The sequence below is a fragment of the Pseudomonas sp. B19125 genome (assembly GCF_044218855.1).
Lineage (GTDB): Bacteria > Pseudomonadota > Gammaproteobacteria > Pseudomonadales > Pseudomonadaceae > Aquipseudomonas > Aquipseudomonas edaphica.
On record NZ_CP162589.1, the window covers coordinates 4,188,469 to 4,419,154 of the forward strand.

General features: G+C 61.1%; 180 protein-coding genes, 1 pseudogene and 2 riboswitches (2 of these 183 running past the window's edge). Of the genes and pseudogenes, 77 read left to right on the forward strand and 104 right to left on the reverse strand.

The window, feature by feature from the left end; genetic code table 11:
- From AB4P96_RS18870 to AB4P96_RS18890, 5 genes are all read left to right on the forward strand, one after another.
- A protein-coding gene (locus AB4P96_RS18870; RefSeq protein ID WP_017136866.1) for a saccharopine dehydrogenase family protein crosses the window boundary here: on the forward strand, positions 1 to 395 show its 3' portion. 850 nt of this gene lie to the left of the window's left edge; only the last 395 of its 1,245 coding nucleotides appear in the window; the start codon falls outside the window, past its left edge; the stop codon is at positions 393 to 395.
- Positions 396 to 722: 327 nt separating this feature from the next.
- On the forward strand, positions 723 to 965 hold the full coding sequence (locus tag AB4P96_RS18875) for a hypothetical protein (RefSeq protein ID WP_395599929.1): 243 nt from the start codon (positions 723 to 725) through the stop codon (positions 963 to 965).
- Between the two features lie 451 nt (positions 966 to 1,416).
- Entirely contained in the window at positions 1,417 to 1,752 is a 336-nt protein-coding gene (locus AB4P96_RS18880; RefSeq protein ID WP_017136868.1) for a DUF6124 family protein, read from the forward strand.
- Between the two features lie 590 nt (positions 1,753 to 2,342).
- Positions 2,343 to 2,678, forward strand: a complete 336-nt coding sequence (locus tag AB4P96_RS18885; protein ID WP_017136868.1) for a DUF6124 family protein — start codon at positions 2,343 to 2,345, stop codon at positions 2,676 to 2,678.
- Between the two features lie 71 nt (positions 2,679 to 2,749).
- Positions 2,750 to 3,253, forward strand: a complete 504-nt coding sequence (locus AB4P96_RS18890; RefSeq protein ID WP_169987747.1) for a signal peptidase II — start codon at positions 2,750 to 2,752, stop codon at positions 3,251 to 3,253.
- A gap of 41 nt (positions 3,254 to 3,294) precedes the next feature.
- On the opposite strand, the gene glsB is transcribed toward AB4P96_RS18890, so the two are convergent.
- Together glsB and AB4P96_RS18900 are read right to left on the reverse strand one after the other, a co-directional pair.
- Positions 3,295 to 4,203, reverse strand: a complete 909-nt coding sequence (gene glsB / locus AB4P96_RS18895; protein WP_017136872.1) for a glutaminase B — start codon at positions 4,201 to 4,203, stop codon at positions 3,295 to 3,297.
- Positions 4,204 to 4,416: 213 nt separating this feature from the next.
- On the reverse strand, positions 4,417 to 4,827 hold the full coding sequence (locus tag AB4P96_RS18900; RefSeq protein ID WP_017136873.1) for a hypothetical protein: 411 nt from the start codon (positions 4,825 to 4,827) through the stop codon (positions 4,417 to 4,419).
- A gap of 109 nt (positions 4,828 to 4,936) precedes the next feature.
- Between AB4P96_RS18900 and AB4P96_RS18905 the strand changes: the two genes are divergently transcribed.
- Positions 4,937 to 5,788 (forward strand): AraC family transcriptional regulator, encoded by an 852-nt coding sequence (locus AB4P96_RS18905; protein ID WP_395599930.1) that lies wholly within the window; start codon positions 4,937 to 4,939, stop codon positions 5,786 to 5,788.
- On the opposite strand, the gene AB4P96_RS18910 is transcribed toward AB4P96_RS18905, so the two are convergent.
- Both AB4P96_RS18910 and AB4P96_RS18915 read right to left on the reverse strand, forming a co-directional pair.
- On the reverse strand, positions 5,789 to 6,418 hold the full coding sequence (locus AB4P96_RS18910) for a ribonuclease T2 (protein WP_099547790.1): 630 nt from the start codon (positions 6,416 to 6,418) through the stop codon (positions 5,789 to 5,791).
- 37 nt (positions 6,419 to 6,455) lie between these two features.
- Positions 6,456 to 7,436, reverse strand: coding sequence for a Gfo/Idh/MocA family protein (locus AB4P96_RS18915; protein WP_099547789.1), 981 nt, complete (start codon positions 7,434 to 7,436; stop codon positions 6,456 to 6,458).
- Positions 7,437 to 7,563: 127 nt separating this feature from the next.
- Here AB4P96_RS18915 and AB4P96_RS18920 point away from each other — a divergent pair, with 127 nt between their 5' ends.
- Positions 7,564 to 7,926, forward strand: coding sequence for an NUDIX hydrolase (locus AB4P96_RS18920; RefSeq protein ID WP_017136876.1), 363 nt, complete (start codon positions 7,564 to 7,566; stop codon positions 7,924 to 7,926).
- Here AB4P96_RS18920 and AB4P96_RS18925 read toward each other — a convergent pair.
- The 5 genes from AB4P96_RS18925 to AB4P96_RS18945 form a co-directional block, all read right to left on the reverse strand.
- Positions 7,912 to 8,625, reverse strand: a complete 714-nt coding sequence (locus AB4P96_RS18925; RefSeq protein WP_017136877.1) for a transporter substrate-binding domain-containing protein — start codon at positions 8,623 to 8,625, stop codon at positions 7,912 to 7,914. The genes AB4P96_RS18920 and AB4P96_RS18925 overlap by 15 nt on opposite strands.
- Before the next feature lie 224 nt (positions 8,626 to 8,849).
- Positions 8,850 to 9,344: a periplasmic heavy metal sensor gene (locus tag AB4P96_RS18930; protein WP_017136878.1), complete on the reverse strand. Its 495-nt coding sequence runs from the start codon at positions 9,342 to 9,344 to the stop codon at positions 8,850 to 8,852.
- Positions 9,341 to 9,772, reverse strand: a complete 432-nt coding sequence (locus AB4P96_RS18935; protein ID WP_099547787.1) for a hypothetical protein — start codon at positions 9,770 to 9,772, stop codon at positions 9,341 to 9,343. Before AB4P96_RS18935 ends, AB4P96_RS18930 begins: the two co-directional genes overlap by 4 nt.
- Entirely contained in the window at positions 9,769 to 10,347 is a 579-nt protein-coding gene (locus tag AB4P96_RS18940; RefSeq protein WP_017136880.1) for an RNA polymerase sigma factor, read from the reverse strand. The genes AB4P96_RS18935 and AB4P96_RS18940 overlap by 4 nt, the downstream gene beginning before the upstream one ends.
- Before the next feature lie 33 nt (positions 10,348 to 10,380).
- Positions 10,381 to 10,692: a YXWGXW repeat-containing protein gene (locus tag AB4P96_RS18945; RefSeq protein ID WP_017136881.1), complete on the reverse strand. Its 312-nt coding sequence runs from the start codon at positions 10,690 to 10,692 to the stop codon at positions 10,381 to 10,383.
- 217 nt (positions 10,693 to 10,909) lie between these two features.
- Here AB4P96_RS18945 and AB4P96_RS18950 point away from each other — a divergent pair, with 217 nt between their 5' ends.
- On the forward strand, positions 10,910 to 11,050 hold the full coding sequence (locus tag AB4P96_RS18950; protein ID WP_017136882.1) for a hypothetical protein: 141 nt from the start codon (positions 10,910 to 10,912) through the stop codon (positions 11,048 to 11,050).
- Here AB4P96_RS18950 and AB4P96_RS18955 read toward each other — a convergent pair.
- Positions 11,047 to 11,295 (reverse strand): DUF1652 domain-containing protein, encoded by a 249-nt coding sequence (locus AB4P96_RS18955; RefSeq protein WP_017136883.1) that lies wholly within the window; start codon positions 11,293 to 11,295, stop codon positions 11,047 to 11,049. The two genes, AB4P96_RS18950 and AB4P96_RS18955, sit on opposite strands and share 4 nt — an antisense overlap.
- 246 nt (positions 11,296 to 11,541) lie before the next feature.
- On the opposite strand from AB4P96_RS18955, the gene AB4P96_RS18960 reads away from it, so the two are divergent.
- On the forward strand, positions 11,542 to 12,486 hold the full coding sequence (locus AB4P96_RS18960) for a sensor domain-containing diguanylate cyclase (protein WP_017136884.1): 945 nt from the start codon (positions 11,542 to 11,544) through the stop codon (positions 12,484 to 12,486).
- A 291-nt stretch (positions 12,487 to 12,777) separates the two neighbouring features.
- Here AB4P96_RS18960 and AB4P96_RS18965 read toward each other — a convergent pair whose 3' ends face one another.
- The 6 genes from AB4P96_RS18965 to AB4P96_RS18990 all read right to left on the reverse strand — a co-directional run bounded on the left by AB4P96_RS18965 (position 12,778) and on the right by AB4P96_RS18990 (position 18,447).
- Entirely contained in the window at positions 12,778 to 13,035 is a 258-nt protein-coding gene (locus AB4P96_RS18965) for a hypothetical protein (protein ID WP_017136885.1), read from the reverse strand.
- 3 nt (positions 13,036 to 13,038) lie between these two features.
- The gene (locus tag AB4P96_RS18970) at positions 13,039 to 13,485 is read right to left on the reverse strand and encodes a GNAT family N-acetyltransferase (RefSeq protein ID WP_017136886.1); all 447 of its coding nucleotides are present in this window, start codon (positions 13,483 to 13,485) and stop codon (positions 13,039 to 13,041) included.
- An 83-nt stretch (positions 13,486 to 13,568) separates the two neighbouring features.
- Positions 13,569 to 14,477: an AraC family transcriptional regulator gene (locus AB4P96_RS18975; RefSeq protein ID WP_017136887.1), complete on the reverse strand. Its 909-nt coding sequence runs from the start codon at positions 14,475 to 14,477 to the stop codon at positions 13,569 to 13,571.
- 36 nt (positions 14,478 to 14,513) lie between these two features.
- A complete protein-coding gene (locus AB4P96_RS18980) occupies positions 14,514 to 15,209 on the reverse strand; it encodes a fumarylacetoacetate hydrolase family protein (RefSeq protein WP_169987737.1) in 696 nt (231 codons plus the stop codon).
- A 107-nt stretch (positions 15,210 to 15,316) separates the two neighbouring features.
- Positions 15,317 to 15,646, reverse strand: coding sequence for a hypothetical protein (locus AB4P96_RS18985; RefSeq protein WP_138815846.1), 330 nt, complete (start codon positions 15,644 to 15,646; stop codon positions 15,317 to 15,319).
- 308 nt (positions 15,647 to 15,954) lie between these two features.
- Positions 15,955 to 18,447 carry a TonB-dependent siderophore receptor gene (locus tag AB4P96_RS18990; protein WP_395599931.1) on the reverse strand — a complete coding sequence of 831 codons (2,493 nt, stop codon included), beginning with the start codon at positions 18,445 to 18,447 and terminating at the stop codon, positions 15,955 to 15,957.
- A 256-nt stretch (positions 18,448 to 18,703) separates the two neighbouring features.
- Between AB4P96_RS18990 and AB4P96_RS18995 the strand changes: the two genes are divergently transcribed.
- Positions 18,704 to 23,323, forward strand: a complete 4,620-nt coding sequence (locus tag AB4P96_RS18995; RefSeq protein ID WP_395599932.1) for an RHS repeat-associated core domain-containing protein — start codon at positions 18,704 to 18,706, stop codon at positions 23,321 to 23,323.
- Entirely contained in the window at positions 23,320 to 23,730 is a 411-nt protein-coding gene (locus AB4P96_RS19000; RefSeq protein ID WP_395599933.1) for a DUF6896 domain-containing protein, read from the forward strand. Before AB4P96_RS18995 ends, AB4P96_RS19000 begins: the two co-directional genes overlap by 4 nt.
- Positions 23,731 to 23,789: 59 nt before the next feature.
- On the opposite strand, the gene AB4P96_RS19005 is transcribed toward AB4P96_RS19000, so the two are convergent.
- The 8 genes from AB4P96_RS19005 to AB4P96_RS19040 all read right to left on the reverse strand — a co-directional run bounded on the left by AB4P96_RS19005 (position 23,790) and on the right by AB4P96_RS19040 (position 31,814).
- A complete protein-coding gene (locus AB4P96_RS19005) occupies positions 23,790 to 25,322 on the reverse strand; it encodes a sodium:solute symporter (RefSeq protein ID WP_395599934.1) in 1,533 nt (510 codons plus the stop codon).
- A complete protein-coding gene (locus tag AB4P96_RS19010) occupies positions 25,322 to 25,573 on the reverse strand; it encodes a hypothetical protein (RefSeq protein ID WP_017134608.1) in 252 nt (83 codons plus the stop codon). Before AB4P96_RS19010 ends, AB4P96_RS19005 begins: the two co-directional genes overlap by 1 nt.
- Before the next feature lie 133 nt (positions 25,574 to 25,706).
- Positions 25,707 to 26,642 carry a choline kinase family protein gene (locus tag AB4P96_RS19015; protein ID WP_017134609.1) on the reverse strand — a complete coding sequence of 312 codons (936 nt, stop codon included), beginning with the start codon at positions 26,640 to 26,642 and terminating at the stop codon, positions 25,707 to 25,709.
- A complete protein-coding gene (locus tag AB4P96_RS19020) occupies positions 26,639 to 27,595 on the reverse strand; it encodes a phosphotransferase family protein (protein WP_017134610.1) in 957 nt (318 codons plus the stop codon). Before AB4P96_RS19020 ends, AB4P96_RS19015 begins: the two co-directional genes overlap by 4 nt.
- An 8-nt stretch (positions 27,596 to 27,603) precedes the next feature.
- Complete coding sequence (locus tag AB4P96_RS19025; protein ID WP_099550119.1) at positions 27,604 to 28,884, reverse strand: Zn-dependent hydrolase; 1,281 nt, start codon at positions 28,882 to 28,884, stop codon at positions 27,604 to 27,606.
- Positions 28,862 to 29,620 carry a DeoR/GlpR family DNA-binding transcription regulator gene (locus AB4P96_RS19030; RefSeq protein WP_017134612.1) on the reverse strand — a complete coding sequence of 253 codons (759 nt, stop codon included), beginning with the start codon at positions 29,618 to 29,620 and terminating at the stop codon, positions 28,862 to 28,864. The genes AB4P96_RS19025 and AB4P96_RS19030 overlap by 23 nt, the downstream gene beginning before the upstream one ends.
- Before the next feature lie 224 nt (positions 29,621 to 29,844).
- The gene (locus tag AB4P96_RS19035; protein ID WP_395600989.1) at positions 29,845 to 31,245 is read right to left on the reverse strand and encodes an amidase; all 1,401 of its coding nucleotides are present in this window, start codon (positions 31,243 to 31,245) and stop codon (positions 29,845 to 29,847) included.
- Positions 31,246 to 31,376: 131 nt separating this feature from the next.
- Entirely contained in the window at positions 31,377 to 31,814 is a 438-nt protein-coding gene (locus AB4P96_RS19040) for a DUF3995 domain-containing protein (RefSeq protein WP_017134614.1), read from the reverse strand.
- A gap of 92 nt (positions 31,815 to 31,906) precedes the next feature.
- Between AB4P96_RS19040 and AB4P96_RS19045 the strand changes: the two genes are divergently transcribed.
- Both AB4P96_RS19045 and AB4P96_RS19050 read left to right on the forward strand, forming a co-directional pair.
- Positions 31,907 to 32,296, forward strand: coding sequence for a DUF2946 domain-containing protein (locus tag AB4P96_RS19045; RefSeq protein WP_017134615.1), 390 nt, complete (start codon positions 31,907 to 31,909; stop codon positions 32,294 to 32,296).
- Positions 32,297 to 32,390: 94 nt separating this feature from the next.
- Positions 32,391 to 34,517, forward strand: coding sequence for a TonB-dependent receptor (locus AB4P96_RS19050; protein ID WP_395599935.1), 2,127 nt, complete (start codon positions 32,391 to 32,393; stop codon positions 34,515 to 34,517).
- A gap of 118 nt (positions 34,518 to 34,635) precedes the next feature.
- On the opposite strand, the gene AB4P96_RS19055 is transcribed toward AB4P96_RS19050, so the two are convergent.
- Complete coding sequence (locus AB4P96_RS19055) at positions 34,636 to 35,655, reverse strand: ABC transporter substrate-binding protein (RefSeq protein WP_017136434.1); 1,020 nt, start codon at positions 35,653 to 35,655, stop codon at positions 34,636 to 34,638.
- Positions 35,656 to 35,787: 132 nt separating this feature from the next.
- A complete protein-coding gene (locus AB4P96_RS19060) occupies positions 35,788 to 36,237 on the reverse strand; it encodes a hypothetical protein (RefSeq protein ID WP_050547738.1) in 450 nt (149 codons plus the stop codon).
- 406 nt (positions 36,238 to 36,643) lie between these two features.
- On the opposite strand from AB4P96_RS19060, the gene AB4P96_RS19065 reads away from it, so the two are divergent.
- The 3 genes from AB4P96_RS19065 to AB4P96_RS19075 all read left to right on the forward strand — a co-directional run bounded on the left by AB4P96_RS19065 (position 36,644) and on the right by AB4P96_RS19075 (position 37,588).
- Positions 36,644 to 36,919: a hypothetical protein gene (locus tag AB4P96_RS19065; protein ID WP_017136432.1), complete on the forward strand. Its 276-nt coding sequence runs from the start codon at positions 36,644 to 36,646 to the stop codon at positions 36,917 to 36,919.
- A gap of 124 nt (positions 36,920 to 37,043) precedes the next feature.
- The gene (locus AB4P96_RS19070; protein ID WP_026013642.1) at positions 37,044 to 37,274 is read left to right on the forward strand and encodes a hypothetical protein; all 231 of its coding nucleotides are present in this window, start codon (positions 37,044 to 37,046) and stop codon (positions 37,272 to 37,274) included.
- A 77-nt stretch (positions 37,275 to 37,351) separates the two neighbouring features.
- A complete protein-coding gene (locus AB4P96_RS19075) occupies positions 37,352 to 37,588 on the forward strand; it encodes a DUF2789 domain-containing protein (RefSeq protein WP_099550121.1) in 237 nt (78 codons plus the stop codon).
- Between the two features lie 6 nt (positions 37,589 to 37,594).
- On the opposite strand, the gene AB4P96_RS19080 is transcribed toward AB4P96_RS19075, so the two are convergent.
- From AB4P96_RS19080 to iolC, 14 genes are all read right to left on the reverse strand, one after another.
- Positions 37,595 to 37,798: a hypothetical protein gene (locus tag AB4P96_RS19080; protein WP_017136429.1), complete on the reverse strand. Its 204-nt coding sequence runs from the start codon at positions 37,796 to 37,798 to the stop codon at positions 37,595 to 37,597.
- Positions 37,799 to 37,912: 114 nt separating this feature from the next.
- Positions 37,913 to 39,661, reverse strand: coding sequence for a methyl-accepting chemotaxis protein (locus AB4P96_RS19085; protein WP_395599936.1), 1,749 nt, complete (start codon positions 39,659 to 39,661; stop codon positions 37,913 to 37,915).
- A 28-nt stretch (positions 39,662 to 39,689) separates the two neighbouring features.
- Complete coding sequence (locus AB4P96_RS19090) at positions 39,690 to 40,094, reverse strand: TraR/DksA C4-type zinc finger protein (RefSeq protein ID WP_003191666.1); 405 nt, start codon at positions 40,092 to 40,094, stop codon at positions 39,690 to 39,692.
- 461 nt (positions 40,095 to 40,555) lie between these two features.
- Positions 40,556 to 41,578: an ABC transporter permease gene (locus tag AB4P96_RS19095; protein WP_026013640.1), complete on the reverse strand. Its 1,023-nt coding sequence runs from the start codon at positions 41,576 to 41,578 to the stop codon at positions 40,556 to 40,558.
- Positions 41,579 to 41,609: 31 nt separating this feature from the next.
- On the reverse strand, positions 41,610 to 43,163 hold the full coding sequence (locus AB4P96_RS19100; RefSeq protein WP_017136426.1) for a sugar ABC transporter ATP-binding protein: 1,554 nt from the start codon (positions 43,161 to 43,163) through the stop codon (positions 41,610 to 41,612).
- Between the two features lie 63 nt (positions 43,164 to 43,226).
- On the reverse strand, positions 43,227 to 44,156 hold the full coding sequence (locus tag AB4P96_RS19105; protein WP_177034371.1) for a sugar ABC transporter substrate-binding protein: 930 nt from the start codon (positions 44,154 to 44,156) through the stop codon (positions 43,227 to 43,229).
- Between the two features lie 48 nt (positions 44,157 to 44,204).
- Complete coding sequence (locus tag AB4P96_RS19110; RefSeq protein WP_163005443.1) at positions 44,205 to 44,381, reverse strand: hypothetical protein; 177 nt, start codon at positions 44,379 to 44,381, stop codon at positions 44,205 to 44,207.
- 127 nt (positions 44,382 to 44,508) lie between these two features.
- Positions 44,509 to 45,537: a Gfo/Idh/MocA family oxidoreductase gene (locus AB4P96_RS19115; RefSeq protein WP_017136424.1), complete on the reverse strand. Its 1,029-nt coding sequence runs from the start codon at positions 45,535 to 45,537 to the stop codon at positions 44,509 to 44,511.
- Between the two features lie 93 nt (positions 45,538 to 45,630).
- Positions 45,631 to 46,641 carry a Gfo/Idh/MocA family protein gene (locus tag AB4P96_RS19120; RefSeq protein WP_056859439.1) on the reverse strand — a complete coding sequence of 337 codons (1,011 nt, stop codon included), beginning with the start codon at positions 46,639 to 46,641 and terminating at the stop codon, positions 45,631 to 45,633.
- 18 nt (positions 46,642 to 46,659) lie between these two features.
- Positions 46,660 to 48,591, reverse strand: coding sequence for a 3D-(3,5/4)-trihydroxycyclohexane-1,2-dione acylhydrolase (decyclizing) (iolD, locus tag AB4P96_RS19125; protein WP_395599937.1), 1,932 nt, complete (start codon positions 48,589 to 48,591; stop codon positions 46,660 to 46,662).
- 164 nt (positions 48,592 to 48,755) lie between these two features.
- Complete coding sequence (locus AB4P96_RS19130; protein WP_138450970.1) at positions 48,756 to 49,577, reverse strand: TIM barrel protein; 822 nt, start codon at positions 49,575 to 49,577, stop codon at positions 48,756 to 48,758.
- A 23-nt stretch (positions 49,578 to 49,600) separates the two neighbouring features.
- Positions 49,601 to 50,389 carry a 5-deoxy-glucuronate isomerase gene (iolB, locus tag AB4P96_RS19135; RefSeq protein WP_236448025.1) on the reverse strand — a complete coding sequence of 263 codons (789 nt, stop codon included), beginning with the start codon at positions 50,387 to 50,389 and terminating at the stop codon, positions 49,601 to 49,603.
- Positions 50,389 to 51,279, reverse strand: a complete 891-nt coding sequence (gene iolE / locus AB4P96_RS19140; protein ID WP_176991923.1) for a myo-inosose-2 dehydratase — start codon at positions 51,277 to 51,279, stop codon at positions 50,389 to 50,391. Before iolE ends, iolB begins: the two co-directional genes overlap by 1 nt.
- Positions 51,280 to 51,454: 175 nt before the next feature.
- Positions 51,455 to 53,392, reverse strand: a complete 1,938-nt coding sequence (gene iolC, locus AB4P96_RS19145) for a 5-dehydro-2-deoxygluconokinase (RefSeq protein ID WP_017136419.1) — start codon at positions 53,390 to 53,392, stop codon at positions 51,455 to 51,457.
- Here iolC and AB4P96_RS19150 point away from each other — a divergent pair.
- On the forward strand, positions 53,391 to 53,594 hold the full coding sequence (locus AB4P96_RS19150; protein WP_147473097.1) for a hypothetical protein: 204 nt from the start codon (positions 53,391 to 53,393) through the stop codon (positions 53,592 to 53,594). The two genes, iolC and AB4P96_RS19150, sit on opposite strands and share 2 nt — an antisense overlap.
- 82 nt (positions 53,595 to 53,676) lie before the next feature.
- Entirely contained in the window at positions 53,677 to 54,585 is a 909-nt protein-coding gene (locus AB4P96_RS19155; RefSeq protein ID WP_017136418.1) for a MurR/RpiR family transcriptional regulator, read from the forward strand.
- A 93-nt stretch (positions 54,586 to 54,678) separates the two neighbouring features.
- Here AB4P96_RS19155 and AB4P96_RS19160 read toward each other — a convergent pair whose 3' ends face one another.
- Entirely contained in the window at positions 54,679 to 56,100 is a 1,422-nt protein-coding gene (locus AB4P96_RS19160; RefSeq protein WP_395599938.1) for a PLP-dependent aminotransferase family protein, read from the reverse strand.
- Between the two features lie 94 nt (positions 56,101 to 56,194).
- On the opposite strand from AB4P96_RS19160, the gene AB4P96_RS19165 reads away from it, so the two are divergent.
- Positions 56,195 to 57,436 carry a multidrug effflux MFS transporter gene (locus AB4P96_RS19165; protein ID WP_395599939.1) on the forward strand — a complete coding sequence of 414 codons (1,242 nt, stop codon included), beginning with the start codon at positions 56,195 to 56,197 and terminating at the stop codon, positions 57,434 to 57,436.
- 161 nt (positions 57,437 to 57,597) lie between these two features.
- Here the strand turns inward: AB4P96_RS19165 and AB4P96_RS19170 are convergent, their stop codons facing one another.
- Complete coding sequence (locus AB4P96_RS19170; protein WP_017136412.1) at positions 57,598 to 58,503, reverse strand: hypothetical protein; 906 nt, start codon at positions 58,501 to 58,503, stop codon at positions 57,598 to 57,600.
- Positions 58,504 to 58,914: 411 nt separating this feature from the next.
- On the opposite strand from AB4P96_RS19170, the gene AB4P96_RS19175 reads away from it, so the two are divergent.
- Together AB4P96_RS19175 and AB4P96_RS19180 are read left to right on the forward strand one after the other, a co-directional pair.
- Entirely contained in the window at positions 58,915 to 59,598 is a 684-nt protein-coding gene (locus AB4P96_RS19175; RefSeq protein WP_003219726.1) for a response regulator transcription factor, read from the forward strand.
- On the forward strand, positions 59,576 to 60,970 hold the full coding sequence (locus tag AB4P96_RS19180; protein ID WP_099550136.1) for a HAMP domain-containing sensor histidine kinase: 1,395 nt from the start codon (positions 59,576 to 59,578) through the stop codon (positions 60,968 to 60,970). Before AB4P96_RS19175 ends, AB4P96_RS19180 begins: the two co-directional genes overlap by 23 nt.
- A gap of 238 nt (positions 60,971 to 61,208) precedes the next feature.
- Here the strand turns inward: AB4P96_RS19180 and AB4P96_RS19185 are convergent, their stop codons facing one another.
- Genes AB4P96_RS19185 through AB4P96_RS19195 form a run of 3 tightly spaced genes read right to left on the reverse strand, consistent with a single transcriptional unit; the run spans position 61,209 to position 63,467 of the window.
- Positions 61,209 to 61,619 (reverse strand): SRPBCC family protein, encoded by a 411-nt coding sequence (locus tag AB4P96_RS19185; RefSeq protein ID WP_017135357.1) that lies wholly within the window; start codon positions 61,617 to 61,619, stop codon positions 61,209 to 61,211.
- Positions 61,620 to 61,647: 28 nt separating this feature from the next.
- The gene (locus tag AB4P96_RS19190) at positions 61,648 to 62,445 is read right to left on the reverse strand and encodes an SDR family NAD(P)-dependent oxidoreductase (RefSeq protein WP_017135356.1); all 798 of its coding nucleotides are present in this window, start codon (positions 62,443 to 62,445) and stop codon (positions 61,648 to 61,650) included.
- 17 nt (positions 62,446 to 62,462) lie between these two features.
- Entirely contained in the window at positions 62,463 to 63,467 is a 1,005-nt protein-coding gene (locus AB4P96_RS19195) for an aldo/keto reductase (protein WP_177034354.1), read from the reverse strand.
- Positions 63,468 to 63,581: 114 nt separating this feature from the next.
- On the opposite strand from AB4P96_RS19195, the gene AB4P96_RS19200 reads away from it, so the two are divergent.
- Positions 63,582 to 64,472, forward strand: a complete 891-nt coding sequence (locus AB4P96_RS19200) for a LysR substrate-binding domain-containing protein (RefSeq protein ID WP_017135354.1) — start codon at positions 63,582 to 63,584, stop codon at positions 64,470 to 64,472.
- Between the two features lie 116 nt (positions 64,473 to 64,588).
- Here the strand turns inward: AB4P96_RS19200 and AB4P96_RS19205 are convergent, their stop codons facing one another.
- Genes AB4P96_RS19205 through AB4P96_RS19215 form a run of 3 tightly spaced genes read right to left on the reverse strand, consistent with a single transcriptional unit; the run spans position 64,589 to position 68,348 of the window.
- Complete coding sequence (locus AB4P96_RS19205; RefSeq protein WP_017135353.1) at positions 64,589 to 65,881, reverse strand: FAD-binding oxidoreductase; 1,293 nt, start codon at positions 65,879 to 65,881, stop codon at positions 64,589 to 64,591.
- Positions 65,878 to 66,966: a polyamine ABC transporter substrate-binding protein gene (locus tag AB4P96_RS19210; RefSeq protein WP_395599940.1), complete on the reverse strand. Its 1,089-nt coding sequence runs from the start codon at positions 66,964 to 66,966 to the stop codon at positions 65,878 to 65,880. Before AB4P96_RS19210 ends, AB4P96_RS19205 begins: the two co-directional genes overlap by 4 nt.
- 23 nt (positions 66,967 to 66,989) lie before the next feature.
- On the reverse strand, positions 66,990 to 68,348 hold the full coding sequence (locus AB4P96_RS19215; RefSeq protein ID WP_017135352.1) for a glutamine synthetase family protein: 1,359 nt from the start codon (positions 68,346 to 68,348) through the stop codon (positions 66,990 to 66,992).
- Positions 68,349 to 68,487: 139 nt separating this feature from the next.
- On the opposite strand from AB4P96_RS19215, the gene AB4P96_RS19220 reads away from it, so the two are divergent.
- Positions 68,488 to 69,384: a helix-turn-helix domain-containing protein gene (locus tag AB4P96_RS19220; protein WP_099550140.1), complete on the forward strand. Its 897-nt coding sequence runs from the start codon at positions 68,488 to 68,490 to the stop codon at positions 69,382 to 69,384.
- 539 nt (positions 69,385 to 69,923) lie between these two features.
- On the forward strand, positions 69,924 to 72,071 hold the full coding sequence (locus tag AB4P96_RS19225) for a TonB-dependent siderophore receptor (RefSeq protein ID WP_170040142.1): 2,148 nt from the start codon (positions 69,924 to 69,926) through the stop codon (positions 72,069 to 72,071).
- Here AB4P96_RS19225 and AB4P96_RS19230 read toward each other — a convergent pair.
- On the reverse strand, positions 72,061 to 73,191 hold the full coding sequence (locus AB4P96_RS19230; protein WP_170040143.1) for an MFS transporter: 1,131 nt from the start codon (positions 73,189 to 73,191) through the stop codon (positions 72,061 to 72,063). The two genes, AB4P96_RS19225 and AB4P96_RS19230, sit on opposite strands and share 11 nt — an antisense overlap.
- 98 nt (positions 73,192 to 73,289) lie before the next feature.
- Here AB4P96_RS19230 and AB4P96_RS19235 point away from each other — a divergent pair, with 98 nt between their 5' ends.
- Positions 73,290 to 74,060, forward strand: a complete 771-nt coding sequence (locus tag AB4P96_RS19235) for an AraC family transcriptional regulator (RefSeq protein ID WP_395599941.1) — start codon at positions 73,290 to 73,292, stop codon at positions 74,058 to 74,060.
- A gap of 19 nt (positions 74,061 to 74,079) precedes the next feature.
- Here AB4P96_RS19235 and AB4P96_RS19240 read toward each other — a convergent pair whose 3' ends face one another.
- Positions 74,080 to 74,550: an Lrp/AsnC family transcriptional regulator gene (locus tag AB4P96_RS19240; protein ID WP_017136655.1), complete on the reverse strand. Its 471-nt coding sequence runs from the start codon at positions 74,548 to 74,550 to the stop codon at positions 74,080 to 74,082.
- 123 nt (positions 74,551 to 74,673) lie between these two features.
- Between AB4P96_RS19240 and AB4P96_RS19245 the strand changes: the two are divergent.
- Together AB4P96_RS19245 and AB4P96_RS19250 are read left to right on the forward strand one after the other, a co-directional pair.
- Positions 74,674 to 75,917, forward strand: a pseudogene (locus tag AB4P96_RS19245) (methionine gamma-lyase).
- 233 nt (positions 75,918 to 76,150) lie between these two features.
- Positions 76,151 to 76,828 (forward strand): LuxR C-terminal-related transcriptional regulator, encoded by a 678-nt coding sequence (locus tag AB4P96_RS19250; RefSeq protein WP_026013668.1) that lies wholly within the window; start codon positions 76,151 to 76,153, stop codon positions 76,826 to 76,828.
- Between the two features lie 150 nt (positions 76,829 to 76,978).
- Here AB4P96_RS19250 and AB4P96_RS19255 read toward each other — a convergent pair whose 3' ends face one another.
- From AB4P96_RS19255 to cobW, 10 genes are all read right to left on the reverse strand, one after another.
- A complete protein-coding gene (locus AB4P96_RS19255) occupies positions 76,979 to 78,103 on the reverse strand; it encodes an IS481 family transposase (protein ID WP_017135449.1) in 1,125 nt (374 codons plus the stop codon).
- An 883-nt stretch (positions 78,104 to 78,986) separates the two neighbouring features.
- Complete coding sequence (locus AB4P96_RS19260; RefSeq protein ID WP_170040993.1) at positions 78,987 to 80,294, reverse strand: IS4 family transposase; 1,308 nt, start codon at positions 80,292 to 80,294, stop codon at positions 78,987 to 78,989.
- A gap of 188 nt (positions 80,295 to 80,482) precedes the next feature.
- Positions 80,483 to 82,441, reverse strand: coding sequence for a MacB family efflux pump subunit (locus AB4P96_RS19265; protein ID WP_017134517.1), 1,959 nt, complete (start codon positions 82,439 to 82,441; stop codon positions 80,483 to 80,485).
- A gap of 3 nt (positions 82,442 to 82,444) precedes the next feature.
- Positions 82,445 to 83,596 carry a macrolide transporter subunit MacA gene (gene macA, locus AB4P96_RS19270; protein WP_017134518.1) on the reverse strand — a complete coding sequence of 384 codons (1,152 nt, stop codon included), beginning with the start codon at positions 83,594 to 83,596 and terminating at the stop codon, positions 82,445 to 82,447.
- A gap of 516 nt (positions 83,597 to 84,112) precedes the next feature.
- Positions 84,113 to 95,449 (reverse strand): amino acid adenylation domain-containing protein, encoded by an 11,337-nt coding sequence (locus tag AB4P96_RS19275; RefSeq protein ID WP_395599942.1) that lies wholly within the window; start codon positions 95,447 to 95,449, stop codon positions 84,113 to 84,115.
- Positions 95,446 to 108,351 (reverse strand): amino acid adenylation domain-containing protein, encoded by a 12,906-nt coding sequence (locus AB4P96_RS19280; protein WP_395599943.1) that lies wholly within the window; start codon positions 108,349 to 108,351, stop codon positions 95,446 to 95,448. The genes AB4P96_RS19275 and AB4P96_RS19280 overlap by 4 nt, the downstream gene beginning before the upstream one ends.
- Before the next feature lie 213 nt (positions 108,352 to 108,564).
- The gene (locus AB4P96_RS19285; RefSeq protein ID WP_138449550.1) at positions 108,565 to 109,167 is read right to left on the reverse strand and encodes a VWA domain-containing protein; all 603 of its coding nucleotides are present in this window, start codon (positions 109,165 to 109,167) and stop codon (positions 108,565 to 108,567) included.
- 53 nt (positions 109,168 to 109,220) lie between these two features.
- Positions 109,221 to 110,219 carry an ATP-binding protein gene (locus tag AB4P96_RS19290; RefSeq protein ID WP_170040247.1) on the reverse strand — a complete coding sequence of 333 codons (999 nt, stop codon included), beginning with the start codon at positions 110,217 to 110,219 and terminating at the stop codon, positions 109,221 to 109,223.
- 181 nt (positions 110,220 to 110,400) lie between these two features.
- Positions 110,401 to 114,162, reverse strand: a complete 3,762-nt coding sequence (gene cobN / locus AB4P96_RS19295) for a cobaltochelatase subunit CobN (RefSeq protein WP_395599944.1) — start codon at positions 114,160 to 114,162, stop codon at positions 110,401 to 110,403.
- A 3-nt stretch (positions 114,163 to 114,165) separates the two neighbouring features.
- Complete coding sequence (cobW, locus tag AB4P96_RS19300) at positions 114,166 to 115,227, reverse strand: cobalamin biosynthesis protein CobW (RefSeq protein WP_395599945.1); 1,062 nt, start codon at positions 115,225 to 115,227, stop codon at positions 114,166 to 114,168.
- A gap of 91 nt (positions 115,228 to 115,318) precedes the next feature.
- Positions 115,319 to 115,519: riboswitch (cobalamin riboswitch) on the reverse strand.
- 42 nt (positions 115,520 to 115,561) lie between these two features.
- A riboswitch (cobalamin riboswitch) is annotated at positions 115,562 to 115,780 on the forward strand.
- A 96-nt stretch (positions 115,781 to 115,876) separates the two neighbouring features.
- Here cobW and AB4P96_RS19305 point away from each other — a divergent pair.
- From AB4P96_RS19305 to cobM, 4 genes are all read left to right on the forward strand, one after another.
- Positions 115,877 to 116,065, forward strand: coding sequence for a CbtB-domain containing protein (locus AB4P96_RS19305; protein WP_017136910.1), 189 nt, complete (start codon positions 115,877 to 115,879; stop codon positions 116,063 to 116,065).
- A gap of 11 nt (positions 116,066 to 116,076) precedes the next feature.
- Positions 116,077 to 116,778, forward strand: a complete 702-nt coding sequence (locus AB4P96_RS19310; protein WP_138449542.1) for a CbtA family protein — start codon at positions 116,077 to 116,079, stop codon at positions 116,776 to 116,778.
- Positions 116,775 to 117,167, forward strand: a complete 393-nt coding sequence (locus AB4P96_RS19315; RefSeq protein ID WP_176991883.1) for a cobalamin biosynthesis protein — start codon at positions 116,775 to 116,777, stop codon at positions 117,165 to 117,167. The genes AB4P96_RS19310 and AB4P96_RS19315 overlap by 4 nt, the downstream gene beginning before the upstream one ends.
- Before the next feature lie 69 nt (positions 117,168 to 117,236).
- Positions 117,237 to 117,983: a precorrin-4 C(11)-methyltransferase gene (gene cobM, locus AB4P96_RS19320; protein WP_395599946.1), complete on the forward strand. Its 747-nt coding sequence runs from the start codon at positions 117,237 to 117,239 to the stop codon at positions 117,981 to 117,983.
- 194 nt (positions 117,984 to 118,177) lie between these two features.
- On the opposite strand, the gene nfuA is transcribed toward cobM, so the two are convergent.
- Together nfuA and AB4P96_RS19330 are read right to left on the reverse strand one after the other, a co-directional pair.
- Positions 118,178 to 118,762, reverse strand: coding sequence for a Fe-S biogenesis protein NfuA (gene nfuA / locus AB4P96_RS19325; protein WP_017136914.1), 585 nt, complete (start codon positions 118,760 to 118,762; stop codon positions 118,178 to 118,180).
- A 94-nt stretch (positions 118,763 to 118,856) separates the two neighbouring features.
- Complete coding sequence (locus AB4P96_RS19330) at positions 118,857 to 121,148, reverse strand: fatty acid cis/trans isomerase (RefSeq protein WP_170040250.1); 2,292 nt, start codon at positions 121,146 to 121,148, stop codon at positions 118,857 to 118,859.
- A 164-nt stretch (positions 121,149 to 121,312) separates the two neighbouring features.
- On the opposite strand from AB4P96_RS19330, the gene metH reads away from it, so the two are divergent.
- The 3 genes from metH (at position 121,313) to AB4P96_RS19345 (ending at position 130,567) form a co-directional block, all read left to right on the forward strand.
- Positions 121,313 to 125,023: a methionine synthase gene (metH, locus tag AB4P96_RS19335; protein ID WP_099549119.1), complete on the forward strand. Its 3,711-nt coding sequence runs from the start codon at positions 121,313 to 121,315 to the stop codon at positions 125,021 to 125,023.
- Between the two features lie 370 nt (positions 125,024 to 125,393).
- Positions 125,394 to 130,223: a dermonecrotic toxin domain-containing protein gene (locus AB4P96_RS19340; RefSeq protein WP_395599947.1), complete on the forward strand. Its 4,830-nt coding sequence runs from the start codon at positions 125,394 to 125,396 to the stop codon at positions 130,221 to 130,223.
- Between the two features lie 125 nt (positions 130,224 to 130,348).
- On the forward strand, positions 130,349 to 130,567 hold the full coding sequence (locus tag AB4P96_RS19345; RefSeq protein ID WP_017136917.1) for a DUF2970 domain-containing protein: 219 nt from the start codon (positions 130,349 to 130,351) through the stop codon (positions 130,565 to 130,567).
- On the opposite strand, the gene AB4P96_RS19350 is transcribed toward AB4P96_RS19345, so the two are convergent.
- Positions 130,564 to 131,631 carry an ABC transporter substrate-binding protein gene (locus AB4P96_RS19350; protein ID WP_169987678.1) on the reverse strand — a complete coding sequence of 356 codons (1,068 nt, stop codon included), beginning with the start codon at positions 131,629 to 131,631 and terminating at the stop codon, positions 130,564 to 130,566. The genes AB4P96_RS19345 and AB4P96_RS19350 overlap by 4 nt on opposite strands.
- A 422-nt stretch (positions 131,632 to 132,053) precedes the next feature.
- Between AB4P96_RS19350 and AB4P96_RS19355 the strand changes: the two genes are divergently transcribed.
- The 3 genes from AB4P96_RS19355 (at position 132,054) to poxB (ending at position 136,077) form a co-directional block, all read left to right on the forward strand.
- Positions 132,054 to 133,712, forward strand: a complete 1,659-nt coding sequence (locus AB4P96_RS19355) for a nitrite/sulfite reductase (RefSeq protein WP_017136919.1) — start codon at positions 132,054 to 132,056, stop codon at positions 133,710 to 133,712.
- Positions 133,696 to 134,190 carry a DUF934 domain-containing protein gene (locus AB4P96_RS19360; protein WP_017136920.1) on the forward strand — a complete coding sequence of 165 codons (495 nt, stop codon included), beginning with the start codon at positions 133,696 to 133,698 and terminating at the stop codon, positions 134,188 to 134,190. Before AB4P96_RS19355 ends, AB4P96_RS19360 begins: the two co-directional genes overlap by 17 nt.
- Before the next feature lie 162 nt (positions 134,191 to 134,352).
- Entirely contained in the window at positions 134,353 to 136,077 is a 1,725-nt protein-coding gene (gene poxB, locus AB4P96_RS19365; RefSeq protein ID WP_017136921.1) for a ubiquinone-dependent pyruvate dehydrogenase, read from the forward strand.
- Positions 136,078 to 136,080: 3 nt separating this feature from the next.
- On the opposite strand, the gene AB4P96_RS19370 is transcribed toward poxB, so the two are convergent.
- The gene (locus AB4P96_RS19370) at positions 136,081 to 136,935 is read right to left on the reverse strand and encodes a LysR family transcriptional regulator (protein ID WP_169987676.1); all 855 of its coding nucleotides are present in this window, start codon (positions 136,933 to 136,935) and stop codon (positions 136,081 to 136,083) included.
- Positions 136,936 to 137,028: 93 nt separating this feature from the next.
- On the opposite strand from AB4P96_RS19370, the gene AB4P96_RS19375 reads away from it, so the two are divergent.
- Positions 137,029 to 137,670: an FMN-dependent NADH-azoreductase gene (locus AB4P96_RS19375; protein WP_395599948.1), complete on the forward strand. Its 642-nt coding sequence runs from the start codon at positions 137,029 to 137,031 to the stop codon at positions 137,668 to 137,670.
- A 393-nt stretch (positions 137,671 to 138,063) separates the two neighbouring features.
- Here the strand turns inward: AB4P96_RS19375 and AB4P96_RS19380 are convergent, their stop codons facing one another.
- On the reverse strand, positions 138,064 to 138,621 hold the full coding sequence (locus AB4P96_RS19380; RefSeq protein ID WP_017136924.1) for an NADPH-dependent FMN reductase: 558 nt from the start codon (positions 138,619 to 138,621) through the stop codon (positions 138,064 to 138,066).
- A gap of 228 nt (positions 138,622 to 138,849) precedes the next feature.
- Here AB4P96_RS19380 and AB4P96_RS19385 point away from each other — a divergent pair, with 228 nt between their 5' ends.
- Complete coding sequence (locus AB4P96_RS19385) at positions 138,850 to 139,086, forward strand: hypothetical protein (protein WP_017136925.1); 237 nt, start codon at positions 138,850 to 138,852, stop codon at positions 139,084 to 139,086.
- Between the two features lie 60 nt (positions 139,087 to 139,146).
- Here AB4P96_RS19385 and AB4P96_RS19390 read toward each other — a convergent pair whose 3' ends face one another.
- Together AB4P96_RS19390 and gspG are read right to left on the reverse strand one after the other, a co-directional pair.
- Positions 139,147 to 139,491, reverse strand: coding sequence for a hypothetical protein (locus tag AB4P96_RS19390; protein ID WP_026013696.1), 345 nt, complete (start codon positions 139,489 to 139,491; stop codon positions 139,147 to 139,149).
- 103 nt (positions 139,492 to 139,594) lie between these two features.
- Complete coding sequence (gene gspG, locus AB4P96_RS19395) at positions 139,595 to 140,041, reverse strand: type II secretion system major pseudopilin GspG (RefSeq protein ID WP_017136927.1); 447 nt, start codon at positions 140,039 to 140,041, stop codon at positions 139,595 to 139,597.
- A 154-nt stretch (positions 140,042 to 140,195) separates the two neighbouring features.
- On the opposite strand from gspG, the gene AB4P96_RS19400 reads away from it, so the two are divergent.
- On the forward strand, positions 140,196 to 141,101 hold the full coding sequence (locus AB4P96_RS19400) for a LysR substrate-binding domain-containing protein (protein WP_138450678.1): 906 nt from the start codon (positions 140,196 to 140,198) through the stop codon (positions 141,099 to 141,101).
- A gap of 155 nt (positions 141,102 to 141,256) precedes the next feature.
- Positions 141,257 to 145,474, forward strand: a complete 4,218-nt coding sequence (locus AB4P96_RS19405; RefSeq protein WP_395599949.1) for a glycosyltransferase family 32 protein — start codon at positions 141,257 to 141,259, stop codon at positions 145,472 to 145,474.
- 49 nt (positions 145,475 to 145,523) lie between these two features.
- Here AB4P96_RS19405 and AB4P96_RS19410 read toward each other — a convergent pair whose 3' ends face one another.
- The 5 genes from AB4P96_RS19410 to AB4P96_RS19430 all read right to left on the reverse strand — a co-directional run bounded on the left by AB4P96_RS19410 (position 145,524) and on the right by AB4P96_RS19430 (position 150,633).
- A complete protein-coding gene (locus AB4P96_RS19410; RefSeq protein ID WP_026013697.1) occupies positions 145,524 to 146,105 on the reverse strand; it encodes a GNAT family N-acetyltransferase in 582 nt (193 codons plus the stop codon).
- Between the two features lie 8 nt (positions 146,106 to 146,113).
- A complete protein-coding gene (locus AB4P96_RS19415; protein ID WP_170040260.1) occupies positions 146,114 to 148,369 on the reverse strand; it encodes an arginine/lysine/ornithine decarboxylase in 2,256 nt (751 codons plus the stop codon).
- 201 nt (positions 148,370 to 148,570) lie between these two features.
- A complete protein-coding gene (dnaQ, locus tag AB4P96_RS19420) occupies positions 148,571 to 149,311 on the reverse strand; it encodes a DNA polymerase III subunit epsilon (protein WP_169987818.1) in 741 nt (246 codons plus the stop codon).
- A 79-nt stretch (positions 149,312 to 149,390) separates the two neighbouring features.
- Positions 149,391 to 149,843 (reverse strand): ribonuclease HI, encoded by a 453-nt coding sequence (gene rnhA, locus AB4P96_RS19425; RefSeq protein WP_017136932.1) that lies wholly within the window; start codon positions 149,841 to 149,843, stop codon positions 149,391 to 149,393.
- Positions 149,844 to 149,874: 31 nt separating this feature from the next.
- The gene (locus AB4P96_RS19430) at positions 149,875 to 150,633 is read right to left on the reverse strand and encodes a class I SAM-dependent methyltransferase (protein WP_017136933.1); all 759 of its coding nucleotides are present in this window, start codon (positions 150,631 to 150,633) and stop codon (positions 149,875 to 149,877) included.
- Positions 150,634 to 150,698: 65 nt separating this feature from the next.
- Here AB4P96_RS19430 and gloB point away from each other — a divergent pair, with 65 nt between their 5' ends.
- The 18 genes from gloB (at position 150,699) to AB4P96_RS19520 (ending at position 176,433) form a co-directional block, all read left to right on the forward strand.
- Positions 150,699 to 151,466, forward strand: coding sequence for a hydroxyacylglutathione hydrolase (gene gloB, locus AB4P96_RS19435; protein WP_017136934.1), 768 nt, complete (start codon positions 150,699 to 150,701; stop codon positions 151,464 to 151,466).
- Between the two features lie 98 nt (positions 151,467 to 151,564).
- Complete coding sequence (locus AB4P96_RS19440) at positions 151,565 to 152,971, forward strand: transglycosylase SLT domain-containing protein (RefSeq protein WP_056859491.1); 1,407 nt, start codon at positions 151,565 to 151,567, stop codon at positions 152,969 to 152,971.
- A 211-nt stretch (positions 152,972 to 153,182) separates the two neighbouring features.
- A complete protein-coding gene (locus AB4P96_RS19445; protein WP_017136935.1) occupies positions 153,183 to 155,012 on the forward strand; it encodes an extracellular solute-binding protein in 1,830 nt (609 codons plus the stop codon).
- Positions 155,009 to 156,841, forward strand: a complete 1,833-nt coding sequence (locus tag AB4P96_RS19450; protein WP_395599950.1) for an extracellular solute-binding protein — start codon at positions 155,009 to 155,011, stop codon at positions 156,839 to 156,841. The genes AB4P96_RS19445 and AB4P96_RS19450 overlap by 4 nt, the downstream gene beginning before the upstream one ends.
- A complete protein-coding gene (locus AB4P96_RS19455) occupies positions 156,842 to 157,915 on the forward strand; it encodes a microcin C ABC transporter permease YejB (RefSeq protein WP_017136937.1) in 1,074 nt (357 codons plus the stop codon). It abuts the gene before it with no gap.
- Between the two features lies 1 nt (position 157,916).
- Positions 157,917 to 158,936, forward strand: a complete 1,020-nt coding sequence (locus AB4P96_RS19460; RefSeq protein ID WP_012723835.1) for an ABC transporter permease — start codon at positions 157,917 to 157,919, stop codon at positions 158,934 to 158,936.
- Between the two features lies 1 nt (position 158,937).
- The gene (locus AB4P96_RS19465; protein WP_099549134.1) at positions 158,938 to 160,548 is read left to right on the forward strand and encodes an ABC transporter ATP-binding protein; all 1,611 of its coding nucleotides are present in this window, start codon (positions 158,938 to 158,940) and stop codon (positions 160,546 to 160,548) included.
- Positions 160,549 to 161,499: 951 nt separating this feature from the next.
- Positions 161,500 to 161,781 (forward strand): peptidylprolyl isomerase, encoded by a 282-nt coding sequence (locus AB4P96_RS19470; RefSeq protein WP_010210937.1) that lies wholly within the window; start codon positions 161,500 to 161,502, stop codon positions 161,779 to 161,781.
- Positions 161,782 to 161,911: 130 nt separating this feature from the next.
- Entirely contained in the window at positions 161,912 to 163,774 is a 1,863-nt protein-coding gene (locus AB4P96_RS19475; protein WP_169987663.1) for an extracellular solute-binding protein, read from the forward strand.
- On the forward strand, positions 163,774 to 164,832 hold the full coding sequence (locus AB4P96_RS19480) for a microcin C ABC transporter permease YejB (protein ID WP_069788428.1): 1,059 nt from the start codon (positions 163,774 to 163,776) through the stop codon (positions 164,830 to 164,832). Before AB4P96_RS19475 ends, AB4P96_RS19480 begins: the two co-directional genes overlap by 1 nt.
- Entirely contained in the window at positions 164,832 to 165,854 is a 1,023-nt protein-coding gene (locus AB4P96_RS19485) for an ABC transporter permease (RefSeq protein WP_043050504.1), read from the forward strand. Before AB4P96_RS19480 ends, AB4P96_RS19485 begins: the two co-directional genes overlap by 1 nt.
- 10 nt (positions 165,855 to 165,864) lie before the next feature.
- A complete protein-coding gene (locus AB4P96_RS19490) occupies positions 165,865 to 167,436 on the forward strand; it encodes an ABC transporter ATP-binding protein (protein WP_395599951.1) in 1,572 nt (523 codons plus the stop codon).
- Between the two features lie 101 nt (positions 167,437 to 167,537).
- Complete coding sequence (locus AB4P96_RS19495; protein ID WP_169987659.1) at positions 167,538 to 168,944, forward strand: sigma-54-dependent Fis family transcriptional regulator; 1,407 nt, start codon at positions 167,538 to 167,540, stop codon at positions 168,942 to 168,944.
- Positions 168,945 to 169,233: 289 nt separating this feature from the next.
- On the forward strand, positions 169,234 to 170,625 hold the full coding sequence (locus AB4P96_RS19500; protein ID WP_017134627.1) for a GntP family permease: 1,392 nt from the start codon (positions 169,234 to 169,236) through the stop codon (positions 170,623 to 170,625).
- Between the two features lie 7 nt (positions 170,626 to 170,632).
- On the forward strand, positions 170,633 to 171,406 hold the full coding sequence (locus tag AB4P96_RS19505) for a 3-hydroxybutyrate dehydrogenase (RefSeq protein WP_395599952.1): 774 nt from the start codon (positions 170,633 to 170,635) through the stop codon (positions 171,404 to 171,406).
- A 74-nt stretch (positions 171,407 to 171,480) separates the two neighbouring features.
- Positions 171,481 to 173,439: an acetoacetate--CoA ligase gene (locus AB4P96_RS19510; RefSeq protein WP_395599953.1), complete on the forward strand. Its 1,959-nt coding sequence runs from the start codon at positions 171,481 to 171,483 to the stop codon at positions 173,437 to 173,439.
- A gap of 137 nt (positions 173,440 to 173,576) precedes the next feature.
- The gene (locus tag AB4P96_RS19515) at positions 173,577 to 176,114 is read left to right on the forward strand and encodes a PAS domain-containing sensor histidine kinase (protein WP_236447059.1); all 2,538 of its coding nucleotides are present in this window, start codon (positions 173,577 to 173,579) and stop codon (positions 176,112 to 176,114) included.
- Positions 176,115 to 176,157: 43 nt separating this feature from the next.
- A complete protein-coding gene (locus AB4P96_RS19520) occupies positions 176,158 to 176,433 on the forward strand; it encodes a peptidylprolyl isomerase (protein WP_010564624.1) in 276 nt (91 codons plus the stop codon).
- A 120-nt stretch (positions 176,434 to 176,553) separates the two neighbouring features.
- Here AB4P96_RS19520 and AB4P96_RS19525 read toward each other — a convergent pair whose 3' ends face one another.
- From AB4P96_RS19525 to AB4P96_RS19560, 8 genes are all read right to left on the reverse strand, one after another.
- Positions 176,554 to 177,459, reverse strand: a complete 906-nt coding sequence (locus AB4P96_RS19525) for a sugar kinase (protein WP_395599954.1) — start codon at positions 177,457 to 177,459, stop codon at positions 176,554 to 176,556.
- 118 nt (positions 177,460 to 177,577) lie between these two features.
- Positions 177,578 to 178,786: an amino acid deaminase gene (locus AB4P96_RS19530; protein WP_395599955.1), complete on the reverse strand. Its 1,209-nt coding sequence runs from the start codon at positions 178,784 to 178,786 to the stop codon at positions 177,578 to 177,580.
- A gap of 9 nt (positions 178,787 to 178,795) precedes the next feature.
- The gene (locus AB4P96_RS19535) at positions 178,796 to 179,560 is read right to left on the reverse strand and encodes an IclR family transcriptional regulator (RefSeq protein ID WP_106580124.1); all 765 of its coding nucleotides are present in this window, start codon (positions 179,558 to 179,560) and stop codon (positions 178,796 to 178,798) included.
- A 166-nt stretch (positions 179,561 to 179,726) separates the two neighbouring features.
- Positions 179,727 to 180,116 carry a RidA family protein gene (locus tag AB4P96_RS19540; protein ID WP_010210958.1) on the reverse strand — a complete coding sequence of 130 codons (390 nt, stop codon included), beginning with the start codon at positions 180,114 to 180,116 and terminating at the stop codon, positions 179,727 to 179,729.
- 15 nt (positions 180,117 to 180,131) lie between these two features.
- A complete protein-coding gene (locus tag AB4P96_RS19545) occupies positions 180,132 to 180,914 on the reverse strand; it encodes an amino acid ABC transporter ATP-binding protein (RefSeq protein ID WP_017135914.1) in 783 nt (260 codons plus the stop codon).
- Positions 180,911 to 181,573 (reverse strand): amino acid ABC transporter permease, encoded by a 663-nt coding sequence (locus AB4P96_RS19550; RefSeq protein WP_017135915.1) that lies wholly within the window; start codon positions 181,571 to 181,573, stop codon positions 180,911 to 180,913. The genes AB4P96_RS19545 and AB4P96_RS19550 overlap by 4 nt, the downstream gene beginning before the upstream one ends.
- 11 nt (positions 181,574 to 181,584) lie before the next feature.
- A complete protein-coding gene (locus AB4P96_RS19555; RefSeq protein WP_017135916.1) occupies positions 181,585 to 182,247 on the reverse strand; it encodes an amino acid ABC transporter permease in 663 nt (220 codons plus the stop codon).
- 52 nt (positions 182,248 to 182,299) lie between these two features.
- Positions 182,300 to 183,148 carry a transporter substrate-binding domain-containing protein gene (locus AB4P96_RS19560; protein ID WP_017135917.1) on the reverse strand — a complete coding sequence of 283 codons (849 nt, stop codon included), beginning with the start codon at positions 183,146 to 183,148 and terminating at the stop codon, positions 182,300 to 182,302.
- A 376-nt stretch (positions 183,149 to 183,524) separates the two neighbouring features.
- Here AB4P96_RS19560 and AB4P96_RS19565 point away from each other — a divergent pair, with 376 nt between their 5' ends.
- On the forward strand, positions 183,525 to 183,872 hold the full coding sequence (locus AB4P96_RS19565; protein WP_017135918.1) for a co-chaperone YbbN: 348 nt from the start codon (positions 183,525 to 183,527) through the stop codon (positions 183,870 to 183,872).
- Here AB4P96_RS19565 and AB4P96_RS19570 read toward each other — a convergent pair.
- The 3 genes from AB4P96_RS19570 to rpiB all read right to left on the reverse strand — a co-directional run bounded on the left by AB4P96_RS19570 (position 183,820) and on the right by rpiB (position 187,272).
- Positions 183,820 to 185,397, reverse strand: a complete 1,578-nt coding sequence (locus tag AB4P96_RS19570) for a TerC family protein (protein WP_017135919.1) — start codon at positions 185,395 to 185,397, stop codon at positions 183,820 to 183,822. The two genes, AB4P96_RS19565 and AB4P96_RS19570, sit on opposite strands and share 53 nt — an antisense overlap.
- A 369-nt stretch (positions 185,398 to 185,766) precedes the next feature.
- Complete coding sequence (locus AB4P96_RS19575; protein WP_017135920.1) at positions 185,767 to 186,747, reverse strand: sugar-binding transcriptional regulator; 981 nt, start codon at positions 186,745 to 186,747, stop codon at positions 185,767 to 185,769.
- A gap of 63 nt (positions 186,748 to 186,810) precedes the next feature.
- Positions 186,811 to 187,272 carry a ribose 5-phosphate isomerase B gene (gene rpiB / locus AB4P96_RS19580; RefSeq protein ID WP_016969738.1) on the reverse strand — a complete coding sequence of 154 codons (462 nt, stop codon included), beginning with the start codon at positions 187,270 to 187,272 and terminating at the stop codon, positions 186,811 to 186,813.
- 283 nt (positions 187,273 to 187,555) lie between these two features.
- Here rpiB and AB4P96_RS19585 point away from each other — a divergent pair, with 283 nt between their 5' ends.
- From AB4P96_RS19585 to dhaL, 7 genes are all read left to right on the forward strand, one after another.
- A complete protein-coding gene (locus AB4P96_RS19585) occupies positions 187,556 to 189,043 on the forward strand; it encodes a sugar ABC transporter ATP-binding protein (RefSeq protein ID WP_099549144.1) in 1,488 nt (495 codons plus the stop codon).
- Positions 189,040 to 190,017 (forward strand): ABC transporter permease, encoded by a 978-nt coding sequence (locus tag AB4P96_RS19590; RefSeq protein ID WP_017135922.1) that lies wholly within the window; start codon positions 189,040 to 189,042, stop codon positions 190,015 to 190,017. The genes AB4P96_RS19585 and AB4P96_RS19590 overlap by 4 nt, the downstream gene beginning before the upstream one ends.
- A gap of 34 nt (positions 190,018 to 190,051) precedes the next feature.
- Positions 190,052 to 191,059, forward strand: coding sequence for a substrate-binding domain-containing protein (locus AB4P96_RS19595; RefSeq protein ID WP_017135923.1), 1,008 nt, complete (start codon positions 190,052 to 190,054; stop codon positions 191,057 to 191,059).
- A 139-nt stretch (positions 191,060 to 191,198) separates the two neighbouring features.
- The gene (locus AB4P96_RS19600; RefSeq protein ID WP_395599956.1) at positions 191,199 to 191,954 is read left to right on the forward strand and encodes an SDR family oxidoreductase; all 756 of its coding nucleotides are present in this window, start codon (positions 191,199 to 191,201) and stop codon (positions 191,952 to 191,954) included.
- 27 nt (positions 191,955 to 191,981) lie between these two features.
- Entirely contained in the window at positions 191,982 to 193,097 is a 1,116-nt protein-coding gene (locus AB4P96_RS19605) for an erythritol/L-threitol dehydrogenase (protein ID WP_017135924.1), read from the forward strand.
- A gap of 195 nt (positions 193,098 to 193,292) precedes the next feature.
- Positions 193,293 to 194,294: a dihydroxyacetone kinase subunit DhaK gene (locus AB4P96_RS19610; protein WP_017135925.1), complete on the forward strand. Its 1,002-nt coding sequence runs from the start codon at positions 193,293 to 193,295 to the stop codon at positions 194,292 to 194,294.
- Between the two features lie 3 nt (positions 194,295 to 194,297).
- On the forward strand, positions 194,298 to 194,945 hold the full coding sequence (gene dhaL / locus AB4P96_RS19615; protein WP_017135926.1) for a dihydroxyacetone kinase subunit DhaL: 648 nt from the start codon (positions 194,298 to 194,300) through the stop codon (positions 194,943 to 194,945).
- Here dhaL and AB4P96_RS19620 read toward each other — a convergent pair.
- Entirely contained in the window at positions 194,902 to 195,801 is a 900-nt protein-coding gene (locus AB4P96_RS19620; protein ID WP_395599957.1) for a LysR family transcriptional regulator, read from the reverse strand. The genes dhaL and AB4P96_RS19620 overlap by 44 nt on opposite strands.
- A 150-nt stretch (positions 195,802 to 195,951) precedes the next feature.
- On the opposite strand from AB4P96_RS19620, the gene AB4P96_RS19625 reads away from it, so the two are divergent.
- Positions 195,952 to 197,466 (forward strand): MFS transporter, encoded by a 1,515-nt coding sequence (locus AB4P96_RS19625; RefSeq protein ID WP_395599958.1) that lies wholly within the window; start codon positions 195,952 to 195,954, stop codon positions 197,464 to 197,466.
- A 119-nt stretch (positions 197,467 to 197,585) separates the two neighbouring features.
- On the opposite strand, the gene sohB is transcribed toward AB4P96_RS19625, so the two are convergent.
- Entirely contained in the window at positions 197,586 to 198,611 is a 1,026-nt protein-coding gene (gene sohB, locus AB4P96_RS19630) for a protease SohB (protein WP_017135929.1), read from the reverse strand.
- 193 nt (positions 198,612 to 198,804) lie between these two features.
- On the opposite strand from sohB, the gene AB4P96_RS19635 reads away from it, so the two are divergent.
- Together AB4P96_RS19635 and AB4P96_RS19640 are read left to right on the forward strand one after the other, a co-directional pair.
- Entirely contained in the window at positions 198,805 to 199,515 is a 711-nt protein-coding gene (locus AB4P96_RS19635) for a histidine phosphatase family protein (protein WP_176992014.1), read from the forward strand.
- Positions 199,516 to 199,571: 56 nt separating this feature from the next.
- A complete protein-coding gene (locus AB4P96_RS19640; RefSeq protein WP_395599959.1) occupies positions 199,572 to 199,886 on the forward strand; it encodes an SCP2 sterol-binding domain-containing protein in 315 nt (104 codons plus the stop codon).
- A 63-nt stretch (positions 199,887 to 199,949) separates the two neighbouring features.
- On the opposite strand, the gene AB4P96_RS19645 is transcribed toward AB4P96_RS19640, so the two are convergent.
- The 3 genes from AB4P96_RS19645 to AB4P96_RS19655 all read right to left on the reverse strand — a co-directional run bounded on the left by AB4P96_RS19645 (position 199,950) and on the right by AB4P96_RS19655 (position 204,933).
- Positions 199,950 to 200,543, reverse strand: a complete 594-nt coding sequence (locus AB4P96_RS19645; RefSeq protein ID WP_169987639.1) for a hypothetical protein — start codon at positions 200,541 to 200,543, stop codon at positions 199,950 to 199,952.
- Positions 200,544 to 200,755: 212 nt separating this feature from the next.
- A complete protein-coding gene (locus tag AB4P96_RS19650; protein ID WP_395599960.1) occupies positions 200,756 to 203,392 on the reverse strand; it encodes an MGH1-like glycoside hydrolase domain-containing protein in 2,637 nt (878 codons plus the stop codon).
- A gap of 131 nt (positions 203,393 to 203,523) precedes the next feature.
- On the reverse strand, positions 203,524 to 204,933 hold the full coding sequence (locus AB4P96_RS19655) for an OprD family outer membrane porin (RefSeq protein ID WP_169987635.1): 1,410 nt from the start codon (positions 204,931 to 204,933) through the stop codon (positions 203,524 to 203,526).
- Between the two features lie 288 nt (positions 204,934 to 205,221).
- Between AB4P96_RS19655 and AB4P96_RS19660 the strand changes: the two genes are divergently transcribed.
- Complete coding sequence (locus AB4P96_RS19660; RefSeq protein WP_169987633.1) at positions 205,222 to 206,598, forward strand: VOC family protein; 1,377 nt, start codon at positions 205,222 to 205,224, stop codon at positions 206,596 to 206,598.
- Between the two features lie 146 nt (positions 206,599 to 206,744).
- Here the strand turns inward: AB4P96_RS19660 and AB4P96_RS19665 are convergent, their stop codons facing one another.
- Positions 206,745 to 206,969 (reverse strand): DUF465 domain-containing protein, encoded by a 225-nt coding sequence (locus AB4P96_RS19665; protein ID WP_056860349.1) that lies wholly within the window; start codon positions 206,967 to 206,969, stop codon positions 206,745 to 206,747.
- A 174-nt stretch (positions 206,970 to 207,143) separates the two neighbouring features.
- Here AB4P96_RS19665 and tkt point away from each other — a divergent pair, with 174 nt between their 5' ends.
- Positions 207,144 to 209,207 carry a transketolase gene (tkt, locus tag AB4P96_RS19670; RefSeq protein ID WP_395599961.1) on the forward strand — a complete coding sequence of 688 codons (2,064 nt, stop codon included), beginning with the start codon at positions 207,144 to 207,146 and terminating at the stop codon, positions 209,205 to 209,207.
- A 913-nt stretch (positions 209,208 to 210,120) separates the two neighbouring features.
- On the opposite strand, the gene uvrA is transcribed toward tkt, so the two are convergent.
- The 7 genes from uvrA to AB4P96_RS19705 form a co-directional block, all read right to left on the reverse strand.
- Positions 210,121 to 212,640 (reverse strand): excinuclease ABC subunit UvrA, encoded by a 2,520-nt coding sequence (gene uvrA / locus AB4P96_RS19675; protein WP_395599962.1) that lies wholly within the window; start codon positions 212,638 to 212,640, stop codon positions 210,121 to 210,123.
- Positions 212,637 to 214,349 (reverse strand): ATP-binding protein, encoded by a 1,713-nt coding sequence (locus tag AB4P96_RS19680; RefSeq protein ID WP_099548156.1) that lies wholly within the window; start codon positions 214,347 to 214,349, stop codon positions 212,637 to 212,639. The genes uvrA and AB4P96_RS19680 overlap by 4 nt, the downstream gene beginning before the upstream one ends.
- A 110-nt stretch (positions 214,350 to 214,459) precedes the next feature.
- Positions 214,460 to 217,531, reverse strand: coding sequence for an error-prone DNA polymerase (locus AB4P96_RS19685; RefSeq protein WP_395599963.1), 3,072 nt, complete (start codon positions 217,529 to 217,531; stop codon positions 214,460 to 214,462).
- Positions 217,528 to 218,940: a DNA polymerase Y family protein gene (locus tag AB4P96_RS19690; RefSeq protein ID WP_017135400.1), complete on the reverse strand. Its 1,413-nt coding sequence runs from the start codon at positions 218,938 to 218,940 to the stop codon at positions 217,528 to 217,530. Before AB4P96_RS19690 ends, AB4P96_RS19685 begins: the two co-directional genes overlap by 4 nt.
- 7 nt (positions 218,941 to 218,947) lie before the next feature.
- Positions 218,948 to 219,562: a translesion DNA synthesis-associated protein ImuA gene (imuA, locus tag AB4P96_RS19695; RefSeq protein WP_017135401.1), complete on the reverse strand. Its 615-nt coding sequence runs from the start codon at positions 219,560 to 219,562 to the stop codon at positions 218,948 to 218,950.
- Positions 219,562 to 220,179: a transcriptional repressor LexA gene (gene lexA, locus AB4P96_RS19700; protein WP_058422526.1), complete on the reverse strand. Its 618-nt coding sequence runs from the start codon at positions 220,177 to 220,179 to the stop codon at positions 219,562 to 219,564. The genes imuA and lexA overlap by 1 nt, the downstream gene beginning before the upstream one ends.
- A gap of 910 nt (positions 220,180 to 221,089) precedes the next feature.
- Positions 221,090 to 221,677, reverse strand: a complete 588-nt coding sequence (locus AB4P96_RS19705) for an NUDIX domain-containing protein (RefSeq protein WP_395600990.1) — start codon at positions 221,675 to 221,677, stop codon at positions 221,090 to 221,092.
- Positions 221,678 to 221,790: 113 nt separating this feature from the next.
- Between AB4P96_RS19705 and AB4P96_RS19710 the strand changes: the two genes are divergently transcribed.
- On the forward strand, positions 221,791 to 222,930 hold the full coding sequence (locus tag AB4P96_RS19710; protein WP_169988749.1) for a GGDEF domain-containing protein: 1,140 nt from the start codon (positions 221,791 to 221,793) through the stop codon (positions 222,928 to 222,930).
- Here AB4P96_RS19710 and AB4P96_RS19715 read toward each other — a convergent pair.
- On the reverse strand, positions 222,909 to 223,778 hold the full coding sequence (locus AB4P96_RS19715; protein WP_236462419.1) for an SDR family NAD(P)-dependent oxidoreductase: 870 nt from the start codon (positions 223,776 to 223,778) through the stop codon (positions 222,909 to 222,911). The two genes, AB4P96_RS19710 and AB4P96_RS19715, sit on opposite strands and share 22 nt — an antisense overlap.
- A 162-nt stretch (positions 223,779 to 223,940) precedes the next feature.
- Here AB4P96_RS19715 and AB4P96_RS19720 point away from each other — a divergent pair, with 162 nt between their 5' ends.
- Positions 223,941 to 224,879, forward strand: coding sequence for an alpha/beta hydrolase (locus AB4P96_RS19720; protein ID WP_099548701.1), 939 nt, complete (start codon positions 223,941 to 223,943; stop codon positions 224,877 to 224,879).
- Positions 224,880 to 225,071: 192 nt separating this feature from the next.
- On the opposite strand, the gene AB4P96_RS19725 is transcribed toward AB4P96_RS19720, so the two are convergent.
- Positions 225,072 to 226,232, reverse strand: coding sequence for an alpha-hydroxy acid oxidase (locus tag AB4P96_RS19725; protein WP_169988744.1), 1,161 nt, complete (start codon positions 226,230 to 226,232; stop codon positions 225,072 to 225,074).
- A gap of 121 nt (positions 226,233 to 226,353) precedes the next feature.
- Here AB4P96_RS19725 and AB4P96_RS19730 point away from each other — a divergent pair, with 121 nt between their 5' ends.
- Complete coding sequence (locus AB4P96_RS19730; protein ID WP_017134485.1) at positions 226,354 to 227,139, forward strand: DeoR/GlpR family DNA-binding transcription regulator; 786 nt, start codon at positions 226,354 to 226,356, stop codon at positions 227,137 to 227,139.
- Here AB4P96_RS19730 and AB4P96_RS19735 read toward each other — a convergent pair.
- Genes AB4P96_RS19735 through AB4P96_RS19745 form a run of 3 tightly spaced genes read right to left on the reverse strand, consistent with a single transcriptional unit; the run spans position 227,063 to position 228,023 of the window.
- Positions 227,063 to 227,365 carry a DUF72 domain-containing protein gene (locus AB4P96_RS19735; protein WP_080593722.1) on the reverse strand — a complete coding sequence of 101 codons (303 nt, stop codon included), beginning with the start codon at positions 227,363 to 227,365 and terminating at the stop codon, positions 227,063 to 227,065. The two genes, AB4P96_RS19730 and AB4P96_RS19735, sit on opposite strands and share 77 nt — an antisense overlap.
- The gene (locus tag AB4P96_RS19740) at positions 227,365 to 227,796 is read right to left on the reverse strand and encodes a hypothetical protein (RefSeq protein ID WP_017134486.1); all 432 of its coding nucleotides are present in this window, start codon (positions 227,794 to 227,796) and stop codon (positions 227,365 to 227,367) included. Before AB4P96_RS19740 ends, AB4P96_RS19735 begins: the two co-directional genes overlap by 1 nt.
- A 2-nt stretch (positions 227,797 to 227,798) precedes the next feature.
- Entirely contained in the window at positions 227,799 to 228,023 is a 225-nt protein-coding gene (locus tag AB4P96_RS19745) for a hypothetical protein (protein ID WP_017134487.1), read from the reverse strand.
- A 213-nt stretch (positions 228,024 to 228,236) separates the two neighbouring features.
- Between AB4P96_RS19745 and AB4P96_RS19750 the strand changes: the two genes are divergently transcribed.
- Positions 228,237 to 228,797: a type 1 glutamine amidotransferase domain-containing protein gene (locus AB4P96_RS19750; RefSeq protein WP_017134488.1), complete on the forward strand. Its 561-nt coding sequence runs from the start codon at positions 228,237 to 228,239 to the stop codon at positions 228,795 to 228,797.
- Positions 228,798 to 228,903: 106 nt separating this feature from the next.
- Here AB4P96_RS19750 and AB4P96_RS19755 read toward each other — a convergent pair whose 3' ends face one another.
- Complete coding sequence (locus AB4P96_RS19755) at positions 228,904 to 229,107, reverse strand: hypothetical protein (RefSeq protein ID WP_017134489.1); 204 nt, start codon at positions 229,105 to 229,107, stop codon at positions 228,904 to 228,906.
- A 201-nt stretch (positions 229,108 to 229,308) separates the two neighbouring features.
- On the opposite strand from AB4P96_RS19755, the gene AB4P96_RS19760 reads away from it, so the two are divergent.
- Positions 229,309 to 229,563, forward strand: coding sequence for a hypothetical protein (locus AB4P96_RS19760; RefSeq protein ID WP_176991106.1), 255 nt, complete (start codon positions 229,309 to 229,311; stop codon positions 229,561 to 229,563).
- 1 nt (position 229,564) lies between these two features.
- Here AB4P96_RS19760 and AB4P96_RS19765 read toward each other — a convergent pair whose 3' ends face one another.
- Both AB4P96_RS19765 and AB4P96_RS19770 read right to left on the reverse strand, forming a co-directional pair.
- Positions 229,565 to 230,137, reverse strand: a complete 573-nt coding sequence (locus AB4P96_RS19765; RefSeq protein WP_099548703.1) for a cytochrome b — start codon at positions 230,135 to 230,137, stop codon at positions 229,565 to 229,567.
- A gap of 133 nt (positions 230,138 to 230,270) precedes the next feature.
- Positions 230,271 to 230,686, reverse strand: the 3' portion of a protein-coding gene (locus AB4P96_RS19770) for a putative natural product biosynthesis protein (RefSeq protein ID WP_017134492.1). Its footprint extends 127 nt past the window's final position; 416 of the gene's 543 nt are visible here — the last part of the coding sequence; the start codon falls outside the window, past its right edge; it ends in the stop codon at positions 230,271 to 230,273.

Sequence of the window (230,686 nt, forward strand, 5' to 3'; positions counted from 1 at the left end):
CCACCGCCGAAGGCCTGGAAGTCGTACCGCTTAAACTGGTCAAGGCCGTGCTGCCCGACCCGTCTTCGCTCGCCCCCGGCTACACCGGCAAAACCTGCATCGGTGACCTGGTCAAAGGCACCAAAGGCGGCCAGCCACGTGAGATGTTCATCTACAACGTGGCGTGCCATGAAGAAGCCTTTGCCGAGACCGACAGCCAAGGCATCTCCTACACCGCAGGCGTGCCTCCGGTAGCCGCTGCGCTGCTGGTAGCGCGTGGCGAGTGGGATGTGAAACACATGGCCAACGTTGAGGAACTGCCGGCTGAGCCGTTCCTGAAGGCGCTGGACGTGATGGGCTTGCCGACTCGGATTAAAGACGAGCACGGTGATCGGGCTTGGGATGCGATTGCTTGATTAGGTGATTGCTGACCGAACAAAAAAATGCGCCCTCTGGGGCGCATTTTTTGTTTGGAACAAACGCAAATCTCCACCCCAATGAAGATCAACCTGTGGGAGCTGGCTTGCCTGCGATAACGATCTTCCAGTACCGCATGGGTTGGCTGACACACTGCTATCGCAGGCAAGCCAGCTCCCACATTGAATCTCCGGTGAATGCCAAAACAGTTCAAAAAACTGTCAATTCTCACAGGTTACGCCTCCCACAAACTGCGCTAGCTTAGCCAGTCGAGAGCGCAATCATCGATTGGCTCACCCATTCATCATGAGCGAAAGGACTCGTCTATGAACCGGCCAAAACCCGCAACCCGCAACACTTCGCCGATCAAGCCACGGGCACGAAACCGTTTAGGCATCACCGCCCACCTGCCCCGCTGGGTGTTCGCGCTGCTCATTGCACTCTGCACCCTTGGCGCACTGCAAGACCGCGCCCGCCGCGTACGGCCGGTGTACGCCGTACTGCTGTGTGTCGGCGTGCTCATGCTGTTATGGGCGGGCTGGATACGCTGGTTTGCGCCTGGTTCATAGCTCGCAGGTATGACACTCGCCATCAACGAGCGATGAAGATCAACCTGTGGGAGCTGGCTTGCCTGCGATAGCGGCCTTTCAGTGCCGGATGGGTTGACTGACACACTGCTATCGCAGGCAAGCCAGCTCCCACAGGAGATCGCGTGCGTTCAGATAATTCCCACAGTGGTTTCAGGTTGTCGGTCGGAAGTGGGCTGACTAATCTCTGTGCCGTCGCTGCCAATTCAGCGGCCGGATTTGACCGTCCGATTAATTAAAGTACAGCTTGGCTCTAACCTATTTCAGGTGTTTTTTTCACGCCTGAGGTATCGTGTTGCGGTGGCTGTATGCGGGATACCTTCGGGTATGCCGGATTTCCTTTGATTGCCGGTCGGTCAACCCGTGTACAGCTGCCACCCTCTTCGCTTGACCGCGAACGTTGGCAGCTCCACTTAATCTTAGGACCTTCACCATGATCAAAGACAGCCCAAATCCCCCAGGCCAGCCAGACTACGACACCAGCACCCTGCACGAAGTGGCCTACCGTGCGATCGCCCACTACCTCAACCCCGGCAAACCCATTCCCGAACCCAGTGAAGGCATCTTCACCGTGCGAGCCGACCTGGGCACCGAAACCCTGCTGGTCAACGCTTCCCAGGACTTGGCGTCCATCAGCGATATCGCCAACCACCTGGCGTTTGAAATCGACGGCTCCCAACGCAATGTCGCGCTGGGCATCTGCCGCATGCTCGAAGGTGTGCAACTGCTGGTGGACAAAGCTCTGAACGTAGCGCACCCAGCCGCCTGAAGATCGTTTCCACGCGTTGTGAACGATCAACCTCAAAACCGATGAAGATCAATAGGTGGGAGCTGGCTTGCCTGCGATGACGGCCTTTCAGTACCGCATGGGTTGACTGACACACTGCTATCGCAGCATAGGTATCTACACAACTTTTAAAAGCAGCCTATTTCTCCTGTGGCGAGCAGGCTTGTCCTGCTCGCCACAACAGCCCACCTGCCACAGACTTCGTGTTAACCGGTTGTGTAGATACCTATGGCTATCGCAGGCAAGCCAGCTCCCACAGGAGATCGTGTGCGTTCAGATATTTCCCACAGTGGTTTCAGGTTGTCGGTCGGAAGTGGGCTGACTAATCTCTGTGCCGTCGCTGCCAATTCAGCGGCCGGATTTGACCGTCCGACTTTAAAGAGCAACTGCACCCACACCGATCCTGGGCGTTTTTTTTACGCCTGATGTATCGTGTCGCGGCAGCTGTACGCGGGATACCTTCGGGTATGCCGGATTTGCTTCTTTAGCCGGTCGGTCAACCCGCGTATAGCTGCCACCCTAATTCGTTTGACCGCGAATCGTGGCAGCTCCATTTATAAAGGAGCTTCACCATGATCAAAGACAGCCCAAATCCCCCAGGCCAGCCAGACTACGACACCAGCACCCTGCACGAAGTGGCCTACCGTGCGATCGCCCACTACCTCAACCCCGGCAAACCCATTCCCGAACCCAGTGAAGGCATCTTCACCGTGCGCGCCGACCTGGGCACCGAAACCCTGCTGGTCAACGCTTCCCAGGACTTGGCGTCCATCAGCGATATCGCCAACCACCTGGCGTTTGAAATCGACGGCTCCCAACGCAATGTCGCGCTGGGCATCTGCCGCATGCTCGAAGGTGTGCAGTTGCTGGTGGACAAAGCCCTGAACGTGGCCCACCCAGCCGCCTGAAGATGGACGAGGTAGAGCGCCTGAGCTATCTTCGGGCGCTCTATCGACAGACCGGAACAGGAAGTTACCGCTTGAGTACCTCGCCCCTTCTACGAAGCCGCACCTTCGCCCTCCTCGCCGGCATTGCCTTTATTGCCGTGGACCAGCTAGTCAAACTGCTGGCCCTGGTTTCGCTGCAAGCCAGCAGCTTCAAAATTGGCTCCAGCCCTCTCAACCTTGCGCTGGAACTGAGCCTCAACCCAGGCGCCTTCCTCAGCCTGGGCGCCGCATTGCCGCCGCAGGTCAAACAGCTGATCTTTATCGTTGGCGTAGCCGTCGTGGTGACGTGGGCCATGTGGTGGTCGCTTTCCAACTGGAGCCAGCCGCTGCGTAAAGTCTTGCCGCTTTACGCAATTGCCTTGGGCGGTATCGCCAACTTGATCGACCGTGTGTTTCGCGACGGGCATGTCGTGGATTACATGGTGCTGAACGTGGGGCCAACACATACCGGCGTGTTCAATATTGCCGATATCGCAATTACAGCCGGGGCATTGTTTTTGATGCTTGATCTGTTCGTGAAGCCTCGTAAGTCCTGATCAGCAAGGGGATTCATGCATCAGCGTGAATCCCCAGGCACTCAAAACACCGACCACCCAATCCGCTCGCTCAGCAACTCCAACGCCTTCATCCCCGCCAGCGAGTTCCCCGCCGCATTCAATTCCGGCGACCACACGCACACCGTAAACTGCCCCGGCACCACGGCGACAATTCCGCCGCCGACGCCACTCTTGCCCGGCAAACCCACACGGTAGGCAAAGTTGCCCGCCTCGTCATACAGCCCGCTGGTGGCCATGATCGAGTTGACCTGCTTGGTCTGGCGCGCGGTCAAAATCTGCTCGCCACTGTGGGCACTTACGCCCTCGTTGGCCAGGAAGCTGAATGCCCGGGCCAAATCCAGGCAGCTCATTTGCAGCGCGCAGTAGTTGAAGTAACTGTGCAGCACCGCGTCGACGTCGTTGTGGAAGTTGCCGAAGGACTTCATCAAATAGGCCATGGCCGCGTTGCGCGCGCCGTGCTGGGCCTCGGAGTCGGCGACGACGCTGTTGACCAGGATTTGCGGGTTACCCGACAGGCGCCGCACAAAGTCACGCATCGACAAAATCGGCACGGCGAAGCGTGACTGGTTGATGTCGCAGATCACCAGGGCGCCGGCATTGATGAAGGGATTGCGCGGGCGGCCGCGTTCGAACTCCAGCTGCACCATGGAATTGAACGGTTGCCCCGAAGGCTCGTGGCCCAGGCGCTCCCAGATGGTTTCGCCGCCATGGTCGATGGCCTGCACCAGGCTGAACACCTTGGAGATGCTCTGTACCGAGAACAGCGTGTCGGCATCGCCTGCGCAATAGGCCGAGCCATCGTTGCCGTACACGGCGATGCCAAGCTGATTGGCAGGTACATCGGCGAGTGCGGGAATGTAGTCGGCGACTTTACCCTGGCCGATCAGGGGGCGAACTTCGCTCAGGATCGATTCCAGCAGTGCCTGCATGTCTTGTCCGGTCATTCTTATTGAATCAGTGATAAGCGGGGCGCGGAGGATACTTTAATGCGTCCGCGAGGACACCCCCTTGATCGTTCCTACGCGCTGCGTGGGAATGCCGCCTCGGACGCTCCGCGTCCCGCACCTGAAGTCGTGACGCGGAGCGTCACAGGATGCATGCCCACGCGGAGCATGGGAACGATAGCGCAACGATCGGGCACATCAAAAATGCGCCACATCCGACACCTGCTCATCGAGTACATCCCGCGCCAGCGCCCAGGCGCGGTCCCTGGATTCCACCACCAGCAGCGGGTAGCCCCAGGCCTTGCCGAACATCAGCGCAAACGGCTTGAGGGCCAGGCGTTGCGCGGCGCTGGGTTCCACCTGGATCATGCCTTTGACGTAAGTGCGCAGCGCCTGTTTGTTTTTTTTCATCCAGATCGAGGCGTGTTTACGCTCCTCGTGAGAGTGCTCGTGGTTGTTTTCGTCGACGGCTTTTTCGTGCAGCAGCACAAACGCTTGCTGGCGAGCCAGCAGGCTTTCGAACACCGCAAAAGCATCCTCCGGGCCGCCTTCGTTAGGCGCGTCAAACACGATTTTCACCACGGGAAAGGTTGAACTGTCGAGTCGCATGGCAAAGCTCCTAAATGAGAGTGGCTCTCACTATAGAGATCTTGCGACTGGACGGCATTGCACAGAATAGCCAGAATATTTCGCAATTCGGCCAAATAGCGAATCCGCCATGCAACGCCACCGCCTTGAAGAACGCGACCTGTCCCGGTCCAGGGACGCCGACCTGATCCCGCGCGCAGTGGTCGCCGTAGGCGCCACCAGCACGTCCGAGCGTTGGGAACATACGCCGCACTCGCACCGCAAAGGCCAGTTGATGTACACCCTGCGCGGGGTGATTCATTGCCAGATCGAGGCCGGCATCTGGATCGTGCCGCCCCAGTGCGCACTCTGGATTCCCGGCGGCCTGGCCCATGCCGCGCGGGGTGCCGGGGAGGCTGAGGTGTATTGCCTGCTGATCGACCCGGACGCCGCCGGCGCTCTGCCCACCCAAGGCTGCACGTTAGCCGTGTCCGGGCTGTTGCATGAGTTGATCAGCAAGGCGGTGAGTTTTCCGCACTTGTACGAGGAAAACGGTGCGCAGGGACGCTTGATCAACACATTGTTGGACGAACTGGCCCAAGCCCCCATTGAAGACTTGCACCTGCCCATGCCCCAGGACCTGCGACTGCGGCGCCTTGCCGACAGTTTGCTGGCAGACCCCACCGACAAGTCCACGCTCGAACAATGGGCACAGCGCATCGGCATGAGCGAGCGCAGCATGACGCGCCTGCTGCTGGAGGAGCTGGGTTTGAGTTTCGGCCGCTGGCGCCGGCAGTTACATGTGATTCTGTCACTGCAACGCCTGGCCAAGGGTGAAAGCGTGCAACGGGTAGCGCTGGACCTGGGTTATGAGAACGCCAGCGGCTTTATCACCATGTTCCGTAAAGCCGTGGGCCAGCCCCCGGCGCGTTACCTGGCGGATCGCGCCGGCGCGTCGAGTGCAACGGCGGTTGGCGCCATCGCCTTGCACCCCGACCGTTGATCAACGCTGAACCGGAATGCGGATATCACCGCCCCTGCATTGGCTCTTAACACTGCGGGGGCAGCCGGCAAAACGCAGCTCTTTGCTCAGGCACACGCGTACTTCAGACAGCACCTTGCCTTTGCAAATGACCGCCATGCCATGGTTGCCCATGGCCGGGTTGCTCTGGCGGAACAGGCTCTCGATCGCTTGTGCATCCATGTAATTGGGCACATTGAACGGCTGCAACTGCTGCGGAATCTGCACGTTGGCCAAGGCCGTATCGGTGGCCTCCAGGTAACGCGAAGCGTCCAGCCCGCTGCAGGTGCCGTGTTTGGCCCACTCGTGCTTGAGCAACGCCTGCGTGGGGAAGATCAGCGCACCTTTGGCCAGGTCCGCCGCCGACAATCGCGATTGCGTATCGCACGACGCGGGCCAGCCGCCCTTGGCGTACTGCGGCCAAAGCCCGTGCAACACAAACCCGTAGCCTTTGCCCGTGCATTGCTCGTTGCCAGGGTGCGTCAGGCAGAACGTCGGCGACCATGACAGCGACAACACATAAAAATCAAACTCCCCAGGCGTCCCCTGACTACGCGGGGCCGCCAGCACATTGGTGGCCAGTAACAGCCACAACAGCATCCAATATTTCATTTGCCTATTCCTGAGAGAAAAAACAGGTATATCCCCGTTAACCCGGCAAATTAGGGTTACGGAGTAACACCTTATCGAGGATCCGGTCGGTCTTCAGCGCCTCGATCGCCAGTGACGGATGTTCGGCTTCGCCACAAATATGCGCATTCATGGCCAGTACGTGATGCCACTGGATATGTTCATGGCAGGGTATTTCCAGCACCTCATTCACCTCACCTTCCAGGCGTAACGGCTGGTCTTCAAACACGGCAAAGGTGATGCGGCCGCGGCTGCCGATCAGCTCCACGCGGTCTTCGCGCCGGTCTGCGACAAAGTTCCAGCAACCCATGCCCAGCGCGCCATTCGCGAAAGTCCAGCAAGCCGTTACCGCATCTTCAGCCACATAATTGCCAGCCTGGCGCGCGGTAAACCCGGTGACCTCGACGATATCGCCGGCCAGGTACTGGAACAAATCAAACCCATGGCTCGCCAGGTCGGCAAAGTAGCCGCCGCCGGCAATAGTCGGGTCGGTGCGCCAGTTGGCAGCGCTGGCATCAGCGGCCGCCGGTGGCTTGCACAGGCTCCAGGTCACGTGGCGCAACTCGCCAATGCGCCCTGCCTGCAGCCAGTCGCGTACTTGTTGAAAGCGCGGCAACGAACGGCGGTAGTAAGAGACAAACAAGTGCAGCCCGGCCCGCTCGAAGGTGCGCTGCATCAAGGCGCTCTGCTCGGCATTCAACGACATGGGCTTTTCGACGCAGCAATGCTTGCCGGCTGCCGCCACCATCAGGCTGTATTCGAGGTGGCTGTCGGGCGGTGTGGCGATGTACACCGCGTCCACTTCAGGGTCGTCGATCAAGGCCTGGGCGTCGGTATAGAAACGGGCAATGCCGTGGCGTGCCGCATAATCACGCACGGCTTCTTCACGGCGCCCCATCACGGCCACCAGCGCCGAACCTGGCGCTTTGTAGAAGGCGGGTCCACTCTTTAATTCAGTGACACTGCCACAGCCAATCATGCCCCAACGTACGGTATTCATCAGTTGTCCTCGTCCGTTTTCATCAAGGGGGCAGTATCCACATCACCGCTGGTGCTTGCCAGCCTGAATCAGCATGACAATTGCATTACACTTTCATGACAGCCATTGAGCCAGGCAGGTGTAGACATTGAAAATCCGTGCAACCGTAATTTGTGAACACCAGGGGCATATCCTCTTCGTGCGCAAGGCCCGCTCGAAATGGGCCTTGCCGGGCGGCAAGGTCGAGCGTGACGAGCGCCCGGTCGGCGCCGCCGCACGCGAGCTGGAAGAAGAAACCGGCTTGAATGTGGATGGTTTGTTGTACTTGCAGGAGCTGAAGGCCCGCGACACCGTGCATCACGTGTTCGAGGCCTCGGTGGTCAACATCAGCGAGGCGCGCCCTTGCAACGAGATCATTGACTGCCGGTGGCACGCTTACGGCGCCATGGACGAACTGGACACCACCGACGCCACCCGCCACATCGTCAAGTCGTTCCTACGACGCCTGTAAGTCCGCACTCTGCCCGCTGTCCAGCAAACCGCGCTTGACTCCACCCTTGGCTTTCTGCCGTTCGACAAAGGATTTGACGAACGCGGCAGCGGCTGCATGCGCCACTGGAACGGCCATGGCCTGGTGAATGGTCATGAAGTTATCGTCAAGCAGGCGCCAGTGCGCAGACACACGGGTTTGCAGAAAATCCCGCACCCCCGCCGCCGCATCCAGGCCTTGCTCGATAAACCAGTCCACCGCCGCCGCAGAAGTGGGCGCACGCACCAGTTCGGCGTGCTGCACGGTTCGGCTCAGGTACAGGTCGTAGGCCGCGCCCTGTCCCACGGCGATACGCTTGCCCGGCGCATCCAGTTGCGCCACCTGGGTCAGCGCCGAATCAGCCGCCACCAGGTACGTGCCCTTGATCGCCACATACGGTGCGCTGAAGGCGATTTGCTGCTCACGCACCGGCTCGATCGCCAGGAACGCCACGCGCCACACGTCTTCGGCCAAGGCGGCAAAGACCTTGCCGGCGGCGTCAAAGGTGATCAGCTCCAGGCTGGCGCCCAGCTCCTCGGCCAGCGCGCGTGCGAGTGCCACCGACACACCCTGCGGCTCGCCGTCGGCGCCGCGCTGCGCCAGCACCGGGTTACCAAGGTTAATAGCGGCGCGCAGTACGCCATCCGGGGCCAACTGTTGCAGTACTTGCGGGTCAATCATCGAGCGCTCCTTGACGGGTCCGTTGCACAGTCTAACGGATCACAAACGGCAACACGCCGCCGTGCTCAAGGTACCCAAGCGCTTGCAGCGAGTCGAGACGCAAGGCCAACACGCTCGTGGCAATACTCCGTCGGCGCACTCGATACGCAGGCAGCGATGCGGCGACCCGACAAGCCAGCTCCCACACTTGGATCGCATGGCATCAGCTGGATGTGAGCAACCGCTCAGGAACGCGGTCTAGTCCCCGCCACCTGCGGCAGTTTCTCGCGGTTTTTGGCCTGCCCGCGCTGGTACAGCGCCTCGACCAGTTTTTGCCGCTCATCCTGGGGCAAATTGCTCGCAAACTGCGCCAGCGTCGCGTCCACCAATGCCCGGAGCGCCGCATCTGCCTCGCGGGCCTTGGCCAGTTCAGTGACCAGCGCATCGCGATCCAGCGTCGGCGCTTCCAGCTGCTTGATCACCCCCAGGCGTGCTTCGCGACCGGCCATGATCAGCGGCTGGCTGTCGGCGCGGTTGTGGCGCAACAACTGGCGCAATTCCTTGCGCCGCTCCATCGGCAACTTGATCATCGCCTGGCGCAGACCGTGCTGGTTGACCACCGCTTCTGCGGGCTTGGCGGTAGCCATCCAGTGATAGAGGCCGCCGCCCACGCCACCGATCAAAAACACATTGAGTAATACCGAGAAAACCAGCCAGGGTTTAAGGGATGTTGGGGTCATTGCTCGGTTTCCTCGGCGTTGACGGTGAAGACGACATCGGCGTCGCCCTGATCGAAGACGCTGGGCAGCACGTCGGATGACAGCATCGGCAACGGCACACTCAGTGACGCCACCAGTACCCCGGCGGCGATGCCGGCAATGCCCACGCCCACCAACCCGGCAGGCGACAGCCAGTTGGCATAGCGTGCCCAGAACGACGGCCGTCGCGGTGCAGACTCGCGAATCTGTCGTGCAAGCGCCGGTTCGTTGAACACCAACTGATGGCTGTCCAACTGGGCGTCGAGCCAACCGACCTCGCGCAACGCCTCGCGCGCGCGTGGGTTGCCGCTGTCGAGCAGTGCCTGGGCGGCGGCTTGTTCGGCGCTGGGCCAGCGATGCAGGCTGGCGCCGTAGGCGTCAGCCAAGTGCGCAAAGCGTTCAGGTGTCATGGTTTTCCCCTTCCTGGGCGGGCGAGCCCGGGTGTGTCGGCAAGTTGGCTGCGCAACTGGCGTCGGGCCCGCGACAGCAGGCTCTCCAGTGCCTCGACGCTGATGTTCATCAGGGCCGCGGCGTCGATGTTCGACAGCTCCTGGTAGTACTGCAGCACAATGGCTTCACGCTGGCGCTCGGGCAAGGCCGCCAGGGCGGCGGCCATCCTTGCACTGCGGTCCGCCGTTTCCAACTGTTCATCTGGCGAGGGTGCGCTGTCTGCCAGTTCCAGCGCTTCATCCTCGTTCAACGGGCGTTCCTTGCGCCGGCGCAAGCGGTCATGGCACAGGTTGAGCGCCACGCGGTGCAGCCAAGTGTCAAAACGCGCTTCGCCGGGGCGCCAGTTGGCCGCCTGGCGCCAGATGCGCAGGAAGCTTTCCTGGGCCACGTCCTTGGCTTCGTCGGCATCCCCCAGCAGCCGCCCGGCAAGCGCAAGCAGGCGCGGCAGCTTGCGCGTCACCATTTCGTTGACGGCCGCAGGTTCGTTGTTGCCGATACGTGCCAGTAGCTCAACGTCCGGATCAGTGTCTTTCAATCAGGTAATACTCGGTCCGGGGGCTAAGAGGTTTCAGCGAATCCAGTGCCCTTTGCGCCAGTACCAGTTGGGGCCACGGGATTCCCAGTGCCCAGGCTCCCAGCGTGCGTTACGCACCACTTCCTGCCAGTGGCCCGGCACCCAGGCATACGCGCCACGTTCCCATTGCCAGTGGCCACGGTCCCAGACAAAGCCCGGGCGCTCAGCCGGGATCACTTCAACGCGTTCGGCCGGTGGGGCCTGGCGAATGATCACTTCGGTCTGGGCAAAGGTCGGGGTGCTGACAAGCGCGGCGAAGGCCAGCGGGACCAACAAGGCATAGCGCAATTTGGCCAGAGGGTTCATGGCAACTCCTTCATACGGCGGACGAAAATGTTCGCATCTGATGGGTTGAACGCTGGGCACAGGAAAATCCGTCGCGAGAACGGTGAATTGTTTCTCGACGATGGGAGTATTGCTCAAGGGAAGAAAACGCTGGATGAAATGTTTGAAAGCATCGCGACGGATTTGTGCAGGTGGTGGCGTTCAACAGGTAACGCAAAACACACAATGAGGAAATATCATGCCCCGTCGACTCTCTATGCTGGTTGCCGCCCTGTTGATCGTCAGCCTCAGCGGCTGCGTAATCCTGCCGGAACATCGGCATTGCTGCTGGCGCTACTATGGCGCTGACACCGCCCCCACCAGCAGCGTCAACAGTTAACCGACTGCCGCAAAACCACGCCGCCCGGCCTTGATCTCGGTGCGCAGTTCGCCAATAAGGTTTGAGATGGAACGGATGCTGTCCAGGCCTTGGGGCGAGACCCGGGTCAACAGCAGATCGACGCGACCCGACGCTGGCTCGAACACCCTGATGCGCAGCGAGCCGTCGCTGTTGAGGCTGCAATCACAGGCCAGCGGCAGGAAGCCCGCGGCCATGATCTTATTGAGTTCGTCGAGCGCAATCATGCTGAGCCCCCATCCCTGGGTTCGACCCTGTGGGTGTGATGCAACCAGCATAGATAAGGTTTTGCCTGCTACTGAACAATTAATTCAAAAGTGATAGCTGTGCCACATTTCGCCCTGTAAACGCTGGTGCACTGGCGCCAGAAACCCAACACACGACCTCTCGTCTGCTGCTTTGGCAAGGGCTTGACTCACAACCTGTATCAAAAGACGCTCTTGGCTTTTCGCCATCACCCTGAGCCGCCCGCCATGAGCATCGTTCCCCCGAGCCAGCCCGACAGCGACGTGTACAAAACCCTGCTGGAGTCGACCAAGGCCATCCCTTGGCGCATCGACTGGCAGAGCATGACCTTCAGCTACATCGGCCCGCAGATCGAAACGCTGCTGGGCTGGAGCCCGCAAAGCTGGGTGAGCGTGGATGATTGGGTCGAACGCATGCACCCGGACGACCGTGAATACGTGGTGAACTTTTGCGTGTCGCAATCGCGTGCCGGCGTGGACCACGAAGCCGACTACCGCGCACTGACGGCCAACGGCGAGTATGTGTGGATCCGCGATGTGGTGCATGTGGTGCGCAAGGACGGCGAAGTCGAAGCCTTGATTGGCTTTATGTTCGATATCAGCGAGCGCAAGAAGACCGAAGAGCACTTGATCCGCCTGCAAAAACAACTGGAGGAATACTCCTTCCAGGACGGCCTCACCGGCATCGCCAACCGCCGCATGTTCGACACCGTGCTCGAACGCGAATGGGCCAGTGCCCTGCGCAGCCAATTGCCGCTGTCGTTGATTATTCTGGATATAGACTTTTTCAAGCAGTACAACGACCACTACGGCCATATCAAGGGCGATGAAGCCTTGCGCCAGGTGGCCCGCACTTTGTCGCAGGCGGCCAACCGGCCACGGGATTTTATTGCGCGTATCGGCGGCGAGGAATTTGTGTGGTTGCTGCCCGAAACCGACGCAGCCTCAGCCAGGCAAGTGGCGCAGCGCTGCCTGCACTTGATTTGCCAGCAGCAGATCGAACACGCCGTTTCGCCGGTTTCCAAGTTGCTGAGCCTGAGCCTGGGGGTGGGCACGCATACCGTGACGCCCAACAGCGACCTGCTGGCGTTCGTCGAGTCGGTCGACAAGTTGCTGTATCAGGCCAAACGCAATGGACGCATGCGTGCAGAGTTCGCTGATAGTGAAGTGTGATGCCGAGGTCAAACTCCAGGCAAAAAAAATCCCAAGTAGCTGATGGAAACTTGGGATTTAAAAATGCATAAACCGTGGGAGGTGAACGCCCGGCTATAGTAACGATTGTCAAAACCTGCAACAAGATTATTTTATTCCTTTCGTCGGATTAAAAGCCGCGTAAGTCATTCAATAACCACATGATTTTTAAGGTAGCCAAGTCAACAAGTGCCACTTTTTGGTGCAATAAACCGATATAGCCCTTATCACTTAGTGGCTATATATCCATTGTTCAAATAGGGTTATTGCTTATCACGGCGCGGCACTCTCGCTGTAACGCTTTCTGAGTTGCTTACAGGCCTCAAGCGATTCCAGACTGGTAGTCGAAGTGGCACGGGCCACACTTTCAAGATGTTGGCACAGCGCCAAGCGTTCGGCGGCCTCTTCCCGTTCCAGGTCAACCTGAGCATTGAAGCGCATAAACAAGATGCCGAGCAGCACCGCGGCGCACGCAACCCCGATCGTCGCATAGCGAAGGCCGTTGGTGGACGGGGGTTCTGCCGGGTTCATGATTTAAGGTGCCCTGCTCTTTTCATACCGCACATCATCGCCCTCGACCCGGCCCACCTGCGTCCAGCCCAGCCGTTGGTAAAACCCGTTGGCGCGGATTTCACCGCGCCCGTCGGTGATCAGGTACAGCGTCGGGTGGTGCTCAAACAGTGCGGCTTCAGCCACCGCCATCAGTTGGCGGCCCAAACCCCGGCCTTCGTAGGCGGGCAATACGAACATCGCAAATACCTCGCCGCTGTCAAAGTTGACCATCGAAAAAGCCGCCGGCTGGCCCTCCACTTCTGCCAGCCACACGCACGGCGCTTCACGGATGCTGTCCGCCAGCACCTGTGGCGTAATGCCCAGATCCGCCATCTGCTCACGGCTCAAGTGGTTCTGCACCACGGCCGTGCGAATGGCGAACAACGTGTCGATATCCGCCAGCGTCGCCAGCCGAATAGGGTTTTGCATAGATGCCTCCTCCGTGGATGCACGCAATTGTATGTAAATAGAAACACACAGATTGTCGTGGATTTGTAAGAGAAGGCGCTCGACTACAGGGGTTTTGCCTGTTGTTGACGCCGAAACTGCCCCGGCGCCAGGCCATGGGCCTTGCGAAAGCAGCGGGAAAAGTACGCCTCGTCGGTAAACCCGCAACGCAGGGCAACTGCACCTATCAATTGCGCAGTGTTGAGCAATAAGGTGCGCGCCAATTGCATGCGGCGGTCGAGCACCCACTGAGAAAAGGGTTTGCCGGTTTCTTTGCGCAGCAAATGGGTGAGGTAGTTGGGTGACAGGAACGCAGCGGCCGCAGCGTCAGTAAGATTGAGGCCCGGCTCGTGCAGATGCTCGCGGATATAGCCGTGCACCCGTGCCAAGGCGTCTTTGCGTCCGCGTCGGGTGGTGTTATTGGCGGCAAACGCCTGCAAGGGTTCGGCGTACTGCTGGCAAACCAGGCCGATCAGTTGGAACAAGTAGCCCTTCAAGCGCTCACGTGCGCCGAAAGTGCGCTGGGCGTCCAGGGTGCGCATATGGCCGAGCCAGATGTGCACTTGTTCAAAGTCGGCGTCGTCAAGGATGAAGTCCAGGTGCTCCTGAAAACGGAACGGTGACAGCTCCGGCGCCTGGCTGATGGGGATGTCTTCCAGGTCCAGCGGGTCGCAGGTCAACTGCGGCAGGAAGAACGCCTGGCTGAAGTTGATCAGCATGAACTCGCCGTCTTGCGGGTGGGGAATCACATGCAGGCGATGGGGCAGGATAAACGCCATGGCTTTGTGCGGGAACGGACGCACCGCGCCGCCGATATGTTGCACGGTGTCGCCGCCCAGGTTGATCTGGATCTGGAAGTATTCATGCCGGTGCGGGCTGGTCAGCGCCGCCCGCCCGCGCTTGTCGCGGATATAGAAGTCGGGGCGGTCGCTGCGTTGTTCCATGCCATAGGTGGTGACGCGGGTGCCTGGCATAACAGTCTCTCGAAGGGCCTGGGCACCACTTTAGCCTCAACCCTGGCTGAGGGTGAAACTCAACTCGCCGATGCCCTTGATGCCAGCGGTAACCGCATCCCCACGCTGCAACGCGCCGACGCCTGCCGGGGTGCCGGTAAAGATCAGGTCACCGGCCTTGAGTGCTACGGATTTTGAGGCGTAGCTGATGATTTCACTCACCGACCAGATCAGGTCAGCCAAGTCGCCGACCTGACGCTGCTGACCATTGACCTTGAGCCAGATCTTGCCGCTGGCCGGGTGCCCGATAACGCTCGCAGGTTGCAAGGCGGTGCTGGGCGCCGATTCATCGAACGACTTGCCCCAATCCCACGGACGCGCGAGCTTTTTCGCCTCGGCCTGCAGGTCGCGACGGGTCAAGTCGATACCGACGCCATATCCCCATACGTGAGACAAAGCGGCTTCAGGGCTGATATCCACCCCACCCTTGCCGATGGCCACCACCAGCTCCACCTCATGGTGCAGGTCGGCGGTCAGTGGCGGATAAGCGATCACGCCTTCGGCCGGCACCACCGCGTCCGCCGGTTTCATGAAGAAAAATGGCGGTTCGCGATCCGGGTCATGCCCCATTTCACGGGCGTGTTCACTGTAGTTGCGGCCCACGCAGAACACGCGGCGCAGCGGGAAACGTGCGTCGCTGCCCTGTACGGCCAGGGATGGGGTTGGCGCGGGGGGGAATACGTAATCAGTCATGGCCTGTGCCTCTTGGTTTACCTGGCGCCAGTATGGCCAGCAGCGCCAAGGCAAAGTTGGACAGGCTTACGCAGATTTTGCACTGACCGGTGCAAAACAGCCCTGGATCATTTACGCGCCACTTTGTAGCGCAGGCAGTCCTGGTAAAAACTCTGGCGGATGACTTCGGGCTTGAGCCGTGAGCGGCTGTCGTAGGTCTGCTCGGTGATGCCCATGGCCATCATGCGCATCCACGATTTGCTGAACTTGATGGTCTGGATCTTCTGCCGCGCGGCATACAGCGACACACCCGACAGCTTGAGTTCCTGTGCCCTGGCGGCGGTGCCTGCGCCCCAACTGCACATGTACTTGTCACCCTCGCGCAACTCTCGGGCCTGCACGCTCGCCGCGCCGCCAGCCAGGGAACAGGCGATCAGCATCATTCCAACAGTGCGCATTTGCATCCCCATCTAACCACCTGAAAATAAAAGTGATTTTGGCGGGGATTTTGTTACAAAGGGGCCATTAAATTGCCTTCCTGGGTAAACATTTACCTAATAAATGTTGGCAAACCCTGTGGCGAGCGACTGTGGCGAGCGAGCTTGCTCGCGCTGGGGCGCGAAGCGGCCCCTTGACCGGATGACCGTGTACTTCAGGTGTACCCAAGTGTCAGGTTTTGGGGCTGCTGCGCAGCCCAGCGCGAGCAAGCTCGCTCGCCACAACAGCTCGCTCGCCACAAAAAACGGATCACCCTAAAGGGTGCCGATTACCACTGGTAAGTGGCACTCGCCTGCACGGTGCGCTGCGAGCCATACCAGCACCACGAATAGGAGTAGCACGAGGCCACGTATTCTTTGTTTGCCAGGTTGGTCGCGTTCAGCGCCAGGCGCAGGTTGTCTTTGGGGTTGGCGATATTCGGGATGTCGTAGTGCAGCGCCGCATCCATCAAGGTGTAGCCCGGTACCTTCAGGGTGTTGGCGGTATCGCCCCAGGACGAGCCCACATACCGCGCGCCCGCCCCCACGCCGAAGCCCTTGAGCAGGCCGTCGTGGAAGGTGTAGTCGGCCCACGCCGAGGCCGTATGGCGTGGCACGCCGTAGGTGGTGGTGCCCTCAACGGCAATCGCCGGCCCAGTGCCGACATCGCTGATCGGCGCGTAGCGAACGGTACTGTTGGATTTGCTCGCGCGGTTGTCCAGATAGGCGTAAGCCGCGGTAATGTTCAGGTTGTCGTTGAGGCTGGCCTTGCCTTCCAGTTCAAAGCCACGGGACTGTTGCTCGCCGTCCTGGATCTGGCAGCGGCCACTGCCGCACAGGTGCGTCGGGTCCGGATCCATGGTCGGCACGTTGGATTGGCGCAAGTCGAAAATCGCCGCCGTAATGAAGCTGTTGCTGCCTGGCGGCTGGTACTTGATGCCGATTTCATACTGTTTGCCTTCGGTCGGCTTGAACACCGAACCGCCGTAACCCGTGCCCGATTGCGGGTTGAACGACTCCGCGTAGCTGGCGTACGGCGCCAGGCCGTTATCGAACAGGTAGACCAGGCCGACCCGCCCGGTAAAGGCCTTGCTGTCCAGCGACGACTTGCTCTTGGTGCCGGAGCTGATGGTTTTGGTGGTGCTGTCGGTGCTGGCCCAGTCATAGCGACCACCCAGCAACAACACCCATTGGTCCCACTTCATTTGCTCTTGCAGATAAACACCGGTCTGCTCGCTGCGCGAGGTCGCGTCGGTGATGAACGCGGGTGTGGTGACCGGCGCGCCGTAGACCGGATCAAAGATATCCAGGTTCGGGCCACTGCCATAACCGGTCTTGGTGTCGGTGCGGGTGTTCTGGTAATCGAGCCCCATCAACAGCGTGTGCTGCAACGAACCAGTGTCGAATTTGGCCTGCACCTGGTTATCGAGGGTGTAGGCATCCATGTCCACATCGGCAGCGATGGTCGAGCGCTTGGAGGTGCGGTAGTCGCCCATCAGGTAGCTGTTATAGATGCTGCGATAGACGCCCTCGGCGCGCAGGTAACGGGCGTTCTGGCGCACCGTCCACACGTCGTTGAAGTGATGTTCGAAGGCATAGCCGAGGGAGTAATGCTCGCGGTCGCTTTTTTCGAAGTTCTTTTCACCGTCATAGAAGTCCACATCGATCTTGCGTCCCGTAGGGCTGCGCAGCACTGAGCCCCAGGCTGGCACCGACCCGTAGGACGCGCCCTTCGGGTCTTTCTGAAAATGCCCAAGCAAGGTCAGCGAGGTAGCATCGTCCGGGCGCCAGGTGAAGGCACTGGACAGCGACTGGCGGCGGGTTTCGGTGTGGTCGACCTGGCCATCGGCGTCATCGAACAACCCCGCCACGCGATAGGCATACACACCCTGATCATCAATCGGGCCGCTTAAATCAAAGGTAGTGCGCTTCTTGTTGAAGGTGCCGTATTCCACGCCGACTTCATGAAACGGCGTGTCCAGCGGGCGTTTGGTGACCATGTTGATCACCCCGCTTGGCGTGCCCTGCCCGTACAGCACCGAGGCCGGGCCGCGCAGCACTTCGACGCGCTCCAGGTCGAAGGCGTCTTTTTGCGGCAAGGCATCTCGGCTCGATGGCATACGCAGGCCGTCGAGGTAGGTTGCCGGGGCGAAGCCACGGATAGTCAGTTGGTCGAGGCGCGAAGCCGTGGCCCCACGGGTCTCCGGCACCACGGCGGCGCTGTAGCGCAGGATCTGGTTGAGGCTTTCGGCGTTTTGCGCACGCATCTGGTCCTTGGTGACCACCGAAATCGACTGCGGCGTCTCGATCAGCGCGGTATCGGTCTTGGTGCCCGACAGGCTGCGGGTGGCGACATAACCCGCCACCGGCCCAGTGGGGCTTTCGCTCTGGTAGGCGCCGCTGATGGTGGTGGCCTGCAACTGCATGGCGCCGCCATCGTTCGGGAGCGCTTCGAGGCGATAGCGGTCGGCGGAGATCTTGATGGCCTGCAAGCCACTGCCGGCGAGCAATTGCGCCAATGCCACGTCGGTGTCGTATTGCCCGCTCACACCGTTGCTGTGCTTGCCGCGCGTCAAGCCTGCATCAAACGCCAGTACCAGCCCGGCCTGCTCGGCGAGACGATTGAGGGATTGGCTCAAATCACCCGCGGGAACCGAAAAACGGCGCAACGCGCTGCCGGTTTCTTCGGCAAACAATGGCTGGACGACGAACAACGGCACAGCGGCAAAAGCCATCGCCACCGACAGGGCCAGTGGGTGCAAGGGACGAGCAAGGCGCGACATGGGAAATCCTGCGTAATGGAGGTTCTATTAACCATGACGGCCATGTCGCCAAATCGGGCAAGGATGAGAGTAATTTTTATTTGCATGACTTTATTGCAATGAGCCGGTTCGCTTTTTTGCGTAGTCCTTCGGGATAGTTTTTCGCGGTTTTTACCCGTCCTGCGTCATCCCATTCTGATTTTTCCAACCATTCGTCCAGCGGCTTTTTCCTGCAGCAGACTCCGACGCCTTGCCATTTTTTGCCGAGACGTCACGGATGACCAACGCCGCCCACATCGCCTTTATCGAACATGAGCTCAACGGCTTTCATCGGAGCCTGGCGGAGTATCGCCAGCAGATGGACGCCTGGTATGCGCGGGCGTTGGATACGCTCAGCCATGCTGCCGACATGCCGTCGCTGTTGGGGATGGACCGTGTGCTGCGGGTTGGCGATGCGCAACAGTCCGTGAGTATTACTGACATGGGATTTTCCACCGTGGCCCTGTGCCCGGCGGGCGGCGAGCTTAAAATCCAGAGCTTGTTCGAATCAGTGTATGACGTGCCGATCGGCGATATCCCGGTGGAGGTTGTCGGGCTGGATGACGGCAGTTCCACGCTTGTCATGCTCGATGAACATGGCAAGGGTTCGCATTTTTGCGCCGCTGGTGGGCGCTATCAGGTGCGGGTGCAGGGCGGCGTTTCTGCGCAGCAAGTGGACGCGCTGTTTGCCTCTTACGCAGGGCTGACGGCCGACCTGGAGCACTGGCTGCGCGAGCAGTGGAAAGATTTCAAACCGTACTGGCAACAATCGACTGCCAGCGCGATTGGCAGCGGCGTGCTGGCGGGCAGTTGGGCGGCAATCCGCGATGTATGGGACAGCATCAAGCTGGTTCAGGCGATTCTTGAAGACCCGCTGAAATTTGCTGAGCAACTCGGCGCCGAGGCCGCCAGGTTGGCGCAGTTGGCCACCGATGCGCCCAAGGTCATGGAACAGGCCATGTTACTGGCCAGCGATGAGGCCGCGCTGTACCTGATGCTGCGCACCGCGATGCTCTGGCTGGACGCACTGCCACCCGGCGAGATAGCCGAGACGGCGGCGGGCTTTGTAGTGTCGCTGCTGATTGATCTGGTGATCGGCGCAGTACTGACCATCGCGTTGCCGGCGGCGGGCGTGGCTTATCTCGGCTTGCGGCTGGCCAAGTATGGCGCGCGGATTTTGGATGCCGCTGTGGGTTTTGTCAGGAGCCTGCTCGGGATGCTGACCAAATTCATGCAGGCGGTGGACCGTTACAAGGCGGTGGCGGTTCGCGGAGTGGTTGGCGGGTTGAAGCAAGGCACGCTGCAGATGCGCTGGCGGGCGCGGCAAAACGCGGTGGTTAAGCAAAAAGAACACGTTGATGACGTGCCTGCTTCGGGCAAGAACCTGAATGGCGATGCGGCGGCTCCTGCGGACAAAACCGTTACCAACGGTTGCCCGGTGTCCATGGTTACCGGCGAGGAACTGCTGACCCTCACCGATGGCACGTTGGACGGGATTTTGCCGTTTGAGTGGACGCGGGTGTATCGCACCAGTGCGGTGGAAGTGGATTGCGGGTTGGGGTTTGGCTGGAGCCATTCGCTGGCGCAGCGGCTTTGTGTTTCCGGTGATTCGGTGGTGTGGACGGATCATGAGAACCGCCGTACTGAGTTTGTGCTGCCTACCGCTAATCGACCGGCGATTACCAATAGCTTGGCTGAAGCGGCGATCTACTTGGGCGACTTGCCCGATGAACTGGTGCTGGCCCAGGCGTCGCGGTTCTACCACTTTCAAGAGGGTGTGCTGACAGCCATCAGCGATGCATATGACAACCGGTTGCGGGTTTTCCGCGATCGTTTGGGGCGGGTTGAGCGGCTGGATAATGGCGTAGGCCGCTCGCTGTTTTTGCGTTATGAATTGGGCCGCATTGTGGCGGTGGACTATCAGGTTCATCGGGCCAAAGGGCATGAGCCGTTTGAATGGGTCACCGAGCAGAAAGTTGTTTCCTACGCCTATGACGAACTTGGCCGACTGGTTTCTGCGACCAATGCTGTAGGTGAAAGCGAGGTTTATCGGTACGACGAGCAGCACGTCATTCTTGAGCGTGGGTTGGCCGGTGGGGCGAGCTTCTTTTGGGAATGGGAACGGGCGGGTAAGGCGGCGCGGTGTGTTCGGCATTGGGCCAGCTTTTCGCAGATGGATACGCGGTATGCCTGGGGCGATGACGGCCGTGTCACGGTGCATAACGCCGATGGCAGCCGGGAAGTGTATGTCCACGATGACCGCGCGCGGCTGGTGCAACGGATTGATCCGGACGGCGCTGAACACTTCAAGTCTTATGACGACAAGGGCCGGCTGACGGTCGAGCAGGATCCGCTTGGGGCGGTGACGGCGTATCAGTACGACGACGCCGGACGCTTGGTGGCGCTGTTTCCGGGGGACGATGAGCCGACGTCCTACGAGCATGACAACGGGTTCGTACGGGTCGTAAGGCGTGGTCTCGCCGTCTGGAAATATGAGCGCAATGATCAGGGCGACGTCATTCGCAAGACCGATCCTGACGGCAATATCACGGACTATAGCTACAACAAATATGGGCAACTGACGGGGGTTTGGTTTCCCGATAACAGTTGCCATCGGCTGGTCTGGAATGAGCGTGGGCAGTTGCTTGAGGAGTTGCTGCCCAATGGGGGTATCAAGCGTTATCGCTATGACGACCTCGGACGACAGGTTGCCCGCGAGGATGAACAGGGAGCGCTGACCCAGTTTCAGTGGGACAGCGTGGGTCGGTTGATTCGTGTCGTATTGCCAGGCGGCGCGACGCGCGAATACAGCTACAACGCCTACGGAAAAATCACCGCCGAACACGACGAACTTGGCCACGTCACCCGCTACGAATACGCCGACGGCCTGCACCTGATCAGCCGCCGTATCAACGCCGATGGCACCCACGTCAAGTACCGCTACGACAATGCGCGCTTGCTGCTGACCTCGATCGAAAACGAGGCAGGCGAAACCTACCAACTCGATTACCACCCCAATGGCCTGATCCAGCAGGAAATCGGCTTTGACGGCCAGCGCACGGCTTACGTGTATGACCTCAACGGCAACCTGGCGGAAAAAACCGAACACGGCGACGACGGCAGTCAGCTCGTTACCCGTTACAAGCGAGACCACGCCGGGCGCCTCGTAAGAAAAACCCTGCCAGACGGCAATGTTGTCGACTATGCCTACGACCGCCAAGGCAACCTCCTAAGCGTCGACGACGGCCGCTGGGCGCTGGCCTACGAATACGACCCACAAAACCGCCTCACCGCCGAACACCAAGGCTGGGGCACCTTGCGTTACGGCTACGACGCCTGCGGCCAACTTAAAAACCTGCGCCTCCCGGACAATAACCGGCTGGTGTTCAACCACGACAAAGGAGGCCACCTTTCAACTGTCGAGCTGAACGGCGAAACCCTCACCTCGCACCTGTTCAAAACCGGCCGCGAACACCAACGCCAGCAGGGCCACCTCCTCAGCCACTACCACTACGACGACCAAAACCGCCTGCACGCCCACGCCGTCAGCCAACAGCAACACACGCTATACCAACGCCAATACGACTACGACAAAACCGGCAACCTCACCCGCCTGCTAGATACCCGCAAAGGCGAACACCACTACCACTACGACCCCCTCGCCCGCCTGACCCGCGCCGACCACTCGCAAGACGTGCAGGAACGCTTCGGCCACGACCCGGCTGGCAACCTCCTCATGCAAGACCGCCCAGGCCCGGACATCGTGGCGGGGAACCGGTTGATGATTCAGGGCGATCATCACTACGACTACGACGCCTTCGGCAATCTGATCCGACAGCGACGTGGCAAGGGTCATCAGCTCGTCACCGAGTACCGCTACGACTGCCAGCATCGGCTGGTGGGTATTACTCAACCAAACGGGCAAACCGCCAGCTATCGCTATGACCCGTTTGGGCGGCGGATCAGCAAAACCGTTAACGACATAACCACGGAGTTTTTCTGGCAAGGCGACAAGCTGGTAGCCGAACACCACGCGGATCGGCATCGCAGTTACCTCTACGAGCCAGACAGTTTTCGGCCGCTAGCACTACTGGAAGGTTTTGGCCCAGAAGACACCAAGCCCTTCCACTACCAACTCGACCACCTCGGCACGCCGCAGGAACTGACAAACCCCGAAGGCGAAATCGTCTGGTCCGCGCACTACCGCGCCTATGGGGAAATAGCCCGTCTAGACGTCAAAAACATCGACAACCCGCTGCGTTTTCAGGGCCAATATTTTGATGCGGAAAGCGGACTGCACTACAACCGCCATCGCTACTACAATCCAGATATTGGTCGTTACCTGACGCCGGACCCGGTGAAGCTGGCGGGTGGGATTAATGCGTACCAGTATGTGCCTAACCCTACGGGGTGGGTCGACCCGCTGGGGCTAAGTACTTGCCCTGGTGAGGACGGTTGCAAACCACAAATCAGTGCAGACGATCCAACCCTCGTAGCATCTGTGGATGAAGGGCTTCCGTCGACGCCTCTAATCCATGGAGTTAACGCAACTACGTTAAGTCGCACGCACAGCATCGAAGGCAAACGCTCAACCAAACGAGTCGAAGATATTGCCCGTAGCATGCGAAGCAACGGCTATGACGTAAAAAGCCCCATTGACGTAGTTGAACATAACGAGCGGAGGTATATTGTTGATGGTCACCATCGAGCTTCGGCCGCAAGACAAACCCATACACCGGTCACCATAAGACTCATCGAAAACATAGATGGTCACAAAAGCTCGTTTAGCAGTACTAAAGACGTGTTAGATGCCTCAGATGCAGTTGGACTCGATCGATTGGAGAAACCCAGACGATGAAAACCCAGACCCTGGAAAATTTGATCACCGAATATTTAACACAGGTAAAAAAAGCCACAGATTTGCTTGACCGCTCATTCGGGACCAAAAACTTGCTCAGCCTTTGGCGGTCCAAGAAAATCCCACAAAGGGGAATCGTCACCAATGACGTGACCTACGAGTTACATGGCATTGGCTGTAGAGTTTACCTGTCCGAGATATGTATCGACTTTGATTACGGCCCAAATGATCGAGTAGACGGCTTCGATCCTTGGCGGTTATATACATACGCTTGCGAAGTACCGCAAAAATATAAGAAATACACCAACCAAAATAGGCTCAAACGTGAGTTCGATGAGTATTTGAAAGCAGGAAAGGCCATACAAATCAATAACTCAATGTCTGATTTATACTTTTTGCGCAACTGACTGCATGAAGACCTTTCATACGAAAGAAAGGGGCCACTCACCGCAGCCCCTGTCCACCTTCAACTCATAACCGGCGCAGCCCCCACCTGCACCCCACGCCCACTCGCGGCCATCTCAAACAACCCCTCCACCCGCGCTTGCTCCACCACGCTCGGCTTGATCACCAGCGCGCACACCACAAAAATCGCAGCATTCACCACCAGCCCCACAATCCCGCTGGTCAACGACCCAAGCGCTGGAATGTCATCCGGGTACAGCGTGGTCAGTACAATCGCCACCATAATCCCCGCCAACATGCCGGCAATAGCGCCCTGTTTGTTGCCACGGCGACTGAAAATGCCGAAGAACAGCGGCACGGCCAGTTGAATGATGCCCTGGTAGGAGATCTGCGCCAGTAATTGCAGGCGCGAATAATCAAAGGTCAGGTAGGCCAGCACCGAGGCGGCGACGATAAACACCACCATGCCGGCCTTGGCCAGTAAGGTGAGTTGGCGGTCGGTGCGTGGGGTGTTCCAGGTGGCCAGGTCGTTGGCAAACTGGGTGCCGCAGACCTGCACGCAGCCGTCGACGTGGCCGATGCTGGCGGCCAGTACGATGACGATGGCCAGCGCCAGCAGCCATGGCCCGCCAATGTCGAACAGCGAGAGGAACCAGCCTTGTTGCGGGTGGGCCAGCACGTTGGGGTCCTGGCTGATGGCGGCGGCGAACAGCATGAGAATGCCGTAGAACCCGCCCACCAACAGCATGGTGTACAGCGTGCCCTTTTTCACCGCGCGCACGCCGCTGGCGGTGTAGATGCGCTGGAAGCTCATCGGCCAGCACATCGAGCCGATCACGCCGGTGAAGATCAGGCTGAACATGTACATCGGGCCATAACCGGTGCCGGCGGCGCCGGGAATTTGCAGCATTTTTTCCGGTAATTGCGCGAGGTTGGAAAACGCGGCCTGATCGCCGAACAGCAGGAACACGCAGACCCCGGCGCACACCACGTAGGCGATCAGGCCCTGGAACATGTCGGTCATGATCAACCCGCGCATGCCCATGCTCACGGTCCAGTATTGGCGGATCAGTACCACCGCCACGCCTGCAAACAGGCAGGTGGTGACGCCCCAACGTCCGAAGCTGGCGAACTGGAACAGCATCGCCAGGGCCTGGATGCCCATCACCACCCATGGAAACACCGAGATGATGCCGATAATCGAGGCCACCCGTTTTACCGCCGGGCTGTCGAAGCGCATGCCCAGCAGGTCCGGCTGGGTGCGCAGGTTGAAGCGTTTGCCCCAGGTCCAGGCGCGGCTGGCCATCAGGTACATCGCGGTCACGCCCAGGGTCGCATAGACCATGCCGTAGAAACCCAAGGCGCCGCCGACGCTCAGGGCAAAAAACGCGGTGAAGGTCGAGCCCGGCCACCAGGAGTTGGTGTAGCACATGGCGATATACCACGGCCCGTAAGAGCGCCCGCCAACGGCGTAGTCGGAAAAACTGGTGCTTTCGCGGTTGGTGGCATAGAGCACGGCGATCATCCCGGCCAGGAACAGGCCGATCACACCGAAGGTAATGAACAAGTGGGCATCGCTGCTGGTGCTGATCATCACACGCCCTCCTCGTCAGGAATATCACCGGCCTTGAGCTCGGCCAGATACAACCCCCACACCCCTAGTGCTGCGAGTACGGCAATGGCGATCCAATAGAAAATCGGCAGCGGGATGCCTACCACCAAGGCGCGACTGCCACTCACGCTCAAGTAAAACGGCGGGAACAACGCCAGCATCAACAACAGGAAGAAGTAGGCGCCAAAGATCTGGTTTCTCAGGCGTGCGGGTGACGCGCTTGCGGGTTTCATGATGGAGGGTGCTCCTTGAATTTCTGGATCGGTTTGTTGTGTGATCAATCAAAAAATCAAGCAGTGAAACGTCAGCGCAAACCAGCGCCAAAGGAGCTACAGGGTGACTCGTCGTTATTGTGCTGGCGCAGGCTCAGGCCTGTCTTAGCCAGGTTTCCCATTGCGAATCATTGATCACGCTACGTGCGCGCATGTGCTTCCAGGCACCGTATTTGTAGAAGTCGAAATCCAGCTGCGACACCGCGTGCTGGACCATCGCCCAGGTCGACCATTTGATGTCGGCCAGGGCCTTGTGCAACTTGATCCGCGCCAGCCGTTGCGGGGTGACCTGGCCGAAATAATCTTCGATCAGCGCCAGTTCCATTTCGTCGGTGAAGAACATCTCGCCAAACCACAGCGCCAGCTCGTAATGACGGTCGTTATTGGAGGCGTACTCAAAGTCCACCAGGCGAATCTGGCGGCGGTCATTGAGCATGAAATTACCCGCCAGCGTGTCGTTCATGCACGGCGCCAAGTCGATGCCCGACGCTTGCAACGCGCCACGCGCCCGGTCACATTGGCGACGCAGCCAGGCATCATCGCTGGGCGTGCAGCCCTGCAGTTCTTCGACCTGGCGCTGATGCTCGGCAATCATGTCGAACACGGTTTTGGTCTGGCACAGCGGCGACTGGTCGTTGAACGCTTTCAGCGCATGCAGGGCGTTATGGCGCACATCGCGGTCGAGAAAGTCCTGATTCGAAGAGGCGCGCCAGCCTTCCATAAACTCGAAAACTTCAACGCCAAACTCTTCGAGGAAGGCAAACACCGGCGCACCATAGCCGGTTTGCGCGGCCTTGACGCTGGCGTCATGGGCGGTGCGCCGGTCGATAAACATCTCGGTGCCGGCACCGGGTACTTTGAAGAAGTAGGCGGTGTCGAGTCCGCTGACCTCGACCCGCCAGTTGCTGTTGGAGATCCCGCCGCTGACCGGCTCGTAACGAATGCCCGAACCGCTCCAATCGCGCACGCCGCGCACTGCCGCCTCCAATTGGCATTCTTGAGGCGTACAGGCCTCACCCATTGCTTTCATGCCTGCCCCTCCTGTACCTGCCGTAACCAACTTTCAAATCGCGGGTCTTGCAAGCTCTGCCGGCAGCGCAGCAAGGTCCACTGCCCCACCTTGGAGAACTCCAGGGGCCGCGTTGAGGTCGCGCCGACCCACAAGCCCCACAGCGTCCAATACCAATCATTGATCAGCGCATAGAGGCGGCAGCGGGCGTAATCGCACTCGCGACACTCACCGGCCCAGGCCTTGATGCCGTCACGCCACTGGCTTTCAAAGGCATACAACTCGTTTAGGCTGACGGCCACGTCGTACCACGGGTCAAAGCAACCAGCGTAGTCGAAGTCGATCAATTGCAACGCGCCGCCGGGGCCGATCATCACATTGCTCGCCAGCCCGTCGCCGTGCAAGGGCACGCAGGTGCCAGGGCTCAATTGCAGCGCGGTCCAGGCCAGATCGATGCAGGTTTCAATCCACCCATGATCAGCGGGCAGGCCCACGCCGTCACGGCTGCACAGCTCACGCAGGTGCTGGATATCCTGCAACGGCGAACGGTTGAAGCCCGGTGAGGTGCCGACGTGCAACTGCCGCTTCAAGGCCCACAGCGCTTGCAGGCGCTGGGGTTGCAGTAACTCATCGAGCCGTGCCCAACGCCACTCGTGGGCCGGCAAGGCATCCAGCAGCAGCACGCCGGCAGCCACATCCACCAGGCGCACGCCGGGGGTCACGTCACAGTCAGCCGCCAGTTGGGTGGCGCGGCCGGTGCGCTCGATGTCGATCAGCGCACGCATATCGTCGTGCAGCACTTTGGCGTAGCACTGGCCCCAGGGCGCCGTGAGGTGAAAGCCGGTCCACTCGGTGGCCAGGCGTATCGGCGAGGCGATACCGGCAGTGCCGTCCGAGACCTCGACATGGGCAGACAGGCCGGCGGACTCCAGGGCGCCCATCAGGCGCGACAGTGCGTAGGAACAGTTGGACATGGCGTCCCTCACCGGTAAGCGTTGGGGGAAGTACAGGCGCAATGCAGCAGCGCGGTCAGCATCTGCAGGCCGGTGCGCATGTCGCGGTCATGGGTGAGTTCCGCCTCGTTATGGGACACGCCGTTGCTGCTCGGAATGAACAACAGGCATGCCGGGTAATGCCGGCCGAGGCTGATGGCGTCGTGGCCGGAGACCGTGACAGTGTTGCCGACCGCCAGCCCCAGTTGTTGACCGACGCCGTAGGCCAATTCGGCAAAACCATGGTGTAACGCGATGGGCGCACGCAGGGCGCGGCTTTCGACTTCGTATGTGGTGGCGGTCGATGCAGCGACGGCCTTGAGGCAGGCATCCAGCCGATAACCGGCAACCGCCAGCAATGCCGTATCCGGCGAGCGGTATTCCACATGCAAGGTGACGCGCGAGGGCACCACGTTCGGCGAGTTGGGGTAAATTTCCAGGCGCCCTACCGAGCTGTGAAACTGCAGCCCGTGCACGTCCGCTTCGGCGCGCACGGTGGTTATCGCATGCGCCGCCGCGAGCAAGGCATCTTTGCGGGCGGCCATCGGGGTTGGGCCGGTGTGGTTCTGTTCGCCGTCGAAACGGATACGCTGCTTGAGCGCCGCCCAGGTTTCACGCACTACGCCGATGTCCAGGCCTTGGCTTTCCAGACCGTCGCTTTGTTCAACGTGGATTTCCACATAACCGGCCACATCCAGTTCAACCAGGCCGTCCCCCAGATAGCCGATCGCTTGCAGCGCATCCTTGAGACGAATGCCGTCGCCATCGCGGCATTCCCAGGCTTCGTGCAGGGCCAGGTCGCCGGTAAACACGCTGCTGCCGATCAGGCTGGGTTGAAAGCGCGCGCCTTCTTCGTTGGTCCAGTTCACCACCGCCAGGTTGCACGCCGGGGTTTCGCCGCGCTCGTGCAGTTGGCGCGCCAGGCTGGCGATGGCGACTGCGCCAGCCAACACCCCATAGATACCGTCGAAACGCCCCGCGCTGGGCTGGCTGTCCAAGTGCGAGCCGCACAGCACATAGGGGGCGTCCGGGTTGAAGGTGATCAGCCCGAACAGATTGCCGATGGCGTCTACGCGCACGTCGAAACCGCGCTCACGCAGCCACGCGCTGAACAGGTCGCGCACCGCACCGTCTTCGGCCGATGCGGCCAGGCGGTGCAAACCACCTGCCGGTGTCGCACCGATGGCTGAGCTGTCGCGAAACAGCGTCTCGAAGGCCTCGACGTCCGCCTCACTGGGAGACAGCCACTCAGGGGTAAAGGATGTCGACATGGGCGTGCTCCAGGCAGGTCGCAAACTCCGCGGACGGAGGGCGATTGGTGACCAAAGTGGTGATGGCGCTGAACGGCAGTGTGTTGATGAACGTGCGATGGCCGAACTTGGCGTCGTCCGCGAGGATGACGCTGCGCAGGCAATGTTGGGTCAGGGTGCGGCGCAGCAGCGCCTCGGGCTCCTGGTAGTCCATGAAGCCCAGCTGCAAGTCCACCGCGCCGATGCCCATGAAGGCGATGTCGTAGTGAAACTGCCGGACAAATTCCAGGGTGTGGGCGCCGATCAGCGCATTGTCATTACGGCGCACATCACCGGGCACCACCAGCACCTGATTACTGCTTTGCTGGGTGATCAACTGCGCGATGTCCAGCGAGTTGGTGATGATGCGCAGTTGGCTGAAACCAATCAATTGCTGGGCCAGGGCCAGGGTCGAGGTGCCGGTATCGAGAAACAGCACCATGCCCTCGCTGACCAGTTTGGCAGCACAGACTGCCATGCGGGTCTTGGCCTGGGCCTTGATGCGGGTGCGCACTTGCAGCGGTTGCTCTTCGTTAAGCCTGGGCAAGATCGCGCCGCCATGGATGCGACGCAACTTGCCGGCCTCCTCCAGGTATTTGAAGTCGCGGCGAATTGTTTCTTCGCTGACGAACAGCGCTTGCGCCAGGTCCGACGCCTTGACGCGCTGATGTTGGGTGAGCATGAGCATGATTTCGTCGAGACGCGGCTGATTGAGCATAAAGGATGCATTCCAAGGCAAATTCGAGCCGTCAGTATCGCGCGCTTTGCGCCCACCACGGTACGCGGCATGCACCAGTCCGGCGGGGGGCAAAGGACGACTGACGGCGATTGATCGGGTCACGTTTACCTCTCACTCATCGGGGTGTGAAAGGGCAGAAACACTACAAAAGGATCTGTCCAGGGCAGGCCTCTAACGAGCCGGCTCCACGGGGCAATCAGGCACTACAACAACAGCGGCGGCAGGTGCTGGTCCCAAGGCGCAATGGCTTCTACTGCGGCGCAGAACTGCAACACCTGGGCGTCGGCAAAGCGCGGGCCGACCACTTGCAAACCAATCGGCAAGCCGCTCGGGCTGAAGCCGCAAGGCAGGCTCGCAGCGGGGTTGCCGGTGATATTGAACGGGTAGGTAAAGGGCGTCCAACGTGCCCAGGGCACCGCGCCGTCCGCGCCCGGCCAGCCTTCGGGCGCGACCTGGTCGGCGGCGAACGGCAGGGTTGGCAGGGTGGGCAGCAGCAACACGTCATAGTCGTTGAACAGCGCGTGCACCTGGTTGGCGAAGTGCGCCCGTTGTTGCACGGCCTTGAGGTAGTCACCGAGGTCGTAATCGCCCGCGCGCTGGATCAGCGCGGCAAAGCCTGGGTCCAGTTGGTCGAGGCGATCCGCCAGGGCTTTGCCGTAGGCAATGCCGCGTCCGCCGACCCACAAGGTTTCGAATGTGGCGAGTGGGTCCTGCCAGTCCAGCGTCAAGGTGGTCACGGTGACCGGCAAGCGTTCCGCCAGGTTGTACACGGCGGCTTCGACGCTAGCGGCAATGACCGGGTCGACCGGGGTGTTGAACAATGTCGGGCAATACGCCACCCGCAGCGGCCCCAGTGGCTGGTCGCAGCGCGCCAGGCAGGATTCGGTCAATGCGGGCAAGGCCTGATGATCCAACGGATCCGGCCCGGAAAGGATGTCGAACAACAAAGCGCTGTCGCGCACCGTGCGCGTGATCGGCCCGGCATGGCTGAGCATTTCGGTGGCAGACCAAGGCCAGGTCGGAATGCGGCCCAGGGAGCCTTTCATGGCGAACGCCCCGCAGAACGCCGCCGGAATGCGCACCGACCCACCGCCATCGGAACCCAGCGTGCCCGGCACCATGCGTGCCGCCACGGCAATCGCCGAGCCGGAGCTGGAACCACCGCTGGTGAGCTGTGGGTTCCAGGGATTGCGCCCGTTGCCGAACACACGCGAGGTACTGGCGCCGGTCCAGCCGAATTCAGTGGTGGCGGTTTTGCCGAGGATGATTGCACCGGCGTCCTTGAGGCGGCGAATGATCGGCGCATCCTGGCTGGGCACATGCTCAAGGCCGGTCAACGAGCCTCGGGTGGTGCGCAGGCCGGCGGTGGAAAACAGGTCCTTGATACCAAAAGGCACGCCGTGCAGCGGGCCACGCAACTGCCCTGCCCTGGCCTCTTCGGTCAGCACTTGCGCTTGCGCCAATGCCGAGTCGGCGTACACGTCGCCAAACGCATTGAGTGTGGGATTGTGGGTTTCGATTGCGTGCAGGCTTTGCTCGACCAGGTGTACCGCAGACAGCGTGCCCGCGCGAATGGCCTCGGCAGCGTCGATCACAGTGGGCATCAAGAGGTCTGTGTTCATTGAGTATCCTGGGCCGTCTGCACATGAGTCCGGTGGGTACGTCAATAAACGCTCGCGCCTGGGGGCGTGTCAAGTGGGTTTTGTTGGCTATGTGGTTTTTGTGTGCTTTGTTATCAGTTCCACGCCACGATCAATAAACCCGCGCCCAATACCAGGCACAAGGGTGAATAAAAATAGGTGTCCAAACGGGCAAATCGTGACCCGCTCACTTTCTTGAAAAAACCCACCAGTTCCGAATCGCCAATCGCCCTGGCGAACATCACCAAGGCAATCGCACTGATGCCCCATTGCAGCGCGCCGTGGGACACCGGCGAAAAGTACAACCCGGCACGCAGGCACACCAGCAAGGCAATCGCCACCAAGCCCATCGCCACCAGAAACGTGCCCAGTGCCGACGGTTTGAACGCCGGCCGTGGCCCCTGGGCGAACTCGCCGGGCAATTCGGGGATGGCGGCCAGGCTGCCGAGCTTGCCGCCGGCGGCCCAGTACAGATGCACCATGCTGATGCAGGTAAAAATCGCGACGATCCAGCGTGCGACGAAAAAGCTCATGGCAGGCGCTCCCTTAAATGTGCGAATGAGGATAGTCGGCCTGAGATTTTTTGTAGGCATTTCGTCGGCGGCTGATGGTAAAGTGCCGCCCCATGAAAATCGCCCGTGCCGACCGCTCACTCATTGCCTGGATGCTGTATTGCTGCGTCCTGTTCAATGTGTTCGCGTGCAGTATTGGACATGGGCAGATGCTGGGCATGCAGCTCAACGGCATCGGCGGCCAGTTTTGTACGGTCGACCCGCGCACCCAGGCGCCGGCACAGAACAACTCCACCGACGAGAACCTGCCGACGCTGTCCAAGGCGTTCGGTTGCCCGTTGTGTTCGACCGGCGGCATGGGCCCGGCACTCAGTTCCAGCCTCAATGTGGCGGTGTTGCCCCAACCGCACGCGCCGCCGCCAGCGGTGGTGCTTGCCGCTGATATTCCTGCCCGCTTCACCTGGCCCACGGCCAACCCGCGCGCGCCTCCCGTTTTCGCCTGATCCCTGCGCTTTCTGATCTGCATCGACCACCGCTCCCTTTAGGACTGCGGAGGACTGTGCGTTGTTTTCAAGCCAAGATTTTCAGGATTCAACCATGAAACATTTACCCTTGTTGGCGGGCCTGTTCGGCTGCCTGCCTGTCTGTGGCTGGGCGCTCGAGCTGGCCCCCACCACCATTGATGGCGAACAAACCAGCGAACCGGGCCTGGCCCTGGACCAATCCAGCGGCACGGCGTCACGCCTGGGTTTAAGCGTGCGCGAAACCCCGGCGTCGGTGGCCATTGCCAACCGCAACGACATTGAGCGCCATGGCGCAAAAACCTTCCGCGATGCGGCCAACACCTTGCCCGGCGTCAACGCCAGTGCGCCGCCGGGGTTTGGCGGGTTTGTGTCCTATCGTGGTTTTACCAGCAGCCAGATCACCCAGATGTTCAACGGCATCAACGTCGCCACCGGCCTGGCGCGGCCGGTGGATGCATGGATCTATGACCGGGTTGAGCTGGTCGGCGGCCCCTCCTCCCTGATCAACGGCGCCGGCTCAGTGGGCGGCTCGCTGAACTACGTGACCAAGCTTGCCACACGCGAGGAACAAGCCGCCGAAGGCCAGCTCACCTATGGCAGCTACGACACTGCCGGCATGGCCTTTGGCCTCAACCATGCCCTGACCGAACCCGGTGCCGAGGTGCAGCACTACGCGCGCCTGGATGTCAGCCGCAACACCAACCACAGTTACATCGACCGCGACCAGCGCGATGCCTGGAGCCTGGCGTTCTCCTTGCTCAGTGACCTCACCCCCAACCTGTCCCACACCCTGGCCCTGGAATACCAGGATGAACATGAGGACAGCCCGTATTGGGGCACGCCGGTGCTCAACCCCAAGGCTGGTGAGTTGAAAATCGACAAGCACAACCGCTTCAACAACTACAACGTCGCCGATGGTCGTTACGAGCAACGCACGATCTGGATGCGTTCGATCATCGACTACCGGATCAACGACAGCACCACACTGAAAAACACGCTGTATCACCTGGACAGCCAGCGTGACTACCGCAACCTGGAAACCTACCAGTACAACGCCGACAACAGCGCGGTGAACCGCTCGACCGCCTACCAGGTACGCCATCAGGGCGAACAGCACGGCAACCAGTTCGAGCTGCGCCATGACGACAGTGTGTTCGGCCTGTCAACCACCTGGTCCGGCGGCTTCGAGTACAAGGTCAACAGCACCACCAACAACCCGCTGAATGTGCCAGGTAACAGCACGGTGGACCCGAATGCCTACAACCCCGGGCACTTCTACGACATTCCGGGCACCCGGCCTGGCTTTGTCAAAGACAAGACCAACGAGGTCACCACCAAAGCCTTGTTTGTGGAAAACCGCTTGGGCCTCACTGATAAACTCTCGCTGCTCACAGGACTGCGTTACGACGCCATCGACCTGGATGTGACTAACCATCGCGTGATCACCGCCACCAACCCACGGCACTTCAAGCGCAGTTGGGAGCCGGTCACCGGCCGCGTAGGCCTGACGTATCAGTTCATCCCATCGGCCAATGTGTATGTGCAATACAGCACCGCAGCGGAGCAACCTTCCACCACCACTCAAGTGTTCGACGTGTCGACCGGCAAACAGTGGGAAGTCGGCAGCAAGTTCGACTACCTCGACGGTCGCGGTTCGGCCACCGTCGCCGCCTACAGGATCGAGCGCAAGGACTTTGCCGTCACCGACCCGCTGGACCCGAACAACAGCATTCCGGTGGGTGCGCAGACCTCCAAGGGCATCGAGTTGGCCAGTTCGTTACGCATCACGCCACGGCTGCTGGCCGAAGGCAACTTTGCCTGGGTGGACGCCGAGTACGATGACTTCAACGAGAAAATCGCCAGCGGCGCAGTGGTATCGCGCAAGGGCAATACGCCCACCAACGTGCCCAAGCGCGTGGGCAACGTATGGCTGACGTATGACGTTGCCGAGGACTGGCAAGGCGGTGTGGATGCGCGGTATGTGGCCCAGGTGTATGCCGATAATGCCAATACCCAGACGGTGCCGGCCTACACGCTATTCGGCACGTTCCTGCGTTACAAAGTGGATTCACATACCTCGGTGACCGGGCGGGTACGTAACCTGACCAATGAGGTGTATGCCGAGTTTGCGCATGTGTCGCCGGCTTACTATTTGGGCGCGCCACGGACGTTTGAGTTGGCCGTACAAACCCGATTCTAAACCTGGAATAGAGAACCAAATGTGGGAGCCGGGCTTGCCCGCGATGGCGGTGTGTCAGTCCTGTATAAGTTGACTGTCACGCCGCCATCGCGGGCAAGCCCGGCTCCCACATTGGAGGTTACTTCAGGCTCGCCTCAACCTTCTGCGCCACCTGCGGCGTCAACCACGCCTTCCACACTTCAGGATGCTCCTTGAGGAACACTTGCGCCACGTCACGCGGCGCCGTGTGATTTTCGCTCATCGCCGCCAAGGCTTTATTCAATGGCTCAATCGGAAACTGCACCTTGGTAAAGAACTCGGCAATCTGCGGCTGCGCTTGCTGGAACGGTGTCGACACACCGATGCTCAGCTTGGACGCCAACGAGCGCGTCGGCCGTGGGTTGGGGTTGTCTGCATCGGTCAGGGTCTTCCAGGCATCGGCGTCAAATGGCGGTTCTTCCAGCTGGATCAGCTTGTAACGGCCCATCAAGGGCGTTGGCGACCAGTAGTAGAACAGCACCGGCTTGCCACGACGGATCGACGACGCGATCTCCGCATCCAGCGCCGCACCCGAGCCGCTGCGAAAGTTCACATAGCTGTCGTTCAGGCCATACGCCTTGAGCTTCTGCGCGTTGACCACTTCCGAGGTCCAGCCGATCGGGCTGTTAAGAAAACGCCCCTTGCCGGGCGACTCCGGGTCTTTGAACACGTCCTTGTAACGCGCCAGGTCCTGCACGGTCTTGAGGTCCGGCGCCAGCGGTTTGAGGCCTTTGGCCGGGTCGCCCTTGACCACGTATTCCGGCACCCACCAACCTTCGGTGGCGCCTTTGACCGTATCGCCCAGGCCGATGACTTTGCCTTCGGCTTCGGCCTTGATCCACACCGGGCTGCGGCCGGCCCATTCTTCGCCGATCACCTGGATATCGTTTTTCGCCAGGGCGGTTTCCAGCGTAATGGTGGTACCGGGCAACGTATCAGTGGGCAGGTCATAGCCCTTTTCGACAATAAAGCGCAGCACTTCGGTGATCAGGCTACCGCTTTCCCAGTTCAGGTCGGCAAAGTGCACCGGCGTTTGCGCAGCCGATACCGGCAACGACAGACTCATGGTCGTCAACGCCGCAGCCGCAGCCGCAACCACCAGGGTTCTCAATCCTTTCATGCCTTTGCACCTCGCATTTTCACAGCCATAGCGGGCGGCTTTGCTGCGGATGCGCGAAGCCTCTGAATAGTTAAGTCAACTCAACTGTAGTAGAGGTTCCGGAGGCGCAAGAATACACGTGGCGTTTAGCAGTTACTCACTGGCCTTGAACGTCACCAGTTCACCCTTGCGCCATTTGGCGGCCTTGCCGGTCACGGCCTTGAGGGTTTTGGTCAAGCCTTCCTGCAATTGTTCATTGGCGGCGAACACCAGCATCACGCTGTGGCCTTCCTTGAACACGATACCCTGGCCTTCGGTCGACGAAACAAAGGCGTAATCGCCCAAGCCATACACCGTCAACTTGATGTCACGAAACTTCAGTTCGAACTTGCCGCCTTCACGGCTTGGCAACACGGCGGCACGAAAATGGTCGCCGACCTTGAGTTCCAGGCGCGGTTTGTCATCCACGACCAGCGCCGATTCAGTATCGATCTCGGCGATGTAAATGCCTTCCGGCGTCTGTTCAGTGATGTAAACGAAACGGGATTGAAACTGCTTGACCAACTTTGCGCGCAAATCACCCAGCACGAATAACGCGTGCATATCCAGATTACTGACTGCCAAGGAAACGCCCCCACATCAAAAAAGGCGCTGACCGCCAGAGCGGGCAGCACAAAAAAACGGCCGTTACGGCTCGATCACACATTCGTAAAAAACTGAAGAAACCTGCTGCCACGCCATAAGACTAGTACACAGATGCACGATGGACCTTATGCAAGGTCATCAGGCGACACAGCAAATCACAGGTTCAGCAGCCCGAGAACTCGGACCGACCCACTTCAGAGAATAACCCGGTTAAAAACGCGATTTCCGACAGCCTACACATTACATAACACCCGGAATGGAACCAGGCATCGGCTGCCGACGACAATACTAAAACAGCAACCCGGTTCAAAACCACTCGAAACGCTGCTGGTAAGTCCACAAGGTCGATCGACAGGAGCTGAGCATGCAACCACGTCAACACGCCGTTATGTCATCGCGCACTCGTTCATCATGTCCAGACGAGCGCCAATACTACTGCTTACATAACCCCAACGGGTACTCCAATTACGTTCTTTACCAAGTGGTACCGGCCGGACGCAATTTCTTTCATATCCTTGAAGTGACCAGCGGCAGGATCAAAGGCTTTCGCAGCACGCATTCCAAGGCTTGCGAATTGGCCCAACAACTTGAAGCCAACCTGCAAGCGGTTCACGCTGCGATCGTTTCGTCACCCGCCTGACTTTACTGCGCCGTCGCCCTTCAACAACTGCCATACTGGCCCGTCCATTGAAGTTTGCCCCTTGCGTGTCGGCGTTCATCAGTGCAGTGACCTTGATGCAGTTAACTTGAAGGGAAGGCTATACGTGACGGAATTTGATATTGGCGAATTTTTCATCCATGGCGATGCGCGAGAAGTAGATGGCGAGTTTCAAGCGGTGATCATTATGCGGGCCAAACCACCGCTGACCACGGTCACCACGCATCAGGTAGAAAAAGATCGTTGGTTCAAAACCGTCGACGCTGCGGCCATTGCCGGCAAAGATGCCGCCAGGGCGCTGAAATCCGCGGTGGATTCAGGTGCACTCAATTCCTGACCTGTGCAAATCCTGAACTCTGTCGCGTCCCCGGCCTCACATGCACAACATCCCTCACCTTGCATGGAGAACCCACCATGGACGCGCCAATCCCAACGCTTGAAACCCTGTTTGATCAACTCGGTCTGGATTCAACACCTGAAGCCATCGATGCTTTTATCGTCGCGCATCCGCTACCTGAAGACGTGAAGCTGATCGACGCACCCTTCTGGTCTGCGCAACAAGCGGCGTTTCTTAAAGAAGAACTGCGCGAAGACGCCGAATGGGCAATACCGGTGGATGAGCTGAACCAGCGCCTGCACCCGTCTAAATAACACGCCTCAATGCAGGCTGTCTGATTGTTCAAGGTGCATCAGTGCCTGCCAGGCGGCTCTGCACTCCTCGGCTTCACTGCGGCTGGCGAATGCCGTACCGCGTTGCTCGCCATTGAGCAACACCACCCAACAGGCTTTCTGGCCCAGCGCACGCAGGGTTTCGGGAACACCACTGCCGATCATCACGGCGACATCGACCTTGTTTTGCATGGAGCTTCTCCGCCACATTAGTTAGCTACCTAACAATGTTGGCCATGCTACGGTTTTATTCCACGTGGAAAAAGCTATCTCCGGAATAGCTCCATTGCATAAACAGTAACAATCCTAACGCCCAGCCTTGGCCCCTTCCGGTTTATAGCCCAGGCGCAAGCCACCCCAATGCCGCCCCTTAACCATGATCGGCACCGACAAATCGTGCATCAGTTCGCCAGTATCGCGGGTATAGGTCTGCAACAGCACTGCTTGTTGATGGCTGCCACAACGAATGCCGGTACGGTCGTCGAACTTGCGTTTGGTACGGTTCTGCACGGCGTCAACCTGTGCATCGCCGGTCAGGGCGTGGGAGAACGCCTTGTTGTGTGTGGGCACATAGCCCTGCGGTGTGCAGGCAATCGCGAACACCAGCCCCTCATGGCGCGGCAGCAATGCCTCCTGGATCGTCGGCAGCACTTGGTCGGTGTAGCCATCAAAGCGCGTGTGGTATTTGCTCGGCCGGGTGTTGGGGATCGGCGTGTAGCTGCGGTCGAACAAGTCTTCCAGGCTGATGCGGTTTTGCACGATGTCAGCCTCGAACTGCTCACCAATACGGCTCGCCCCTTCGCGAGCCAGGTTGTAGATGCGCTGGTGATAGTCATCCAGCCCGACTTCAGCCAGGCGCTCACTGATGGTTTCAGCCTGTCCTTCCATCTGCACAGCGACCTCGGCCAGTTGCCGCGTCTGCTGGTCGCTCACCGTTAAATCGCTGCGCATCTGCTCTACCGCGTGGAACAGGCTGTCGAGTTGCGCGCGGTTGGTGTCGGTGCCTTGGGCGATCTCGTTGACCTGCCCTTCTACGTCGGCTGCCAGGCTGGCGATATTTTCCAGTTGCTCACCCGCCTGCTCCACCTGCTCGACGCCGATGTGCAAGTCGGCGGACAGTTGGCGAATCTGTTCCACCACCTGGGCGGTGCGTTGTTGAATATCGGCGACCATCACGCCGACCTCATCCGTCGCCGTGGCCGTACGCCCGGCCAGGCCACGCACTTCATCGGCCACTACGGCAAAGCCGCGCCCGTGCTCGCCGGCGCGCGCCGCTTCAATGGCGGCGTTCAGCGCGAGCAGGTTGGTCTGGCTGGCAATGGACTGGATCACCAGGGTCACGCGCTGAATCTCTTCACTGCGCTGGCTCAGCGCCTCGATCAACTCTCGGCTGGCATTGGCGCGCAGGCGCAGTTGGTGCATGCGAGTGATCGATTGAGCCAACACTTCGCGCCCTTCAGTACTGCGCTGGTGCGCCTGGCTGGCCGCGCCCAAGGCCTGCCGGCTGAGTTGAGAGGTGACTTGCTCGGTGCCGATCATCACTTCGGCGCTGCTGACAATTTGCTTGGCGGCGCCTAATTGCGATTGCACGCGCGCGGCCAGTTGCTTGACCGAATAGGCCACGCCGGCAGCGGAAAGTGCGTTATGACTGGTGGTGTAGGAAAGATCGCGAGTCAGCTCACCCAGCGTATCAATCGCCTGGGCAGGCGCTACACGCGGCACTCGGGCTTTGAGCGCAGGCAGCCAGATCACCAGCAAGGCCAGTGGCAGGCACAGGTACAGCGGCAAGCCGGCAAACGACAGGCCCAGCAGGACCAGCACCAGCGCGGTGCTCTGCATAAGCGGCGTCAGCCAGCCGGGCAGCACGCGCACCACCGTTTGCGGTGGCGCCGCTGCGCCCATCAGAGATCCGTCTCCAGCCATCGTCGTTACCCCTCTGTTTGTCGTTATTGTTGCTGCATTAAACGCCACTATTGGGCCATTATCCATGGGCCTTTCGTGGGGTGCTTGCAGCAGATCAATAGACAGGGACGTAACCGGTGTTTCTTCGGGCATCACAGCTGCGATGCCCGACTTCAGCGCATCAGGCCTGGCGCTGGTGCTTGTCGATCTGCTCGTGACGCTCTTGCGCTTCGATACAGTATTTGGTGGTCGGGCTGATCAGCAGGCGCTTGAGGCCGATAGGCTCGCCGCTGTCATCGCACCAGCCAAAAGAATCTTCCTTGATGCGTTCCAGGGCACGCTCAAGCTGCGGCAGCATGCGCTGGTCGCGGTCGATGGCGTTTACCAGCCAGGTGCGCTCTTCTTCCACAGAGGCAGCGTCAGCCGGGTCCGCCGGGGTGTCCAGGCTTTCGATGGCGATGCGGTTCTGCTCAATGCGCTCGTGGTGTTCCACTTTCATGTCTTGCAGCAACTTCTCGAAAAAAGCGTGCTGTTCGGCATTCATGTAGTCATCCGCCGGCATGGCCAGCAACTTTTCCTTTGTCATTGATTTCTCTATAAAAAATACGTGCATTAAGGCGAATAAGGGAGCGTTCCGGCAGACCTTCGCAGGCCTCGGAAGGGCGCCGTCCATTTCAAGCGCCACCCGGCACTCAATTTAAGAGGGGCGGCAGTCTAAGGCCGACTGGAAGGCTCAGCAACTGAAAAGACAGGCATTTTTTCCCAATTAACCCCCAAAGGCACCAGGACGGGCTTGGCGAACGGTCATCGGAGTGCGTTTATAGCAAGAAATTCAGTGCTGTGGAGCTATATAGAAGACAAACGGTTAGAACGGTCTGATAAAGACTAGCTATGGGAGCTGGCTTGCTGTGGCGAGGGAGCTTGCTCCCGTTCGACAGCGCAACTGGAGCAGGCTTTTTAGGGGCGCTTCGCACCCCAGCGCAAGCAAGCTTGCTCGCCACAACAAGCCAGCTCCCACATTGGATAGGTGTTGCCCGTTAATCGGTATCAGCGCTTGAGCTTGCGCTTGTTGCGATACTGGTCGATCACCACCGCAATCACAATGATCAGCCCCTTGATGATGTCCTGGATATACGCATCCACCCCCACAAAGGTAAACCCGCTGGCCATCACGCCGAGAATCAGCGCGCCGATCACGGTGCCGGTGATGCGCCCTACTCCGCCCGCCAGGCTGGTGCCGCCGATCACCGCCGCCGCAATCGCATCCAGCTCATAAGACATGCCCATGCCGGCCTGGCCGGTGGCGGCACGCGCCGAGGCCACCACACCGGCCAGGCCCGCCAGCAGACCGGCGATGCTGTAGACGATGATCAGGTGACGCTTGACGTTGATGCCCGAGGTGCGCGCCGCCTGCATGTTGCCGCCGATGGCGTAGGTGTACTTGCCGTACTTGGTGTAGCGCAGGGCGATATGGAAGATCACCGCCACCACCAGGAAGATAATCACCGGCATCGCACCATGGCCGATGGCGGTGTACGAATCCGAGAGCATGCTCACCGGCTGGCCTTCGGTGTAGTAGCGTGCCAGGCCACGGGCCGAGACCATCATGCCCAGGGTCGCAATAAACGGCGGAATGCCGGTCACCGCGATGATACTGCCGTTAATTGCCCCCGCCAGCAGCCCCACACCCAGGCCCATCGCCACCGGAATCCACACCGGCAAGTCGGTCAGGCTGGGAAACACTGCCCGGGAAAAATCCGAGGTTTGCGCCAAACTGGCGGCAATCATCGCCGATAACGCCAACACCGAGCCTGAAGACAGATCGATACCGGTGGTGATGATCACCTGCGTCACGCCAATCGCCAGCAGGCCGATGATCGACACTTGCAGAATCATCAGCACCAGGCGCTGGGAGTTCATCAGGAAGCTCTGGTCGCGCACGATCCAGCCGAATAGCTCAAACACCAGGCCGATGCCGATCAACACCAGGAAGATACTCAGCTCGGTGGGTAAACGCCGACGGTGCTTGACCGGTGCCGTGGCAGGCTTGTTGTCTGTTATTGCGTTCATAGCCAATTACCTTCTTATTCTGTGCGGTTCGTCAGTGGACTACGGTCATACCGGAAGCCAGCTGCATGACTTTTTCCTGGGTCGCGTCGGCGCGATCCAGGGTGCCCATCAGTTCGCCTTCATGCATCACCATCACCCGGTCGCTCATGCCCAGCACTTCCGGCAGTTCGGAGGAAATCATGATCACCGCCATGCCTTCGCTGGCGAGGAAGGAAATCAAGCGATAGATCTCGGCCTTGGCGCCAACGTCAATGCCACGGGTCGGCTCATCGAGGATCAGCAAGCGCGGGTTGGTCATCAACCAGCGCGCCAACAGGGCTTTTTGCTGGTTGCCGCCGGACAGAGTGTCGATGCACTGCTCCAGTGACGGGGTTTTCACCCGCAGCTTCTTGCACATGTCTTCGCACAGCACGCGCAGGGCTTTTTGCTGGATAAAGCCGTTACCCGAGTAATGCGGCAGCACCGCCATCTCCATGTTCTCCAGCACCGACAGGCACGGGAACAGGCCACTGAGCTTGCGGTCCTCGGTCAACAGCGCAAAGCCTTTCTCGATAGCCATGTGCGGGTCGGTGATGCGCACCGCTTTGCCGTCAAGGGTGATCTGGCCGCTGGAACTTGGAGTGATGCCGAAAATGGTCTCTGCCACGTTGGTGCGCCCCGAGCCCATCAGCCCGGCGATGCCGAGAATTTCACCAGCATGCAGGTCGAACGACACGTCCTTGAACACGCCGTCCAGGCTCAAGTCGCGCACCGACAGCAGCAAGTCGCCGATGGGTGTCTCGCGCACCGGGAACAACTGGCTCAGCTCGCGGCCGACCATCATCGAGATCAGGCTGTCGCTGTTCATGCTGTCAGCGCGCTGCAGGCCGATGTACTGGCCGTCACGAAACACCGCCACTTCATCGGCGATGGCAAACACTTCGTTCATTTTGTGCGTGATGTAGACGATGCCTTTACCCTGGGACTTGAGGTCGGCAATGATCGAAAACAGGTGGGCCACTTCCTTTTCGGTAATGGCTGAAGTCGGTTCATCCATGATCAGGATGTCGGAGTCGTAGGACACCGCCTTGGCAATCTCGACCATCTGCCGCTCGGCGATGCTCAGGTTGCCGACGTGTTCTTCCGGGTCCAGGTTGATACGCAAACGGGCCAGTAACTCGGCGGTGCAGCGGTGCATTTCGCGGTGGTTGACCATGTGCAGGCTATTGAGCTGCTCGCGGCCGATCCAAATGTTCTCGGCGATGCTCATGTGCGGCATCAGGTTGAGTTCCTGGTGGATCATCGCGATCCCGGCCTTCTGCGCCGCCAGCGGTGTTTCAAACACAATCGGCTTGCCGCGCAGACGAATTTCCCCGGCGTCGGGCTGGTAGATGCCGGCGATGATTTTCATCAACGTCGACTTGCCCGCACCGTTCTCGCCCATCAGCGCCAGTACCGAGCCTGGGCGCACGCGCAGTTGCACATCGGCCAGGGCCACAACGCCGGGAAAGCCTTTGCTGATGTTGACGATTTCCAGCAGGTAGGGTTCTTCCAGCAGCGCGGGCTGGAGACCGGGAGGCTGCGAGACAGTGGCTTGAGCAAGCATATCGGGTACTCCATCAGCAGAGCGACCGTGGCCGCCCTGCTTGCTTATTGTTGTTATGAAGGGCTACTTGAAGTCTTTGACGTTATCCGGCGTGATCAGCTTGAACGGGATGATTACGTTCTGCTCGATGGGCTCGTTTTTAGCCATCTTGCGCGCAGTCTCCACCGACTTGTCGGCCTGGCCCTTGGCATCCTGGAAGGCCGACACGGTCATGTCGCCCTTGGTGATCGCATTAAGGCCGTCCGGCGTGCCGTCGACACCGGCGATCAACACGCCTTTTTTGCCTGCCGACTTCAGCGCCATGGATGCACCAATGGCCATCTCGTCATTGTTGGCCAGTACCGCGTCAAAATCGCGGCCCTGGGTCAGCCAGTCGTTAACCAGGGTCATGCCCTTGTCACGCAACCAGATACCGGTCTGTTCCTGTTCGATCTTGATGCCGGGGTACTTGGTCAGGACTTCCTTCACGCCCTTGGTACGGTTAGTGGTGGAGTTGTTCGCCAGGTCGCCCAACAGAATCACAATGTTGCCCTTGCCGCCGAGTTTGTCGGCGATGTATTGCATTTGCAGTTTGCCGGCCTCGACGTCATCGGACACCACCGCTGCCACGCCTGGGGCCAGGGTTGGGCTATCCGGGCGGCGGTTGACGAACACCAGCGGAATTTTCGCAGCGGTGGCGGCCTTGATGATGTTGGCGGTCGAGGCGGTGTCCACCGGGTTGACGATAATCGCGTCGACCTTCTGGCTGATGAAGTTCTCGACCTGGCTCAGTTGTTTCACCACGTCGGCGCGGGCGTCTTCAAACTGCAATTGCACACCATCGCCCTTGGGATAGGACTTGGCTTGCTTGTCCATGTCTTCACGCAGGTAGGTCAGGAAGGTGTCATCAAAGGCGGACATGGTCACGCCAATCTTCAGGTCGGCGGCCGAGGCAACACCACTGGCCAGCAACATGGACAGGGCCAGCGCGGTAAAACGGATCGGGGTCTTCATGAACGGTCTGTCTCCACTTTCTTGTTGGTTTTTTGGACGTTGCGTTTATCAGCGCTCGGCGGGCAATCGAACCACCGGTGCCCCCGGGATGCAGCAGACCAGCGCGCCGTGGTTTTCGACACACAGCACATTAAGGAAGGAGAAGTAAAACGGCCGGGCGCGGGGCAGACCGCGTGGCGCTGAGGCAGGGCGTAAAACTCGCAGTACAGCGTTGAAGATTTTCATCTGACGGTACCTGGTTGTTTTTGATCTTGTTTTTGTTGAGCCGCGCGAATCGAGTTCGAACGTACTTTATGCAACCTGGAAAAGACTGTATTAGAAAATAATTTCCATATCAACATGTTTTAGAATTTTATTCTATTTTTGTCGAAACCACCTGCTGGCGCTCGGCGCTGAGGCGTGCGGCGTCCAATATACGGGTGGTTTCCAGCGCGTCATAGGCGCTTACCGGCAATGGCCCCTGCCCTTGCACGGCCAGTTGCAACTGGCGATAGAACTGCGTCCAGCAGCCCTTCTCGGACGGCACCCGCTCGCGATCCTCGCCTTGCTCGAACCAACCCCAGCGTCGATGCTCCTCGGCACCCCAGTGCTCGCCTTCGGTTTTTGGCGACTTGCCGGCCATCAGCGCGTCTTCCTGGCCGTCCAGCCCATCGACGGTGTAACAACCCAGGGTGCCACTGACCCGAAAACGCGGTGCCTGGCTGTTTTGCAGGGCGCTGCCCCACAGGTGCGAAATCACGCCATTGGTGTGGGTCAGGGAGACGAAAAAACCGTGATCAAGGGTGGGGTGTTGCGGCGTGAACTGCAATTGCGCAAACACCCGGTCCACCGGGCCGAACAATTGCAACGCCTGGTCCACTAGATGGCTGCCCAGGTCACGCAGCCAGCCGCCGCCACTGGCATTGCCCACCGCTTGCGGGCTGTAGCGTTCGACGCGGGATTCAAAGCGTGTGATCTCACCCAAGGCACCGGCGTCGATCAGCTTGCGCAGGGTCAGGTAATCCGAATCCCAGCGCCGGTTCTGGTAGACGCTGAGCAGCGAGCCCTGGCGCTCGGCGGCGGTGATCAGCGCCTGGGCCTGTTCGGCGTTGCTGGCGAAGGGTTTGTCGCTGACCACCGCCACGCCGTGCTCGATGGCTTCCAGCACCAGCGCCGGGCGGCCTTTGAGGGTGGTGGAGATCACCAGCGCGTCGACACCGGCCTCGACGATCTGGCCGATGCTGTCAAAGGCCTTTACGCCCGGAAGGTCGGCGTTCAACTGTTGGCGGCGCTCCGCTGAACGGGTCACCACGCCAACAAAGGTCGCACCGGGCAAGGTTGCAATCAGCGGTGCATGAAAGAAACGCCCTCCGTGGCCGTAGCCGACTAGTCCGATTCGCATAAGTTGTTTCCTTGTTGAATTGCAAACCCAATCAAGTGTGGGAGCAGGCAAGCCAGCTCCCACACTGACTGCATTCCACCTGGCAGATTGTGATTAGCCGTAAAAGTGCGGACGCTCCGGCAAGCTCACCTTCACGATCTGCTCACTGTTCTGCGCCTCGATGCATGCATCCGCCGCCACCGCCGCTGCAAAACCGTCCCAGGCCGAAGGCCCGCCGACTTGGCCCGCACGCACACTGTCGATAAACGCCTGCAATTCCACGTCGTAAGCCCCGATAAAGCGGTCCTTCCAGTCCATCAAAATGGCATTCGACAGCTTCGCGCCACTGCGCATTTGCACCTGCGAAGGCTCCGGCAGTTTGGCGATGCCGGTCTCCCCCACCACTTCACACTGGATGTCGTAGCCGTACTGGCAGTTCACGAACACTTCCACGTCGATGCGCGTGCCCTTGGCGGTTTCCAACAGCACGATCTGCGGGTCGCGCAGGTGGGCCAGGGCTTTGCTCGACTTGCGCGGGAACACCACCTGCACCGACACATAGTCATCGTTGAGCAACCAACGCAGCACATCCAGCTCGTGGATCAAGGTGTCAGTGATCGCCATATCCGTCTTGTAGTTCTCGCCCACTGTCGGGTTGCGGTGCGCGCAATGCAGCATCAGTGGCTCGCCGATCTGACCGCTGTCGATCACGGCCTTGAGGGCGCGATAACCTTCGTCATACGGGCGCATAAAGCCCACTTGCACCAGGCGCTTGCCGTAGGCCAGTTCGGCGTCGACGATCTTGCGGCAGCCTTGCGCCGTCACCGCCAACGGTTTTTCGCAGAACACCGGCTTGCCGGCGGCGATGGCGGCCAGCACGAACTCTTCGTGGCTCGGCCCCCAGGACGTGACGAGAATGGCTTCAACCTGCGGCGAGTTGATCAGCGCATGGCCATCGGCGTAGACCTCGGCGGCAAGCTTCAAATCAGCGACGACCTTGGCGGCTTGCTCAAGGTTAATGTCGGTTACCGCCACCACCTGGCTATTGAGCAAGGTCTGGCTGCAACGACGGATATGGTCACGGCCGATAGCGCCGGTGCCAATCACTCCAAGCTTTAACGACATACACAACTCCTCTTGTTATTAGTACTGCCGGGCCTTGGCCAGCTGTTCGTTGAGTTTTTTCGCGGCGGCATTCGTGCGTTCACTGGTGGACACTTGCGCCACGCCCACCCGCCACCACGACAGGTAGCCGTGGACCATGGTTTTGGGCAGTACCTTGATATCAATCAGCGTGGACACCGTTTGCGTGCGCGCATCGGCCAGCGCCGCCTGAAGCTGTTCCACGCTGCTGACCTTGTAGGTCTTGCAGCCATAGGCCGCCGCGCTCATGGCGAAATCCACCGGCACCAGGCCGCCGTCGAGCTTGCCGCTTTCGGGGTTACGAAAGCGGAACTCGGTGCCGAAGCTGTCCATGCCGTTGCCGATTTGCAGGTTGTTGATGCAACCGAACGCCATGTTGTCGAGCAGTATCACGTTGATCTTGCGCCGCTCCTGGATCGAGGTGGCCAGCTCCGAGTGCAGCATCATGTAAGAGCCGTCGCCGACCAGCGCATACACCTCCTTGCTCGGCTCGGCCAGCTTCACACCGAGGGCGGCGTTGATCTCGTAGCCCATGCATGAATAGCCGTATTCGACGTGGTAGGTGTTGACGCCCTTGCTGCGCCAGGCGCGTTGCAAGTCGCCGGGCAGGCTGCCGGCGGCGGCGACGATGATCGCATCGTCCGCCAGGGTGTCGTTCAACACGCCGAGTACACGGCTCTGGGTCAGGCACGACCCGGTCAGCTCGATAAATTCGCGCAATACGGCGCGGTCCAGGTGGTCATCCACCTCCGGCACAAAATCGTCGCCGTGGTATTGCACCTGGTGCACGCGATCCACTTCCGCGTCCAACTGCGCCTTGGCATCGCGGACCTGCTCGCCCCAACCGGCGCGGTAGTCGCCCAAGGCGTCAGCCAACGCCTCAAGGGCCACTTGCGCATCGGCCAGCACTTGCACGCCGTCAAGCTTCAACGCGTCGCACGGGCTGATATTGAGGTTAAGAAACTTCACCTCGGCATGCTTGAACAGCGACTTGGACGAGGTGGTGAAATCGGTATAACGCGTGCCGATGCCGATGATCAGGTCCGCCTCGGGCGCCAACAGGTTCGCCGCCAGGCAGCCGGTTTCGCCGATGCCACCGACGTTCAATGGGTGGCTGGACACCACCGTACTCTTGCCCGCCTGGGTTTCGGCGAAGGGAATCTCAAAACGCTCGGCGAACGCTTGCAGGGCCGCATTCGCGCCGGAGTACTTCACCCCGCCGCCACAGATGATCAGCGGCTTGCGCTTGCCCCGGAAGGCCGCCAGCGCATCGCTGATCATCGCCGCCGTCGCCGGCCGACGTTCGATACGGTGCACGCGTTTTTGCAGGAAATAATCCGGGTAGTCCCAGGCTTCGGCCTGCACATCCTGCGGCAGCGCCAGGGTTACGGCGCCGGTTTCCGCAGGGTCTGTGAGCACGCGCATGGCATGGATCGCCGCCGTCATCAGTTGCTCAGGGCGGTTGATACGGTCCCAGTATTTGCTCACCGAGCGGAAGGCATCGTTGGTGCTGATGCTCAGGTCGTGGAATTGCTCGATCTGTTGCAACACCGGGTCCGGCTGGCGGCTGGCGTACACATCACCGGGCAACAGCAGCAGCGGGATCCGGTTGGCCGTGGCGGTCGCCGCCGCGGTGAGCATATTCGCCGCGCCGGGGCCTACCGAGGCGGTGCACGCATAGATCTTGCGGCGCAGGTGCTGCTTGGCGAAACCGATGGCGGCGTGGGCCATGCCTTGCTCGTTACGGCCCTGATGCACCACCAGGTCGCCGCTGTCCTGCTCCAGCGCCTGGCCCAGGCCCAGCACATTACCGTGGCCGAAAATCGTGAACACACCGGCGACAAACTTGCTCTGCACGCCGTCGACTTCGATGTATTGGTTATCCAGGAACTTCACCAGGGCCTGGGCCATGGTCAGTCTTGTTGTGGTCATCACTTGCACCTTGTGTGAATGCAATTGGGTTGATTAACACTGCTTCAATGTGGGAGCTGGCTTGCCTGCGATAGCAATGTGTCAGGCAATGTACCTTTCACTGATAGACCGCCATCGCAGCGGTGCGACGATTCGACAAGCCAGCTCCCACAGGTTAATCGGCGTCAGGTTCGGGGGTTTTGCAGGTGGGCGATGCTGGCCCCAATGGCCTGCTGGATATCCGCCAACCCATGCACGCTTTCGGCAAACGGCTCAAACGACAGGTAACCGCCGTACCCGCTGCTGAGCAAGGTGTCGATCTGCGCGGCGTTGCCGAGGATATCGCCCTCGCCCACCAGCACGCGGTGGCCGTCACGAATCGAATTGAGCGGCGCTTCGGCGTCTTCTACCCCGGAGATATGCACCAGGCCGGTCAGTTGCGGGAAGAACTCCTGCTCGCTCGCCAGGTGGTGGTGGAAGGTGTCATGCACCAGGCGGAACACATCCAGGCCGCCGATGGATTGGATTGCGTCCACCGCCACGCGCTTGCGACGCAGGGCACATTCCTCGAAACCCAGCGGCTCGATAAACCCGAGGATGCCGTACTCGCGCAGGATCGGCGCCAGCTCGCTCAGCGCCGTGCGCAAACCGGCGGCACGCTGGGCCTCGTTGCGGGTGTCGCCACGTTCATTGAGCGGGCACATCACCAGGCCCTGTGCGCCGCATTCACGGGCGTAGGTGGCGAGCTTGATGGCCTGGGTGCGACGCTCGTCATTCCACACATCAAACGGGTACAGCGCATTGATCGACAGCACCGTGATGCCCTGCACTGCGCACAACTCTCGCACGCGGCTGGCCGGGGTGCCGTATTCGATTTCATGGCCTTTAAGGTCGTTGCGAATCTCGATGGCATCGCACTTGAGGGCCGCGGCCAGCTGGATAAAGTCCGGCAGGGACAGGTTGGGGGCGACCATGCGGTTAAGGGCAAAACGTAGCGGCGACTTCATTGTTGTTCTCCGTCCAAAACCGTTTAAAGGTCCAGCAGCCAGCTGTGCTGCGGGTCGTTATGGAAATGCCAGGCGCGTTTTGGCCCGGCCATCACGTTGAGGTAATACGATTCGTAGCCATACGGCACGCTGACCGGGTGATACCCCTTGGGCACCACCACCAGGTCGCTGTTCTCCACGGCCATGGCCTGGTCGATGCTGCGATCGTCGGTGTACACGCGCTGGAACACAAAGCCTTGCGGCGGGTTGATCTGGTGGTAATAGGTTTCTTCCAGAAAGCTCTGGTGCGGCAGGTCGTCGGTGTCGTGCTTGTGCGGCGGGTAGCTCGACGAGTGCCCGGACGGCGTGCGTACTTCCACCACCAGCAGCGAATGGGCCGGCTCGCTGTCAGGCAGGATGTCGCACACGTAGCGGGTGTTGGCGCCTTTGCCGCGCACGCTGCGCTTGCACTGCTCGGGGCGAATCAGGCGCGGTTCAAAGCCAGGCGCGCCGGGCGCGGCACAGACGGCAATCTGCACGTCGCTCAAGGCGGTAATCTGCGCATCGGTGCCGGGCGGCAGGTACGCGGCGAAGGGGGATTTGTCTTCGAACACCGACTGGCGGTCGCCAAGGTTCTGCCAATTGAAGCCTTCGCCTTCTATATTGACGCGCCCGCTGAGCAGCACCAGGCACAGCTCTTGATCCCCGGCGCTGACCGGCAGGGCTTCGCCCAGGCTCAGTCGATAGGCGGAAAAGCCCACGTACTCCAGGCGTCCTGCTTCCAGGGCCACCATGGTTTGCCCGCGTTTGCTGCTTTTGACCAACAAGCTCATCACTTAGTCCTCTCGTTGAGCAGCGCACGCAAGGTGTCGTAGCCTTTTTTGGCATAGATATAGCTAGGCGCCACGGCCGGATCCTGCTCGGCTTCGACCACCAGCCAGCCCTTGTAGTGGGCAGCCAGCAGCACATCGAGCAACTCGGCAAAATCGATGTCGCCATCGCCGGGCACGGTGAACGTGCCGTTGACGATGCAGTCAGGGAAGCTCCACATCTGGTTGCGCGCCAGTTGCACCACCGGCTTGCGCACGTCCTTGAAATGCACGTGGCAGACGCGGTCGATGTGTTTGCGCAGGACCTCGAGGGGTTCGCCGCCACCCATGTAGCAATGGCCCGAATCGAACAGCAGGCCGACTTCCGGGCCTGTTCGTTTCATCAGCTGGTCAATGTCTTCAGGGGATTCGACGTAGGCGCCCATATGGTGGTGATACGCCAGGCGCACGCCTTGGGACAGGGTGAAACGCGCCAGCTCCGTGAGCTTGTCGGCGTATTCCTGCCAGGCGTGCTCGCTGTGAAAACGCGGGCGTTCGATCAGGCGCACCTTCGAGCCCTGGATCGAGTCAGCGACTTCGCCGTATACCAGCACGTCAGCGCCATTGAGTTTAAGCAGCTCGACATGGCCGGCAATGGCTTGGATTTCTTCGGCCACCGAACGGCGCGCCAGGCGGCTGGAGTACCAGCCGGAGACCAGCGCCAGGTCATAAGGACGCAGCACATCACCAACGCCTTTGGCGTCCTTGGGGAACTTGCCGTTGAGTTCAAAACCTTCGTAGCCGATCTCCTTGCCTTCGCTGAGCGCGGTGCTCAGCGGCGTTTCACCGCCGAGGGCCGGCAGGTCGTCGTTGCTCCAGGAGATCGGGTTGATGCCAATTCGGATTGCGGGCATGGCTGCACCTTTTATTGTTTTCAGATAGCACTGAGATCTGCTTTATGTGGGAGCTGGCTTGTGTGGGAGCTGGCTTGCCTGCGATAGCATCACCTCGGTTTCATTGCTAGACCGAGGCGATACCATCGCGGGCAAGCCCGGCTCCCACACAAGCGGCTCCCACATTTGACTGTGTTTAATTTCTGGAACTGCGCCAGGCATTGATGAGCTGTTCGAACGTGCCCTGCACTTGCTCAATCAACCCTTCATCATCAATCTCCCCCGCCATCCACGCACGGCTTGGCTCCTGGAAGATCGTACGGCCCACCGCGAACCCACGGCAGGTGGTGCTTTGGCTGGCTTGCTGAAAGCCATCGGCCAGAAACTGCGCCGAAGCATTCAGGCCCAGCAGCACCACACCACGGCAGTACGGGTCACGCTCGTGGATCAGTTCGTCGAGCTTTTTCCAGTCTTCAGCCGACTGCGCCTCGATCTTCCACCACGCAGGATATATGCCCAGGTTGTACAGGCGCTTGAGGCTGCGATAGAGCACATCGGGATAGGTCGACGGGTGATCCTTGGGCGGCACGACTTCCAGCAGCAGTTCATGGCCGCTGACCAGGGACGCCTCGTACACCGCCTTGAGTTGCGCCTCCTGCTCCAGGCGCAGCATCGGCTCGTCGTCCGGGTGGAACTGCACCAGGCACTTGATGATTTGCTCCTGGGGCCAGGCAATCAGGTTGCTGCCCACCGAGCGGCCGTGTTCAAACGCCAATGGCCGCGAGTTCTGCACCTCCACCGGGCGGGCGATCCACCAGCCACGGCCGCTGGCGGCATTCAGCGCATCCTGGCCGAAGCGCTGGTCGGCCAGCAGGCCCACATCGGCGTCGATGCCCTGCTGCGCCAGCTTGGTTTCCACACGTTCGATGGCCTGGATAAACAGCTGCTTGATGTCACTGATACGGCTCAGGTCCTGGCCGCCTTTTTGCGCCAGGTCCACCAGTTGCCAGCGGTGGTCGAAGGCAAACACAAACAACTGCTTCCAGGTTTTGCGCGGCACCGTGACGCGGTGCAGGCGTTGCAGGGTTACGTCCTGGTCCGGCCGGGTGATGGGCACCGGGCTGTTGAACAGGTAATCCAGTTCGGCGGGCGTGGGCATGGCCGGCGCGCAAGCGTGGCGGGACACGACCAGGCCGCCGCAGGCGTTGGCCAACTGGCTGCAACGCTCATCGCTGGCGTCATTGAGCCAGCCGCTGAGGAAGCCGGACATGAAGGCGTCACCGGCACCCAGTACATTGAGCACTTCAACCCGCACGCCGGGGTAAATCGCGCCGTCTTCCAGGCGCGCCGGGACGGCGCCGTGAATCACCGTGCAACCTTGCGGGCCGAGCTTGACCACCAGGGTCGCCGGGGTTAGTTCACGCACGGTGCGCAGCGCGGTCAGCAGGTCTTCACTGCCACCGGCGATCAAGAACTCTTCTTCCGTGCCGACGATCAGGTCGAAACGCGGCAGGATGCTCTGCACATGCTGGCTGACGTTCTGGTCGGCGACAAACCGCGTTTCGCCATCCGCCTTGCCCGCCAGGCCCCACAGCACCGGGCGATAGTCGATATCCAGCACACGCTTGACGTTGTGCTTGGCGGCGTAATCCAGCGCCTGGATGCTGGCCTTGTACACGCCATCGGTGGAGAAATGTGTGCCGGTGATCAGCAAGGCTTTGCTGGAGGCGATAAAGGCTTCGCTGATGTCTTCGGCGCGCAGTGCCATGTCGGCGCAGTTTTCGCGGTAGAACACCAGCGGGAAGGTTTCGCGATCTTTAAGCCCCAGCAATACCAGGGCCGTGAGGCGCTCCGGGTCGACCTTGATACCGCTCACATCACAGCCTTCACGGGCCAGGGATTCGAGCAGGAAACGGCCCATATGGTCATCGCCCACGCGGCTCAACATCGCCGACTTGAGGCCCAGCCGCGCCGTGCCGAAGGCGATGTTGGCGGAGGAACCGCCGAGGTACTTGGCAAAGCTGGACACGTCCTCAAGCCGCGCACCGACTTGCTGTGCATAGAGGTCGACGCCCAGGCGCCCGAGGCAAATCAGATCCAATTGACGCCCACTGGCAAAACGAGTCTGGCCCATGCTGGCTCCTGTTATTTTTATCAGCCTGCGTGGTGCCGCCGTGGTGACGGCACACGCTCTTGGTGCAAGCAGACTAGAACGTCCGGCGGCGGCAATCAATATTTATTCCATAATTATTTTTTGTGGAATATTTTTTCCAATAAGCCAGCATAATGGCATGCCAGCCGCCGTGCATCGTTTCAGCAGCCCACGGGCGCCGTGATGCCGAGGTATTTTTTTGCGCCTACCCTGTAGACTTGCGTCACCCATCAGCGCATCAGACGAACACGCCAGAAGGATTGCCCATGTCCCGCACCGATCCCGAGACCACCCTGGAAGATACGATCGCCAGCCCTCCGATCAATGCCGAACGCCTGTTGCAGCTGATCACGGACGAATACGAAAGCCTGCCGCGCCAGCTCAAACGCATTGCCAGCTACATGAGCCAGCAGAGCGACCGCATCATGGTCGACCGCATCAGCGACATCGCCCGCGAATGCGAAGTGCACCCTTCGGCCATCGTGCGGTTTTCCCAGCGCTTCGGTTTCAGTGGGTTCAGCGAGATGCAGGCGCTGTTTCGCGAGGCCTACACCCACAAAACCACGCCGGTGCAGAACTACCAGCAGCGCATCCGCAGCATGATCGCCAACAAGTCGCAGAAGGCCAGCGGCGGCGACCTGGCGCGTGAGTGCGTGAATGCCACCCTCTCCGGCATCGAGCGCCTGGGGCTGGAACTGGATGATGTGGCGTTTGAGAAGGCGGTGGACCTGGTGGTCAACGCCGACAATATCTACGTGGTCGGCGTGCGCCGCTCGTTTGCCGTGGCCGATTACCTGGTCTACAACCTGCAGCACACCAACAAGCGCATCCACCTGATCTCGGGCCTGGGCGGCAGTTATCGCGAACAGATGCGCAGCGTGCGGGCCAACGACCTGGTGATTGCGATCAGCTTTACGCCCTACGGCAAAGAGACCCAGCATTGCTTGCGCATCGCCCAGCATCATCAGGCCAAGACCTTGATCATCACCGACAGCAACCTGTCGCCCCTGGCCAAACGGGCGAACGCGGTGTTGTTGGTGAATGAGGGTTCGTCGTTTGCCTTCCGCTCCTTGAGCGCCACGTTGTGCCTGTGCCAGGCGTTGTTTATTGCCGTGGCGTATCGGTTGGAATTGAAGGTGGATGAGATTCATGAGCAGGTCGGGTTTGACGACTGACGTGCCGGCAACGCAGGTCTCCTGTGGGAGCTGGCTTGCCTGCGATAGCATCAACTCGGTATGCCTGATACACCGAGTACTGCCAAGCGCCAATTAAACCGCCATTAACAATTTGTTGAGAGCCCGGCCGTGAAAACGAATCTGCGCCAGGGTCAGCGCGGTGTAGCCGATGATCACCGCAGGCGGCAGGCTGGCCTCGTCACAGAACTTGCCCAACGGCTGAAAAGTCAGGCCGACGGCGGCAGCGCGGCTACAAAAATCCGCCTCGCAGACGCCTGCCGGCAACCACAGCACAAAATGCAACCCGGCCTGCTGGCCGCTGACCGTGCAGCCGTCCGGCAGGCAGGCGAGCAATGCATCGCGGCGCGCCTGATAAGCCTGACGTGAAGCGCGCAAATGACGCACAAACGCCCCACTGCCCAGGAATTCGACCAGGCCCAATTGATCCGTGGCGCCCACCGAATGCCCGGTCCATTGTGAAGTGTGCAATAACGCAGGCCGCAGCGCCCTGGGCACCACCATGAAACCCACACGCAAGCCGGGAAACAGGTTCTTGTTGAAGCTGCCGCAATAGATTACCCGGTCGCCGGAATCGAGGGATTTGAGCGCGGCCAGCGGCGCGCTGTTGTAGTTGTATTCGCTGTCGTAATCGTCTTCGACCACCCAGGCGTCAGCGCGTGCGGCCCAGTCCAGCAATGCCAGGCGGCGCGAGACCGACAAGGTCATGCCCAAGGGCGCCTGGTGGGCAGGCGACACGTAAGCCAACCGCGCCGTGGCTGGGAGTTGGTCGGTGTCGAGGCCTTCGGCCGTGACCGGGATCGATTGAACCTGCGCGCCAGCCAGGCTGAACAGGCGCCGCGCAGGCTTATAGCCTGGGTCTTCGACGCATGCCGTGTCGCCGGGTTTGAGCAGCGTGCGCGCGATCAGGTCGAGGGCGTGACGAATGCCCGTGGTGACAATCACCTCATCCGCCTCGCAGTGCATGCCGCGGTAACTGCGCAGGTAGTCGGCGATTTTCTCGCGCAACGCCGGTAACCCGGCCGGGTGCGCGGCCTCCAGCGCACCCGGCCCCGCCAACAGCAAGCCACGGGAAATACAGCGTGCCCAGGTTTTCAAGTCGAACAGACTGGCATCCGGGCGCCGGGCCACAAAAGGCACGTGGCTTTGCACGCCGGCGTCGGGCTGATCAGGCACGGCCAGGCGGCGCGGTTTGCTGCTCGGCGCCGGGGCCGCGATAAACTCCTCGGGGATCACTGCACTCACCCGCGTGCCGGAGCCCGCCACGCGCTCGACATACCCCTCGCTGTGCAAGCGCTCGAACGCCGCCTCCAGGGTGCCACGCGACACCAGCCAGCGTTCGGCCAGGTTGCGGGTCGAGGGCAAGCGGCTGCCCACCGGCAACTGGCGATTGAGGATGGCGGCGCGCAACGCGTCATAGGCGCCCTGCTGCTTGCTGGCGTCCAGCGTATCCGGGCGCGGCAAGTCCAAGATGGCGGCGGTTTTTCCTCGGCGCATAAGTGGTCCAGTGTTTTAAGCCATAAGCGGCTCAAAGAATTAAACCACAAAGTCGTTAGAGTTCAGGCTCTACTCGTTAGCAAAGAAGCTTCCCATGACTCAACGCGCCCTCTCCACCGGGTTCTGGCTGGTCCTGCTGACCGTGCTGATCGCCCTGCCCCGTCTCACCCTCGACCTGCACCTGCCAGCCTTGCCTGCCATGGCCGACTACTTCCACAGCAGCGACAGCCAACTGCAACTGACCCTCACGCTGTACACCCTGGGCTCGGCGATTTCCCTGCTGGTCAGCGGCCCGTTGACCGACCGTTTCGGTCGGCGCCCGGTCTTGCTGGCCGGGCTGCTGCTGTACGTGGTGGCGACGGTGACCTGCGCCCAGGCCGACAACCTCGGCGTGCTGGTGATCGCCCGGCTGTTCCAGGCCCTAGGCGGTTGCTGTACCACGGTGATCGGTCGGGTGATCGTGCGCGATTACTTCGACCGCCACGAACAAGCGCGCCTGCTCGGCCTGATCTCCATGGCCATGGCCATCTCGCCGATGGCCGCGCCAGTGCTTGGCAGCCTGATGCTGCCCTTGATCAACTGGCGTGGCTTGTTTGTGCTGCTGGCCGTGATCGGCGCCGTGCTGTGCCTGGTGGTTTACCGCCGCCTGCCGGAAACCCGCCCGACCGAAGTTGCCGCTGCGCCGCCGAGCAACCTGCTGCGCGTGTATGGCCAACTGCTGCGCGACCGCTATTTCCTGCGGTACGCCTTGGCCATCGGCTGTGTGTACAGCACGTATTTTCCGTTTATCAGCGAGTCGTCTTCGCTGTTGCAGCGCGGCTACCAACTGACGGCTACGGAATACGCGCTGGTATTCGCCGCGACGATCAGCGGCTACATGCTCGGGGCGAACCTGTTTCGCCGTTTGGTATTGCGCTTCGAACCCGACCGCTTGATCAACGCTGGTATCGGCCTGAATGTGCTGGGCAGCTTTTTGCTGGCGATGGCGACCCTCGCGCTGCCGGGAGAATGGCTGGCGATTGTGCTGCCGATGGTGGTGATCATGGTGTCGGTGGGGATGGTGATTCCGGCCTGCCAGCTGTCGGTGCTGCAGCCCTATGGCGCGATTGCGGGGACGGCGTCGGGGTTGTTCTTTTTTATCCAGATGATCCTGACGGCGGTGAGCAGCTGGGTGACGGGGTTGTTGTCGGATGGCACTTCACTGCCCTTGGTGATCATGACCGCAGCGGCGAGCGCCTTGCTGATCACAACCTGGCTGACATTACACAAAACCAAATGTGGGAGCGGCGGTGCGACGACTCGACTTGCCCGCGATAGCGGTGTGTCAGTTAGATAAACCATCAACTTACACTCCGTCATCGCGGGCAAGTCGAGTCGTCGCACCGCCGCTCCCACAGTTAACCTGAATCAGTGCATGAAAATCGCGATCAGGATGATCACCGGAATCGGCACGCCGAGGAACCACAGTAGTAATGAGCGCATGATGTTCTCCTTGAATTAACGAACGTAGTTTTCGGTTTCGACGTACACCACAGCATCCCGACGACGACCGCCGAAGGTTGCTGCGAAGCTGGCAAAGAACGCGCCGATCAACAGGGCCACAAAGGTCCACAGCGAGGTGTAGGCAGCGACTTTGGCGGCAGTATCGGCCGCTTGCTTGGCTTTGAGCTTGGCATCGTCAATGGCTTTACGGGCTTCGCCGTAGACCTTGTCGATACGCGCTTCGGCGTCGGCCTGGCTGAGGTTGGTGCGCTGGCTGATCAACTGGGCCAGGTAGGTACGGTCCTCCGGTGCCAATTGGCCGTCGTTGCTCAGGGTGCGGGTGAGGATGCGTGCGACCACGCCGTGTACCGCGTCATCGCTGACGGCAGCTGGGCGGTCATCGCGGAACAGGCTGTCGACGTAGTAGTCGAAGTCGCCGCTGTTGGCGCCCTTGGCTGCGCTACCGGCGGCCTGGCTGATGCCGCTGGCGGCACCTGCCGCCACACTGGCACCTGCTTTCACGCCGCCACTGACCACGCTGCTGACCGAACCGACCACCAGTACTGCGGTGACCAAAGTGGCGACGGCCCAGGCGAGGAAACCATGGGCAGTATCGCGAAAGTACACTTCATCGCCATGCATATTCGCCCACTTCACACGCAACCGGCCGGCAATGTAACCGCCCAGGCCCGAAGCGACGATTTGGGTGAATGCCAGCCAGATAATCGTGGAAATACCCAGCCCCTTGGCGCTCATGCCGCTGTCGGCCCACGGCGACACCGCCGAAAAGCCCAGGCCGAAGCCCAACAGCACCAGGATAAGCGACAGTGCAGCCGCCGCAGCGGCCCCGGCAAAGATTGCGCCCCAGGAAACCCCAGAGCGCGCGCTTGACTCTTGCAGCGTGGATGACGATGTGATCATTGTTGTTTTGCTCCCGGCAGGAAAAATAGTGTTACAAGTCTCAAAAGGGACAGTGCAGGCAGCGTGCCAGCCGGGCAAAAAATTAAAATCATGTTATTTCAACGAGTTAAGTAATTTGAACTTCGCAGGACCGTGCAACTTGCAAGAAACAGCAGTGGCGGGCGTGCTTTATGCAATATCCCTGCAAACCCGCTCGCTGTGGGAGCTGGCTTGCCTGCGATAGCGGTCTTCCAGGTTGATATTTTGTCTCTGACACACCGCTATCGCAGGCAAGCCAGCTCCCACAATGATTGTGTGCAACCCGGATATTTGTGGTGGTTTTGCCAAGATGAAGTTTAATTTAGGAAACATTCAGCTACTTCTTGGCAAAATGACCCCACTTCTAGTGTGAATCGCTCACCAGGTAATCCTATGACCCGTATTTTGACCATCGAGGATGACGCCGTAACGGCCCGCGAGATCGTCGCCGAGCTGAGTAGCCATGGACTGGACGTGGATTGGGTGGACAACGGCCGCGAAGGCCTGGTCCGCGCTGTGAGTGGTGATTACGATCTGATCACCCTCGACCGGATGCTGCCGGAGCTGGATGGCTTGGCCATCGTCACGACCCTGCGCACCATCGGGGTGTCGACGCCGATCTTGATGATCAGCGCCCTCTCCGATGTCGACGAACGCGTGCGCGGCCTGCGGGCCGGTGGTGATGACTACTTGACCAAGCCGTTCGCCTCCGACGAAATGGCTGCCCGTGTCGAAGTGCTGCTGCGGCGCAAAAGCACGGTCAAGGAGTTCGAAACCGCCCTGCGCGTGGCCGACCTGGAACTGAACCTGATCAGCCGCGAAGCCAGCCGTGCCGAGCAGCCGCTGAGCCTGCTGCCCACCGAATACAAACTGCTTGAGTTTCTGATGCGCAACACCGGGCAGATCCTGTCGCGGATGATGATCTTCGAGGAAGTCTGGGGTTATCACTTCGACCCGGGCACCAACCTGATCGATGTGCACATCGGTCGCCTGCGCAAGAAAATCGATCCACCGGGCCTCACACCGCTGATCCGCACGGTACGAGGTTCCGGTTATGTCATTGCTGAACCCCTCTAAGGGCTGGCGCTCCTCCAGCAGCCGCTTGCTGGCGCTCTACAGTTCGCTGTTCGTGGCCTGGAGTTGCATCCTCATGGGGGTGCTGTATTTCGAAGTCTCGGGTTACCTGGGCGACCTGTCCCGCCACTCGCTGATGCAGCGCCAGCACTTGTTTCAGCGTTTCGACGGCGAAGAACTGGTGGAAGCCCTGACCACCAGCATGACTTTCGACATGAAGGGCGTGGACGCCTATGGCCTGTTCGATGAGCAATTTCGCCCCCTGAGCGGGCCGATTCGCGCCGTGCCACCGGACTTGCCGCTGGACGGCAAGATCCACGCGCTGGCCAATTGCGTCGAGTCCGACGACCCCAAACTGCCCAAAGACAGCTGCGACGCCGTCGCCACCCACACCGAAGACGGCCGCTGGCTGGTGCTGGTGCGAGCCAACGGTTCGCTGTTCGGCGTCACCCGGATCATCTGGCATGCGCTGCTGTGGGCGCTGTCGTTGACGATTATTCCCGGCGCGGCCGGTTGGCATTTGCTGCGCCGCCGCCCGCTGCGGCGTATTCGCGGGATCCAGGCCAGCGCCGAGGCTATCGTCGCCGGCGACCTGACCCACCGTTTGCCGCTGTCGAATCGGCGTGACGAACTGGACATGCTCGCGGCCATCGTCAACGCCATGCTCGACCGCATCGAGAAGCTGATGAACGAGGTCAAGGGCGTGTGCGACAACATTGCCCACGACCTGCGCACTCCGCTGACACGCTTGCGCGCGCAGCTTTACCGCATCAAGCAGGAAGCCGAGGAAAACTCGGTGTACGCGGTGAAGCTCGACGACGCCATCGCCGAGACCGACACCCTGATGGCGCGCTTTCGCGGGCTATTGCGCATCTCGGAGCTGGAAGACCACCAGCGCCGCTCGGGTTTCCTGGTAATGGACCCGTTGCCACTGCTGCGCGAGCTGCATGACTTTTATCTGCCGTTGGCCGAGGAAGGCGAATTGCAGTTGCGCCTCGAAGTGCCCGAAGCGCTGCCGTGGATCACCGGCGACCGTGCGCTGTTATTCGAAGCGTTGGCCAACCTGCTGAGCAACTCGATCAAGTTCTCGCCCGCCGGTGGCGAGGTGATCTTGCGTGGTGTGAATGACGGCGGCAGCACGCGCATCGAAGTGCACGACTCCGGGCCGGGTATTCCGGCGGCGGAACGTGATGCGGTGTTCCAGCGTTTTTATCGCGTGGATGAAAGCGACCAGCAAGGCGGCTTCGGTTTGGGCTTGTCGATTGTGGCGGCGATCATCAACTTGCACGGGTTCAAGCTGGAGGTTGGCAGCAGCCAGCGTGGCGGTGCGCGGTTGGTGCTGGAGTGTCGGCAGCAGTTGATGCCCGAAGCCTGATCGTTCCCACGCTCCGCGTGGGAATGCAGCCCAGGACGCTCCGCGTCCCACAGCGTGACGCGGAGCGTCACAAGAGGCATTCCCACGCAGAGCGTGGGAACGATCATCTCCAGGCGCTACAAAACCGTGTGGGAGCTGGCTTGCCTGCGATGACGATGTACCCGGCAAATTTGCAGTGCCTGACACTCCGTTATCGCAGGCAAGCCAGCTCCCACATTGGAACGGCTTTGCCGGTTAGTTAGAAGTTGGCGCGCAGCGCTTCGAGGCCGCCGCTGTAAACACCGGTGAACAACTCTTCCACCGCCGCGTCCGTGGTCCCGGCTGCCGGGGTGAACACGCCGGACCAGGTCACTTTCGCCGAGCTGTCGGTGAGCGCCTCAACCTGCAAGGTCGCAAGGTAAGCACTCACCGGAAACGGCGATTGCTCGATGGTGTAGCTGTAGTTGCGTGCCACGTTATCAAAACGCTGCAAACGCTCGACCACCACACCGCCATCTGCGGTTTGCAGGTGGCGCACGCGCCCGCCCTCGCTCGGCTCGCTCTTGACGATAAACGGCAGCCAATCCGGCAGCGCGTTGAAGCCACCGACCAATTGCCAGACCTGATCGGCCGAAACCGGGATTTCAATTACAGAAGAAGCTGTCGCCACACTAAATACTCCAGGAAAAATAAAGACTTCAGATCGCCATGCTGTCGACCACACCACCGTCGACCCGCAGCGCAGCGCCTGTGGTTGCAGAGGACAGCGGTGAAGCAATGTACGCCACCAGGTTCGCCACTTCATCCACATTTGCCGCGCGCTGGATGATCGAGGTCGGCCGTGCGTTACGTACAAATACGTCGGCCTCGTCCCGCGCACTGCGCCCGGACTTTTGTGTGGCGTCCTTGAGCATCTGCTCCAGGCCGTCGGTAAAGGTCGGCCCCGGCAGCACTGCGTTAACCGTCACGCCGGTGCCCGCCAAGCGCTTGGCCAGGCCATGGGAAACCGCGAGGTTGGCGCTTTTGGTCACGCCGTAGTTGATCATGTCGGCCGGTGTGGCCACGCCGGACTCCGACGACACGAAGATCACCCGCCCCCAGCCCTGCTCGACCATGCCGGGCGTGTAATGCCGTGCCAGGCGCACGCCGGAAATCACATTGACCTCATAGAAGCGGGTCCACTCGCTGTCGGGCGCATCAAAGAAATCCACATCGTTGAAGATGCCGAGGTTGTTGACCAGGATGTCGGCACGCGGTTCGGCGGCGAACAGTTTCGCGGCGCCTTCGGCGGTGCCAAGATCCGCCACCAGCCCGCGCAGATCAGCGCCCGGCACCGCCTGGCGAATGCTTGCCAGCGCATCGTCGACCTTGCCCGATTCGCGCCCGATCACCACCACGGTGGCACCGCAGGCGGCCAGCGCCTGGCTGATGCCCAGGCCAATACCGGCGGTGCTGCCGCTGACGATAGCTACTTTGCCGCTTACATCAATGTTCATCGGTGGTACTCCTGAAGTTAGAGCGGCAGAGGCGCACGGGCCGAAATCAACCGGGCCTCGCGCAGCGCCTGCCAGAAGGCTGCCGGGATCTTCTCTGACAACGCCGCAACGTCTTCGGCAATCCGCCCCGGACGACTGGCACCTGGAATCACCGCCGCCACGGCCGGATGCGCCAGGGAAAATTGCAGGGCTGCGGCTTTTATACTTACCCCAAACGCCTGGGCAATCGCCTTGATCTGCTCGACTTTATCGATGATCGCGGGGCTCGCCTGCTGGTATTCGAAGTGCGCGCCACCGGCCAGAATGCCGGAGCTGTAAGGCCCGCCGACGACGATCTCGACATTCTGCGCCAAGGCTGCGTCCATCAAACGCTGCAAGGCACGTTCGTGGTCCAGCAAAGTGTAGCGGCCGGCCAGCAGGAAGCCATCGGGCCGGGCTTCGCTGAGGTCAAGGGTCAACTCGCAGGGTTCAACGCGGTTGACGCCCAGGCCCCAGGCCTTGATCACGCCTTCTTCGCGCAGGCGGGTCAGCACCTTGAAGGCGCCGGTGCGGGCCTGGTTGAAGTAGTCCAGCCATTGGTCGCCGTAAAAGTCCTGGGCGATGTCGTGAATCCACACGATGTCCAGGCGGTCGGTTTGCAGGCGCTCGAGGCTGTTTTCGATGGAACGCAAAGTGGCGTCGGCACTGTAGTCATTGACCATCTTGTTGGGGCGGCCGTGTTCGAACACGCCGCTTTTTTCGCCGAGGTCGCGGGCGCTTTCTTCGACTTCATCGAGAATCACCCGGCCAACTTTGGTGCTGAGCACGAAGTCATCGCGGTTGTACTGCGACAGCGCCTGGCCCAGGCGAATTTCCGACAGGCCCGAGCCGTAAAAGGGAGCGGTGTCGAAGTAACGCACGCCGTGGTTCCAGGCAGCCTCGACGGTGGCCTGGGCTTCGTCTTCGGCAATTGCGCGGAACATATTGCCCAGCGGTGCGGTGCCGAAGCCCAGCGGGCCGGGCAATTTGTCTTTCAAGCTCATGGTGGGTCCTCAATCGGTTGTGGGTCGCTGTGACCGTTGAGCAGATCCTAGATTGCATAGATCGGACCGTCCAAGACATACTGCGACCAACTTGAGTCCTGAAAGGTCTTACACATGATTGATCTTCGCCAACTGCGCTACTTCGAAGTGGTCGCGGAAGAAGAACACGTCGGCCGTGCCGCCGAGCGCCTGCATATCTCGCAGTCACCGCTGAGCCGCCAGATCGCCCAGCTTGAAGAGCGCCTGGGCCTGACCTTGTTCGAACGCAGCCAGCAGCGCATCCGCCTGACCCGCGATGGCCAGACGTTCCTGGCGGAAACCAAGGCGCTGTTGACCCACGCCAATCGCTTGGAATCCCTCGGCAAACGCCTGGGACGCGGCGAAGAAGGCGGTTTGTGCATCGGCTACATCGAAAACGCCATGCATGCCGGCGTGCTGCCCAATGCGTTGCGCGTATTGAGGGATGACCGACCTACCGTGCATATCAAGCTGTACAACTTGCCGTCGCTGGAACAGCTCGAAGGCTTGCGTCAACGCAGCCTCGACATTGCCCTGGTCGGCGAGCCACCGGCCACCGATGACCCGGACCTGACGGCGCTGCAGGTGCTGGACGACCCGATGCTGCTGGCGCTGCCGGAACATCATGCATTGGCGCGCCACAGCGAGTTGTTACCCGAGCATCTGGCTGATCAGGAGTGGATCGGCGTGCAACGCAAGCCTGGCGCCAACCCGGCGGATGACTTTGTGGCGGCGTGCATTCGTGCTGGTTTTACGCCGCAGATTCCCATGGAAGCCAGTGAGCCGTTTACCGCCCTCGGCCTCGTCGCCTCGGGGTTGGGTGTGGCGATGGTGCAAAAAGGGTTGAGCCGCAATGCGCCGCCTGGCGTGGTGTTGCGTGAACTGCCATGGCTGACCTACACCACGCCGCTGTGGGCGGCATGGCACCGGGTTAATTTGCGGCCTTTGGTGGAAACGTTCAGGAAGGTGCTGACTGAAAGCCTGTGAAGGCCAGGGCAACGGGTAACCTCATCGCCCCGGACATACTCGGTCCAATGTCAGCCACTCACGCCCTTACCTCAATCTTTCCCCCTCAGGCTCATCCGGTTAAACGCGGCTGCCAGTCAGAGCATTTCCCGCAACCGATACCACAGCATCCCCAACGCCAGCAGCGGCGAGCGCAGGGCCTTGCCGCCGGGGAAGGTCATGTGTGGCACTTGGCTGAAGATATCCAGGCCGTGGCTTGCACCGGCGTGAATGCCTTCGGCAAGCAGGCGCGCGCACCAATGGGTCACGTTCAGGCCATGCCCGGAATAGCCTTGGGCGTAGAACACATTCGGGTAGTGCTTGAGGCGCCCGACCTGGGGAAAGCGGTTGGCGGTGATGCCGATCTTGCCGCCCCACTGGAACTCGATGGCGGTGCCTGCCAACTGCGGGAACACCTTGAGCAACTTGGGCTGCATATACGCGGCAATATCCGCAGGGTCACGCCCCGAGTAATGGCAGGCGCCGCCGAACAGCAGGCGCCGGTCAGCCGAGAGCCGGTAGTAATCGAGCCCGACTTTCTGATCGCACAGGGCGAGGTTTTGCGGAATCAACTGCTGGGCCAATTCGACCGACAGAGGCTCGGTGGCGATGATGTAGCTGCCCGCCGGCAGTACCTTACCGCTCAAGCGCGGTTCCAGTTCCTCCAAGTGCGCGTTACAAGCCAGTACCAGATTAGCCGCGCGCACCGTGCCGCCGGCGCAACGCACCTGCACCGTATCGCCGTGTACAAGCTCCAGCACCTGGGTCTGTTCGAAAATCTTCACCCCGAGCGACTCGGCCACCTGCGCCTCGCCCAGCACCAGGTTCAACGGGTGCAAGTGCCCGGAGCCCATGTCCACCAGGCCGCCAGCGTAGACGCTGGAGCCCACCACCTGCGCCATGTCCTGCGGGCCGACCAGGCGGGTTTCAGGGGCATAACCCAGCGCTGCCAGGCCGGCCTGCTCGCCCTTGAACGCGGCAAACTGCGCCGGGGTGTTGGCCAGTTCGCAAAAGCCCCAACGCAAATCGCAGTCAATGTTGTGCTGGGCGATACGCTCGCCCACCAGCGCCACCGAGTCGATCCCGGCGTGCTGCAGGTAACGCACGCCCTCCTCACCCACATACTTGGCGAACCCCGACACATCATGGCCGATACCACGAATCAGTTGCCCGCCATTACGCCCACTGGCGCCCCAGCCGATGCGCCGGGCCTCCAGCAGGATCACCGAGAGCCCGCGCTGGGCCAGTTCGATGGCGGTGTTGACGCCAGTGAACCCGCCGCCTATCACGCACACATCGGCGCTCAGGTCGGCGCCCAGTGACGGGCGCTCCGGCATGGTATTGGCCGAAGCCCGGTAGTAGGACCGGGCGTGGTCATTGGACGGGATCATTTGTTGGTCTTCACTTTGCTCCAGGCGCGGGTCATCAGGCGCATGGTCGCCGGGGTCGGCGTGGTGGAAATATAGAGTTTGTCGAGCACTTCCTGGGACGGGTACACCTCAGGGTTGTTGACCAGCTCCGGCGCCATAAAGGGCTTGGCCGCCGGGTTGGCGTTGGCATAACCGACCGCGGCACTGACCTTGGCGATCACCTCTGGGTCGAGCAAATAATTGATGAAGGCGTGGGCCTCTTTCGGGTTCCCGGCGTCGGCAGGAATCGCCAGCAAGTCGAACCACAGGTTGGAGCCTTCCTTGGGAATCGAGTAGGCGATGTTCACGCCGTTCCTGGCTTCCTTGGCGCGGTTGGCGGCTTGAAATACGTCGCCTGAATAGCCGAAGGCCACGCAGATATCGCCGTTGGCCAGGTCCGAGATGTACTTGGACGAATGGAAGTAGGTGATGTACGGGCGCAACGTCAGCAGCTTGGCTTCGGCCTGTTTGTAGTCCTCGGGGTTTTCGCTGCGCGGGTCTTTGCCCATGTAGTTGAGGATTGCCGGGAACAGCTCATCGGCCGAATCCAGGAAGGCCACGCCACACTCGTGCAGCTTCTTGATGTTCTCCGGCTCAAACAGCACCGCCCATGAGTCGATGTGGTCGATGCCCAGCACTTGCTTGACCTTGTCGACGTTGTAGCCGATGCCATTGGTGCCCCACAAGTACGGCACCGAATGCGCGTTACCGGGGTCGTTTTTCTCCAGCAGCTTGAGCAGTTTGGGATCGAGGTTCTTGAAGTTGGGCAACTGCGAGCGGTCGAGTTTCAAGAACGCGCCGGCTTTTACCTGGCGTGCCAGGAAGTGGTTGGACGGCACCACCACGTCATAGCCGGTGCGCCCGGCGAGTAACTTGCCTTCCAGGGTTTCGTTGGAGTCGAACACGTCATAGATCACCTTGATCCCGGTCTTGGCCTGGAAATCGGCCAAGGTGGTCTCGCCTATGTAGTCGGTCCAGTTATAGACGCTGACGGTCTGGGCGGCCTGGCCGGTGCTGCTGAACGCCGCGACAAGAGCCAGCGGGAGAAGCTTTTTCACAAGACGCATATCGACACCCCTTTATTGGTTTTTTAGACGCTCAACAGCAGGAACTCACGCTCCCAGGAACTGATCACTCGCTTGAAATTCTCGTGCTCGGCGCGCTTGACCGCCACATAGCCACGCACGAACTTATCGCCCAGGTACTGCTTGACCGTGTCGCAGTCCTCCATGCGCGCCAGCGCATCTTCGAGGGTAAACGGCAGGCGCAGGTTGCGGCGCTCATAGGCACGGCCTTCCACCGGCGCGCTCGGCTCAATTTGCTCGATCATGCCCAGGTAGCCGCACAGCAAGCTCGCGGCAATCGCCAGGTACGGGTTGGCATCCGCGCCCGGCAGGCGGTTTTCCACGCGCATCGCGTCGGGGCTGGAGGTCGGCACACGCAGGCCGACAGTGCGGTTTTCTTCGCCCCACTCCACGTTGACCGGCGCCGAGGTGTCCGGCAAAAAGCGGCGGAACGAGTTCACGTTCGGCGCGAACATCGGCAGCAGTTTGGGAATGTACTTTTGCAAGCCGCCGATGTGATGCAAGAACAGCTGGCTCATCTTGCCGTCGGCGTCGACGAACACCGGCTTGCCGGTGGCGATCTCCACCACGCTCTGGTGCAGGTGCATGGCGCTGCCCGGTTCGTCGGCCACTGGCTTGGCCATAAAGGTCGCGGCCACATTGTGCTTGAGCGCGGCTTCACGCAGGGTGCGTTTGAACACGGTGATCTGGTCGGCCAGGTCGAGGGCGTCGCCATGGCGGAAGTTGATTTCCATCTGTGCCGGGCCGTCTTCGTGGATCAGCGTGTCAAGGTCCAGACCCTGCAGTTCACACCAGTCATAGACGTCTTCGAACAGCGGGTCGAATTCGTTGGCGGCGTCGATGGAAAACGACTGGCGCCCGGTTTCGGCCCGGCCCGAACGGCCCACCGGGGTTTTCAGCGGCAGGTCCGGGTCTTCGCAGCGCTGGGTCAGGTAGAACTCCATTTCCGGCGCGACAATCGGCTGCCAACCTTTGTCGGTGTACAGTTGCAGGACTTTTTTCAACACGTTACGCGGAGACAACTCGATGGGGTTGCCCTGCTTGTCGAAGGTGTCATGGATCACGATGGCGGTGGGTTCGATCGCCCACGGCACCACGTAAGTGGCGTTGGACACCGGCCGGCAGATCATGTCGATGTCGGCAGGGTCGAGCAGGTCGTAGTAGATATCGTCGTCGACAAAGTCCCCGGTCACCGTTTGCAGCAGCACACTCTCCGGCAGGCGCATGCCTCGCTCATGCAGGAACTTGTTGGTGGGCGCAATTTTGCCGCGTGCGATGCCAGTCAAATCACTGATCACGCACTCGACTTCGGTAATCTTGTGTTCTTTCAGCCAGGCGGACAGCTGATCGAAGGGGGCGTTCATAAGGACCTCGTCATGGGTTGGTTGCACGCGCCGACTTGTACTCCCGGCGCATTGAGGTCTATCTTGGGCCAGCCTTCAAACGGCATCTATCCACTTTGCACGAACCATAACGCACCAATAGAGTGCGCCCAGGTTACCCATGACACAGGCAACAGCTTTGCGCGTACAGGCCTTCACCACCGGTGATGTGGCCGCTCAATGCAGTGCGACACCCGGTTGGGTGCAGCAGTACCAGCAGATGTCCCCAGGGCATTTTGCCGGGCAGATCCGCTACCTCGACCTGCACGGCGTCGAGGTTTACGAAGAGTGCATGAACACTCGCGTGGAGCAGCATTTCAATGCGCCACCGGGCTCCCTGGCGTTCTGTTTCGATGGCAGCGACAACGCGCTGTACATGCTCAATGGCGAGAGCCGCAACACCTGGATCACCCCGGAAAACTACCGCGAAGTCGCGGTGGTATTCGGCCCGCAGTTCGTGCAGCGCCATGGTTTGGATGTGGCGAAACTTGAGGGGTTGTTCATGGCACCGCTGACGTGCCAGCAGAACGCGCTGTTCACCCGATGGCTCAGTGGCACGCTGACACGGCTGTCCGCGCTGACTGACCCTATCAGCCGTGATGCCCTCACCCAGCAATTGCTTGATGACTGCCTGTTTATTCTCGACAACGCTTGTGTGTGCCTGGACCGCAGCTCGTTGCAGCGGCGCAGTGACGAGCGCCTGTTGATGGCGCGTATCGGTGAATGGGCGGCGGATGCGCCGGATGAAACCGCCAACCTGCTGGAACTGGCGCAGATCGCCGGTGTGCCGTTACGCCAATTGCAGCAAGGCTTTAAGACCTACACCGGAATGAGCCCGGCGCAGTGGTTGCGCTTGCGCCGGTTGAACGGGGCGCGGCGTGAGTTGTTGAGCTCGACTCGGGCTACGGTGGCTGAGGTGGCGATGAACTGGTCGTTCTGGCACTTGGGGCGGTTTTCGCAGAGTTATCGGGCGTTGTTTCGGGAGTTGCCCAGTGAGACGCTCAGGCGTTTGGGTTGACGGGTGTTTTTGGTACTGACCTGGGGGCCAAAGGATGTAAGAGCCGCAGCAACAGCAGAGCCATACTCGGTCAAAGGTGGGAGCTGGCTTGCCTGCGATGGCATCAACCGGTTGTACCTGATGTACCGAGGTGTCTGCATCGCAGGCAAGCCAGCTCCCACAGAAAAGCAGCTCTTCAGTGTATGAAAATCCGCCTTTCGCTTTTGATTCAACCACTCAGGTCGGCTACTAGGCCGCCGTGCTGTAGATTTTGATCTTGATCTGAGGCGCCCCGTTAACCACGGATTCAAGCCTTCGTTCTGGCACACCGAGCCTAAGCGAGGCACCGAGTGGTGGGGCGAAGACCTTTTGGTTACTTTTGGCTGGGCCGGCATTCCGGGCGTTTGCCAAAAGTGACCCGCTGTAAGAGCGGAACCCTACTCAGCCGTTACCGCAGCAACGGATATGTACACAACACAACCATTCTCAATAACTTGTAAATCCCAGCACATCCCCCTAGCTTATGCGCCCCCCGCCCTGCGCTTTAAGGCCCTACCCCCATGGTTGTGCGTTTTCGTCCCGTCGTTACCTCACGTTTCGCCCTTGGCCTGCTACTCAGCAGCAGCCTGGGCAACAGCATGGCCGCTGAAATCGAACTACCGGCGGTAAACGTCCAGGGCCAGGAAGACTCCGGCTATCGCACCAACAGCGCCTCGGTCGGCGGCTTCAACGAAGCGCCGTTGCTGGACACTCCGGCATCAATCACCGTGATCAACGCCGAACTGATCAAAGACCAGCAGGCGCGCCTGCTCAGCGAAGTGCTGCGCAACGACGCCTCGGTAGGCGACAGCTACGCCCCCATCGGCTACTACGAAAACTTCGTGATCCGCGGCTTCTCACTGAACGCCGCGAGCAGCTACAAAATCAACGGCCGCACCATCACTGGCGAGCAAAACGTCGCCCTGGAAAACAAGCAGCAGGTCGAAGTGCTCAAGGGCCTGGCGGGTTTGCAAAGCGGTATTTCCGAACCCAGCGGCGTGATCAACTACGTGACAAAACGCCCGGAAGATGTGCGCTCGGTTACCGTGTCCACCGATGACCGAGGCAGCGGTTACATAGCCACCGACGTGGGTGGCTGGTTTGGCAGCGAGCAGCAATTCGGCCTGCGCGCCAACGTCGCCCACGAAGACCTCAATTCGTATGTCGAGCACGCCGATGGCCAGCGCGATTTTGTGTCCCTGGCCTTCGACTGGAACATCAGCCCCGACGCGGTGCTGCAACTGGACGCGGAATACCAGAACAAGCAACAGCGCTCCGTGCCGGGTTATCAACTGCTGGGCGGCACCGAAGTGCCCCATGACGCGTCACCGAAGAAATTGCTGGGGCACCAGAGTGGTTCCCATCAGGTCGGCATCGATTCGCTGAACCTCAATGGCAAGTTTGAATACCGCTTCAGTGATCAGTGGAAAGGCAGCCTCAGTGCCGCCCACAGCAAAGTGGTGATTGATGATTACAGCTCGTTTGCCTGGGGCTGTTACTACGTCGGTAGCTGCAACGCCAACACCTTCAGCCCGGAAGGCGACTACGACGTCTACGACTACCGCAGCCCCGACGACACCCGCCGTGATGATGAAGTACAGGCGGCAATAACAGGCCTGTTCGACACCGGCAGCCTGGGCCATGAACTGACTTTCGGCACCAGCGCGTTTCGCCGGGTGATCGACAAGCGCAAGTCCGTCAACGAATACATCGGCAGCGGTAATATCAACCAAGACGCACCGACCTTCGAGCCTACTGATAAGCCGCTGAACCCAAGCCATCGCAACCTCGACAGCCGTCAGTACGGCCTGTTCGTCACCGACCGCATCCGCTTCAACGAGCAATGGCAAACCATCATTGGTGGGCGCGAAGTGCGTCTGGATGAAAAAGCCTACGATGACCAAGGCAACCAGGCGCGCCACACCCAGCAATACGTATTCCTGCCTCAAGCTTCGTTGATCTATAAACCCGTGGAAAATATCTCGCTGTACACCAGCTACAGCAAGGGCTTGTCATTGGGCGGCACGGCACCGTGGTTTGCCCGAATTCCCGATGAAACCCTGGCCCCAACCGTGTCCCGGCAAATCGAAGCCGGCGTGAAATACGACTGGCACCGCATCAGCTTCGCCGCCGCCGTATTCCAGACCCGCCAGGCCTATCAATACGCAAAACCCGAAGGCCTCGAGTTTATCTACGTCCAACAAGGCGAACAAAAAAACACCGGCCTGGAACTCTCCGCCAACGGCTGGGCCACCGACCGCCTGCAGATCGCCACCAGCGTCGCGGCGATTCGTGCCCGCGTGAACAACAGCGGCACGCCAGACTACGAAGGCCACCAGGCGCTCAACGTCCCCAAACTGCGCGCCAGCCTGTATGCCGATTACGCCCTGCCGTGGATGAATGGGCTGGCCGTGCTGGGCGGCGTGCAATACAGCGCCAAGAAGTACGCCGACCGCACCGGCAATGTGCAAGTGGGCGACTACGCCGTAGTGAATGTCGGCAGCCGCTACACCACCAAAATCGACGGCTATGAGACCGTGTTCCGCCTCAGCGTCGATAACCTGTTCGACAAACGCTACTGGCGCGATGCGGGTGAATACCTGGGCGACGACTACCTGTTCCAGGGCGCGCCCTTGACCGCGCGCCTGAGTGCTTCGGTTAACTTCTGAGCCTGCGCGGCGCTGCCAGCCACAGCGCCGCCAAACCACAGACCAACAGACTCCAACCCAGGTCCTGGGCCCAGGCGACCAGGGTCAACCCAGCGCCGATCACCAGGTAATACAACAAACCAAACAGCGCGGCGGCAGTGCCCAGACGATCTTGGTAGGCCACCAGCGCGGCCCCCAGCACATTGGGGATGGCCATGCCGAATGCCAGTACCACCAGCAGCATCGGCCAGACAAATAACCCGCTGTGTTGCAGCAGCACGACCAGCAAGCCACCCAGCACTGCGACACCGGCGGCGATCAGCACTAATCGCTCGCCGTTTACCCCACGCTTGAGCAGTCGCTTGTTCAGCCACGCACCACACCCGGAGCCCAGCGCCAGCAAGACGCCGCTGTAGCCGAAGTCGGCGGCAGACAAACCCAGCCGCGAAAAGATGAATGGCCCCACGCTGTAATAGCTGAACAGCGCAATATTGAACGCCGCCACCAGCCCCACCGAACGCCAGATCCCGGCATCCCTGAGCAGCAACCGCAACGTCTGGCCCAGCGCGGCCGTCGGCATCGAGGCTGGACGGGTCTCGGGCAACGCCCACACGCACCACGCCCATAAGGTCAGCGAGAGCAGCAACAAACCACTGAGCACACCGCGATAACCGAAGAACTGCACCAGGCTGGCGCCCGTGAACAGGCCCACGGCCGGGCTGGCGGCCAGGGCAATGCCCATCAGCGAGAATACCTGGGCCAATTGCACGCCCTTGAAACGGTCACGCAGCACGGTCTGCGTCACCACCGAACCGACCGCCGCGCCAAACGCCGCCAACGCCTGGGCCAGCAACAAACCGTTGAAGCTGGTCATGCCCAAGGCCAGCACCGAGGCAGCCACGTACAGAGCCAACCCGGCCAGCATCACCGGCCGCCGCCCCCAACGATCACACAGCCGGCCCCACACCACCACGCCAAAAGCGAACGCCAGGAAATACACCGATAACGTCTGCCCGGCCCGCTCCGGCCCCACCGCAAACGCCCGGCCGATATCTTCCAGCGCTGGGCTGTAGAGCGTTTGGGCCAGTTGCGGGAACATCAGCAACGCGACCGTCAGTGGCAAAAAAAATTTAACCTTCATCCCCAACTCCTTTGCTTGAAACAGCGCAAGAAGTGTAAGGACTGTCGACTGGAGTATTATCCAGACTTTGACAATTTACCCATCAAATCGGACAACCTATGGCCTGGCTCGCCAACGACGCTACTTTCGATCCCGACCACCTGGCAGCGCCGGTCATCGGCATCGCCGCCCTGCTCGGTGATCACGACTCCGGCCTGCACCGCCACCAGCGCGGGCAACTGCTGTTCACCCGCCGAGGGTGCACCCGTATCACCCTCGACAACCAACTGTGCCTGCTGCCGCCTTCGCGCGCCGCGTGGATCCCGTGCGGCGTGCCGCATCGCGCGGTGATGCACAAAACCGTGGACTATCGCTCGGTGTATCTGAGCCCGCCACTGGCCGACCAATTGCCTGCACAGGTGGGGGTGATCGAGGTCAGCCCATTGCTTCGCGCAGTCCTGGAACCCATAGCGATGGCGCCCTTCGACACCGATTGGCAAACGGGCCGCTACGCGCATTTGCTGGCGCTGTGCCTGGATGAAATCCAGGCGGCCACCGCACAACCGATGCTCCTGCCCTTGCCCCAGGACAAACGCCTGGCGCCCTTGCTCGCCGATCTGGAAAGGTTACCGCCGACCCTGCAAGCCCTGGAAAAACAGATAGGTGCCAGCACCAAAACCATCGGCCGGATTTTCCTGCGGGAAACCGGCCTTGGCTATCAGCAATGGCGCCAGCAGTGGCGCCTGATGCGGGCCATCGAACTGCTCGCCATCGGGCGCAACCTGGGCTATTGCGCGTTCGAGTTGGGCTTTGCCAGCGACAGCGCGTTGATCGCCTTCTTCAAAAGCATGACCGGCAGCACGCCACGCGGGTATTTGAAAGTCGACTGAGGGCGTGCATGAGGCCGCTTCAGCCCGGTAGCGGAATCACCCGTAAAGGCCGCACCGACTTATAGGAAAAACTTGAGTAGATTTCTTTAACACACGGCAACGTCTGCAACACCTCACGCGCAAACTCGCCGAACGACTCCAGGTCTTTGGCCACCACCTCGAGCAAAAAGTCATAGCGCCCCGACACGTTGTGGCAGGCGACAACTTCGGGAATCTCCAGCAGCCGTTGCTCGAATGCCCGGGCGATTTCCTGGGTGTGGCTTTCCATCATGATGCTGACAAACGCCGTCACGCCATACCCCAGCGCCTTGGGCGACAGAATCGCCTGATAGCCGCTGATCACCCCGCTCTCCTCCAGGTTGCGCACCCGTCGCCAGCACGGCGAGGTGGTCAGGGCGACGCGGTCGGCAAGTTCGGCCACGGTCAAGCGGGCATTACCTTGCAAGGCGTTTAAAAGGGCTTTGTCGGTGCGGTCCAGACTCACGGGCATAACGTGCCTCTATTTGTTGTTTTTGTCGATTATTCGCCCCGAAATCCGGGATTTTCCTGGGTTTTTTGCAATGTTCAACTCTGGTTATGAGCATAGCATTGTAGGAAATAAGGAGCGTCCGATATGAACAACAAACACAATACATTCGGCTTTTCTACCCGCGCCATCCACCATGGTTACGACCCCAAGGACCATCACGGCGCCCTCGTACCGCCGATCTATTTATCTGCCACCTTCGCGTTCCCCACCGCCGAATATGGCGCTGCCTGTTTTGCCGGGGAAGTCAGCGGCCACTTCTACACACGCATTTCCAACCCGACCCTGGCACTGTTGGAATCACGCATGGCAACCCTGGAAAACGGCGAAGCTGCCGTGGCCTTCAGCTCCGGCATGGGTGCGATTGCCGCAACGTTCTGGACCCTGCTGCGCCCGGGCGATGAAGTGATCGTCAGCCAGACCCTGTATGGCTGCACCTTTGCCCTGCTGCACCATGGCCTTGCTGAGTTCGGCATCCGGGTGCGACACGTCGACCTCACCGACCTGGCCGCCCTGCGCGCGGCATTGTCCCCTGCCACCCGCATGGTCTATTGCGAAACCCCGGCCAACCCCAACCTGCGTCTGGTGGACATCGCCGCCGTGGCCGAGCTGGCGCACCAACAGCCAAATGTCACCGTGGTGGTCGACAACACCTACTGCACCCCCTACCTGCAAAGGCCACTGGAACTGGGGGCCGATGTGGTGGTGCACTCGGCCACCAAGTACCTCAGCGGCCATGGCGATATCACCGCCGGTATCGCCGTGAGCAACCAGGCGCTGGCACAACGTATTCGCCTGCAAGGCCTCAAGGACTTGACCGGCGCGGTGATGTCGCCGCAGGACGCATCCTTGCTGATGCGCGGCCTCAAGACCCTGGCCCTGCGCATGGACCGCCATTGCAGCAACGCCCAGGCGGTGGCCGAAGCGTTGCAAGCACACCCTGCTGTGCAGTGGGTCACCTACCCGGGCCTGCGCTCTTTCCCGCAATACGCCCTGGCAGCGCGGCAGATGAAGCAGTCCGGCGGCATGATCGCGTTTGAACTCAAGGGCGGCATCGACACCGGCCGGCGCTTTATGAACGCCCTCAACCTGTTCACCCGCGCCGTCAGCCTGGGTGACGCCGAGTCGCTCGCCCAGCACCCGGCGAGCATGACCCACTCCACCTACACCCCCGAAGAACGCGCGCAGCACGGCATCAGCGAAGGCCTGGTGCGCTTGTCGGTCGGGCTTGAGGACATCGCCGACCTGTTGGCCGATATCCCCAGGCCCTGGCCAAATGCACGCGTGCGGCACCGGGCCGCGCCGTGGTGGAAGAACACGCCGTGAAATAGGGCCTACGGTTGAGGTAATCCTTTCCTACAGACGGTGGTCGGACTGGTCCGACCGCCGTTATGCGTTTTTAATCTGTTTTTTTTGCCGATTGGATCCCCATGCATTTCCCTGGCTGTACTAGCATAGGTGCTCGGCGGGTGCATTATCACTGTAGGTTATTCACATTGGTTACCTTGTTAAACCCCGTCGCTATAAGGATGAATACCTGCACTCAACATTCATGGACGAACTGATGAACTCACACCTGTTCCCTCATATAGGCAAGGTCATCGCCAGCACCGGCAGCCGCCATTTCCCGCGCATGCTGCATGACTTGATCCTGACCCAGCTGGCAGTGGACGCTACCCATATCACCCAACTGCAGGTCAGTGCCGAAGGGCACACCCGACGCCGGATCAGCCCGGTCTACACCGACTCGGTGACGGCGCTGGGCGAAGAACAACCCGCTGCCCAATTGCACCTCACACGCCGCAAGGACGATGTGCGTTATGTGTTGTCGGTGTATCGCTCGCATCAGTCGGAAAGTTTTTCGCCACAGGAACGCAGCATGCTGGAGGATTTTTCGACGCTGCTTCTGCCCATGGTCGAGAAACACATCACTGCGATCCAGCCGTGTCGCCAGGGCGGATCGCCTGTGGTCGCGGAAAATCAAGGGCTTGAAACCTTGCGTCGGCGCATTGAAGAACGTCTGGTGCAATCGGGGTTGACCTTGTCCAATCGAGAACTGGATGTGTGTGTGGGTTTGCTGGCCGGGCGGACTGCACCGGAGTTGGCGGAGCAGTTGGCGTTGAAGGTCAACACTATTGAAAGCTACCTCAAGCGGGCGGCGATCAAGCTTGGGATCAGCGGGCGGCATTCGTTGTTGCGGTGGATGTATGCGGGTGATGAGGGCGTCGCCACGGCTCTCTAGATCAGGCTGTGGGTTGTCTTTTGGTGGTGTACATATCCGTTGCTGCGGTAACGGCTGCCTATGGTTCCGCTCTTACAGCGGGTCACTTTTGTAGAGACATGTACGGACCGGACACATGGTTGACACATGTGCGGGGACATGGTGGACGCATTATTGACCATAATCAGGCTTACTAATGTCGATTGTTCGCAAAAAGTGATGGCAGAAATAGACGTCGAACAGACCATCGCTTTCTGCGTTCGGGCGGATTGCTATGTGCTGTCCTACCAAGCCTTTTGCGATGCTGAAGTAGCGTTTTTGGAAGCGAAAACGGCTGTGATAAACCTTGGCTAACACGTCGTCTGGTCCGTATTCAAACTCAGGTAGCTTTTGCGGATAAGCCCAAGGACTGCTGCGATAGCGGTCCATGGGCACCTTGTATTCCAGCGCCTGATGAGGACGTTGCAGGTTGTATATTTCACGCCATTGATCGAATGCTGATTGAGCATCCGCTAGCGTAGAAAAGTGACGCCCGTTAAGGACTTCTGCCTTGAGTGATCGATGAAAACGCTCGATTTTCCCATTTGTTTGCGGATGGTAGGGACGACTGAAACTTATCCGAATTCCCAAACGCACCAGCCAAATACTCAACTCTGTGATCTCGCCAGGATTACGCGGTGAGCCCCATGGCGCGCCATTGTCGACGTTGATACGTGCCGGTAAACCGTAAGTTTCAAATACCTCGCTCATCTTCTGTTTTACGGTGGTGCCTCGCTCGTTATCACACGCTTGGATGGCCAGGTTGAACCGCGAATGATCGTCCAGGATGGTCAGGGGGTGGCATCGGCCTTGCTGCATTGCAAAGTGGCCTTTGAAATCCATCTGCCAAAGATCGTTGGGCTCAGGATGTTCAAATCTCAGCCGGGCCTCTGGTTCTTTCTCTGAAGGCTTAATCAAGCTGTGCCGGTGCAGGACATTAGTGACAGTACTGGGAGCAATTCGCTTGTCCAGCATGCTGCTAATTGTGCGTCCGCCCCATGCCGGATGATCTTGGCGAAGTGCAACGACCTCAGCCTCCAGCTCGGCCCGGGTCAGTTTGGGGCTGCTGGCGGGCCTGCGTGACTTCTCTTGCAAACCCGCAGAGCCGCCGGCCTCGTAACGCTTTAGCCACTTGTAGGCGGTTTGCGGACTTATACCAAATCGTCGACACAGCTCTCGCTTATTACTGCCGGGTTTCTTTGCTAATGAAACAAACTCTTGTTTTAGGCTCATGGCGTCTCTCGTGTTCCAGGGCATGATGGCCTCCCGGCGAAGCTGGCTTCGCCGAGAAGTGTCCACCATGTCCCCGCACACCCGTCAACCATGTGTCCGGTCCGTACACAAGGACGCAAAAGTAACCAAAAGGTCCTCGCCCCAACACTCGGTGCCTCGCTGTGGCTCGGCATGCCCGCAATCCGACAGTGATTTGGGGGGCCGCCGCGATGGGCCATCCTTGGCCCAGCGCGGCTAAACCGGCATCCCTGCCGGTTTACCCCCCAAATCCCTGTCAGATTCCGGCCATCGTGTTTGACGGGGCGATTTCAGATCAAGATCAAAAGCGCAGATCAAAAGACCGCTGACTTCGTCATCGAAAAGGATGTAAGGGCCGGAGCAACAGCAACAGCAACAGCAACAGCAACAGCAACAGCAACAGCAACAGCAAATCCATACTCGGTCTAATGTGGGAGCTGGCTTGCCTGCGATAGCATCAACTCGGTGTGCCTGATGTACCGAGGTGTCTGCATCGCAGGCAAGCCAGCTCCCACAGAAAAGCAGCTCTTCAGTGTATGCAAATCCGCTTTCGCTTTTGATCTAACCACTCAGGTCGGCTTTCAGGCCGCCGTGCTCTGCTTTTGATCTTGCTTTTGATCTGAGGCGCCCCGTTAACCACGCTGGCCGAACGCAGGCTTGAATCCGTGGGTAACCCGGCAGGACGCCGGGTTAGCCGCGCTGGGCCAAGGATGGCCCATCGCGGCGGCCCACGGATTCAAGCCGGAGTGCGGGCATGCCGAGCCTAAGCGAGGCACCGAGTGGTGGGGCACAGACCTTTTGGTTACTTTTGGGGCGTTTGCCAAAAGTGACCCGCTGTAAGAGCCATGCCTTTCAAGGTCTATGTTTAAGAGTCCGTTTAACGTCATGTTTAGGCCTGTTTATCCGCCTTGGCAGCCTTAAGCACCCGAGCTGTTGAGACATGCGCCCGTGCCGCCTTACCTTCCAGCCACTCCTTGGGTTTAGCGACTTTGGCGCCGCGAGGGCTCTTTGCGACGGACTTGGGTTTGATCAACCTCGCCAGGGCCAGTAATCGCTCTGCCAGCCCTTGCGAGGTCTTTTCAAGGGGGAAATTTTCCGCAGGCAATGCGATCTGCAAACCCTGATAATCACTGCGAACATGCACCGCCAAGTGGAAAATCGAAGCTTCCCAACCCTCTGGCTGTGTTTCCCGGTGCGCCTGCTCAACACTACGTTTGAGAACCGATAAAACGTTGTAAGCCAGCACCGCCGAGGCAAAGCCCAGCAGCGCGGCTTTCGGGCTGCCAAAGCTTGTGATTTCACTCTCCAGTACCGATTCAAGGCGTTGGAACATGCCTTCAATACTCCAGCGACGACGGTACAAATCAGCTATCTGTTGAGCACTGATGGTGTCGGGCAAATTGCTCCAGAACCACATCACCACATCACCTGAGTCATTCGCTGTTTGCAGGCTCAATTCAACGCGTCTCCAGCGGCGGCCACTGGTCACTTCGATGATTTGTTCGCGAACGGTGCCGCTATCGACTGCTCCTGAATCTTGCCACTCACTTTCTTGGACGAGTCGTGGATGTTTGCTGGGTTGGCGAACGATGAACGAAGCCCCCGTGTCCTCGCAGGCTTGCAAGACGGGCAGCGTGCAATAGAGCCGGTCAGCCATCCACAACTGGCCCGCGCATGCGCGGGCCAGTAGCGGTAAAACACTGACTCGCTCACTGGCGTAGGCATCTTCCCACGGCTGAAGATCAACGACTAAATCCAGATCCGGATCGTAGGCAACTACTGAAAATCCTGGGCGTGCTGCGCCGCGCTCATTGCGCAGAGCACCTAGACGTTTTTCAGTGGCCGGCAGATGGTTGCCATCAACAATACGCAACTGCCAACCGGGAAGGATCGATGAATGGCCAAGCGTTTCTACGGTCGGTATCAAACGCTCGGCACTGCCCGAAATGAGGGCGCGCAGAAGCTCGGGTTCGGTTCGCTTGATCTTGTCATAGAGGGCTGCAAGGCTGACCGAAAGGCCCTCCATCTTGCGCGCCGCCGCGTGTAATGACGGCCTCAAGCCCAATGAAACAAGGGACATCAGCTCAACAACGGTTGAAAACAAAAGCTCACGGGAGTACTGACGCTGGCGATGATCATCGAACACCTTGTCTACCCACTTGGCATCTACGGCCTGCTCCAAGACCAGCTTGGTCATGACACTGGCTGGTGCTTGTTTTTCAAACCGTTCTAAAACCTTTTCCCACATAGCTTCGTCGTCCTGACTGAATTGATTAGGGGATTTTAAACCAAGACCTTGAAAGGCATGGCTGTAAGAGCGGAACCATAAGCCGCCGTTACCCAAATAACGGATATACACGCCGACAAACCGCCACCAAAAGCCAATCAATCCCGCGCCAGTGCCTCAATCGGGTCCAACCGCGCCGCATTCCGTGCCGGCACAAAACCAAACACAATCCCGATCAACGTCGAACACGCAAACGCCGTCACAATCGACCCCACGGAAAACACCATCTCCCACTCCTTCACAAACAGCGAAAACAGATACCCAATGGCGTAAGACAACGAAATCCCAATAACCCCGCCGATCAAACACACCATCACCGCCTCCACCAGAAACTGCTGGCGAATATCCGATTGCCGCGCCCCCACCGCCATGCGAATCCCAATCTCACGGGTGCGTTCAGTGACGGACACCAGCATGATATTCATCACCCCAATCCCACCCACCAACAACGAAATCACCGCAATCAGCGACAACAGCAGCGCCAGGGAGCGGCTGGTTTTCTGCACCGTCTGCATGATGCTATCAAGGTTATTGGTGAAAAAATCCTTGGTCCCATGCCGCTGCAGCATCAGCTTGTTAACGTTGTCTTCCACCACCTTGCTCGGCTGCCCATCCTTGATACGCACGGTAATGCTGTCCAGATGCCGCTGCCCCAACAGCCGCCCCGCCGCCGTTTCATAAGGTACCCACACGTTCAACGCCTTACTGGCAGCGAACATGTTTTTATTGTCAGCCGTCACCCCGATCACCGTACACGGCAGGTTCCCAACCAGGATCACCTGCCCCAGCGGGTCCACGTTCGGCCCGAACAGGCGATGCCGAGTGTTGTGGTCAATCACCACCACCTGCGCCTGACGCCGCGCATCACTTTCACTGAAGGCAATCCCGGCTTCGAGCTTGAGCCCCTTCACTTTGAAATACCGATCACTGACGCCATTCACCTGCGCATCCAGGTCGATATTGCCAAAGCGCAGCAACAGGTTGCGCCCTACCACCGGCGTGGCGCTGTCGACGTAATACAGTTGATTCAACGCCTCCACATCCGACGGCATCAACGTCTCGATGGCCGACGCACGACTGTCGCCGAAACTGGTGCCGGAAAAGATATCGATGGTGTTGCTGCCAATCGCCTGGATGTCCTTGAGCACATAACGCTTGGCCCCCTCGCCGATCGCTGAAATCGACACCACCGAGGTAATGCCGATGACAATACCCAGCATGGTCAGCAAGGTACGCATGCGATGGGAAATCAGCGCGACCCAGGCCATATTGAAGGCCTCCTTGAACAACCCCAGGCTCGCCACCAGGCGCCGAGCGCCGCTGCGCTTGGGCTCAATCGGCGCTTCGCTGGGCAACTCCAGCCCCACACTGTCATTGGACTTGTCGCTGACTATTTCACCATCGCACACCTCGACAATCCGCTGGGCGTTCGCCGCCACCTTGGGGTCGTGGGTGACGATAATCACCGTGTGCCCGGCCGCGTGCAGCTCGGCGAGGATGCGCATCACCTCCTTGCCGCTGTGGGTGTCGAGGGCGCCGGTGGGCTCGTCGGCGAGGATCACCTCACCGCCATTCATCAAGGCCCGGGCGATACTTACGCGCTGTTGCTGGCCACCGGAGAGCTGGCTCGGGCGGTGGGTGGTGTGCCCCGCCAGGCCCAGGCGCGTGAGCAGGTCGCGCGCCCGGCTGTGCCGTTGGCTCTCGGGCGTACCGGCGTAGATCGCCGGCATTTCCACGTTATGCAAGGCGCTCAAGTGCGCGAGCAAATGGTAGCGCTGGAAGATAAACCCGAAGTAATCCCGGCGCAGTTCCGCCAACTGTTCATCGCCCAGCGAGCGGGTCTCGATGCCGTTGATCTTGTAGCTGCCGGCGGTGGCGTAGTCCAGGCCGCCGAGGATATTCATCAAGGTGGATTTGCCCGAACCCGAGGCACCGATGATCGCGACCATTTCGCCGGCATGAATCGTCAGGTCGATGCCCTTGAGTGCGATGAACTCGCGCTCGCCGGCCATGAAACTGCGGGTAATGCCCTTGAGCTCCAACAGGGGTTGGGTCATGGCTCAGTTCCCCGCCACAGCTGGGCTGGCGTCGCCGATCACGACTTTGTCGCCCTCGGCCAGGCCCTCCAGGATCTGCACCTTGACGTTGTTATTGATGCCGGTTTTCACATCCCGCGACAGCGCCTTGCCCTTGGCGTCCAGCACCCGTAACGGGTAAGTGCCGTCGTTATTGCGCGCACCAAGCGCCGCCACCGGCACTATCAAGGCCGCCTGGGCAGTGTCGAGCACAATACGCACTTGGGCGGTCATGGCGATGCGCAGACGATGGTCCGGGTTAGGCACGTCGAACAGCGCGTTGTAAAACACCGCGGTGTTCTGCTTGGGCGTACCGGCGGTCTGGGTTTCGAGGAAGTTCTGCGGCGCCGGCTCCGTGCCACGCAGCTTGGCGTAGTAGCGCTTGTCGGCTTCACCCAGGATGGTGAAATACACCTGCTGGCCGGGGCTGATATGGATCACATCGGCCTCCGACACCTGGGCCTTGACGGTCATGGTGTCCAGGTCGGCCAGCTTGAGCAGCACCGGCGCCAACTGGTTGGCGATCACGGTCTGGCCTTCCTGCGTGACGATGCCGACTACATCGCCGTCAATGGGCGCGACGATGCGCGTGTACGCCAGATTGACCTTGGCGGTATCGATCTGGATATGCGCGCTTTTGATCTGCGCATCCAGCGACAACAGGTTGGCCTGTTGCACCTGGAACGTGGACTCGGCGTCTTCAAAATCCTGGCGCGATACCGACTCATCCACCTGCAAGCCCTTGTAGCGCTCATACACCGACTTGGCCTGCTTGAGCTGCGCCGCCGTGGCGCGGCGCTGGGCCTGCAGGTTTTCCTCATCCACCTGGGCCTTGCGCAAGGTGTTCTGCAGGATTAGCGGGTCGATTTCGGCCAGCCACTGGCCCTTCTTCACCTTGTCGCCGACCTTGACCTTGAGCGACTTCAACTGCCCCGACACCTGCGCGCCGACATCGACCTGCTTGATGCCCTCGAGCAAACCGGTGGCCAACACAGCATTCTCAATATCACCGCGCTCAGCCGTGGCAGTGAGGTACTGCGGCGCATCGGCGGGTGCCTGCACCGTGTACACCACCAGGCCAATGGCAACAGCCAATACCGCGAGCATTCCAATTTTGCGAAACTTTGACTTTTCCATAAATGACCATAAAAAGATGAAGAGGGCCTAAAACGGCACGGTCCAGTGTGGGAGCTGGCTTGCCTGCGATGGCATCAACTCGGTGTGCCTGATGTACCGAGGTGTCTGCATCGCAGGCAAGCCAGCTCCCACAGAAAAGCAGATCCCAGGCGTATGCAAATCCGCTTTTCGCTTTTGATCTAACCACTCAGGTCGGCTACTAGGCCGCCGTGCTCTGCTTTTGATCTTGCTTTTGATCTGAGGCGCCCCGTTAACCACGATGGCCGAACGCAGGCTTGAATCCGTGGGTAACCCGGCAGGACGCCGGGTTAGCCGCGCTGGGCCAAGGATGGCCCATCGCGGCGGCCCACGGATTCAAGCCGGAGTGCGGGCATGCCGAGCCTAGGCGAGGCACCGAGTGGTGGGGCACAGACCTTTTGGTTACTTTTGGGGCGTTTGCCAAAAGTGACCCGCTGTAAGAGCGGAACCCTAAGTCGCCATCACAAAGACAACGGATATGTACCCGGCATTCCCCCCTCACGACACCACCTCCCCAACCACCACCCCCTCAAGCCACCACCGCGCCAACCCCAAAACATTCGGCGCCTTAAGCAACGTAAAGTGATTCCCCGCGCCATACCAAACCTGCAACCCGTTCCCCTGGCGCCGCCACCCTTCCACCATCAACCCCTGCTCACGCTGATTACCCGCCGCATCCAACGCCGGATCCTGCGCCAACACCAACCGCACCACCCCGTTGAACCGCTGCGCCGGCCGATACACCGTGCGCAACGCCGCCGCATAAGTACGCGCCGGCCCCGCCATCGCATCCACACTGGCACGCCCCGGCAACAAACCCACGCTCACCATCCCCGCATGCAGCCATTGCTGCTGCGCCACCTCATCGCGCCCGGCAAACTCCACCCGGTCAATGCCCAGCGACTTGCCCGCCGACAACTGCATGGCCTCAATCAAGCGCAACAACGCGGCCGTGGTCGAATAAGGCTTGCCCGCACCGCCCGGTGATTCACTGTCGATCACCGTCAACGACGCCACCTCACGGCCCATCGCCTGCAAGCGCAGCGCCATCTCCAGCGCGACCCAGCCACCAAATGAATGCCCGACCAGATGCACCGGCCCACGCGGACACTCGTGCGCCAGCGCCGCCAGGTAACACTGCGCTGCCGCTTCCACCTGGCTATGGGGCACCGCCTCGCCATCCAGCCCGCGCGGCTGCAAACCGAACAGCGGCCAGTCGCGCCCGAGTGCCTCGCCCAACCCCACAAACCCGGTGACGCTGTCACCCGCTCCTGGCACACAAAACACCGGCGCAAACCCCGCACGCCCACTCTGAATGCGCAGCACCGGTTGATGCACCGCTTCCGTCACCGGCGCACTCGCGGCCAGGGCCTGCGCCATCGCCGCGCCCAAGCCTTGAATATGCGGCGCCTGCATCATGCTTTGGTGATCGCCCGGCACCTCGACCCGGCGCAATTGCCCAGGCGCCAAGGCGTCTTCCCAGCCCAGCGACTCACTGCGCCGCGACAGCTCGGTCGGCCGTTCACGGGCACTGAACAGATGCACCGGCACCGGCAGCGGGAACAGGCTGTAGTGCGCCAGCGCATGCCCGTGGCCGACTTCACGCTCGATAAAACTCAAGAGGTCCGCGTCCGTAGCCTCTGCCATTTGCGCGTATAGCAGACCTTGATCGCGACAGCGTTGCAGCAAACCCGCAAAGTCCAGCTGTCCAATGCCCGCCTCAAGCTGTTCAAGGCTCGCCAGTTCATCCACACCTCCCTGTGCGTTCCAATACGCCGTGCACTGCAACAGCAAATGCCGCTTAAGCGCATCCGGCCCACTCCAGCGCGCCTTGCCTTGGTCGGTCATGCGCGGCACGTAGCTGTCGATCAGGCCGAGGAACGCCACCGGCTCATCCAGCCCCAGCAATTGCATCGCCACTTCATAGGCCAGTACGCCGCCAAACGACCAGCCCGCCACGCGGTAAGGCCCGTGTGGCTGAACCTCGCGGATCAGGCCGACCATGCGCGCCGCCAAGCCTTCCATGGTGTTCAGGTGCGCCTCGCCCAGTGCCGCGCCCGGCAGGCCGTAGATCGGATAGTCGCCGGGCAAGTGCTGACCCAGCGCCGGGAAATACACGTCCATGCCACTGAACTCGTGCACCAGAAACAACGGCGGCTGCGATCCGCTGCTGCGCACGGTAATCAGCGAGGTGTCGCGCACCGGCTCGCCGGTGCGCTGGCGCAACATCGCCGCCACCGAGGCCACGCTGACGTGCTGGAACAGCTCGGCCAGCGACACCTGCAAGCCCGCTGCCTCCATCAGGTTGACCAGTCGAATCGCCAGCAAGGAATGCCCGCCCAGCTCAAAGAAGCTGTCGTGACGCCCCACCTGCTCAAGTTTCAACACCTTGGCCCACAGGCCGGCGAGCGACTGCTCCAGTGCATCGGCCGGCGCCTCGAAGTCGCGGCTGAGCAAGGCCTCCAACGCCGGAACCGGCAAGGCTTTGCGATCGATCTTGCCATTGGCCGTCAGCGGCAACTGCGCCAGCGGCACATAGGCCGACGGCAGCATGTAGTCCGGCAACTGGCCGTGCAGGTGCGCACGCACACTGTCGATGTCTACGGGCTCGCCAGCCCAGGTGAAATACGCCACCAGGCGCTTGTCGCCGGGCACGTCCTCACGGGCCAGCACCACTACGTCCTGGATGCTCGCCAAGGTCGCCAGGCGCGCTTCGATCTCGCCCAACTCGATGCGGAAACCACGGATCTTCACTTGGTCGTCGTTACGCCCGATGCACTCCAGCAAGCCGTCCGCTGTCCAGCGGCCAAGGTCGCCGGTGCGGTACATCAAGGCGCCTGGGTTGAACGGGTCGTCGACAAACTTCTCGGCGGTCAGCTCCGGCCGGTTCAAATAACCCTTGGCCACGCCGTCACCGCCGATGCAGATTTCGCCGATCACGCCCACCGGCAGTGGCTGCAAGTACGCATCCAGCACATGAATCTGCGTGTTGGAAATCGGTCGACCGACCGCCACGCTGTCAGCATCGGCGGCGATCGCCTGCACCTCGTAAGTGGTGGCGTAGGTGGTGGTTTCAGTCGGCCCGTAGCAATGCACCAGGCGCAAGCCCGGCGCCTGCGCCAGCAGGCTGCGGAACGCCGCCGGGTCGGCACGCTCGCCGCCGCAGAGCAAAATGCGCAAGCCGGCCAGGGCTTCGGGGATCATCTGCACGTACTGGTTGAACAACGCGGTGGTCACGAACAACACCGTCGCACCGTGCAGCGCACGGCCGAATGCAGCGGGGTCGAGCAACGTGGAATGGTCGATCACCTGCACCTGGCCGCCGTTGAGCAGCGCGCCCCACACATCCATGGTGCTGGCGTCGAACGCCGGGTTGGAGGCAAACGCCACGCGGTCGGCGGCGTTGAAGTCGGCGTAACCGTTGTTGAGCACCAGCCGTGTGATGCCGCGATGAGGCACCAATACGCCCTTCGGTGTGCCCGTGGAGCCGGAGGTGTACATGATGTACGCCACGCTGTCCGAGGACTGCGACAGGTCAGGGTTGTGGCTCGGTTGCGGGTCCAGGGTCAGGGTGTCCAGGTCCAGGCGCCGCGCCGGGAACTCAAGCGCCGCGTCACTGCGGGTCACCAGCCAGCTCGCGCCGCTGTCCTGCAACATGAAGCCCTGGCGTTCGGCGGGTGCGTTTATGTCCAGCGGCACATAGGCCGCCGCACACTTGAGGATCGCCAATTGACTGACCAGCAGGTCCAGGGAGCGCGGCAGCAGGATCGCGACGTTATCGGCCGGGCGCACACCCAGGCTCATCAGGTGATGGGCCAAGCGGTTGGCGCGGGTGTTGAGTTCGCCGTAGCTCAGTACCGCGTCAGCGTGCAACGCAGCCACCGCGTCAGGCCGTGCGTGGGCCTGGGCTTCGAACAAGCGCTGCACCGTGTGCTCGCGGGGGAACACACGGGTGGTGGCATTGAAACCTGCCAGCTGTTGACGCTCGGCCGCCGGCAGGATTGGCAAGCGGCTGATGCCCCTATCACTGTGGTGCTCCAGCGCCTCAACCAGTTGCTCAAGGGCAATGTTCAGGTAATCACACAAACGCCGGGCGCCCTGCCCCATGGCGGTCAGGCTGAAACCCTCACCAAGGTCATCGACACTCACCGACACCCCGTAATTGGTCTGCTCCTCGGCACTGAGCAGCGCAATCCCCTGCCATGCGTCGGCCACGCCACCACTGTGCGGCGCGCTGTGGCGGTAGTTGAACAGCACGTTGAACAACGGCGTACCCACTGGCACGCCGCTGCACTGCTGGGCCAATGCCAGCGGCGCGTGCTCATGACTGAGCAATTGGGTCAGGCGCGCATGGGTGGCACGCAACGCCGTGCGTACCGCGCGTTCACCCAGGTCAACGCGCAGCGGCAAGGTATTGATAAATACGCCCATGGCGCGCTCGGCACCTTCGCCGCCTTGCAGGCGGCCGAGCATTACAGTGCCGAACACCACCTGTTCGCGGCCACTGACCTTGCCCAGCACCTGCGCCCAGGCCAGGTGCATCAGGCTGGCGGCACTCACTCCAGCCTGGCGCGCCTGGGTGCGCAGACGCTGGCTCAACTGCGGGTCGACGGCCAGATGCGCGTGTTCATCGGCGCCCAGGTATTGGACGTCGGTTGGCTCGTCTATTTCACCGAGCATTTCGCGCAAGAAGGTTTCGTGATTGTCAACGCCCAGGCGGGTCTGGGCCACAGTCTGGGCCACATAGTTTCGATACGGGACGGCCGCGCCCAGGGTGTGCTGACTACCGAGCAGGAACGCCTGCATTTCATGCTGCAGGATGTCCAGCGCGACGTGGTCCATCACCAAATGATGGAACAACAACGTGGCGACCACGCGCAACGGTTCCTCGGTATAGATCAACCGCATCAACGGCGCTTGCGTCAGGTCCAGGCGCTGCGGCACAGCACCGGCTTCAACGCTGAGCGAGGCCTCACGCCAAACCACTTGCACCGGTTCTTCCAGGCCCTCCCAATGGAAGGAGGAACGCAGGATGTCATGCCGCTGGATCACCGCCTGCAATGCATGGGCAAAGGCGTCCAGGCGCAGACGGCTATCGAAGGCAAACTGCGCCCGCAACAGGTAGGCATCGCCTTCAAGCACAGCCCGATGGTGATACAGGATGCCGGCCTGCAACGGCGCCAGCGGGTAGATATCCTGCACATTCGCCGCACCGCCGGGAATGCACGCGACGATGCGGTCGACGGCAGCCTGGTCCATCTGGATCAAGGGCAACATAGCCGGGGTGATGTGGCTGCAGCCTTCGGCGATGCCATTGGCCGGCACCGCCACTTCGCGCCCACGGCCCTGCGCCGCCGCCAACGCCGAGAGCGTCGGCTGGCCGAACAGCACCTTCACATCCGCCGACAAGCCCAGGCGACGCATGCGCCCCATCAGACTGACGGCCAGCAGCGAATGCCCGCCCAGTTCAAAGAAGTTGTCGTGACGGCCCACGCGCTCAACATTGAGCAGTTCGGCCCACAGGCTGGCCAAGGCCATTTCGGTATCGCCCCGGGGCGCTTCGTACTCGCGCACCACCACCGAATCCAGGCCCGGCGCCGGCAGCGCCTTGCGGTCGAGCTTGCCGTTGGGGCTGAGCGGCAACGCCTGCAGATGCACGAAAATCGCCGGCACCATGAACTCCGGCAGATGCCGCAGCAGATGACCGCGCAGCGCGTCGATGTCGCTCGGCGTGCCGGTGTAGTAAGCCACCAGCCGCTCTTCACGGGCGATCACAGCGGCTTCGTTGACCTGAGGATGCTCGAGCAGCCGCGCCTGGACTTCACCCAGCTCGATGCGCAAACCACGAATTTTCACCTGGTCATCATTGCGCCCCAGGTACTCGATATTGCCGTCCGGCAAGTAACGCCCGACATCACCGGTGCGGTACATGCGCCCCTGCCTGAAGGGGTCGTCAAGGAAACGCTCGGCGGTCAGCTCCGGCCGGTTCAGATACCCCCGCGCCACTTGTACACCCGCGATAAACAACTCGCCCACCACACCCAGCGGCACCGGTTGCAACTGGCTGTCGAGCAGGTACATGCGGGTGTTGGCGATGGGTTTGCCGATCGGCGTGTTGTCCGGGGTTACCAGACCGGCACAGTTCCAGGCGGTGACGTCGACGGCCGCTTCGGTCGGCCCATACAGGTTATGCAGCTCGCTGCCTGGCAGTTGCTGCTTGAAGCGCCGCACCAGGCTGCCCGGCAAGGCTTCGCCGCTGCACATCACCCGCGCTAGCCCTATGGCCTGGCTGACATCGCCGTGGGCCAGGAACACATCGAGCATCGACGGCACAAAGTGCAAGGTAGTGATCTGTTCGGCCTCGATCACGTCGCACAGGTATTCGGGCTCTTTGTGCCCGCCGGGGCGCGCCATCACCAGACGCGCGCCGGTAAACAGCGGCCAGAAGAATTCCCACACCGATACGTCAAAGCTGAACGGGGTTTTCTGCAGCACCGAATCCTGCGCGTTCAGGCCGTATTCGTCCTGCATCCACAGCAGGCGGTTGACTACCCCGGCGTGGTCGTTGATCACGCCTTTGGGCTGGCCGGTGGAGCCGGAGGTGTAGATCACATAGGCGCTCACGCCCTGGACGTGAGGGTTGCCTGCGGGCAGATGCTGCCAGGTGGGCTGGTCCAGGTCGACTACCGCCACTGCGCCGAGCAAGCCACGTGTTGCGCCTTGGGCCAGCACCACCAGCGGCGCACTGTCTTGCAGCATGTAGGCCAGGCGCTCCTGCGGATAAGCCGGGTCCAGCGGCACATACGCCGCGCCGGCCTTGAGGATCGCATACAGGCCAATGACCATCTCCAGGCTGCGCTCGACGCAGATCGCCACCCGCGAATCCGGCTGTACACCCAGCGCCAGCAGGTGATGGGCCAGCTGATTAGCCTGCGCATTCAGCTCAGCGTAGGTCAGTTGCCGCTCACCTGCCTTCACCGCAATCGCGTTCGGCGTGCGCACCACCTGCGCTTCAAACATCCCGTGCAGTGTCTGGTCGAGGTTGTAGTCCACCGCGGTGGCGTTGAGATCGACCAGCAGGTGCTGACGCTCACACTCATCCAACAACGGCGCATGTTCCAACACCGCCTGGTCGTTATCGACCATTGCCTGCAAGGTGCGGGTGAAATACCCGGCGTACCGCTGCAAGGTCGACTCATCAAACAGCGCCACGGCAAATTCAAGCGCGCCGAGAATGCTGCCCTGCACTTCACCCAGGTTCAACGACAGGTCGAACTTGGCAAAGTGGCTGTTCTCGACGATGCCTTCCAGGGCCAGGTCGCCCAGCGCCAGGGTCGGCGCGCTGCTGTCCTGCCAGCTCAGCAGGGTCTGGAACAGCGGGCTGTGGGCCAGGCTGCGCACCGGCCGGGTGATTTCCACCACCTGCTCAAATGGCAAGTCCTGATGCGCCTGGGCCGCCAGCGTCAGCGCCTTGACCCGTGCCAGCAAGGCCTCGGTGCTCAGCTCGCCCGAGGTGTCGATGCGCACCGCCAGGGTGTTGACGAACAGGCCGATCAGCCCTTCCACCTCGCTGCGGGTACGGTTGGCCACTGGCGTGCCGATCACCAGGTCGTGTTGCCCGGACAGCCGCGCCAGCAGGGAGGCCCAGGCCGTCATCAAGGTCATGTACAGCGTGGTGCCATGGCGTTGGCTCAAGGCCTTGAGCCCGGCGGTCAGGCGTTCGTCCAGGCGCACTTCGACGCTGTTGCCGGCGTAGTCCTGCTGCACAGGGCGTGGGCGATCGGTAGGCAGCGTGAGCAAGGCCGGCGCACCGGCCAGTGCCTGTTGCCAATAGGTACTTTGGCGCTGCAGCACTTCGCCGCTCAGCCACAAACGCTGCCACACGGCGAAGTCGCCGTACTGAATCGGCAGGCTTGGCAATGGGTCAGGCATGCCGTGGCTGAAGGCTTGATACAGCGCCATCAACTCACGGGTGAGCACGCCCATCGACCAGCCATCGGAAACGATATGGTGCAGGGTCAGCAGCAGCACATGGTGATCGTCGGCCATCACCACCAGGCGCCCACGCAGCAACGGGCCGCGCTCCAGGTCGAACGGTGCCGAGGCTTCGCCCTGAATCAAGGCATCCAGCGCCTGCTGCGGTTGCGGGTGGCGGCGCAAATCCTGCACTTGAAGGGGCAGCATGTCTTCAGCCGGTACGATCAGTACCTGGGCTTGGTCGCCCTGTTGGGCAAAGCGGCTGCGCAGGGTTTCATGCCGCGCAACAATGCGCGCCAGCGCCCGTTGCAGCGCCTCGACATGCAACTGGCCACGCAAACGCAGGCCGATGGGAATGTTATAGGCGGTATTTGCGCCTTCCATCAGCGCCAGAAACCACAGGCGCTGCTGGGCGAACGACAACGGCACGAGCTCATCACGATTGGCCGGCAGAATATCCGGCAAGGTGCTGCGCCCTGACTGCGCCAGCACTGCGGCGACCGCCGCCAGCTCCGCATTGGCAAACAAGTCGCCCAGCACCAGTTCCACCCCCAGGCGCTGGCGCACTTGCGAGACCATGCGCATCGCCAGCAACGAGTGCCCGCCCAGTTCGAAGAAATGGTCGTGCCGCCCGACACGCTGCACCTGCAGCACATCGGCCCAGATCTGCGCGAGCACGCTTTCGATCTCGCCCTCGGGCGCTGCGTATTCGCGGGTAAACACCGCGGCCATGTCCGGCGCTGGCAAGGCCTTGCGGTCGAGCTTGCCGTTGGCGGTGAGTGGCAACGCCTCGAGCTTCACATAGGCGACCGGGACCATGTAGTCCGGCAGATGCGCAACCAGGTGGGCGCGGATATCACCGACCGCCAGCGGGTCGAGTTGCGGGCTCTCGGTGAAATAGGCGACCAGTCGCTCCTCGCGCACCAGCACCACCGTTTCCTGGATCCCAGGCAGTTGGCCGAGCTGGGTTTCAATCTCGCCAAGCTCGATACGCATGCCACGGATCTTCACCTGATCATCGTTGCGCCCCAGGTATTCAAGCGTACCGTCCGGCAACCAACGCGCCAGGTCGCCGGTGCGGTACATGCGCCCCGGGTTGAACGGGTCTTGCAGGAAGCGCTCGGCGGTCAGGTCCGGGCGGTTGAGGTAACCACGCGCCACGCCCTTGCCACCCACGTACAGCTCACCGGCTACCCCCAATGGCACCGGCCGTTGTTGTTCATCGAGCAGGTACACCGTGGCATTGGCCACCGGTTTGCCGATATGCAACGGCTGGCCTGCTTCGACCTTGCCGGAAGTGGCAACCACCGTGGCTTCGGTGGGGCCGTAGTTGTTGATCAGCTCAAATCGCTGTGCCCGCGCAAACTGGCGCAGGCGGTCACCGCCGATGAGCAAGGTGCGCAATGTAGGGTGTTCGATGTGCTGGCTGAACGCGTATTCGGCCACCGGCGTGGGCAGGAAGCACACGTCCAGTGGCTGCGCGCACCACCAGCTCAGCAGCGCGTCGATATCTTCGGCGCCGTCCGTGGCGGGCGGCAGGTGCAGGGTCGCGCCGACACACAGCGCCGGCCACACTTCCCAGGCCATCGCATCAAAACCAAAGCCGGCAACACTGGCGGTGTGGCGCCCGGCGCACAAGTCAAAGGCGCGGCAATGCCAGTCCACCAGGTTGGCCACCGTGTGGTGCTCCACCATCACCCCTTTGGGCAGGCCGGTGGAGCCGGAGGTGTAGATCACATAGGCGAGGTTCGAAGGGCTGACGGCGGCTTTTGGATTGCTGGCTGAATGGTGCTGCCAGGTGTAGCGGTCCAGCTGGATCACCGGCACGTCCAGCGCCGGCAAGCGCTCGAGCAGTGCCTGTTGGGTCAGCACCGCCACCGGGGCGCTGTCGCTCAGCAGGTAGCTCAGGCGCTCGGCCGGGTGCGATGGGTCCACCGGCACGTAGCAGGCACCGGCCTTGAGGATGGCCAGCAACCCGGCCAGGGTGTCCAGGCCACGCCGCGCGACGATGGCTACGCGGTCATCGGGTTTGACCCCCAGCGCCAACAGGTGATGGGCAAGCAGGTTGGCTTGCTGGTTGAGTTCGGCGTAAGTCAGTTGGCGGCCCTGCTGCACGGCGGCGATCGCGTCCGGCGTGAGCGCGGCCTGGGCTTCGACGCGGCCGTGCAAGGTACTGCTCTGGGGGAAATCGGCGTGGGTGGCGTTGAACTGCTCAAGCAACAGTTGCTGCTCGGCGGCAGGCAGCACCGACAGCTGATTGAGCGCGGTGTGCGGTGCTTGCTCCAGCGCCGTCACCAGGTTCTCCAGGGCGGTTTGCAGATAGCTGCACACGCGCTGCGGATCGACCCGCTGGCTGGCCAGCAGGCTCAGGCCAAAGCCTTCACCCAGGTCATCCACACTCAGGGTCAGCGGGTAGTTGGTGCGTTCTTCGGCGCTGAGCGCGGCGATCCCTTGCCAGGCCGACACGGCTTCGGCGCTGGCGGCCGGGGCGCTGTGGCGATAGTTGAGCAAGGCGCTGAACAGCGGCGTCGGCGCCACCACCCCGCTGCAGCGTTGGGCCAGGGCCAGCGGCGCGTGTTCATGGCGCAACAAGGTGGTGAGCCGCGCGTGGGTGGCCTTGACCCCGGTGCGTAGGTCCTGGGCGTCCACGTCGACGCGAAACGGCAAGGTGTTGATGAAAATGCCCAGCGCCCGATCCGTGGCATGGCTGCCTTGCATGCGGCCCATCAATACGGTGCCGAACACCACCTGCTCTTTACCGGCCAGCACCGCCAACACCTGCGCCCAGCCCATATGGAACAGGCTGGCGGCACTCACCCCCAATTGCCGGGCTTGCGCGCGCAACCGCCGGCTGAGTGCTGCGGGCAAAGGCAGGCTGACTTCGCCGATGCCACGGGCATCGCCCTGCACGTCCTGCAAGCCGTATGGCAAGGTCGGCTCGCTGATGTCGCCGAGCATCTGGCGGAAGAAATTTTCGTGTTCCGGCTCGCTGATACCCAGGCGTGCCTGCGCCACATAATTGCGAAACGGCACGGCCTGGCCAAGCGCCGCGCCCTGCCCCAGCAGGCACGCCTGCATTTCATGGCACACCACTTCGAGGGCGCTGTGGTCGAGGGCCATATGGTGGAACAGCAAGGTGGCGACAATGCGCTGGTTCAGCCGGTCGTCGGCCCGCACCAGGCGCAGCAGCGGCGCCCGGGTCACGTCGAGGCGATAGTGGCGGGCATCGAACAGCCCGTGCAGTTGAGCGGCAATATCGCCGTCGGCCGGGTTCAATTGCAGCGCCTGCACCGGCAGGCGTGCCTGGCGCCACACCACTTGCGAGGGTTGCTGCAAACCGTCCCAGACCACGCCGGTGCGCAGGATATCGTGGCGGTCCATCACGCGCTGCAACGCTTGGGCAAAGGCCTCGAAACGCTCCAGGCTGTCGAACGCGAACTGCGACTGCATCACATAGGGGTCGCCCTGCTCGGCGCTGACGTGGTGGAACAGAATGCCTTCCTGCAACGGCGCCAGCGGGTAAATGTCCTGGATATTCGCCACACCGCCGTCGACCGTGGCCACGATGCGCTCGATCTCGTCCTGGCTCAACGTCGACAGGCTCAGCATCGCCGGGGTGATGTGCTCGGCACCTAGCGGGATGCCATTGGCCGGCACCTGCACTTCGCCGGCCTTGGAGGCCGAGTATTCACCGGCCTTGATCAGTTCGATCAAGGCCGCTTTGTGCTCGCGCAACGCCGCCAGGATCAAAGGGTCGCTCAGCGCTTGTTTGTTGCCTTGCACCGACAACTGCTCGCCCTTGAGCGCCAGTTGCACGTCCTTGGTTTTCAGCGTGCTCAATAACTCAGAAATGCTCACAGGACGATCTCCATTCGTTCGGTAATAGCGGCGTAGCCGGCCAGGCTCGGCTGTTCGAACAGCGCCCGCACATCGGCTTCCAGGCCTTCCTGGCGCAGGCGTCCGATCAAGCTCACGGCCAGCAGCGAGTGCCCACCCAGTTCAAAGAAGTTGTCATGGCGCCCAACGCGCTCAACGTTGAGCAACTCGGCCCACAGCGCTGCCATGAGGATTTCGGTGTCGCCTTCGGGGGCCGCGTATTCGCGCACATTCAGTGCGTCCATGCCCGGCACCGGCAGTGCCTTGCGGTCGAGCTTGCCGTTGGGGCTCAGTGGCAATGCGTCGAGGTGCACAAACACGGCGGGCACCATAAAGTCCGGCAAGTGCTGCAACAGGTGGGCGCGCAAGCGGTCGATGTCGGTGTGTGCGCCGGTGTAGTACGCCACCAGACGGTCCTCGCGGGCGACCACGGCGGCCTCGTTGACCTGCGGATGCTCCAGCAAGCGCGCCTGGATTTCGCCCAGTTCGATGCGCAGGCCACGGATCTTCACCTGGTCATCGTTGCGGCCCAGGTATTCGATATTGCCGTCGGGCAGGTAACGACCGACGTCGCCCGTGCGGTACATGCGCCCGCTGGTGAACGGGTTCTTGAGGAAACGTTCGGCGGTCAGCTCCGGGCGGTTCAGATACCCGCGCGCCACTTGCACGCCGCCGATAAACAACTCACCCACCACCCCCAACGGCACCGGCTGCAACTGGGCGTCCAGCACGTACATGCGTGTATTGGCAATCGGCTTGCCGATCGGCGTGTTGTCCGGCACGTCGGGCCGTGCGCAGTTCCACGCGGTGACATCGACCGCCGCTTCTGTCGGGCCATACAGGTTGTACAGCCCAACCCCCGGCAGTTGTGCTTTGAAGCGCCGTACCAGGCTGCCCGGCAAGGCTTCGCCGCTGCACATCACCCGCGCCAGCCCTTTGGCCTGGCTGACATCACCATGGGCCAGGAACACATCGAGCATCGACGGCACGAAATGCAAGGTGGTGATCTGCTCAGCCTCGATCACCTGGCACAGGTACTCCGGCTCTTTGTGCCCACCCGGGCGGGCCATCACCAACCGTGCGCCGGTAAACAGCGGCCAGAAAAATTCCCACACCGACACGTCGAAGCTGAACGGGGTTTTCTGCAGCACCGCGTCATGGGCCTTGAGGCCATAGGCGTCCTGCATCCACAGCAAGCGGTTGACCACGCCGGCGTGTTCATTGATCACGCCTTTGGGCTGGCCGGTGGAGCCGGAGGTGTAGATCACATAGGCCTGGTGCCGGGCGGTCAGGCCCGGCACCTGCGGGTTGCTCGCGCTCTGCTGTTGCCAGGTGACGTGATCCAGGTCCAGCACCGGCACGTCGCCCAACAACTGGCGGGTCGCGTCTTGCGCCAACACCACCACCGGTGCGCTGTCTTGCAGCATGTAAGCGATGCGTTCGAGTGGATACGCCGGGTCCAGCGGCACATAACCGCCACCCGCCTTAAGGATCGCGAACAGGCCGACCACCATGTCCAGGCCACGCTCGACGCAAATACCCACGCGCGAATCCGGCTGCACGCCGAGTTCGCGCAGGTGATGGGCCAGGCGGTTGGCGCGTTCGTTGAGTGCCCGGTAGGTCAACTGCTGGTCACCGGCCTTGACCGCCACCGCATCAGGGGTGCGTTCGACCTGAGCCTCGAACAGGCCGTGCAGGGTCTGGTCGAGGTTGTAAGCGACCTCGGTGGCGTTGAACGCTACCAGCAGTTTTTGGCGTTCCTCGGCGCCCAGGATCGGCAGGCGATTGAGCGCCTGGTGCGGTGCCTGCTCCAAGGCTTCGACCAGCCCGGCCAGGGCGTTCTGCAGGTAACCACACACCCGTTGCGCGTCAACCTGCGCCAGGGCGGTGATATCGTAACCATCGCCCAAGTCATCCACGTTGAGGGTCAGCGGGTAGTTGGTGCGGCCATCGTTGACCAGCGTCTGCATGCCTTCCCAGGCGTGTTGCGCCTCGGCAGAACGCGTCGCGGCGCCGCGATGGCGATAGTTGAGCATCGAGCTGAACAACGGCGCCGGGGCCGCCACCCCGCTGCAACGCTGGGCCAGGGCCAGGGACGCGTGCTCATGGCCGAGCAACGCGGTGAGCCGCGTGTGGGTGGCACGCACGGCATCGCGTGCGCCTTGCGCGTCGATATCCAGGCGCAGCGGCAAGGTATTGATAAACACCCCGAGCGCACGATCAGCGCCCTCACCGCCTTGCAATCGGCCGACCAGCACGGTGCCGAACACCACGCTGTGGCGCCCCGAAGTGGCCGCCAACACTTGGCCCCAGGCCAGGTGGAACAGGCTCGCCGTGCTCACACCGAGTATACGTGCCTGGGCTCGCAGGCGGCGGTTGAGGTCGTTGTCCAGGTGCAGGCTGTGTTCCTCAATCGCGCTGCCGTCGCCGCGCACGTCCTGCAAGCCGAACGGCAAGGTCGGTTCATCGACATCGGCGAGCATCTCGCGAAAGAACGCCTCGTGCTCCTGCTCACTGACGCCCAATCGCGCCTGGGCCACGTAGTTGCGGTACGGCATCGGCGCCGCCGTCGGGGCGGCGTGCCCCAACAAATGCCCTTGCATTTCACGCAGCACCACGTCGAACGCGGTGTGGTCCAGCGCAATATGGTGATAGAGCAACACCACCACCACGCGCTGGTTGGCCGGGTCCTTGGCGTACTTGAGGCAGATAAGCGGCGCCTGGCTGATGTCCAGGCGATAACGCCGCGCATCAAAACGCGCGTGCAGGCCGGCGAGTACATCGCCCTGCAACTGCAGCTCTTCAAGCGGCAATCGGGCCTGGCGCCACACCACTTGCAGCGGTTGCGCAAGGCCTTCCCAGACCACACCCGTGCGCAGGATGTCATGGCGGTCGATCACCTGTTGCAGCGCATGGGCGAAGGCCTGCAGGCGCTCGAGGCTGTCGAAGGCCAGGTGCGATTGCAGCAGGTACGGGTCGCCCTGTTCGGCGGTGAGGTAGTGGTAAAGAATGCCCTCCTGCAACGGCGCCAGCGGGTAGATATCCTGCACATTGGCGGCGCCACCGGGGATGCGGCTGACGGCGTGATCGAGGGTCGACTGGTCGATATCAACCAGGGGCAGCATGTCCGGCGTGATGCGCAGGCAATCGGCTGCGATCCGGTTCGCCGGCACCTGCACTTCGCGGCCACTGCCCACGGCAGCCGCCAGCGCGGCCAGGGTCGGCTGGCTGAACAGCACACGGACATCCGCGCTGAGGTCCGCTTGACGCATGCGTTCGATCAGGCTCACGGCCAGCAACGAATGGCCGCCGAGCTCGAAGAAGTGGTCATGACGGCCGACCTGTTCGACCTGCAACACCTCGGCCCAGATCCGCGCCAGGGTGGTTTCCACTGCGCCCTGGGGCGCTTCAAAGTCGCGGCTGAGCAATGCCGCCTGGTCAGGTTCCGGCAAGGCCTTGCGATCCAGCTTGCCGTTGGCGGTCAGGGGCAATGCGTCGAGCTTGATGTAGGCCACCGGCACCAGCGCGTCGGGCAGTTGTGCTTGTAGCTGCGAACGCAGGGTTTCAATCGCCAGCGGGTAGTTTTCCGTGAACCAGGCCAGCAAACGGCCTTCGCGCACCAGCACCACGGCCTCGCCAACGCCTTCCACTGCCGCCAGGCGACTTTCGATCTCGCCCAGCTCCACGCGTACGCCACGCACTTTGACCTGATCATCATTGCGGCCCAGGTACTCGATATTACCGTCGGGCAACCAGCGCGCCAGGTCGCCGGTGCGGTACATGCGCCCCGGGTTGAACGGGTCTTGCAGGAAGCGTTCGGCGGTCAGGTCCGCACGGTTCAGGTAACCGCGCGCCACGCCGCTGCCGCCCACATACAGCTCACCGGCCACGCCCACCGGCACCGGGCGCAGCTGTGCATCGAGCAAGTAGGTGCTGGCATTCGCCACCGGCCGGCCGATATGCAGCGCCTGCCCGGCGCGGACACGGCCGGAGGTGGCGACCACCGTGGCCTCGGTCGGTCCGTAGTTGTTGATCAGCGCAAAACGTCGCTCCTGGGTGAACTGCCGCAGGCGGTCGCCGCCAATCAGCAGGATGCGCAAGGTCGGGTGTTGCAGGTGCTGGCTGAAGGCGTATTCGGCCACTGGCGTGGGCAGGAAGCTGACGTCCAGCGGCTGCGCCAGCCACCAGGCCAGCAGTTCGTCGACGTTTTCATTGCCCACCGTGACAGGCGGCAAATGCAGGGTCGCACCGGCACACAGCGCCGGCCAGACTTCCCAGGCCATGGCGTCGAAGCCAAAACCGGCGACACTGCTGGTATGGCTGCGCGCATCCAGGCCGAAGGCTTCGCAGTGCCAGTGCACCAGGTTTTCCACATTGCGGTGCTCCACCATCACGCCTTTGGGCTGGCCGGTGGAGCCGGAGGTGTAGATCACATAGGCCAGGTGCGCCGGGGTCAGCGCTGCGAGCTGCGGATTGCTGACGGCGTGGTGCTGCCAGCTTTCGCCCAGCAGGTCGACTGTGGCGAACGCCCCCAGCAACGCTTGCGTACTGGGCTCGGCCAGCACGGCCACCGGCGCACTGTCCTGCAACAGATAGGCGATACGCTCGGCGGGATAGGCCGGGTCGATCGGCACATAACCGGCGCCGGCCTTGAGTATGCCCAGCAGCCCGATGAGCATCTGCGGGCCACGACGGCAGCAGATCGCCACGCGATCGTCGGGCCGTACGCCGAGCGCGAGCAGGTGATGGGCCAGTTGGTTGGCGCGTTGATTGAGTTGCTGGTAGGTCAGCGACCGTTCGCCCTGCTGCACCGCAATTGCGTGGGGCTGGCGCTCGACCTGGGCTTCAAAGGCACCGTGCAGGGTGTGCCCGGTGGGGAAATCTGCAGCCGTCGTGTTGAATTCACGCAGCAGGGTGTCGCGTTCGGCCGACGGCAGTATCGGCAGGCGGTTGAGCGCGGTATCGGCGGCGTTTTCCAAGGCCTCGACCAGTTGCTCCACGGCGTTATGCATATAGCCGCACAGGCGCTGGGCGCCGATCTGCGGCAGCGCCAGCACGCTGAGGCCAAAGCCTGCGCCAAAATCATCCACGCTCAAGGTCAGCGGGTAGTTGCTGCGCTCTTCACCGCCCAGCAGTTGCACGCCTTCCCAGATGCCGTGGCCATCGCGGGCCATTTCGTCGGGGCGGCTGTGGCGGAAATTGAGCAAGGCGCTGAACAGCGGCACGCTGGTCGGCACGCCGCTGCAACGCTGGGCCAGCGCCAGGGACGCGTGTTCGTGCCCGAGCAAGGCGCTCAAGCGCGAATGGGTGGCCTTGACCGCCACGGCGGCGCCCGCCGCGACATTCACCCGCAGCGGCAAGGTGTTGATAAACATGCCCAGCGCCCGATCGGCGCCCTCACCTGCCTGCATGCGCCCCATCAATACAGTGCCAAACACCACGTCATCACGCCCGGACACCAGGCCCAGCACTTGCGCCCAGGCCAGGTGCATCAGGCTCGCCGCACTTACGCCCAACAGGCGCGCCTGCTCACGCACGCGCATGGCCAGCGCCGCGTCCAGGTGCTGCTCGGCCTCTTCGATATCACGGCCATCACCCTGCACGTCCTGCACGCCAAACGGCAAGGTCGGTTCGTCCACATCGGCGAGCATGGCGCCGAAGAACTGTTCATGCTCGGCCACGCTCACGCCCAGGCGTGCCTGGGCCACGTAGTTGCGAAACGGCGCCGCCACGGGCAGCGCGTCCGCCTGGTTGAACAGAAACGCGCGCATCTCCTGGCCCACCACTTCCATGGCCGTATGGTCCAGCGCCAGGTGGTGGAACAGCAGGATCGCTGCGACTCGGTTATTCGCCGGGTCCTGGGCGTAAACCATGCGCAGCAATGGCGCCTGGGTAATATCCAGGCGGTAGTGACGGGCATCGAAACGTGCGTGCAATTGCTCGATGATGCCGCCCTCGGCCGGGTCCAGGATCACCTCCTGCACACTCAGTTGCGCGTCGCGCCAGACCACTTGCACCGGGCTGTCCAACCCTTCCCAGACCACGCCGGTGCGCAGGATGTCGTGACGCGCTACTACCTGTTGCAGCGCGCCCATAAAGCCGTGCAAACGCTCCAGGCTATCGAACGCCATGCGCGATTGCAGCAGGTACGGGTCGCCCTGTTCGGCGCTGATATGGTGATAAAGAATGCCTTCCTGCAACGGCGCCAGCGGGTAGATATCCTGCACATTGGCCGCACCACCGGGCACGTTGGCGACGATGCGCTCGATTGCCGGTTGATCAAGCTGCACCAGGGTCAGCATCGACGGCGTGATCTGTGTGCAGCCCGGCACAATGCCATTGGCCGGCACCACAATTTCACGCCCACTGCCGACTGCCGCCGCGAGTGCCGCCAGGCTCGGCTGGCTGAACAGCACGCGCACGTCCGCGCTCAGGCCGACCTGGCGCATGCGTTCGATCAGGCTGACCGCCAGCAACGAATGCCCGCCCAACTCGAAGAAATGATCATGGCGCCCGACGCGTTCGAGCTTGAGCACGTCCTGCCAGATCTGCGCCAGCACGGTTTCCACTTCACCTTCCGGGGCTTCGTAGCCACGGCTGAGCAGCGCACTTTGATCCGGCACCGGCAGGCCTTTGCGGTCCAGCTTGCCATTGGCGGTAAGCGGTAACAGCTCAAGCCACATATAAGCCGACGGCACCATGTAATCCGGTAGCTGGCCTTGCAGATGGCCGCGCAGGGCTTCGATTGGCAACGCTGCCGAGGCGGTGTAGTACGCCACCAGGCGTTTGTCGCCGGGCTCGTCTTCGCGGGCCACTACCACAACATCGCGCACGTCTGGGAAGGTCGCCAGGCAGCTCTCGATTTCGCCGGGCTCGATGCGGAAACCACGGATCTTCACCTGCAAATCATTGCGCCCCTGGTACAGCAAGGTACCGTCGGCCTGCCAGCTGGCAAGGTCGCCGGTGCGGTACAACAGGCCTTCACCGAACGGGTTGGGGATGAATTTTTCGGCCGTCAGTTGCGGCTGGTTCAAGTACCCCTTGGCCACGCCTGCACCGCCGATGTACAGCTCGCCGACCACACCCAACGCCAGCGGCTGCTGGCGCGCATCCAGCACATAGGCCTGTGCATTTGCGATAGGTCGGCCGATAGGCACAGCGCCCGCGCCCGGCGTGGTGATTTCAAACGTGGTCGAGAAGGTGGTGGCTTCGGTCGGCCCGTAGCCGTTTAACAGGTGTTGCGGCTTGCCGTGCTTGAGCACCCGGGCAATCACCAGCGGGTCAAGCACATCGCCGCCGACGATCAGGTAGCGCAACTGGCGCAGCACCGGCAGCAACGCGTCGGCGTATTGATGGAACAAGCCTGCCGTCATCCACAGCACGCTCACGGCCTGTTCCTGCAACAGCTCGGCAAATGCGGCCTGGGACAGCAGCACCGCATGCTCGACCACCACCACGCAACCGCCATTGAGCAACGGCGCCCACACATCCAGGGTGCTGGCGTCGAACGCCGGGTTGGAGGCGAAGGCCACGCGGTCGCGCTCGTTGAAATCGGCATAGCCGTTGTTGAGTACCAGCCGCGAGACGGCGCGGTGCGGCACTTGCACGCCTTTGGGCGCGCCAGTGGAGCCGGAGGTGTACATGATGTACGCCACCTCGTCCGAAGACTGCGCAAGCTCCGGGTTGCGCGGCGACAGGCTATCCAGGTTCAGGTCGGCCAGGGTATGGAGTACATGCCGCGCTCCGCTGTCCTGCACCATAAAGGTCTGGCGTTCGAGCGGCGCGTTGATGTCCAGCGGCACATACACCGCTGCGCACTTGAGGATCGCCAGTTGGCTCACCAGCAAATCCAGCGAGCGTGGCAACGCAATCGCCACGCACTCACCCGGTTGCACGCCCTGGTTGATCAGGTGATGGGCCAGGCGGTTGGCACGGCGGTTGAGGTCACGATAGCTCAAGGACAACGCACCCTGCACCGCCGCCACGGCTTCGGGCCGCGCCAGTGCCTGAGCTTCGAACAGCTGGTGCACAGTGAGCTGCGACGGGTATTGGCGCGCGGTGGCGTTGAACTCGACCAACAGCTGGTGACGCTCGGCCGCCGGCAAAATCGACACCGCCTGCAACGCGGTGGTCGGCGCTTGTTGCAGCGCGGTCACCAGGTGGCTGAGCGCGGTGAGCATGTAGTCGCCCACGCGCTGCACATCCAGACTGGCCACGCCTTGTACGGTCAGCGCAAAGCCGGTGCCGAGGTCATCGACGTTGAGCACCAACGGGTAGTTGCTGCGCTCCTGGGAACTGAGAATCTCGATACCGTGCGTGGCAAACGGGCTGTCTCCCGGTGCCTCGTCCGGGGCGCTGTGACGGAAGTTGAGCAAGGTACTGAACAGCGGCAACGAACCCGGTACACCACTGCAACGCTGGGCCAGGGACAGCGAAGCGTGCTCGTGCCCAAGCAACTGCGCCAGGCGCGCATGGGTGGCGCGCACGCCGGCCTGCACGCTGGTGGCGCCCAGGCTGACGCGCAGCGGCAAGGTGTTGATGAACATGCCCAGCGCCCGGTCGGCGCCTTCGCCGCCTTGCATGCGCCCCAGCAGTACGGTGCCAAACACCACGTCCTGCTGGCCGGAGACCTGGGCCAGCACCTGCGCCCAGGCCAGGTGCACCAGGCTCGCGCTGCTGACACCCAGCTGTCGCGCTTGTTCGCGCAGGCCCTGGCTGAGCGCCGGGGCCAGCGGCAAATGCGCCTCGACGATGCCGCTGCCGTCGCCGTTGACATCCTGCAAACCGAACGCCAGCGTGGGCTCGTCAATATCACCCAGCATGTCGCTGAAGAAGGCTTCGTGTTGCGCCTGGGTCACGCCCAAACGCGCCTGGGCCACGTAATTGCGGTATTGCACCGCCGGCGGCAGTTGCGTGCTGTGGCCGGCCAGGCTGGCGCTCATCTCCTCCACCAACACCTGCAGGGCGGTGTGGTCGAGCAGGATATGGTGCAGCAGCAGGATGCCTGCAAAGCCATCCTGTTGTTGCGCATAACCGAAATGCATCAGCGACGCGCGGCTCAGGTCGAGGCGGAAATGGCGTGGGTCAAAGCGCTGTTGCAGCTGCGCCAGCGCATCATCGGCCGGCACGTCGAGGCGCTCGACGTGCAGCGGCGCCTGGCGCAACACCACTTGCACCGGCTCATCCAGGCCTTCCCACAGAATGCCGGTGCGCAGGATGTCGTTACGCTCGATCACACAGTGCAAGGCGCGGGTAAACGCGTCCACCGCCGCTTGGTCAGCAAAACTGAACTGTACCTGCAACACGTAGGGGTCGCCCTCGGTGGTTGCCAGGTGGTGATACAGAATGCCGGCCTGCAACGGCGCCAGGCCGTAGATGTCCTGCACGTTGGCGATGCCACCGGGCACGTGCTGGAGGATATGGTCGATGGCGGCCTGGTCCAGCGCCACCAGCGGCAGCATGTCGGGGCTGATGTGTGCGCTGGTCGCCGTGATCCGATTGGCCGGCACTTGGACTTCCTGCTGCCCGCCCACCGCCGCGGCGAGTGCGCGCAAGGTGGGTTGGCCGAACAACACGCGCACGTCGCAGCTCAACTCCACCTGGCGCATGCGTTCGATCAGCTTGACCGCCAGCAGCGAGTGGCCGCCCAGCTCGAAGAAGTTGTCGTCGCGCCCGACGTTGTCGAGTTTCAACAGCGACTGCCAGATGCCGGCGATGGTGCTTTCCACAGCGCCTTGCGGGGCGGCGTAGTCTCGCCGCGCGAGGGCGTCGGCATCCGGCGCGGGCAAGGCTTTGCGGTCGAGCTTGCCGTTGGTGGTCAGCGGGAATTGGTCCAGCAGCACGAAGGCGCTGGGCACCATGTATTCGGCCAGGCTCAGCAGCAGATGGTCGCGCAGTTCAGCGGCACCGAGTTCGCGCTCGGCGATCACGTAGGCCACCAGGCGTTTGTCACCGGGCTCGTCTTCACGGGCGATAACCACCGCGTCACGCACGCCGTTGGCGCTGGCCAGAGTGGCTTCGATTTCGCCCAGTTCAATGCGGAAACCGCGGATCTTCACCTGGTCATCGTTACGGCCCAGGTATTCGACGCTGCCATCGGCCAGCAGGCGGCCGAGGTCACCGGTCTTGTACATGCGCAGGCCGGTGGCCGGGTCGGCCAGGAAGCGTTCGGCATTCAGCTCGTCACGGTTGAGGTAACCACGCGCCACACCGGCGCCGCCGACATACAACTCGCCGACCACACCCATCGGCAACGGCTCGCGACGCGCATCCAGCACATACAGCTGCAGGTCGGGAATGCGCACACCAATCGGGCTGACGCCAACCAACTGCGCATCCGCCGCTTCCAGGGCGCGGTAGGTCACGTGCACGGTGGTTTCGGTGATGCCGTACATGTTGACCAATTGGGTGCCAGCGTTGATGGCGCGGGCGTACCACGGTTTGAGCATGCCCGGTTCCAGGGCTTCGCCGCCGAAAATAACCTGGCGCAGTGAATGCGCCTGGGCGCTCTGGGCCGCGATCAACTGGCGAAATGCGCTGGGCGTCTGGTTGAGGATGCTCACACCCGCGTCACAGATCAGCGCGTAGCACTCATCTGGCGAGCGGCTGACCAGTTGCGGCACGATCAGCAACTGGCCGCCGTGCATCAGCGCGCCCCAGATCTCCCAGACCGAGAAGTCGAACGCGAAGGAATGGAACAGCGCCCACACATCATTGGCGTTGAAGCCAAACCAATGCTCGGTGGCGGTGAACAGCCGCGCCACGTGGCGGTGTTCGATCATCACGCCTTTGGGCAGCCCGGTGGAGCCGGAGGTGTAAATCACATAGGCCAAGTTGGCCGGGCTGAGCGCAACGCGCGGGTTGACGATGGATTCTGCACGCAGGCTGTTGAGGTCGATGCGGGTCAAATCACCGACCAGATGCTGCGTGTCGGCTTGTACCAACACGGCCACTGGCGCGCTATCGGCCAGGGTATAGGCGATGCGCTCCAGCGGGTAAGCCGGGTCGATGGGCACATAACCGGCGCCAGCCTTGAGGATACCCAGCAGACCAATAATCATCTCCGGGCCACGCTCGACGTAGATCGCCACGCGATCATCAGGGCGAATGCCCTCGGCCAGCAGGCGGTGGGCGACCTGGTTGGCGCGTTCGTTGAGTTGGCGGTAGGTGATGCGCTGGGTGTCGAAACGCAGGGCGATGGCATTGGGTTGAGCGGCGGCGTGGGCTTCGACTTGCGCGTGGATCAGGGCCGTGTCGCTGTAGTGCGTTGGGCTTTGATTGAGGCTGTGCAGCAGATGGTGACGTTCGGTATCAGGCAGGATATTCAGGCCGCAGAGCGGCATATCCGGTCGCTGCTCCAGGGCATCGGCCAGGCTGTGCAGGGTCGTGTGCAGGTAACCGGCGACCCGTTGCGCCCCGATGGACGCATCGACCATTACCGTCAGTGCAAAGTCTTCGCCCAGGTCGTCGACGTTGACCGTCAGCGGGTAGTTGGTGCGCTCTTCGGCGCCCAGAACCTGAATGCCCTCGGCCACCTCGATCACCGTCGCCATATCGGTGGCGGCACTGTGACGGTAGTTGAGCATCGCACTGAACAGCGGCGTCGGCGCCGCCACACCGCTGCAACGCTGGGCCAGCGCCAGGGACGCATGCTCGTGATTGAGCAAGGTGGTGAGGCGTTCGTGGGTGGCCTTGACCCCGGCGCGCACGCCCTGCTCGCCTACATCCACGCGCAACGGCAAGGTGTTGATAAACATACCCAGCGCGCGTTCACCGCCATCGCCGGCGCCCATGCGGCCAAGCATCACCGTGCCGAACACCACGGCATCGCGCCCGGACACCACGCCCAGCACGCGCGCCAGGGCCAGGTGCATGATGCTCGCCACGCTGACGCCCAGTGGCCGTGCCAGGCCACGCAGGCGGCGGCTCAGGCTGCTGTCGACGGGCACACGCACTTCATCGATGCCGTGCCCGTCGCCTTGCACATCCTGCAGGCCGAAGGGCAAAGTCGGCGCATCGATATCCGCCAGCATGTCGCGGAAGAACGCCTCATGCGCCTGTTCGCTGACGCCGTGGCGCACCTGGGCGATATAGCTGCGAAACGCCACCGGCTCGGCCGCCTGGGCGTGCTCACCGGCCAGATACAGTTGGATCTCATGGCGCACCACGTCCAGCGCGGTGTGGTCGAGGATGGTGTGGTGGAACAACAGCATCGCCACCACGCGCTGGTTGGCCGGGTCATTGGCAAACACCAGGCACAGTAACGGTGCCTGGCCCAGGTCCATGCGATAGGCGCGGGCGTCATAGCGGGCGAGCAACTGCGCCAGGCGGTCGCCGTCGACAAAATGGGCTTCTTCGCAGGCCAGGGTTGCCTTGCGCCACACCACTTGCAGCGGTTCGTCCAAACGCTCCCAGGCCATGGACGTGCGCAGGATATCGTGGCGGTCGATCACCCATTGCAGCGCCTCGGCAAACGCGTCAAGGCGCGCGCGGCTGTCGAACACAAACTGCGCGTGCAGCACGTAGGGGTCACCTTGCTGCGCCGAAAGGTGGTGGTACAGCATGCCTTCCTGCAGCGGCGCCAACGGGTAAATATCCTGCACATTCGCCGCGCCACCGGGGATGGCGGCGACAATGCGGTCGATGGCCGGCTGGTCGAGCGTGACCAGTGCCAGCATGTCGGGGGTAATGCGGTAAGCCGGGCTTAGCCAGTCACCGCCGTGTTCAGCCACGAAGGCAAGCAATTGAGGTTTGTGCGCGATCAGTTGATCCCACAGATCGTCATCCAGGGCTTCGTCATCGCCGAGAATAATCAGGTCGCCTTCTTCCAATTGAAGACGGATCGCATGGGTGGAAATCGCTGCCAATAATTCACTGAACTGCATGGGGTAACCTGCCTGATAAGTCACGGTTGAGTAGAACGTCCGTATTCAGCTGCCGTTTGAAGCGGGTGTGCTGGCGCCGGGAAAAATCGCGGGCACAGCCGAGGGCCTGGAGTGGCGTCCGGCAGGCTTGGAAAATTAAGGGATTTGGCAGGCAGGGGGTGACATGGGAAGCGGGGACAAGCGGGAATCAGGCAGCGTTCAGTTTTATCAAGCCTACAAACTATCGATAGGCCGATAGTCCAGATGCAGCTCAAGCGCCAGCTGTTTTGCGCGGCCCAGCCTGATCGGGCCGCGCTCGATATCCACCAGTAGCCCAGGACAATCGAGCACGGGCAACCCAGCGATAGCCTTGAGCCGCCCATCGGTAATCACCAGCAGCCGCTGCTGCTCGACCGGGTAACGCCGGCGGCGCGCGTGCAGCCATTGGCCAGCTTCGGACAACGCCGCCAGCAACGGTGTGCCGCCACCGGCGCCCAGCTGCGCCAGCCAGCCACTCAAGCCTTTGGCGGCCTTGAGCCCCTGCACCTGCCATTTAGGCGAGTGCCCGCTGGCGGTCAATAACGCCATGCGCGCGCGCTGCCGGTAGGCGTCGTCAAACAGCTGGGCGAGCAGGCCTTTGGCGTCGCTCAGCGCGCCATGGCGGCGGGTGGACGCCGAGGCATCGACAATCACCAGCCACAACTCATGGGCCGCGCGGCTGCGCAGGTGATAAAGCAGATCCTCACGGCACTGCGGCCGGCCACCGAGCAAGGTGCCCGGCCAATTGATCGCGCCACGCTGGGCGCTGCGTGCCTTGCCGTGCCTGCCATGTTCCAGTCGCCCTGCCTTGGGCCGGGCATCCGCCCCCGCGTCAGGTCGAGGGCGAATGCCTAGGGCTTTTTTGGCCAGGTGGGTACTTCCCGACGGGCGCCCGTGGGCAATGCGGGCGCGGGCATATCGCCCCACTGGCCCTGGCCGGGTGATGGGTCAGACGGTTTTGCAGCCTGGCCTGGATCGGGCGGGCTTGTCGACGGCGTTTGCGGTTGGCGGCGATGACGCAAGGCGAACTCGGCCACCGCTTCGATATCTTCCTCGGCGATGGCACTCGCGCCGCGCCAGGCAGCATGGGCGCGCGCGCCACGCAACCAGACCAGGTCGGCGCGCAAGCCATCGACGCCAGCGGCAAAGCACCGCTCGGTGATCTGCGCCAGGGCCTGGTCGTCCAGTTCAATACTGTCGAGCCGCTGGCGCGCCTGGGTGCAACGCTCACGCAACGCCGCCTGCGGTTCGGCCCATTGGCGGCAGAACGCCGCCGGGTTGCTGTCGAAATCCAGGCGGCGCCGGATGATCTGCCCGCGCTCGCTCGGCAAAGTCTGCCCGCTCAGCGCCACATTAAAGCCGAAACGGTCGAGCAGTTGCGGGCGCAACTCGCCCTCCTCCGGGTTCATGGTGCCGATCAGCACAAAACGCGCCGAATGGCGATGTGAGATGCCATCGCGCTCAATCAGGTTGGTGCCGCTGGCGGCCACGTCCAACAGCAGGTCGACCAGGTGATCGGGCAGCAAGTTGACTTCATCGACATACAACACACCACCATCGGCCTTGGCCAATACGCCGGGGGAAAACTGCGCCCGGCCCTCGCCCAGCGCGGCGTCCAGGTCCAGAGTGCCGACCAGGCGCTCTTCGGTGGCGCCCAGCGGCAAGGTGACGAACTGGCCGCTGACCAACAGATCCGCCAGGCCACGCGCCAGGGTCGACTTGGCCATGCCACGCGGGCCTTCGATCAGCACACCGCCGATTTTCGGGTCGATGGCGGTCAGGCACAGCGCCAGTTTCAGCTCATCGGCGCCGACCACGGCGGACAGCGGGAAATGGGGAATATCAGTCATACCTGCTCTCTTTAAATTCTGCTATTTCTTGTGGCGAGCGGGCTTGCCCCGCGTTGGGCTGCGAAGCAGCCCTAAATCCAAACGCCGCGTTCTTTCAGGAAAACCAGGTTGACCTTATTGGGGCCGCTACGCGGCCCAACGCGGGGCAAGCCCGCTCGCCACAGTGTGGGAATATCGGTCATCAGCTGTCTTCTTCTATGTCCAGCAACAGGTTTTCCAACGCCTCGCGATACGCGCCCGGCGCCTGCCACATGCCGCGTTGCTGGGCTTCGAGCATGCGTTCGGTCATGTCGCGCAATGCCGCCGGGTTGTGCTGCTGCACAAAGGCGCGGGTGTCGGCGTCGAGCAGGTAAGCGTCGGCAAGCAAGGCGTATTGGTGATCGTCGATCAGTGCAGTGGTGGCGTCGAATGCGAACAAATTGTCCACCGTGGCCGCCATCTCGAATGCGCCTTTATAACCGTGGCGTTTCACCCCGTCGATCCACTTGGGGTTGGCGGCACGGGAGCGGATCACCCGGTTGAGCTCTTCCTTCAAGGTGCGGATCTTCGGCAGGTCCGGCTGGCTGTGGTCGCCATGGTAGCTGGCGGCCTTGTCGCCACTCAGGGTTTCCACGGCGGCGAGCATGCCGCCCTGGAATTGGTAGTAATCGTTGGAATCGAGCAGGTCGTGTTCGCGGTTGTCCTGGTTGTGCAACACCGCCTGTACCTGGCTCAGGCGCTGGGCGAATTGGTCGCGGGCGGCGGTGCCTTCGTCGGCACCCCCATAGGCGTAGCCGCCCCAGTTCAGGTAGACCTCGGCCAGGTCTTCGCGGCTTTGCCACAGGCGACCGTCAATCGCGCCCTGCACACCCGCGCCATAGGCACCGGGTTTAGCGCCAAAGATGCGCCAGCCGGCCTGCTTTGCCGCGGCCGCTTCATCCAGGCCCGACTCGAGCAACGCTTCACGCTCACTGCGCACCTTGGCCGCCAGCGGGTTCATGTCGTCTGGCTCATCCAGCGCCGCCACCGCCTGCACCGCCGCATCGAACAGGCGGATCAGGTTGGCGAACGCATCGCGGAAGAACCCGGACACGCGTAGCGTCACATCCACCCGTGGGCGATCCAACAAGCTGATCGGCAGGATTTCAAAGTCATCCACACGCTGGCTGCCGGTGGCCCATACCGGGCGCACGCCCATCAGCGCCATGGCCTGGGCGATATCGTCGCCGCCAGTGCGCATGGTGGCGGTGCCCCATACAGAGAGACCGAGCTGGCGCAGATGGTCGCCGTGGTCTTGCAAGTGCCGCTCAAGGATCAGGTTGGCGGATTGAAAGCCGATGCGCCAGGCCGTGGTAGTGGGCAGGTTGCGCACATCCACGCTGAAGAAATTACGCCCGGTAGGCAGCACGTCGAGGCGCCCGCGACTTGGCGCACCGCTGGGGCCAGCAGATACGAAACGGCCACTCAGGGCATCCAGCAGGCCGCGCATTTCGGCGGGGCCGCAGGCGTCCAGGCGCGGCGCGACAACAATGCGCAGGCTCTCGATGACCGACTTCACGTCCTCCCAACCGGGTTCTTCGAGCTGTTCGAGCGGCCCTTCCAGTGCCTGCTCGATCAGTCGCGCGGCATACAGTTCCAGACGTTCACGGGTGTCACCGGCGGTGCGCCACAGCTGCGCATCGATCTTCTGTAACACCTCGGGACGGCGCCCGGCCCAGGGCTCGGCCAGGGCACAATCGAGCGGGTCGAAACCCAGGTCGAAGGCTTTGGCCAACACCCGCAGCAGGCTCGATTGCGGGCCACGGCCATCGCCACGGGGAATGCGCAGCAAGGCCAGCAAGGTGTCGATGCGCAGGCGGCCTTCGGGCGACTCGCCAAAAATATGCAGGCCGTCGCGGATCTGCGACTCCTTCAAGTCGCACAGGTAGGTGTCCAGGCGCGGCAGCCAGACCGCCGCGTCGGCGTCGTTATCCAGCTCAAGTTCCTGGTCGATTCGGGTTTCGCGCACCAGCTTGAGAATGTCTTTTTGCAGCTCGAGGGCACGGCGTGGGTCAAGTAACTGCGCTTCGTAATATTCGTCTGCCAACAGCTCCAGGTTACGCAGCGGGCCATAGGTTTCGGCGCGGGTCAGCGGCGGCATCAGGTGGTCGATGATCACCGCCTGGGTGCGGCGCTTGGCCTGGGCGCCCTCGCCTGGGTCATTGACGATAAACGGGTAGATATTCGGCAATGGCCCGAGCAGCGCATCCGGCCAGCAATGTTGCGACAGCCCGACACCCTTGCCCGGCAGCCATTCAAGGTTGCCATGCTTGCCCACATGGATCACGCCATGGGCGCCGTAGGTGTGGCGCAACCAGAAGTAGAACGCCAGGTAGCCGTGGGGCGGCACCAGGTCGGGGTCGTGGTACACCGCGCTGTGGTCCACCTGATAACCGCGTGCCGGCTGAATGCCGACGAAGGTCAGGCCCAGGCGCAGGCCGGCGATCATCATGCGCCCGTCGCGGCACATCGGGTCGTTGTGCGGCGCGCCCCAGCGCTCCAACACGGCCTGGCGATTGGCTTCGGGCAAGCGCTGGAACATCGCCTCGTAGGCGTCCAGGCTCAGGCTTTGATGGCACGGGCGCAGGTCGAGGCTGTCGAGGTCGTTGGTGACGCCGCCGAGCAATTCATGGATCAAGGCAGTGCCGCTGGCGGGCAACTCACTCGGCACCGGGTAACCTTCGGCTTGCAGCGCACGCAGGATATTCAGCGCTGCTGCCGGCGTATCCAGGCCCACGCCATTGCCGATGCGGCCGTCGCGGGTCGGGTAATTGGCCAGGATCAGCGCAATGCGTTTGTCGGCATTGGGTACTCGCGCCAGTTCGACCCAGCGCCGCGCCAGTTCAGCGACAAAATCCATGCGTTCCGGCGCTGCGCGGTAGCACACCACGTCGGATTGGCTTCGCTCGCTGCGCCAGGCTAAATCTTTAAAGCTGATGGGCCGGCTGATAATGCGCCCGTCCAGCTCCGGCAAGGCAATGTGCATGGCCAGGTCACGCGGGCCAAGGCCCTGTTCACTGGCCTCCCAACCAGGCTGATTGTCCTGGGCGCAGATCGCCTGGATCACCGGGATATTGCGGCGAAACGGCCGCAGGTGCGGGGCTTCAGGGCTGGACTGAGCAAAACCGGTGGTGTTCAAAATCACCGCCGCCTGCACTGCATCCAGCAAGTCCTCGACCACCGTCAGGCAGCCGGGTTCTTTCAAACTGGCCACCGCCATCGGCAGCGGGTTAAGACCCGCCGCCTGCAAGCGTTGGCAGAACACATCGATAAAACCGGTATTGGCCGCCTGCAAGTGCGAGCGGTAGAACAACACCGCCGCCACCGGCCAGTCGGCGTGCCAATCGGCCTGCCAGTCGTTCAGCCGTGGGTGGGGTTTATGCGGGTGATAAATCGCCGTGCGCGCCAGGGTTTGCGGCTCGTCCCAGGCGTAGTCGCGGCCCAGGTGGCTGCTGGCCAGGCAACGGTAGAAATCCAGCGCATTGCCCAAACCGCCCTGGCGCAGGAAGTGCCAGAGGCGGTCGCGCTCAGCCATGCCAACGGTGCTTAAGCCGCTGAGTTCCGGGTCGGGGCGATCATCGCCCGGCACCAGAATCAACTGCACGCCGCGCTCGGCCAACTCCACCAGGCGCTCGATGCCGTAGCGCCAATAACCGATGCCACCGTGCAGCGAAATCAGGATGACCTTGGCGTGGCGCAGCACCTCGTCGACGTAGAGGTCGACCGAGGCGTGGTTTTGCACCTGCATGGGGTTGGCCAGGCGAAAGCTGGGGTAGTCATCGGGTAACTGCTGGCCGGCCTCGGCCAACAGTGCAAGGCTGGAATCACCGCTGCACAGGATCACCAGCTCGGCAGGGGTTTGCCCAAGGTCGGCAATATTGTCGTCCGAAACGAAACCACCCGGCTGAGTCCTGAGCAGGTGCATGGGTTAAACGCTGAGCGCTGCGCGCAATTGCGCTTCGAGGCCCGCCGCATCCAGCTCCTGGCCGATCAGCACCAGGCGTGTGATGCGCGCTTCGTCGGCGCCCCAGGCGCGATCGAAATGTTTGTCGAAACGCGTGCCCACACCCTGGATCAGCAGGCGCATCGGCTTGTTCGGGATCGCCGCGAAGCCTTTGACGCGCAGGATGCCGTGTTGCACCACCAACTGGTTCAGGGCGTCGAGCAGCAGCGCTTCGTCGGCTTGCGGCAGGTCGATGGAGATGGAGTCGAACGCATCGTGGTCGTGATCGTCTTCACCTTCATGGTGATGATCGTGATGGCTGTGGCGGCCGTCGATGTGTTCTTCGGAACCCGCGTCCAGGCCGATCAGCACGTCCAATGGCAGGCGACCGCTGCTGGCTTCGATGATTTTTACGGCCGGCGGCAGTTCTTCGGCGACTTCCAGGCGCACGCGGGCCAGGTCTTCGGCGCTGATCAGGTCGGATTTGTTGAGGATCACCAGGTCGGCGCTGGCCAACTGGTCGGCAAACAGCTCGTGCAGCGGCGATTCGTGGTCCAGGTTCGGGTCGAGTTTGCGCTGGGCGTCAACCTGGTCCGGGAAGGCGGCGAAGGTGCCGGCAGCCACGGCCGGGCTGTCGACCACGGTGATTACCGCGTCAACCGTGCAGGCGCTGCGGATTTCCGGCCACTGGAAGGCTTGCACCAGCGGTTTTGGCAGGGCCAGGCCCGAGGTTTCAATAAGGATATGGTCGAGGTCGCCGCGACGTGCAACCAGCTCGCGCATCACCGGGAAGAACTCTTCCTGCACGGTGCAGCACAGGCAGCCGTTGGCCAGTTCGTAAACGCGGCCGTTGGCTTCTTCTTCGGTGCAACCGATGGAGCACTGTTTGAGGATCTCACCGTCGATGCCCAGTTCGCCGAATTCGTTGACGATCACGGCGATGCGACGGCCTTGAGCGTTGTCGAGCATATGGCGCAGCAAGGTGGTTTTACCCGAACCGAGGAAGCCGGTAACGATGGTGACGGGGAGTTTGGCCAGTGTTTTCATCGGATGCCCTTGGGGGCGGGCAGACGGGACGATAGACCCTGCGACGGCGCGCAGCAGCGGATTTCGTCACCGGATCACCCCGCCCGGTTAAGTAGAAAATCGGTTGCGAGGCAGGTCTCCTGGCTTGGGGTTTGCAGGTCTTGCGACCCGCGCTGGCTGCGCCTTCCCGCCGTTATGGCAGTGGCGTGGCAGGCAGCTGAACCCTTCACAGTTGCGGGGGCAGCCGCGGCTTGGACCGCGTTCCCTTCTTAGCTTCGGCGTGGGCCGAAGAACCTCGAAGGTGCAAGGCTACAGGGGCTCGCGCGATTTGACTACCGTCGCCCGCCCATGCTCTCCTACACATCTTGTTTCGGGTGCCCTTCACAGGGTGAAACGGGAAACCGGTGAGTCATAGCGTGATGACGAGTCCGGTGCTGCCCCCGCAACGGTAAGCGAGCGAAGCATCAAATCCACTGTGCCTGTGCATGGGAAGGAGATGCTTGATACGGCCCACCTCTTTTCCCAAGAGCGCCCCTCGCAAGCCCGGAGACCGGCCCGAAAAAACCAGATAACAAACCCGCGGTGGGCGGGCGCTGTTCAGAACCCTGCGTGCCTGCCTCGCGGGGTTTTCATGCGCCTGCGTCACCCTGAACCCCTGAAGGGACGCGCCATGTCGATCATCAGCAGCACTTCGCACACCGCCAGCAGCACCACTACCTTGAGCCAACGCCTGGGCGCCGCCATCGGCGCGTCGATCCTCGGCGCGTGCCTGGTGTACTTCGCCGGTTTCTCGCATATCGAAGCGGTGCACAACGCCGCCCACGATACCCGCCACAGCGCCGCGTTCCCGTGCCACTGAGGCCTGCCGACATGATCAAGCGTATTGCCCAAACCGCAGGTTTCACTGGCCTGCTGGCCGCCCTGTTGCTGACCCTGCTGCAAAGCTTTTGGGTCGCCCCGCTGATTCTGCAGGCGGAAACCTTTGAAAATGCCCCGGCCGTCGAAGTGGCGCACGAACACGCCGCTGGCGCCGCAGCCCACACCCACGACGCCGAAGCCTGGGAGCCGGAAAATGGCTGGCAGCGTGTGTTGTCGACCACTGGCGGCAACCTGGTGGTAGCGGTCGGTTTCGCGCTGATGCTGGCCGGTCTCTACACCTTGCGCGCGCCGACCCGCACGGCTCAAGGGTTGCTCTGGGGCTTGGCCGGTTACGCGACGTTTGTACTGGCGCCCACCCTGGGGCTGCCGCCGGAGTTGCCGGGCACGGCTGCCGCCGACCTGGCGCAACGGCAGATCTGGTGGATCGGCACCGCGGCCTCCACCGCCGCCGGTATCGCACTGCTGGTGTTTGGTCGTAGCTGGCTGCTCAAGGTGTTGGGCGTGGCGATCCTGGCCGTGCCCCACGTGATCGGCGCGCCGCAACCGCAAGTGCATTCGATGCTGGCACCCGAAGCCCTGGAAGCACAGTTCAAAATCGCCTCGCACCTGACTAACGTGGCCTTCTGGCTGGCCTTGGGCTGGATCAGCGCATGGCTGTTTCGTCGCAACCGCGACAGTCAATACTCGGCATGACACTGGTGGTCGGCCTGGGCTGCCAGCGCGGCTGTGATGTTCACACCCTGCTCGGCCTGCTTGACGCAGCCCTCGCCGACGGCGGCATTGAACGCCAACGCATCACCGCGTTGGCGAGCATTGATCGCAAACACGCTGAACCCGGCCTGCTGGCCCTGGCCCGACTGCTGGAGCTGCCTTTGCAGTGTTTCAGTGCTGCACAATTGGCCGGTTATGAACAGCGCTTGAGCCACAAGTCAGCCGTCGCTTTTGCGCATACAGGTTGCTATGGCATCGCCGAAAGCGCCGCCCTGGCCCTGGCTGAACAGCTCTCCCAGCGCCCTGCCCGCCTGTTGATCACGCGCAAAAAAACCGCCCAGGCCACCTTTGCATTGGCGTGCGCCGACTAAAATCCCGATAATTACCCTCCTCGATCATGAGCAACTTTCATGCTCGCCCGTTTTTCAACAGGAATTCCCATGACCGTCTACTTTATCGGCGCAGGCCCCGGCGACCCGGAATTGATCACCGTCAAGGGCCAGCGGCTGATCCGCAGCTGTCCGGTGATCATCTATGCCGGCTCCCTGGTGCCGGCGGCGATATTGGAGGGTCATCAGGCCGAACAGGTGGTCAACAGCGCCGAATTGCACCTGGAACAGATCATTGAGCTGATCAAGGCAGCCCACGCCAACGGCCAGGATGTGGCGCGCGTACACTCCGGCGACCCGAGCCTGTATGGCGCGATTGGCGAGCAAATCCGTTATTTGCGTGAGCTGGGCATACCGTTCCAGATCATCCCTGGGGTGACTGCAGTGTCGGCTTGCGCCGCGTTGCTGGAAACAGAGCTGACCCTGCCGGACATCGCCCAGAGTGTGATCCTGACCCGTTATGCCGATAAAACCAGCATGCCGGCGGGTGAGGCATTCGACAGCTTGGCGCAGCATGGCACAACGATGGCAATTCACCTGGGGGTCAACCACCTGGAGAAAATCGTCGCCGAACTGCTACCGCACTACGGCGCGGACTGCCCGATTGCCGTGGTACACCGCGCGACGTGGCCGGATCAGGATTGGGTGCTGGGCACGTTGGCGGATATTGCCGAGAAAGTAGCGGCCAAAGGGTTTCGGCGTACGGCGTTGATTGTGGTGGGTCGGGTGCTGGCCAGTGATGGTTTCAGCGAATCGTCGCTGTATCGGGCGGGCCATGCGCACCTATATCGCCCCTGAAGTGTGGGAGCTGGCTTGCCTGCGATAGCGGTGTATCAGCCACCGGATTTGTTGGCTGATAGGCCGTCATCGCAGGCAAGCCAGCTCCCACAGTTGATCTACTTTGTTAAATAGACTGCGTAACGCACTGAATTTTAAGCATAAAAAACGGCGCTCACGGGGCGCCGTTTTTTTATTCGCAGTGAACACCTTACTCAGTAGTAGGCGTTTTCTTTCTGCGTGTGGTCGGTCACGTCACGCACACCCTTGAGCTCCGGGATACGTTCGAGCAAGGTGCGCTCGATGCCTTCACGCAAGGTCACGTCCGCCTGGCCGCAGCCTTGGCAGCCGCCGCCGAACTTGAGCACGGCAATACCGTCTTCGACCACATCGATCAAGCTGACCTGACCGCCGTGGCTGGCCAGCCCAGGGTTGATCTCGGTTTGCAGGTAGTAGTTGATGCGCTCGTTGACCGGGCTGTCGGCGTTGACGTTCGGTACCTTGGCGTTGGGCGCCTTGATGGTCAACTGGCCGCCCATGCGATCGGTGGCGTAGTCGACCACGGCGTCATCGAGGAAGGCTTCGCTGAAGTTGTCGATGTACGCAGTGAAGCTTTTGAGCCCCAGGGCGGTGTCTTCAGGTTTCTCTTCCCCGGGCTTGCAGTAGGCGATGCAAGTCTCGGCGTACTGGGTGCCGGGCTGGGTGATAAAGACGCGGATGCCGATGCCTGGGGTGTTCTGCTTGGACAGCAGGTCAGCCAGGTAATCGTGGGCGGCGTCGGTAATGGTTATGGCAGTCATGGAAACTCCTCACAGGCTTGCCGGCAGTTTACGCCAAAATATTACGCAGGTACAAAGTCCGAGTAATTTTGTCGGAAAAGGCCCAACCAACTCATCAGAGATTCTCATACCGATTCATATCCAGCACCCCGTCTTCCAACGGCGCAGTCTCGCGGATGTACTGCGACAGGTCGTGAAAGTATTGCCAGAACAGCGGATGACTGCGCCGCACACCCCACCGATCAACAATTTTCTCGAACCGCTTGGCATCCTTGGCGTTTTCCATAGCCGCCACAAACGCCGGCACTTCCTGCGCCGGGACGTTGAAGATGAAGTTCGGATAACTGCTAAGCACACCCGGATAGATCGTCACCGTATCCAACCCCGGCTGATAGCGATAAGCCTCGCCCAGCAGGAACGCCACATTACTGTGCGCGCGGTTACGCAGCAGGCTGTAAACCACGCGCTTGCCGCTGGCGGTCTCGATACGCAGCATGGTCGCCTCAGGCAACTGATCAATCACCTTGAGCCCCGCCGCCGGGCGTGATGTCAGCCGGCTCAATGCCTGCTCCGCGTCCTGCAACGCCGGGTCGATACCATCGCGCGAGCAATAAGCACCCGTGCAGCGGTTGATCGGATCCGGGCTGGCATTCAAATCGCCGTAACGCGTCAATAACTGGTTGGCAAAGTCACGTTTCGGGTCTTTTTCATCCAGATGCAAGCCGCTTGGCTTGTCGTCGTCAATCGCCTCGTAGTCCAGCCACAGCTTGAGCTTGCCGCTGTTCTGGTACCAATCATCCATAAAGTCATCGCGGGTATCGGCTGGCATCAGGCGCAGGAAGTTCTGCTCGGCACCGTTGCGGATCAGGTCGAAATACAGCCGGGTCTGGGCCTGGTGCGACACATTGCCGAACACATCGAAATTCACCGCCAACTGGTAATAGGTGCGCTCCAGCAGCGGATAGTCGAACAACCACATCGTCTGCGGTACTTCGCCAATCAAGCCTTTGGTCACCGAAGCACTGTCGAAATGCCGGAAAATCGTCAGCAAGGCGTTGTCATTACCCGCCCACAAGGTCGACCAGCTCGGCGGCGGCACGTCCGCGTAGCTGTCACGGCGCAAGGCTTCGTATTGGTTGCGCTTGTCGCGATAGGCCAGCCACAGGCTCAGCACACTGCCCACGTCATCGTTCTGCCCCGGCATCGCCAGCAGCGGAGTAGCCTGGCCGCGATAGCGTGCATCGGTGATGTACAGGTCGTGGTCCGGGTCCTGGAACAGGGTCCAGAAGTTATCGCGAATCACGTCCGTGGCGATCTGACCACGACAGACCGGCCCGCGAATGAAGGTGCGTACAAAATACTCGGCGTTATCGAGCATGAACTGGTAGCGCGCCTTGGCCGGGATGGCTTCAAAGGTTTCGAACGGGTTGGCACGACGACCGGGGCCATAGCCCGGCAAGGCACTCACCTGCCAGTCGCCGGAATAGAACAGGTCTTTGATCCGCGCCATTTTCGCCGCGCTGAACGGGTAAGTGATGTGGGTTTTATGCACGATCACGCCCTGCACCGGCCACAGGCGGTAATACACCTGGGTGCCCGGGTCATCGTTGGGTCGACGGGTGGCGATCAGGTCGATGGGCTGGCCACTTGGCGTGCGCGAACGCACCCATTGGAAGAAATGCCCCGGCTCACCGTTTTCGAAATAAATATGCGCCAGGTACAAATGCTCGTACAGCCAGCGCGCCACCAGGCTTTCACGGGCGCCAGGCTGGTTGAACAGGTTTTCCCACTGCTGTACTTGCAGGGCTTCCCTGGCACTTGGCGCCAGGCCTTGCTCGTCAATCGGCGCACCGGAGGCGAGCCAGCGCTGCAAGGTTTGGTATTGCTGGCCGGTCAAACCGGTGACCGCCAGCGGCATGCCTTCCTTGGGATGGCTGCCGGCGTAGGCATTGAACTCGCCGGGCATGGCGCACATGTTTTGGCGGTTGAGGCCCAACACAATCTCATCGGGCAACTTGGCATTGGGTTGCAGCGGCGCGTTATGCCCCAGCTCCAGCATGCGCGCCATCAATGCGGCCTGGCTGCCTTGGGCGTCGAGTACCGAATAGAAGCCTTTTTGTTGCCAGGCCTGTTTGCCGAATGCGTCGTAGAACAAACGCGTGGTCGGCGTGGCCTGGCTGCGCTCGCCGTCATACACCGGGGTTTTGCTCGCGCCACGGGACGCACCCTCGGCGCTGCCCAGGTTTAATTGGCACGCGGAGTCGTAGCAGGCATGGCAGGCCACGCACTTTTCGGTGAAGATCGGCTGAATGTCGCGGGTATACGAAATCGCCGGGGCGGGTCCGTTGGCCTGTGCAACGCAGGCGACCAGTGCCAGGACGGCGCTGGTGAGTAGACGAAGTGACATGTATCCGGTCCCGATTCAATGCGTGCGCTATAAGTGCCGGCAATTCTACCGGGCCAAGACCCGCACCAACATGAACGATATTCATGCAAAACCAGGACATGCTCTAAATCGGCACAGGTTTGTTATGATTCACGCCCTCCGAAATGCCTGACCAGAGTAGCCCCATGTCCGACCGTAGCGTTCGTCTGCAAGCCCTTCATCAAGCCCTCAAGGACCGAATCCTGATCCTCGACGGCGGTATGGGCACGATGATCCAGAGCTACAAGCTCGAAGAGCAGGATTATCGCGGCAAACGCTTCGCCGACTGGCCGAGTGACGTCAAGGGCAACAACGACCTGCTGGTACTTACCCGCCCGGACGTAATTGGCGGTATCGAAAAGGCTTACCTGGATGCCGGCGCCGACATTCTGGAAACCAACACCTTCAACGCCACGCGTATTTCCATGGCCGACTACGGCATGGAAGAACTGGCCTATGAACTGAACGTAGAAGGCGCACGCCTGGCGCGCAAGATCGCCGATGCCAAGACCCTGGAGAACCCGGCCAAGCCGCGTTTTGTCGCCGGCGTGCTTGGCCCGACCAGCCGCACCTGCTCGCTGTCGCCGGATGTGAACAACCCCGGCTACCGCAACGTGACCTTCGATGAACTGGTGGAAAACTACACCGAGGCCACCAAAGGCCTGATCGAAGGCGGCGCCGACCTGATCCTGATCGAGACCATCTTCGACACGCTCAACGCCAAGGCCGCGATCTTCGCCGTGCAAGGCGTGTTCGAGGAATTGAATGTCGAACTGCCGATCATGATTTCCGGCACCATCACCGACGCCTCCGGCCGTACCCTGTCGGGCCAGACCACCGAAGCGTTCTGGAACTCGGTGGCGCACGCCAAGCCGATTTCGGTCGGCCTCAACTGCGCCCTGGGCGCCAGCGAACTGCGCCCGTACCTGGAAGAGCTGTCGAACAAGGCCAACACCCATGTGTCGGCGCACCCGAACGCCGGCCTGCCCAACGAGTTTGGCGAGTACGACGAACTGCCGTCACAAACCGCCAAGGTCATCGAAGAGTTCGCCCAGAGCGGTTTCCTCAACATCGTCGGCGGCTGCTGCGGCACCACGCCGGGCCACATTGAGGCCATCGCCAAGGCGGTGGCCGGGTATGCGCCGCGCCAAATTCCGGACATTCCCAAGGCCTGCCGCTTGTCGGGCCTGGAGCCGTTCACCATTGATCGCAGCTCGTTGTTCGTCAACGTCGGCGAGCGCACCAACATCACCGGTTCCGCCAAGTTCGCCCGGCTGATCCGTGAAGACAACTACACCGAAGCCCTGGAAGTCGCCCTGCAGCAGGTGGAAGCCGGCGCGCAGGTGATCGACATCAACATGGACGAGGGCATGCTCGATTCGAAGAAGGCCATGGTGACCTTCCTCAACCTGATTGCCGGCGAGCCGGACATCTCCCGTGTGCCAATCATGATCGACTCCTCCAAGTGGGACGTGATCGAAGCCGGCCTCAAGTGCATCCAGGGCAAGGGCATCGTCAACTCGATCAGCATGAAAGAAGGCGTCGAGCAGTTCATCCACCACGCCAAGCTGTGCAAGCGGTATGGCGCAGCGGTGGTGGTGATGGCCTTCGACGAAGCCGGCCAGGCCGACACCGAAGCGCGCAAAAAAGAGATCTGCAAACGTTCCTACGACATTCTGGTGAATGAAGTCGGCTTTCCGCCGGAAGACATCATTTTCGACCCGAACATCTTCGCGGTCGCTACCGGTATCGAGGAGCACAACAACTACGCCGTCGATTTCATCAACGCCTGTGCCTACATCCGTGACGAGCTGCCGTATGCACTGACCTCCGGCGGCGTGTCCAACGTGTCGTTCTCGTTCCGGGGCAACAACCCGGTGCGTGAGGCGATCCACTCGGTGTTCCTGCTGTATGCGATTCGCAACGGCCTGACCATGGGCATCGTCAACGCCGGCCAGCTGGAGATCTACGACCAGATCCCGGCCGAGCTGCGTGACGCGGTGGAAGACGTGGTGCTTAACCGCACGCCGGAAGGCACCGACGCCCTGCTGGCGATTGCCGACAAGTACAAGGGCGACGGCAGCGTCAAGGAAGCCGAGACCGAGGAATGGCGCGGCTGGGACGTCAACAAGCGCCTGGAACACGCGCTGGTCAAGGGCATCACCACGCATATCGTCGAAGACACCGAAGAATCGCGCCAGTCGTTCGCACGCCCGATCGAAGTGATCGAAGGCCCGCTGATGTCCGGCATGAACATCGTCGGCGACCTGTTTGGCGCCGGCAAGATGTTCCTGCCTCAGGTGGTGAAGTCCGCCCGGGTGATGAAGCAGGCCGTGGCGCACTTGATTCCGTTTATCGAGCTGGAAAAAGGCGACAAGCCGGAGGCCAAGGGCAAGATCCTGATGGCCACGGTCAAGGGCGACGTGCATGACATCGGCAAGAACATCGTCGGCGTGGTGCTCGGTTGCAACGGCTATGACATCGTGGACCTGGGTGTGATGGTGCCGGCGGAGAAGATCCTGCAGGTGGCCAAGGAGCAGAAGTGCGACATCATCGGCCTGTCCGGCCTGATCACGCCGTCGCTGGATGAAATGGTGCACGTGGCCCGTGAGATGCAGCGCCAGGACTTCCACCTGCCCTTGATGATCGGCGGCGCCACCACTTCCAAGGCGCACACGGCAGTGAAAATCGAGCCCAAGTACAGCAACGACGCGGTGATCTACGTCACCGACGCCTCGCGTGCCGTGGGTGTGGCCACGCAGTTGCTGTCCAAGGAGCTGAAGGCCGGTTTTGTCGAAAAGACCCGCCTGGAATACATCGACGTGCGCGAACGTACTGCCAACCGCAGCGCGCGCACCGAGCGCCTGAGCTATCCGGCCGCCATCGCCAAGAAGCCGCAGTTCGACTGGAGCAGCTACACGCCGGTCAAACCGACCTTCACCGGCTCCAGGGTGCTGGACAATATCGACCTCAAGGTGCTGGCCGAATACATCGACTGGACGCCGTTCTTTATCTCCTGGGACCTGGCCGGCAAGTTCCCGCGCATCCTTGAAGACGAAGTGGTCGGTGAAGCCGCTACTGCGCTGTATGCCGATGCCCAGGAAATGCTCAACAAGCTGATCGACGAAAAGCTCATCAGCGCCCGCGCCGTGTTCGGTTTCTGGCCGACCAACCAGGTGCAGGACGATGACTTGGAGGTGTATGGCGACGATGGCCAGCCGATTGCCAGGCTGCACCACCTGCGCCAGCAGATCATCAAGACCGACGGCAAGCCGAACTTCTCCCTGGCCGACTTCGTCGCGCCTAAAGACAGCGGCGTGACCGACTACATCGGTGGTTTTATCACCACCGCAGGCATCGGCGCCGAAGAAGTCGCCAAGGCTTATCAAGACGCTGGCGACGACTACAACTCGATCATGGTCAAAGCCCTGGCCGATCGCCTGGCCGAGGCCTGCGCCGAATGGCTGCACCAGCAAGTGCGTAAAGAGCACTGGGGTTACGCCCGGGACGAACAGCTGGATAACGAGGCACTGATCAAGGAGCAATACACCGGTATCCGCCCTGCCCCCGGCTACCCGGCATGCCCGGACCACACCGAGAAAGCCCAACTGTTCCAACTGTTGGACCCCGAGGCCCAGGAAATGCACGCCGGGCGCAGTGGTGTATTCCTTACCGAGCACTACGCCATGTTCCCGGCGGCGGCCGTCAGCGGCTGGTACTTCGCCCACCCGCAGGCGCAGTACTTTGCCGTGGGCAAGATCGACAAAGACCAGGTCGCCAGCTACACCGCGCGCAAAGGCCAGGACCTCAGCGTGACGGAGCGCTGGCTGGCGCCGAACCTGGGGTATGACAACTGAGGTCAATCAGCGGGCATACCATTCGACCCAGGTAATGGTCATCTCAGCGACGTGATGACCGACCGGTTGAGGTGAAAGCGGACATTGCACCAGCCCCCCGGCTGAATGCCTGCCAGGCACTGATGCGCCGTGCGGCATGCCTCCATCAATTTATGTTTGCGGGCCATAAGCTTTTCGACTCGAACCGCCCGAGCACTTCATAGTCCAGCTGGTGGCTATTGGCGTCCGAGCGGTAGATGACTGGTGTATGCCAGGATGTGCCGCTCGCCTAGGGTGGTACAGCGCGTCGGTGGTACTCCTGTAACGCCATCACCGCGACCAAATCCGATTTCCTGTTGCTTCCCCATCAAACAGGCAAAAGGATTTCATCATGCCCACCCCGAGTTCCTCCACGGCCCTGAGCCAGCTACCCGCCCAGGCCATCCATGCGCATTTCGCTACGCGCCCGGCCTTGTATTCCGTGGTGTTCAATGCGCTGCGCAGCCGCATCCTGGAACGCTATCCGACACTCAAGCTGGACCTATCCACGCTTAAGCTGGCTATTCCACACCCGGACGGCGTGTACACCTACAGACCGCTGATGGAAATCGCCATCGCCCATGTGCTCAACCCGCAGTTGCTCGACCTGCAGCCCAAACGCGAGCTGGCGTACTATCTGACGCAACAGATCCCCACGATCCTCAAGCCTGATGCCCCGACGCTGATCGACATGCAGGCAATCGCAAGCATCATTGATGACCTGCCCGAATCGATTCACCTGTATTTCCAGGCGGCGCTGGCCGACTATTGGAGCGAAACCGACAGCCATGGCAGCAGCCGCTGGCAGTGGCTGGGCGAGTTTCTCAACGGCCGGATGACCGCGAGTGCCACGAGCGGATCGAGCTTGAACCCGACCCAGCAGGACATGCTCAGGGTCGTCGCCACCTGGCCGACACAGACCGAGCGCCTCCCCAAATCTTCGCCCGCCACTTATGTCTATTTTGTTGAGAACACACTCGTCAATGCCGACCAGGAAGTTCGCCTGCTGACACCCGACCTGCTGCTGGTGCGCGACAAGCAGGTGCTGCTGTACAGCGTGGCCGGGGATATTCAGGTGTTTGACGGCCTGGATGAATTCGGCCAGGCCTGGGCAACCAGCATGCAGACGCGGTTCCAGTTCGACAGCCTCACCTGGCGACGCAATGAACCCGATGGCAACGTGTTCGAGCAACAGGCCGGCCTGATCCTCAATCAGCAACTGGAAGACCTGGCGACGTTGAAGTTTCAGGGCCAGGACGAAGTGACCCTTGGGCGACGCCTGGAAAAGCTCACCGATCCGGCGCTGCTGTTTACCCAGGTGCCGACAGCCGCAACGGCGACCTTGCAAAAGGTCGATGAGCACCTGCCACCGTGGTTCGCTCAAGCCAACGACACTGACCGCTTTGCCTACCATCGCCACCTGCAAGACATGGCACAGGTGATGCGGCAAAACCAGGGTCAGGCGTTCAATGAGGGCATAGAAAACATCTACAGCTTCAGTCGCGATGCGTTGCGCAAGCAGATGCAAACCGATCATGGCGACTGCGACCCCGATGAGGTGGTGCTGGACTTTGCCGTGGCTGCCGGCTACCCAGGCGGCGCTGGCATTATCGAGCATGTGCGCATGTCGCTGACGGAACTGGCGCTGAAGAACCTCGCCGGCAAGCCTAAAGGCACACTCACGCTGTTTTCCAAAAATGCAACGCCTCTTCCAAGCTGGCTCAACGCGGACTATCTGTTGAGCAGTACCGGGCTGATCCAGCGCGTCGATATCGGCACCATGTACCCGCAAAAAATCAAAGACACCTTGTTGTCCGACACGGTTGACGCACGGCGCCGGGAAACCCTGTTTACCCGTGAACTCAAGGTCAAGCTGCCGATGCAGGCGCTGGAATACAAGATCCGCGGGCAGCATGGCGTCACCGTCACCGGTTATCGCTATGTGAAGGCGTTGATGGGCGAGATGCCCTCGGACAGGGTCGTCGACGAGCAGGAGATTGTTTTGCGCCCATTGGCCCTGTGCCGCAAACCCGGCGCTGCGCCAGATGAGGTCAATAATGCGTTTATTATCGAACCGCGTGATGCGCGTGTCGGCCCGCACCTGCTGTACCAGCCGCTGTATGCCGACGCCCTGCATGAATACCCGACCCGCCAGGCCCTGCTCGACGCACTGGCCGTACCCGGCGCGCTGCAAGACACAGTGCTGGCGTGGCTGAGCGACAAGGCCCGCCCCATCTACGAGCATGGCGGCATCAAGGAACCGCACATCATTCGCTTCCTGCCTGGGGACGAATTCAGCCTCCCTGAAAATCCGGCACCTGCGACCCTGGCCGTGGATGAAGGGGCAGGCGAATGGCTGCAATCGCAAGTCAACGGTCAACTGCTCAATCATCTGTTCGGCAGCACCGCACGGGCCCTGGTCGACCTGGCGGACCGCGAGTCGGTGTCCAACCACGAAAGCCGCTGGGCCGTGGTGATGGAAGGCGCATGGCTGCTGTTCAATACCCTGCTGTTACCGCTGGTGCAGGGCCCGGCCATGCTGGCTGGCTGGTTCCTGGTGCTGGTCAGCAGTCTGGAGCAGGATCTGGCCGGCCTGGACAGCGATAACCCCACCACCCGCGAGCTGGCACTGATCGATCTGTTGCTCAATACCGCGATGGTGCTGCTGCATGCCGCCGCGCCCGCCAATCGGTCCCAACAGCCCTTGTCCCAACCCTCCGCGCAGGAGCACGCCCTGCAACTGGAAGCCTGGCGCCGCGCGGCGGGACGGCCACCGGCGCAAGCGGCGCCACAGGTGCGCCATGGCGCCGTGGCGCTGCCCGGCGAGCCACCCGCCACCGGCCACACGGCTCTGGACTTCAGCCGCTCGATTGCCAGCCCCCGGGCCGGCGCCAAGCTGCTCAACGCGTTACTGGAAGTACGGGTGCCATGGCCTGAAACGTTGCCGCCCGTGCAGCTCAGCGGTGCGCTTAAAGGGCTGTACCGCATTGACGGGGCCTGGCACGCCAGCGTCGGCGGCCTGCTGTTCCAGGTGAGCGTGGTACCGGGTTTCAACGAGGTCTACCTGGTGCATCCGCAGCACCCGCAGCGCCCCGGCTTCAGGTTGCTCAGCGACGGCCAAGGGCATTGGCGGCTGGACCGGCATGCCAGGCTGGAGGGCGGCATGCCCAGACAAAGAGTGGCTGCGTTAATCGATCGCAAGAAACAACGGCTGGCACAACTGAACCCAATGCTGGAAGTTCATAGCCGTGAATTAACGCCGATGGCGAACCATCTGCAGCAGCTTCTTCAAGCCGTGACCATGGCGCGCACTCAATTGGCTGAACAGAAACTCGCCCTCAGAAAGGACTGGGAAATGCTCAACAACCCCGGACTGTTGCCGGCATTGCAACCCCGGATCGCCGAGCGCCATGCGCAACGCCAACGCTCCACGGCGCGCGCCAGAGTTCAATGGGATATCGCCGTCGACAATTACCGCACAAATGCGCAGGGGCTTCTAACCGGGCTGCAACAGAGCGAAGCCATGGCGACGGAAATGATGGAGCTGGACAGAACAGAGCCGACATACAAAGAGGCACGCGATAACGCGACGTCGAATATTTACAAGCACTGGTTGGCGACTTATGCGCACCAGCATCAAAAAATCGCCGACACGCTGGAGACCCCGCGCGGCGAAAGCTTTTCAGCGTTGCTCAAACGTATCGACAGGGAACTGCCCAACTACATCACTGATGGCTATGACGAATATATCAGCGCCGCAACGCAGCGACTGGAGGCGCTCAATGAACTGCTCGAGAGCGCAGAAAAATGCGAAGCCATCATGCAACAAGCCAGCCCGGCACTGCGTGAAAGCTTGTTGAAAGAGCATCCAGAATTCCAAAACATTTCCTCGCTCGTCATCAAGCAGCACATCCTGTTATCGCTGGTCGAGGTGCTGCTCAATCGCGCGCTTGACGCCGATAAACCCCAAGAGCGTCCGTTCCTGGAACTCCTCGCCGACCGCCAGATCTACGCTACTGTCAACGCACACACGGAAATGCGCACGACTGCCGGTTACTCCGAGACTGAGCAAATCAACGTACTCAAGGATGTGCTGCAGCGCTATGAAAGCCTGGAAAACGCCGTTCTCTCGCTGACGGACATGGGCTGTGCGCTGCTGCGAGAGCAGTACCGCGCGCCATTTGTGCAGCAACTGAGCGAGGACCGCACCAGCCTCGAAGCGCAATTGGCCAACTTGATCCTGGTTGAAGAACGGCTGGCCCCCAGGCCCGCCCGCGACAAAGCCAAGCGACAAAAACCGGCCAACCGACGGGTCATCAAAACCGCCGACAAGAAAAGCCTGGTCGGCGACGTGCGTACCGGCCAGGCTGATGAACCGGGCAATTACGTCGACATTGTCGACACGCTTACCGGCGCCATCGTCGCTACGTACCACGAACACGCCAGCGAAGGCGTGTGGAAAATCGTCGAGCCCGCAAGCGTGCCGACCAAAGCGCCCACGCCCGCGGCTCGCCCATTGAGAAGAATCAGGGCAGATGCCCAAGCCATCAAGGCTCAGCGCGCAGGCATTGATGCCAGCATTCGCTTCCAGCAGCGCAAACTGTTGGAGCCCAGTCAACGTGAGGAAGTCGATCCCCATGATTGGGATGTAATGTTGAGCCAGCACGCGGCCAAATTCGAAGCACTTGCCGAGGAACTCAAAAGCGCGACCGACGAACCCGCCATTGACTTGAGGAATAGCTACCGCGAAGAGGCCAGAGCCGCAACAGCCCAGGCTCGGCAGCTGTGCGCCGAAGGTTACCTGCTGCAACGCCCCAAAGCCGCTAAGGTCGACTATCTGCACACTCATGGTTTTGTCGACATCAACCTGGTGAAAAAACGCGTGCCGCTGAAGGCCGGCGACTACCTCACCGAATATGTCATACGCGACAAGCGCAAAATCAAGCCCGGGCAACGGTCGGAAGATGCGGACCTGTGGTTCGCGCATTTCCATTACCGATCCGTCGAGTCGCCGGCATCAAAACCTGACTTCGGCCACTTGAAGACCCCGGCGGAGCGGCGCTTTACCCGCAAGGAACTGATTGATCAAGCCAGGGCAAACAACCGCGCCGTGATCAACCTGGACAAGGCCCTGATTGAGGCGCCGCTGGATCAGAAACTGTTCTTGATCCTGGAAGTGTAAGGTTGTTCTGATCGTTCCCTCCCGTGGGAACGATCAAAAGGCAGAGTCCAGAGGGATGATACAAGCCAGTCGCGGGCTGCCCGATTGTCTATGCTCTGTAGGACAGCCTTGCGGACGAGGGATTTATGAACGATCCAGCCAACAACAAGCCGCCGACCTTCTGGCAGATGCTGCACAGCATCATGGCGGCGGCCTTCGGTGTACAAAGCGGCAAAAACCGCGCTCGAGATTTCACCCATGGCAAACCCAGTCATTTTGTCGTACTGGGTATTGTGTTTACGGCGGTGTTTGCGCTGACGTTATTTGGCATCGTCAAGCTGGTACTGCACCTGGCCGGGGTTTAATGCAACAGCAGTTGCAGGCTGAACGGGTAACGGTAGGACGCGGGCTTACCCACGGCTGACAGTGCGCGGAAATCCACCGCTGGCATTGGCCCTGACAAACGTTTTGATTGGTTGGCATCAATCAGCTGGAATAACGCCTCTTTACGGTCACGCCCGCCGTAGGCGCCAATATCAAGCCCTTTGGCGTCATCATTGATCAGCACCATCGCCCAGCCACCCAGGGTGAAATGCCCTGCGACCAAAGTACTCAGGCGCCCATCCAGGCGTGCCTTGAGGATGTCGGGCGAGCTATTGATCGCGCTGAACAGCGCGTCCTTGCCCGGCACACGACCGCTGTCTTGCAGCGCCTGCATGGCGCCCAATGCCATCTCATCATTGGCCGACCACACCAGCGCCGTCTGTGGGTAGCGTTTGAACAGTTGCGTGGCTTGTTCAAAGGCGCGCTGGCGGCTCCACTCGCCGTAGACCAACTGGCGCAGGCGCACTTCGGGGTGTTCGGCCAAGGCGCGGTGCAACCCTTGTTCACGCAACTGTGCGGCTGGCGTGTTCTTGGCGCCGGAAAACGCCAGCAGGTCCAACGAAGTGCCCGGCGTCACCGGGCCGTGGTTGCGCAACAAATCGGTGAGCATCAGGTAACCGGCTTGCTCGTCGTCGGCCACCAGGCTGCCGATCCAGCGGGCATCTTTATGCGCATCGAGCAATTGCACCTGATCGGCGGTCAGTGCGTTATTCACGATCAGCAACTTGACCCCACTGCCCTGGGCCAAGCGCAATATCTGCGGGGCGACGTATTGCTCGTTGACCAGCACCAGGTAATCGGGCCGCTCGCTGCCTTGCAGTGCTTCGCGGGCCTGGGCCAAGGTGTTAGCGGCGCTGCGCTCGGAATAACGCACGCGCAAATCCAGGCCGAGGTCCTTGGCAGCGGCCTGCATAAATTGCGCATAGCTGACCCAGAAGCTTTCAGCGGACGTGCCCGGGTTGAGAAACACCACTGAGGTTGCCTGGGCCATCGCCCCATAGGCCACGCCCAGCAACCCCACACACGCAATCAGAACCTTCAGCATGGTTGTTTGTGCCTCGAATGTTGATCGCCATCATAATGGCAATGAGACAGTCAATCGAGGTTCAATCAACCTTCTTTATTGGTGGCTAACCCAGAATACGGCGGTTCCAACCACTAAAATTATCAGAAACAGAATGGCCCAGGCATCAACGGTACTGTCAGGTTTACGTGCTTTGGTTGAATTGCTCATCGCATCGCCTCTTGTCGGTTTTATAGGTGATTGCACTAAGACTCGACGACAGTAAAGATCATGATTGCCCGCATGACAAATGTGGGTATCGCGATAACGGTTCTCATTAGTCAATTTGGTTATTTACATATACTCAAACATCACTTTTGCGCATAAACGCAAACTGGTATCGTGCGCCGGCTCCGTTGGGAGTGCGCGGCCGTGCGCGCAGATTTGCCGAGAACAGGACCTATATGTACGTATACGACGAATACGATCAGCGCATCATCGAGGACCGCGTCAAGCAGTTCCGTGATCAGACCCGACGCTACCTAGCAGGTGAACTGAGCGAAGAAGAGTTCCGCCCTCTGCGCCTGCAAAATGGCCTTTATGTTCAGCGCTTTGCGCCGATGCTGCGGGTTGCCGTGCCTTATGGCCAACTGACTTCGCGCCAGACGCGCATGATGGCCAAGATTGCCCGCGACTTCGACAAAGGCTACGCCCACATCAGTACCCGCCAGAACGTACAGTTCAACTGGCCGGCACTGGAAGACGTGCCGGACATCCTGGCTGAGCTGGCCACCGTGCAGATGCACGCCATTCAGACCAGTGGTAACTGCCTGCGCAACGTGACCACCGACCAATTTGCCGGCGTTGCCGCTGACGAGCTGATCGACCCACGCCCGTGGTGCGAAATCGTGCGCCAGTGGACCACCTTCCACCCGGAATTCGCCTACCTGCCGCGCAAGTTCAAGATCGCCATCAATGGCTCGACCTCGGACCGCGCAGCGATCGAAGTGCATGATATTGGCCTTGAGCCCGTGCACAACGCCGCCGGCGAGTTGGGTTTCCGTGTGCTGGTCGGTGGCGGCCTGGGCCGTACACCAGTAGTCGGTGCGTTCATCAATGAGTTCCTGCCGTGGCAGGACCTGTTGAGTTACCTCGACGCCATCCTGCGGGTCTACAACCGCTATGGCCGTCGTGACAACAAGTACAAGGCCCGGATCAAGATCCTGGTCAAAGCGCTGACCCCTGAGGTATTTGCCCAGAAGGTCGACGCCGAGATGGAACACCTGCGCGGCGGCCAGACCACCCTGACCGAAGCCGAAGTACACCGTGTAGCCAAGCACTTCGTCGACCCTGAGTACAAAGCCCTGAGCAATCAGGACGCCGAACTGGCTGCCCTCGACCAGCAACACCCAGGTTTCGCCCGCTGGCGCACGCGCAACACCCTGGCGCACAAAAAGCCGGGCTATGTGGCCGTGACCCTGTCGCTCAAGCCAACCGGTGTTGCCCCGGGCGATATCACCGACAAACAGCTGGACGCCGTCGCCGATCTGGCCGAACGCTACAGCTTCGGCCAACTGCGCACTTCCCACGAGCAGAACATCATTCTCGCGGACGTCGAGCAGAGCCAACTGTTCACCCTGTGGGGCGAACTGCGCGAAGGCGGTTTTGCCACGCCGAACATCGGCCTGCTGACCGACATCATCTGCTGCCCGGGTGGCGACTTCTGCTCCCTGGCCAACGCCAAGTCGATCCCGATTGCCGAATCGATCCAGCGCCGTTTCGACGACCTGGACTACCTGTTCGACATCGGCGAGCTGGACCTGAACATCTCCGGTTGCATGAACGCCTGTGGTCACCACCACGTCGGCCACATCGGCATCCTGGGCGTGGACAAGAAAGGCGAAGAATTCTACCAAGTGTCCCTGGGTGGCAGCGCCAGCCGCGATGCGAGCCTGGGCAAGATCCTCGGCCCGTCCTTCGCCCAGGAAGCCATGCCTGAGGTGATCGGCAAGCTGATCGACGTGTACATCGAACAGCGTACCGAAGATGAGCGTTTCATCGACACCTACCAGCGCATTGGCATCGACCTGTTCAAGGAGCGCGTCTATGCAGCGAATCATTAAGAACAACGAAGTCCTCGACGAAACCTGGCACCTGCTGCCCAAGGACGCGAGCTTCGACGGCATCTCCAACTGTGACGACCTGATCGTGCCGCTGGCCCTGTGGCGTGAACACGGGCACGCCCTCAAGGCCCGCGACGGCGGCCTGGGTGTGTGGCTGGACGCCGACGAGGAAGCCGAAGAGATCGGCGACGACGTGCAGCACTTCCAGGTCATCGCCCTGAACTTCCCGGCCTTCACCGACGGCCGCAACTATTCCAACGCGCGCCTGCTGCGTGACCGTTATGGTTACAAGGGCGAACTGCGTGCGATTGGGGATGTGCTGCGCGACCAGCTGTTCTACCTGCGCCGTTGCGGGTTCGATGCCTTCGCCCTGCGCGCCGACAAAGACCCGTATGAAGCGCTGGAAAGCCTCAAGGACTTCTCGGTCACGTACCAGGCTGCCACGGATGAACCGTTGCCGCTGTTCCGTCGCCGCTGAGCCTGCTGCTGTGAAAAACCCTGGCTTGCCAGGGTTTTTTTATGCGCGGCGTTTAGTCGGCCCCGTGACGCAATCTTCACATTCAAGGGTGAACATCCGCGGTGTTCGAACTGTCCTCTACTGATCAGCAGCCTTTAACCTCACTGACGATTGGAGTTCTTCATGGCGAAAATCAACCTGGCCCAGCAGTTGGCGACCACCCTTGAACAGGCGGGCATCAAGCGCATCTGGGGCCTGACCGGCGACAGCCTCAATGGCCTCACCGACGCCCTGCGCACCATGGACAGCATCGAGTGGATGCACGTGCGCCACGAAGAAGTGGCCGCCTTCGCCGCCGGCGCCGAAGCAGCCGCCACTGGCGAGCTGACGGTATGCGCCGGCAGCTGCGGGCCGGGCAACCTGCACTTGATCAATGGCCTGTTCGACTGCCATCGCAACCATGTGCCGGTGCTGGCTATCGCGGCGCAAATCCCCTCCTCCGAGATCGGCTTGAACTACTTTCAGGAAACCCACCCGCAGGAACTGTTCAAAGAGTGCAGCCACTTTATCGAGCTGGTCACCAACCCTGCGCAGATGCCCCAAGTGCTGCACCGCGCCATGCGTTCAGCGATCCTCAACCGCGGCGTGGCGGTGGTGGTGATCCCAGGCGATATCTCGCTGCTGGAAGTCGAAGACAAACTCAAGCCCTGGCCGGCCCTGCACGCACCGCGCACTTTGCCGGCGGAACAAGACCTGCAGCGCCTCAGCGAGATCCTGCACAGCAGCGAGAAAGTCACCCTGCTGTGCGGCAGCGGCTGCGCCGGCGCTCACGACCAGGTGGTAGCCCTGGCCGATGCTTTGGGCGCGCCAGTGGTGCACGCCTTGCGCGGCAAGGAGCATGTGGAGTGGGACAACCCGTTTGATGTGGGCATGACCGGCCTGATCGGCTTCAGCTCCGGTTACCACGCAATGCTCAACTGCGACACGCTGATCATGCTCGGCACCGACTTCCCCTATCGCCAGTTCTACCCGACCGACGCCAGGATCATCCAGGTCGACCGCAACCCGCAGGCGCTGGGCCGTCGCGCCACCCTGGACCTGGGCATCGCCGCCGATGTTGGCGAGACAATTGACGCGCTGTTGCCACGCCTGACGCGCAAGGCCGACCGCAGCTTCCTCGACACCTCGCTCAAGCACTATGAAAAAGCCCGCCAAGGCCTGGATGACCTGGCGCAGCCATCGAAGGCCGACCGGCCGATTCACCCGCAGTACGTGGCGCGCTTGCTCAGCGAGCTGGCCGACGACGATGCGATCTTCACCGCCGACGTCGGCTCGCCCACCGTCTGGGCTGCGCGGTATTTGAAGATGAACGGCAAACGCCGCCTGATCGGCTCGTTCAACCACGGCTCGATGGCCAATGCCATGCCACAAGCCATTGGTGCACAGGCAGCATTTCCTGGACGGCAGGTGATCTCGATGTCCGGCGACGGTGGCTTTGCCATGTTGATGGGCGACTTCATCTCGCTGGCGCAGTTGAAATTGCCGGTGAAGGTCATTGTGTTTGATAACTCGTCACTCGGGTTTGTCGCCATGGAGATGAAAGCCGCCGGTTACCTGGACACCGGCACCGAGCTGAAAAACCCGGACTTTGCCGCCATGTCCAACGCCATGGGCATCCTCGGCATTCGCGTGGAGCAGTCCGAAGACCTGGAACCGGCCTTGCGCCGCGCCCTGGCCCATGACGGCCCGGTGCTGGTGGACGTGGTTACCGCTACCCAGGAACTGGTGATGCCGCCGACCATCAAGCTTGAACAGGCCAAGGGGTTCAGCCTGTATATGCTCAAGGCGGTGATGAGCGGGCGTGGCGATGAAGTGATCGAACTGGCGCGCACCAACTGGTTGCGCTGAGCCTCAGTGCCGGCGAACAGCGCCGTAGCGGACCACCACCTGGGTGATGACCTCGACCAGGCGCGGGTCCGCCTCCGGGGCGCTGAACAGGCGGAACTCGGCATCGGGCAACGCGGGCAAGCCGTGTTCGGCGCCGAGTATCGCCAAGCCCGGCCCGACCTGGCTCTGCGCCATCGGTGCAATCGCAAACCCGGCCGCTGCGGCGGCATGCAGCGCCGCGTAACTGCTGCACTGCATGGCGCTGCGCTGGGCGATGCCCGCTTGGGCAAGACGCGTCAGCGCCGCCTCTCGATACGGGCAAGGCTCGGGAAACAAGGCCAGGGGCAACGGGTTCGGCAAGGCTACGAGCGGCTGCCCGGACCAGGCCCACACTAACGGCTCACGCCATAGTGCCAAACCTGGCTCACTGGATTCGCACAACGAACCCACCACCACCTCCAGCTCACCCTGCTTCATCAAACTCAACAACGAACCGGGAATGCCCACTTGCACGCTGATGTACATACCAGGGTATTGCGCCGCGACGTTTTGCAGTTCACGTAACAGGCGCGCATCCGCGAACTCCTCCGATACGCCTACGCGCAGGTTGCCTTCAAACGCCGAGCGCGTCAGCTCGGCCCAGGCGTCCCGGTTCAACGCGAGGATGCCACGGGCATAGGCCATCAGCCGTTCACCATCGGGCGTCAATTGCTGGGACCGGGTGGTGCGGGTGAGCAAAGGTTTGCCCACCTGCTCCTCCAGGCGGCGCAAATGCCCACTGACGGCCGACTGGGTCAGGTGCAGGCGCTCTGCGGCGCGGCTGAAACCGCCCTCATCGACCACTGCGACGAAGGTTTTGAGCAACAAGGCATCGAACATATTCTGATTGGTGATCAATAGATGATTTAAATACGATTTATATTTCAATGCTCGCTATGTTGCAATGCCCTGGTCAACTTTCCCGAGGCCACCATGACCACACTCCTGCACATCGAATGCTCGCCGCGCAAACAACGCTCCGCGTCCCTGGAGATCGCTCGTCAGTTTATCGCTCGCTATCAGCAGAACGCCCCGGACACCCAGGTGGTGACCCTGGATTTATGGGCGCTGGAATTGCCGGAGTTTGCCGGACCGGTGATGGACGCCAAATACGCGGGCATCGCGGGTACGCCATTAAGCGATGAGCAAAGCGCTGCCTGGGCGACACTCACAGCGCTGGCGGCTCACCTGCATCAAGCTGATGTGCTGGTGTTTTCGGTGCCGCTGTGGAATTTCGCGATTCCCTACAAGCTCAAGCACTTTATCGACGTGGTATCACAGAAGGACGTGCTGTTTGAGTTCAGCCCGGAGCATGGAGTGCGGGGGTTGTTGCATGACAAGATCGCGGTGAATGTGTATGCACGGGGGATGGATTTTTCGGCACCTGGTGCGCAGGGGATGGACTTTCAGAAGCCCTATATGGAGGCGTGGCTGGGGTTTATCGGGGTGACCGATGTGCATTCGCTATATGTGGAAAAAACTATTTTGGGGGCGGAGGTGGATCAGGTGTCGCGCCTTGAAAGTGCGGGGATGGCGCTGAAGCTTGCTGACCGATTGGGGTCGGCTGGGGGTTAGGGCCTGCAGAGCCATACTCGGTCAAGGGTGGGAGCTGGCTTGCCTGCGATGGCATCAACCGGGTGTACCCGACACTCCGAGGCGTCTGCATCGCAGGCAAGCCAGCTCCCACAGAAAAGCAGACCTCCAGTGGATGCACATCCGCTTTCGCTTTTGATCTAACCACTCAGGTCGGCTTTCAGGCCGCCGTGCTCTGCCAAGGATGGCCCATCGCGGCGGCCCACGGATTCAAGCCTTCGTTCTGGCACACCGAGCCTAAGCGAGGTGCCGAGTGGTGGGGCGAGGACTTTTTGGTTACCTTTTTGGTCCTTCAAAAAGTGACCCGCCGTCAGGGCGGAACCCTAAGTAGCCGTTACCGCAGCAACGGATATGTACACCGCCCTCCCATAGCTATCAACCCAACTGTTTCTCAACCCACTTACCATACCCATCAATAAACGCCTGCAAAAACGGCCTGGTCTTCTCCGACACCTTACCCGCCTCATCAAACACGCTCCCCGCCCCGCCCAGGTACGCTTCGGGCTGCTGCATGCAAGGTACATCCAGAAACACCAGCGACTGACGCAAATGATGGTTCGCCCCAAACCCACCAATAGCCCCCGGCGACACACTGATGATCGCCCCAGGCTTACCCCCATAGACACTTTGCCCATAAGGACGAGACCCAACGTCAATGGCATTCTTCAACGGGGCCGGCACGGAGCGGTTGTATTCCGGTGTCACAAACAACACCGCGTCGGATGAGCGTACTTGCTGACGGAAAGTACTGTAGGCTGCGGGCGGCGCAGTACCGTCGATGTCTTCGTTGTAGAGCGGCAAATCGCCAATTTCCACAATGTTCAACTTGAGGTTGGCAGGGGCCAGTTCGGCCAATGCCAACGCGACCTTACGGTTGATCGACTCTTTTCTAAGGCTGCCAACCAGGACGGCAATCGTATAGACCTTGCTCATTGAGGTTTTCCCGACATCTGACTAAAGGAGCCTTTAGTTATAGAGCCTTCGTGACGCGTTAACCAGCGGGTTTTGATAATCCCGAAGCTGTTTGCCACGCACTCACCAGCGTAGGAAGCGTCTGAAAACATCAACGAATAGTATTTTTTTCCCATAGGTAAACTACCCCGCTCCATGACGGTCTACAGAACCGCAAATCGAGTGTTTATCTCCAGAGGTTCTAAACAGATGGCTGCAGTACTTGTCGGACAGTTCCATGCCAGAGACGCGGAAGGACGCGTGTATTCGGTGCATGAGTTCCAGGAATCCAACCCGGCGCAGGACAGCCAGGCTGGCTCGACGCCTACCACCACCTACAAGCTGGCCATTGGCGACCGTGTAGAAAAATTGGAAGGCGATGAATTCAAATTGATCCAGTCGGGGACTATCATCGTCCGCGAATCGCAAACCACCCTCGCGTCATAAGATCCCGCCTTATCGACCTGCTCAGTCCTGGCCATTACTGGCGTTGACTGGGCCGGGGGATCACGGCCGGCGCATCTGCGTTACCTCCACGTCCTGCTCACCGTCCAGCTGCTTGAGCGTTACCAGCAACCGCCCCCGCTCCCCTTCAACGGCATACAGCGAACGCTTGTAGCCCGGCGTGCCGTAAGCGGGATACGCCACCACCTGCCTGACCAGCGCAATCTCCAGCACAGCCCCCACCTGCTCGCTCACCTGTTCCTGGGAACGGATAAACGCCTCAAGGGCGTGGTTTTCCGGGGTGCGTTCGTCTTGATTATTGAGGAGATAAGCAGCCACGCAGCCAATGGTCACCAAGACCAGCAGCTGTTTGGCCCTTACCCCGAAAAACGTCGAGGGTAGAGGCATGTGAGACCAGACCTGTTGTTGTTTTAAGTGCCGGGTGAGCGGCATTGGTCGTTGATGATCAGATGCGTCATTCTAATCAGGTCGATGGGGAATGCCAGGTGATTCAGTGGTCGCCGTAGGTAATATCCTTGTTATCGCCGACGCCGCCCAGGGTTCGGTCCTTGCCGAATGAAAACAGGTCGAAGGGGGTGTTGGGCTGGGTCGCCGGGTAGTGGTACTGATAGGCAACGCCCCAAGGGTCGGTCAATAACTCATCCTTGACGTAGGGTCCTTTCCCATTGGCTGATGCCGCAGGTTGCACGGTCAGCACCTCCAGGCCCTCCTCATCCGTAGGATAGCGGCCGGTATCCTGATGGAACTGCTCGACAGCCTTGCCCAGCTCAGCCACCTGCGCCTTGGCAGTGGCGATTTCCGTCAGCGTTACATCCCCAAACAAGCGCGGCCCCAGCGCCAAGGCCAACAAGCCAATAATGACCAGCACCACCAGCACCGCCCAGCGCGTGAAGCCGCGCTGGGTGAGTATTTTTCCGCTTAAGCGACTTGATGGCATGTTGAGGCTCCCCCTTTCCCTCGATTGATACACTCGTTGTATACCCTGCCCGTGACAGTGACATACCCACTAACGGTAGCCAACACTCACCCATGCCTGTGCTCTTTTTTACCCAGGCATTGAAACCCCATCGCACTGAACATAGACTCCGGCGATGCGTTTACGTCATATCGAAGTGATTCAGGCCATCTTGCAGACCGGACATCTCGGCACCGCCGCCGAATGGTTGCAACTCCCCGTGGGCGATGTGGACGCAACCCTCAAGGACGCCGAGCAGCAATTGGGCTTCATGCTGTTCGCCAGTGTGCGCGGGCGCTTGCAAGCGACGCGCGAAACCCTTGAGCTGCAGGCTGAAATCGCCCACCTCTATGAAGCGCTGGAACCGTTGCAACGCCTGGCCGGGCGCCTCAAACATCATCACGCCCCGCCCTTGCGCACCTTGTGCACGCAGCCCTTGGCTAACCAATTGTTGCCGCAAAGCCTGGCTATGCTGCGCCGGCGCTTTCAGGACACACCGTGCACCCTGTCGAGCCAACCGACCCGGGAGATCGTCAGGAGCCTGCTGCTGCGCGAAGCCGACGTGGGCCTGAGCCTGCATGATCCGCAGCACCCACAAATCCAAAGCACCGTACTGGCCCAAGGCAAGCTGCAACTGCTCGCGCCCCATGGCTGGCTCAAACCCAAGCAAAAGTACATTGCACTGCAGGACCTGGCCGGGCAGTCAATGATCGGGCTGGAAGGTCACGACCCGCTAAGTCGTCTGCTGGACGCAAAACTGCAAGCCCTGCGCCCACTGCCGTTGGTGCAGACACGGGTGCAGACCTACCAGATGATGCGCAGCATGGTGGAGGCCGGAGCGGGTCTGGCGATTGTCGACCCGTTTACCGCCTTCGGCGCGCGGGAAGCTGGGCTGGATGCGTGCCCGTTATCGCCGCCGATACCTGTGGTCCTTTACGCATTGACGTTGAAGGAATCTGAACCTGCTCCGGCGTTGAATGCACTGTTGGAAATCGTCGCCGACAAGGCCGAAACCTTGCTGACCGTTACTGCATCCACCTGACCCCGCCCTGCGCACCATCTAGTGCGCTTTCACCGACATAAATTCTAAAAACTCCCGCTGGAACCTTGTTCTAGAAGCGTCGCACTCACAGAAGCAGAAAGCACAGCCGAGTGCTTTCCACTGGACGACATACTCTAAACAAGGAAGCGTTTTCTATGACTACCCTCCATTCTGTCCTTACTGATCGAGCCCTTCAAAACCCTGCCAGTCTCAACCCACCGCAGGACGCCGGTGCGTTAACTAGCGCTCAACCGAATTCGATTGAAGCCTCAGCCAACGATGCAACCCCTGGCACCCTGGACAACCCGGCAGCGCTTAAAAAAGCTTTTGCCGATCGGTGTAACTGGGAAACCCTGGCGGCAAAACTGCGCACAAGCCTGGAAGAACTGCAAGCCGCCTTCCCGCCCCCCCTTTCCAGTGAGCAACAAAGCCTGCTCGAAGGCCGGCTGACGTCGCACTGGAATAGCACCTCAATACCGGTCTGTGAAGGCTCCAGCTACTATCAAAAGCACAATCTGGCGCCGACCAGCATCGTCAAATTGGGCACATACCTCAGCGGCAGCGACTTGCCCCTGCCCAAAACCCTGAACGCGTTGCAGGCCCTTTATCAGCTAGCGACAAAGCACGTTCAGACCCCGCCCCTGGGCAACTTCAGCGGCGCGCTGTCCTGGCCGATCCCGCTCTCGGCGCAAGACAAACAAGCCATCATCGACCTGCTGAACGCTCCTGACTCAACGCTGCCGGAACTGCCACTGACTGATCCAAAAGGCGTGCTGGGCTATCTGTTGTCCGCGTGCGAGTTGTCCAGCAATGATTTCAAATTCACCAGCAGCGCAGTAGAAACGCTGCTGGGATCGGCCAAGGCGCAAGCGCTGGGCCAGGCCATTCAAACCCGGTTGGGCGGCATTGCAACGAACACCAGCGTCAATGACTATTTGTTGGCTGCGATTCATCTGGGGCTGAATCCCCAATCCGTGGGCACTCCGGCGCGTAACCGCGTTGCCGGCTTTGATCTTGGGCAACGCCAGCATTGGTACCGACCGGCCACGGTCGTCATCGAGGGTTTGAGCCGTCATCTGGTGGCAACAGGCCGAGCCTCTGCGGCATCGGCTCAACTGGCGGCCCGCATGTTGTTGGCCCACTGCGCCCCTGAATACCTGGTCAAGGACATTCCGGCGAGCGTGACCTACGGCAGCATTCCCTGGACACAGTTGACGATCGCCGCCGCCAAGCTGGAAGCTGAATCGCCGGGGCGCACACTCACAATGACCTACAGCGAAGTGCTCGCCGCCGCAGAGGGCATCGACATCGGCACACCGCTCTCGCAGCATATCCATCGCGAAGCGTTGCACAATTGGGGTGAAGTCAAAGGCTACTTGAATGCAGGCACGACGCCCGACGACACGCAGATGCACACTGTGCAAAGTACCTTTAGCGCCCAGCAGCAAACCTTGCAAGACATCAGCCGGGCACTCGCAACCCCCATCCCGATGCGTGAAAACCTGGGAATGGATCTGCTCAGGGAGAAATTTCCAGGCATATCCGATGAGGTCTTCAAGGCGAAAAACCTCACGAAAGCCCGACTGATCGAAGGACGCCCCGGTCGCTTCCCCGGAACATATTCAATGCTCGATGTCGTCATGCACGGCGACAAAGTCAATAATGATGACAGCGAACATTGGGTCACCAATGACAAGCGCATCCCCATCAAGCAATTTTGCGCGCTTTCCGATAGCGGCGAACTTTCCGTCGCAGACACCTTTACCCAACGCTACACATCGGCCATAGCAGAGTTGGAAAAAGGCCACTCGGGGATGACCCAATACCTGATTTCGACGGTGCCACCCGAAGATAAAGAAAACTTTGATGATGGAAAACTCGAGTTTTTTCATACCGACAGCTACCTCATCGGCCTCGATTTCTCGACCAAAAGCCTGATCCAAAAAGGCCATACGCTGGATGTGAAAACCACCCGTGGAGGACAGGTCAATATTTACCGCATCGATACACGCGCCGGGACCATTTCCAAACACAATTACCTGGCTCACATTTACTCGCCACCCTACACCCGGCTCGATAATCGAGACGCCAACACACTGCATAGAACCGTACGATTCAACCCGTTCGAAGACGAGCATGCCGAGCAGGCCAAGGAAAAGCCGGCGACCACAGTAACACCACAGGTCTTCGATTCAGACCGCACCCGCTACATCGCCAAAATACTCACCAAACGCATGGACTTGCAGGGCGATGAGCTACTGCAACATGCCCGAGGAACAACGTCTTACGACAAAACCAGTGCCGCCAACAAGGCCATCGGGGAGTTTTTCCTGAATATGATTCCGTTCAGGTCTGCGATTGTTAACTTCACGCAGGGCAATATCGGTGAGGGTTTGCTTGACCTTGGCATGGACGTGATCGGTCTGGTGACTCTGGGCGCCGGCAAGGCAGCACATGCGAGTAAAGCCCTCGCCAAAGGCGTGGCCGGCCTCAAGGGTGCAGCAAGAACCGCCCGGTTTCTGGGTACCGTCGCAATCGACGCGCTCAACCCGTTGGGCGGTGCGGGCGATTTGCTCAAAGGTATCAGCCGCTGGACCTGGTCCAAGGGAAAGAGCGTATTCAATACCCTCAAGGGCGCCAGCGGCAACTACGACGTGCTCAAAGCCGCCAGCACACAGCATGGCTTGGTTGCCATAGGCACCTCCAGGGTTGCTGGTGAAATGCTGGAAGGTGATGCGTTGTTCCAGGGCGGTAAATGGTATGCCTTCGATGCAGCCAAGGGGCGTCCCTACGGTTCACCGTTGAAAGATTTCCAGCCTGCGGCGGCGGCGGCCGGTGAGAGCGTCAAAGTCTTTGATAGAACCTCGCTGCTTGAATATGAGGCCATCGTTTCCCCGGACCTGCTGCAGGTTAAAGGCTTGCAGGCGAATATCTACGTCGGCCCGAACAACAAAGAATATATAAAAGTCAACGGCAAGCTCTATCAGTCCACCATCAAGGATGGCCAGCGGGTTATCCAACACCCCAGTGCCGCCCGAGACAACATTGTGGTCCGGGACCTGGGCAGCGCCGGCTGGGAGCCTCGCGCCACTACCAATCGCTTATTGGGTGGTAACTCCCCGTCACCCTGGAAACTCGATGAAAACACCTACGTCGTACCGGTAGACGACGTAAAAATAACCACGGGTTCCTCATACCCCTTCACCATCAATTACCGAGGCATGAACTATGTCACCACCTTTGATACCAAGGTGGGTGCCTGGATGGCCGGTTCGGGTAACGCCAACGGCGTCACCACCGAGTACTTCTGGAGAAGCGCAAAGAACAAGTGGCAGATGGGACCCTTGGAGGAATATAAAAATGCCCAGAAGATCCCCGAGCACAACTTCAGGTTTATCGATGCAACCCCACCGGCTATCTTGCAGAAGTCCAGCAATATCAGGCCCATCCCAACCAACATTCACTACTTCTGGGCCGGCGGCGAAATACCCGACAAGCTGATCAAGAATATCGCGACCAACGCCGAAAAAATGCCCGGTTTCAAATCCATTGTGCACGTCGACGCCGACACGCCAGAGTTGCTGCAGACCATCAAACTCAAGCTGGAAAAGGATGCGCCCGGCGTCACCGTCATGAATTTGCATGAAGAAGACTTTTTCCAACCCTTGAAGAACACCGAACTGTACGCCTACTTCCGCAGAGGCCAAGGAAAAAACCTTGCCGCCACTTCCGATGTAGCTCGCTATCCGTTGATGAATAAATATGGTGGCATTTATCTCGACACCGACGACACCATCAAAGGCGCGGTGGGATCCGCCGGTTTGAACGCGGGTGACTCGGATATGCTGCTCAGCAAACCAGTCGCTCACAAAATCACTGACTACAAACCCTTCTACAACACCAGTAACTTCGCCACGCAACCGGATAACCCGGTGGTCACCGAAATGATCGCCGAGATGAACCGGCGCTTCACTGAAAACAAGGCGTATTTTGCGGCCAACCGCCCGACTCTTTCCAGAGAGGTCAACGGCGGGCTCACCTACACTTCAGATTTTCTGGAGTACGAAGGCAAGATCTTTGAGACCGTCGGCCCGAACCTGTTTGACGATGTACTGAGGTCCAAGCGACCGGACATTTACGATGCGGGATTCGATGGAATGAGCAAAGAAAAAATGCAGCAGGTCAAACATGGCGCGGTGCCCGGTATACCGTTCAGCCTGGAAGACGACATTCACCAGTACTACGCCAGTAAAGGCCTGAGTGAGCCGGATGGGCTACAACAGAGTCTGGAGCAAGCCAAGAAGCACTACCGCTCACTCCGTGACCAGTTGCAGGTTACCATTGGTGCCGAACATTCGTGGATCGATTCATGACTTAGCCTGCCGCACCTCAACGCGGCCTGAACGCCAGGGGCAAGGGCATTCAGGCCGTCTGCCGCTCAGACGTGAACAACCGATACCAGAAAATTGCCACTTCGCGGGTTTGCGGGTCAATCCCGCGATAGCGCAATTGATCGATCCCACCCATCACATACCCGCAGCGCTCATACAATCGGCAAGCGCCGAGGTTATTGTTCTGGGTTTCGAGCATCATGCCCGGCAAGTTCTTCTTGCGGCTCCAGAACTGCGCCACATCCAGCAATGCCTTGGCTACACCATGGCGCCGCGCAGGCATGGCCACCGCCAGCTCGTCGACATGGGCAAAACCATTCCAGTTGGTGCTGACCACAATGTGCCCCACCGCGCGATCATCCAGGTACGCCATAAAAATCGCACTGTCGGGAGCATCGCGGAAACTGGCGAACTCTTCCGGGTCGATGCCGTAACACTTGCGGTACGGCAGAATGCGCTCCAGCGCCCATTGGTCGACGCGCTTGCCCATCTCCGGTACGCCATAGGCGCTGACCTCAAAGCTGAAATCATTGCCCCACACGTAGGCGTCAAAGCCTTCGTCGGCGACCCGAACACTGAGCCCCGGATACTTCGGGTTCATTACAGCTTGCATAAACATCCTTAACCCTTGATGCAATCGACGGTGTAACAACGGCCACTGCCGTCATCTTCGTGTTGCAACCCATGAACATCGGCGACAAAACCGGGGAAACTGCTATCGAACGTACGGGCAAATGCCAGATAGTCGATGATCGAGCGTGTCGACTCGGTAAAGCGCTCGCCCGGCATGATCAACGGGATGCCCGGCGGATAAGGCACCAGCATCACGGCTGCGATGCGTCCTGGCAAGGCGTCAATGGAAACGGCTTCGACTTCACCCCTGACCAGTTGGTCGTAGGCATCGGCCGGTTTCATCGCAATTTCCGGCAACACGGTGTACATCCGCTTGAGGTGCTTGGCGGTGGCGTTGCTGCGGTAACAACTATGCAATTGGTCGCACAGGTCACGCAAACCCAGGCCTTGATAACGTGCCGGGCCTTCTTTGAACACCGAGGGTAAACAACTGGCCAGGCTGGCATTGGCGTCGTAGTTGCGCTTGAACTCCAGCAATTCGGTGAGCAAGGTACTCCATTTGCCTTTGGTAATGCCCATGGAGAACAACACCAGGAAGGAATACAAACCGGTCTTTTCCACCACCAGCCCCCGTTCCCAGAGGAATTTGCTGACCACTGCGGCGGGAATTCCGCAGTCGCTCAAGGCGCCACCGGCGTTGAGGCCGGGCATCACCAAGGTGACTTTGATCGGGTCCAGCAACACATAGTCTTCGGCCACATCGCCAAAGCCATGCCAGTCATCCTGCGGGTGCAACAGCCAATCCGCGGTGGCGACCCGGTCGATGCCGGCCACCGACGGTGGTTGCCAGATGGAGAACCACCAGTCTTCGGCGGCAATATGCTGGCGCAGGTTGGCCAGGGCACGGCGAAAGCTCAGGGCTTCGTCGAACATCTCCTGCAACAGCGAGCGCCCGGCCGGGCCTTCCATCATCGCCGAAGCCACATCCAGCGAAGCGATGATGCTGTATTGCGGAGAAGTGGAGATGTGCATCATGAAGGCTTCGTTGAAGCGGTCGCGGTCCAGCTGGCGCGCGCCACCGTCCTGCACGTGGATCATCGACGCCTGGCTGAAGGCCGCGAGCAATTTGTGGGTCGAGTGGGTAGTGAATACCAGCGGGCTGTCCGGTGTGCGCGAGGTGCCCATGCCATAACGCCCGGCAAAGAATTCGTGAAAGGCCGCGTAGGCGTACCAGGCCTCGTCGAAGTGCAACACCTCGACACTGTTGCCCAGTTGCTGTTTGATCAGTTCGGCGTTGTAGCACAGTCCGTCATAGGTGGAGTTGGTGACCACCGCCAGTTTCACTTTCGCCGGCCGGCCACGGGTCAAGGGGCTGGCTTCAATTTTGGCGCGGATCGACTCGGGGCTGAATTCGCTTAAGGGGATCGGGCCGATAATCCCCAGTTCATTGCGCTCCGGGCACAGGTACAGCGGGATCGCGCCGGTCATGATGATCGAATGCAGCACCGACTTGTGGCAGTTTCGATCCACCAACACCAAGTCATCGCGCCCGACCATGGAATGCCAGACGATCTTGTTGGCCGTCGAGGTGCCGTTGATCACAAAGAACGTGTGATCGGCGCCAAAGTTACGCGCCGCGCGGGCTTCGGCTTCGGCCAAGGGCCCGGTGTGATCGAGCAATGACCCCAGCTCCGGCACCGACACGGACAAGTCCGAACGCAGGGTGTTTTCGCCAAAGAATTGATGAAACGCCTGCCCCACCGGGCTTTTGCGATAAGCCACACCGCCGCCATGGCCGGGGGTGTGCCAGGAATAGTTGGAGTCGGCCGTGTGCTGCACCAGCGCTTTGAAGAACGGCGGCAACAAGCCATCAAGGTAGGCGCGTGCAGCGCGAGCCACTTGGCGGGCCAGAAACGGCACAGTGTCTTCGAACAGGTACAGAATGCCGCGCAGTTGGTTGAGCTCGCTCATGGCATCGGCCGGCGCGTTTTCCAGGGTGACCTGCTCGCCCAGGGCAAAGATCGGCAGGTTGGGCGCCCTCACCCGCGCCAGACGAATCAGCTCGACCATGTTTTGCAGCAGGTGGGTGTTTTCGCCAGCGCCCTCGGCGGCAATCAACATGCACGCCAGGCCATGATGGGTAGAAGCCACCAATCGGCCTTCGGCGTAATCCACCGCAGAAAAAATACTGAAGCCCTCTTGTTCCAACTCCCTGGCGATGCCTCTGACCCGATCACCGGCAACGGTGTCGGCCTTGATGTCACGGTGCACGATAAGAACAGGGAACTTCAGGTCTTTGTACATGAGTGCTTTGAGTCCTGAGGGCTATGCACTCAGGGTAGAAGCTGGGAGGGGATGTGGCGAATGAAGATTTTACAGACGACGCAAATCTACTGTGGGAGCTGGCTTGCCTGCGATGCAGGCACCTCGGTACTTCAGGCACACCGAGTTGATGCCATCGCAGGCAAGCCAGCTCCCACATTTTTTAATCGTGTTCAGCCGTGATTATTGCTGAGTCAGTTGCGACCACAACGCCGGCGCACCCGCCGACTTGGCAATCGCTTCCAGGCGCGCCGCATGCTCAGCCAAATCCTGCTCGCTGGCACGGATGATGGTGGTCGGCTTGCGATCCGCCGCCAAACGGCGGATTTCCGAAGGACGGTTGCCCGAACCTTCCGCCGAGCCGCTGCCATCGGAAGCATTACCGGCCAGGGACAGGCTGGTCTGCCCGCCGGTCATGGTCAGGTAAACGTCGGCGAGAATCTCGGAGTCGAGCAAGGCGCCGTGCAATTCACGGCCAGAGTTATCAACCCCATAACGTTTGCACAACGCATCCAGGCTGTTGCGCTGGCCGGGGTGACGCTCACGGGCCATCATCAAGGTATCGAGAATCGAGCAGTGCTGGGAGATATCCGCACGCTCGGTCTGCCCCATCAGGGCAAACTCGTTATTGATGAACCCGACGTCGAACGCCGCGTTATGGATGATCAGTTGAGCGCCGTTGATGAACTCGAAAAACTCGTCCGCCACTTCAGCAAAGCGCGGCTTGCCCTTGAGGAATTCATCCGTAATACCGTGGACGCCAATTGCGCCCTCGTCACTGTCACGATCCGGTTGCAGGTAGACGTGAAAGTGACGCCCGGTGAGGCGGCGACCCATCAATTCGACACAGCCGATTTCAATGATCCGGTGACCATCGGTCACCGGCATGCCGGTGGTTTCGGTATCGAGTACAACAGATCGGATGGCCATCAGGGTTCAGCTCTCAACGGTGGTGTGCAGTGTGGTGTGAATCAAGGGGCGCGATGTTAACACGTCAGCCGGCTCAGCTCTGTTTGTAGCCCCGAACTTCATCCACGCCACGGTTGGCCAATTGATCGGCGCGCTCGTTGCCCGGGTGGCCGATGTGGCCGCGTACCCATTTCCAGGTGATGTCATGGCGGTTGCATTGCTCATCGAGGAGTTGCCACAGGTCGGCATTCTTTACCGGCTCTTTGGCCGCGGTTTTCCAGCCGCGCTTCTTCCAGTTGACCATCCACTCGTTGATGCCCTTCATCACGTATTGCGAGTCGGTCACCAACAGCACGTCACAGCGACGCTTGAGTTCTTCCAGGCCGCGAATGGCGCCCATCAGCTCCATGCGGTTGTTGGTGGTGTTGGCTTCGCCGCCCCACAGTTCCTTCTCCACACCTTTGCACACCAGCAACGCGCCCCAGCCGCCGGGGCCAGGGTTGCCCTTGCAGGCGCCATCGGTGAAGAGTTCTACGGTATCGGTCATCAGTTGCTCGGTCTTCAATCAAAAAGAGGGGTTACGGTTCGCTCTGCTTGCGGTTGACCTTGGCCATCGGCATCGGCACCAGCTTGCCCATGGGCTGACGCGCGACCTGCCGCACCGGCCGCAGCCCGACCACAATCTTGCGCGCGACCAATAAATAGAAGCCACCGCCCGACAGTTGCCAGGCACCCGCCCGGCGCTCCCAGCCGGCCAGCCGTCCTTGCCACTTGGCAGACGCAAGCGGCGGACGATAGCACCCGAAGCGGCGTTTCTCCAGCGCGAAGCCCAGCAGGTTCAACCAGTCGCCCACCCGCGACGGCGCGATGCAACGCGCCTGGCGCAAGCCGTCATGGGCGAACACATGGCGCAGGCCCCAACTGCTCCAGGGGTTGATGCCGATGATCAGCAAATGGCCACCTGGGCGCACGCTGCTGGCGGCCTCGCGCAGCAAACCGTGGGGCGACAGGCAGAAATCCAGGCCGTGCTGCAGCACCACTACATCGGCGGCATGTTCGCTCAGCGGCCAGGCCTGTTCCTCGCACACAATCTCGACCCCAGGCAACGGCGCGCCCAGGCGCACATTGCGTTGCACCTGCGGCGCAGCGGGCGGCGTCTGGGCCGACGGGCCGTAGTGCACCAGGTAGCCACCAAAGAACCGGCCCAGCTCGTCTTCGAGCATGCGCCGCTCTTCGTCCAGCAAAAATTGCCCGATCGGCCCGGACAGCCAATCACGGGCTGCGCTGATCAGGGCCAGCCATTCAGGATCGGCCTGGGCGAACGCTTTATCAGTCATTGCATTCTCCAATTCGCCTAGACGTTCTAAGATGCACCAAAGTGTTCAGCTTGGCGAATCGAAGAATGATACAGATCAGTGCCCTGCCCGCCTTCACCGATAACTACATCTGGTTGTTACAAGACCCTGATACCCTACGCTGCGCCGTGGTCGACCCCGGCGATGCCGCGCCGGTGCTGGCCTGGCTCAAGCAAAACCCTGGGTACAGGCTCAGCGACATCCTGATCACCCACCACCACCATGATCATGTCGGCGGCGTCGAACAGCTCAAACATGCAACCGGCGCCAAGGTTTACGGCCCGGCGAACGAAAAGATCCCGGCGCGGGACGTGGCCCTGCACGATAACGCGCGCATCAACGCGCTCGGCTGGGACTTCGACGTTTATAGCGTGCCCGGCCACACCCTCGGCCATATCGCCTATTACCACCAGGGCGTGCTGTTTTGTGGCGATACCCTGTTTGCCGCCGGCTGCGGGCGCCTGTTCGAAGGCACCCCGGAACAAATGCACGCCTCGCTAGCGCGCCTGGCCGCCCTGCCCGCCGACACGCTGGTGTACTGCACACATGAGTACACGCAAAGTAACCTCAAATTTGCCCACGCCGTGGAACCGGACAATGCCGATATCGCCGAACGCGTCGAGACCGTCAAGCAATTGCGCGCCCGTGGTGAAATGACACTTCCCTCCAACCTGGCCCTGGAAAAACGTACTAACCCTTTCCTGCGTACCGCCGAAACATCCGTTAAACAAAAAGCGGACGAACGGAACGGTCGCGACAACCGCACTGGGGCCGAGGTGTTTGCTAGCTTGAGGGCTTGGAAAGATAAGTTCTAAGCGGATGCAATCTGATACGGAATTTCTGAATGGTTGACCGGAACCAAAGCGCTTTCTAGAATCGCCCGACATTTTTGCCCGGAACTTACTTCCAGCCAATGTCGTCATCTATTCGTAAATCCATTTCTTCAGACGCATTGACCCGCCTGGCTCAAGCCGTGGCGGTGGCCGTTTCCGCGACTCTGGCGGGCTGCCAATCGACCAATTTCGCTGCACAATCCACCGTGCAACCCAAACCCAATCTTGCTGCCAAGATCAAGCAAAAACCTATTTGGCTCTCAGAGAAGCCTAGCCCCGAAGTGCCCCAGGATGTCTGGGAACGCATGCGCCGGGGCTTTCAATTGCAGGACGGCCTGGGTGTGAACCCGCGCATCGAGCAACAACGCTTGTGGTTCGCCAGCAACCCGTCCTTTTTAGAGAACGCCGGAGAACGCGGCAGCCTCTACATTCACTACATTGTCGAACGCCTTGAAGAACGCAACATGCCCCTGGAGCTGGCGCTGCTGCCAGTGATCGAAAGTGCCTACAACCCGATGGCCTATTCGCGCAGCGATGCGGTCGGCCTGTGGCAGTTCATCCCCTCCACCGGGCGCTACTTCAACCTGCGCCAGACCCGCGCCTACGACGGCCGCCGCGATATCACCGCCTCCACCACCGCCGCCCTGGACTATCTGACGCGCCTGCATGACATGTTCAACGGCGACTGGCTGCTGGCCCTGGCGGCCTACAATGCCGGCGAAGGCACGGTCAGCCGGGCGATCGAGCGCAACGAAAAGCTCGGCCTGCCCACCGACTACTGGAACCTGCCCCTGCCCCAGGAAACCAAGGACTACGTGCCCAAGTTCCTGGCGCTGTCCCAAGTGGTGCTGGCCCCCGAGGCCTATGGCGTCAACCTGAGCCCGATTGCCAACACGCCGTACTTCGAAGTGGTTGAAGTCAAGCAAAGCATGGACCTGTCCCGGGTTGCCGCGCTGGCCGAGATCGACGAAGACGAACTGTTCCAGCTCAACCCGGCCCTGAAACAACGCACCACCCTGGACGGCCCGCAGCATTTGCTCGTGCCAAGCTCCAAGGCGCAGTTGCTCACCAGCACCCTTTCGACGATGAAGCCCGAAGAATTGCTGGCGATGCGCCCGAAAAAGCAGGTGTTCGACGAAGTTGAGAGCACACGGGTGGCCGGGCGTACCCGCAACTACAAGGTCCGCAGTGGCGACAACCTCACGCTGATCGCCAAGGCGAACAAGGTCGATGTACATGACCTGCAGCGCTGGAACAAACTCAATGGCCAGGCCCTAAAGGTCGGCCAGACCCTGGTGATGCAGGACACCCGCAAACTGGTGGCCAGCAGCAAGAAACCGGTGCAGTACAAGGTCAAGAAAGGTGACTCGCTGTACATCGTCGCCAAGCGCTTCAACGTCGAGATGCAACATCTCAAGCGTTGGAACCCGCGTACTGGCCAGGCGTTGAAGCCGGGGCAGATGCTGGTGGTTTCCGGGCCGCGCTAACCCCTCAAGAACACTGGGGAGCAAATGTGGGAGCGGGCTTGCTCGCGAAAGCGGTGGCACATTCAACATCTCTGTTGACTGACACACTGCATTCGCGAGCAAGCCCGCTCCCACATTGGATCTCCAGTGGTTTCAGCCACCTTTTTCCAACCGGAACAAGCTGTTACTGTACCGATCATAAAGCCCAAGCCGCCTGGATCGGATCTCTGACTTGAAGCGTCCCCTCCTTCTACTAATAAGTCTGGCCTTGAGCTTTGCTGCGAACGCGACGATTACCGAGAGCCACGGTTACACGCAGTTCGGCACACTCAAGTACCCGGCCAAATTCACCCACTTCGACTGGGTAAACCCTGCAGCGCCCAAAGGCGGGACATTGCGGGTCATGGCATTTGGCACCTTCGACACCCTCAACCCCTACACCTTCAAGGGCACCAGCCCGGTTTCCACGCCCAATTTCCTGCAATACGGCGTCAACGAGCTGAACGAGCCGCTGATGGTCGGCACCGGCCAGTACGCGCCGTCCGGTGACGAGCCCACCTCCAGCTACGGGCTGATTGCCCAATCGGTGGAGTACAGCGAGGACCGCAGTTGGGTGGTGTTTAACCTGCGCCCGGAAGCGCGCTTCCATGATGGCAAGCCGATCACCGCTTATGACGTGGCATTTTCCTATCGCACCCTGCTCACCGAAGGCCACCCGCAGTACCGCACCAACCTGCAGGAAGTGGCGCGGGTCGACATTCTCAACCGCCATCGCATCCGTTTTGTGTTCAAACGCGCCGGCAACCCACTGCTGATCCTGCGCCTGGGCGAACTGCCGGTTCTGCCCCAGCATTACTGGAAGAACCGCGACTTCAAGGCCACCACCTTCGAGCCGCCTTTGGGCAGCGGGCCGTATCGCATCACCAAGGTCACCCCGGGCCGCCAGCTGGTGTTCGAGCGGGTCAAGGATTACTGGGGCAAAGACCTGCCGGTCAACCAGGGTTTCTACAACTACGACAAGGTCGAAGTGGAGTTCTACCGCGACAGCGACGTGGCCTTCGAAGCCTTCAAGGCCGGTGAATTCGACCTCTATATCGAACACCAGGCCAAGAACTGGGCCACCGGCTACAACTTCCCCGCGGTCAACCGCGGCGACGTGATCAAGGCGCAGATCGCCCACCAGATCCCGACCCAGAGCCAGGGCTTGTTCATGAACACGCGGCGGCCGATCTTCAGCCAGACCAAAGTGCGTGAAGCCCTGGGGTTGATGTTCGATTTTGAATGGACCAACCGCACCCTGTTCAGCAGCGCCTATAAACGCACGCTCAGTTACTACCCCAACAGTGAGTTTTCTGCGACCGGCGTGCCAGTGGGGCATGAATGGCTGATGCTCTCGCCCTACCGCGACCAGTTGCCGCCCAACCTGTTCACTCAAGCCTTCAGCCTGCCGCAGACCGACGGCCGCGGCATCCCGCGCGAGACGTTGCGCCGCGCCCTGGCCTTGCTCGGCGAAGCGGGCTGGAAACTCTCAGACCAGCGGCTGCTCGACAGCAAGGGCCAACCGCTGCGCTTCGAGATTCTGCTGGTCAACCCGAACCTTGAACGCATCCTGCAGCCCTACGTCGAAAACCTCAAAAGTATCGGCATCGACGCGCGCCTGCGCACGGTTGACCGGGCGCAATACAAGCAGCGCCTGGATCAGTTCGACTACGACATGATCCTGATCACCCTCAACCAGACCTTGAGCCCGGGCCTTGAGCAGTGGCAGTACTTCCACTCCAGCCAGGCGGCCATCAAGGGCAGCAAAAACTACGCCGGCATCGCCAACCCGGTGGTCGACCACCTGCTCGACCAACTGCTGGCGGCGCAGACCCGCGAAGAACAATTGGCCGCCGGCCGCGCCCTCGACCGGGTGCTGCTGTGGCAGCACTACAGTATTCCCAACTGGTACCTCAACTATCATCGCTTGGCGTACCGCAACCGGTTCGCCTTTGTCACCACGCCGCCCTATAGCCTGGGTTTGAGCGCGTGGTGGCTGAAAGCTTCGGAGAAAGCCCAATGATGACCTTGCGCACCGCCCTGTTTGGCGCCTTGTTAGCGTGCGGCGCAGCCAATGCCGCGCCGCAACATGCGCTGACCCTGTACAGCGAGCCACCCAAGTACCCCGCCGACTTCAAGCATTTCGACTATGTAAACCCCGACGCGCCCAAGGGCGGCACCTTCCGTGAATCGAGCATGGGCGGCTTCGACAGCCTCAACCCCTACATCAGCAAGGGCGTGCCCGCAGACAACCTGCCGCTGATCTACGACACCCTGGCCATGCAAAGCCTGGACGAGCCCGTCACCGAATACGGCCTGGTGGCCGGCAAGATCGAAAAGGCTCCGGACAACAGCTGGGTGCGCTTCTACCTGCGCCCCGAAGCGCGCTTCCATGATGGCCATCCGATCCGGGCCGAAGACGTGGTGTTCACCTTCCAGGCGCTGATCAAGGACGGTTCGCCGCTCTACCGCAACTACTACGCCGACGTCGACGAAGTGGTCGCCGAAGACCCGCTGCGTGTGCTGTTCAAGTTCAAGCGCACCAATAACCGTGAATTACCGTTGATCCTCGGCCAACTGCCGGTATTGCCCAAGCATTGGTGGGCAACGCGCGACTTTGCCAAGGGCAACCTGGAAATACCGCTGGGCAGTGGCCCGTACAAGGTTGCCGAGGTCAAACCCGGGCGCATGGTGCGCTATGAGCGAGTCAAGGATTACTGGGCCAAGGACTTGCCGGTGACCCAGGGCTTCTACAACTTCGACAACCGCATCACCGACTACTACCGTGACAGCACCGTGGCCCTGGAAGCCTTGAAAGCCGGGCAGTTCGACTATTGGCTGGAGTTCAGCGCCAAGAACTGGGCCAACGCCTACAACATTCCGGCCGTGGCCCAGGGCCGGTTGATCAAGGAAGAAATTCCCAACGGCAATCCCACCGGCATGCAAGGGTTTGTGTTCAATACGCGCAAGCCGATGTTCCAGGATGTGCGGGTACGCAAGGCCATCAGCCTGCTGCTGGATTTCGAGTGGAGCAACAAACAGCTGTTCAATGGCGCCTACACCCGCACCCGCAGCTACTTCGAAAACTCGGAGATGGCCGCCACCGGCCTGCCCGGCCCGGCGGAAACCGCCATCCTGGCGCCGTTTCGCGACAAGATCCCTGCCGAAGTCTTCACCCAAGCCTTCGAGCCGGCCAAGACCGACGGCAGCGGCATGATCCGCACCCAGCAGCGTGAGGCTTACCAGCTGTTGCAGCAGGCTGGCTGGAAGATCGTCGACGACAAGATGGTCGACGCCACCGGCAAGCCGGTAAACATCGAGTTTCTGTTGACCCAGACCGATTTCGAACGGGTGCTGCTGCCCTTCAAGCGCAACCTGGCAGACCTTGGGATCAACCTGGTAATCCGCCGCGTTGACGTTTCGCAATACATCAACCGCCTGCGCTCGCGGGACTTCGACATGCTGGTGGGCAGCTTCCCGCAGTCCACCTCGCCGGGTAACGAGCAGCGCGAATTCTGGTCGTCCGCCGCCGCCGACAAATCCGGGAGCCGCAACTACATGGGTCTCAAGGATCCGGTGGTCGACCAACTCGTCGAAGAACTGATCAACGCAGACTCGCGCCAAAGCCTGGTCGACCACGCCAAGGCGCTGGATCGGGTCTTGCAGTTTGGCTACTACGTGATCCCCAACTGGCACATCAAGACTTACCGCGTGGCGTACTGGGATCACTTGGGTCACCCCAAAGTCCCGCCACGCTACGACGTCGGCACGGCCACCTGGTGGGCCAAACCTGAAGTCAAACCTGCCGTCGACACTGTCCAGAGCGCCGATCCGGCGAGCGGAGGCGATTAAATGCTGGCCTATATTGTTCGCCGCCTGTTGCTGATCATCCCCACGCTGTTCGGGATCCTGCTGATCAACTTCATCATCATCCAGGCCGCCCCCGGTGGCCCGGTGGAGCAGATGATCGCCAAACTCGAAGGGTTCGACGGCGCCACCAGCCGCATTGCCGGTGGCGGCGCCGAGGTCTCGGTGGCCGGCTCCAGCTACCGCGGCGCCCAGGGCCTGGACCCGGCGCTGATCAAGGAAATCGAAAAGATGTACGGCTTCGACAAGTCGGCGCCGGAACGCTTGTGGATCATGGTCAAGAACTACGCACGGCTGGATTTTGGCGACAGCTTCTTTCGCGACGCCAAGGTCATCGACCTGATCAAGGAAAAGATGCCGGTGTCCATCTCCCTCGGGTTATGGAGCACGCTGATCATGTACCTGGTGTCGATCCCGCTCGGCATCGCCAAGGCTACCCGGCACGGCAGCCACTTTGACGTGTGGACCAGCTCGGCAATCATCGTCGGCTATGCCATCCCGGCGTTTTTGTTCGCGATTTTGCTGATCGTGGTGTTTGCCGGCGGCAGTTACCTGGACTGGTTCCCCTTGCGCGGGCTGACCTCCAACAACTTCGAAGAACTAAGCTTAGGCGGCAAGATTCTCGACTATTTCTGGCACCTGGCCCTGCCCGTCACCGCGCTGGTCATCGGCAACTTCGCGACCATGACCCTGCTGACCAAAAACAGCTTCCTCGACGAAATCAACAAACAGTACGTGGTCACCGCCAAAGCCAAAGGCCTGACCAACCACCGCGTGCTCTACGGCCATGTGTTTCGTAATGCCATGCTGCTGGTGATTGCCGGTTTCCCCTCGGCATTTATCGGGATTTTCTTCACCGGTTCGCTGTTGGTCGAGGTGATCTTTTCCCTCGATGGCCTGGGCCTGATGAGCTTTGAAGCGGCGATCAACCGCGATTATCCGGTGGTGTTCGGCACGCTGTTTATCTTCACCTTGCTGGGGCTGATCGTGAAGCTGATCGGCGACCTCACCTACACCCTGGTCGATCCGCGTATCGACTTTGCCAGCCGGGAGCATTGAGATGAACCTGTCCCCCCTCAATCGCCGCCGGTTCGAGCGTTTCAAAGCCAACAAACGTGGCTGGTGGTCGCTGTGGCTGTTCCTGATTCTGTTCGTGCTCAGCCTGGGCGCCGAGTTGATCGCCAACGATAAACCGCTGGCAGTCCATTACGACGGTGGCTGGTATTTCCCGGCGCTTAAACGCTACCCGGAGACCACGTTTGGCGGCGAATTCCCGCTGGAGGCCAACTACAAAAGCCCGTATATCCAGGAACTGCTCAAGGCCAAGGACGCCTGGACGCTGTGGGCGCCCATCCCGTTCAGCTACCAGAGCATCAACTACGACCTGAAAGTCCCCGCGCCAGCGCCGCCGTCTTCGGTGAACCTGCTGGGCACCGACGACCAGGGCCGCGATGTGCTGGCGCGAGTGATCTACGGCTTTCGTGTGTCGGTGCTGTTTGCCCTGACGCTGACCGTGCTCAGCTCGATCATCGGCGTCATCGCTGGCGCCTTGCAGGGTTTCTATGGCGGCTGGGTCGACCTGGCCGGCCAGCGTTTCCTGGAGATCTGGTCGGGTTTGCCGGTGCTGTACCTGCTGATCATCCTCGCCAGCTTTGTGCAGCCCAACTTCTGGTGGCTGCTGGGCATCATGTTGCTGTTTTCGTGGATGAGCCTGGTGGACGTGGTGCGCGCCGAGTTCCTGCGCGGGCGCAACCTGGAATATGTACGTGCCGCCCGAGCGCTGGGCATGCAGAACGGCGCGATCATGTTCCGGCATATCCTGCCCAATGCCATGGTCTCGACCATGACGTTCATGCCGTTCATCCTCACCGGTGCCATTGGCACCCTCACCGCCCTGGATTTTCTCGGTTTCGGCCTGCCGGCCGGTTCGCCGTCCCTGGGCGAACTGGTGGCCCAGGGCAAATCCAACCTGCAAGCGCCGTGGCTGGGCATGAGTGCGTTTGCCGTGTTGGCGATCATGTTGAGTTTGCTGGTGTTTATCGGCGAGTCCGCTCGCGATGCCTTCGACCCGAGGAAATGAGATGAATCAGGACAATCTGATCGAAGTCCGCGACCTCTGCGTCGAGTTCGTCACCGGCGAGCATCATCACCGCGTGGTCAACAATGTCAGCTTCGATATCAAGCGCGGCGAAACCCTGGCGCTGGTCGGCGAAAGCGGCTCGGGCAAATCGGTGACCGCCCACTCGATCCTGCGCCTGTTGCCCTACCCGCTGGCGCGGCACCCGGCCGGCACCATCAGCTATTCCGGGCATGATCTGCTGACCCTCAAAGAGAAAACCATCCGGCATATTCGCGGCAACCGCATTGCGATGATCTTCCAGGAGCCAATGACCTCGTTGAACCCGCTGCATTCGATCGAGAAGCAGATCAACGAAGTGCTCGGCCTGCACAAAGGCCTGACCGGTAAAGTCGCGACCCGGCGCACCCTGGAACTGCTTGAGTTGGTGGGCATCCCCGAGCCGCACAAGCGCCTCAAAGCCCTGCCCCACGAACTGTCAGGCGGCCAGCGCCAGCGGGTGATGATCGCCATGGCCCTGGCCAACGAGCCCGAACTGCTGATCGCCGACGAACCGACCACGGCCCTCGACGTCACCGTGCAATTGAAGATCCTGGAACTGCTCAAAGAGCTGCAGGCCCGGCTGGGCATGGCATTGCTGCTGATCAGCCATGACTTGAACCTGGTGCGGCGCATCGCCCATCGTGTGTGTGTGATGCAGCAGGGTTGCATCGTTGAACAGGCTGATTGCGAGACGCTGTTTCAGTCGCCCCAGCACCCTTACACCCAGGAACTGCTGGCGGCGGAGCCCAGCGGTGGGCCAGCCAGTAACGAGGTCGGGCCGCCCCTCCTGGAAGTCGACGACCTGAAGGTCTGGTTCCCGATCAAAAAGGGCTTTTTGCGCAACACCGTCGATTACGTCAAGGCGGTGGACGGCATCAACTTCAGCCTGCCCCAGGGCCAGACGCTGGGCATCGTCGGTGAAAGCGGCTCGGGCAAGTCCACCCTGGGCCTGGCGATTTTGCGCTTGATCGCCAGCAAAGGCGGGATTCGCTTTGAAGGCCAGCAACTTGACCGCTTGACTCAGCAACAGGTGCGTCCGCTACGGCGGGAGATGCAGGTGGTGTTTCAAGACCCGTTCGGCAGCTTGAGCCCGCGGATGTGTGTGAGTGAGATCGTTGGCGAAGGCTTGCGTATCCACAAAATGGGCACGCCGGCCGAGCAGGAACTGGCGATTGTTGCAGCGCTCAAGGAAGTGGGCCTGGACCCGGAGTCGCGGCATCGTTACCCCCATGAGTTTTCCGGTGGGCAGCGTCAACGCATTGCCATCGCCCGTGCCTTGGTGCTCAAGCCCCGCTTGATACTGCTCGATGAACCGACGTCCGCGCTGGACCGCACGGTGCAGCGGCAAGTGGTGGAATTATTGCGGGGGCTGCAGGCCAAGTACAACCTGACGTACCTGTTTATCAGCCATGATTTGGCGGTGGTGAAGGCCTTGAGTCACCAGTTGATGGTGGTCAAGCATGGGCAGGTGGTGGAACAGGGGGACGCGGCGGGGATCTTTGCGGATCCGCAGCATGCTTATACGCGGCAGTTGTTGGAAGCTGCGTTTTTGGTGCCTGCTGTTGTGGTTTGATCGTGTACATATCCGTTATTTAGGTACCGGCGGCCTATGGTTCCGCTCTTACAGCGGGTCACTTTTGCAAGGACCGGAATGCCGGCCCAGTCAAAAGTAACCAAAAGGTCCTCGCCCCAACACTCGGTGCCTCGCTATGGCTCGGCATGCCCGCAATCCGACAGTGATTTGGGGGGCCGCCGCGATGGGCCATCCTTGGCCCAGCGCGGCTAAACCGGCATCCCTGCCGGTTTACCCCCCAAATCCCTGTCAGATTCCGGCCATCGTGTTTAACGGGGCGATTTCAGATCAAGATCAAGATCAAAAGCGCAGATCAAAAGACCGCTGACTTCGTCATCGAAAAGGATGTAAGAGCCGGAGCAACAGCAACAGCAGAGCCATACTCGATCAAAGGTGGGAGCTGGCTTGCCTGCGATGGCATCAACTCGGTGTACCTGATACACCAAGGTGTCTGCATCGCAGGCAAGCCAGCTCCCACAGAAAAGCAGATCTTCAGTGTATGCAAATCCGCCTTTCGCCTTTCGCTTTTGATTCAACCACTCAGGTCGGCTTTCAGGCCGCCGTGCTGTAGATCTTGATCTTGCTTTTGATCTGAGGCGCCCCGTTAACCACGATGGCCGAACGCAGGCTTGAATCCGTGGGTAACCCGGCAGGACGCCGGGTTAGCCGCGCTGGGCCAAGGATGGCCCATCGCGGCGGCCCACGGATTCAAGCCGGAGTGAGGGCACACCGAGCATTAGCGAGGTGCCGAGTGGTGGGGCGAAGACCTTTTGGTTACTTTTGGGGCGTTTGCCAAAAGTGACCCGCTGTAAGAGCGGAACCATAGGCCGCCGTTACCGCAGCAACGGATATGTACTCAATCAACCCAACCCACCACAAGATGGAACTTTGCCAACAAAAAACCACCTGAATCCGGTAGGCTCACCCTTTTTACTTCAAGGAGTTACCCCCATGGCCAAAGCCACCGCCCGCCACATCCTCGTTTCCACCGAAGACAAGTGCAACGAACTCAAGGCCCAGATCGAAGGCGGCGCCGATTTCGCAGAAATCGCCAAAGCCAACTCCAGCTGCCCATCCAGCCGCGACGGTGGCAACCTGGGTTCGTTCGGCCCAGGCCAGATGGTCAAGGAATTCGACACCGTCGTCTTCAGCGCCCCCGTCAACACCGTGCAAGGCCCGGTAAAAACCCAGTTCGGCTACCACCTGCTGGAAGTCACCAGCCGCCAGGACTGATCCCGTACGCGCTGATGCTATAAACAACGGCCCGCCTTTTGGTGGGCCGTTGTGCATCAAGTGACTGGCAACCCATAAGCCGTTAACGTACAAATCCCTATTACTGTTCACCCGGCGCTCAAGGCTGATAATGCGATTGGTTTTTTCCACAAAACTCTTCAGCTCCACCCTGGCCCTGCTACTGGCCAGCACCGCCGTGATCGCGGCCCCGCAAACCTACCTCACGGTATACGGCGAACCGGCCAAGTACCCCACCGGCTTCACCCATTTCGACTACGCCAACCCCAACGCGCCCAAAGGCGGCAGCCTGCGACGCTCAGCCATCGAAATCGGGCGCTTCGACCATGTATTGCCGTACATAGACAAAGGCATCGGCGTCTCCCAGGTCGACGGCTGGCTCTACGCCCCGCTGGCCCAGCGCTCCCTGGATGAGCCCTACACCGTTTACGGCCTGGTCGCTGAAAAAATGGAACGCGCCGACGACGGCCTGTCGCTGCGCTTCTACCTCAACCCCAAGGCACGCTTTGCCGATGGCACGCCGATCACCGCCGAAGATGTACGCTACAGCTTCGACCTGCTGATGACCCAAGGCAGCCTGCGCTTTCGCACCCTGTTCGCCGACGTCAAACACGTCGAAGTCGAAGGCGAGCGCCAGGTGCGCTTCGACTTTTCCAGCAATGAAAACCGCACCCTGCCTCTGGATATCGCCACCCTGCCGGTATTCCCCGAGCATTGGTGGAAAACCCGCGACTTCGCCAACGGTGGCGGCTACGAAGCGCCGCTGGGCAGCGGCCCGTACAAAATCAGCAAAATCGACTCCGGCAGCACCATCACTTTCACCCGCGACCCCGACTGGTGGGGCAAGGACTTGCCCGTCAGCCGGGGCCTGTACAACTTCGACCACCTGAGCCTGGAGTACTTCGGCGACACCGAGGTGGCCCGCCAGGTGCTGCGTGGCGGCGCCTATGACTTCAACCGCGAGTTCTCCGCTACGGGCTACTCCATCGGCTACAACGGCCCGGCCCTCGACGATGGCCGCCTGCAACGTGCGCACTTGGCCAAGGAGATGCCGCAACCGGCCCAGGGCTATGTGTTCAACGTGCAAAAACCGATGTTCAAGGACCGCCGCGTGCGCCAGGCCCTGGCGATGCTGTGGGACTTCGAATGGGCCAACCGGCAGATGATGCGCAATATGTACATCCGCCAGCAGAGCTTCTTCTCCAACAGCCCGCTGGCTGCAAGCCAACCGCCGACCCCAGAGGAACTGGCGATTCTTGAGCCACTGCGCGGCCAGGTGCCCGACGAAGTATTCACCCAAGTGTTCAAGGCGCCGGTCACCGACGGCAGCGGCATGATCCGTGACAAACAGCTGCAAGCCCTGGCACTGCTGGAAGCCGCCGGCTGGACACCCAAGGGCGACAAGCTGGTCAACGCCGACGGCGAGCCACTGGAGTTCACCTTCCTCAATGCCCAGGCCGGCCTTGAGCGCCTGTTGCTGCCGTACAAGCGCAACCTGGCGCAGATCGGCATCACCCTGAATATCCGCCGCATAGACTCGTCCCAGTACGTCAACCGCATCATGGCCCGCGACTACGACATGATCGTCATCGGCTTCCCGGTCACCACGTCGCCAGGCATGGAGCTGTACAACTACTTCGGCTCGCAGGCCGCCTACGACCCAGGTGCGAACAACTACATGGTGCTCAAAGACCCCGCCGTCGATACCCTGATCAGCGGGCTGGTCAAAGCCAACACCCAGGCGCAGATGCTCACCTATGCCCATGCCCTGGACCGCGTGCTGCAATGGAATTACCTGTGGATCCCCAACTACTACCCGCCCGGCACCTCGGCCGCGTGGTGGAACCGCTTTGGTCGTCCAGCCATCGAGGCCAAGAACGACGAAGCGCTGGAAACCTGGTGGGAAATCAGCTCCACACCACTGACGAATGAGCAAATGAACGCCGAGTTGAAAAAACGCGGAGGAACGCGCTGATGTTTGCCTATATCGTGCGGCGCCTGCTGCTGATTATCCCCACGCTGGTGATCATCCTGCTGGTCAATTTCGTGATCGTGCAGGCCGCGCCCGGCGGCCCGGTTGAACAAGCCATTGCCCACCTGCAGGGCATCGGTGGCGGCGGCATCGGCGGTGGTGGTGGCGAAGCCGTCAACGGCTCGCGCGCCAGCCGTGGCCTGGACCCCAAATTGATCAAGGACATCGAAAAGCAATACGGCTTCGACAAGCCCGCGCCGGAACGTCTGTGGCTGATGCTCAAGAACTACGCCCAACTGGATTTCGGTAACAGCTTCTTTCGCGGCAAAAGCGTGATCGACCTGATCCTGGAAAAAATGCCGGTGACCATTTCCCTCGGTTTATGGGCCACCTTGATCACCTATCTGGTGTCGATCCCCTTGGGGATTCGCAAGGCCGTGCGCCACGGCAGCAGCTTTGACGTGTGGAGCAGCACCGCGATTGTCATCGGTTATGCGATGCCGGCCTTCCTGTTTGCGATGTTCCTGATCGTGCTGTTCGCCGGTGGCACCTCGCTGAACTGGTTCCCGGTGCGCGGGCTGGTCTCGGAGAACTTCGACGAACTCAGCACAATCGGCAAAATTGCCGACTACTTCTGGCACCTGGTGTTGCCCGTCAGCGCCCTGGTGATCGGCGGGTTCGCGACGCTGACCATCCTCACCAAAAACTCATTCCTGAATGAAATCACGCGCCAATACGTGGTCACCGCCCGTGCCAAGGGCTTGAGTGAACGCCGGGTGCTCTACGGCCATGTGTTTCGCAACGCCATGCTGCTGGTGATCTCGGGGATTCCCCAGGCATTTATCAGCGTGTTTTTTGCCGGTTCCCTGTTGATCGAAGTGATCTTTTCCCTCGATGGCCTGGGCCGCATGAGCTACGAAGCCGCCGTATCCCGCGACTACCCGGTGGTCTTTGGCTCGTTGTTTATCTTCACCCTGTTCGGGCTCTTGATAAAACTCATCGGTGACCTCTGCTACACCCTGGTGGACCCGCGTATCGACTTCGCCGCGAGGAACGCCTGATGCTTAATCTGTCTCCGGTGGCCCGTCGGCGTTTCGAGCGCTTCAAGAAGAACCGCCGTGGCTGGTGGTCGCTGTGGCTGTTTATCGGCCTGTTTATCCTGACCCTGGGCGGCGAGTTGATCGCCAATGACAAACCCTTGGTGCTGAGCTTCAAGAACGAGCTGTATTTCCCGGTGTTCAAGCGCTACACCGAGCAACAGTTCGGCGGCCAGTTGCCCTTCCAGGCCGACTACCGCAGTGACTACGTGCAAAAGCTGATCAAGCAGGACGGCGGCTGGATGCTGTTCCCGCCGATCCCGTTCAGCGACGACACGCCCAACTACGAACTGACCCGCCCTGCCCCCAGCCCGCCCTCGGCGGTGAACTGGCTGGGCACCGATGATCAATCCCGCGATGTGCTGGCGCGGGTCATCTTCGGCGCACGGGTGTCGATCCTGTTTGCCCTGGCACTCACCGCCATCAGTGCCGCCATCGGCATCGCCGCCGGCGCCTTGCAGGGCTATTACGGCGGCTGGGTCGACCTGCTCGGTCAGCGCATTCTGGAAGTGTGGTCCGGACTTCCGGTGCTGTACCTGCTGATCATTTTGTCCGGCTTTGTCGAACCGAATTTCTGGTGGCTGTTGGGGATCATGGCGCTGTTTTCCTGGCTGGCCCTGGTGGACGTGGTGCGCGCCGAGTTCCTGCGCGGGCGCAACCTGGAATACGTCAAGGCCGCACGCGCCCTGGGCCTGGGCGATGGCAAGATCATTCGCCGGCATATCCTGCCCAACGCCATGACCGCCACCTTGAGCTACCTGCCGTTTATCTTGACCGGAGCAATTTCAACCTTGAGCGCCCTGGATTTTCTCGGGTTCGGCATGCCCGCCGGCAGCGCGTCCCTGGGCGAACTGATTGCTCAGGGCAAGCAAAACCTGCAAGCGCCCTGGCTTGGCCTGACGGCATTTTTCACCTTGGCGCTGATCCTGTCGCTGCTGGTCTTTATCGGCGAGGCATTACGTGATGCCTTCGACCCACGCTCATGAGTAATTGCGTATGAACCTGATCGAGATCCGCGACCTCAGCGTCGCCTTCAGCGGCCAGACCGTGGTGAGCAAACTGTGCCTGGACGTGCGCCCTGGCGAATGCCTGGCCTTGGTCGGCGAGTCGGGTTCGGGCAAGTCGGTAACCGCCCACTCGATTCTGCAATTGCTGCCAGACGCGGGCACGCACACCACAGGCTCGGTGAAGTATCGCGGCCAGGAGCTGATCGGCGCGTCGACGGCCACCTTGCAAAAGCTGCGCGGTAACCGTATTGCGATGATTTTCCAGGAGCCGATGACCTCGCTCAACCCGCTGCACAGCATCGAAAAACAGATCGGCGAAACCCTGCTGCTGCACAAGGGCCTGGGCGGCAAGGCGGCGCAGTCACGCATTCTTGAGCTGCTCGAACTGGTGGGCATCCAGAAACCCCAGGAGCGCCTCAAGGCTTACCCGCATCAACTCTCCGGCGGCCAGCGCCAGCGGGTGATGATCGCCATGGCCCTGGCCTGCGAGCCGGAGCTGCTGATTGCTGACGAACCCACCACCGCGCTGGACGTGACCGTGCAGCGCAAGATCCTGCTGCTGCTCAAGTCCTTGCAACAACGCCTGGGCATGTCGCTGCTGCTGATCAGCCATGACCTCAACCTGGTGCGCAGCATTGCCCAGCGTGTGTGTGTAATGCGCGCCGGAGAGATTGTCGAGCAGGCCGACTGCGAGACGCTGTTCACTGCGCCGCAACACCCCTACAGCCGCCTGCTGCTGGATGCCGAGCCGTCCGGCGATGCGCTGTGCAGTGATGAACGTGAGACGGTGTTGCAAGTCGACGACCTGAGCGTGCAATTCCCCCTCGGCGGCGGGCTGTTCAGGCGCAAAACCTGGCTGCGCGCAGTCGACGGCATTAGCCTTAGCGTGCAGCGCGGCAAAACCTTGGGGATTGTCGGCGAGTCCGGCTCGGGCAAATCCACCCTCGGCCAGGCGATCCTGCGCTTGCTCGATTCCACCGGCAGTATCCGTTTTCAGGGTGAAGCCCTCGACCCGCTGAACAACCAGCAGATGCGCCCATGGCGCAAGCAGATGCAGGTGGTGTTCCAAGACCCGTTCGGCAGCCTCAGCCCGCGCATGTCGGTGCAACAGATCATCAGCGAAGGCCTGGAAGTGCACGCGCCGTGCAGCCTGGCCGACCGCGATGCGCAAGTGATCCAGGTGCTCAAGGACGTGGGCCTCGACCCCGCCAGCCGTCATCGTTACCCCCATGAGTTTTCCGGTGGCCAGCGTCAACGCATCGCGATCGCCCGCGCCTTGGTGCTCAAGCCTGCGCTGATGCTGCTGGATGAGCCGACCTCAGCCCTCGACCGCACCGTGCAGAAACAAGTGGTGGCGCTGTTGCGTGAACTGCAGGAAAAATACGGCCTGACCTATCTGTTTATCAGCCACGACCTGGCGGTGGTGCGGGCCATGGCCCACGACATGATCGTGATCAAGGACGGCAAGGTGGTGGAGCGCGGCGCGAGCCATGTGGTGTTCGATACGCCGCAACATCCTTACACCAAAGAGCTGCTGGCGGCGGCGCACATCCCCTTGTAGGCGCTGGCTTGCCTGCGATGGCGATCTTGAGGACGCCATCGCAGGCAAGCCAGCTCCCACAGGACCGTATTCCAATCATATTTTGCGTTGGCAGTGTGAGCATGAATATCAGCGACAGCCTCAAGGACTACCAGCAGGTTCGCGGCCTGGCCATCCAGTCGCTGTTCGAGATCATCGAGCAGTCCAGCGAAGGCACGGTGATAGTCGATCGCGACGCGAATATCGTGTGGATGAATGAGCGCTACGCCAAACGTTTTGGTCTTAAAAGCGCCGATGAAGCCATCGGCCAGCCGTGCGAGCAGGTGATTTCCAATAGCCTGTTACGCCAGGTGGTGCGCAACGACCAGCCGATTCTGCTGGATATCCAGGACACGCCCAAAGGCCCGTTGGTGGTGATGCGCCTGCCGATCCACGATGACGCAGGCGCGGTGATCGGCGCGATCGGGTTTGCGCTGTTTGATGAGCTGCGCAACTTGTCGCCGCTGATCGAGCGCTACCTGAGCATGCAGCAGGAGCTGGCCTCCACCCGTTCGCTGCTGCGCTCGCGCCAGAGCAAATACAACTTCGCGCATTTTATTGGCACCAGCGCCGCCAGCCTGGAAGTCAAACGCCGGGCGCGGCGCAGTGCGAGTGCCGAGTCGCCGGTGTTGCTGCTGGGCGAGACCGGCACCGGTAAAGAGCTGTTGGCCCAGGCCATCCATGGTGCCTCCACACGCGCGCATAAGGCGTTTGTCAGCATCAACAGCGCCGCCATTCCCGGCGACCTGCTCGAAGCCGAGTTCTTCGGCACCGCGCCGGGCGCCTTCACCGGTGCCGACCGCAAGGGCCGCCCCGGCAAGTTGCAAATCGCCCAGGGCGGCACGCTGTTCCTCGATGAAATCGGCGACATGCCACTGCCGCTGCAAAGCAAACTGCTGCGGGTGTTGCAGGAAAAGGAATACGAGCCGGTGGGCTCCAACGAAATGGTGCACAGCGATGTGCGGGTGATCGCGGCCACGTCCATGGACCTGGAAGCGGCGATCAAGCGCGGCGAATTCCGGGCGGACTTGTATTACCGCCTGAACGTGCTGCCGATCCAGGTGCCGCCGTTGCGTGAGCGCCTGGAAGATATTCCGGCGTTGAGCGAGGCGATTCTTGAAGAGTTGCGCAGCCAGCATGAGCTTGACCGCGAAGCCTTGGCGTTGCTGGCGCAGCACGCGTGGCCGGGGAATATCCGTGAACTGCGCAACGTACTGGAACGCGCGGCGTTGTTGAGTGATGACCTGGTGCTGGATGCCGAAGAGATTCGCGCGGCGATCGGCACGTTCAGCCCGGTGGCCCGTGGGCGGGTGGAGACGGTCGAGGGCGAGACATTTGCGGCGGCGCGGGAGCGCTTTGATCGGCAGGTGATTGCGGCGGCACTCAAGGCCTGTGAAGGCAATGTGGTGGAAGCCGCCAAGCGGTTGGGGCTGGGTAGATCGACCCTGTACAAAAAAATGGTGGCATTGGACATGAGCGAGTCTCAATAAATAGACACAATTCCACAAACAAAGACAGCCCACTGTGGGAGCTGGCTTGCCTGCGATAGCGGCCCATCAGTCAATACCTATTGAGCTGAACCACCGCTATCGCAGGCAAGCCAGCTCCCACTTTTGATCCTTGCCAGTCTCAAAAAAGAGACAATCTCAAGAATTGCACCCGCACAAAATAATAATATCTATATATTTCAACAACTTAGTCAATTGGCACACATCTCGCTATAGCCCCTCTCCAACGCACCACCCCCACAAAAATAACAATTCGATCTGGAGACACACCATGAGTGTGATCATTGCCCTGGCAGCCCTCGCGCTGCTGATGCTGGCCGCCTACCGTGGCTACAGCGTGATCCTGTTTGCCCCCATCGCCGCCCTCGGCGCCGTGCTGCTCACCGACCCCTCCGCCGTCGCCCCCGCGTTTACCGGGGTGTTCATGGAGAAAATGGTCGGCTTCATCAAACTGTATTTCCCGGTGTTCCTGCTCGGCGCGGTGTTCGGCAAGCTGATTGAGCTGTCGGGCTTTTCGCGCTCGATTGTGGCCGCCGCCATCCGCTTGCTTGGCACGCGCCAGGCGATGCTGGTGATTGTGCTGGTCTGCGCCCTGCTCACCTACGGCGGCGTGTCGCTGTTTGTGGTGGTGTTTGCGGTGTACCCGTTTGCGGCGGAGATGTTCCGCCAAAGCAACATTCCCAAGCGCCTGATCCCGGCGACCATCGCCCTCGGTGCGTTTTCGTTCACCATGGACGCCCTGCCCGGCACGCCGCAGATCCAGAACATCATCCCCAGCACCTTTTTCAACACCACCGCCTGGGCGGCGCCGTGGCTGGGTTTGATCGGCACGGTCTTCGTGTTCTGCACCGGCATGCTCTACCTGGCGCGCCAGCGCAACAAGGCACAACGCGCCGGTGAAGGTTATGGCACCGAGCTGCGCAACGAGCCGGAAACCGCCGACAACCTGGCGCTGCCCAACCCGTGGGTCGCGCTGTCGCCGCTGATTCTGGTGGGCGTGATGAACCTGCTGTTCACCCACTGGATCCCGCAGTGGTACGGCAAGACCCACAGCCTCAGCCTGCCGGGCATGAGCGCGCCGGTGACCACCGAAATCGCCAAGCTCACGGCGATTTGGGCGGTGCAGGCGGCGTTGCTGGTGGGCATCGTCATGGTGCTGGTGTTCGGCTGGTCGGCGATCAAAAGCAAGCTCGCCGAAGGCAGTAAAAGCGCGGTCAGCGGCGCGCTGCTGGCGGCCATGAACACCGCCTCGGAATACGGCTTTGGCGCGGTGATCGCCTCGCTGCCAGGCTTTCTGGTGCTGGCGGACTGGCTCAAGGGCATCCCCAACCCGCTGGTCAACGAAGCGATTACCGTGACCCTGCTGGCCGGTATCACCGGCTCTGCCTCCGGCGGCATGAGCATCGCCTTGGCGGCCATGTCCGAGAGCTTTATTTCGGCGGCCCATGCGGCCAATATCCCCCTTGAAGTGCTGCACCGGGTTGCGGCCATGGCCAGTGGCGGCATGGACACCCTGCCCCATAACGGCGCGGTCATCACCCTGCTCGCGGTCACCGGGTTGACCCACCGCGAAGCCTACAAGGACATCTTCGGCATCACGATCATCAAGACCCTCGCGGTGTTCGTGGTGATCGGTACTTTCTACGCCACTGGCATTGTGTGAGGTTTTCATGACGACTTTGAATGGCAAGACCGCCCTGGTTACCGGCTCCACCAGCGGCATCGGCTTGGGCATCGCACTGAGCCTGGCCAAGGCTGGCGCCGACCTGATCCTCAACGGCTTCGGCGACGCCAGCGCGGTGATCGCCCAGGTGCAGGCGTTCGGCGGCAAGGTCGGGCATCACCCGGCGGACGTCAGCGACCCGGCGCAAATTGCCGACATGTTTGCCTACGCCGAGCGCGAGTTCGGCGGCGTCGACATTCTGGTCAACAACGCCGGCATTCAGCACGTGGCGGCCGTGGAAGACTTTCCGGTGGAGCGCTGGGATTCGATCATCGCGATCAACCTGTCGTCGGTGTTCCACAGCACGCGCTTGAGTCTGCCGGGCATGAAGGCCAAGGGCTGGGGGCGCATCGTCAATATCGCGTCGGTGCATGGCTTGGTCGGCTCGGTGGGCAAGGCGGCCTACGTGGCGGCTAAACACGGGGTCATCGGCCTGACCAAGGTGGTGGGCCTGGAGACCGCTACCGGTAACGTCACCTGCAATGCCATCTGCCCAGGCTGGGTGTTGACGCCGCTGGTGCAAAAGCAGATTGATGATCGCGCGGCCAAGGGCGTTGATCCGCAGCAGGCGCAGCATGATTTGCTGGCCGAGAAACAGCCGTCGCTGGAGTTTGTGACGCCGCCACAGCTGGGTGAGTTGGTGTTGTTCCTGTGCAGTGAAGCTGGCGCCCAAGTGCGCGGCGCCGCGTGGAATATCGATGGCGGCTGGCTGGCCCAGTAAATCAGGCAAGCCAGCTCCCACAGTTTCGACCTGTGTTGGCTGGAGGATTTGTACAAAAACAAGAGATTGCGCAAATGTCCGAGATCCTCTGGCAACCCTCTCCCGAACGCATCGCCAACACGCGAATGGACCAGTTCCGGCGCTTCATCAACCAACGCTACGGCGTGCAGCTGCGCGACTACCCAGCCCTGCACCAGTGGAGCATCGACCAGCGCCCAGCCTTCTGGCAGGCGATCGTGTCCTTTTTCGACGTACACTTTCGCAACCCGCCCAGCACCACACTGATCGAAGGCGCGGCAATGCCCAGCGCCGAGTGGTTCCCCGGGGCGACCCTGAACTTTGCCGAACACCTGCTGCGCCGTCGGGATGCTCACCCGGCGGTGGTGGCGGTCAGCGAAGAGGGCCAGCGCGAACAACTGACCTATGCCGAACTGGCCGAGCATGTCGCAGGCTTGCAGCGCAGCTTGCGGGCGGCCGGTGTGACCCAGGGCGACCGCGTGGCTGCGTGCATGCCCAACACCTGGCAAACCCTGGTCGGCATGCTTGCCACCACCAGCCTGGGCGCGATCTGGTCGTGCTCCTCGCCGGACTTCGGCACCCAAGGCGTGATCGACCGTTTCGGCCAGATAGAACCCAAAGTGTTGATCACCTGCGCAGGCTACCGCTACGCCGGCAAAAACATCGACCAAAGCACCAAACTCAATGAAATCCTCGAACGCCTGCCGTCCCTGGAACAGTTGATCATCGTGCCGTATGCCCAGCCCCAGGCGCGCGTCGAGGACTACCGCACCCACGCCAGGGTCGCACTGTGGAACGACTTCTACCAACCCGGCGGCGAGCCTGAATTTGTCGCGGTGCCGTTCGATCATCCGCTGTATATCCTGTACTCCAGCGGCACCACGGGCGTGCCCAAGTGCATCATTCACGGCACCGGCGGCGTGCTGCTCACCCATCTAAAGGAACACGGCCTGCACGCCGACCTGTCGCGCGAAGACTGCCTGTTCTACTACACCACCTGCGGCTGGATGATGTGGAACTGGCTGGTGTCAGTGCTGGCCCTGGGTGCCACGGCGGTGCTGTATGACGGCTCGCCGTTTCACCCCGGCCCCGAGCGGCTGATCGACCTGATCGACGCGGAAAAAATCAGCGTATTCGGTACCAGCCCCAAGTTTCTCGCCACCCTGGAAAAGGCCGGCCTGCAACCGCGCCTGAGCCACGACTTAGGCAGCCTCAAAGGCCTGATCTCGACCGGCTCGCCGCTGTCGCCGCAGAGTTACGACTATGTGTACCGCGAGATCAAGGCCGAGTTGTGCCTGTCGTCAATGTCGGGCGGCACCGATATCGTCTCCTGCTTTGTGATCGGCAACCCGGTGCTGCCGGTGCGGCGCGGCGAAATGCAGTGCAAGAGCCTGGCCATGGCCATCGAAGTGTGGGACGACCAGGGCCGGCCGCTGGTCGGGGAAAAAGGCGAGCTGGTGTGTACCCGGCACTTTCCGGCCATGCCGATTGGCCTGTGGAATGACCCCGACCAGAAAAAACTGCGGGCTTCGTATTTCAGCCAGTTCCCCGGCGTGTGGGCCCAGGGCGACTACGCCGAACAGCGCCCCAATGGCAGCCTGCTGATTCATGGGCGCTCCGACGCGGTGCTCAACCCCGGCGGTGTGCGCATCGGCACCGCAGAAATTTATCGCCAGGTGGAAAAAGTCCCGCAGGTGCTGGAGAGCCTGGCCATCGGCCAACGCTGGCAGGACGATGTGCGGGTGGTGTTGTTTGTGCGGCTCAACGAAGGCGTCACGCTGGATGACGCGCTGGAGCAGCAGATTCGTCAGGTGATCCGCGCCAACACCACGCCGCGCCATGTCCCGGCGAAGATCCTCGCCGTCGGCGACATACCGCGCACCATCAGCGGCAAAATCGTCGAACTGGCGGTGCGTAATGTGGTGCATGGCGAGCCGGTCAAAAACACCGATGCCCTGGCAAACCCGCAGGCGCTGGAACAGTTTCGCAACCGCCCTGAGCTGGCGGACGGATGAAAGGTTTCAGCTCTGACGCACTGATTTGAAGACAACCCCTCAATGCATGCTATTTTTCGAGGGGTAGTCAGCCGTTCCCGTCTCGCGGGATAATCGGCTGTTGTCGTATTTCAAAGTGTCAGGTGCAGGGCTTTTTCATGAATGGAACATCCACCGGTAGCGAAGCCGCCGCATTGATTGCGCGGCTGAACTGGGCGCAAAGCCCGCTCGGTGAGGCCGATGACTGGCCACAAAGCCTGCGCACAGCCGTCGATATCGTCGTCCATTCACCGATGCCGATGCTGCTGTTGTGGGGCAGCCAGCTCACCCAGCTCTATAACGACAGCTTCGCCGTGCTCGCGGGCAACAAGCATCCCGAGGCGCTGGGCCAACCGGCCCATGACACCTGGCCGGAGCTTGAGAGTTTTACTGCGCCGATCTACGACGCGGTGCTCGGCGGCCAGGTGCGCACCTTCAGCGAACAGCGCTTTGTGCTGCAACGCAATAACCGCGACACCGAAATCTGGCTCGACCTCACCTACAGCCCGGTGCGCGACGAAGGCGGCAGCGTGGCCGGGATCTTGGTCACTGCCATCGAGACCAATGAGCGGCGCAGCAAAACCCTCGAACTGCAACAGCGCTCCGAGGACAGCCTCAAGGCCCAGCACAACAGCGAACAACGTCTGCAACTGGCACTGGCGGCAACCGATGCGGTGGGCACCTGGGACTGGGATATCGGCGAAGACCGCTTTATCGCCGACGCCCACTTTGCCCACTTGCACGGTGTCGACCCGCAAGACGCCGGCCTGCTCCCCATCAGCGACTACCTGCACGGCGTTCACCCCGAAGACCGCGGCATGGTCGCGCGCAGCATCAAGCATTGCATCACCTTCGGCACCGAATACGCCGAGGAATACCGCCTGCTGCAGGCCGATGGCCAGGTGCGCTGGGTGTTTGCCCGCGGCCGCTGCTACAAGGACCACCAAGGCCGCCCGGCGCGTTTCCTGGGGGCCGCGCTGGACCTGACCGAGCGCAAGCAGACCGAACAGGCGCTGCGTCAAAGCCAGACCGAGCTGCAACTGATCATCAACGCCATGCCGGTGCTGATCGGTTATGTCGACCACGAGCAGCGCTTTCGCCTCAACAATAGCGCCTACCTCGATTGGTACGGCATGACGCCCCAGGAGCTGTACGGCAAAAGCATCCGCGAAGTACTCGGCGACGAGGTGTATGCCGGGCGCGCGGACAAGATCGACGCCGCGTTGCGCGGCAAGGCCTGCAGCTTCATGACCATCACCCCGCACCGCGACGGCCGGCCGCGCCATGCGCTGATGAAGTACTTGCCGCGCTTCAGCAATGACGGCTCGGTGAATGGTTTCTACATTTTTGTGATCGATGAGACCGAACGCAAACTCACCGAAGAAGCCCTGCGCCACCTCAACGAAAACCTTGAAGAACGCGTGGCCCAGCGCACCCAGGCATTGGCCGAGGCCAACCAGCGCCTGCAAAACGAGATGTTCGAGCGTGAGCGCGCCGAAGACGCACTGCGCCATGCACAAAAAATGGAAGCGGTCGGCCAGCTCACCGGCGGTATCGCCCATGACTTCAACAATATGCTCACCGGCATTATCGGCAGCCTGGACTTGATGCAGCGCTATATCGCCGCCGGGCGCAGCGACGAAATCGGCCGTTTTACCGATGCGGCCGTGTCGTCCGCCCATCGCGCGGCCGCCCTCACCCACCGGCTGCTGGCCTTCTCCCGCAGGCAGTCGCTGGACCGCCGGCCACTGGACCCGAACGAGCTGGTGGCGTCCCTGGAAGATTTGTTCCGTCGCACCAAAGGCGCGCATATCACGCTCAAGGTGCAATTGGGCAAAGATATCTGGCCGGTCAACACCGATGCCAGCCAGCTGGAAAACGCCTTGCTCAACCTGGTGATCAATGCTCGCGACGCGATGCCCGACGGCGGCGAATTGCGCATCGAAACTGCCAACAGTTACCTGGACGGCACCGACATCACCACGCTGGAGCCGGTCAAGGCCGGCGACTACGTGATGCTCGGCGTCTGCGACAACGGCACCGGCATGGCGCCGAAGATTCTCGCCAAGGCCTTCGACCCGTTCTTCACCACCAAGCCCATCGGCCAGGGCACCGGCCTGGGGTTGTCGATGATCTACGGCTTTGCCCAGCAATCCGGCGGCCATGTGACCATCCAAAGCGAACCCGGCCAGGGCACCTGCGTGCGCCTGTACCTGCCGCGGTTGCACGGCACCGCGCTGGAAAGCAACCTGCCGCCGCATTTGGGCGAAGCGCCGCTGGCACTCGCCGGTGAAGCGGTGGTGGTGGTCGAGGATGACCCGGCGGTGCGCATGCTGGTGGTCAATGTGCTCGCCGAGCTGGGCTACACCGCTCACCAGGCGGCAGATGCGCGCACCGCGCTGCCGCTGCTGGAATCGGACCTGCGCGTGGACCTGCTGGTCACCGATGTCGGCCTGCCGGGCATGAACGGCAGGCAACTGGCCGAAATCGCCCGTCAGCACCGGCCTGGCCTGCGCGTATTATTCATGACCGGTTACGCTGAACAAGCCGCCGAGCGCCAGGGCTTCCTGGAGGACGGCATGGACATGGTGGCCAAGCCGTTTTCCATTGATCTGCTGGCGACTAAAATCCGCAGCATGATCAACGTCGACGAATGAGTTCAGGCATAATCGCGCGCCGTCGCACACCTGGTAGAACCTTATGAAAGCCCAAGCCCGTCATATTCTGGTGAAAACCAGCGAAGAAGCCGAACAGCTCAAGCAGCGCATTGCCAAGGGCGAAGCGTTTGATGTGCTGGCCAAAAAGTACTCCACTTGCCCCTCCGGCAAGCGCGGCGGTGATTTGGGTGAAGTGCGGCCTGGGCAGATGGTGGGGGTTATTGATGCGGTGATCTTCAAGAAGCCGGTGAAAGTGGTGCACGGGCCGATCAAGAGCAAGTTTGGTTACCACCTGGTGCAGGTGTTTTACCGCGACTGAGGGGTTGGCTCAGGACCGCTATCGCAGGCAAGCCAGCTCCCACACTTGAGCGCATTTCAACTGGAAAAATTCAGTCAAATGTGGGAGCTGGCTTGCCTGCGAACCGCCGCAGGCGGCCATTCACCGCGCAATCAAAGCCCCGGGCACCTGAATCACCCTACTCGCCAACCGATGCCCGGCCAACGCCGCCTGTTCAGGCGAGCCGCCCTTGAGCCGACTGGCCAAATACGCCGCACTGAACGAGTCCCCCGCCGCCGTCGTATCCACCACCTTCTCGACCTTCAGCGCCGGCACTGCAAAGCGCTCGCCATCACAACGGATCAAGCACGCATCCGCGCCACGCTTGAGCACCACTTCTGCAATCGCCGGGTACGCCGCGAACACCTGCTCGCTGTTGGCATAACCAAACAACGCGCGCTCGTCATCCTCGGTCAGCAGGGCGATATCCACCTCGGCCAACACCTGGTGATACGCCGCGCGCGCCGCGTCGACACTCGCCCACAGGCGCGGGCGATAGTTGTTGTCGAACACCACCTTGCCACCGCGCCGGCGCGTTTCGATCAGGGTTTGCAGCAAGCGCTCACGCCCGACTTCGCCCAATACCGCCAGGGTGATGCCACTGAAATACACCACGTCGTAGTCCGGCAACGCAGCCAGGATCGGCTCGGCTGCCGGCGTGGTAAAGCAGTCGCGCACAGCGGCTTCGTTGCGCCAGTAGAGGAATTTGCGTTCACCATTGGCGTCGGTCTGGATGCAGTACAACCCCGGTAGACGCCCGGGCAGGCGCTGGACCATGCCCAGCCCGAGGCCTTCGGCGGTCCATTGCTGGCACATGGCATCGCTGAAACTGTCATCGCCCAGGGCGGTCACGTAGTCGACCGTACCAACGGTGCCCAACTCGCGGCGCAGGTACACCGCCGCGTTCAGGGTGTCGCCGCCGAAGCTCTGTTGCAGGCTGCCATCGGCGCGGTGTTGCAGTTCGATCATGCATTCGCCGATCAGGGCGATGCAGGGAGTTGTGTTCATGCCTGAGGACTCTTGGTGTGTGGGAGGGCCTCATCGCAGGCAAGCCAGCTCCCACAGCTGGAATGCATTTCAACTTCAAATGTGGGAGCTGGCTTGCCTGCGATGGCCACGACGCGGTCTAGAAGCAGGTATCCAAGGATTCAACGACCTGCAACCGCTCATCCACCAGGCAACCCACCTGCCACTTGTCAAAGGTCAGGCACGGGTGCGAAGTGCCAAAGGAGATGATGTCGCCGATACGCAACTCAACCCCCGGCGCCACCGTCATGAACGCGTGCTGGTCCATCACCGCCGTGACTTTGCACGCGGTTACATCATCGCCTTCAGCCGGCACAATCCCGGCCTTGTAGCGCTTGAGCGGCACCGGCAAACCGGCGTCGTAGGCCACGTCGCGCTTGCCCAGGGCAACCACCGCAAAGCCAGGCTCGGGCATCGATTGCACGTGTGCCCAGACTTCCAGGGCCGGGCGCAGGCCTTCGTTGAGGTCGCCGCGACGATCAAGCACGCAGCACTGCGCTTCTTTGTAGATGCCATGGTCGTGGGCCACATAGCTGCCGGGGCGCAACACGCTGAGGAAGCGCCCGGCGGCGTTTTGCGCTTCGAACGACTCGGCGATCAGGTCGTACCAGGCCGACCCCGAGGCGGTGATGATCGGCTTGGGCAAGTCGAACGAGCCATTGTTTTGCAGGTCCACGGCCAGGCGCACCAGGCTGGCGGCGAAGTCACGGATGCCGCTGACGGCGTGTTCGCCGTGGATCACACCTTCGTAGCCTTCAATACCCGTCAGGGCCAGGGCCGGTTGGGCCTTGATTGCCTTTGCCAGCTCGCGCACTTCCTGCTCGCTGCGGCACCCGCAACGGCCACCGACCACGCCGTATTCGATCATCACGTTCAGGCGCAGGCCACGGGCGGCGAAAAACAGCCCCAGGTCAGCGACGTTGTCCGGATGATCAACCATGCAGTGAAAGTCAAAATCCGGGTCCGCCAGCAGGTCGGCGATCAGCGCCATGTTCGGCGCGCCCACCAGCTGGTTGGCCATCAACACGCGGCGCACGCCACCGGCATAGGCGGCGCGGGTCTGCACGGCGTTAGCCAGGGTGATGCCCCAGGCGCCCGCCTCGATCTGACGCTGGAACAGCGCCGGCATCATGCTGGTTTTGCCATGGGGCGCGAGCTCTGCACCGCTGTTGCTGACAAATGCCTGCATCCAGCGGATGTTGTGTTCCAGTGCATCGCGGTGCAGCACCAGGGCCGGCAGGCTGACGTCGCGCACCAGGTGGGCACCGACGGCGGCGGCGCCTTTTTCAACGGCATTGAGGGCAGACATGAAGTACTCCTATTCGTTGATACGCCGGGCCAGGTTATTGGCGCTGTCAATCAACACCCGGCGATAGTCGTTGTAGTTTTTGATCGCATCGGCGCGCGGTGCAACGATGCACAAGGTCGCAATGCTGATGCCCTGCGCGTCCCGCACCGGGGCGGCAAAGCAATGGGTGAAGGTGTCGGCCACGCTGTCGAAGGAGAAAAACCCATCGAGGGTGGCTTGACGGATTTGCGCCAGGAAGGTTTCCAGCGGCAGGCGCTGGCCGTCCGGCAGGATGAAGTCGTCGTAGTCGATCAGGTCGATGATCTGCTGGTCGCTCAAGTGCCCCAGCAACAAGCGCCCGGAAGCGGTCCAGGGGATTGGCGCGTTTTCGCCGATGTCCGAGGAGATACGAAAATGCCGCTCGCCTTCGCGCATCAGCGCCACCGTGTATTTGCGCCCGTTAAGCAGGCACATCTGCGCGGTTTCATGGGTCTGGCTGACGATCTCCTGCAAGGCGTGGTCGGCCTCGCGGGTCAGGTCGAAGTGGCGCAGGTGCGCCTGGCCGAGAAAGTACAGCTGGCGGCCGAGGTAGACGTGACCGTCCTTGCCCACCGTCTCCAGAATGCGCCGCTCCAGCAACGACGCGACCAGTTCATAGACGGTGGATTTGGGGCTGCCGATGCCGCTGGCAATATCATTCGGGCGCAGGGGCTGGCCGATCTCCTTGAGAAAATCGAGGATATCGAATGCACGGTCCAGTCCTTTGGCGCGGCGTTTGATGGTGTCTTCGGTCATGGCAGTCGTCGGTCCGGTCATAGTGGTAATGCTGCACAGTGATACCCTGTGGGAGCGGGCTTGCCCGCGATGGCGGTGGTTCAGTTACCCAGGGCTGCCTGACACGCCGTCATCGCAGGCAAGCCAGCTCCCACATTGGATTTCAGTGATCTCAAGAGAGGGGCATTTAGCCTTTTTTCTTGTAGGCCACGCAATCGATCTCGACCTTGCAGTCCACCATCATGTTGGCCTGCACACAGGCGCGTGCCGGGGCGTGTTCCGGGGTGAAGTATTCGCCGAACACTTTGTTGAAGCTCCAGAAGTCCCGTGGGTCTTCCAGCCATACGCCGACGCGCACCACGTCTTTGAGTTCGTAACCGGCCTCTTCCAGAATCGCCACCACGTTGCGCATGGTCTGGCGGGTTTGCTCGATGATGCCGCCGGTGATGATTTCACCGTCTACCGCCGGCACCTGGCCCGACACGTAGAGCCAGCCGTCGGCTTCCACAGCGCGGGCAAAAGGACGCGGCTGGCCGCCGCCGGCAGTGCTACCGGCACCGTAACGAGTGATGCTCATAAAAATTGCTCCTGATTAAAAACGAATGTTCTTCAAAAATTCCGCCAGGCGCGGCGATTGCGGGCGTTCGAAGATGTCTTTTGGCGCCCCCTGCTCTTCAATGCGGCCCTGGTTCATGAAGACGATCTTGTCCGACACTTCATAGGCAAAGCGCATTTCGTGGGTGACCAGCAACATGGTCATGCCCTCTTCCGCCAACCCCTTGATCACACTGAGCACTTCGCCCACCAGTTCCGGGTCGAGGGCCGAGGTGACTTCATCAAACAGCATCAGGCTGGGGTTCATGGCAATGGCGCGGGCAATCGCCACGCGCTGTTGCTGACCGCCGGAAAGTTGACCGGGGAAGTGGTTGCGGCGTTCCAGCAGACCTACGCGGTCCAGCCATTTTTCGGCCAGGGCCACAGCCTCGTCCTTGCCCATCTTCTTGACCTTGAGCAGGCCAAGGGTGACGTTTTGCAACGCGGTCAGATGCGGAAACAGGTTGAATTGCTGGAAGGCCATGCCGGTCATCGCACGGTGCTGGGCAATCACCCGCTCGGGGTGACGCACACGTTTACCGGCGATTTCGCTGTAGCCGATGGACTCGCCGTCCAGGCTGATCTGCCCGCCCTGGAACTCTTCGAGCAGGTTGACGCAACGCAGCAAAGTGGTCTTGCCCGAGCCGCTGGAGCCGATCAACGTCACCACGTTGCCGCGCTGCATGGACAGGTCGACGCCCTTGAGCACTTCGACCTGGCCGTATTGTTTACGCAGGCCGCGAATGTTCAGCAGCGGTTGGTTGGTTTGAGGTTGGTTCATGGCAAGGCCACCCGCTTTTCAATGTAGCGACCGAATAACTCGATGGCGTAGTTGATGACAAAGAACAGAAACCCGGCGAACAGGTAGAACTCCAGGGTCATGAAGGTACGTGCGATGACTTGCTGGGTGCTGAGCAGCAGTTCGGCCACGCCGATCACCGAGAGCAAGGTCGAGGCCTTGACGATTTCGGTGGAGGAATTGACCCAGGTCGGCAGGATCTGGCGCAACGCCTGGGGCAACAGCACGTAGGTCAGCGATTGTTTGAACGTGAGCCCAATCGCCTTGCCCGCTTCCAATTGCCCACGGGGAATGGCTTGCAGCGCGCCGCGCACGATTTCCGCCACGTGGGAGCCGCAAAACAGCGTCAACCCGACGGCGCCGGCCTGGAACGCGCTGATCTGCCAACCGAGCGCCGGCAGCATGTAAAAACACGCCAGCACCAGCACAAACACCGGCGTACCGCGCACCAGGTCGACGTACAGACGAAACGGCGCGCGCATCCAGAACTTGCCGTAGGTGAGGATCAACCCGGCAAAGATACCGATCAGCGTGCCAAAGATAATCGCCAGCACCGAGCAATAAATACTGGTTTGAAACCCCGCCCAGAGCGTATCCCGGGCGATCCACAACTCATGCAGCCAGCTTGGGGACTCGTACATGCAAACCCTCCTTAACGACGGATCGCCAGACGCTGTTCCAGGTAACGGAGCAGCATGGCAATGAAGTAACAGGCCGCCACGTAGAGCGCGGTCGTGACCATCCAGGTTTCAATCACCCGGTAGCTTTCGACGTTGATCTTGCGGGCGTAGTAGGTCAGCTCCGGCACCGCAATCGCGGCCGCCAGCGACGTGTCCTTGAACAGCGAAATAAAGTTGTTCGACAGGGCCGGCAACACGTTGCGCAGCATCACCGGCACGGTGATGTAGGCGCGGATTCGCCACTCACCCAAACCGATGGCCAAGCCGGCTTCACGCAAGCCCTTGGGAATATTCAACAGCCCGGCGCGGAACACTTCGGTCAGGTAAGCACCGGCATACAGCGACAGGGTGATGATGAACGAGGGGATCTTGTCGAGCCGGATCCCCAGTGTGGGCAAGGCAAAGTAGATCAACAGGATCAGCACGAGGATCGGCGTATTGCGGATCACCGTCACATACACCGAGGCGAAGATTCGCAACGCCCGGTGCTTGGACAGCATGGCAAACGCCATCATCAGGCCGATCACGCAACCGATGGCGATCGACAGCAAGGCCAGTTCGAGGCCCAGGCCGAGCCCCGCCAGCAAGCTGGGGAAATCACGCCACACGGCGGCAAAGTTCAACTGATAGTTCATGGTCGGCAGTACCTGCTCGGGGCGCCGTCAGCGACGCCCCAGGATTTACGATTTACTTGAACTCAACCGGGAAACCGATCGCAGGTTCTGGCAAATCCACACCGAACCATTGCTTGAACGAGGCTTTGTAGGCCGGGAATTCCACGCCGGTCATGGCTTCATGCAGCGCGGTGTTGACGAAGTTCAGCCAGTCCTGATCGCCGCGCTTGACCGCGCACGCGTAGGTTTGCGGGCTCCAGGCGTAGGTCGGGCTGCGGTAGCGGCCCGGGTTTTGCACCATCAGGTACTTGACCGAGGACTGGTCGGTGGCGGCGGCATCGGCACGGCCGGAGTTCACCGCCTGGTACATCAGGTCGACGCTGTCGTACTGGTCAACCTTGGCCTTTGGCAACGCCTGGTGCACCAGCTCTTCGGCATACACGTTTTGCAGCACGGCCACGGTCACGCCATCGCCCGCCGCTTGCAGGTCTTCGATTTCCTTGTATTTGCTGTTGTTCGGCAGCAACAGGCCCACACCTTCGCGGTAGTAAGGCAGGGTGAAGGCAACCTGCTGTGCACGGCTGGCGGTGACGGTGATGAACTGGCAACTCATGTCGACCTTGTCGGTCAGCAGGTTGGGAATACGCGCGTCAGAGGACTGCACCACAAACTCGACCTTGCTTGGGTCGTTGAACAAACCTTTAGCCACGATTCGGCCGATGTCGATATCAAAACCCTGCAACTTGCCATCCGCTCCCTGGAAGTGCCACGGCGCATTGGTACTGCCTGTACCCACAATGAGATGCCCACGTTTGAGCACATCATCGAGCTTGCTGTCCGCCGCGTGCACAACGCTTGCGAGGGAAGCCGATGCGGCGAAGAGAAAAACACACGCTTTAAACACGGAAGGTCGGTGATGCATGACAAGCACTCCAGGAGTTGTGTATTCCGCTATACCGGAACTTGGTATGTAACAACGGAATAGACAGCAGAAAGTGTGCCACACGCGCTAACGGAAAAAAATGTCAGGGATAAATTCTTTTTAAATCATATGGATAGTTAACTGGCCAGGACGCGGCGTTACGCCACCCTTTCGAATCGGCTTGCTACCCAAGACCCCACACACCGGTGACAACCCTCAATCGAGTGCGCCAGAACAGTGTTACCGCGCACCCTTGCAGTGCGCGCGCCATGGATGCGTGAGCATGTCTACCTGTGAAGGTTGACAGTAGACGGCCCTGCCCGGCAGTTCTAGCGTATGTACCCAACGTCTATGAGCGGGCACGCAAGGAAATCCTATGGGCATTGCAAGCATGACTTACAGCGATCTGGAGGACTACGAGGCGCAACTGAAAAAATATGCGGCGGCCATCGTGTTATTCACTCATCCCGATTGCCCGGGCTGCGTTGGACTCGACGAGAGGTTCGAGACCATCGCCAAACAATACGCTGGCCCTGTAACAGCACTGATCGTGAATACCGACCGAAATCCGAGGGTGCCCAGCGTATCGGGCACCCCGGCGACGCTGGTGTACCAGTTTGGCAAGGTGCAGGAGCAGCTTGTTGGCCGCCCCTTAGACGCTGATGCGTTTTTCAGCGACCTGTTTGAGGATTATTCATCAAGGGAAATAACAGCACCTGTATGACCCGACGCTCCTCAACCGCCGCGACGGTCAAGCGCCAGCCCTCATGCTCCAGGCTATCACCCACCACGGGCAGGCGGTCGAGCAGGCTCATCACCAACCCGGCGAGGGTTTGATAGTCCTGGGTTGCGGCAGCCTTGAAGCCGGTACGCTGGCGCACCAGGTTAAGGTTCAAGGCGCCATTGGCGCGGTAGCCCTCGCCCTCCTCGACAATATCCGGCCCTTCGATTTCGCTGGCGTCCGGCAACTCACCGGCGATGGACTCAAGGATGTCGGTCATGCTCAACACGCCCATGAAGTCGCCGAATTCGTTGATCACGAACGCAATGTGAGTTGACTCCTGGCGCATTTGCTCCAGGGCGTTCAGGATCGAAAAGCTCTCCAGCAAATTGACCGCCCGGCGCGCCAGGTGCTCAAGGTTAGGCTCATTGCCGGCCAGGTACTCCTTGAGCAGTTCCTTTTTGTGCACAAAACCCAACGGCTCATCCACAGCGCCGTTGCGGATCAACGGCAGGCGCGAATAGGACGAATGCATCAGTTTTTGCCGGATGGTGTCGGCGTCGTCCGCCAGATCGATACAGTCGACCTTGGCCCGCGGCGTCATCAAGGTACGGATCGGCCGCTCGGCCAATTGCAGCACGCCGCTGATCATCACGCGCTCACGTCGATCAAACAGCGGGCCTTGGCCGGCATCCGGCTCGCCCAGCAGGTCAGCAACGTCGTCATCCACGCCCTCTACCGCCAAACTGCGGCCACCGAGCAAACGCATCACCGCATGGGCGGTACGCTGGCGCACGGGCAAGGTGCCCTGCGCCGACTTCTTGCGACGGGCGCGGGCAATCTGGTTGAACAGCTCGATCAGGATCGAGAAACCAATCGCCGCGTACAGGTAGCCTTTGGGAATATGGAAGCCCAGGCCTTCGGCGGTCAGGGCGAAACCAATCATCATCAAAAAGCCCAGGCACAACATAATGACCGTCGGGTGCGCGTTGACGAAACGGGTCAGCGGCTTGCTCGCCACGATCATCAGGCCGATGGACACGATCACCGCGATCATCATCACGGCCAGCTCATCCACCATGCCCACGGCGGTAATCACCGCGTCGAGGGAGAACACCGCGTCGAGCACCACGATCTGCGCCACGATCGGCCAGAACATGGCGTAAGCCACATTGCCCGTGCGCTGCGCCACATGGCCTTCAAGGCGTTCGTGCAACTCCATGGTGGCCTTGAACAACAGGAACACACCACCAAACAACATGATCAGGTCACGCCCAGAGAAGCTCTTGTCGAACACCTCGAACAGCGGCTGCGTGAGCGTCACCAACCAGGAAATACTCGCCAGCAGGCCCAAACGCATCAGCAACGCCAGCGACAAACCGATCAACCGCGCACGGTCGCGCTGCTCCGGCGGCAATTTGTCCGCCAGGATCGCGATAAACACCAGGTTGTCGATGCCCAGCACCAGTTCCAGCACAATCAAGGTCAACAGGCCGAGCCAGGCCGTTGGATCCGCTAACCATTCCATTTAATAGAGTCTCTTTAAAGTTTTCAGAACGCCGGACACGGCAAGGCGCGGTCAGTGGACCGGGACAAGGTTAGCAGTCGGAATACGGGATGCTTCAGCGGGAACAGCGACAGTGGGTGCCTTGGGGAAAGACGACTGGGAGGCTCCGAGAGGGTGTTCATGCAAGTCCTGCAGTGAGAAAAGGACTTGAATCGTACAGTCGAAACTCAAATTTCCCACACTGCAAAACTATTACAAAATCTGTAAGCCCAACACATAACCCCTGTGGGAGCTGGCTTGCCTGCGATAGCATCACCTCGGTGTTACTGAAAGACCGAGTTGTCTGTATCGCAGGCAAGCCAGCTCCCACAGTTTTTGACCTTTGTACATTCAGGACTTACGCGTCGCATCATCCAGCGCCAGAATCGTGTGCGCATTCGTCACCGTGGTCGCCAACGTATTAATCACCCCCGAGCGCAACGCGCCAAGCGTCGCCGCCGCCTTGGTGTTCTCGCTGGCAATCGCCACCACATCCGGGATGCGAAACAACTCCTGCACGGTCAACCCGATCACCCGACCTTGAATCGCGTTGACCGCCGGCTGGCCGTGGATGTCGATAAAGTCATACCCCATCATGTCACCCACCGTGCCGGACAAGCGCGCCTGGGCGATCTCCTGCGGCGAGAACCAGCCCATGCGCACCATGTTGCTGTTCTCGCTCATGTCGCCAATGCCGATCAGCGCGATGTCTGCACGCCGCGCCCGATCAAGGGTTGAGCGCACGGTGTCATTGTTGATCAGCACGCCGCGCAATTCCGGGTTGGCCACCAGTGCCGGCGCATACAGACTTTCACTCTCGCCACCAAAACGCAGGGCCAGGCGTCGGCAGATATGGTCAGGGTTCATGTATTCGCCCGCCTTGAGCGAACCACCAATCGCGCAGACAAATGTGCAGTTGCGCGTCACCGGCAAGAACACGTTGTCGGCTACCGCGCCAACGTTACGGCCCATGCCGACGGCGACGATCATGCCGTCGCTCAAGGTTTTGTTCAGGTAATTGGCCACCAGGCTGGCGACGGCCGAGCGCTGGGTGTCGGGTTCGCTGTGGTCGACCGCAATCAAAGCGCGGTCCAGCTTGAAGCGCTCCACCAATGCCCGCTCCAGCTCGTTGTTCATCGCCGGGTGCTGCAACACCCGCACCTCGACAATCCCTTCATCGCGCGCACGCTTGAGCAAGCGGCTGACTTTGGCCCGCGACAGGTCGAAGCGCTTGGCAATGGCCTCCTGAGTGACGTTCTCAAGGTAATAGAGCATCGCCACTTCGGTCATCTGATCGATATCGCTGGCAATGCGCTGGGTACTGTCACTCATGGGGACGGGCTTCCGTTTCGGCGTCAAAAACCCATTCTCCCGACTCTTGCCCCGTCCCGTCCACTACTGATGCCCATCGCGCTCGATCGCGTTGATACGCTCGACCTTGGCCCCGGAACGCGCCGCCTCAAACTCCGACTCCAGAAACGATTTGACGATGCTTTTGGCCAGTTCGGCGCCGATCACCCGTGCGCCAATAGAGAGGATTTGTGCATCGTTGCTCTTGCGTGCGCGCTCCGCCGAATAGGTGTCATGGGCCTGGGCCGCACGAATGCCCAGTACTTTATTGGCCGAGATGGCCATGCCAATCCCGGTGCCGCATACCAGCACGCCGAGGCGTTGCTGCCCGGCATTGATGGCGGTGGCCACCGCCAGCGCGATGTCCGGGTACAGCACCGGCGCGGTGGAGTGGGTGCCGAAGTCGGTCACCGGGTAACCCAGCGCCTCGATATGGCGCTTTAACAGCTCTTTGAGCTCAAAACCCGCTTCATCGCATCCGATAGCCACCGGGAAAGGTGTGTTCATGGCGTCTGGCTCCGCTGCCGTTTAGGTGCTTTAGACTGATCATTTGATCAGTCAATGAAATTTCGCTCAGTTATTTCTCGGGTATTGCAGCCCTTCTGTCAAGCGAGTTTTAGCTGACCTCCTAGTCAAAGCCGTCTAAACAGGCCTGATTTGCGCAAACAAGCGTATTTATAACTTTTTAGTGAAAGCGATTGACTGATCAGAATTTCATTTGATACACATATGATCACAGCAAAACATGACTGTGCGACCTAATAAGAATTCACAGCACGAGGACACGCCGATGGCCACGCCATTACTGCTCCAGGCTGAACACGTCGCCAAGGCTTACGCCGGGGTGCCTGCCCTGCGTGACGGGCGCCTTTCTCTGCGGGCCGGCAGCGTGCATGCGCTGTGCGGCGGCAATGGCGCCGGCAAGTCGACCTTCCTGAGCATCCTGATGGGCATCACCCAACGTGACGCCGGGACCATCCTGCTCAACGGCACGCCCGTACAGTTCAACCGCCCAAGTGAAGCCCTGGCGGCGGGGATCGCGATGATCACCCAGGAACTGGAGCCCATCCCTTACATGACCGTCGCCGAAAATATCTGGCTGGGCCGCGAACCGCGCCGCGCCGGTTGCATCGTCGACAGCAAGACCCTCAACCGCCGCACCCGCGAGCTGCTCGAAAGCCTGGAATTCGAGGTCGATGCCACCAGCCCCATGCACCGCCTGAGCGTGGCGCAGATTCAACTGGTGGAAATCGCCAAGGCGTTCAGCCATGACTGCCAGGTGATGATCATGGACGAACCGACCTCGGCAATCGGCGAGCGCGAAGCGGAAACCCTGTTCAAGGCCATTCGCCGCCTCACCGCGCGCGGCGCCGGCATCGTCTACGTGTCGCACCGCTTGAGCGAGCTGGCGCAGATCGCCGACGAGTACAGCATCTTCCGTGACGGCGCCTTTGTGGAAAGCGGGCGCATGGCCGATATCGACCGCAACCACCTGGTGCGCGGGATTGTCGGCCAGGAGCTGACACGCATCGACCACAAGGTCGGCCGCGAATGCGCCGCCAATACCTGCCTGCAAGTCGACAACCTGAGCCGCAATGGCGAGTTCCACGACATCAGCCTGCAACTGCGCCAGGGCGAAATCCTCGGCATCTATGGGCTGATGGGTTCGGGGCGCAGCGAGTTTCTCAACTGCATCTATGGGCTGACGGTTGCGGACTCCGGCAGCGTGACCCTGCAAGGCAAGCCCATGCCCATCGGCCTGCCCAAAGCCACGATCAACGCCGGCATGTCGCTGGTCACCGAAGACCGCAAAGACAGCGGCCTGGTGCTCACCGGCAGCATTCTGTCCAACATTGCACTGTCGGCCTACAAGCGCCTGTCGAGTTGGTCGCTGATCAATGCGCGCAAGGAAACCCAACTGGCCGAGGACATGGTCAAGCGCCTGCAGATCAAGACCAGTTCACTGGAATTGCCGGTAGCGTCCATGAGCGGCGGCAACCAGCAGAAAGTCGTGCTCGCCAAATGCCTGTCGACCGAGCCGGTGTGCCTGCTCTGCGACGAGCCGACCCGTGGCATCGATGAAGGCGCCAAGCAGGAGATCTACCACCTGCTCGACCAGTTCGTGCGCGCCGGTGGCGCTGCCATCGTGGTGTCGTCCGAAGCACCGGAACTGCTGCATTTAAGTGATCGCATCGCCGTATTCAAGGGCGGCCGACTGGTGACCATCAGCACCGACACCGCCCTTTCCCAGGAAGCCTTGTTGAGTCTTGCCTCATGAATGCCAAAACCATCGCACCGCCCATGACCACCGCGCCGCGCAATCGCCTGCGCTTGTCTCTCGACCGCTTCGGCCTGCCGCTGGTGTTTATCCTGCTGTGCGTGGTGATGGCGTTTTCCAGCGAATACTTCATGACCTGGCGCAACTGGATGGACATCCTGCGCCAGACCTCGATCAACGGCATCCTGGCCGTAGGCATGACCTACGTGATCCTCACCAAGGGCATCGACCTGTCGGTGGGCTCGATCCTGGCCTTTGCCGGGCTGTGCAGCGCCATGGTTGCGACCCAGGGTTATGGCCTGCTGGCGGCAGTCAGTGCGGGGATGTTTGCCGGTGCGATGCTCGGTGTGGTCAATGGTTTTATGGTCGCCAACCTGTCGATCCCGCCGTTCGTGGCCACCCTCGGCATGCTCAGCATCGCGCGGGGCATGACCTTCATCCTCAATGACGGCAGCCCGATCACCGACCTGCCCGACGCCTACCTGGCGCTGGGCATCGGCAAGATCGGCCCGATTGGCGTGCCCATCGTGATCTTCGCAGTGGTCGCGCTGATCTTCTGGATGGTGCTGCGCTATACCACTTACGGCCGCTACGTGTACGCGGTGGGCGGCAATGAAAAGAGTGCGCGCACCTCGGGTATCGGCGTGCGCAAGGTGATGTTTTCGGTGTACGTGGTCTCGGGTCTGCTCGCCGGGTTGGCCGGCGTAGTGCTCTCGGCACGCACCACCTCCGCCCTGCCCCAGGCCGGGGTTTCTTATGAGCTGGACGCGATTGCCGCCGTGGTGATCGGCGGCACCAGCCTGTCGGGCGGCACCGGCAGCATTGTCGGCACGCTGTTTGGTGCGCTGCTGATCGGCGTGATCAACAACGGGCTGAACCTGCTCGGCGTGTCCTCCTATTACCAGCAGGTCGCCAAGGGCCTGATCATCGTGTTCGCAGTACTGATCGACGTGTGGCGCAAGAAAAAACGCTAGAGAACGACCCACAACAATAACCGGAGCTCTACTCATGAAACTTGGTACCACTTTGGCCGCTGCGGCGACCCTCACCCTGCTCGCCAGCAGCATTGCCTTTGCCGCCGATGGCAAGACCTACAAGATCGGCGCGGCCGTCTACGGCCTCAAGGGCCAGTTCATGCAGAACTGGGTCCGCGAGCTGAAAGAACACCCGGCGGTCAAAGACGGCACCGTGCAACTGACGGTGTTCGACGGCAACTATGACGCCCTGACCCAGAACAACCAGATCGAAAACATGGTGACCCAGCACTACGACGCCATCCTGTTCGTGCCGATCGACACCAAGGCCGGTGTCGGCACCGTGAAGCAAGCCATGAGCAACGACGTGGTGGTCATCGCCTCCAATACGAAAGTAGCCGATGCCTCCGTGCCTTATGTGGGTAACGACGACGTGGAAGGCGGCCGCCTGCAGGCCCAGGCCATGGTCGACAAGCTCAACGGCAAAGGTAATGTGGTGATCATCCAGGGCCCGATTGGCCAGTCGGCGCAGATCGACCGGGAAAAGGGCGAGCTGGAAGTGCTGAGCAAGCACCCGGACATCAAGATCATCGAGAAAAAGACCGCCAACTGGGACCGCGCCCAGGCCCTGACCCTCACCGAAGACTGGCTGAACGCGCACCCCAAAGGCATCAACGGCGTGATCGCGCAAAACGACGATATGGCCCTGGGTGCCGTGCAGGCGCTGAAGTCCCACGGCTTGACCTCCAAAGACGTGCCGGTCACCTCTATCGACGGCATGCCGGACGCGATCCAGGCGGCGAAGAAAGACGAAGTCACCACCTTCCTGCAAGACGCCCAGGCCCAATCCCAAGGCGCGCTGGATGTGGCGTTGCGCGCACTGGCCGGCAAGGACTACAAGCCGCAATCGGTGATCTGGGAGCGCTACGGCAAGGACGTGAAATGGGGCGATGGCACCGCCAAGAACTACATCCTGCCGTGGGTGCCCGTCACTAACGCGAATGCCGATGCGCTGTACCAACAAGTCAGCGGCGGCAAGTAGCTTGATCGTTCCCACGCTCCGCGTGGGAATGCATCCCGTGACGCTCCGCGTCACCCAACATCGGGACGCAGAGCGTCCCAGGCGGCATTCCCACGCAGAGCGTGGGAACGATCAACTGCTTTCGAAAATGGAGTCATTCATGTCTGGATTCTGGAACCAAGCCTTCGACCTCACCGGCCGTTGCGCGGTGATCACCGGCGGCGCCGCCGGCATTGGCCTGGCCTGCGCCCACCTGCTGGTGGAGCGCGGCGCCCGCGTGGCCTTGCTCGACCGCGACCCGGCGGTGGTGCACGTCGCGGCCAGCCTGGGCAACGGCCACCTGGGTATTGCCGTCGACCTCGGCCAGATCGGCCAGATACAGCGCACCATCGACAGCGTATTCGAACACTTCCAGCGCCTGGATTACCTGATCAACAGCGCCGGCGTGGTGTTGCTGGACAAGGCCATCGACGTCAGCGAAAGCGCCTGGGACACCACCCTGGACATCAATCTCAAGGCCAGCTTCTTTGTGGCCCAGGCCTGCGCCAGACACATGTTGGCGCAGGGCAGCGGGCGCATCGTCAACCTGGCCTCCCAGGCCGCCGTGATTGGCCTGGACCGTCACGTCGCCTACTGCGCGAGCAAGGCCGCCATCGTCGGCATGACCAAAGTGCTCGCCATGGAATGGGCGCCACAGATCAACGTCAACGCCATTTCCCCGACCATCGTCGAGACCGCCCTGGGCAAAAAAGCCTGGGCCGGTGAAGTGGGTGAAAAGGCCAAATTGCAGATCCCGGCCGGCCGCTTCGCCCAGCCGGAAGAAATCGCCGGGCTGGCGCTGTACCTGCTCAGCGACGCCGCGCAGATGATCACCGGCGCCAACATGGTGATCGATGGCGGCTACAGCATTCAGTAATTCATCTTTTGTCGTGAGGTTTTTGCCATGTCCACCGCCACCGAACGCACACCTGAACACCTCTCCCCGGTCATCCCGAAAACCATGCAGGCCGTGGTCTGCCACGGCCCGGAAGACTATCGCCTGGAAACTGTCGACGTGCCCACGCCCGGCCCCGACGAGATTCTCACCAAAGTCGAGCTGTGCGGCATCTGCATGGGTGACATCAAGACCTATCGCGGCGCGCCGTCGTTCTGGGGCGATGCCGAGCAACCGCGCTATGTGAAGCCGCCGATGATTCCGGGGCATGAGTTCGTCTGCCGTGTGGTTGCCCTCGGCCCAGGCGCAGAAAAACGTGGCGTGGCAGTCGGTGACCGAGTGATCTCCGAGCAGATCGTGCCGTGCTGGGGCTGCCGTTTCTGCAACCACGGCCAGTACTGGATGTGCCAGAAGCACGACCTCTACGGTTTCCAGAACAACGTGCAGGGCGCCATGGCCCAGTACATGATCTTTACCAAGGAAGGCATCATCCACAAAGTCCCGGAATCCATCGCCCCGGATGAAGCCATTTTGATCGAGCCGCTGGCCTGCTCGCTGCACGCGGCCGAACGCGCGAATGTCGACCATGACGACGTGGTGGTGGTCGCCGGTGCCGGTACCTTGGGCCTGGGCATTATCGGCGCGGTGCGCCTGCGCAACCCGAAAAAGCTCATCGTGCTGGACATGAAACCCGAACGCGCCGCCCTCGCCTTGCGCATGGGCGCCGACGAGGTGTGGAACCCGGCCGAAGTCGACGTGATGGCCAAGATCCGCGCGATCACCGACGGCTATGGGTGCGACATTTATATCGAAGCCACCGGGCACCACAAGGCGGTAAACCAGGGCCTCGCGATGCTGCGCAAGCTGGGGCGTTTCGTCGAATTCAGCGTGTTCAATGACGAGGCCACGGTAGATTGGTCGATCATCGGCGACCGCAAGGAACTGGATATTTTGGGTTCACACCTGGGACCCTACATGTACCCGCGCGCCATCGACTTTATCGGTAACCGCAAGATCGACATGCGCGACGTGGTGACTCACAAGTTTGCGCTGGCGGACTTCAAGGAAGCATTTGCGGTGATGGAGCGCGGGGACAAGTCGCTCAAAGTAGTCCTGCAACCCTGACTTCAGCGACACCCCCTGACCCTGTGGGAGCCGGGCTTCCTGTGGCGAGGGAGCTTGCTTCCGCTGACTGCGCAGCGGTCTGCGGCTTTTTGGGGGCGCTTCGCACCCCAGCGCAAGCAAGCTTGCTCGCCACAATAAGCCAGCTTTCACAATTAAAAGTGTTGCCCTTTAAGAACAAGAACAGGAACCCGCGTTATGAATCGAGTCATCAACGATCCGGACCAAGTGGTCGAGGACATGCTGCGCGGCATCCTGGTCGCGCACCCCGAGCTGCGCCAGTACGAAACCAACCCAAGGGTCATCACCAAGGCCAAGCCATCGGCAGCCGGCCGCGTCGGCATCGTCACCGGCGGCGGCTCCGGCCATGAACCGGCCTTCCTCGGTTACGTCGGCCCAGGCCTGGTGGATGCCGTGGCCGTCGGCGAGATTTTCTCTTCACCCACCGCCAAAAGCTTTTTCGACGCCTTCCGCGCCGCTGACCATGGCGCGGGCGTGGCCTGCCTGTACGGTAACTACGCCGGCGACAACATGAACGTGAAGCTGGCCATGAAAATGGCTGCCAGCAAAGACATGCGCATCCGCACCGTGGTCGCCAACGACGACGTGGCTTCCGCGCCCAAGGCCGATATCGCCAAGCGCCGTGGCGTGGCCGGCGAAATATTCATGTGGAAGATCGGCGGCGCTGCGGCTGCCCAGCATTACGACCTGGATGGCGTGATTCGCGTCGCACAGAAAACCGTGGATAACTGCCGCTCCATCGGCATCGGCCTCACGCCCTGCACCATTGCGGCCGTGGGCAAACCGAACTTCCAGATTCCCGATGGCCAGATGGAACTGGGCATCGGCCATCACGGCGAACCGGGCATTGAAGTGATCGCCATTGAACCGGCTGCCGCCATGGCCGAGCGCATGCTCGCGCCGATCCTCGCCGACCGCGATTTCAGCCAGGATGACAGTGTGGTGGTGCTGGTTTCTGGCCTGGGCGCCACACCGGTGATGGAGTTGTATGTGTTCTACGCCGAGGTCGAAAGCCAACTCAAGGCCAAGGGTTTGAAGATTCACCGTTGCTACGTCGGCAACTACTTCACCTCCCTGGAAATGATGGGCGTGACCCTGACCCTGCTCGGCCTCGACGCGGAGCTTAAAACCCTGATCGACCAACCCTGCCGTTCCATCGGCATGACCCAGGCGGAGTGAACCATGAGCCAGCATTTTTCCACCCGCGACGGCAGCGCCATTGTCGCTGACCTGGTCAGCGTGATCGTGGCCAACCGTGAATACCTCAGTGAAATCGACGGCGCCATTGGCGACGGCGACCACGGCATCAACATGGCCAAGGGCTTTGCCCATTGCGGGCGCAGCCTCGAAGGCCGCCAGTTGACCCTGGCCGAAGCCCTGGATGAACTGACCCTGAGCCTGATGGAAGGCATCGGCGGCTCCATGGGGCCGCTGTATGGCAGCCTGTTTATCGGCATGGCCGACGAAGTGCGCAGCAGCGATGACATCGACGCGGCAACCTTTGCCCACCTGCTGCGCGGCGGCCTGACCTCGTTGCAGGACATCACCGAAGCGGGCGTGGGCGACAAGTGCTTGATGGACACGCTGATCCCGGCAGTTGAAGCCTTTGAGCGTGCGCATGCCAGTGGCGCGTCGTTTAATGATGCGCTGGAGGCGATGAAAACCGCCGCGTCCCAAGGGCGCGATTCGACCAAAGACCTGATCGCCAAAATCGGTCGCGCCAGCCGCCTGGGCGAGCGCTCGCTGGGTGTACTGGATGCGGGGGCGGTGTCGTGCTGCCTGATTCTTACGCGCCTGGCCGATTCGGTGCAGCCACGGCTGACTGCTTGACCTGCTGGATATAACGCGCCACCGCCGGCGCTTTTTCAAAGCGCCGGTGAATCAGCGACAGCCACGACAACGCTGCATCATCCTGATGAATCGTGCGGTAGACCACGCCCGGCAAACCCACATGCCCGACCATCGATGCCGGCACCACCGCCACGCCCTGCCCTAACGACACCAACGCCACCACCGCAACCAACCCGCCCGGCTGCGGCCCCAGGCGCGGCGCGAAGCCGCCTTGGGCCGCCACGTGCAAGGTGCCGTTGATTTGTTCCGGCAATATAAACGTCTCGTTTTGCAGGTGTTCGCAGCCGATGACCTTAAGCCCCAGCAGCCAGGAGTCCTGAGGCAGCGCCAACACAAAGCCTTCGCTGTCCAGGCGCACTGCCTCCACGCCGTCGGGCAAGGTCATGGGCGAGCGGATATAGCCGATGTCATAACGCCCGTCGGCCACCGCGCCGGGCAAGGACGCCATGGCGCATTCGCGCACATTCACGCTCACATCGGGAAACGCCTGGCTGAACGCCTGCATTTGTTTTTGCAGCAGCCCCGAATACACCGCCGAAGCCACATAGCCCAATTCGATATGCCCGATTTCTCCCCGCCCGGCGCGCTGGGCGTTGCGTTGGGCGAACTCGAACTGGCGCACGGTGGCTTCAGCCTCGATCAGCAAGGCGGTGCCGGCTTCGGTGAGGCTGACTTCACGTTGCTGACGGATAAACAGGCGCGTGCCCAGCGTGGCTTCCATGTCCTGAATTTGGCGGCTCAAGGTCGGCGGCGCGATGCCCAGTTGCTCGGCAGCGCGGGTGAAATTGCGCTGCCTGGCGACGGCGAGGAAGTAGCGGAAATGGCGGATTTCCATTTTTGAATTAGCTCAAAGGTAATGAAGTGCGGCGCTCCAGCTAATAAAACAGACCATAGTCGGAGATAAGCTCAGCGCACACCTACACTAGAGAGCCCTTGCGATGCACGTCAACTGTCTTTCCAACATTACCTGTAAGGCAATCAAGACATGAGCCGGGTCAGCCCGCGCCTCACCCTGCTGACCGCCTCCGGCGTCTGCTCGCTGATTGTGCTCGACACCAATATCGTCGCCGTCACCCTGCCAAGTATTGCGCGCGACCTGGGTGCGAATTTCGCCGATATCGAGTGGGTGGTCAGCGCCTACATGCTGGCGTTCGCCGCGTTATTGCTGCCCGCCGGCAGCATCGCCGACCGCTTTGGTCGCAAGCGGTCGCTGATCTGGGGCTTGAGCATTTTCATCCTCGCCTCGCTGGGCTGTGGCGCTGCACCGAATGCGTTGCTCCTGGACATCGCCCGCGCCGTCAAAGGTGTCGGCGCAGCCTTGCTGCTGACCGCTGCCCTGGCCTCCATCGGCCACACCTTTCACGATGAAGTAGAGCGTGCCAAAGCCTGGGCGTTCTGGGGTGCCTGCATGGGCGTGGCGATGACCGCCGCGCCGACACTGGGCGGCGTGATCACCCAGTACCTGGGCTGGCGCTGGATCTTCTACCTCAACCTGCCCGTGGGCCTGGGGTTGATGGCGTTGGCGCTGCGGGCGATTCCCGAATCACGCGACACTCAATCGGCACGCCTGGACCCGTGGGGCAGCCTGGCCTTCAGTGCCAGCCTGCTGTGCCTGATCTGGGGTTTGATCGAGGCCAATCGCATCGGCTGGGACAGCGCGCTGACCTACGCGCGCCTGATTGGCGGCGCAGTGTTGCTGGCGGTGTTTGTGCTGGTCGAACGTGTGCAGCAGCGGCCTATGGTCGACTTGCAACTGTTCCGGCACCCGCGTTTTATCGGCGCGCTGCTGGGGATGTTTGCCTACGCCGGGTGCGCTCAGGTGATGATGACGTTGCTGCCGTTTTATCTGCAAAACGGTCTGGGGTTTTCGGCCATAGCGTCGGGTCTGGGTATGTTGCCGTTTGCCCTGACCATGCTTATTTGCCCACGCATCGGTGCACGGCTGGCCGGACGCTTTGCGCCTGCAACGATGATGGCAACCGGTTTGATTCTGGTGGGCTGCGGCAACCTGTTAAGCGCCTGGGCGGTCAATGCGGGCGGTTATCTGCCCTTCGCGCTGGCGATTGCGGTGACGGGCGCCGGTGCGGGCCTGCTCAATGGCGACACGCAGAAAAACATCATGGCCTGCGTGCCACGTGACCGCGCGGGCATGGCGTCGGGCATGAGTACCACCATGCGTTTCAGCGCGATCATGTTGGCCATCGGCGTGTATGGGGCGTTGCTGAGCAGCCATAGTGAGCAGTTGCTGAGCACAAGTGTCGACCCGCAATGGCAGGCGCAGGTGGCGGGGATTGCGTCGCGAGTTGTGGCCGGGGATATGCCGGCGGCGATGGGCTTGCTGCCGGAACCGGCGCGGGCGATGGTGCAGCCATTGGCCCGACAGGCGTTTGTGGGTGGGTTCAGCGGGGTGTTGTGGGTGGCGGGGTTGTTGGGGTTGCTGGGGGCATTGGTGGTGGGGACGTTGATGCGAAAGCCGATACCCGCCCTGGCGCAAAACTAAAATGTGGGAGCGGGCTTGCCCGCGATTACGGTGTATCAGCCGACAACTATGTTGCCTATGCCACCGCCATCGCGGGCAAGCCCGCTCCCACATGGATCACCTGGGTCTTCAGATGTGGGTTACCAGAACCGCTGCTGGGTCAACCGGCTCCACCAGGTCAGCAATACACGGTCCACCGAGCCGCTGGCCGCCAGGCCCACGCGTTCTTGCAGGCTTTTACGCTCGGCGTAGTGCAGGTGGAACACCTCGGCCGTCTTGGCCTTGGTCGCCAGGTATTCGTCGCTGGTTTGCAGTTCATCGACCAACTGTTTGTCGAGCGCTGCAACACCCAGCCACACTTCTCCGGTCGCGACGTCATCGATTGCCAACTGCGGGCGATAGCGCGACACAAAGTTCTTGAACAACTGATGGGTGATGTCCAGGTCTTCCTGGAACTTCTCCCGCCCCTTCTCGGTGTTTTCGCCAAACACGGTGAGGGTGCGTTTGTATTCACCGGCGGTCAGCACTTCAAAGTCGATGTCGTGCTTTTTCAGCAGGCGATTGACGTTGGGCAGCTGCGCCACCACGCCAATGGAGCCGAGGATGGCAAAGGGTGCGCTGATGATCTTCTCGCCAATGCACGCCATCATGTAGCCGCCGCTGGCCGCAACCTTGTCGATGCACACGGTCAACGGCACGCCGGCCTGACGAATACGCGCCAGCTGCGACGAGGCCAGACCATAGCTGTGCACCATGCCGCCGCCGCTTTCCAGGCGCAGCACCACTTCGTCTTTCGGCGTGGCCAGGCTCAGCAGCGCGGTGATTTCATGGCGCAGGCTCTCGGTGGCCGAGGCCTTGATGTCGCCGTCAAAATCCAGCACAAATACCCGTGGCTTGGCCTCGGGTTTCTTCTTGCTGTTCTTCTTTTCGGTCTTGCTTTCGGATTTGCGCAGGGCCTTGAGCTGGTCCTTGTCGAGCAGGCTCGACTCGAGGCGCTCACGCAGGCCTTTGTAGAAATCATTGAGCTTGCTGACCTGCAATTGGCCGGCGGATTTGCGCCGCCCCTTGCTGCGCAACGCGGCGAAACTGATCAGTACCACCAGAATAGCGACCACCAGGGTGACGGTCTTCGCCAGAAAGCTCGCGTATTCGGCCAAAAAATCCATATGTCTCCTTAAAAAAGCACGGCGCCAGGCGCGGATGGCCCCAGCATACCGACGGCACCGCCTTCGGACCAGTGCTCAAACCGCCAGCAGTCGGCCTCTAACGCACTTTTAAAACAAGCGTATGTTTTTTCATTGACAGCTCCCTGCCATCCTCATAACCTCGCCAGACTTTCAACGTACCGGGAAAACGGACGTGGGCAGCATCTATCTGATTCGACATGGCCAGGCCTCCTTCGGTGCAGACGACTATGACGTCCTGTCGCCCGTCGGCGTAGAGCAAGCGCAAGTACTCGGTCGCCACCTGGCCGACCTGGGCCTGACGTTTGACCGCTGCCTGTCTGGCGACCTGCGTCGCCAGCAGCACACTGCCTCCGCCGCATTCGATCAATACCGTGCCCTCGGCCTGTCAGCCCCAGCACTGGAAATCGACCCGGCCTTCAACGAATTCGACGGCGAAGCGATCATCCGCACCCTGCTCCCCGACCTGCTGACCACCGAGCCTCACGCCTTGGATATCCTGCGCAACGCTGCGCAAAACCGCAGTGAGTTCCAGCGCATTTTCGCCCTGATCATCGAGCGCTGGCTGGCCGGCACCTACGACCCGCCCGGTCTGGAAAGCTGGCTGGGTTTCGTGGAACGTGTGCAGGGCGGCCTGCAACGCATCCTGGAAGCAGCCGAGAACACCGACAAGATCGCCGTGTTTACTTCCGGCGGCACCATTACCGCCCTGCTCCACCTGATTACCCGAATGCCTGCCGCACAGGCCTTTGAACTGAACTGGCAAATTGTTAACACCTCGCTCAACCAGCTTAAATTCCGTGGTCGCGAGGTGGCACTGGCTTCCTTCAACAGTCATACCCACTTGCAACTGTTGAAGGCGCCGCAGCTCATCACATTCCGATGAATTGCGGCCAACCGTGACCCCAAGGTCACTGGACTCTACCTTAAAGGATCGAAACCATGACTGACGTAGCCAAAGCTGTAGAAGCAATGAAAGCCAAATTCAACCCAGGCGCTGCCGACGGCCTGGACCTGGTGTTCGGTTTCCGTATCGACGACACCCAGAACTTCTCGCTGGTAGTCAAGAACAACACCTGCGAACTGTTGGAAGGCGAAAACCCTGACGCCCAGGTTACCCTGGTGACCGACGGCGAAACCATGGAAGGCATCGTCAGCGGCGAGACCGACGGCATGCAGGCCTTCATGAGCGGCAAGCTGCGCACCGAAGGCGACATGATGCTGGCCATGAAACTGAGCGAGCTGTTCCCGGCCTGATAACGCCGCGCTCAAAAAAAATCCCGCCTTTCGGCGGGATTTTTCGTTCAGCCAGCCTCCCGGTCAGCGGGTGTTGGCGTTATCCATTTCTTCGAACGTGTCCATGTACGCAGGGTCATTACCATCGTTTTCACGAATCACACGCCCTTCATACTCGGCGGTGATTTCACCGGTATTGACGTCAAGCCCAACCACGATCACCAGCTTGTATTTGCCCACTTGCAAGTACATGTCATAGAGGTCCCGGGGTTCATCAGGTGCCATAAAAAAGCTGTAGCTATAACGTACGCGCTTGGTTAACACGGGCCACTGTGCTTCAAACGTGCGGGAATCGAAGGATGGGAGCACATCGCTGATTCCACGCAGCGCGGCCTCGACCAGTTGGTCATTGTCCTTGGCCTTGAAGACCACCGGATGAGTGCGAGTCATCGACCGCATCGGGTTGGGAACAATATCCGTTTCAAGGCGGTACATGCCGCTGCTGAACCACTTTGTTGCATCGAAGGTGTCGTCACCTTTCTCGCATTCGCGGCAATGCATCATCAGCGGGGCCGCGGCGCTTTCTCGGGAATACAGTGAAGTCATGAACACACCGCAGGTGAGCAGCAATACCCCCAATAGGCCTGCACTGCCAACCCGCGCGATAACATTCGCCATCGTCTACATCCTTGTCTGAAGGGGCGGCGAATTTACCTGATTCAGACCTTTTGGTGGCGGGAATTTTTTGCCGGCCAGTTCGCAAGCGATGTCGTTTCAATGTGGGAGCTGGCTTGCCTGCGATAGCGGTGGGTCAGCCCACCCGTGTGTGGCTGATACACCGCTATCGCAGGCAAGCCAGCTCCCACAGAAATGCAAACCAGTGGTGCAGCTTAGATTTTCGGCTGCAATAGCAACGCCACCAACGCACTCCACCCGGTCTGATGCGACGCCCCCAGGCCACGCCCGGTTTCGCCATGGAAATACTCATGGAACAACACCAGATCGCGACTGGCCGGGTCCGCTTCCAATTGCGCATAGCCCGCCATCGACGGGCGCAGGCCATCTTCATCGCGCAAAAACAAGCGGGTCAAACGTTGGCTGAGGCTGTCGGCCACTTCTTCCAGGGACGCCAGATAACCACTGCCCGTCGGGTACTCCACCGAGAAGTTATCCGCGTAGTAGCGGTGAAACTCGCGCAGCGATTCGATCAGCATGTAGTTCACCGGCATCCACAACGGCCCGCGCCAATTGGAGTTGCCGCCGTACAAGCGTGAGTCGGACTCGCCGGGCTGGTAGCGCGCGCACAGGGTGTCGCCGTTCATCTTCAGCGCCAGCGGCTGCTCGGCAAAGGCCTTGGATAATGAGCGCACGCCAAACGTCGACAAAAACTCCTGGTCATCGAGCATGCGCCGCAGCAGGTCCTTGGTGCGCTCGCCGCGCAGCAAGGCGAGCAACAGGCGGTTGCCCTGCCCCGGTTCGTTCCAGCGCGACACCAGCTTGGCCAGGTCCGGCCGGTGTTTCATAAAGCCCAGCAGCCGCTCACGCAAGCCTTGCAGGCCTTCGTGCTCGCGTTGCTCCAGCACCAACACGGCAAACAACGGCATCAGGCCGACGATGGAGCGCAGGCGCACCGGCTCGCTCTGGCCGTCCGGGCGGTGCAGCACATCGTAGAAGAACTGGTCCTGCTCATCCCACAAGCCTTCGGCGCTGTCGTCGACACGGTTGATCGCACCGGCGATGTACAGGAAGTGCTCGAAAAACTTCACAGCGATATCCACGTACACCCCATTGCGCTTGGCCAGTTCCAGGCCGATGCGCATCAGGTCCAGGGCATAGGCGGCGACCCACGCGGTGCCGTCGGCCTGATCCAGCTGGTAGCCGGGCGGCAAGGTGGCCGAGCGGTCGAACAAGGCGATGTTGTCCAGGCCCAAAAAGCCGCCCTGAAACAGGTTGCGGCCCTCGGCGTCCTTACGGTTGACCCACCAGGAAAAATTCAGCAGCAGCTTGTGGAAAATCCGCTCGAGGAAATCCATGTCACCCACGCCGGTCAGCGCCTTGTCCTGCTGATACACGCGCCAACTGGCCCAGGCATGCACCGGCGGGTTGGCGTCGTCGAAACGCCATTCATACGCCGGCAACTGGCCATTGGGGTGCATAAAACGGTCTTTGACCAGCAACAACAACTGTTGCTTGGCATACCCCGGATCAATCAGCGCCATCGCTACGGCCTGGAAGCCCTGGTCCCAGGAGGCGTACCACGGGTACTCCCAGGTGTCGGGCATGGACAGGATGTCGAAGTTCGACAAGTGCCGCCAATGGGTATTGCGGATGTGCAGGCGCTCGGGCGGCGGCGCGGGTTGGGCCGGGTCGCCGTCGAGCCACTGGTTTACATCAAAGTAGTAGAGCTGCTTGGACCACACCAACCCGGCCAGGGCCTGGCGCTGTACATTGCGCGCGTCAGCATCGGCAATGCCTTGCTGCAGGGCGGCGTAGAAGTCGTCCGCCTCCTGGCGACGCAGCTCGAACAGCTTGCGTGCATTGACCTCAGGCGCGTCCACCGGCGCAAACCGCAGGTACAGGGTTTTGCTCTGCTGGCCCGCCAGTTCGAGGCTGAAACGCGCGGCGACCTTGGTGCCCGTGTCGCGACGGATTGCCGAGTCTGCGCCGCCCACCACGTAGTCGTTGATGCCGTCCTTGAACGGCCCCTGCGCCGGTTGCCCATCGAGCTTGGGGAAGTTGCTTTCGTTTTCGCAGAACAGCCACTCCAGGCCGTCCTCGCCCCAGGCGCTGAGATGGCGATCGGTCAGCTCATGATGCCGGGCCAGCACCCGTTCACCGTCCAGGCGCAACTGCGGCTTGGGCGCGTCAAAGGTCCAGCTCCAGTCATTACGCGCCCACAGTTGGGGCAGCACCTGCACACGCGTCGGCTGGTCCGCGCGATTGTGCACGGTGACGCGCATGAAAATATCATCGGGCTGATGCTTGGCGTATTCGACCGTTACATCACAGTAGCGGTTGTCTTCGAATACGCCGGTGTCGAGCACTTCGTACTCGGCATCCTCAAGCCCACGGCGGGCGTTTTCGGCGATCAGGTCGGCGTAGGGAAACGCCGCATGCGGGTATTTGTAGAGCATGCGCATATAGGCATGGCTGGGCACGCCGTCGACAAAAAAGTACAGCTCCTTGACGTCTTCGCCGTGGTTGCCCTCGGCGTTGTTAAGGCCGAACAGGCGCTCCTTGATGATGCTGTCACGCTCGTTCCACAGCGCCAAGCCCAGGCACCAGCGTTGCGCCTTGTCGCTGAAGCCGGCCAGGCCGTCCTCGCCCCAACGGTAGGCGCGGCTGCGGGCGTGTTCGTGGGGGAAGTAGGCCCAGGCATCGCCGTCGGCGCTGTAGTCTTCGCGCACCGTGCCCCATTGGCGTTCACTCAGATACGGGCCCCACTCGCGCCAGCGCTCGGCGTCTTCGGCGGCCAGGCGCTGGCCTTCAAGGGTTGCAAGGATGTTGGTTGCGGGCGTGGCCGTCATTGGGTCCTCCATCACTGACACAGTGGGGGCAGTGTAGAACCCATCCGTGCGCGGATGCACATGAAGTCGTGTTCGCGCGCGCAAAAAAAGAGGCCGCTGACTAGGCGGCCTCCGTTTGTGGCGGCGCGAGCTTAGAAGATCGCGTAGGTGTAGTTGAAGATCAGGCGCGTCTGGTCCTGGTCCGCAGTGCCGGTGTTGTGACCTTTGTAAGTACCAGTACGGAAGGTGGTGCCGAAGCCTTTGAGCGGGCCTTGCTGCACCACGTAGTCCAGGCGGAAGTCGGTTTCGTTTTCTTTCTGATCCGAACCACCGGCCACTTTGGACTTGATGCCCGTGCCGTCCAGGTACGCCACGGAGGCTTTCAAGCCTGGCACAAGGGCCTTGAAGTCGTAGGAGTACTGGCCAAAATTGACCTGCTCGCCCGCGCGGGAAAACTGGCCCACCACGGCGTCGGTGAACAGGTAGAAGTCGCTGCCGCCCGCGCCTTGTGCGTTTGGATCAGCGATGCTGCCCTGGTTGACCCAGACGAAGCCGCCGTCATCGCTCACACCGATGTGACCGAGCATCAGGCTGCTGCCGCCCAACTGGTAAGTGAACGCGGCGCTGTAGGTTTTGTTGTCCACTTCACCGGCGTGCTTGGCGTAGCCGCCGTTGTTGTTGAACTGGTAGCCGGCGTCACCGTTTTTGCCGTCGCTGGTGCTGTCGAAATAACGCAGGTCAGTCTTGAACGATTGGTCATTGCCCAATGGCAGCACGTGAACCAGGCCGAAGTAGTTCTGTTTGTAGAAGTCCTGCAGGTCGGCGTAGTAGTACTGCAACGTCAGGTTTTTAGCGATGGCGTTGTCGGACGAGCCAAACGGTTTGTAGTCCACACCGCCGAACTTGAAGCTGTCGCTGTCGCGGGTACCGCCGGCAACGCTCAAGCCCGTGGAGTTGCTGGAAGCACGGCCTTCGGCACGGTTGAGCTCACCACCGGTGAAGGTCACGTTGGGGATGTCGTTGGAGGTCAGGATGCCGCCGTCGAAGGTCTGCGGCGCCACACGGCTGTCGTTGGAAACCAGAATAGGCAACACCGGGGCCAAACCGCCACCAACGTGCAACTCGGTCTGGGAAATACGGAATTTCACGTTACCCGCAGCGCGACTGAAACTGTCGGCGGGTTCAGTGCCGTTGTTTTTGGTCGGGAAGAAGCTGTTGCCGTTACCCGCCAGGCCCGGGCCTGCGGCGTGGCCGTCGCCACCGTCCAGACGCAAGGCGCCGAACGCCATTACGTCAAAACCGACGCCAAGGGTGCCTTGGGTGTAGCCGGATTTGTAGTCAAAACGCAGCAAGGTCGCGGCTTCGCGCAGATCGTTGTTGGTGCCCGAACGGTTGTCGGCGCTGTAGTACATGGTCCGCGAGCTGACAGCCGCATGGCTGTCTTCAAGAAAACCGCTGTGCCCCGTGCCCGTGCCCAGAGAACCGAGCCCGAAGTCATCAGCGCACGCGTGTTGCGCGAGCAACGCTGCGGTGATGGATAACGCCAGTGTAGAAATTTTCATGTGTAACGGCCCCTAAACATTTTTTTATGTGCGTTGTGTGCAAACGGCGTTTTCATCCCTACAAACGTAACGATTGTTTCATGAGGACCGGGGCGCGCCTCGTGAAGAATTAGTTAGGAAAGTACCCGTGAAAATGAAATTTTCCTGGCGCCGATTTTTGTCATATTCATGTCATTTCATTCATTTGCAGAATGAAGTCCTGAGGATTCTTCGTTTGCCAGCCCCCTTAAAGCCCAACAGAATCCAGAGAAAGGCCGCACCCTCACCACCGTGTTCAGGAATTTTTCTATGCCAAGTGCCGCGTATGTCAGCCCCGACGAGATTCGCAAAGACTTTTCCAGGGCCATGTCCGACATGTACCGAGATGAAGTTCCGCTTTATGGCGCGCTGATGGAGTTGGTGGCCGAGACCAACACGCGGGTTTTGGACAGTGATTCCGGCCTGGCCAAACAACTGCAGCGCACCGGTGAAATGGAGCGCCTGGCCATGGAACGCCACGGCGCCATCCGCCTGGGCACCGCCCATGAGCTGGTCACCATCGGCCGTCTGTTTGCGGTGATGGGCATGCAGCCGGTGGGCTATTACGACCTCACACCCGCCGGTGTGCCGGTGCATTCCACCGCCTTTCGCGCTGTGCATGAACAGGCGCTGCAGGCCAGCCCGTTCCGCGTCTTTACGTCCTTGCTACGCCTGGAACTGATCGAAAACCTCGAGCTGCGCGCCTTCGCCGAAAGCGCCCTGGCCAAACGCTCGATTTTCACCCCTGGCGCCTTGGCGCTGATCGAGCAAGCCGAACGCGACGGTGGCCTTAACGCGGCGGATGCCCAAGCCTTTATCCGCGAGGCTTTGGAAACCTTTCGCTGGCACCACACCGCCACCGTGACCGGCGCCCAATACCAGCAATTGAGCGACCAGCATCGCCTGATCGCCGACGTGGTGGCGTTCAAAGGTCCGCATATCAATCACCTGACCCCACGTACTCTGGACATCGATCAGGTGCAGGCCGCGATGCCCGGCAAAGGCATCACGCCCAAAGCCGTGATCGAAGGTCCGCCACGTCGCCAGTGCCCGATCCTGCTGCGTCAGACCAGCTTCAAGGCGCTCGACGAGCCCATCGCGTTTACCGACGCAAAAGGCAGCCACAGCGCGCGTTTCGGCGAAATAGAACAACGGGGTGTGGCGTTGACGCCAAAGGGTCGCGCCCTGTACGACCAGTTGCTGAACGCGGCGCGCGACGAACTGGGCGCCTTCCCGAATGAGGGCAACGCTGCACGTTACGTCGAATTGATGGCGCAACACTTCCAGGCCTTCCCCGATAACCACGCGCAGATGCGTGAACAGGAACTGGCGTATTTCCGCTACTTCGTCACCGAGCAAGGCTTGGCGGCACGCGGCCAGGCCGGTCAGCCGCAAACGTTGGAGGCCTTGATGGCGGCCGGGCACGTGGCGGTGGAGCCTTTGGTATATGAGGATTTTCTGCCGGTGAGTGCGGCGGGGATTTTCCAGTCGAACCTGGGCGATGCGGCGCAAAGTCACTACACAGCCCATTCGAACCAGGCTCAATTCGAGCAGGCGCTGGGCCGCCGGACGATTGATGAATTGAAGCTGTATGCCGAGACGCAGCAGCGCTCCATGGATGAATGCATCCAGGCGCTGCGTGCATGAAATAGGATGCCCGCCCGGCTCAGCAGCGCAATCCTTGCGCCGCAACAGTCCCCAGAGCCGGGTGGACGGCCGGCATCATAAGCAGTGAAACGCCGGCTGTCGCTCAGACAATTCTGAACAAATATGTCCGCGTCCTGTAGGACGTTTTATTGCAGCAAGTCCCTGATCTCGTCTTTAACCAACAGGCGTTTATCCTTCAGCTTCTTCAACGCCTCATCACTACCGGATGCCTTTTCGGCGCTCACCACCTGCTCATCGACGGTGTTGTACTTATCAAACAGCGCGTTCAAATGGGGATTTTTCGCCCGACGCCCGTCGACCTCTTCCTTGCTCAAACCCAAATCCTGATACAGGTCGTGTTTCACTGGCATGGAGTACCTCCGCAAGTTGATCAATGGCCTACGCCTTGAAACTAGCCCATTCCAAGGGGTCTTGTCATGTCTTGGGTCAAGGCGGTCCCGTTCGTCGTAATGCGCATGATGGGATCAAACCTTTGCCGTGCCCTGCCCTCCACTGTAGATCGCCACCCGAGGGAGAACGGTTTCATGACTCACGCTGCCACTGCTGTCGACACCCAATGCATCAACACCATTCGCACCCTGGCCATGGATGCCGTGCAAAAGGCCAACTCCGGCCACCCCGGCACGCCCATGGGCCTGGCTCCGGTGGGCTACACGCTGTGGAGCCGCTTCCTGCGTTACCACCCCGAACATCCGGATTGGCCTAACCGCGACCGCTTTGTCTTGTCGGTGGGGCACGCCTCGATGCTGTTGTATTCGCTGCTGCACCTGGCCGGTGTGGTCGAGATTGATGCCCACGGCAAGCGCTCCGGCCAGCCGGCGATCAGCCTGGACGACATCAAGCAGTTCCGGCAGATGAGTTCCAAGACCCCCGGCCACCCCGAGTACCGCATGACCACCGGCGTGGAAACCACCACCGGCCCGCTGGGCCAGGGCTGTGCCAACAGCGTCGGCATAGCCATGGCCGAACGCTGGCTGGGCAAACGCTTTAACCGCGACGGCCAGGTGCTGTTCGACTACAACGTCTACACCCTGTGCGGTGATGGCGACATGATGGAAGGCATCAGCAGCGAAGCGGCGTCGATGGCCGGGCACTTAAAGCTCGATAACCTGTGCTGGATCTACGACAACAACACCATCAGCATCGAAGGCCACACCGAGCTGGCGTTCAGCGAAGACGTGATCAAGCGCTTCCAGGCTTATGGCTGGCACACCTTGCACGTCACCGATGCCAACGACCTGCAAGCCCTGAGCGCAGCGCTGGAAACCTTCCAGGCCAACACCGGCGCGCCAACCCTGATTGTGGTCGACAGCGTGATCGGCTACGGCTCACCACACAAACACAACACCGCCGCCGCCCATGGCGAGCCATTGGGCGAGGAAGAAATCCGCCTGACCAAAGAGGCCTACGGCTGGCCGCAGGATTCCAGCTTCCTGGTGCCCGACGACACCCGCACGGTGCTGCGCGATGCGCTGCTGGAACGCAGCCAGCCGCTGTATGAAACCTGGCAGCAACACCTGGCGCAGTTGGAGCAGTACGAACCGGAACTGGCCGATGAATTGCGCCGCATGCGCGCCGGCGAAATGCCGGAGCATTGGCAGGACGAACTGCCCCGCTTCGACACCGACGCCAAGGGCATCGCCAGCCGCGCCGCCGGCGGCGAGGTGCTGAATGCCTTCGCACAACAAATACCCTGGCTGCTGGGCGGCTCGGCGGACTTGTCGCCATCAACCAAGACCAACCTCACCTTCGACGGCGCCGGGCGTTTCAGTGCCGATGACTACAGCGGGCGCAACCTGCACTTCGGCATCCGCGAGCACGCCATGGGCGCGATTGCCAATGGCATGGCGCTGTCCTACCTGCGGCCGTACACCTCGACCTTCCTGGTGTTCAGCGACTACATGAAACCGCCGATCCGCCTGGCGGCAATCATGGAATTGCCAGTAGTGTTCGTATTTACCCATGACTCGATTGGCGTGGGTGAAGACGGCCCGACGCACCAGCCCGTCGAGCACCTGACACAACTGCGCGCCACGCCGGGGTTGCTGACCTTGCGCCCCGGCGATGCCAACGAAACGCTGGAACTGTGGAAGGTGGCCCTGGCACAAACCCATCGGCCGAGCTGCGTGGTGTTGTCGCGCCAGGCGTTGCCGACCTTGGATCGCACAAAATATGCGGCGGCGTCCGGAGCGGCCAAAGGCGCTTATGTGTTGGCGGGTGCCGATAAGCCTGAGGTGCTGCTGTTGGCGACCGGCAGTGAAGTGAGCCTTGTGGTGGTGGCTTATGAGCAGTTGAAAGCTGAGGGCATTGCCGCTCAGGTGGTGTCGATGCCCAGCTGGGAATTGTTTGAAGACCAGGATCAGGCGTATCGCGACAGTGTCTTGCCACCCGCGGTAAAAGCCCGTGTGGTGGTGGAACAGGCAGGCCCGCTGGGTTGGGACCGCTATGTTGGGCAGACTGGCGCTAAAGTGGTGATGAACAGTTTTGGCGCGTCGGCGCCGTTGGCCAAGTTGCAGGAAAAGTTCGGGTTTACGGTGGAGAATGTGGTGAAGCAGGCCAAGGAGCAGATTCGACTGACTGGGCGTTGAGGGGGCATATCCGTTATTTAGGTAACGGCGGCGTATGGTTCCGCTCTTACAGCGGCTCACTTTTGCAAGGACCGGAATGCCGGCCCAGTCAAAAGTAACCAAAAGGTCCTCGCCCCAACACTCGGTGCCTCGCTGTGGCTCGGCATGCCCGCAATCCGCCAGTGATTTGGGGGGGCGATTTCAGATCAAGATCAAAAGCGCAGATCAAAAGACCGCTGACTTCGTCATCGAAAAGAATGTAAGAGCCGGAGCAACAGCAACAGCAGAGCCATACTCGGTCAAAGGTGGGAGCTGGCTTGCCTGCGATGGCATCAACTCTGTGTGCCTGATATACCGAGGTGTCTGCATCGCAGGCAAGCCAGCTCCCACAGAAAAGCAGCTCTTCAGTGCATGCAAATCCGCAGTCGATCTCATATTCAAAACTGCATGCGCTCCCACATTTAGACCCCGCGGCATCAGGTAGATAGGCTTTTGCCTTGCACTTGATCTGGCTCTTGCTTCAACCACTCAGGTCGGCTTTCAGGCCGCCGTGCTGTAGATCTTGATCTTGATCTTGATCTTGATCTTGCTTTTGATCTGAGACGCCCCGTTAACCACGATGGCCGAACGCAGGCTTGAATCCGTGGGTAACCCGGCAGGACGCCGGGTTAGCCGCGCTGGGCCAAGGATGGCCCATCGCGGCGGCCCACGGATTCAAGCCTTCGTTCTGGCACACCGAGCCTAAGCGAGGTGCCGAGTGGTGGGGCACAGACCTTTTGGTTACTTTTGGCTGGGCCGGCATTCCGGGCGTTTGCCAAAAGTGACCCGCTGTAAGAGCGGAACCATAAGCCGCCGTTACCCGAATAACGGATATGTACACCGACAAACCGCCATCGCAGGCAAGCCAGCTCCCACAATTAATCGGCGTTGAAACTTACACCAACTCCCGCGCCAGAAACGCTGCAGTACGGCTGGCTTTGCTTTTGGCGACCTTCTGCGGCGTACCATGAGCCACCACCTTCCCGCCCAAATCCCCAGCCCCCGGCCCAATATCAATCACCCAATCCCCCTGGGCCACCACGCGCATCTCATGCTCCACCACAACCACCGTGTGCCCCGCGTCCACCAGATGATTAAGCTGACTCAGCAAACGGTCCACATCCCGAGGATGCAAACCCGTAGTCGGCTCATCCAACACATACAACGTCGCGCCCCGGGCATTACGTTGCAACTCGGTCGCCAACTTGATCCGCTGCGCCTCACCGCCGGACAGCTCGGTCGCCGGCTGCCCCAGACGCAGATACCCCAAACCGATATCCCGCAACACTTGCAACGAACGCAACACCCCAGGCTGCTCGGCAAACACCTCGACCGCCTGCTCCACCGTCAACCCCAGCACCTGGGCAATGCTCAAGCCTTGCCACTTAATCGCCAACGTCTCAGGGTTATAACGCGCACCATGGCACGTCGGGCACGGCGCATACACGCTGGGCATAAACAGCAACTCGACACTGACAAACCCTTCCCCCTCGCAATGGGGGCAACGGCCCTTGGCAACGTTGAACGAGAACTGCCCGGCATCGAAATGACGCTTCCTGGCCGCCGGTGTTGCCGCAAACAATTTGCGCACGTTATCGAACAACCCGGTGTAAGTCGCCAGGTTAGAACGCGGCGTGCGGCCGATGGGCTTCTGGTCCACCTGCACCAAACGTCGAATCTGTTCCAAACCGCTGCTGATCCGCCCACCACTGCTTTGCGGGGCATCATCTTCAAGGCTCGGTTCTTCGTCGCTTTCCAGCACACGACCCAAGCCCGTGCCCACCAGTTCCAACAGCGCCTGGCTGACCAGACTGGACTTGCCCGAGCCGGAAATACCCGTCACCGCCGTAAAGCAACCCAGCGGGAAATCCACGCTTAGGTCCTTGAGGTTATTACGCGTCACGCCTTCAAGCTTCAGCCACCCCGACGGCTCACGTCGCGTCGTGCTGCAAACGCGCCGTTCGGCAAACAAATACTCGCGCGTCTGCGAGGCCTGCACATCCGCCAAACCGGCAGGCGGACCGCTGTACAACACTTGCCCGCCGTGCTCACCGGCCGCCGGGCCCACGTCGATCAGCCAGTCGGCGCGGCGCATGGTTTCCAGGTCATGTTCCACCACAAACAACGAATTGCCGGCCGCTTTCAAACGCTCAAGCGCAGTAAACAATGCTTCGCCATCCGCCGGGTGCAGGCCTGCCGAGGGCTCGTCCAGCACATAGATCACGCCGAACAGCTGCGAGCCCAACTGGGTGGCCAGGCGCAGGCGCTGCAATTCCCCGGATGACAATGTAGGCGTGCTGCGCTCCAGGGACAGATAGCCCAGGCCCAACTCGGTGAGGGTGCTGACCCGCTCCAGCAAGTCCTGGGCGATACGCTGAGCGGCAAGGCGCTTTTCCACCGACAGCTTCATTTTGTCCTGCCCCGCCGCCACCGGGCGCAGCAGCTCGGCCAACTGCGCCAGCGACAGTTGCGACAGCGCGCCGATGTCCACCCCGGCAAACTTCACCGACAGCGCCGCCTTGTTCAGCCGCTTGCCCTCACACGCCGGGCACGCACTGCCCTGCATGAACTGCGACACGCGCTTTTTCATCAGTGCGCTTTGGGTATGGCTGAAGGTGTGCAGGATATAGCGCCGCGCACCGCTGAACGTGCCCTGGTAGCTCGGCTCCAGCTTGCGTTTCAACGCGTCGCGGGTTTGCTGTGGGGTGAAGCCTGCGTACACCGGCACGGTCGGGGTTTCTTCGGTAAACAGAATCCAGTCGCGCTGCTTTTTCGGCAGGTCGCGCCACGGGATGTCCACGTCATAGCCCAGGGTCACAAGGATGTCGCGCAGGTTCTGCCCCTGCCACGCCAAGGGCCAGGACGCCACCGCACGCTGGCGAATGGTCAAGGACGGATCCGGCACCATCAGCGCCTCGGTCACCTCATACACGCGGCCCAAACCGTGGCAGTGCGGGCAGGCGCCCTGGGGCAGGTTCGGTGAAAAGTCCTCGGCGTACAGCATCGCCTGCCCCGGCGGATAACTGCCGGCACGCGAATACAGCATGCGGATCAGGCTCGACAAGGTAGTGACGCTGCCCACCGACGAGCGTGCACTCGGCGTGCCGCGCTGCTGTTGCAGGGCCACGGCCGGGGGCAAGCCTTCGATAGCGTCCACATTGGGTACGCCGACCTGGTCAATCAGGCGCCGCGCATAGGGCGCCACCGATTCGAAATAGCGGCGCTGAGCCTCGGCATACACCGTGGAAAACGCCAGGGATGATTTGCCCGAACCCGATACGCCGGTAAACACCACCAGGGCATCCCGGGGAATGTCTACATCGACGTTACGCAGGTTGTGTTCGCGGGCGCCGCGCACGCGTACAAAGCCTGGGCGCTGGGCGGTGATCGGGGGGATGTTGCGCTGTGACGTCATGGGCAACCTTGTCTGGCGGTGAGCACGCTGCGCACCCGTTGCGTGAGGGCTTCGGGGCTGTAGGGCTTGCTCAGCAGATGAATGTCGGAGCTCAGCAAATGATTGCTGGAAAGAATGTCGCGGGTGTGCCCGGAGGTGAACAGCACCGCCACCGGCGGGTGCTGCACGCGCGCCCAGTCGGCCAGGTCGGTGCTTTTGACCCGGCCGGGCATCACCACGTCGGTAAAGATCAGGTCCGGCTGCACGCCGTTTTGCAGGGTTTGCATGGCCCGGTCACCGTCTTCGGCGGTCAGTACCGTGTAGCCCGATTGCTGCAGCAACTCGACCACGGTCAGGCGCACGCCTTCGTTGTCCTCGACCACCAGGATGGTTTCCTGGCCGCCGCTGTGAGTCGCCTGCTCGGTGTCGACCTCACCACATTCGGGTTCCAGGCTGTGGGGGAAATACATCTGCACTACCGAGCCTTTGCCCTCCTCGCTCCACACCTCCACATGCCCGCCGCTTTGGCGCACAAACCCGAACACCATGCTCAGGCCCAGGCCGGTGCCGTGCCCTTCGCGCTTGGTGGTGAAGAACGGCTCGAACGCACGCTTGAGCACCTCCTGGGGCATGCCGACACCGGTGTCGGTCACTGCCAAACGCACGTATTCACCGGGCTTGATGCTTTTACCGATGCAATCGCCCGGGTTGAGGATGATATTTTCGCCGCTGATGCGAATCACGCCTTCGCCTTGCATGGCATCGCGGGCATTGATCGCCAGGTTGAGCAGCGCGTTTTCCAATTGGTTACGGTCGACATTGATGCACCAGGAATCCTGGGGCAGTTGCACGTCGATATGAATGGTCTCACCCAACGCCCGTTGCAGCAGTTCGCCTAAACCGGCGTAGATGCGTTGCGGGTTGTACACCGCTGGCGACAACGGCTGGCGACGCGCAAACGCCAACAGTTGCGAGGACAGCTTGGCGCCGCGCTCCACCGCCGCAATGGCCGCCGTGACCCGGCGCTGCACCTGGGGGTTGTCCGGCTCATTCCGGGCCAGCAGGTGCAGGTTGCCGGCGATCACTTGCAGCAGGTTATTGAAGTCATGGGCCACGCCGCCGGTCAGGCCGCCGATGGCTTCAAGCTTCTGGGATTGGCGCAACTGATCTTCGGCGGCGGAACGCGCTTGCACTTCGGCGGCGACGCGTTGCTCCAGGTTATGGGTGAGTTCCTGGCGCAGGCGCTCGGAATGCACGTGCTCGGTGGTTTCCACCACAATCGCCAACACCCCGGCTGGCTGCTGATTGTCCCCGGCGACGGGGCTGTAATAGAGGTCCAGCCAGACGGTTTCCGGCTTGCCGTTACGCAACAACACCAGGTCTTTGTTGTTAAACGTCAAGGTGCCGCCCGCCAGGCAGGTGTCGACCACGTGGCGATTGAACTCGGCCACCTCCGGCCAGCCCAGCTCCACCGGCGTGCCGAGCAAGTACGGATGCCGACCGCCGGCAAACACCGAATAGCTGTCGTTGTAGATCATGTAGCCCGCCCGCCCCCACAGCATCACCATCGGCACGGGCGAGGCCAGCATCATCTGCACGTTGCAGGCCAGGCTGGCGCTCCAGGTGTCAATCGGGCCAAGATCCGTGGCGGACCAATCGAAAGCACGGATACGCTGGGCCATTTCACCGGACCAGCCTTCACAGCCGTAGGGGTTGGATAAAAATTGCATCGGTTGGCTCTGTGCAAAGAGAGGGTATTTGCAACGTTTTGGAGCGCGCCAGCGGCGGATGGTTTCACTTGTTATAAGTTAGGAGGTAATGGCGACAAAAACCACTGCCCTCAATGAAAATCCCGGCTGCGCACATGAATGCCTTCCAGCAGCGGCGTCAGGTCGGTAAGACGCCCGGCAATCAGGTGCCGCACCTCACCCACCGCCTCCCAGCGCCCGTCGACTTTGAGCAACCGCGAGCCGACCAGCGCCAGGCGCTGGCGTTCTGCCAGGTCGCGCCAGACCACCACATTGAGGTTGCCGAATTCATCTTCCAGCGTCACAAAGGTCACGCCGCTGGCGGTGCCAGGGCGCTGGCGCCCGGTCACTAGACCGGCGACGCTGACATTGCGCCCATGCTCCACCGCCATCAGCTCCAAAGAGCTGCGGCAGCGGCGTTTGCGCAACTCATCACGCAGCAACGCCAGCGGGTGCGGGCCGAGGGTGGTGCCAACCGTGGCGTAATCAGCCTGCAAGTCTTCGCCAACCGTCGGCGCCGGCAATTGCACCGCCGCTTCGTCGGGGCTCGGCAGGCCCGCGAACAACCCCAGCTGTTTATGCACGCCTGCCACTTCCCAGCGTGCCCGGTGCCGGTTGCCCGCCAGCGCACGCAAGGCCCCGGCATCCGCCAGCAACGCCTGGGCCCGCGCATCCAGGCCGGCGCGGTCGTCCAGGTCGGCAATGTCACTGAACACACGACGCTGGCGCGCCGCCTCGATGCGCCGTCCATCCTCCTCACGAAACCCCGAGATCATGCGCAACCCCAGGCGAATCGCCGGTTGCTGGCCGTCGACAGGCTCCAGGCTGCAATCCCAGTCACTGGCCAGCACATCCACCGGGCGGATCTGCAAGCGATGGCGCCGCGCATCCTGCAGGATCTGGTCCGGGCTGTAGAAACCCATGGGCCAGCTGTTGATCAAGGCACAGGCGAACGCCGCCGGTTCATGGCACTTGAGCCAGCAACTGGCGTAGGTCAGCAAGGCAAAACTGGCCGCATGGGACTCGGGGAAGCCATAGCTGCCAAAGCCTTTGATCTGCTCGAAAATCTGCGCGGCAAATTCCTCGCTGTAGCCGTTCTTGAGCATGCCGGTGCGCAGACGCTGCTGATGCGGTTCCAGGCCACCGTGGCGTTTCCAGGCGGCCATGGAACGGCGCAACTGGTCGGCTTCGCCGGGGCCATAGTCGGCGGCAACCATGGCGATCTGCATCACCTGTTCCTGGAACAGCGGCACGCCCAAGGTGCGCTTCAGCACCGCCTCAAGTTCCGGCGATGGATAAGTGGTGGGCTCTTCGTTATTCCGGCGCCGCAGGTACGGATGCACCATGCCGCCCTGGATCGGCCCAGGCCGCACAATCGCCACCTCAATCACCAGGTCATAGAAGTTCTGCGGCTTGAGCCTGGGCAGCATCGACATCTGTGCCCGCGACTCGATCTGGAACACGCCGATGGTGTCGGCCTTGCTGATCATTGCGTAGGTTGCCGGGTCCTCCTTGGGGATCGTCGCCAACGCCAGATCGCGGTTGCGATGGCGGCGCAGCAAGTCGAAGCAACGGCGTATCGCGCTGAGCATGCCCAACGCGAGGATATCCACCTTGAGCAGGCCGACGGCGTCGAGGTCGTCCTTGTCCCACTGGATAATGGTGCGCTCGGCCATGGCGGCATTTTCCACCGGCACCAGGGTGTCCAGCGGGTATTCGGAAATCACAAAACCGCCAGGGTGCTGGGACAAGTGCCGGGGAAAGCCGATCAGTTGTTGAGTCAATGTCAGCACACGCCGCAGGATCGGGCTTTGCGGGTCGAAGCCGCCTTCGCGCAGGCGCGCAAGCGGCGGCGCATCTTCACTCCAGCGTCCGCAACAGTCGGCCAGCGCGTTGATCTGGTCCGGCGGCAAACCGAGGGCCTTGGCCACATCACGCACCGCGCCGGATGCGTGATAACTGCTGACCACCGCCGTCAACGCCGCGCGGGTGCGGCCGTAGCGTTGGAACACGTACTGCAGCACTTCCTCGCGGCGTTCATGTTCGAAGTCCACATCGATATCCGGCGGTTCATTGCGCTCCTTGGACAGGAAGCGTTCGAACAGCATATCCGTCAGGCTTGGGTCGATTTCGGTGATGCCCAAGGCAAAACACACCGCCGAGTTGGCGGCCGAGCCACGGCCCTGGCACAGGATCGAACGGCTGCGGGCGAAGCGCACGATGTCGTGCACCGTCAGGAAGTAGCTTTCGTAACCGAGGTCGCTGATCAACTGCAATTCCTTGTTGATCTGCTGCAAGGTCTTGGCGTCAACACCGTGTGGCCAGCGCTGGGCAATGCCTTCCTCGGTCACGGTGCGCAGCCAGGATTGGGCATCATGGCCGGCGGGCACCAGTTCGCGTGGGTAGTGGTAGCGCAACTGGCTGAGATCAAAGGTGCAACGTTTCGCGATGGCCAGGGTTTCATCACGCAGCGCTTGCGGGTACAACGCTGCCAGCGCGTCGAGGCTGCGTAAATGCCGCTCGCCATTGGGGTGCAGGCGCGTGCCGGCTTCGGCCACCGGCACGTGATGACGGATCGCGGTCATGGTGTCTTGCAAGGCCCGGCGCCCGCGCGCATGCATGTGTACATCGCCGCAGGCCACCGCCGGGATCTGCAGGCTGGCGGCCAGGGCCAGGCGCTGCTGCAAATGGCGCGCATCGTCCTGACCGCAGTGCAGGTGCACCGCCAGCCACAGGCGTTCGGCGAAGGTGTGTTGCAGCCATTGGAGGGTGGCCTGGGTGTCGCTGTCTTCGGCCACCCACAGCGCCAGCAGGCCGGGCATCGGTTGTTCGAAGTCGGCGTGCAGCAGGCGGTAACGGCCTTTTTCGGCGCGGCGGCGAGCCAGGGTGATCAGGCGGCACAGGTGTTGATAGCCGCTGAGGTCTTCGACCAGCAACACCAGTTTCGGGCCGTTTTCGATGCGCACTTCACTGCCGATAATCAGCGGCAAATCCACCGCCTTCGCCGCCTGCCAGGCTCGCACGATGCCCGCCAAGGTGCATTCGTCGGTGATCGCCAGGGCGCTGTAGCCTTGGCGCTTGGCACGTTCGAACAGCTCCAGCGCACTGGACGCGCCGCGCTGGAAACTGAAATTGGACAGGCAATGCAGCTCGGCATAGCTCATGCGAACCAGCCTTGCAGCCACAGCCCGTCGTTCTGCCCCACACAGCGATAGGCCCAGCCTTGCTGGCCGGCACGGGTGCGGATCAGGTAATAGTCGCGGCGGATATCGGCGCCGTCCCACCAGCCGGATTCGATGCGTTCCGGGCCCATCAGGATCTGCACGCCCTGCTCGGCCAGCAAGGTCGGTTCAGTCAGCAACCAGCCGGGGCGCTGCACTTTGTGCAAGGTCGGGCACGCACGGCTGTCGGCGCTCGCCTGCCAGGCACATTCGGGGCGGTGGTCGGCATGAAAGCGCAGGCTTTGTACGGCCTCATCGCCAAGCCGTGCGCGCAGGCGTTCGCGCAGTTGCTCCCAAGGCAAGGTTTGTTGCGGGCGATCGTCGAACAGGTCCTGGCGTTGCGGTACAAACACCGGCAGGTCCTGGGCCACCAGGCGGAACCCGCGCACCGGAGAGGTGACTTGCACCTGTTCCAGGCGGCCACGGGCCAGTTCGAACAGCATCGACGGTTCGCGCTCGGCACTGAGCAGGCCGACCTTGATCACACTGTCGGGCGCCTGGGCGTGTTCCAGGTGCAAGTCGAAGCGCTGCACGCCACTGTCGCGCCCGCAGAGGAAGGCGGACAAGTCACCGGTCAGGCGCCGTAACGGGAACAGCAGCGCCTGGTGGGATTGCACGTCGAAATTCAGCTCGATGCGCACGTCGAACTGATCCGGCGGCTGGTAAAACGCCAGGGCCAGTGGGCGCTGCCCGCTCAGGGCATCCAGGTGCTTGAGCAAGCCGGCGTCAAAGCGTCGCGCCAGGGTGTGCCGAGGCAACGCCTGCACCTGGGCCAACGTACGCAGGCCCATGCGTGACAAGGCCGTGGACGTCTGCGGGTCAAGACCGGCGCGGTCGATAGGCAGTGGCGCCAGAGCCTGCTGCAAGGCGTCCTCGCCGATCGCCAAACCATCATAAATATTCGCCAGCACCCGCGCCGCCGCCGGGTTGGGCGCAGCGACGATACGGTGGCGAAAGCCCAATTCGGTCAACTCCTGGCGCAAGCGCGCCTCGAACTGCGGCCACGGCCCGAACAGGCCCAGGCTCGACTCGATCTCGAACAGCAACGCACGCGGGTAATACACGCTGACCTGAGAGCTGAAACGGTAGGCCCAGGCGGCGAGGAACTGCTGCCAGCGCTCGATTTCGGCGGGGTCGTATTCGGCGCTGGCAAAGGTTTTGGCCAGGGCATGCGCGGCCGTCAGCGATTGACCTGATCGCAGGCCCAAGGCGCGGGCGGCGGCATTGACGGTTTGCAGCACGCGGCGCTGCGGTGTGCCGGCCAGCAGTACCAACGGTTGATCCGGCTCAGGGTGCACACGCTGCACCCCGTCCAGCGCCAATTGCGGGAAGACAATACACACCCAGCGCATGGCAACCTCAGTGCCCCGCCAGTGCTATCGGCGCCGGGTGGGCCAAGCCGCCCCGGCACTTGAGCACCCGCACTTGCGCAGGTTTTGCCTCGACGGCCAGGCGCAAGGCGGCGGGCGATGAATTGACCGCCTCGCTCAAAGCGCGCCAGGCAAACGCCAGGGTTTGCCCGGTCTCGGCCGCCACCTGCAAGCGCCGCAAGGCGCGGTCATCGGCCTTGCGCGGCCAGCACAGCACCGCGCCGCAACTGCCCGAACGCAGGCACTGCTCCACCGCCCACAACACGTCGCGCGCCTCGGCCTGGATCACCGAAAGCTGGCGCAAATCCACCCCGGCGTTCTGCCAGGCGTGGGGGTACGGCGTGTAGGGCGGCGCCACCAGCACAATCCGCTCGCCCGCCGTTGATAAGCGGGCCAGGGTTGGCAACACCAATTGCAGCTCGCCAACGCCCTCCTTCGCCATCAGGATTTCACTCAGCGCCGACTCCGGCCAACCGCCCGTGGGCAACACCGCGTCCAGCGCCGCCAGCCCAGTGGGGTGCACGCTGGCCGGTGGCACAGCGGGCCGGCCTTTCCAGACGCGGCCGCCATTGAACAGCGTATCCAGAGCAACGACGGCGCCCATCAACCTTGCCTCACCAGGCCGCAGAACACCCCTTCGATGGCCAGGTCCTGATCCGGCCCGACCACAATCGGTTGATACGCGGGGTTGCGCGGCAGCAGGCGCACCTGCTCGCCGTGGCGCTCAAAGCGTTTGATGGTGACTTCGCCGTCCAGGCGCGCCACCACAATCTGCCCGTTCAAGGCTTCGACGCTGCGGCGTACGCCCACCAGATCACCGTCGAGGATGCCGTCTTCGATCATCGAATCGCCCTGCACACGCAGCAGGTAATCCGGGGTTTTGGCGAAAGTGGCGGGGTCGAGTTGCAGACGATTGTGCACTTCGGCATCGGCGCCGATGGGCAGGCCGGCGGCGACACGGCCGAGTACGGGCACGTCCAGCCATTCGGGACGCGCCGGTTGGTTGAGCAGGCGGATGCCACGGGCCTGGTTGGGGTTGACCTCGATGAAGCCGGCTTCGGTCAGGGCCACCACGTGTTTGCGAGCGACGCTGCGCGAGGCAAAGCCGAACGCCTCGGCGATCTCGGCGAGGCTTGGGGGCTGGCCTTGTTGCGCGATACGGTCGCGGATGAAGGTCAGGATGGCGGTGCGACGGGGGGTCAGGGTTGTCATGGAGTACATTTGTACTCTTGTGGGAAATTTCTGACAATAGCCGGTAGTCGGGATTGGGGGGCTGTTGGGGTTGGGGTTGGGGTTGGGGTTGTGTGCATATCCATTATTTGGGTAACGGCGGCTTATGGTTCCGCTCTTACAGCGGCTCACTTTTTGAAGGACCAAAAAGTAAGCAAAAAGTCCTCGCCCCAACACTCGGTGCCTCGCTGTGGCTCGGCATGCCCGCAATCCGACAGTGATTTGGGGGGCCGCCGCGATGGGCCATCCTTGGCCCAGCGCGGCTAAACCGGCATCCCTGCCGGTTTACCCCCCAAATCACTGTCAGATTCCGGCCATCGTGTTTGACGGGGCGATTTCAGATCAAGATCAAAAGCGCAGATCAAAAGACCGCTGACTTCGTCATCGAAAAGGATGTAAGAGCCGGAGCAACAGCAACAGCAAAGCCATACTCGGTCTAATGTGGGAGCTGGCTTGCCTGCGATGGCATCAACTCGATGTGTCTGATGTACCGAGGTGTCTGCATCGCAGGCAAGCCAGCTCCCACAGAAAAGCAGCTCTTCAGTGTATGCAAAACCGCTTTTCGCTTTTGATCCAACCACTCAGGTCGGCTTTCAGGCCGCCGTGCTGTAGATCTTGATCTTGCTTTTGATCTGAGGCGCCCCGTTAACCACGATGGCCGAACGCAGGCTTGAATCCGTGGGTAACCCGGCAGGACGCCGGGTTAGCCGCGCTGGGCCAAGGATGGCCCATCGCGGCGGCCCACGGATTCAAGCCGGAGTGAGGGCACACCGAGCCTAAGCGAGGTGCCGAGTGGTGGGGCGAAGACCTTTTGGTTACTTTTGGGGCGTTTGCCAAAAGTGACCCGCTGTAAGAGCGGAACCCTAAGTAGCCGTTACCGCAGCAACGGATATGTACTCAATCACCAGCCATCTTTAAGCATCCGCAATTCCAGATGCTGCAACAGCATAATGGTCTTGCCATCGACAATCTCCCCACTCTGCACCATCGCCAGCGCCTGCTCAAACCCCAACTCCAGCACTTCGATATCCTCGCCCTCCTCCTCCAGCCCGCCCCCCGTACCAATCTGATCCGCCTGCGTATACTCACCGATAAAAAAGTGAATCCGCTCAGTCACCGAACCTGGACTCATAAACGCCGCATAGATTTTTTCCACATGACCGACGCGATACCCGGTCTCTTCCTCAGCCTCCAGGCGAATACGTTCTTCAGGACTGGCATTGTCCAGCAACCCGGCGGCCGCTTCGATCAAGTAGCCGGGGTAATCGTTGACAAACGTAGGCATGCGAAACTGCCGGATCAACAGCACCGTGCGCTGCCCACGGTTGTACAACAAAATGGTCGCGCCATTGCCCCGGTCATACACCTCACGAGTCTGGGCCTGCCAGCTGCCATCCTGGCGACGCAGGTCGAAGCTGTACTTTTTCAAGTTGTACCAGCTGTCTGAAAGGGTTTCTTCAGCGGTGATGCGAATAGGGCTGTTGTCCATGGTCGGGCCTTTGCTCATAGAAGCCGGGAGCATGTCGCGCCAGCAATACCAGCGTCAAGCGGCCTGCTTACGGATACAATCGCCACCCAAGAAGGATCGCCAGGTTCACGCCAATGATGCTGCACCTCCCGACGCTATTGATGGTAGCCATGTTCGTGTTCGGCCTCATGGGCCTGCTCACGGTACATGCCTGGAGTCGTGGCCGCGAACCGACCCTGGGCTATCTGGGCAGCATGCTGCTGCTCGCCGCCCTGGGCACCGGGCTGATTGTGGTGCGCGGCGTGGGCATGGACTTTGTCGCGCTGGTCATCGGCAACGTGGTGCTGCTGCTCAGCGCCGCCATGAACTGGACCGCCATGCGCACCTTCGTGCAACAAAAACCCAATGTACCGGGCATCCTCGCCGGCGCCGTCCTGTGGTTGCTGATGTGTTTGGTGCCGCCGTTCTATGGCTCGCTGTCGGCACGCGTCACCCTGTATTCACTATTGGCTGCCGGCTACGGCGTGCTGTCGGCGCTGGAGCTGTGGCGCAAGCGCAAAAGCCTGGAAGTGGCCTACGTGCCGGCCCTGGTGCTGACGTTGTGGCACACCGGTTTTTATGGCGTGCGCGCCTTTACCGACCCTGGCCTGCCGATCAACAGCGAACGGGCCTCGGAGAGTGAAAGCACGCCGTTTTTTGCATTCATGCTGTTTGAGTCGATGCTGTACGCCATCGGTATCGCCTACGTCACCTTGGCGATGGTCAAGGAGCGCGCCGAGTTGCGCTTCAAGGCCGCCGCCTTCAGTGACGCGCTGACCGGCATCGGCAACCGCCGCGCCTTTATGCTCAAGGGTGAACACCTGCTGCACCGCCATCAATGCGCGGCCCTGTTGCTTTGCGACCTTGACCACTTCAAACGCCTGAACGACAGCTTCGGCCATCCCATGGGCGACCAGGCGTTGATTGCCTTCAGCCAGGTGCTGCAGGACGCGTTACGCAACGAGGATGTGTTCGCACGCATTGGCGGCGAAGAGTTCGCCTGCCTGTTGGCAGGCAGCGATGAAACCGATGCGTTGGCAGTGGCCGAGCGAATCCGCCTGGCGTTTGCGCGGTTGGAGTTGCTGGCGCCGGGCTTTCTGAGCGTGAGTATCGGCATCGTCACCACCCAGGCAGCGGGCAGTGACTTATCGCATTTATTGTCCCAGGCCGACCAGGCGCTGTACCTGGCCAAGGCGCAGGGGCGTAATCGGGTTCAACTGGTCACGCCGGCCTGAGCCAGCGGCTGCTTGATGCGCGACCACGCGGCGGCGACTTCTTGCGCATTGGCCGCCTTGATGCGTGCGAGATTGCGCGGGTACTCCACGCCTGGGTTTTCGGTGAAGCGCGTGGCGGTGAATTGACCATTGCTGGCGCGCAGGATGTAGCCCGTGTCCTGACACTGCCCAGAGGCCAGGAACACTACGCCCGGCGTCACCCACTCTGGCTTGAGTTCATCCGGTTCGTCGGTCACGCCCCACATGCGCGTCTTGGCCACCGGCGAGATCGCGTTGACGTTGATGCCGGCCTCGGCGCCTTCATGGCTCAGTGCATTCATGATGCCCAATTGCGCCATCTTGCCGGCGCTGTAAGCCACCAGCCCGGTTTGCTCGTACTCCACGTACATGGCGCGGTCGGAGGTGGTCAGGATAATGCGCGGCGCCGCTGAGCGCAGCAGGTGCGGCCAGGCGTGCTTGCACAGCCAGAGCGGCGCGTAAAGGTTGATGTCCATGGTGCGCTGGAGGAACGCGGCGTCGAGGTCGGCGATGTTCTGGTAACCGACCCAACCGGCGTTATGGATCAGGATATCGAGCTGGCCGTAAGCCTCGATGGTGAAGCTGATCAGTTGTCGGCAACCCTCGTCCGTAGACAGGTCGCCGCCATGCCCGAGCACCGCCAGCCCTTCGGCCTGCAAGGCTGCGGCCGCCGCGTGCACCACCGATGCATCAGTGCCGACGCCTACCTTGTTGGCGCCGATATCGCTGATCACCACCCGCGCGCCACCTTGGGCCAGCGCCCGTGCATAACTGAGGCCCAGCCCGCGCGCGCCGCCGGTGATGATTGCCGTTTTGCCGGTGAAATCCATGTCTGTGCTCTCCTGTTCGGCCGCCCACCCTAACAACCCGAGCAGAGGTTGTTCAAGGCAGCAACACTTTGCAAGCAATCCCCCTCTACGGCCGTCGAATTAATGCCTGCCGGCCCACGCCATCTGGTAAAACGCCTGCTTCGCCTTTGTCCTGGAACCTTCATGTCCTCTCGTTTTCTGTCCCGCCTGGGCCTGCGCTGGGTTCCCCTGCTGTGCATGGCCATCCTGATTGTCGGCCTGCCGGTGGGCTGCGCCGTGCTGCAACACAAGGAGCGTGAGCTGGTGTTTCGCATCGAGCCGGGCACCGCCGGCTGGTACACCGGCCTGCCCAAGGCGGTGCAGGAATTCGATATCAAGCCGGCCAGTTTCAAATCGGGGCAGAATCTGCACGGCTGGTGGTACCCGGCCGGCCACAAGGATGCGCCGGCGATCCTCTACCTGCACGGCGTGCGCTGGAACCTTACCGGGCAGTTGTTTCGCATTGAACAACTGCACGCGCTGGGCTTCTCGGTGCTGGCCATCGACTATCGCGGGTTTGGCCAGAGCCACGGTGATTTGCCGTCGGAAACCAGTGTGTATGAGGACGCGCGCATTGCCTGGGAACGTTTCCAGATATTGCAGCCCGACCCCGGCAAACGCCTGATCTACGGGCATTCGCTGGGCGGCGCCGTGGCTATCGATCTCGCCGCTGAGCTGAGCAAACAAGCGCCTGTGCCGGTGCGCGGGCTGGTGATCGAGTCCACCTTTACTTCCCTGGGGGATGCGGCCACCGCCGTGGCCAATACCTCATTGCCGGTGCGTTGGCTGCTGTCGCAGAAATTCGATTCCATCGACAAGATTGCCGACGTGCACATGCCGTTGCTGGTGGTGCACGGCCTGGCCGACCAGTACGTGCCACCGCGTTTCAGCCAGCAGTTGTTTGAAGCCGCCCAGGAGCCCAAGCGGTTGCTGCTCGTACCCGGCGCCACCCACAACAACAGCATGAGCCTGGCGGGTCGCAGTTATGGCCAGGCCCTGGAAAAACTCATGCAGGCGAAGATGCCAGCAACGACGCCAGCAACCATCGCCACGCACTCCACAGGTCGCGACGGCGAGTCGTAATAGCAGTTTTCGGCACTGGGTTCGCGCTTGGCTGTCAAGCGCCAACCCTGCCCATACTGGTCCAAAATAGAATCTGATCAAATATTAACCGAAGGTTAAATCGCCAACCCTGCCGGGCCTTCGCAAAGTTATCCACAGAGATACCCACGGTTTTCGTGGACAACTCTTTTTACTTTTTTACGATTTTTTTGCTCAGCAAACCCCTGTGGGAAAGCTACCCGGCAGCAAAATCTCGCGATTCACATCGCGTATATCGTTATAGCCACACAGTGCCATCGACACATCCAGCTCGCGGGCGATGATGTCAAGCGCCTTGGTCACACCGACTTCACCCAACGCGCCCAAACCATACAAATGCGCCCGGCCGATCATGGTGCCTTTGGCCCCCAATGCCATGGCCTTGAGCACGTCCTGGCCGGAGCGAATGCCGCCATCGAGCCACACTTCAATCTGCTCGCCCACAGCCTCTGCAATCGCCGCCAATTGGCTGATGCTCGACGGTGCGCCATCGAGCTGGCGCCCACCGTGGTTGCTCACCACCAGCGCATCCGCACCGCAATTAGCGGCCAGCCGCGCGTCTTCCACATCCAGGATGCCCTTGATAATCAGCTTGCCGCCCCAGCATTGCTTGATCCATTCCACATCGTCCCAGCTCAGGCGCGGGTCGAATTGCTGGCCGATCCAGGATGACAGCGAAGTGATATCGGCCACGCCTTTGACATGCCCGACGATATTGCCGAAGCCATGGCGCTTGGTGCCGAGCATGCCCGCCACCCAACGCGGCTTGGTCAGCATATTGAGGATATTCGGCACAGTCAGCTTGGGCGGCGCCGACAAGCCGTTGATCAAGTCTTTGTGGCGTTGGCCGAGGATCTGCAAATCCAGAGTCAGCACCAACGCGTCCACACCGGCAGCCTTGGCGCGCTCGATCAACTGCTGCATAAACGCGCGATCACGCATCACATACAACTGGAACCAGAACGGTTGGCCAACGTGGGCGGCGATGTCTTCCAGCGAACAAATGCTCATGGTCGACAAGGTATAACGCACGCCAAAAGCGGCAGCCGCGCGGGCGGTGAGGATCTCGCCATCGGCATGCTGCATGCCCGCCAGCCCAGTGGGCGCCAAAGCCACGGGCATGGCCATGTCCTGGCCGATCATGCTGGCGCGGATTGAACGCTCATCGATATTGCGCGCCACCCGCTGACGAAATTGGATGCGGGCAAAATCGCTTTCATTTGCCCGGTAAGTGCTTTCAGTCCAGGAGCCGGAGTCGGCGTAATCGTAGAACATCCGTGGGACACGTTTTTGCGCGAGCCTGCGTAAATCTTCGATGGTTGTGATCAACGGCATCTAGGTCACCTCTCCCTGAACTGAGCCTGGAGAGTAACCGCCCATCGGCTTGGTAACCAGCCATTGCGTTTGCGTGGACGGGTGATTAATCTTGCATAAACACGCAGAAAGACGCACAAACATGCATAACACACATCAAGCTATCGACCTGCCTTCGTTGCGCAAACAGAAGATTTTGCTGCTGCTGGAGCGCGACGGCAAAGTCACTGCGTCAGAATTGGTCGAGCACTTCGCCGTGTCCCAGGACACCATCCGCCGCGACCTCGGCGAACTCGCCGCCGCCGGGCTGCTGCAACGCGTACACGGCGGCGCCTTGCCCCGGCCCAAAGACACCGGCAAGGATTTTTTCACCCGCGTCGGCGAGACCAACGAAGCCAAGCGCCACCTCGCGCAACTCGCGGCGGACCGCGTAGAAGACGGCCAGATTGTGCTGTTCGATTCGGGCTCAACCACGCTGCGTATTGCCCAGTCATTGCCGCACGCCATTCGCCTGACGGTGGTCACGCCGTCACCGATGATTGCCATCGCCTTGGCGGACCACCCAAATGTCAAAGTGATTTTGGCCGGTGGCCAGATCAACCCGGCGACCCTCTCCACCAGCGGCCACGAAGCTGTACGCCTGATTCAGAGCATCCAGGCAGACCTGTTGTTTACCGGTGTCTGTGCATTGCACCCGCAAGTGGGCATCACTTCGCTGCACTTCGATGAAGTAACGGTCAAACAAGCCCTGCTCGACAGCGCCTCCCACGTGGTGGCCGTGACCATGGCCGACAAGCTCGGCGCGGTAGAACCCTTTGTGGTGGCGCCGTGCAACCGTATTCATACGCTGATCACCGAGTGGCATGTGCCGAGTGTCGAGGCGTATGAGCAACTAGGCCTGGAAGTGCTGCGGGTAGAGGTCGAGTAGCAACAAGCCATCGGTCACGGCGTGATTGAATCAGCAGGCAGCCCAGTTGCTCCCCCAAGTGCAAGCACTGCTCAAGGAACTCATCCAGTACCGTCTCGCAGAGCTGCAAGCGCAGTTCATGGGTGATGCCCTTGGGCGCCTTGACCGAAAACCGAACGCCCGAAAAGTCCGGCCAGTGTGCGCGCGGCAGACTCCAGCCGGCACAGCGCACGAATAGCGGTGCCATCAAAACAGAACCTTGGCCGCGTCACGCATGAAAATCTCGATGGTTTTTGGCCCCACGCCGTCGAATTCGGCCAGGCGTTTTTCGAAGGCCTCACGGTTTTCGCTGGCGCTGCGCATGTGGCTGATCTTGCCCGCGTACTCGGCATTCAACTTGGCGCTGAGGTCCAGCAGACGCTGCGCCGTGCTTTCGTCGTAACGCACGTAATGGGCACGCCCGAGCATCGAAACCAGCTCACGCGACGTGCAATGTTGCAACTTGCGTGCAGTGTCGCGGCCCTCTTGCTCCACGATCACCTTGTAAGCCTGCGCCGCGATGGGCGCCTGAATACGCTTGCCCATCAGGAAGCTGGCGATAAACCACTTGAACAGGCTGGCGTCATCGTCGGGCGCAAGCTCAATGCCCAGTTCAGACGCCGTGATCGAACGGGCCATGCTCAGTGGCCCAGCTTGCGCTCGGCCTTGGCGGCCTGCTCGTTGATGGCGTCAGTCTGGCGTTCAGTGTCCTTGATCGACGTGGGCGTCAACACTTTGTCCACGGCTTTGGTCTTCGGGTTGGGCTGTTCCAGCGTCTGCCCCTTGGCAGGTTGTTGACGGCCTTTCTGGGCATCTTCAGAGCTGATGGGTTCCGGGGTTTTGTCGACAGTCTTGGGATCGGTCATGGTGAGTCTCCAGGCAATAGAAGGCCCGCAAAAAGCAGCAGGCGTCTATGCAGCAGAGGCCAGCGATTTTCGATAGTTCAGGATTTTTGCAGGTCGGCCCTCCTCGAAAACCACCCAAGAAAAAAGTCCAAATTAATTTAAACCTTTGCCGCCCACGCTCGATCCACTCTCCCACACCGCATGATTAATCCATCCAGCAGGAGAGACTCGACCATGAGCTCACAACTCAACGGCAAGAACATCCTCATCATCACCTCCAACACCGGCATCGAGCGCGACGAGCTGCTCAAGCCTCTGCAAACATTGCGTGGCTATGGTGCGACGGTGACGCATGGCTCCAGCAAAGGCGGCACCGTGCAGACGTTCGTCGGCGACACCGAGAAGGACCAGACCGTGGAATCCGAGGTCAAGCTGTCGCAGGTGCTGAGCAGTGACTTCGACGCGCTGGTGATTCCCGGTGGCACCGTGAATGCCGACACCCTGCGTCAGGACGCGGCCGCATTGAAGCTGATCAACGACTTCGTCAAAGCCGGCAAAACCGTCGCCGCCATCTGCCACGGGCCATGGGCGCTGATCGATGCCGGCGTGATCGAAGGCAAGACGCTCACCGCATACAAGAGCGTGCGCATCGACCTTGAAAACGCCGGCGCTGCAGGCGTGGTAGATGCCCAGGTCAAGGCGTGCAAGGCCAATGGCTGGACCTTGATCACCTCGCGCACACCGGATGACCTGCCGGCATTCAACGAAGCGATTGCCAAGGCGGTCGCGGGATAACGGGCAGGCTTGAACGCAAACAGGCGCCCGGGGGCGCCTGTTTGCTGTGTGGCTTGTGTTCAGTGTTTACGGTGCTATTTATGGTGCTGGTTATTTACGGTGCTATTTATTTACGGTGCTGGGCCATCTCACGTTTTGGCCCGAACATGGCCCAGGCAATCAGCCCGAACAACGGCACAAAAATCAGAATGATCAACCACAACCCCTTGGTCTCCCAGCCGCCGGTGCTGCGCAACACGATGTTGATCGCCCACAATTCCAACGCCAGCAAAATCACCGCCAGCACGATCCAGATATAGTCTATTTGCATGCATCACCTCCTGAGGTCGTATGCATTAGGTCAAGTGATCGGCGTGAGGGTTCATTAAAAATGTCGGTTCATGGCCTTTCGTCGTGGCGGCGAAAAAAATCAAAACTTTGCCGGATCCCCTGCACTCCCAATTAATGCCTCCCTTCGGATTCAGAGCAAGGGCAGCTTTTGACAGGTGAAGCATGGAAAAGGATTCTCGTCATGAAGACCGGTATTTCCTGCAAGATCGTGTTAGTGATTTGCCTGACCGGGTGCTTGGCAACCCCCGCCTACGCAGCCTTCGGTGATGCCGTACCCGGTTCGGCCCTGCCTCCGGGCACATACCCCAGCAGCCCGTCGGACAGCAACAAAAAAGCTGAAACGCCGCAGAAGGAAAAGACCTCCTCCAGCGGCACGTCAACTCAGCAGCAAGGCGGGAAGAAAACCCAGAAAAAAGCCCCCAAAAAAGGCCGTTGACCTAGCGCCATAACCGGCGGGCGCCTCCCGTCATGCGTCGCAACACCTGCGGATTGCCGCGCAGAGAATGCACGATCACCATGCCGATATGACCGACGATCAACACCAGCATTGTCCAGCCCAGCAAGCTATGAAAATTGCGCCCCAGGTCAATCATCCACTGGATTTTATCGCCCTCGAAACCCGCCATTATCGGCAGGCCAAACGCCGAAAACTCACGACCGGAGCCGTACTGGCGTACCAGCCCGATAACAGGGATAAGGAACATCAGCGCATACAGCACAGCATGCCCGACAGCAGCCGCACGGTTGAAACTCGGCGGGCGGTTGTGCCGGTTCAGCAGGTTCCAGCCGGCTCGCAGTATCAGCAGCACCAGCAAAAGCAGGCCCGCCGACTTGTGATACGGCCATAGCCACTTGTCCAGCGCAGAATCGGAGGACAGGAAGTGGACAACCGCCGAGCAATAACTCCAGGCAAACACAATTGCCATCAACCAATGCAAGACCCGACTGACCGGGTCGTAGCGGTCGCTCGCGCAGAAGGAATGGGGCATCTCATCAGAAGTTTTCGTCATCTCAGCCTCTTATTAGTCTGTGCATTACAAAGACCGTGAAGATGGCATTCCCGGCAAAAAAATAGAATTGATGAGGATGCCCGCACGAAACATCAGGCCGTTTCCTACGAGATTTTGGGACGCTCTTAGGGTCTTACGGCACCGGCAACCAGCCGCTGAAACCGTTTTTGGCCAGCGGGCACCAGGCAAAGTCGCCTGCCGGGTCCGGCAGTATCTGATGCTCAACGCCCGCCAAGGCGCTGCCCTTCCAGTCGAACACCCTTGCGTCTCGCCAGGCCAGGACCACGCCCTGGGCCTGGCTTTCATCGGCATTGATCCAGCGTGCTGCCGCGGCCGCCATAAAGGCTTCGATCGGCTCCTCATCGATGCGCGTCCGATACGAGGACGCCAACAGCCAGCGGCACACATTCAGGTGATAGGTCCAATCCTGGGCGACCTGGTTGCGATAGGCCCAGGTCATAAAGCTGCGGAACAAGTTCAAGCCCTCCGGAGGGTCGAGCTTGAGCAGCGCCGGGCAGATATCGAACAAGGTGTGCCAATACGGCAACA

What these genes read in the sequence shown, in the direction of transcription:
- AB4P96_RS19250 (WP_026013668.1), top strand. Translation starts at nt 76,151, where the DNA reads ATGAACTCACACCTGTTCCCTCATATAGGCAAGGTCATCGCCAGCACC.
- AB4P96_RS19000 (WP_395599933.1), top strand. Translation starts at nt 23,320, where the DNA reads ATGAAAACCCAGACCCTGGAAAATTTGATCACCGAATATTTAACACAG.
- AB4P96_RS19655 (WP_169987635.1), bottom strand. Translation starts at nt 204,933, where the DNA reads ATGAAAATTTCTACACTGGCGTTATCCATCACCGCAGCGTTGCTCGCG.
- AB4P96_RS18935 (WP_099547787.1), bottom strand. Translation starts at nt 9,772, where the DNA reads ATGACACCTGAACGCTTTGCGCACTTGGCTGACGCCTACGGCGCCAGC.
- tkt (WP_395599961.1), top strand. Translation starts at nt 207,144, where the DNA reads ATGACTCACGCTGCCACTGCTGTCGACACCCAATGCATCAACACCATT.
- AB4P96_RS19480 (WP_069788428.1), top strand. Translation starts at nt 163,774, where the DNA reads ATGTTTGCCTATATCGTGCGGCGCCTGCTGCTGATTATCCCCACGCTG.
- gloB (WP_017136934.1), top strand. Translation starts at nt 150,699, where the DNA reads ATGATACAGATCAGTGCCCTGCCCGCCTTCACCGATAACTACATCTGG.
- AB4P96_RS19555 (WP_017135916.1), bottom strand. Translation starts at nt 182,247, where the DNA reads ATGAACTATCAGTTGAACTTTGCCGCCGTGTGGCGTGATTTCCCCAGC.
- AB4P96_RS19660 (WP_169987633.1), top strand. Translation starts at nt 205,222, where the DNA reads ATGCCAAGTGCCGCGTATGTCAGCCCCGACGAGATTCGCAAAGACTTT.
- AB4P96_RS19415 (WP_170040260.1), bottom strand. Translation starts at nt 148,369, where the DNA reads ATGTACAAAGACCTGAAGTTCCCTGTTCTTATCGTGCACCGTGACATC.
- AB4P96_RS18945 (WP_017136881.1), bottom strand. Translation starts at nt 10,692, where the DNA reads ATGAACCCTCTGGCCAAATTGCGCTATGCCTTGTTGGTCCCGCTGGCC.
- AB4P96_RS19105 (WP_177034371.1), bottom strand. Translation starts at nt 44,156, where the DNA reads ATGAAGACCCCGATCCGTTTTACCGCGCTGGCCCTGTCCATGTTGCTG.
- AB4P96_RS19460 (WP_012723835.1), top strand. Translation starts at nt 157,917, where the DNA reads ATGAACCTGTCCCCCCTCAATCGCCGCCGGTTCGAGCGTTTCAAAGCC.
- AB4P96_RS19735 (WP_080593722.1), bottom strand. Translation starts at nt 227,365, where the DNA reads ATGGCACCGCTATTCGTGCGCTGTGCCGGCTGGAGTCTGCCGCGCGCA.
- AB4P96_RS19740 (WP_017134486.1), bottom strand. Translation starts at nt 227,796, where the DNA reads ATGGCCCGTTCGATCACGGCGTCTGAACTGGGCATTGAGCTTGCGCCC.
- AB4P96_RS18905 (WP_395599930.1), top strand. Translation starts at nt 4,937, where the DNA reads ATGCAACGCCACCGCCTTGAAGAACGCGACCTGTCCCGGTCCAGGGAC.
- AB4P96_RS18985 (WP_138815846.1), bottom strand. Translation starts at nt 15,646, where the DNA reads ATGCGCACTGTTGGAATGATGCTGATCGCCTGTTCCCTGGCTGGCGGC.
- iolB (WP_236448025.1), bottom strand. Translation starts at nt 50,389, where the DNA reads ATGAGCTTGTTGGTCAAAAGCAGCAAACGCGGGCAAACCATGGTGGCC.
- AB4P96_RS19525 (WP_395599954.1), bottom strand. Translation starts at nt 177,459, where the DNA reads ATGAACACAACTCCCTGCATCGCCCTGATCGGCGAATGCATGATCGAA.
- AB4P96_RS19705 (WP_395600990.1), bottom strand. Translation starts at nt 221,677, where the DNA reads ATGGACAACAGCCCTATTCGCATCACCGCTGAAGAAACCCTTTCAGAC.
- AB4P96_RS19115 (WP_017136424.1), bottom strand. Translation starts at nt 45,537, where the DNA reads ATGCGAATCGGACTAGTCGGCTACGGCCACGGAGGGCGTTTCTTTCAT.
- AB4P96_RS19180 (WP_099550136.1), top strand. Translation starts at nt 59,576, where the DNA reads ATGTCATTGCTGAACCCCTCTAAGGGCTGGCGCTCCTCCAGCAGCCGC.
- AB4P96_RS19065 (WP_017136432.1), top strand. Translation starts at nt 36,644, where the DNA reads ATGCAACCACGTCAACACGCCGTTATGTCATCGCGCACTCGTTCATCA.
- AB4P96_RS18930 (WP_017136878.1), bottom strand. Translation starts at nt 9,344, where the DNA reads ATGACCCCAACATCCCTTAAACCCTGGCTGGTTTTCTCGGTATTACTC.
- AB4P96_RS18880 (WP_017136868.1), top strand. Translation starts at nt 1,417, where the DNA reads ATGATCAAAGACAGCCCAAATCCCCCAGGCCAGCCAGACTACGACACC.
- AB4P96_RS19130 (WP_138450970.1), bottom strand. Translation starts at nt 49,577, where the DNA reads ATGAAGTCGCCGCTACGTTTTGCCCTTAACCGCATGGTCGCCCCCAAC.
- AB4P96_RS18995 (WP_395599932.1), top strand. Translation starts at nt 18,704, where the DNA reads ATGACCAACGCCGCCCACATCGCCTTTATCGAACATGAGCTCAACGGC.
- iolC (WP_017136419.1), bottom strand. Translation starts at nt 53,392, where the DNA reads ATGGGCCAGACTCGTTTTGCCAGTGGGCGTCAATTGGATCTGATTTGC.
- AB4P96_RS19720 (WP_099548701.1), top strand. Translation starts at nt 223,941, where the DNA reads ATGTCCTCTCGTTTTCTGTCCCGCCTGGGCCTGCGCTGGGTTCCCCTG.
- AB4P96_RS19515 (WP_236447059.1), top strand. Translation starts at nt 173,577, where the DNA reads ATGAATGGAACATCCACCGGTAGCGAAGCCGCCGCATTGATTGCGCGG.
- AB4P96_RS19640 (WP_395599959.1), top strand. Translation starts at nt 199,572, where the DNA reads ATGACTGACGTAGCCAAAGCTGTAGAAGCAATGAAAGCCAAATTCAAC.
- rpiB (WP_016969738.1), bottom strand. Translation starts at nt 187,272, where the DNA reads ATGAACACACCTTTCCCGGTGGCTATCGGATGCGATGAAGCGGGTTTT.
- AB4P96_RS19005 (WP_395599934.1), bottom strand. Translation starts at nt 25,322, where the DNA reads ATGATCAGCACCAGCAGCGATGCCCACTTGTTCATTACCTTCGGTGTG.
- AB4P96_RS19485 (WP_043050504.1), top strand. Translation starts at nt 164,832, where the DNA reads ATGCTTAATCTGTCTCCGGTGGCCCGTCGGCGTTTCGAGCGCTTCAAG.
- AB4P96_RS19330 (WP_170040250.1), bottom strand. Translation starts at nt 121,148, where the DNA reads ATGTCACTTCGTCTACTCACCAGCGCCGTCCTGGCACTGGTCGCCTGC.
- AB4P96_RS19360 (WP_017136920.1), top strand. Translation starts at nt 133,696, where the DNA reads ATGCAGCGAATCATTAAGAACAACGAAGTCCTCGACGAAACCTGGCAC.
- AB4P96_RS19620 (WP_395599957.1), bottom strand. Translation starts at nt 195,801, where the DNA reads ATGGAAATCCGCCATTTCCGCTACTTCCTCGCCGTCGCCAGGCAGCGC.
- AB4P96_RS19605 (WP_017135924.1), top strand. Translation starts at nt 191,982, where the DNA reads ATGTCCACCGCCACCGAACGCACACCTGAACACCTCTCCCCGGTCATC.
- AB4P96_RS18980 (WP_169987737.1), bottom strand. Translation starts at nt 15,209, where the DNA reads ATGACTGATTACGTATTCCCCCCCGCGCCAACCCCATCCCTGGCCGTA.
- AB4P96_RS19100 (WP_017136426.1), bottom strand. Translation starts at nt 43,163, where the DNA reads ATGCTTGCTCAAGCCACTGTCTCGCAGCCTCCCGGTCTCCAGCCCGCG.
- AB4P96_RS19210 (WP_395599940.1), bottom strand. Translation starts at nt 66,966, where the DNA reads ATGCGTCTTGTGAAAAAGCTTCTCCCGCTGGCTCTTGTCGCGGCGTTC.
- AB4P96_RS19220 (WP_099550140.1), top strand. Translation starts at nt 68,488, where the DNA reads ATGACACAGGCAACAGCTTTGCGCGTACAGGCCTTCACCACCGGTGAT.
- AB4P96_RS19120 (WP_056859439.1), bottom strand. Translation starts at nt 46,641, where the DNA reads ATGTCGTTAAAGCTTGGAGTGATTGGCACCGGCGCTATCGGCCGTGAC.
- AB4P96_RS19560 (WP_017135917.1), bottom strand. Translation starts at nt 183,148, where the DNA reads ATGCATCACCGACCTTCCGTGTTTAAAGCGTGTGTTTTTCTCTTCGCC.
- AB4P96_RS19040 (WP_017134614.1), bottom strand. Translation starts at nt 31,814, where the DNA reads ATGAGCTTTTTCGTCGCACGCTGGATCGTCGCGATTTTTACCTGCATC.
- uvrA (WP_395599962.1), bottom strand. Translation starts at nt 212,640, where the DNA reads ATGACGTCACAGCGCAACATCCCCCCGATCACCGCCCAGCGCCCAGGC.
- AB4P96_RS19225 (WP_170040142.1), top strand. Translation starts at nt 69,924, where the DNA reads ATGGTTGTGCGTTTTCGTCCCGTCGTTACCTCACGTTTCGCCCTTGGC.
- AB4P96_RS19645 (WP_169987639.1), bottom strand. Translation starts at nt 200,543, where the DNA reads ATGGCGAATGTTATCGCGCGGGTTGGCAGTGCAGGCCTATTGGGGGTA.
- AB4P96_RS19075 (WP_099550121.1), top strand. Translation starts at nt 37,352, where the DNA reads ATGGACGCGCCAATCCCAACGCTTGAAACCCTGTTTGATCAACTCGGT.
- AB4P96_RS18925 (WP_017136877.1), bottom strand. Translation starts at nt 8,625, where the DNA reads ATGATTGACCCGCAAGTACTGCAACAGTTGGCCCCGGATGGCGTACTG.
- AB4P96_RS18915 (WP_099547789.1), bottom strand. Translation starts at nt 7,436, where the DNA reads ATGAATACCGTACGTTGGGGCATGATTGGCTGTGGCAGTGTCACTGAA.
- AB4P96_RS19260 (WP_170040993.1), bottom strand. Translation starts at nt 80,294, where the DNA reads ATGACCAAGCTGGTCTTGGAGCAGGCCGTAGATGCCAAGTGGGTAGAC.
- rnhA (WP_017136932.1), bottom strand. Translation starts at nt 149,843, where the DNA reads ATGACCGATACCGTAGAACTCTTCACCGATGGCGCCTGCAAGGGCAAC.
- AB4P96_RS19035 (WP_395600989.1), bottom strand. Translation starts at nt 31,245, where the DNA reads ATGCCCACTGTGATCGACGCTGCCGAGGCCATTCGCGCGGGCACGCTG.
- poxB (WP_017136921.1), top strand. Translation starts at nt 134,353, where the DNA reads ATGGCGAAAATCAACCTGGCCCAGCAGTTGGCGACCACCCTTGAACAG.
- AB4P96_RS19170 (WP_017136412.1), bottom strand. Translation starts at nt 58,503, where the DNA reads ATGATCACATCGTCATCCACGCTGCAAGAGTCAAGCGCGCGCTCTGGG.
- AB4P96_RS19370 (WP_169987676.1), bottom strand. Translation starts at nt 136,935, where the DNA reads ATGTTCGATGCCTTGTTGCTCAAAACCTTCGTCGCAGTGGTCGATGAG.
- AB4P96_RS18875 (WP_395599929.1), top strand. Translation starts at nt 723, where the DNA reads ATGAACCGGCCAAAACCCGCAACCCGCAACACTTCGCCGATCAAGCCA.
- AB4P96_RS19230 (WP_170040143.1), bottom strand. Translation starts at nt 73,191, where the DNA reads ATGAAGGTTAAATTTTTTTTGCCACTGACGGTCGCGTTGCTGATGTTC.
- AB4P96_RS19200 (WP_017135354.1), top strand. Translation starts at nt 63,582, where the DNA reads ATGATTGATCTTCGCCAACTGCGCTACTTCGAAGTGGTCGCGGAAGAA.
- AB4P96_RS18965 (WP_017136885.1), bottom strand. Translation starts at nt 13,035, where the DNA reads ATGAACCCGGCAGAACCCCCGTCCACCAACGGCCTTCGCTATGCGACG.
- AB4P96_RS19590 (WP_017135922.1), top strand. Translation starts at nt 189,040, where the DNA reads ATGAATGCCAAAACCATCGCACCGCCCATGACCACCGCGCCGCGCAAT.
- AB4P96_RS19380 (WP_017136924.1), bottom strand. Translation starts at nt 138,621, where the DNA reads ATGAGCAAGGTCTATACGATTGCCGTCCTGGTTGGCAGCCTTAGAAAA.
- AB4P96_RS19155 (WP_017136418.1), top strand. Translation starts at nt 53,677, where the DNA reads ATGTCCCGCACCGATCCCGAGACCACCCTGGAAGATACGATCGCCAGC.
- metH (WP_099549119.1), top strand. Translation starts at nt 121,313, where the DNA reads ATGTCCGACCGTAGCGTTCGTCTGCAAGCCCTTCATCAAGCCCTCAAG.
- sohB (WP_017135929.1), bottom strand. Translation starts at nt 198,611, where the DNA reads ATGGATTTTTTGGCCGAATACGCGAGCTTTCTGGCGAAGACCGTCACC.
- AB4P96_RS18955 (WP_017136883.1), bottom strand. Translation starts at nt 11,295, where the DNA reads ATGATTGCGCTCGACGAACTCAATAAGATCATGGCCGCGGGCTTCCTG.
- AB4P96_RS19725 (WP_169988744.1), bottom strand. Translation starts at nt 226,232, where the DNA reads ATGCCGTTGATCACAACCATCGAAGATTTACGCAGGCTCGCGCAAAAA.
- AB4P96_RS19350 (WP_169987678.1), bottom strand. Translation starts at nt 131,631, where the DNA reads ATGCTGAAGGTTCTGATTGCGTGTGTGGGGTTGCTGGGCGTGGCCTAT.
- AB4P96_RS19440 (WP_056859491.1), top strand. Translation starts at nt 151,565, where the DNA reads ATGTCGTCATCTATTCGTAAATCCATTTCTTCAGACGCATTGACCCGC.
- AB4P96_RS19355 (WP_017136919.1), top strand. Translation starts at nt 132,054, where the DNA reads ATGTACGTATACGACGAATACGATCAGCGCATCATCGAGGACCGCGTC.
- AB4P96_RS19015 (WP_017134609.1), bottom strand. Translation starts at nt 26,642, where the DNA reads ATGAAAGCAATGGGTGAGGCCTGTACGCCTCAAGAATGCCAATTGGAG.
- AB4P96_RS19055 (WP_017136434.1), bottom strand. Translation starts at nt 35,655, where the DNA reads ATGAAAGGATTGAGAACCCTGGTGGTTGCGGCTGCGGCTGCGGCGTTG.
- AB4P96_RS19045 (WP_017134615.1), top strand. Translation starts at nt 31,907, where the DNA reads ATGAAAATCGCCCGTGCCGACCGCTCACTCATTGCCTGGATGCTGTAT.
- glsB (WP_017136872.1), bottom strand. Translation starts at nt 4,203, where the DNA reads ATGCAGGCACTGCTGGAATCGATCCTGAGCGAAGTTCGCCCCCTGATC.
- AB4P96_RS19495 (WP_169987659.1), top strand. Translation starts at nt 167,538, where the DNA reads ATGAATATCAGCGACAGCCTCAAGGACTACCAGCAGGTTCGCGGCCTG.
- AB4P96_RS19165 (WP_395599939.1), top strand. Translation starts at nt 56,195, where the DNA reads ATGACTCAACGCGCCCTCTCCACCGGGTTCTGGCTGGTCCTGCTGACC.
- macA (WP_017134518.1), bottom strand. Translation starts at nt 83,596, where the DNA reads ATGGAAAAGTCAAAGTTTCGCAAAATTGGAATGCTCGCGGTATTGGCT.
- AB4P96_RS19455 (WP_017136937.1), top strand. Translation starts at nt 156,842, where the DNA reads ATGCTGGCCTATATTGTTCGCCGCCTGTTGCTGATCATCCCCACGCTG.
- lexA (WP_058422526.1), bottom strand. Translation starts at nt 220,179, where the DNA reads ATGTACTCCATGACAACCCTGACCCCCCGTCGCACCGCCATCCTGACC.
- AB4P96_RS19110 (WP_163005443.1), bottom strand. Translation starts at nt 44,381, where the DNA reads ATGAAAATCTTCAACGCTGTACTGCGAGTTTTACGCCCTGCCTCAGCG.
- AB4P96_RS19690 (WP_017135400.1), bottom strand. Translation starts at nt 218,940, where the DNA reads ATGCGCTGGGTGTGTATTGTCTTCCCGCAATTGGCGCTGGACGGGGTG.
- AB4P96_RS19465 (WP_099549134.1), top strand. Translation starts at nt 158,938, where the DNA reads ATGAATCAGGACAATCTGATCGAAGTCCGCGACCTCTGCGTCGAGTTC.
- AB4P96_RS19400 (WP_138450678.1), top strand. Translation starts at nt 140,196, where the DNA reads ATGCGTTTACGTCATATCGAAGTGATTCAGGCCATCTTGCAGACCGGA.
- AB4P96_RS19535 (WP_106580124.1), bottom strand. Translation starts at nt 179,560, where the DNA reads ATGACCGAAGACACCATCAAACGCCGCGCCAAAGGACTGGACCGTGCA.
- AB4P96_RS19475 (WP_169987663.1), top strand. Translation starts at nt 161,912, where the DNA reads ATGCGATTGGTTTTTTCCACAAAACTCTTCAGCTCCACCCTGGCCCTG.
- AB4P96_RS19310 (WP_138449542.1), top strand. Translation starts at nt 116,077, where the DNA reads ATGATCAAGCGTATTGCCCAAACCGCAGGTTTCACTGGCCTGCTGGCC.
- AB4P96_RS19595 (WP_017135923.1), top strand. Translation starts at nt 190,052, where the DNA reads ATGAAACTTGGTACCACTTTGGCCGCTGCGGCGACCCTCACCCTGCTC.
- iolD (WP_395599937.1), bottom strand. Translation starts at nt 48,591, where the DNA reads ATGACCACAACAAGACTGACCATGGCCCAGGCCCTGGTGAAGTTCCTG.
- AB4P96_RS18960 (WP_017136884.1), top strand. Translation starts at nt 11,542, where the DNA reads ATGAGCATCGTTCCCCCGAGCCAGCCCGACAGCGACGTGTACAAAACC.
- AB4P96_RS19305 (WP_017136910.1), top strand. Translation starts at nt 115,877, where the DNA reads ATGTCGATCATCAGCAGCACTTCGCACACCGCCAGCAGCACCACTACC.
- AB4P96_RS19020 (WP_017134610.1), bottom strand. Translation starts at nt 27,595, where the DNA reads ATGTCCAACTGTTCCTACGCACTGTCGCGCCTGATGGGCGCCCTGGAG.
- AB4P96_RS19685 (WP_395599963.1), bottom strand. Translation starts at nt 217,531, where the DNA reads ATGAGCTATGCCGAGCTGCATTGCCTGTCCAATTTCAGTTTCCAGCGC.
- AB4P96_RS19175 (WP_003219726.1), top strand. Translation starts at nt 58,915, where the DNA reads ATGACCCGTATTTTGACCATCGAGGATGACGCCGTAACGGCCCGCGAG.
- AB4P96_RS19730 (WP_017134485.1), top strand. Translation starts at nt 226,354, where the DNA reads ATGCATAACACACATCAAGCTATCGACCTGCCTTCGTTGCGCAAACAG.
- AB4P96_RS19540 (WP_010210958.1), bottom strand. Translation starts at nt 180,116, where the DNA reads ATGAGCATCACTCGTTACGGTGCCGGTAGCACTGCCGGCGGCGGCCAG.
- cobN (WP_395599944.1), bottom strand. Translation starts at nt 114,162, where the DNA reads ATGCACCTGCTCAGGACTCAGCCGGGTGGTTTCGTTTCGGACGACAAT.
- AB4P96_RS19265 (WP_017134517.1), bottom strand. Translation starts at nt 82,441, where the DNA reads ATGACCCAACCCCTGTTGGAGCTCAAGGGCATTACCCGCAGTTTCATG.
- AB4P96_RS19030 (WP_017134612.1), bottom strand. Translation starts at nt 29,620, where the DNA reads ATGCTCAATCAGCCGCGTCTCGACGAAATCATGCTCATGCTCACCCAA.
- AB4P96_RS19390 (WP_026013696.1), bottom strand. Translation starts at nt 139,491, where the DNA reads ATGCCTCTACCCTCGACGTTTTTCGGGGTAAGGGCCAAACAGCTGCTG.
- AB4P96_RS19410 (WP_026013697.1), bottom strand. Translation starts at nt 146,105, where the DNA reads ATGCAAGCTGTAATGAACCCGAAGTATCCGGGGCTCAGTGTTCGGGTC.
- AB4P96_RS18885 (WP_017136868.1), top strand. Translation starts at nt 2,343, where the DNA reads ATGATCAAAGACAGCCCAAATCCCCCAGGCCAGCCAGACTACGACACC.
- AB4P96_RS19745 (WP_017134487.1), bottom strand. Translation starts at nt 228,023, where the DNA reads ATGACCGATCCCAAGACTGTCGACAAAACCCCGGAACCCATCAGCTCT.
- AB4P96_RS19085 (WP_395599936.1), bottom strand. Translation starts at nt 39,661, where the DNA reads ATGCCCGAAGAAACACCGGTTACGTCCCTGTCTATTGATCTGCTGCAA.
- AB4P96_RS19500 (WP_017134627.1), top strand. Translation starts at nt 169,234, where the DNA reads ATGAGTGTGATCATTGCCCTGGCAGCCCTCGCGCTGCTGATGCTGGCC.
- imuA (WP_017135401.1), bottom strand. Translation starts at nt 219,562, where the DNA reads ATGGGCGCCGTCGTTGCTCTGGATACGCTGTTCAATGGCGGCCGCGTC.
- cobW (WP_395599945.1), bottom strand. Translation starts at nt 115,227, where the DNA reads ATGAAAACACTGGCCAAACTCCCCGTCACCATCGTTACCGGCTTCCTC.
- AB4P96_RS19215 (WP_017135352.1), bottom strand. Translation starts at nt 68,348, where the DNA reads ATGAACGCCCCCTTCGATCAGCTGTCCGCCTGGCTGAAAGAACACAAG.
- AB4P96_RS19760 (WP_176991106.1), top strand. Translation starts at nt 229,309, where the DNA reads ATGAAGACCGGTATTTCCTGCAAGATCGTGTTAGTGATTTGCCTGACC.
- AB4P96_RS19610 (WP_017135925.1), top strand. Translation starts at nt 193,293, where the DNA reads ATGAATCGAGTCATCAACGATCCGGACCAAGTGGTCGAGGACATGCTG.
- AB4P96_RS19505 (WP_395599952.1), top strand. Translation starts at nt 170,633, where the DNA reads ATGACGACTTTGAATGGCAAGACCGCCCTGGTTACCGGCTCCACCAGC.
- AB4P96_RS19765 (WP_099548703.1), bottom strand. Translation starts at nt 230,137, where the DNA reads ATGACGAAAACTTCTGATGAGATGCCCCATTCCTTCTGCGCGAGCGAC.
- AB4P96_RS19025 (WP_099550119.1), bottom strand. Translation starts at nt 28,884, where the DNA reads ATGTCGACATCCTTTACCCCTGAGTGGCTGTCTCCCAGTGAGGCGGAC.
- AB4P96_RS19060 (WP_050547738.1), bottom strand. Translation starts at nt 36,237, where the DNA reads ATGCACGCGTTATTCGTGCTGGGTGATTTGCGCGCAAAGTTGGTCAAG.
- nfuA (WP_017136914.1), bottom strand. Translation starts at nt 118,762, where the DNA reads ATGACTGCCATAACCATTACCGACGCCGCCCACGATTACCTGGCTGAC.
- AB4P96_RS19665 (WP_056860349.1), bottom strand. Translation starts at nt 206,969, where the DNA reads ATGCCAGTGAAACACGACCTGTATCAGGATTTGGGTTTGAGCAAGGAA.
- AB4P96_RS19090 (WP_003191666.1), bottom strand. Translation starts at nt 40,094, where the DNA reads ATGACAAAGGAAAAGTTGCTGGCCATGCCGGCGGATGACTACATGAAT.
- AB4P96_RS19050 (WP_395599935.1), top strand. Translation starts at nt 32,391, where the DNA reads ATGAAACATTTACCCTTGTTGGCGGGCCTGTTCGGCTGCCTGCCTGTC.
- AB4P96_RS19575 (WP_017135920.1), bottom strand. Translation starts at nt 186,747, where the DNA reads ATGAGTGACAGTACCCAGCGCATTGCCAGCGATATCGATCAGATGACC.
- AB4P96_RS19530 (WP_395599955.1), bottom strand. Translation starts at nt 178,786, where the DNA reads ATGTCTGCCCTCAATGCCGTTGAAAAAGGCGCCGCCGCCGTCGGTGCC.
- AB4P96_RS19650 (WP_395599960.1), bottom strand. Translation starts at nt 203,392, where the DNA reads ATGACGGCCACGCCCGCAACCAACATCCTTGCAACCCTTGAAGGCCAG.
- AB4P96_RS19280 (WP_395599943.1), bottom strand. Translation starts at nt 108,351, where the DNA reads ATGCAGTTCAGTGAATTATTGGCAGCGATTTCCACCCATGCGATCCGT.
- AB4P96_RS19545 (WP_017135914.1), bottom strand. Translation starts at nt 180,914, where the DNA reads ATGAACCAACCTCAAACCAACCAACCGCTGCTGAACATTCGCGGCCTG.
- gspG (WP_017136927.1), bottom strand. Translation starts at nt 140,041, where the DNA reads ATGCCATCAAGTCGCTTAAGCGGAAAAATACTCACCCAGCGCGGCTTC.
- AB4P96_RS19585 (WP_099549144.1), top strand. Translation starts at nt 187,556, where the DNA reads ATGGCCACGCCATTACTGCTCCAGGCTGAACACGTCGCCAAGGCTTAC.
- AB4P96_RS18970 (WP_017136886.1), bottom strand. Translation starts at nt 13,485, where the DNA reads ATGCAAAACCCTATTCGGCTGGCGACGCTGGCGGATATCGACACGTTG.
- AB4P96_RS19710 (WP_169988749.1), top strand. Translation starts at nt 221,791, where the DNA reads ATGATGCTGCACCTCCCGACGCTATTGATGGTAGCCATGTTCGTGTTC.
- dhaL (WP_017135926.1), top strand. Translation starts at nt 194,298, where the DNA reads ATGAGCCAGCATTTTTCCACCCGCGACGGCAGCGCCATTGTCGCTGAC.
- AB4P96_RS18950 (WP_017136882.1), top strand. Translation starts at nt 10,910, where the DNA reads ATGCCCCGTCGACTCTCTATGCTGGTTGCCGCCCTGTTGATCGTCAGC.
- AB4P96_RS19255 (WP_017135449.1), bottom strand. Translation starts at nt 78,103, where the DNA reads ATGCCCTGGAACACGAGAGACGCCATGAGCCTAAAACAAGAGTTTGTT.
- AB4P96_RS19470 (WP_010210937.1), top strand. Translation starts at nt 161,500, where the DNA reads ATGGCCAAAGCCACCGCCCGCCACATCCTCGTTTCCACCGAAGACAAG.
- AB4P96_RS19405 (WP_395599949.1), top strand. Translation starts at nt 141,257, where the DNA reads ATGACTACCCTCCATTCTGTCCTTACTGATCGAGCCCTTCAAAACCCT.
- AB4P96_RS19010 (WP_017134608.1), bottom strand. Translation starts at nt 25,573, where the DNA reads ATGAAACCCGCAAGCGCGTCACCCGCACGCCTGAGAAACCAGATCTTT.
- AB4P96_RS19570 (WP_017135919.1), bottom strand. Translation starts at nt 185,397, where the DNA reads ATGGAATGGTTAGCGGATCCAACGGCCTGGCTCGGCCTGTTGACCTTG.
- AB4P96_RS19195 (WP_177034354.1), bottom strand. Translation starts at nt 63,467, where the DNA reads ATGAGCTTGAAAGACAAATTGCCCGGCCCGCTGGGCTTCGGCACCGCA.
- AB4P96_RS19550 (WP_017135915.1), bottom strand. Translation starts at nt 181,573, where the DNA reads ATGTACGAGTCCCCAAGCTGGCTGCATGAGTTGTGGATCGCCCGGGAT.
- AB4P96_RS19095 (WP_026013640.1), bottom strand. Translation starts at nt 41,578, where the DNA reads ATGAACGCAATAACAGACAACAAGCCTGCCACGGCACCGGTCAAGCAC.
- AB4P96_RS19240 (WP_017136655.1), bottom strand. Translation starts at nt 74,550, where the DNA reads ATGCCCGTGAGTCTGGACCGCACCGACAAAGCCCTTTTAAACGCCTTG.
- AB4P96_RS19430 (WP_017136933.1), bottom strand. Translation starts at nt 150,633, where the DNA reads ATGACTGATAAAGCGTTCGCCCAGGCCGATCCTGAATGGCTGGCCCTG.
- AB4P96_RS19520 (WP_010564624.1), top strand. Translation starts at nt 176,158, where the DNA reads ATGAAAGCCCAAGCCCGTCATATTCTGGTGAAAACCAGCGAAGAAGCC.
- AB4P96_RS19375 (WP_395599948.1), top strand. Translation starts at nt 137,029, where the DNA reads ATGACCACACTCCTGCACATCGAATGCTCGCCGCGCAAACAACGCTCC.
- AB4P96_RS19750 (WP_017134488.1), top strand. Translation starts at nt 228,237, where the DNA reads ATGAGCTCACAACTCAACGGCAAGAACATCCTCATCATCACCTCCAAC.
- AB4P96_RS19345 (WP_017136917.1), top strand. Translation starts at nt 130,349, where the DNA reads ATGAACGATCCAGCCAACAACAAGCCGCCGACCTTCTGGCAGATGCTG.
- AB4P96_RS19315 (WP_176991883.1), top strand. Translation starts at nt 116,775, where the DNA reads ATGACACTGGTGGTCGGCCTGGGCTGCCAGCGCGGCTGTGATGTTCAC.
- AB4P96_RS19510 (WP_395599953.1), top strand. Translation starts at nt 171,481, where the DNA reads ATGTCCGAGATCCTCTGGCAACCCTCTCCCGAACGCATCGCCAACACG.
- AB4P96_RS18900 (WP_017136873.1), bottom strand. Translation starts at nt 4,827, where the DNA reads ATGCGACTCGACAGTTCAACCTTTCCCGTGGTGAAAATCGTGTTTGAC.
- AB4P96_RS19450 (WP_395599950.1), top strand. Translation starts at nt 155,009, where the DNA reads ATGATGACCTTGCGCACCGCCCTGTTTGGCGCCTTGTTAGCGTGCGGC.
- AB4P96_RS19490 (WP_395599951.1), top strand. Translation starts at nt 165,865, where the DNA reads ATGAACCTGATCGAGATCCGCGACCTCAGCGTCGCCTTCAGCGGCCAG.
- AB4P96_RS19235 (WP_395599941.1), top strand. Translation starts at nt 73,290, where the DNA reads ATGGCCTGGCTCGCCAACGACGCTACTTTCGATCCCGACCACCTGGCA.
- AB4P96_RS19080 (WP_017136429.1), bottom strand. Translation starts at nt 37,798, where the DNA reads ATGCAAAACAAGGTCGATGTCGCCGTGATGATCGGCAGTGGTGTTCCC.
- AB4P96_RS19755 (WP_017134489.1), bottom strand. Translation starts at nt 229,107, where the DNA reads ATGCAAATAGACTATATCTGGATCGTGCTGGCGGTGATTTTGCTGGCG.
- AB4P96_RS18990 (WP_395599931.1), bottom strand. Translation starts at nt 18,447, where the DNA reads ATGTCGCGCCTTGCTCGTCCCTTGCACCCACTGGCCCTGTCGGTGGCG.
- AB4P96_RS19600 (WP_395599956.1), top strand. Translation starts at nt 191,199, where the DNA reads ATGTCTGGATTCTGGAACCAAGCCTTCGACCTCACCGGCCGTTGCGCG.
- AB4P96_RS19190 (WP_017135356.1), bottom strand. Translation starts at nt 62,445, where the DNA reads ATGAACATTGATGTAAGCGGCAAAGTAGCTATCGTCAGCGGCAGCACC.
- AB4P96_RS19340 (WP_395599947.1), top strand. Translation starts at nt 125,394, where the DNA reads ATGCCCACCCCGAGTTCCTCCACGGCCCTGAGCCAGCTACCCGCCCAG.
- AB4P96_RS19680 (WP_099548156.1), bottom strand. Translation starts at nt 214,349, where the DNA reads ATGCAATTTTTATCCAACCCCTACGGCTGTGAAGGCTGGTCCGGTGAA.
- AB4P96_RS19290 (WP_170040247.1), bottom strand. Translation starts at nt 110,219, where the DNA reads ATGACTGATATTCCCCATTTCCCGCTGTCCGCCGTGGTCGGCGCCGAT.
- AB4P96_RS19385 (WP_017136925.1), top strand. Translation starts at nt 138,850, where the DNA reads ATGGCTGCAGTACTTGTCGGACAGTTCCATGCCAGAGACGCGGAAGGA.
- AB4P96_RS19565 (WP_017135918.1), top strand. Translation starts at nt 183,525, where the DNA reads ATGGGCATTGCAAGCATGACTTACAGCGATCTGGAGGACTACGAGGCG.
- AB4P96_RS18975 (WP_017136887.1), bottom strand. Translation starts at nt 14,477, where the DNA reads ATGCCAGGCACCCGCGTCACCACCTATGGCATGGAACAACGCAGCGAC.
- AB4P96_RS19625 (WP_395599958.1), top strand. Translation starts at nt 195,952, where the DNA reads ATGAGCCGGGTCAGCCCGCGCCTCACCCTGCTGACCGCCTCCGGCGTC.
- AB4P96_RS19715 (WP_236462419.1), bottom strand. Translation starts at nt 223,778, where the DNA reads ATGGATTTCACCGGCAAAACGGCAATCATCACCGGCGGCGCGCGCGGG.
- AB4P96_RS19150 (WP_147473097.1), top strand. Translation starts at nt 53,391, where the DNA reads ATGCTGGCTCCTGTTATTTTTATCAGCCTGCGTGGTGCCGCCGTGGTG.
- AB4P96_RS18910 (WP_099547790.1), bottom strand. Translation starts at nt 6,418, where the DNA reads ATGAAATATTGGATGCTGTTGTGGCTGTTACTGGCCACCAATGTGCTG.
- iolE (WP_176991923.1), bottom strand. Translation starts at nt 51,279, where the DNA reads ATGCCCGCAATCCGAATTGGCATCAACCCGATCTCCTGGAGCAACGAC.
- AB4P96_RS19205 (WP_017135353.1), bottom strand. Translation starts at nt 65,881, where the DNA reads ATGATCCCGTCCAATGACCACGCCCGGTCCTACTACCGGGCTTCGGCC.
- AB4P96_RS19160 (WP_395599938.1), bottom strand. Translation starts at nt 56,100, where the DNA reads ATGCGCCGAGGAAAAACCGCCGCCATCTTGGACTTGCCGCGCCCGGAT.
- cobM (WP_395599946.1), top strand. Translation starts at nt 117,237, where the DNA reads ATGACCGTCTACTTTATCGGCGCAGGCCCCGGCGACCCGGAATTGATC.